The 197,683-nt window shown below is 70.8% G+C and carries 172 protein-coding genes, 2 tRNA genes and 1 riboswitch (1 of these 175 cut by a window edge); of the genes, 71 read left to right on the forward strand and 103 right to left on the reverse strand.

Annotated elements, in window-relative coordinates:
• Positions 1 to 1,851 carry the 5' portion of a translational GTPase TypA gene (gene typA, locus ASF40_RS08600; RefSeq protein WP_056367918.1) on the reverse strand. 63 nt of this gene lie to the left of the window's left edge, so 1,851 of the gene's 1,914 nt are visible here — the first part of the coding sequence; its start codon is at positions 1,849 to 1,851; the stop codon falls past the left edge of the window.
• Between the two features lie 89 nt (positions 1,852 to 1,940).
• Positions 1,941 to 3,698 (reverse strand): ABC transporter ATP-binding protein, encoded by a 1,758-nt coding sequence (locus tag ASF40_RS08605; RefSeq protein ID WP_056367921.1) that lies wholly within the window; start codon positions 3,696 to 3,698, stop codon positions 1,941 to 1,943.
• Between the two features lie 38 nt (positions 3,699 to 3,736).
• Here ASF40_RS08605 and ASF40_RS08610 point away from each other — a divergent pair, with 38 nt between their 5' ends.
• On the forward strand, positions 3,737 to 4,342 hold the full coding sequence (locus ASF40_RS08610; protein WP_056367923.1) for a hypothetical protein: 606 nt from the start codon (positions 3,737 to 3,739) through the stop codon (positions 4,340 to 4,342).
• Between the two features lie 14 nt (positions 4,343 to 4,356).
• Here ASF40_RS08610 and ASF40_RS08615 read toward each other — a convergent pair whose 3' ends face one another.
• From ASF40_RS08615 to ASF40_RS08625, 3 genes are all read right to left on the reverse strand, one after another.
• Entirely contained in the window at positions 4,357 to 5,511 is a 1,155-nt protein-coding gene (locus tag ASF40_RS08615) for an ABC transporter permease (protein WP_082496933.1), read from the reverse strand.
• Positions 5,511 to 7,046, reverse strand: coding sequence for an ABC transporter permease (locus ASF40_RS08620; protein WP_056367926.1), 1,536 nt, complete (start codon positions 7,044 to 7,046; stop codon positions 5,511 to 5,513). The genes ASF40_RS08615 and ASF40_RS08620 overlap by 1 nt, the downstream gene beginning before the upstream one ends.
• A 159-nt stretch (positions 7,047 to 7,205) precedes the next feature.
• The gene (locus ASF40_RS08625; protein ID WP_235560172.1) at positions 7,206 to 8,984 is read right to left on the reverse strand and encodes an ABC transporter family substrate-binding protein; all 1,779 of its coding nucleotides are present in this window, start codon (positions 8,982 to 8,984) and stop codon (positions 7,206 to 7,208) included.
• A gap of 163 nt (positions 8,985 to 9,147) precedes the next feature.
• On the opposite strand from ASF40_RS08625, the gene ASF40_RS08630 reads away from it, so the two are divergent.
• Both ASF40_RS08630 and ASF40_RS08635 read left to right on the forward strand, forming a co-directional pair.
• Complete coding sequence (locus ASF40_RS08630) at positions 9,148 to 10,011, forward strand: CPBP family intramembrane glutamic endopeptidase (RefSeq protein ID WP_056367928.1); 864 nt, start codon at positions 9,148 to 9,150, stop codon at positions 10,009 to 10,011.
• Between the two features lie 316 nt (positions 10,012 to 10,327).
• Positions 10,328 to 11,332 (forward strand): hypothetical protein, encoded by a 1,005-nt coding sequence (locus ASF40_RS08635; protein ID WP_056367930.1) that lies wholly within the window; start codon positions 10,328 to 10,330, stop codon positions 11,330 to 11,332.
• 204 nt (positions 11,333 to 11,536) lie between these two features.
• Here the strand turns inward: ASF40_RS08635 and gcvP are convergent, their stop codons facing one another.
• The 9 genes from gcvP to ASF40_RS08680 form a co-directional block, all read right to left on the reverse strand.
• Entirely contained in the window at positions 11,537 to 14,428 is a 2,892-nt protein-coding gene (gene gcvP / locus ASF40_RS08640) for an aminomethyl-transferring glycine dehydrogenase (protein WP_056367932.1), read from the reverse strand.
• On the reverse strand, positions 14,425 to 14,808 hold the full coding sequence (gene gcvH / locus ASF40_RS08645) for a glycine cleavage system protein GcvH (protein WP_045296801.1): 384 nt from the start codon (positions 14,806 to 14,808) through the stop codon (positions 14,425 to 14,427). The genes gcvP and gcvH overlap by 4 nt, the downstream gene beginning before the upstream one ends.
• Entirely contained in the window at positions 14,805 to 15,923 is a 1,119-nt protein-coding gene (gene gcvT / locus ASF40_RS08650) for a glycine cleavage system aminomethyltransferase GcvT (protein ID WP_056367934.1), read from the reverse strand. Before gcvT ends, gcvH begins: the two co-directional genes overlap by 4 nt.
• A gap of 236 nt (positions 15,924 to 16,159) precedes the next feature.
• Positions 16,160 to 16,256: riboswitch (glycine riboswitch) on the reverse strand.
• 43 nt (positions 16,257 to 16,299) lie between these two features.
• Positions 16,300 to 17,472, reverse strand: coding sequence for a MarP family serine protease (locus tag ASF40_RS08655; RefSeq protein WP_056367936.1), 1,173 nt, complete (start codon positions 17,470 to 17,472; stop codon positions 16,300 to 16,302).
• Between the two features lie 109 nt (positions 17,473 to 17,581).
• Entirely contained in the window at positions 17,582 to 18,448 is an 867-nt protein-coding gene (locus tag ASF40_RS08660) for an ABC transporter ATP-binding protein (protein WP_056367939.1), read from the reverse strand.
• Positions 18,445 to 19,332 (reverse strand): ABC transporter ATP-binding protein, encoded by an 888-nt coding sequence (locus ASF40_RS08665; protein WP_056367940.1) that lies wholly within the window; start codon positions 19,330 to 19,332, stop codon positions 18,445 to 18,447. Before ASF40_RS08665 ends, ASF40_RS08660 begins: the two co-directional genes overlap by 4 nt.
• The gene (locus tag ASF40_RS08670) at positions 19,329 to 20,312 is read right to left on the reverse strand and encodes an ABC transporter permease (RefSeq protein WP_082496964.1); all 984 of its coding nucleotides are present in this window, start codon (positions 20,310 to 20,312) and stop codon (positions 19,329 to 19,331) included. The genes ASF40_RS08665 and ASF40_RS08670 overlap by 4 nt, the downstream gene beginning before the upstream one ends.
• Positions 20,313 to 20,409: 97 nt before the next feature.
• Positions 20,410 to 21,405: an ABC transporter permease gene (locus ASF40_RS08675; protein ID WP_056367942.1), complete on the reverse strand. Its 996-nt coding sequence runs from the start codon at positions 21,403 to 21,405 to the stop codon at positions 20,410 to 20,412.
• A gap of 43 nt (positions 21,406 to 21,448) precedes the next feature.
• Positions 21,449 to 23,125 carry an ABC transporter substrate-binding protein gene (locus tag ASF40_RS08680; protein WP_056367944.1) on the reverse strand — a complete coding sequence of 559 codons (1,677 nt, stop codon included), beginning with the start codon at positions 23,123 to 23,125 and terminating at the stop codon, positions 21,449 to 21,451.
• A 261-nt stretch (positions 23,126 to 23,386) separates the two neighbouring features.
• Between ASF40_RS08680 and ASF40_RS08685 the strand changes: the two genes are divergently transcribed.
• The 6 genes from ASF40_RS08685 (at position 23,387) to ASF40_RS08710 (ending at position 30,348) form a co-directional block, all read left to right on the forward strand.
• Positions 23,387 to 24,103 carry an NUDIX hydrolase gene (locus ASF40_RS08685; RefSeq protein ID WP_082496934.1) on the forward strand — a complete coding sequence of 239 codons (717 nt, stop codon included), beginning with the start codon at positions 23,387 to 23,389 and terminating at the stop codon, positions 24,101 to 24,103.
• Positions 24,104 to 24,126: 23 nt separating this feature from the next.
• Positions 24,127 to 25,479, forward strand: coding sequence for a quinolinate synthase NadA (nadA, locus tag ASF40_RS08690; protein WP_056367946.1), 1,353 nt, complete (start codon positions 24,127 to 24,129; stop codon positions 25,477 to 25,479).
• Positions 25,476 to 27,194 carry an L-aspartate oxidase gene (nadB, locus tag ASF40_RS08695; RefSeq protein ID WP_056367948.1) on the forward strand — a complete coding sequence of 573 codons (1,719 nt, stop codon included), beginning with the start codon at positions 25,476 to 25,478 and terminating at the stop codon, positions 27,192 to 27,194. The genes nadA and nadB overlap by 4 nt, the downstream gene beginning before the upstream one ends.
• Entirely contained in the window at positions 27,188 to 28,045 is an 858-nt protein-coding gene (gene nadC, locus ASF40_RS08700) for a carboxylating nicotinate-nucleotide diphosphorylase (protein ID WP_056367950.1), read from the forward strand. Before nadB ends, nadC begins: the two co-directional genes overlap by 7 nt.
• A 24-nt stretch (positions 28,046 to 28,069) precedes the next feature.
• The gene (locus tag ASF40_RS08705; protein WP_056368383.1) at positions 28,070 to 29,224 is read left to right on the forward strand and encodes a cysteine desulfurase family protein; all 1,155 of its coding nucleotides are present in this window, start codon (positions 28,070 to 28,072) and stop codon (positions 29,222 to 29,224) included.
• Between the two features lie 170 nt (positions 29,225 to 29,394).
• Entirely contained in the window at positions 29,395 to 30,348 is a 954-nt protein-coding gene (locus tag ASF40_RS08710) for a glycosyltransferase family 2 protein (RefSeq protein ID WP_056367952.1), read from the forward strand.
• A 30-nt stretch (positions 30,349 to 30,378) separates the two neighbouring features.
• Here the strand turns inward: ASF40_RS08710 and ASF40_RS08715 are convergent, their stop codons facing one another.
• Positions 30,379 to 32,391: an ABC transporter ATP-binding protein gene (locus tag ASF40_RS08715; protein WP_056368385.1), complete on the reverse strand. Its 2,013-nt coding sequence runs from the start codon at positions 32,389 to 32,391 to the stop codon at positions 30,379 to 30,381.
• A gap of 47 nt (positions 32,392 to 32,438) precedes the next feature.
• Here ASF40_RS08715 and ASF40_RS08720 point away from each other — a divergent pair, with 47 nt between their 5' ends.
• The 3 genes from ASF40_RS08720 (at position 32,439) to ASF40_RS08730 (ending at position 35,001) form a co-directional block, all read left to right on the forward strand.
• Positions 32,439 to 32,648, forward strand: coding sequence for a hypothetical protein (locus tag ASF40_RS08720; RefSeq protein WP_056367954.1), 210 nt, complete (start codon positions 32,439 to 32,441; stop codon positions 32,646 to 32,648).
• Positions 32,649 to 32,781: 133 nt separating this feature from the next.
• Positions 32,782 to 34,308 carry a DHA2 family efflux MFS transporter permease subunit gene (locus ASF40_RS08725; protein ID WP_056367955.1) on the forward strand — a complete coding sequence of 509 codons (1,527 nt, stop codon included), beginning with the start codon at positions 32,782 to 32,784 and terminating at the stop codon, positions 34,306 to 34,308.
• Positions 34,309 to 34,398: 90 nt separating this feature from the next.
• Complete coding sequence (locus ASF40_RS08730; protein WP_056367957.1) at positions 34,399 to 35,001, forward strand: carboxymuconolactone decarboxylase family protein; 603 nt, start codon at positions 34,399 to 34,401, stop codon at positions 34,999 to 35,001.
• Here ASF40_RS08730 and ASF40_RS08735 read toward each other — a convergent pair.
• The 4 genes from ASF40_RS08735 to ASF40_RS08745 form a co-directional block, all read right to left on the reverse strand.
• Positions 34,988 to 35,491, reverse strand: a complete 504-nt coding sequence (locus ASF40_RS08735; protein WP_056367959.1) for a hypothetical protein — start codon at positions 35,489 to 35,491, stop codon at positions 34,988 to 34,990. The genes ASF40_RS08730 and ASF40_RS08735 overlap by 14 nt on opposite strands.
• A 33-nt stretch (positions 35,492 to 35,524) precedes the next feature.
• A complete protein-coding gene (locus tag ASF40_RS21585) occupies positions 35,525 to 35,647 on the reverse strand; it encodes a hypothetical protein (protein WP_268776123.1) in 123 nt (40 codons plus the stop codon).
• A gap of 61 nt (positions 35,648 to 35,708) precedes the next feature.
• Positions 35,709 to 36,548 (reverse strand): DNA-formamidopyrimidine glycosylase family protein, encoded by an 840-nt coding sequence (locus tag ASF40_RS08740; protein WP_056367961.1) that lies wholly within the window; start codon positions 36,546 to 36,548, stop codon positions 35,709 to 35,711.
• A 126-nt stretch (positions 36,549 to 36,674) separates the two neighbouring features.
• Complete coding sequence (locus tag ASF40_RS08745; RefSeq protein WP_056367963.1) at positions 36,675 to 36,926, reverse strand: hypothetical protein; 252 nt, start codon at positions 36,924 to 36,926, stop codon at positions 36,675 to 36,677.
• A gap of 146 nt (positions 36,927 to 37,072) precedes the next feature.
• Here ASF40_RS08745 and ASF40_RS08750 point away from each other — a divergent pair, with 146 nt between their 5' ends.
• Positions 37,073 to 37,825 (forward strand): EI24 domain-containing protein, encoded by a 753-nt coding sequence (locus ASF40_RS08750; RefSeq protein ID WP_082496935.1) that lies wholly within the window; start codon positions 37,073 to 37,075, stop codon positions 37,823 to 37,825.
• 28 nt (positions 37,826 to 37,853) lie between these two features.
• Here ASF40_RS08750 and ASF40_RS08755 read toward each other — a convergent pair whose 3' ends face one another.
• Positions 37,854 to 39,038 (reverse strand): aminotransferase class I/II-fold pyridoxal phosphate-dependent enzyme, encoded by a 1,185-nt coding sequence (locus ASF40_RS08755; protein WP_056367965.1) that lies wholly within the window; start codon positions 39,036 to 39,038, stop codon positions 37,854 to 37,856.
• Positions 39,039 to 39,193: 155 nt separating this feature from the next.
• On the opposite strand from ASF40_RS08755, the gene ASF40_RS08760 reads away from it, so the two are divergent.
• A complete protein-coding gene (locus tag ASF40_RS08760) occupies positions 39,194 to 39,970 on the forward strand; it encodes a patatin-like phospholipase family protein (RefSeq protein ID WP_056367966.1) in 777 nt (258 codons plus the stop codon).
• Positions 39,971 to 39,986: 16 nt separating this feature from the next.
• Here the strand turns inward: ASF40_RS08760 and ASF40_RS08765 are convergent, their stop codons facing one another.
• Together ASF40_RS08765 and ASF40_RS08770 are read right to left on the reverse strand one after the other, a co-directional pair.
• Positions 39,987 to 40,787 carry a DUF1206 domain-containing protein gene (locus tag ASF40_RS08765; protein WP_056367968.1) on the reverse strand — a complete coding sequence of 267 codons (801 nt, stop codon included), beginning with the start codon at positions 40,785 to 40,787 and terminating at the stop codon, positions 39,987 to 39,989.
• Between the two features lie 64 nt (positions 40,788 to 40,851).
• On the reverse strand, positions 40,852 to 41,556 hold the full coding sequence (locus ASF40_RS08770; protein ID WP_056367970.1) for a phosphatase PAP2 family protein: 705 nt from the start codon (positions 41,554 to 41,556) through the stop codon (positions 40,852 to 40,854).
• Positions 41,557 to 41,664: 108 nt separating this feature from the next.
• On the opposite strand from ASF40_RS08770, the gene ASF40_RS08775 reads away from it, so the two are divergent.
• Both ASF40_RS08775 and ASF40_RS08780 read left to right on the forward strand, forming a co-directional pair.
• Positions 41,665 to 43,041, forward strand: coding sequence for a pyridine nucleotide-disulfide oxidoreductase (locus ASF40_RS08775; RefSeq protein WP_056367972.1), 1,377 nt, complete (start codon positions 41,665 to 41,667; stop codon positions 43,039 to 43,041).
• A 21-nt stretch (positions 43,042 to 43,062) separates the two neighbouring features.
• Positions 43,063 to 43,452, forward strand: coding sequence for a hypothetical protein (locus ASF40_RS08780; RefSeq protein WP_056367975.1), 390 nt, complete (start codon positions 43,063 to 43,065; stop codon positions 43,450 to 43,452).
• Between the two features lie 12 nt (positions 43,453 to 43,464).
• On the opposite strand, the gene ASF40_RS08785 is transcribed toward ASF40_RS08780, so the two are convergent.
• Positions 43,465 to 44,031: an alpha/beta fold hydrolase gene (locus ASF40_RS08785; protein ID WP_056367977.1), complete on the reverse strand. Its 567-nt coding sequence runs from the start codon at positions 44,029 to 44,031 to the stop codon at positions 43,465 to 43,467.
• A gap of 25 nt (positions 44,032 to 44,056) precedes the next feature.
• Positions 44,057 to 45,130, reverse strand: a complete 1,074-nt coding sequence (ychF, locus tag ASF40_RS08790; protein WP_056367979.1) for a redox-regulated ATPase YchF — start codon at positions 45,128 to 45,130, stop codon at positions 44,057 to 44,059.
• Between the two features lie 103 nt (positions 45,131 to 45,233).
• On the opposite strand from ychF, the gene ASF40_RS08795 reads away from it, so the two are divergent.
• Positions 45,234 to 45,890, forward strand: coding sequence for a hypothetical protein (locus ASF40_RS08795; protein ID WP_056367980.1), 657 nt, complete (start codon positions 45,234 to 45,236; stop codon positions 45,888 to 45,890).
• A gap of 10 nt (positions 45,891 to 45,900) precedes the next feature.
• Here ASF40_RS08795 and ASF40_RS08800 read toward each other — a convergent pair whose 3' ends face one another.
• Positions 45,901 to 46,659 carry a class I SAM-dependent methyltransferase gene (locus ASF40_RS08800; protein WP_056367982.1) on the reverse strand — a complete coding sequence of 253 codons (759 nt, stop codon included), beginning with the start codon at positions 46,657 to 46,659 and terminating at the stop codon, positions 45,901 to 45,903.
• Between the two features lie 77 nt (positions 46,660 to 46,736).
• Between ASF40_RS08800 and ASF40_RS08805 the strand changes: the two genes are divergently transcribed.
• Positions 46,737 to 47,339: a 3'-5' exonuclease gene (locus ASF40_RS08805; protein WP_056367984.1), complete on the forward strand. Its 603-nt coding sequence runs from the start codon at positions 46,737 to 46,739 to the stop codon at positions 47,337 to 47,339.
• Positions 47,340 to 47,405: 66 nt separating this feature from the next.
• The gene (locus ASF40_RS08810) at positions 47,406 to 48,749 is read left to right on the forward strand and encodes a DNA recombination protein RmuC (RefSeq protein ID WP_056367986.1); all 1,344 of its coding nucleotides are present in this window, start codon (positions 47,406 to 47,408) and stop codon (positions 48,747 to 48,749) included.
• 3 nt (positions 48,750 to 48,752) lie between these two features.
• On the opposite strand, the gene ASF40_RS08815 is transcribed toward ASF40_RS08810, so the two are convergent.
• Positions 48,753 to 48,965, reverse strand: coding sequence for a UDP-N-acetylmuramyl pentapeptide phosphotransferase (locus ASF40_RS08815; RefSeq protein WP_082496936.1), 213 nt, complete (start codon positions 48,963 to 48,965; stop codon positions 48,753 to 48,755).
• Between the two features lie 141 nt (positions 48,966 to 49,106).
• Complete coding sequence (gene glpX, locus ASF40_RS08820; RefSeq protein ID WP_056367988.1) at positions 49,107 to 50,096, reverse strand: class II fructose-bisphosphatase; 990 nt, start codon at positions 50,094 to 50,096, stop codon at positions 49,107 to 49,109.
• Positions 50,097 to 50,286: 190 nt separating this feature from the next.
• On the opposite strand from glpX, the gene fbaA reads away from it, so the two are divergent.
• Positions 50,287 to 51,318, forward strand: a complete 1,032-nt coding sequence (gene fbaA / locus ASF40_RS08825) for a class II fructose-bisphosphate aldolase (RefSeq protein ID WP_045296761.1) — start codon at positions 50,287 to 50,289, stop codon at positions 51,316 to 51,318.
• A 112-nt stretch (positions 51,319 to 51,430) separates the two neighbouring features.
• Here the strand turns inward: fbaA and ASF40_RS08830 are convergent, their stop codons facing one another.
• From ASF40_RS08830 to ASF40_RS08845, 4 genes are all read right to left on the reverse strand, one after another.
• Positions 51,431 to 52,144 (reverse strand): zf-HC2 domain-containing protein, encoded by a 714-nt coding sequence (locus tag ASF40_RS08830; RefSeq protein ID WP_056367990.1) that lies wholly within the window; start codon positions 52,142 to 52,144, stop codon positions 51,431 to 51,433.
• Positions 52,141 to 52,680 (reverse strand): sigma-70 family RNA polymerase sigma factor, encoded by a 540-nt coding sequence (locus tag ASF40_RS08835; RefSeq protein WP_056367991.1) that lies wholly within the window; start codon positions 52,678 to 52,680, stop codon positions 52,141 to 52,143. The genes ASF40_RS08830 and ASF40_RS08835 overlap by 4 nt, the downstream gene beginning before the upstream one ends.
• A 137-nt stretch (positions 52,681 to 52,817) precedes the next feature.
• Positions 52,818 to 53,387 (reverse strand): DUF6264 family protein, encoded by a 570-nt coding sequence (locus tag ASF40_RS08840; protein WP_056367993.1) that lies wholly within the window; start codon positions 53,385 to 53,387, stop codon positions 52,818 to 52,820.
• Positions 53,384 to 54,424, reverse strand: coding sequence for a 4-hydroxy-3-methylbut-2-enyl diphosphate reductase (locus ASF40_RS08845; protein ID WP_056367995.1), 1,041 nt, complete (start codon positions 54,422 to 54,424; stop codon positions 53,384 to 53,386). Before ASF40_RS08845 ends, ASF40_RS08840 begins: the two co-directional genes overlap by 4 nt.
• Before the next feature lie 158 nt (positions 54,425 to 54,582).
• On the opposite strand from ASF40_RS08845, the gene xseA reads away from it, so the two are divergent.
• The 7 genes from xseA to ASF40_RS08880 are packed head-to-tail and all read left to right on the forward strand — an operon-like array spanning position 54,583 to position 61,120.
• Positions 54,583 to 55,923 carry an exodeoxyribonuclease VII large subunit gene (gene xseA, locus ASF40_RS08850; protein WP_056367998.1) on the forward strand — a complete coding sequence of 447 codons (1,341 nt, stop codon included), beginning with the start codon at positions 54,583 to 54,585 and terminating at the stop codon, positions 55,921 to 55,923.
• Positions 55,924 to 55,932: 9 nt separating this feature from the next.
• The gene (locus ASF40_RS08855; protein ID WP_056367999.1) at positions 55,933 to 56,175 is read left to right on the forward strand and encodes an exodeoxyribonuclease VII small subunit; all 243 of its coding nucleotides are present in this window, start codon (positions 55,933 to 55,935) and stop codon (positions 56,173 to 56,175) included.
• The gene (locus tag ASF40_RS08860; protein ID WP_056368001.1) at positions 56,175 to 56,822 is read left to right on the forward strand and encodes a DUF4245 family protein; all 648 of its coding nucleotides are present in this window, start codon (positions 56,175 to 56,177) and stop codon (positions 56,820 to 56,822) included. The genes ASF40_RS08855 and ASF40_RS08860 overlap by 1 nt, the downstream gene beginning before the upstream one ends.
• A 35-nt stretch (positions 56,823 to 56,857) precedes the next feature.
• Positions 56,858 to 57,469 (forward strand): carbonic anhydrase, encoded by a 612-nt coding sequence (locus tag ASF40_RS08865; RefSeq protein ID WP_082496966.1) that lies wholly within the window; start codon positions 56,858 to 56,860, stop codon positions 57,467 to 57,469.
• A 52-nt stretch (positions 57,470 to 57,521) separates the two neighbouring features.
• The gene (locus ASF40_RS08870; protein WP_056368004.1) at positions 57,522 to 58,916 is read left to right on the forward strand and encodes a class II fumarate hydratase; all 1,395 of its coding nucleotides are present in this window, start codon (positions 57,522 to 57,524) and stop codon (positions 58,914 to 58,916) included.
• 48 nt (positions 58,917 to 58,964) lie between these two features.
• Positions 58,965 to 60,467, forward strand: coding sequence for a sensor histidine kinase (locus ASF40_RS08875; protein WP_056368007.1), 1,503 nt, complete (start codon positions 58,965 to 58,967; stop codon positions 60,465 to 60,467).
• The gene (locus ASF40_RS08880) at positions 60,464 to 61,120 is read left to right on the forward strand and encodes a response regulator transcription factor (RefSeq protein WP_056368008.1); all 657 of its coding nucleotides are present in this window, start codon (positions 60,464 to 60,466) and stop codon (positions 61,118 to 61,120) included. The genes ASF40_RS08875 and ASF40_RS08880 overlap by 4 nt, the downstream gene beginning before the upstream one ends.
• A 108-nt stretch (positions 61,121 to 61,228) precedes the next feature.
• On the opposite strand, the gene ASF40_RS08885 is transcribed toward ASF40_RS08880, so the two are convergent.
• From ASF40_RS08885 to ASF40_RS08900, 4 genes are all read right to left on the reverse strand, one after another.
• Positions 61,229 to 61,987: a hypothetical protein gene (locus ASF40_RS08885; RefSeq protein WP_056368010.1), complete on the reverse strand. Its 759-nt coding sequence runs from the start codon at positions 61,985 to 61,987 to the stop codon at positions 61,229 to 61,231.
• 168 nt (positions 61,988 to 62,155) lie between these two features.
• Positions 62,156 to 63,511: a PhoH family protein gene (locus tag ASF40_RS08890; RefSeq protein WP_056368012.1), complete on the reverse strand. Its 1,356-nt coding sequence runs from the start codon at positions 63,509 to 63,511 to the stop codon at positions 62,156 to 62,158.
• Positions 63,512 to 63,710: 199 nt separating this feature from the next.
• The gene (locus ASF40_RS08895; protein ID WP_056368391.1) at positions 63,711 to 64,832 is read right to left on the reverse strand and encodes an aminotransferase class V-fold PLP-dependent enzyme; all 1,122 of its coding nucleotides are present in this window, start codon (positions 64,830 to 64,832) and stop codon (positions 63,711 to 63,713) included.
• 45 nt (positions 64,833 to 64,877) lie between these two features.
• On the reverse strand, positions 64,878 to 65,663 hold the full coding sequence (locus ASF40_RS08900; protein WP_056368014.1) for an isoprenyl transferase: 786 nt from the start codon (positions 65,661 to 65,663) through the stop codon (positions 64,878 to 64,880).
• Between the two features lie 112 nt (positions 65,664 to 65,775).
• On the opposite strand from ASF40_RS08900, the gene trhA reads away from it, so the two are divergent.
• The gene (gene trhA, locus ASF40_RS08905; protein WP_235560173.1) at positions 65,776 to 66,519 is read left to right on the forward strand and encodes a PAQR family membrane homeostasis protein TrhA; all 744 of its coding nucleotides are present in this window, start codon (positions 65,776 to 65,778) and stop codon (positions 66,517 to 66,519) included.
• A gap of 58 nt (positions 66,520 to 66,577) precedes the next feature.
• Here trhA and ASF40_RS08910 read toward each other — a convergent pair whose 3' ends face one another.
• The gene (locus ASF40_RS08910) at positions 66,578 to 66,898 is read right to left on the reverse strand and encodes a hypothetical protein (RefSeq protein WP_056368019.1); all 321 of its coding nucleotides are present in this window, start codon (positions 66,896 to 66,898) and stop codon (positions 66,578 to 66,580) included.
• A gap of 114 nt (positions 66,899 to 67,012) precedes the next feature.
• Here ASF40_RS08910 and ASF40_RS08915 point away from each other — a divergent pair, with 114 nt between their 5' ends.
• Entirely contained in the window at positions 67,013 to 67,411 is a 399-nt protein-coding gene (locus ASF40_RS08915) for a DUF4307 domain-containing protein (protein ID WP_056368021.1), read from the forward strand.
• 131 nt (positions 67,412 to 67,542) lie between these two features.
• Complete coding sequence (greA, locus tag ASF40_RS08920; protein WP_045296735.1) at positions 67,543 to 68,034, forward strand: transcription elongation factor GreA; 492 nt, start codon at positions 67,543 to 67,545, stop codon at positions 68,032 to 68,034.
• A gap of 49 nt (positions 68,035 to 68,083) precedes the next feature.
• Here greA and ilvA read toward each other — a convergent pair whose 3' ends face one another.
• Positions 68,084 to 69,364 (reverse strand): threonine ammonia-lyase, encoded by a 1,281-nt coding sequence (gene ilvA, locus ASF40_RS08925; RefSeq protein WP_056368393.1) that lies wholly within the window; start codon positions 69,362 to 69,364, stop codon positions 68,084 to 68,086.
• Between the two features lie 8 nt (positions 69,365 to 69,372).
• Positions 69,373 to 70,563 carry an AI-2E family transporter gene (locus ASF40_RS08930; RefSeq protein ID WP_056368023.1) on the reverse strand — a complete coding sequence of 397 codons (1,191 nt, stop codon included), beginning with the start codon at positions 70,561 to 70,563 and terminating at the stop codon, positions 69,373 to 69,375.
• 86 nt (positions 70,564 to 70,649) lie between these two features.
• Here ASF40_RS08930 and ASF40_RS08935 point away from each other — a divergent pair, with 86 nt between their 5' ends.
• Positions 70,650 to 71,963 carry a winged helix-turn-helix domain-containing protein gene (locus ASF40_RS08935; RefSeq protein ID WP_235560174.1) on the forward strand — a complete coding sequence of 438 codons (1,314 nt, stop codon included), beginning with the start codon at positions 70,650 to 70,652 and terminating at the stop codon, positions 71,961 to 71,963.
• Between the two features lie 18 nt (positions 71,964 to 71,981).
• On the opposite strand, the gene ASF40_RS08940 is transcribed toward ASF40_RS08935, so the two are convergent.
• The 14 genes from ASF40_RS08940 to ASF40_RS09000 form a co-directional block, all read right to left on the reverse strand.
• The gene (locus tag ASF40_RS08940; protein ID WP_056368025.1) at positions 71,982 to 73,076 is read right to left on the reverse strand and encodes a DNA glycosylase AlkZ-like family protein; all 1,095 of its coding nucleotides are present in this window, start codon (positions 73,074 to 73,076) and stop codon (positions 71,982 to 71,984) included.
• A gap of 119 nt (positions 73,077 to 73,195) precedes the next feature.
• A complete protein-coding gene (locus tag ASF40_RS08945; RefSeq protein ID WP_056368027.1) occupies positions 73,196 to 73,762 on the reverse strand; it encodes a LemA family protein in 567 nt (188 codons plus the stop codon).
• An 83-nt stretch (positions 73,763 to 73,845) separates the two neighbouring features.
• Positions 73,846 to 75,159: a D-arabinono-1,4-lactone oxidase gene (locus ASF40_RS08950; protein ID WP_056368029.1), complete on the reverse strand. Its 1,314-nt coding sequence runs from the start codon at positions 75,157 to 75,159 to the stop codon at positions 73,846 to 73,848.
• On the reverse strand, positions 75,156 to 76,385 hold the full coding sequence (locus ASF40_RS08955; RefSeq protein ID WP_056368031.1) for an alanine racemase: 1,230 nt from the start codon (positions 76,383 to 76,385) through the stop codon (positions 75,156 to 75,158). Before ASF40_RS08955 ends, ASF40_RS08950 begins: the two co-directional genes overlap by 4 nt.
• Before the next feature lie 111 nt (positions 76,386 to 76,496).
• Positions 76,497 to 76,661, reverse strand: a complete 165-nt coding sequence (locus ASF40_RS21080; protein ID WP_157549537.1) for a hypothetical protein — start codon at positions 76,659 to 76,661, stop codon at positions 76,497 to 76,499.
• Between the two features lie 70 nt (positions 76,662 to 76,731).
• A tRNA-Leu gene (locus ASF40_RS08960) sits at positions 76,732 to 76,804 on the reverse strand.
• Between the two features lie 76 nt (positions 76,805 to 76,880).
• Complete coding sequence (locus ASF40_RS08965) at positions 76,881 to 78,323, reverse strand: NAD(P)/FAD-dependent oxidoreductase (RefSeq protein ID WP_056368398.1); 1,443 nt, start codon at positions 78,321 to 78,323, stop codon at positions 76,881 to 76,883.
• A 34-nt stretch (positions 78,324 to 78,357) separates the two neighbouring features.
• Complete coding sequence (locus ASF40_RS08970) at positions 78,358 to 79,638, reverse strand: S8 family serine peptidase (protein WP_056368400.1); 1,281 nt, start codon at positions 79,636 to 79,638, stop codon at positions 78,358 to 78,360.
• Positions 79,635 to 80,150, reverse strand: coding sequence for a DUF501 domain-containing protein (locus ASF40_RS08975; protein WP_056368033.1), 516 nt, complete (start codon positions 80,148 to 80,150; stop codon positions 79,635 to 79,637). The genes ASF40_RS08970 and ASF40_RS08975 overlap by 4 nt, the downstream gene beginning before the upstream one ends.
• Before the next feature lie 103 nt (positions 80,151 to 80,253).
• Positions 80,254 to 80,817, reverse strand: coding sequence for an FtsB family cell division protein (locus ASF40_RS08980; RefSeq protein WP_235560175.1), 564 nt, complete (start codon positions 80,815 to 80,817; stop codon positions 80,254 to 80,256).
• A 63-nt stretch (positions 80,818 to 80,880) separates the two neighbouring features.
• Positions 80,881 to 82,161 carry a phosphopyruvate hydratase gene (gene eno, locus ASF40_RS08985; protein WP_056368035.1) on the reverse strand — a complete coding sequence of 427 codons (1,281 nt, stop codon included), beginning with the start codon at positions 82,159 to 82,161 and terminating at the stop codon, positions 80,881 to 80,883.
• A gap of 96 nt (positions 82,162 to 82,257) precedes the next feature.
• Positions 82,258 to 82,926, reverse strand: coding sequence for an O-methyltransferase (locus tag ASF40_RS08990; protein WP_056368038.1), 669 nt, complete (start codon positions 82,924 to 82,926; stop codon positions 82,258 to 82,260).
• Between the two features lie 32 nt (positions 82,927 to 82,958).
• Positions 82,959 to 83,981: a DUF1648 domain-containing protein gene (locus tag ASF40_RS08995; RefSeq protein ID WP_056368040.1), complete on the reverse strand. Its 1,023-nt coding sequence runs from the start codon at positions 83,979 to 83,981 to the stop codon at positions 82,959 to 82,961.
• Positions 83,959 to 84,330 carry a GntR family transcriptional regulator gene (locus ASF40_RS09000; RefSeq protein ID WP_056368043.1) on the reverse strand — a complete coding sequence of 124 codons (372 nt, stop codon included), beginning with the start codon at positions 84,328 to 84,330 and terminating at the stop codon, positions 83,959 to 83,961. Before ASF40_RS09000 ends, ASF40_RS08995 begins: the two co-directional genes overlap by 23 nt.
• Before the next feature lie 99 nt (positions 84,331 to 84,429).
• Between ASF40_RS09000 and ASF40_RS09005 the strand changes: the two genes are divergently transcribed.
• Positions 84,430 to 84,942 carry a PaaI family thioesterase gene (locus ASF40_RS09005; RefSeq protein WP_056368403.1) on the forward strand — a complete coding sequence of 171 codons (513 nt, stop codon included), beginning with the start codon at positions 84,430 to 84,432 and terminating at the stop codon, positions 84,940 to 84,942.
• Here ASF40_RS09005 and ASF40_RS09010 read toward each other — a convergent pair.
• The gene (locus ASF40_RS09010) at positions 84,924 to 85,685 is read right to left on the reverse strand and encodes a helix-turn-helix domain-containing protein (RefSeq protein WP_056368045.1); all 762 of its coding nucleotides are present in this window, start codon (positions 85,683 to 85,685) and stop codon (positions 84,924 to 84,926) included. The two genes, ASF40_RS09005 and ASF40_RS09010, sit on opposite strands and share 19 nt — an antisense overlap.
• A 92-nt stretch (positions 85,686 to 85,777) precedes the next feature.
• Between ASF40_RS09010 and ASF40_RS09015 the strand changes: the two genes are divergently transcribed.
• A complete protein-coding gene (locus ASF40_RS09015; protein ID WP_056368047.1) occupies positions 85,778 to 86,284 on the forward strand; it encodes a VOC family protein in 507 nt (168 codons plus the stop codon).
• Here ASF40_RS09015 and ASF40_RS09020 read toward each other — a convergent pair.
• Both ASF40_RS09020 and ASF40_RS09025 read right to left on the reverse strand, forming a co-directional pair.
• Positions 86,271 to 87,098 carry an SGNH/GDSL hydrolase family protein gene (locus ASF40_RS09020; RefSeq protein WP_056368406.1) on the reverse strand — a complete coding sequence of 276 codons (828 nt, stop codon included), beginning with the start codon at positions 87,096 to 87,098 and terminating at the stop codon, positions 86,271 to 86,273. The genes ASF40_RS09015 and ASF40_RS09020 overlap by 14 nt on opposite strands.
• Positions 87,099 to 87,398: 300 nt before the next feature.
• Positions 87,399 to 87,839 carry a YdeI/OmpD-associated family protein gene (locus tag ASF40_RS09025; RefSeq protein ID WP_056368049.1) on the reverse strand — a complete coding sequence of 147 codons (441 nt, stop codon included), beginning with the start codon at positions 87,837 to 87,839 and terminating at the stop codon, positions 87,399 to 87,401.
• A gap of 78 nt (positions 87,840 to 87,917) precedes the next feature.
• On the opposite strand from ASF40_RS09025, the gene ASF40_RS09030 reads away from it, so the two are divergent.
• Positions 87,918 to 89,177 (forward strand): APC family permease, encoded by a 1,260-nt coding sequence (locus ASF40_RS09030; RefSeq protein ID WP_056368051.1) that lies wholly within the window; start codon positions 87,918 to 87,920, stop codon positions 89,175 to 89,177.
• Here the strand turns inward: ASF40_RS09030 and ASF40_RS09035 are convergent.
• Genes ASF40_RS09035 through nhaA form a run of 5 tightly spaced genes read right to left on the reverse strand, consistent with a single transcriptional unit; the run spans position 89,161 to position 93,232 of the window.
• Positions 89,161 to 89,709, reverse strand: a complete 549-nt coding sequence (locus ASF40_RS09035; RefSeq protein WP_056368052.1) for a hypothetical protein — start codon at positions 89,707 to 89,709, stop codon at positions 89,161 to 89,163. The two genes, ASF40_RS09030 and ASF40_RS09035, sit on opposite strands and share 17 nt — an antisense overlap.
• Positions 89,706 to 89,960 (reverse strand): hypothetical protein, encoded by a 255-nt coding sequence (locus ASF40_RS09040; protein WP_157549539.1) that lies wholly within the window; start codon positions 89,958 to 89,960, stop codon positions 89,706 to 89,708. Before ASF40_RS09040 ends, ASF40_RS09035 begins: the two co-directional genes overlap by 4 nt.
• A gap of 49 nt (positions 89,961 to 90,009) precedes the next feature.
• Positions 90,010 to 91,281, reverse strand: a complete 1,272-nt coding sequence (gene hisS, locus ASF40_RS09045; protein WP_056368408.1) for a histidine--tRNA ligase — start codon at positions 91,279 to 91,281, stop codon at positions 90,010 to 90,012.
• Between the two features lie 32 nt (positions 91,282 to 91,313).
• Positions 91,314 to 92,117 carry a MazG family protein gene (locus ASF40_RS09050; RefSeq protein WP_056368409.1) on the reverse strand — a complete coding sequence of 268 codons (804 nt, stop codon included), beginning with the start codon at positions 92,115 to 92,117 and terminating at the stop codon, positions 91,314 to 91,316.
• Entirely contained in the window at positions 92,072 to 93,232 is a 1,161-nt protein-coding gene (gene nhaA / locus ASF40_RS09055) for a Na+/H+ antiporter NhaA (RefSeq protein WP_056368057.1), read from the reverse strand. The genes ASF40_RS09050 and nhaA overlap by 46 nt, the downstream gene beginning before the upstream one ends.
• 173 nt (positions 93,233 to 93,405) lie before the next feature.
• On the opposite strand from nhaA, the gene ASF40_RS09060 reads away from it, so the two are divergent.
• Entirely contained in the window at positions 93,406 to 96,078 is a 2,673-nt protein-coding gene (locus ASF40_RS09060) for a phosphoenolpyruvate carboxylase (protein ID WP_056368059.1), read from the forward strand.
• 60 nt (positions 96,079 to 96,138) lie between these two features.
• Positions 96,139 to 96,309: a hypothetical protein gene (locus ASF40_RS21085; protein ID WP_157549541.1), complete on the forward strand. Its 171-nt coding sequence runs from the start codon at positions 96,139 to 96,141 to the stop codon at positions 96,307 to 96,309.
• 66 nt (positions 96,310 to 96,375) lie between these two features.
• Here the strand turns inward: ASF40_RS21085 and ASF40_RS09065 are convergent, their stop codons facing one another.
• Positions 96,376 to 96,975, reverse strand: coding sequence for a gamma carbonic anhydrase family protein (locus ASF40_RS09065; protein ID WP_056368061.1), 600 nt, complete (start codon positions 96,973 to 96,975; stop codon positions 96,376 to 96,378).
• 128 nt (positions 96,976 to 97,103) lie between these two features.
• On the opposite strand from ASF40_RS09065, the gene gdhA reads away from it, so the two are divergent.
• On the forward strand, positions 97,104 to 98,486 hold the full coding sequence (gene gdhA, locus ASF40_RS09070; RefSeq protein ID WP_056368411.1) for an NADP-specific glutamate dehydrogenase: 1,383 nt from the start codon (positions 97,104 to 97,106) through the stop codon (positions 98,484 to 98,486).
• A gap of 103 nt (positions 98,487 to 98,589) precedes the next feature.
• On the opposite strand, the gene mfd is transcribed toward gdhA, so the two are convergent.
• On the reverse strand, positions 98,590 to 102,222 hold the full coding sequence (gene mfd, locus ASF40_RS09075; RefSeq protein ID WP_200919454.1) for a transcription-repair coupling factor: 3,633 nt from the start codon (positions 102,220 to 102,222) through the stop codon (positions 98,590 to 98,592).
• Between the two features lie 70 nt (positions 102,223 to 102,292).
• Between mfd and ASF40_RS09080 the strand changes: the two genes are divergently transcribed.
• Positions 102,293 to 102,940, forward strand: coding sequence for a hypothetical protein (locus ASF40_RS09080; protein WP_056368063.1), 648 nt, complete (start codon positions 102,293 to 102,295; stop codon positions 102,938 to 102,940).
• Positions 102,941 to 103,111: 171 nt separating this feature from the next.
• On the opposite strand, the gene pth is transcribed toward ASF40_RS09080, so the two are convergent.
• Together pth and ASF40_RS09090 are read right to left on the reverse strand one after the other, a co-directional pair.
• A complete protein-coding gene (gene pth / locus ASF40_RS09085; protein ID WP_056368065.1) occupies positions 103,112 to 103,696 on the reverse strand; it encodes an aminoacyl-tRNA hydrolase in 585 nt (194 codons plus the stop codon).
• A gap of 120 nt (positions 103,697 to 103,816) precedes the next feature.
• Entirely contained in the window at positions 103,817 to 104,461 is a 645-nt protein-coding gene (locus ASF40_RS09090; RefSeq protein ID WP_056368067.1) for a 50S ribosomal protein L25/general stress protein Ctc, read from the reverse strand.
• Positions 104,462 to 104,740: 279 nt separating this feature from the next.
• On the opposite strand from ASF40_RS09090, the gene ASF40_RS21590 reads away from it, so the two are divergent.
• Complete coding sequence (locus tag ASF40_RS21590; protein ID WP_262927523.1) at positions 104,741 to 104,863, forward strand: hypothetical protein; 123 nt, start codon at positions 104,741 to 104,743, stop codon at positions 104,861 to 104,863.
• Here ASF40_RS21590 and ASF40_RS09095 read toward each other — a convergent pair.
• Entirely contained in the window at positions 104,848 to 105,624 is a 777-nt protein-coding gene (locus tag ASF40_RS09095; RefSeq protein ID WP_200919455.1) for a FadR/GntR family transcriptional regulator, read from the reverse strand. The genes ASF40_RS21590 and ASF40_RS09095 overlap by 16 nt on opposite strands.
• A 150-nt stretch (positions 105,625 to 105,774) precedes the next feature.
• Here ASF40_RS09095 and ASF40_RS09100 point away from each other — a divergent pair, with 150 nt between their 5' ends.
• The 3 genes from ASF40_RS09100 to gndA all read left to right on the forward strand — a co-directional run bounded on the left by ASF40_RS09100 (position 105,775) and on the right by gndA (position 109,333).
• Positions 105,775 to 107,175: a GntP family permease gene (locus ASF40_RS09100; RefSeq protein ID WP_082496941.1), complete on the forward strand. Its 1,401-nt coding sequence runs from the start codon at positions 105,775 to 105,777 to the stop codon at positions 107,173 to 107,175.
• Complete coding sequence (locus ASF40_RS09105; RefSeq protein WP_235560176.1) at positions 107,172 to 107,708, forward strand: gluconokinase; 537 nt, start codon at positions 107,172 to 107,174, stop codon at positions 107,706 to 107,708. Before ASF40_RS09100 ends, ASF40_RS09105 begins: the two co-directional genes overlap by 4 nt.
• Before the next feature lie 176 nt (positions 107,709 to 107,884).
• Positions 107,885 to 109,333 (forward strand): NADP-dependent phosphogluconate dehydrogenase, encoded by a 1,449-nt coding sequence (gene gndA, locus ASF40_RS09110; RefSeq protein WP_056368069.1) that lies wholly within the window; start codon positions 107,885 to 107,887, stop codon positions 109,331 to 109,333.
• A gap of 93 nt (positions 109,334 to 109,426) precedes the next feature.
• Here the strand turns inward: gndA and ASF40_RS09115 are convergent, their stop codons facing one another.
• A complete protein-coding gene (locus ASF40_RS09115) occupies positions 109,427 to 110,770 on the reverse strand; it encodes an FAD-binding oxidoreductase (RefSeq protein ID WP_056368072.1) in 1,344 nt (447 codons plus the stop codon).
• A 100-nt stretch (positions 110,771 to 110,870) separates the two neighbouring features.
• Here ASF40_RS09115 and ASF40_RS09120 point away from each other — a divergent pair, with 100 nt between their 5' ends.
• The gene (locus ASF40_RS09120; RefSeq protein WP_056368073.1) at positions 110,871 to 111,860 is read left to right on the forward strand and encodes an SDR family oxidoreductase; all 990 of its coding nucleotides are present in this window, start codon (positions 110,871 to 110,873) and stop codon (positions 111,858 to 111,860) included.
• 18 nt (positions 111,861 to 111,878) lie between these two features.
• Here ASF40_RS09120 and ASF40_RS09125 read toward each other — a convergent pair whose 3' ends face one another.
• On the reverse strand, positions 111,879 to 112,604 hold the full coding sequence (locus tag ASF40_RS09125) for an ABC transporter ATP-binding protein (RefSeq protein ID WP_056368419.1): 726 nt from the start codon (positions 112,602 to 112,604) through the stop codon (positions 111,879 to 111,881).
• Positions 112,605 to 112,669: 65 nt separating this feature from the next.
• Positions 112,670 to 114,148 carry an ABC transporter permease gene (locus ASF40_RS09130; RefSeq protein WP_056368075.1) on the reverse strand — a complete coding sequence of 493 codons (1,479 nt, stop codon included), beginning with the start codon at positions 114,146 to 114,148 and terminating at the stop codon, positions 112,670 to 112,672.
• Between the two features lie 242 nt (positions 114,149 to 114,390).
• On the opposite strand from ASF40_RS09130, the gene ASF40_RS09135 reads away from it, so the two are divergent.
• A complete protein-coding gene (locus ASF40_RS09135; RefSeq protein WP_056368077.1) occupies positions 114,391 to 115,119 on the forward strand; it encodes a response regulator transcription factor in 729 nt (242 codons plus the stop codon).
• Positions 115,116 to 116,699, forward strand: a complete 1,584-nt coding sequence (locus tag ASF40_RS09140) for a sensor histidine kinase (protein ID WP_327037405.1) — start codon at positions 115,116 to 115,118, stop codon at positions 116,697 to 116,699. The genes ASF40_RS09135 and ASF40_RS09140 overlap by 4 nt, the downstream gene beginning before the upstream one ends.
• 109 nt (positions 116,700 to 116,808) lie before the next feature.
• Here the strand turns inward: ASF40_RS09140 and ASF40_RS09145 are convergent, their stop codons facing one another.
• The 8 genes from ASF40_RS09145 to ASF40_RS09180 form a co-directional block, all read right to left on the reverse strand.
• A complete protein-coding gene (locus ASF40_RS09145; RefSeq protein ID WP_056368079.1) occupies positions 116,809 to 118,371 on the reverse strand; it encodes an FAD-dependent oxidoreductase in 1,563 nt (520 codons plus the stop codon).
• 5 nt (positions 118,372 to 118,376) lie between these two features.
• Positions 118,377 to 118,931, reverse strand: a complete 555-nt coding sequence (locus ASF40_RS09150) for an MOSC domain-containing protein (protein ID WP_056368081.1) — start codon at positions 118,929 to 118,931, stop codon at positions 118,377 to 118,379.
• Entirely contained in the window at positions 118,928 to 119,863 is a 936-nt protein-coding gene (locus ASF40_RS09155) for an FAD:protein FMN transferase (protein ID WP_056368083.1), read from the reverse strand. The genes ASF40_RS09150 and ASF40_RS09155 overlap by 4 nt, the downstream gene beginning before the upstream one ends.
• 3 nt (positions 119,864 to 119,866) lie before the next feature.
• Positions 119,867 to 120,349 (reverse strand): FMN-binding protein, encoded by a 483-nt coding sequence (locus ASF40_RS21090; RefSeq protein ID WP_056368085.1) that lies wholly within the window; start codon positions 120,347 to 120,349, stop codon positions 119,867 to 119,869.
• Between the two features lie 76 nt (positions 120,350 to 120,425).
• The gene (locus tag ASF40_RS09165; protein WP_056368087.1) at positions 120,426 to 123,197 is read right to left on the reverse strand and encodes a cation-translocating P-type ATPase; all 2,772 of its coding nucleotides are present in this window, start codon (positions 123,195 to 123,197) and stop codon (positions 120,426 to 120,428) included.
• A gap of 57 nt (positions 123,198 to 123,254) precedes the next feature.
• Entirely contained in the window at positions 123,255 to 124,289 is a 1,035-nt protein-coding gene (locus tag ASF40_RS09170) for a ribose-phosphate diphosphokinase (RefSeq protein WP_056368089.1), read from the reverse strand.
• The gene (gene glmU / locus ASF40_RS09175) at positions 124,264 to 125,736 is read right to left on the reverse strand and encodes a bifunctional UDP-N-acetylglucosamine diphosphorylase/glucosamine-1-phosphate N-acetyltransferase GlmU (protein WP_056368091.1); all 1,473 of its coding nucleotides are present in this window, start codon (positions 125,734 to 125,736) and stop codon (positions 124,264 to 124,266) included. The genes ASF40_RS09170 and glmU overlap by 26 nt, the downstream gene beginning before the upstream one ends.
• Before the next feature lies 1 nt (position 125,737).
• Positions 125,738 to 125,809: transfer RNA gene (locus tag ASF40_RS09180), tRNA-Gln, on the reverse strand.
• Between the two features lie 104 nt (positions 125,810 to 125,913).
• Here ASF40_RS09180 and ASF40_RS09185 point away from each other — a divergent pair.
• On the forward strand, positions 125,914 to 126,417 hold the full coding sequence (locus tag ASF40_RS09185; RefSeq protein WP_045299837.1) for a MarR family winged helix-turn-helix transcriptional regulator: 504 nt from the start codon (positions 125,914 to 125,916) through the stop codon (positions 126,415 to 126,417).
• A gap of 7 nt (positions 126,418 to 126,424) precedes the next feature.
• On the opposite strand, the gene ASF40_RS09190 is transcribed toward ASF40_RS09185, so the two are convergent.
• Positions 126,425 to 128,239, reverse strand: coding sequence for an ABC-F family ATP-binding cassette domain-containing protein (locus tag ASF40_RS09190; RefSeq protein ID WP_056368092.1), 1,815 nt, complete (start codon positions 128,237 to 128,239; stop codon positions 126,425 to 126,427).
• A gap of 144 nt (positions 128,240 to 128,383) precedes the next feature.
• Here ASF40_RS09190 and ASF40_RS09195 point away from each other — a divergent pair, with 144 nt between their 5' ends.
• Positions 128,384 to 131,035, forward strand: a complete 2,652-nt coding sequence (locus ASF40_RS09195; RefSeq protein ID WP_056368094.1) for an AMP-binding protein — start codon at positions 128,384 to 128,386, stop codon at positions 131,033 to 131,035.
• Here ASF40_RS09195 and ASF40_RS09200 read toward each other — a convergent pair.
• The 6 genes from ASF40_RS09200 to ASF40_RS09225 form a co-directional block, all read right to left on the reverse strand.
• A complete protein-coding gene (locus ASF40_RS09200) occupies positions 131,010 to 132,131 on the reverse strand; it encodes an ABC transporter ATP-binding protein (protein WP_056368096.1) in 1,122 nt (373 codons plus the stop codon). The genes ASF40_RS09195 and ASF40_RS09200 overlap by 26 nt on opposite strands.
• Positions 132,128 to 133,603, reverse strand: a complete 1,476-nt coding sequence (locus ASF40_RS09205; protein ID WP_235560177.1) for an ABC transporter permease — start codon at positions 133,601 to 133,603, stop codon at positions 132,128 to 132,130. The genes ASF40_RS09200 and ASF40_RS09205 overlap by 4 nt, the downstream gene beginning before the upstream one ends.
• A 77-nt stretch (positions 133,604 to 133,680) precedes the next feature.
• A complete protein-coding gene (locus tag ASF40_RS09210; RefSeq protein ID WP_056368101.1) occupies positions 133,681 to 134,730 on the reverse strand; it encodes an iron ABC transporter substrate-binding protein in 1,050 nt (349 codons plus the stop codon).
• Between the two features lie 92 nt (positions 134,731 to 134,822).
• Positions 134,823 to 136,196 carry a GNAT family N-acetyltransferase gene (locus tag ASF40_RS09215; protein ID WP_056368102.1) on the reverse strand — a complete coding sequence of 458 codons (1,374 nt, stop codon included), beginning with the start codon at positions 136,194 to 136,196 and terminating at the stop codon, positions 134,823 to 134,825.
• A 60-nt stretch (positions 136,197 to 136,256) separates the two neighbouring features.
• Positions 136,257 to 137,183: a 4-(cytidine 5'-diphospho)-2-C-methyl-D-erythritol kinase gene (locus ASF40_RS09220; protein WP_056368104.1), complete on the reverse strand. Its 927-nt coding sequence runs from the start codon at positions 137,181 to 137,183 to the stop codon at positions 136,257 to 136,259.
• Positions 137,180 to 138,247 carry an aldo/keto reductase gene (locus ASF40_RS09225; RefSeq protein WP_056368106.1) on the reverse strand — a complete coding sequence of 356 codons (1,068 nt, stop codon included), beginning with the start codon at positions 138,245 to 138,247 and terminating at the stop codon, positions 137,180 to 137,182. The genes ASF40_RS09220 and ASF40_RS09225 overlap by 4 nt, the downstream gene beginning before the upstream one ends.
• Before the next feature lie 174 nt (positions 138,248 to 138,421).
• On the opposite strand from ASF40_RS09225, the gene ASF40_RS09230 reads away from it, so the two are divergent.
• Complete coding sequence (locus ASF40_RS09230; RefSeq protein ID WP_056368108.1) at positions 138,422 to 140,008, forward strand: stealth conserved region 3 domain-containing protein; 1,587 nt, start codon at positions 138,422 to 138,424, stop codon at positions 140,006 to 140,008.
• Here ASF40_RS09230 and ASF40_RS09235 read toward each other — a convergent pair.
• Together ASF40_RS09235 and rsmA are read right to left on the reverse strand one after the other, a co-directional pair.
• Positions 139,956 to 140,876, reverse strand: coding sequence for a phosphodiesterase (locus ASF40_RS09235; RefSeq protein WP_056368110.1), 921 nt, complete (start codon positions 140,874 to 140,876; stop codon positions 139,956 to 139,958). The genes ASF40_RS09230 and ASF40_RS09235 overlap by 53 nt on opposite strands.
• A 117-nt stretch (positions 140,877 to 140,993) precedes the next feature.
• Entirely contained in the window at positions 140,994 to 141,854 is an 861-nt protein-coding gene (gene rsmA / locus ASF40_RS09240; protein ID WP_056368422.1) for a 16S rRNA (adenine(1518)-N(6)/adenine(1519)-N(6))-dimethyltransferase RsmA, read from the reverse strand.
• A gap of 182 nt (positions 141,855 to 142,036) precedes the next feature.
• Between rsmA and ASF40_RS09245 the strand changes: the two genes are divergently transcribed.
• Positions 142,037 to 143,497, forward strand: a complete 1,461-nt coding sequence (locus ASF40_RS09245) for a sugar porter family MFS transporter (RefSeq protein WP_056368112.1) — start codon at positions 142,037 to 142,039, stop codon at positions 143,495 to 143,497.
• 48 nt (positions 143,498 to 143,545) lie between these two features.
• Complete coding sequence (locus ASF40_RS09250) at positions 143,546 to 144,850, forward strand: MFS transporter (protein ID WP_056368113.1); 1,305 nt, start codon at positions 143,546 to 143,548, stop codon at positions 144,848 to 144,850.
• Positions 144,851 to 144,898: 48 nt separating this feature from the next.
• Here the strand turns inward: ASF40_RS09250 and ASF40_RS09255 are convergent, their stop codons facing one another.
• From ASF40_RS09255 to ASF40_RS09270, 4 genes are all read right to left on the reverse strand, one after another.
• Positions 144,899 to 145,414 carry an NUDIX domain-containing protein gene (locus ASF40_RS09255; protein ID WP_056368115.1) on the reverse strand — a complete coding sequence of 172 codons (516 nt, stop codon included), beginning with the start codon at positions 145,412 to 145,414 and terminating at the stop codon, positions 144,899 to 144,901.
• 23 nt (positions 145,415 to 145,437) lie between these two features.
• Positions 145,438 to 146,349 carry a TatD family hydrolase gene (locus ASF40_RS09260; RefSeq protein ID WP_056368117.1) on the reverse strand — a complete coding sequence of 304 codons (912 nt, stop codon included), beginning with the start codon at positions 146,347 to 146,349 and terminating at the stop codon, positions 145,438 to 145,440.
• Positions 146,349 to 147,929, reverse strand: a complete 1,581-nt coding sequence (gene metG / locus ASF40_RS09265; RefSeq protein WP_056368119.1) for a methionine--tRNA ligase — start codon at positions 147,927 to 147,929, stop codon at positions 146,349 to 146,351. Before metG ends, ASF40_RS09260 begins: the two co-directional genes overlap by 1 nt.
• A 102-nt stretch (positions 147,930 to 148,031) precedes the next feature.
• Positions 148,032 to 149,030, reverse strand: coding sequence for a LacI family DNA-binding transcriptional regulator (locus ASF40_RS09270; protein WP_396822763.1), 999 nt, complete (start codon positions 149,028 to 149,030; stop codon positions 148,032 to 148,034).
• A 212-nt stretch (positions 149,031 to 149,242) separates the two neighbouring features.
• Between ASF40_RS09270 and ASF40_RS09275 the strand changes: the two genes are divergently transcribed.
• The 6 genes from ASF40_RS09275 (at position 149,243) to ASF40_RS09300 (ending at position 162,540) form a co-directional block, all read left to right on the forward strand.
• The gene (locus ASF40_RS09275) at positions 149,243 to 151,261 is read left to right on the forward strand and encodes a beta-galactosidase (protein ID WP_056368123.1); all 2,019 of its coding nucleotides are present in this window, start codon (positions 149,243 to 149,245) and stop codon (positions 151,259 to 151,261) included.
• A 41-nt stretch (positions 151,262 to 151,302) separates the two neighbouring features.
• A complete protein-coding gene (locus tag ASF40_RS09280) occupies positions 151,303 to 152,532 on the forward strand; it encodes a sugar ABC transporter substrate-binding protein (protein ID WP_056368125.1) in 1,230 nt (409 codons plus the stop codon).
• A 157-nt stretch (positions 152,533 to 152,689) separates the two neighbouring features.
• On the forward strand, positions 152,690 to 154,309 hold the full coding sequence (locus ASF40_RS09285) for an ABC transporter permease subunit (RefSeq protein ID WP_056368127.1): 1,620 nt from the start codon (positions 152,690 to 152,692) through the stop codon (positions 154,307 to 154,309).
• A complete protein-coding gene (locus tag ASF40_RS09290) occupies positions 154,309 to 155,229 on the forward strand; it encodes a sugar ABC transporter permease (RefSeq protein WP_056368128.1) in 921 nt (306 codons plus the stop codon). The genes ASF40_RS09285 and ASF40_RS09290 overlap by 1 nt, the downstream gene beginning before the upstream one ends.
• A 43-nt stretch (positions 155,230 to 155,272) precedes the next feature.
• Positions 155,273 to 158,002: a glycosyl hydrolase 53 family protein gene (locus ASF40_RS21655; RefSeq protein ID WP_056368131.1), complete on the forward strand. Its 2,730-nt coding sequence runs from the start codon at positions 155,273 to 155,275 to the stop codon at positions 158,000 to 158,002.
• Positions 158,003 to 158,181: 179 nt separating this feature from the next.
• On the forward strand, positions 158,182 to 162,540 hold the full coding sequence (locus ASF40_RS09300; protein ID WP_056368134.1) for a prealbumin-like fold domain-containing protein: 4,359 nt from the start codon (positions 158,182 to 158,184) through the stop codon (positions 162,538 to 162,540).
• On the opposite strand, the gene rsmI is transcribed toward ASF40_RS09300, so the two are convergent.
• A complete protein-coding gene (gene rsmI, locus ASF40_RS09305) occupies positions 162,513 to 163,331 on the reverse strand; it encodes a 16S rRNA (cytidine(1402)-2'-O)-methyltransferase (protein ID WP_056368136.1) in 819 nt (272 codons plus the stop codon). The genes ASF40_RS09300 and rsmI overlap by 28 nt on opposite strands.
• A gap of 23 nt (positions 163,332 to 163,354) precedes the next feature.
• On the opposite strand from rsmI, the gene ASF40_RS09310 reads away from it, so the two are divergent.
• Positions 163,355 to 164,938 (forward strand): dolichyl-phosphate-mannose--protein mannosyltransferase, encoded by a 1,584-nt coding sequence (locus ASF40_RS09310; protein WP_056368138.1) that lies wholly within the window; start codon positions 163,355 to 163,357, stop codon positions 164,936 to 164,938.
• Positions 164,939 to 164,945: 7 nt separating this feature from the next.
• Here ASF40_RS09310 and ASF40_RS09315 read toward each other — a convergent pair whose 3' ends face one another.
• Together ASF40_RS09315 and ASF40_RS09320 are read right to left on the reverse strand one after the other, a co-directional pair.
• Positions 164,946 to 166,796, reverse strand: a complete 1,851-nt coding sequence (locus ASF40_RS09315) for a thioredoxin domain-containing protein (RefSeq protein ID WP_056368139.1) — start codon at positions 166,794 to 166,796, stop codon at positions 164,946 to 164,948.
• 25 nt (positions 166,797 to 166,821) lie between these two features.
• A complete protein-coding gene (locus ASF40_RS09320) occupies positions 166,822 to 167,658 on the reverse strand; it encodes an aldo/keto reductase (protein WP_056368141.1) in 837 nt (278 codons plus the stop codon).
• 79 nt (positions 167,659 to 167,737) lie between these two features.
• On the opposite strand from ASF40_RS09320, the gene hrpA reads away from it, so the two are divergent.
• Entirely contained in the window at positions 167,738 to 171,682 is a 3,945-nt protein-coding gene (gene hrpA, locus ASF40_RS09325) for an ATP-dependent RNA helicase HrpA (RefSeq protein ID WP_056368144.1), read from the forward strand.
• Between the two features lie 29 nt (positions 171,683 to 171,711).
• Complete coding sequence (locus ASF40_RS09330; RefSeq protein ID WP_056368146.1) at positions 171,712 to 172,653, forward strand: quinone oxidoreductase family protein; 942 nt, start codon at positions 171,712 to 171,714, stop codon at positions 172,651 to 172,653.
• A 27-nt stretch (positions 172,654 to 172,680) separates the two neighbouring features.
• On the opposite strand, the gene ASF40_RS09335 is transcribed toward ASF40_RS09330, so the two are convergent.
• Positions 172,681 to 173,532 carry a sulfurtransferase gene (locus ASF40_RS09335; RefSeq protein ID WP_056368148.1) on the reverse strand — a complete coding sequence of 284 codons (852 nt, stop codon included), beginning with the start codon at positions 173,530 to 173,532 and terminating at the stop codon, positions 172,681 to 172,683.
• Between the two features lie 115 nt (positions 173,533 to 173,647).
• On the opposite strand from ASF40_RS09335, the gene ASF40_RS09340 reads away from it, so the two are divergent.
• From ASF40_RS09340 to ASF40_RS09350, 3 genes are read left to right on the forward strand one after another with little or no spacing between them, the layout of a single operon-like run.
• Positions 173,648 to 175,018: an O-acetylhomoserine aminocarboxypropyltransferase/cysteine synthase family protein gene (locus ASF40_RS09340; RefSeq protein ID WP_056368150.1), complete on the forward strand. Its 1,371-nt coding sequence runs from the start codon at positions 173,648 to 173,650 to the stop codon at positions 175,016 to 175,018.
• A 41-nt stretch (positions 175,019 to 175,059) separates the two neighbouring features.
• Positions 175,060 to 176,052 (forward strand): Gfo/Idh/MocA family protein, encoded by a 993-nt coding sequence (locus ASF40_RS09345; protein ID WP_056368152.1) that lies wholly within the window; start codon positions 175,060 to 175,062, stop codon positions 176,050 to 176,052.
• Between the two features lies 1 nt (position 176,053).
• The gene (locus tag ASF40_RS09350; protein ID WP_056368154.1) at positions 176,054 to 176,929 is read left to right on the forward strand and encodes an NYN domain-containing protein; all 876 of its coding nucleotides are present in this window, start codon (positions 176,054 to 176,056) and stop codon (positions 176,927 to 176,929) included.
• Between the two features lies 1 nt (position 176,930).
• On the opposite strand, the gene ASF40_RS09355 is transcribed toward ASF40_RS09350, so the two are convergent.
• Both ASF40_RS09355 and ASF40_RS09360 read right to left on the reverse strand, forming a co-directional pair.
• Positions 176,931 to 177,743: an alpha/beta fold hydrolase gene (locus tag ASF40_RS09355; protein WP_056368156.1), complete on the reverse strand. Its 813-nt coding sequence runs from the start codon at positions 177,741 to 177,743 to the stop codon at positions 176,931 to 176,933.
• A gap of 1 nt (position 177,744) precedes the next feature.
• Positions 177,745 to 179,130 (reverse strand): FAD-binding oxidoreductase, encoded by a 1,386-nt coding sequence (locus ASF40_RS09360; RefSeq protein WP_056368157.1) that lies wholly within the window; start codon positions 179,128 to 179,130, stop codon positions 177,745 to 177,747.
• Positions 179,131 to 179,219: 89 nt separating this feature from the next.
• Here ASF40_RS09360 and ASF40_RS09365 point away from each other — a divergent pair, with 89 nt between their 5' ends.
• The 7 genes from ASF40_RS09365 (at position 179,220) to ASF40_RS09395 (ending at position 187,321) form a co-directional block, all read left to right on the forward strand.
• Positions 179,220 to 180,422, forward strand: coding sequence for an ROK family transcriptional regulator (locus tag ASF40_RS09365; RefSeq protein WP_045299899.1), 1,203 nt, complete (start codon positions 179,220 to 179,222; stop codon positions 180,420 to 180,422).
• Between the two features lie 9 nt (positions 180,423 to 180,431).
• Positions 180,432 to 181,529, forward strand: a complete 1,098-nt coding sequence (locus ASF40_RS09370) for a sugar ABC transporter substrate-binding protein (RefSeq protein ID WP_056368159.1) — start codon at positions 180,432 to 180,434, stop codon at positions 181,527 to 181,529.
• A gap of 51 nt (positions 181,530 to 181,580) precedes the next feature.
• Positions 181,581 to 182,513 carry an ATP-binding cassette domain-containing protein gene (locus tag ASF40_RS09375; RefSeq protein WP_082496944.1) on the forward strand — a complete coding sequence of 311 codons (933 nt, stop codon included), beginning with the start codon at positions 181,581 to 181,583 and terminating at the stop codon, positions 182,511 to 182,513.
• Positions 182,510 to 183,757, forward strand: coding sequence for a sugar ABC transporter permease (locus tag ASF40_RS09380; RefSeq protein ID WP_056368161.1), 1,248 nt, complete (start codon positions 182,510 to 182,512; stop codon positions 183,755 to 183,757). Before ASF40_RS09375 ends, ASF40_RS09380 begins: the two co-directional genes overlap by 4 nt.
• A 298-nt stretch (positions 183,758 to 184,055) precedes the next feature.
• Positions 184,056 to 185,132: a sugar ABC transporter substrate-binding protein gene (locus tag ASF40_RS09385; RefSeq protein WP_056368162.1), complete on the forward strand. Its 1,077-nt coding sequence runs from the start codon at positions 184,056 to 184,058 to the stop codon at positions 185,130 to 185,132.
• A 93-nt stretch (positions 185,133 to 185,225) separates the two neighbouring features.
• Entirely contained in the window at positions 185,226 to 186,056 is an 831-nt protein-coding gene (locus ASF40_RS09390) for an ATP-binding cassette domain-containing protein (protein ID WP_056368164.1), read from the forward strand.
• Positions 186,053 to 187,321, forward strand: a complete 1,269-nt coding sequence (locus ASF40_RS09395; protein WP_056368166.1) for a sugar ABC transporter permease — start codon at positions 186,053 to 186,055, stop codon at positions 187,319 to 187,321. Before ASF40_RS09390 ends, ASF40_RS09395 begins: the two co-directional genes overlap by 4 nt.
• Positions 187,322 to 187,379: 58 nt before the next feature.
• Here ASF40_RS09395 and ASF40_RS09400 read toward each other — a convergent pair whose 3' ends face one another.
• From ASF40_RS09400 to ASF40_RS09410, 3 genes are all read right to left on the reverse strand, one after another.
• The gene (locus tag ASF40_RS09400; RefSeq protein ID WP_056368168.1) at positions 187,380 to 188,084 is read right to left on the reverse strand and encodes an NAD-dependent deacylase; all 705 of its coding nucleotides are present in this window, start codon (positions 188,082 to 188,084) and stop codon (positions 187,380 to 187,382) included.
• Positions 188,081 to 188,701, reverse strand: a complete 621-nt coding sequence (locus ASF40_RS09405) for a hypothetical protein (protein WP_056368169.1) — start codon at positions 188,699 to 188,701, stop codon at positions 188,081 to 188,083. Before ASF40_RS09405 ends, ASF40_RS09400 begins: the two co-directional genes overlap by 4 nt.
• A gap of 142 nt (positions 188,702 to 188,843) precedes the next feature.
• Positions 188,844 to 190,376 (reverse strand): CitMHS family transporter, encoded by a 1,533-nt coding sequence (locus tag ASF40_RS09410; protein ID WP_056368171.1) that lies wholly within the window; start codon positions 190,374 to 190,376, stop codon positions 188,844 to 188,846.
• Positions 190,377 to 190,556: 180 nt separating this feature from the next.
• Here ASF40_RS09410 and ASF40_RS09415 point away from each other — a divergent pair, with 180 nt between their 5' ends.
• Together ASF40_RS09415 and ASF40_RS09420 are read left to right on the forward strand one after the other, a co-directional pair.
• The gene (locus tag ASF40_RS09415) at positions 190,557 to 192,209 is read left to right on the forward strand and encodes a sensor histidine kinase (protein ID WP_082496945.1); all 1,653 of its coding nucleotides are present in this window, start codon (positions 190,557 to 190,559) and stop codon (positions 192,207 to 192,209) included.
• Positions 192,206 to 192,862 (forward strand): response regulator, encoded by a 657-nt coding sequence (locus ASF40_RS09420; protein ID WP_056368173.1) that lies wholly within the window; start codon positions 192,206 to 192,208, stop codon positions 192,860 to 192,862. Before ASF40_RS09415 ends, ASF40_RS09420 begins: the two co-directional genes overlap by 4 nt.
• A gap of 13 nt (positions 192,863 to 192,875) precedes the next feature.
• Here ASF40_RS09420 and ASF40_RS09425 read toward each other — a convergent pair whose 3' ends face one another.
• From ASF40_RS09425 to ASF40_RS09445, 5 genes are read right to left on the reverse strand one after another with little or no spacing between them, the layout of a single operon-like run.
• On the reverse strand, positions 192,876 to 194,408 hold the full coding sequence (locus ASF40_RS09425) for an ATP-dependent DNA ligase (RefSeq protein WP_056368174.1): 1,533 nt from the start codon (positions 194,406 to 194,408) through the stop codon (positions 192,876 to 192,878).
• 42 nt (positions 194,409 to 194,450) lie between these two features.
• Positions 194,451 to 195,422, reverse strand: a complete 972-nt coding sequence (locus ASF40_RS09430) for an epimerase (protein WP_056368427.1) — start codon at positions 195,420 to 195,422, stop codon at positions 194,451 to 194,453.
• Positions 195,419 to 195,820: a DoxX family protein gene (locus ASF40_RS09435; RefSeq protein ID WP_056368176.1), complete on the reverse strand. Its 402-nt coding sequence runs from the start codon at positions 195,818 to 195,820 to the stop codon at positions 195,419 to 195,421. Before ASF40_RS09435 ends, ASF40_RS09430 begins: the two co-directional genes overlap by 4 nt.
• Positions 195,817 to 196,581 carry an LLM class flavin-dependent oxidoreductase gene (locus ASF40_RS09440; RefSeq protein ID WP_056368178.1) on the reverse strand — a complete coding sequence of 255 codons (765 nt, stop codon included), beginning with the start codon at positions 196,579 to 196,581 and terminating at the stop codon, positions 195,817 to 195,819. Before ASF40_RS09440 ends, ASF40_RS09435 begins: the two co-directional genes overlap by 4 nt.
• The gene (locus tag ASF40_RS09445; protein WP_056368179.1) at positions 196,578 to 197,453 is read right to left on the reverse strand and encodes an LLM class flavin-dependent oxidoreductase; all 876 of its coding nucleotides are present in this window, start codon (positions 197,451 to 197,453) and stop codon (positions 196,578 to 196,580) included. The genes ASF40_RS09440 and ASF40_RS09445 overlap by 4 nt, the downstream gene beginning before the upstream one ends.
• Positions 197,454 to 197,683: the final 230 nt, after the last annotated feature.

The following is a 197,683-nucleotide window of genomic DNA, read 5'->3' on the forward strand; positions in this document are numbered from 1 at the left end:
GATCACCTTGCGGATGCGCACCTTCTCGGGCGTCACCTCGACGCATTCGTCGTCGCGCGCGAACTCGAGGCTCTCCTCGAGAGAGAGGAGGCGCGGCGGAGTCATCGACTCGAACGCGTCAGCGGTCGAAGACCGCATGTTCGTGAGCTTCTTCTCCTTGGTGATGTTCACGTCCATGTCGTCGGCGCGCGAGTTCTCGCCCACGACCATGCCCTCGTAGACCTCTTCGGTGGGCTGCACGAAGAAGCTCATGCGCTCCTGCAGCGCGATCATGGCGAACGGCGTGACGACACCCGAACGGTCGGCGACGATCGAGCCGTTCTGGCGGGCGACGATGTGGCCCGCCCAGTCGTCGTAGCCGTGCGAGATCGCGTTGGCGATGCCGGTGCCGCGCGTCATCGAGAGGAACTCGGTGCGGAACCCGATGAGGCCGCGCGAGGGGACGATGAACTCCATGCGCACCCAGCCGGTGCCGTGGTTGACCATCGTCTCCATACGGCCCTTGCGCGACGCCATCAGCTGGGTGATCGCGCCGAGGTACTCCTCGGGGGCGTCGATGGTGAGGTGCTCGAAGGGCTCCTTGACCTTGCCGTCCTCGCCCTTGCGCGTGACGACCTGGGGCTTGCCGACCGTGAGCTCGAAGCCCTCGCGGCGCATGTTTTCGACGAGGATCGCGAGGGCGAGCTCACCGCGGCCCTGCACCTCCCACGCGTCGGGGCGTCCGATGTCGACGACCTTGAGCGAGACGTTGCCGATGAGCTCGCGGTCCAGGCGGTCCTTCACCATGCGGGCGGTGACCTTGTGGCCCTTGACCTTGCCGACCAGCGGCGAGGTGTTCGTGCCGATCGTCATCGAGATCGCGGGGTCGTCGACCGTGATCGCCGGGAGGGGGCGGACGTCCTCGGGGTCGGCGATGGTCTCGCCGATCGTGATCTCCTCGATGCCGGCGATGGCAACGATGTCACCGGGGCCGGCCTCTTCCGCGGGGTAGCGCTCGAGGGCGCGGGTCTTGAGGAGCTCGGTGATGCGGGCGTTCGAGTGCGTGCCGTCGTGACGCACCCACGCGACCGTCTGGCCCTTCTTGAGCGTGCCGTTGAAGACGCGAAGGAGGGCGAGGCGACCGAGGAACGGGCTCGAGTCGAGGTTCGTGACCCACGCCTGCAGCGGAGCCTCGTCGTCGTATGCCGGGGCCGGCACGTGCTCGAGGATCGCCTCGAACAGCGGCTCGAGATCGGCGTTGTCGGGCAGCTCGCCATTGGCGGGACGGGTGCGGGATGCTGCGCCCGCGCGTCCGCTCGCGTACACGACGGGGACGTCGAGCAGGGCGTCGATGTCGAGGTCGGGAACGTCCTCGTGGAGGTCGGACGCGAGGCCGAGCAGCAGGTCGTGCGCCTCTTCCTCGACCTCGGCGATGCGCGCGTCGGGCCGGTCGGTCTTGTTGACCAGGAGGATGACGGGCAGCTTCGCCTCGAGCGCCTTGCGCAGCACGAAGCGGGTCTGCGGGAGCGGGCCCTCGCTCGCGTCGACGAGGAGCACGACGCCGTCGACCATCGACAGGCCGCGCTCGACCTCGCCGCCGAAGTCGGCGTGGCCGGGGGTGTCGATCACGTTGATCGTGACGGGGACCTCGGTGTGGGCACCGTTGTAGGTGATCGCCGTGTTCTTGGCGAGGATCGTGATGCCTTTTTCGCGCTCGAGGTCGTTCGAGTCCATCGCACGCTCTTCGACGTGAGCGTGCTCGCCGAACGAGCCGGTCTGGCGGAGCATCGCGTCGACGAGGGTGGTCTTGCCGTGGTCGACGTGAGCGACGATAGCCACGTTGCGGAGGTCCGGACGGAGGGCGCGCGCCATGAGGGAATCCTTGAAAGAGAATGGGGATGCCGGAATGCCGGCATCCCCATTCTATTGGGCGCTGCTGTGTATCGCCTTTCGGCGGCGGATCAGCCCTCCAGACCCGCTTCGAGAAGGGCCGCACGCGCTTCGCGGCGCACGCGCTGTTCTGCGGGGTCGGGCACCGGGATGGCGGCGATGAGGCGACGCGTGTAGTCCTCCTTGGGCGCACGGAGGATCTGCCCGGTCGCGCCCTGCTCGACGATCTTTCCGTGGTGCATCACGATGATGCGGTCCGCGAGGGAGTCGACGACCGCCAGGTCGTGGCTGATGAAGAGGCACGCGAAGCCCATGTCGGCCTGGAGCTGGCGAAGCAGCTGCAGCACCGTCGCCTGCACCGACACATCGAGCGCCGAGGTGGGCTCGTCGGCGATGAGCAGCTTGGGCTGCAGGGACAGGGCGCGCGCGATGCCGACGCGCTGCTTCTGACCGCCCGACAGCTCGTGCGGGTAGCGGTTGCGGTAGGAGCGCGGGAGCTCGACCGACTCCAGCAACTCCTGCACACGCACGTCCAGCTGGCGGCCCTTCGCCACGCCGGCCAGCAGCATCGGCTCCCCGATCGACTGGCCGATCGGCAGACGCGGGTTGAGCGACGACGACGGGTCCTGGAAGACGATGCCGACATCCTTGTGCACCTTGTGCAGGAGGCGCCGGTCGGCCTTGGAGATGTCGGAGCCGACGACCTCGGCCCTGCCGTCCGCGATCGGCAGCAGGCCGATGGCGGCGCGACCAACTGTGGTCTTGCCCGAGCCGGACTCGCCCACTAGGCCCGTGACCTCACCCGGGTAGATCGAGAAGTTCGCATGTTCGACGGCCCGGAATGCGGGCACGCGCCCACGCTTGGGGTAGTCGATCGCAACGTCCTGGAAGTCGAGCACGGGCGCGCCCAGGCCCTTGCGGCGCTCCGCGTCCTCGCGCGCGGCGACCTCAGCCAGGCGGATCACCGACGTGTCGCCGGCGAGGGCGGCCGTGGTGTCGATCGACTCCCCCTGCGCGTCGCCGATGCGGGGCACCGCTGCGAGGAGCTGCTGCGTGTACGGGTGCGTGGGGCGGTTGAACACCGCATCGACCGAGCCGCGCTCGACGATCTCGCCCTTGCGCATCACGACGATGTCGTCGGCGATGTCGGCCACCACGCCCATGTCGTGCGTGATGATCAGGATCGCCGAGTCGAGGCGGTGCCGGAGGTCCCGCATGAGGTCGAGGATCTCGGCCTGCACCGTCACGTCGAGGGCCGTGGTCGGCTCGTCGGCGATCAGCAGCTGCGGGTCGCACGAGATCGACTGCGCGATCATGGCGCGCTGACGCTGGCCGCCCGACAGCTGGTGCGGGTACGAGTTGAAGGCCTTCAGCGGATCGGGCAGCTCCACCATGTCGAGCAGCTCGAGCGCCCGCGTGCGCGCCGCGCTCGGCGTCATGCCCTGGTGGATCCGCAGCGTCTCGATGATCTGGAACCCGACCGTGAACACGGGGTTCAGCGCGGTCATCGGCTCCTGGAAGATCACTGCGATCTCGCGGCCGCGCACGCGACGCAGGTCGTCCTTGCGGAGGCCGAGGATCTCGCGGCCGGCGAGCTTGACGCTGCCGGTCACCCGGGCGTTGGACGGCAGGAGCCCGAGCATCGCCATGGAGCTCGCGCTCTTGCCGGAGCCGGATTCGCCGACGATCGCGAGGGCCTTGCCCGACTCGACGGAGTAGTCGAGCTTCTTCGCTGCCGGCACCCAGTAGTTGTCGACGGCGAAGTCCACGGACAGGCCGCTCACTTCCAGCAGCGGACTGCCGGTCATGGGAGTGGGGGACGCGTTCATTTCATGGTCCTTGTGGGATCGATTGAGACAATGAGGGGGTGACCGACCGTGCGATCCGCATCGACTCCCGTTTCAACCGCATTGCTGCCGTCATCGTCTGGAGTCTTGCGGGGCTCGCAGTGATCACCGCCGTATGGAGCGCGGACCCGCGGCTGACGTGGGTCTACGCCGCCGCTCCGCTGGCGGCGCTGCTCGGCTGGATGGCGCTGTGGCGCCCCTGCGTCGAGGTGTCGGATCGCGGTGTGCGCATCGAGAACGTGAGCCACGACGTCGACGTGCCGTGGGAGGCCCTCGTGCACGTCGAGACGGCACGCGCCCTGACGCTGCACACGCCGTCCGGCAGCTTCACCGCCTGGTCGGCGCCGGCCCCCGGCTTCTTCACCACGATGATGGGCAATGCGAAGGCCCGCCGCGAGGCGAGCGCCGCCGGTGGCGACGCCCGCCCGAGCGACCGCATGGGCACCGACTCGGGCAACGCGGCTCTCGTCGTGCGAGAGTCGTGGCGCAGCCGCCTCGATGCCGGTCAGGTCGAACTCGGCGTGGCCGATGAGACGCCCGTCAAGCGCCACTGGCACGTGCCGTTCCTCATCGCGTCGATCGTGCTCGCCGCGGCGTCGGTCGCGCTGATCGTCGCCACCGGCTGAGCGCCTGGCGCGCATCATCCGCGGCGATCCGGGTCGGGCGCGATCTCGTCGTCGAGGACATCGTCGGGGCGGTCGCTCGTGACGCCCTCGACGATCGCCGCACCGCCGGCCGTGACCAGCGCACCCTCGGGCACGTCGGCGGTCGTGCCGGCCACGATGACCGCATCCTCCGGGAGATCCTTGACCTTGCGGAAGACGATTCGCTTCTGACGCGGGTCGAACGCATCGCGCAGACCGTCGCCGACGAAGTTCACGAGCAGCGACAGGATCACGATGAATGCCGCCGGCCACCAGAACAGCCACGGACGCGTCTGGAACGCCGACTCGTTCGCCGAGATCAGCAGACCCAGCGACACGTCAGGCGCGCGGACACCGTACCCGAGGAACGACAGCGACGTCTCGAGGATGATCGCGGCGGCGATCAGCAGCGTCGTTGCGACGATGACCACGCCGATCGCGTTCGGCAGGATGTGCTTGAAGATGATGCGGGCATCCGACGCACCGGCCACGCGTGCCGCCTCGACGAACTCGCGCTCACGCAGGGTCAGGAACTCGGCACGCACGAGTCGGGCGATTCCTGTCCAGACGAAGAATCCGAGGAACAGCGCCAGCAGCAGCGGACCGAGGTTTCCCACGGCCGATCCGACGACCGCGCCGATCACGATCACGGGGATGACGATGACGATGTCGGTCAGGCGCATCAGCACCGCGTCGACCCACCCACGGTAGTAGCCCGCGAGAGCGCCGACCACGACGCCGAGGAAGGCGCCGATGAGTCCGATGATGAACATCATGTAGGACGAGTTGACGAGGCCGCGCATGACCATCGCGAAGTAGTCCTTGCCGACCGTGTTCTGGCCGAACGGGTGGTCGCCGAGCGAGAACGGCCACAGCGTCAGCGTGGGCTTGCCGCCGTTGCTGATCGGGATCAGCTCTTCGTAGTTCCACTTCCACCAGCCCGGGATGGGCCCGATGCCCGTCGCCGAGATGGCGAAGCCGACGATGAGGATGAAGAGGACCGCGCTGACCACGGCAGGCTTGTGGGCGATGAAGCGTCGGAACGTCAGGCGTCCCTGGCTGATGCCGCGCTCGTCAGCGGTCTGGACGTGCACGCCTCCCTCGGAGGGTGCGGTGGGGGGCTCGAGGGCCGGATCGATAGGGATCGACATTACTTGACCCTCACTCTCGGGTCGATCGCCGAGTACGCGAGGTCGGCGAGGAAGTTGAACGTGATGGCGAACACCGCGATGACGACGAAGTACGCCATGACGGGGTTCGGGTCGGCATGACTCAGACCCTGGTTGAAGAGGGCGCCCATCCCACTGAAGGCGAAGATGCGCTCGGTGATGATCGCACCACCGATGAGGGCTCCCACGTCCGCCGCCACGATCGTGGTGATCGGAATGAGCGAGTTTCGGAAGGCGTGACGGACGACGACCGTGCGCTCGGGAAGGCCCTTCGCGCGAGCGGTGCGGATGTAGTCCTGGTTCAGCGTCTCGAGCATGCCGCCACGCGCGTAGCGCGTGTACGCCGCGAACGAGATCAGCATGAGGCTGATCGTCGGCAGCAGCAGGTGGGTGAACGTGTCGATGCTCTGAATCCACCAGTCGCCCTGCAGGTTGGGCGTCTGCGAACCGATGGTCGCGATCGGGCGCCCGTTCACCTTCGGGTTGTTGACGTACGAGTTCCAGTTCTGCATGAACTGGTCCAGGACGATCACGCCCATGCCGAGCAGACCGGAGAGCACGCCGATGCGGATCGCCTGGCCCTTGTCGTACTCACCGAGGAACCAGCCCGCTGCCGCGCCGACGAGAGCCGCCGCCACGAACAGGGCGAGGACTCCCCAGCCGTTGAACGACTTGAGGAACGGCTGCAGCACGAAGTACGCGGCGATGAGGACGATCGCGGTGACACCGGCGGTGCGCCACGCGTAGCGCGCACGGGGTCCGGCGATGATGAGGACCATGCCCGCCGCGAACGCCGCGATCAGCAGCGGCGTGAGGATCGGTCCCAGCGACGGGTTGAGGAACCACGCCGTCACGCTCATGCCGTAGAGCATCGCTCCGGAGGTCACCACTGAGGCGGCGAAGACGATCAGGCGGCGCTGCCTGGGTCCGCCGATGATCGCCTGCCAGAAGACGCCGGAGATGAGACTGAGTGCGATGATCCACGGCCATGTGAACACCGGACTGTCGAGCCAGTCGTTGAAGCCGAGGGCGAAGAAGACCTTGAGGAGAACACCCATCACGAACGACGGCAGCGAGTAGAACAGGAAGCTGGCGAACGTGAACGAGTAGTCGATGGCGCTGTACTGGCGAAGCGCAGACACGATGCCGACGAGGACGCCGAGGACGATGGCGAGGATCGTCGAAGCGGTGACGAGCTGGAGCGTCGCGCCCATCGCACGTGCGAGGACGATCGTCACGGGCTGGTTCTGGATGGTGACGCCGAGGTCGCAGCCACCGAACGGGATGACGCAGCGGGCGGCGCCGAGCAGCCAGTTGAACCAGCGGACGGGGATGGGCTGGTCGAGGTTCAGCCATGCGATGCGCTGCGCGATGAGCGCGTCGCGGTTCGGGCTGTTGGAGGCGTACAGGTCCTCGAGCGGGTCTTTGGCAAGAGCCACGAGGGTGTACATCAGGAAGGATGCGGCGATGAGGATCAGGATCGAGACCCCGATGCGCCGCAGAACGAAGCTAAGCACTGGGCTGGCCCTTCATGCAGAAAAGGTAGCAGGCGGGCGACGACGGCAGCAGAGACCGGGCGTCGGGTTCGCCGGCTGTGGACGGGAAGACACACGCACGGGGCGCCGGGCTGTTAGCACCCGACGCCCCATGGCGTGGTGTTTCAGATCGTCACCGGATTAACCGGCGACCGTCCACTCCCAGAAGTTCCAGAACACACCGGTCTGGTTGCCCATGAAGGTGATGCCCTCGACGCGGTCGGTGTGCGCCTCGAGGCCGGGGCCCTGGAAGAGCGGCAGACCGTACGCGTCGGAGAACAGCTCGGTGTCCGCCTCGATCGTCATCTCGTCGATCTTGTCGGTGTCGAGCGTCTGCGGGATCGTGCGAGCGATCTCGTCGACGGTGTCGTTGGCGTACTTGTTGAAGTTGCTGCCACCGAAGCTGGCGAAGATCTGCGGGATGGTGCCGTTGCCGACACCGGGCGAGATCCAGCCGAAGATGACCGCGTCGTAGATGTCCGAACCGAGCTGCGCGCTCCAGTCCTCACGGCCCACATCCTCGATCACGAAGCCGGCCTGCGAAGCCGAGGCCTGGATGGCCTCGAACGCCGCGACGCGGTTCGGGTTGTTGATGTTGTACATGAGGCGGATCGTCGGGGTCGCACCGGCGAGGAGCTCCTTGGCGCCCTCGATGTCGACATCGGCGTACGCGTCCGAGCCGTTGGCCGCGACAGCGTCCTCGTACGGCTTCTGAGCCGGGATGAAGAGGTTCGAGTTGAGAACCTCAGCCTCGGGGTTGACGGGCTTGATGAGCGTGTCGACGAGCTGCTGGCGCGGGATCGTCTTCAGGAACGCCTCGCGGACGTTCTTCTCGGCGAAGGGGCCGGCGAACGTCAGGTCGAGGTGGTCGTAGTTGAGCGCGTCGCCCTGGAGGACCTCGACGCCGTCGATCGCCTGCAGCGCGGTGAGGGTGTCGCCGCTCGCCTGCGGGGCGATCACGTCGACCTCGCCGTTCTGGAGGGCGGTCACCTGAGCCTGAGCGTCACCGATGAAGCGGATGACCATCTCGGAGAACTGCGGCTTGAGGTCACCGGTGTACTTGTCGTTGAGCTTCAGCGTCATCGACTGCGTGGGCTCCCACGAGTCGATGATCCACGGGCCGCTCGAGAGGTACAGCGACGGGTCGTCCGGCAGCGACGTCATGTCGAAGCCCGAGTTCCAGAAGTCAGCCGCAGCCTTGAGCGTCTCGTTGACCGGAGCCGGAGCCGCGGCGTCGCCGCGCGGGCTGGTCAGGATCGTGTCGATGAGCTCGGCCTGGTCGACGCCGGCCTTCTCGGCGACGACGTGGACCGGCTGGTCGATGAGACCGATGATGTTCCAGTCGACGAAGGGAACGTCGTACTCGAGCGTGAGCGAGAGCTTGTCATCGGCGACATCCGTGATCGTCGAGGCGTTGACGCCCTCGGTGCTGCCCGCGTACGCGAAGTACTTCGTGCCGCTGACCGGCTCGCCCGACTCGGGGTCGAGCGTGGCGTCGTCGAAGATGCCCGAGGTCGCAGCCCAGCCGAAGATCAGGTCGTCGGTCGTGATGGGCTCGCCGTCGGACCACTCGAGGCCGTCGTTGAGGGTGTACTTGACCTGGAGTGGGTCCTCGCTGACGACCTCCATCTTGCCGAACGACTCGTCCGGGACGACCTCGTAGGTGTCGCTGACGTAGTAGAAGCCGGCGCGGGTCAGGTAGTTGACCTTGCCGTTGATGTCGAGGTTGCCGTTGTCGCTGTTCGAGTTCGTACCCGTGAACTCGTTCACCTCGGCGATGGTCACCGCGGCGTCGGCGGTGTCCCCGGTCTCCTCCGTCGCCGGTGGGGTCGTCGAGCAACCGGCGAGGACCATTGCGGTCACGCCGACGCCCGCCGCGACTCCGAGTGCGCGCATGCGCCACGTCGTCTTGTCAGACACTTGTGTCTCCTCTGTGCAGGGTAATGCGCGCGGATCCGGCCGGAAGCCGGACCTGCGCGCGGATGGGAAAACGATAAGCACCGGTTGTGAGATGGTCAAAACGATCGGCGAAAACGTTACAGAGCCTTAACTCAATCGACGCGGAGTGTGACAATCTGACAAGATGACGCCGCCGAACCGGCCCACAGGTCAGAGGGATTCGACTAGTCTTTCGCCCCTCACGCCGTACGACCGTCGACGCCTCACGTGGGAGGTGTGGATCGTCCTCGCGATCACGGTCGGGCAGTCCGCGCTGTACTCGGTGCTGTCGCTCGTGCGCAAGCTCCTCGCGCCCGTTCCGCTGGGCCAGCAGCAGACCCAGGTGAACCCCTCGCGGGACGCGCAGGCGGTCTGGGACGTCGTATACCAGGTGCTCGCCGTCTTCTTCGCGCTCGCCCTCGTGGCACTCGTCGTGTACCTGCTCTGGGAGCCCGGCGGCAACGCGCTGCGCCGCATCGGGCTGGACTTCTCGCGGTTCGGCGGAGACCTCGGCCGCGGCATCCTTCTCGCCGCCGTCATCGGCGTGCCGGGACTCGCTCTCTATGCCGCGGGACGCGCGCTCGGGGTCACCGTCGCAGTGGTCGCCTCTCCCCTGGATGCGGCGTGGTGGACCGTGCCGCTGCTGGTGCTGTCCGCGCTGCGGGCGGGCTTGACCGAAGAGGTGATCTTCATCGGCTACCTGTTCGACCGGCTGCGACGGTTCGGCTGGAACGACTGGGCCATCATCCTGACCTCCGCCGGCCTGCGCGGCGCCTATCACGCGTACCAGGGCATCGGTGCGATCGTCGGCAACTTCGTGATGGGCGTGGTCTTCGGCTGGTGCTACCGCCGGTGGGGTCGCGTCATGCCGCTCGTCATCGCGCACACGCTCCTGGACGTCGTCGCGTTCGTGGGGTACCCCCTGGCCGCGGCCCTCTGGCCCGGTGTGTTCGCCCCGATCCCGACGCCCACGCCCACCCCGACGCCCACAGCGACCCCCGCGGCCTGACCGTTCGCGGATGCCCCGGCCCCGCGGCATCCGTCCCCGTCCCTCACGCCGATCGCCCGCGGTACCCGCCGCAGGCGCCCCTGATCGGCGAGAGTGCACTTGGTCGCCGAGATGCTGGTTGGCTCCCTACCTCTCGGCGACCAGGTGCACTCTCGCTGAGTGGGGACGTGGGAGGGGACGGGGAAGGGGACGGGGAATCCAGCCGAGATCGGCCCGCCGCGGGCCCGCTCCTCCACAGCGTCGGCCAGACGCGTGGGGTCCACAGAAGGGTGGCGCTCATACATCCGTAGCCGCTTGACACGGAGAGGCTGGACGGATGCCGCTGGTCACTTTCGCGCGAGTCCTCACGCCGAGTCCGTTGGCGCTGCTGCGGCATGTCGACGTATCCCATCCAGAGCGCGGGGTCGCCAAGGGAGAACTGGTCAAGGTCCGCCATGGCGTCTATGCCTCCGCCGCGCTGTGGAGGTCGCTGCCGCCGTGGGAGAAATACCTCGCACGCGTCCACGCTGCGGCCCTCGTCCACCCCGACGCGATCTTCTGCCTCGAGTCCGCTGCCGCGCTGCTGGGGATGCCGATCTTCGGCGACCCGGTCGACGTGCATATGCTCGTACCGGCGAAGCGCTCATCGAGACTCGTTGCCGGTGTGCGCACGCACCGGTCGAGCGAAGACCGGACGATCGTGGAGATCGCCGGGCTCGCGATGACCGGTCCGGAAGACACCGCGGTGGACCTCGCTCGTCTCCGGCACCCGGCGATCGGACTTGCTGCCGCGGACGCGGCGCTGAGAATCGCACCTGCGTCCTCCGCCGACGCACTGACCCGGATGAGCGAAGCGCGCATCAGCAGTCGCGGTCGCGATATCGCACGGTGGCCGCTCGCACGTGCGACCGCCAAGTCCGAGACCACCATCGAGGCCGTCAGCCGCGCGGTGATCGAGTGGTTGGGCTTTCCCGCGCCCGAACTCCAGGTCGTGTTCCGATCGTCCGGGAAGGAGGATCGTGCCGACTTCGTCTGGACGCACGTCAATCTCGGAGGCGAGGCCGACGGCGACCTCAAGTACGACGGACGCTACGGCGATGCCCGTGAGGTGTTGCGCCGCCAGACCCTCCGCGACAGGCGGCTGCGAACCCACCTCCGCGCGGTCGCTCATTGGGGATGGACGGATGCGACCACGGTGACACCCTTGCGCGACATCCTGGCAGGCGCCGGCCTGCGGGCGATCGCGCCCGAACAGACCGCGCATCTCCACTCGCTCCGCCGCCTGCTGGCCCCGCACGCACCCCACCTGACCGGCGCATCCGCCGCGGGTCGGGTCCACTGAAATCGCGAGAGTACAACTGGTCGCCGAAATGCTGGTTGCTTCCCTACCTCTCGGCGACCAGGTGCACTCTCGCGGCTCGGGGGCGGCTCGGGGGCGAGGCCAGGGCGGGGCGGGGCCAGGCCGGGGCGGCGGGACCGCCGACCCGGGCGAATCGGAAGAGCGACGGGATGCCTGGGGCACCGGCATCCCGTCGCTCGGGGGTCGTCAGGCGAAGGCCTCGATGGGCGGGCAGGCGCACACCAGGTTGCGGTCGCCGTAGGCCTGGTCGATGCGGCGGACGGGGGGCCAGTACTTCGTGCGGACCAGCGTGTGGACCGGGTACACGGCGGTCTCCCGCGAGTACGGGTGGTCCCACGACCCCGAGACCACCGACTCGGCCGTGTGCGGGGCGTTCGCGAGGGGGTTGTCGGCGGCAGGCCACTCCCCCGCGCCGACGCGGTCGGCCTCGGCCTTGATCGCGATCATCGCCTCGATGAATCGCTCGATCTCACCGAGGTCCTCGGACTCCGTGGGTTCGACCATGAGGGTGCCCGCCACGGGGAACGACATCGTCGGGGCGTGGAAGCCGTAGTCGATGAGGCGCTTGGCGACGTCGTCGACCGAGACGCCGGTCGCCTCCTTGAGCGGACGCAGGTCGAGGATGCACTCGTGGGCCACGAGCCCGTCCTCGCCGGTGTAGAGCACCGGGTAGTGCTCGCGCAGCCGCACCGCGATGTAGTTCGCGGCGAGCACGGCAGCCGCGGTGGCGCTGCGCAGTCCCTCGGCGCCCATCATGCGGACGTACGCCCACGAGATCGGGAGGATGCCGGCCGAGCCGTGCGGTGCCGCCGAGATCGGCCCGCCGTCGAACACGCCGCCGGCGTGGTCCTTGCGCTGCGACAGCGGATGCGAGGGCAGGTAGGGCGCGAGGTGCGCCTTCGCCGCGACGGGCCCGACGCCGGGACCGCCGCCGCCGTGCGGGATGGCGAACGTCTTGTGCAGGTTCAGGTGCGACACGTCGCCGCCCAGGTCGCCGAACCGCGCGTAGCCGAGGAGCGCGTTGAGGTTGGCGCCGTCGACGTACACCTGGCCGCCGGCGTCGTGCACGGCCTGCGTGATGTCGAGCACGTCGTGCTCGTACACGCCGTGCGTCGACGGGTACGTGATCATCAGCGCCGCGAGCTCGTCGGCGTGCGCCGCGATCTTCGCGCGCAGATCGTCGAGGTCGACGTTGCCGGCCTCATCGCACGCGACGACGACGACGCGCATGCCGGCGAGCACGGCGGACGCCGCGTTCGTGCCATGGGCCGACGACGGGATGAGGCACACCGTGCGGGCGAGGTCGCCGTTCGCGCGGTGGTAGCCGCGGATCGCCATGAGGCCCGCGAGCTCACCCTGCGAGCCGGCGTTCGGCTGCAGCGACACCGCGTCGTAACCGGTGACCTCGGCGAGCCACACCTCGAGCTGCTCGATCATCGCGAGGTAGCCGTGCACATCGTCCTCGGGCGCGAACGGATGCACGCGCGAGAACTCCGGCCACGACACGGCCGCCATCTCCGTCGCCGCGTTGAGCTTCATCGTGCACGAGCCCAGCGGGATCATGCCGCGGTCGAGCGCGTAGTCGCGGTCGGACAGCTGCTTCAGGTAGCGCATCATCGCCGTCTCGGACCGGTGCGAGTTGAACACCGGGTGCGTGAGGAACTCCTCGACACGGTGCAGGCCGGACGGCACGCCCGCCAGGGGCGCAGCATCCGTGAACGAAAGCACCCGCTCGCCCTGCTCGCCCGCGCCGAGGAACTCGTTCTCGGGCAGTCCGAAGGCCCACGCCACGGCCGCGAGATCGCCTTCCGTCGTGGTCTCGTCGACCGAGACACCGACCGTCGCGTCGTCGACCCAGAACAGCTGATAGCCGCGCTCGCGCGCGCGGTCGATCACGCGGCGCGAGGCGCCCGGCGTGGCAACCCGGATGGTGTCGAAGAACGAGTCCGAGCGCAGCGAGAGGCCGTATGAGCGCAGCCGGGCGGCGAGCGCCTCCGCCTTCTTCGCGACGTCGGTCGCGATCGCGCGGAGGCCGTCAGGCCCGTGGTACACCGCGTACATCGAGGCCATGACGGCCAGCAGCACCTGCGACGTGCAGATGTTGGACGTGGCCTTCTCGCGGCGGATGTGCTGCTCGCGCGTCTGCAGCGCGAGGCGGTAGGCGGGGTGGCCCGCGGCGTCCTGCGAGACGCCGACGAGGCGGCCCGGCAGCTGCCGCTCGAGTCCCTGGCGCACCGCCATGTAGCCGGCGTGCGGCCCGCCGAAGCCGAGCGGCACGCCGAAGCGCTGCGTCGTGCCCACGGCGACATCGGCGCCGAACGAGCCGGGCGAGCGCAGCAGCGTGAGCGCCAGCAGATCAGCGGCCACGACGACCAGCGCGCCGGCGACGTGCGCCGCGTCGACGACGCCGGACGGGTCCCACACGTTCCCCGACGCGCCCGGGTACTGCACCAGCACGCCGAACAGCTCGTCCGGCAGGGTCGCACCTCGGGCCAGATCGAGCTCGACGAGCTCGATGCCGACGGCGGCCGCGCGGTGCGCGAGCAGCGCCTTCGTCTGCGGCAGGGCGTCGGCGTCGACCACGAACACGTTCGAGGCGGACTTCGAGGCGCGCCGCGCCACCAGCATGCCCTCGACGACGGCGGTCGATTCGTCGAGCATCGACGCGTTCGCCGTCGCCAGCCCCGTGAGATCGGTCACCATCGTCTGGAAGTTGATCAGCGCCTCCAGGCGCCCCTGCGAGATCTCGGGCTGGTACGGCGTGTACGCGGTGTACCAGGACGGGTTCTCGAGCACGTTGCGGGCGATCACCGACGGCGTGAGGGTGTCGTAATAGCCCAGCCCGATCATCGGCCGCGCCGTGCGGTTCTGCGAGGCCAGCACGCGCAGCTCGGCGAGCGCCTCGGCCTCGGTCGCCGCTGGCGGGATGTCGCTCGTGGCGCGCGGCTTCGCATGGATGGATGCCGGGACCGCCGCTTCGACGAGCGCGTCGACGCTGTCGTAGCCCAGGGCGTCGAGCATCGTGCGCTGGGCCGCAGCATCCGTCCCGATGTGACGGTCGGCGAACAGACCCGTCATTCGGCGCCGCCCGTGAGCGAGATGTACGCGTCGCGGTCGAGGAGGTCCGCCACGGACGCCGGGTCGACCGTGATCTTGACGAGCCAGCCGGCGCCGAACGGGTCGGCGTTCACGAGCGACGGGTCGTCGACGACGGCGTCGTTGACCGCGACGACCTCACCCGTCAGCGGCGCGTAGAGCTCGCCGACCGACTTCGTGGACTCGATCTCGCCGACGACGGTGGCCGCGGTCACCGAGCTGCCCACGGCGGGCAGCTCGACGAACACCACGTCACCGAGCTTGTCGGCGGCGTACGAGGTGATGCCGACGGTCGCGACGTCGCCGTCGAGGGCGACCCACTCGTGCTCGGCGGTGTACTTGAGGGCGGTGAGATCGGTCATTTGTTCCTCCGGTAGAAGGGCAGGTCGGTCACGGTCGCGGGGATGCGGGTACCCCGCACGTCGATGAAGAGCTCGGTGCCGGGAGCGCTCGCGGCGGGCGAGACGAACGCCATGGCGATGGGATGCCCCAGGGTCGGGCTGAGCGCGCCGCTCGTGATCTCGCCGACCGGCGTCTCGGCCCCGGTCGCGTCGAACACGGCGTAGCCGGCACGGCCAGCGCGTCGGCCGTCGCAGACGAGTCCGACGAGCACGGGAGCGTCGGGCACGACGACGGCCGCGAGGCCCGCCTTTCCGACGAAGTCGTCCTTGTCGACCGCCACGACGCGGCCGAGACCGGCCTGCGCGGGGACGATGTCGAGCGACAGCTCGTGGCCGTAGAGCGGCATGCCGGCCTCCAGGCGCAGCGTGTCGCGGGCCGCGAGACCCGCGGGAACGAGGCCGAGCGGCTCGCCGGCGGCCAGCAGTGCATCCCACAGCGTCGGCGCGACGGGGTTGGGGACCAGGAGCTCGAAGCCGTCCTCGCCGGTGTAGCCCGTTCGCGCGACGAACAGCGGAGCGCCCTCGAACGAGCCCGACGACCACGCGTAGTAGCCGAGGTCGGCGAAGGCCGGGGCGACGTCCGCGATCCCGGCGGTCGCCTCGACCACGGCGCGGGCGGCGGGTCCCTGCACCGCGATCAGCGACATGCCGTCGGTGTGGTCCTCCAGCTCGACCTCGAAGTCGCCGACGCGCTCTCGGAATGCCGAGCCGACGGCATCCCGGTTCCCGGCGTTCGCGATCACCAGGAAGCGGTGGTCGGCGATGCGGTACACGATGACGTCGTCGACGATGCCACCCGACTCGGCGAGCACCAGCGAGTACTTCGCCTTGCCCACGCGCATCGGCGAGACCGCGCCCGCCAGCGCGTAGTCGAGGAATGCCGCGGCCTCGGCGCCCTCGACGGCGAACTCGGCCATGTGCGAGATGTCGAAGAGGCCTGCGGCCGTGCGCACCGCGTGGTGTTCGGCCAGGTCGGAGCTGTAGCGCACCGGCATGAGCCAGCCGCCGAAGTCGGTGAAGGAGGCGCCGAGCGCCTCGTGGCGGTCGTGCAGGGCAGTCGTACGGAGTTCTGTCATGAGTTCTCCCGGTCGCGGACGGGCAGGCGTCGATCGACGCCTGTGAACTCCCCCTCTGTCATGGGCCTGAGAGTTTCGCCCGTCCTGCGAGGGAGCGGGTTTTCACCGTCGGCGGATTGCGAGCGATCACGTGCAGACGCGTAGCGGATGTCTCACGTGAGGGGTTTCGATGCGGCGTTGGAGCGCCTTACTCAACCCGATTTCTTGCTTCGCTCGAAATCGCTTTCCAGAGTCGGCCTGCCCGAACGGTACGCGTACCTGAGAGATTGGCGGGGAGGCTTGCTCCTTCGGTGCTCGGCGATCGCGCTGCCGAGGCTCTCCCGCCCGGGTGATGGGCCGTTATTGACTTGCGGAGCAAGCATACCGGTCGGTGCGCTCAGCCGACGCAGGATCCGGTCGACACGGTGTTCGTGAGCGCAGGCGCACGATCGGCGACCGGGGTGAGCTCGGCCATCGTCATGGCGTATCCGATGTTCTCGTCGTTCTCGGCGCGCGCGAACACGACCCCCGCGACCTCACCGTCGCCCGTCAGCAGCGGGCCGCCCGAGTTGCCCGGGCGCACGACGGCCTGCAGCGAATAGATCTCGCGCGGGTTCCACGAGCTGTCGTACACGTCCGGAACGTTCGCGACACCCACCGACTGCACGCTCGCCGGCACCATCGTGAACGGACCGCCGTACGGATAGCCCTGCACGACCGCGGCGGCGCCCGCCGCGAGCGTGGGCGAGAACGGCAGGGCGGTGGCGTCGAGGTCGTCCACGGCGATCACCGCGAGGTCGTCGATCGGGTCGAAGTAGACGATGCGCCCCTCTCGTGCCGGCACTCCCGGCAGCTCGACGACGGGCGTGTCGACGCCCGCGACGACGTGGGCGTTGGTGACGACGCGGTCCTCGGCGACGACGAAGCCGGTGCCCGACGATCCGCGTCCGCATGCGTACGCATTCCCCGACACACGGGCGACGGATGCTGCCGCCCGCTGCAGCTCGGGATCGTCCAGGGCGACCGGGGGCGCAGGCTCCGCGGTCCCCGGTCCGAGCAGAAGCCCGAGCCCCGGCAGACCGTCGTCGAGCACGGCGCCGCGCAGCTGTGCGAGGGCGGCGGCGACGGGGTCGGGGGTGGCGGCCTCGATGCCGCGCAGGATGGCCGAGGATGCCACAGCCGACGAGATGACGGGGATGCCGGCTACCGCGATCGCGGGGGCGACGAGCGCCAGCGCGAGGATCGCCGCGACGACCGAGGCGATGCCGCCGAGGAAGCGCTCGATCCCCCGCAGCTTCAGCCGGTCGGCGCCGGAGCGCAGCGCCGCGCCGATCGCCGCGCCGACCGCCGCGCCGGCGAAGACCAGCCCGAGAGCGGTGAGGAGCACGGCGGGGCCGCGCCACACCGGCGACGGCACCCAGGCGCTCACCAGCGGGGTCAGCCAGAAGGCCGCGAAAGCCCCCGCTGCGAGGCCCGCCAGGGTGCCGATGCTGGCGAAGAAGCCGCGCTGGACCCCGGCGACGCAGGCGGCGATGAGAAGGAGGACGACGATCACGTCGACGACGATCATCCTCACCCCTTCCCGACGGGACCCGTCTCGTCAGGCTACGCATCGAGGCTGGGAGAGGACCCCCATCGCCCGCCCGGGCGTGTCGGGAGGACCTGCGTGCACAGGCGGGTCAGCGGCGCTCGGCGGCGAGCTCCCTCCGTACCTCGTCGCGCAGCATCCCCTGGTTCTCGGGATCCGGCGCGGCGCCGAGCAGCGTGCGGGTGTACTCGTGCTGCGGATCGAGGATCACGTCGTCGGCGCGTCCGCGCTCGACGATGTCGCCGCGGTACATCACCAGGATCTCGTCGGAGAAGTGCCGGGCCGTGGCGAGGTCGTGGGTGATGTAGAGCACTCCGAGGTGGTCCTCGCGCTGCAGTTGCGCGAGCAGGTTGAGCACGCCGAGGCGGATGGACACGTCGAGCATCGAGACCGGCTCGTCGGCGATGATGAACTGCGCGCCGGGCGCGAGGGCCCGCGCGATCGCCACGCGCTGGCGCTGACCGCCCGACAGCTCGTGCGGACGACGCTCGGCCATCTTGTCGCTCGGCGTGAGGCGCACCCTCTCGAGGAGCTCGAGCACGCGCTGACGCACCTCGTCGCGGCCGATCCCCGGGTTGTGGATCCGCAGCGGACGCTCCAGATGGTGCTCGATCGAATGGAACGGGTTCAGCGACGCGAACGGGTCCTGGAAGACCATCTGCACGTCGCCGCGATACGCGGCGACGTCGCGGCTGCGCCCGCCGGCGGGTGTGCCGTCGAGCAGGATCTGCCCGCTCGTGGGCGTCTCGAGCCGGGCGAGCATCTTCGCGATCGTCGACTTACCCGACCCGGACTCCCCCACCAGCGCGATGGTGCGCCCGGCTTCGAGCGTGAACGACACGTCCTTCACCGCGTGGAGAGTCGAGAACTTCAGGCCGCTGCGCAGCCGGAAGTCCTTCACCAGGTTCCGTGCCTCGAGCGTGCGCGGCGACCCCGCGACCGGGTTCTGGGCGCTCATGCGGCCCCTCCTTCTGCTGAGGCCGCGCCCAGCGTCGCCGAGATGGGCTGATGGCCGGTGCGCACGAAGTCGCCCCGGTCGCCGCGCAGGCTCGGGAAGCTCGACAGCAGCTTCTTCGTGTACTCGTGCTGCGGCGTGCGGTAGATGTCGGTCGCGGTGGCGAGCTCGACGATCTCGCCCTGCAGCATCACCGCGATGCGGTCGGAGATCTCGATCAGCATGGGCAGGTCGTGCGTGATGAAGATGACGGCGAACCCGAGCCTCTCGCGCAGGCGCATGATCTCGCGGATGATGCCGCGCTGCACCACGACGTCGAGGGCCGTGGTCGGCTCGTCCATGATCATGACCTGCGGGTCGAGCGCGAGTGCCATCGCGATCATGACGCGCTGTCGCATGCCTCCCGACAGCTCGTGCGGGAAGCTCGTCAGTCGCTTCGGGTCGACGCCCACGAGCTCGAGGAGCTCTTCGCTGCGCTGCTGCTTCTGCCGCTTGGACATCTCGGGCCGGTGCGTCGTGAACACATCGAACAGCTGCGCCCGGACGTTGATGACCGGATTGAGCGAGTTCATCGCGCCCTGGAACACCATCGACACCTTGTCCCACCGGAACCGGCGCAGCTCCTCGTCGGCGAGGCCGACGACGTCGATGTCTTCGCCCGACCGGTCGTGGAAAACGACGTCGCCCGCCGTCATCAGCGCCGGCGGCTTGAGCAGCCGATCGATGCCGTACGCGAGGGTCGACTTGCCGCACCCGGACTCGCCGGCGAGTCCCAGGATCTCGCCGCGGTGGAGCGTGAGCGACACGTCGCGCACTGCTTTGACCGGCGGATCGACCTCATACTCGATCGAGACGTTGCGCACGGTGAGGACGGCGTCGTCGTTCATGCCTCGGCTCCGTTCGGGACGTGGACCGACTCGACACCCCGGCCGGCGCGCTTGGCCTGGCGCACGCGCCGGGCGTTCTCGGGGGCGAGCCGCAGCTTCGGGTTGATGATCTCGTCGATCGAGAAGTTGATGAGCGACAGGCCCGCGCCGAGGAGCGCGATCATGAGGCCCGGCGGCACGAACCACCACCAGGCGCCGGTGCCGAGCGCCTGGCCGGTCTGCGCGTCGTTGAGCATCGTGCCCCAGGTGATCGAGCCGGTCGGCCCGAGCCCGAGGTAGGAGAGGCCCGCCTCGCCGACGATCGCGAAGATGATCGCGAAGAGGAACTGGGCCGCCAGCAGCGGCAGCAGGTTCGGGAGGATCTCGACGCGGATGATGCGCGCCGTCTTCTCCCCCGCGACCCGGCTGGCCGCCACGTAGTCTCGCGACCGCAGCGAGCGAGCCTGCGCTCTCAGAACGACCGCTGACCCCGCCCACCCCGTGATTCCGAGGACGAGGGCCACCAGCATCCAACTTCTCCCGGGGATGTAGGTGGCGATCACCATCACCAACGGGAGACCCGGGATGACGAGCATGATGTTCGTGAAGAGCGACAGGATCTCGTCCCACCAGCCGCCCTTGTAGCCGGCGAGGATGCCGAACACGATCGACAGGATCAGGGCGATGAGGCCGGCGACGATGCCCACCATGAGGGAGCCGCGCGTGCCCCAGGCGAGCTGGGCGAGCACGTCGTAGCCGAGCTTGGTCGTGCCGAGCCAGTGCTCCGCGCTCGGCGGCGACAGCGCCGGGTTGTCGGAGTCGGTCGGGTCCTGGCAGAACAGCGGCCCGAGGATGCCGAAGAGGGTGATGCCGATGACGATGGCGAGGCCGAGCGCGAGCTTCAGCGACATCCTCGGCAGCAGCTGGCGGAAGCCGCGGCGCGCGGCGCGCGCCTCGTCGCGCGCCGCCTCGACGTCGGCGTCGACGGGCGGCGACATCATCGCGCCCGGTGCGATGAGGGCGGGGTCGATCGTGCGGTCCGACAGCGTCTCGGGGACGCTCTCGAGATCGGTCGACGTGTCGGTCACTTCGAGCCTCTCAGACATTGTGGCGCGCCCTCGGGTCGATGAATCCGTAGACGATGTCCATGATGAAGTTCGCCGCGAGCACCGCGATCGTGATCACCAGGAAGACACCCTGCATCAGCGCGTAGTCGCTGTTCTGCACGGACTGGATCATGAGCTTGCCGATGCCGGGATAGGTGAACACCTGCTCCATGACGATGGAGCCGGCCACGACGAATCCGAGCGAGATGCCGAACCCGGCGATCGACGGGATCGCGGCGTTGCGGGTCGCGTAGGTGCGCAGGATTCGCACGGGCTTGAGACCCTTGGCCTCGGCCGTGACGATGTAGTCCTCGGAGACCGTGGACACCATCATGTTGCGCATGCCGAGGAGCCATCCGCCGACCGAGCTCAGCACGATCGTGAGCGCGGGAAGGAACCCGTGGTACACGGCGCTCCCGATGAAGGCCCAGCTCCACTCCGGGCCCTCGGGGAAGGCCCACACGTCGTAGCCGCCGAAGATCGGGAACCAGCCCAGCGCGACGGAGAAGATCGCAACGAGCACGAGGGCGAGCCAGAAGTAGGGAATGGACTGCAGCACCGTCGTGAACGGCACCAGGTGGTCGACCCATGTGCCCCGGCGCCAGCCCACCCAGGCACCGATGCCGACGCCCAGGACGAAGGAGATGACGGTGGCGAGACCCACCAGGATCACCGTCCATGGCAGGGCCGCGGCAATGAGATCCGTCACCGGGGCCGGATACTTCGTGATGGAGACGCCCAGGTCTCCCTGGAGCATCCGGCCCCAGTACGCGACGTACTGGTCCCACATCGACGACGTGTCGCCGCCGAGGAGGGTCTTGATGTTGCGGACCGTGGTCTCGCTGAGTTCCCCGCCGGCGCGCTGCATCTTCGCGAGGAGGATGTCGGCGGGGTCGCCGGGCAGAAGCCTCGGCAGGAGGAAATTGAGGGAGATCGTCGCCCAGAGTGTCACCACATAGAACGCGATCCGCCGCGCATAGAACTTCATCGCAGCCTGCTCCTCCGTGCCGCGCCTTCTGCCCGGTCGCGCATTACTTCACCGGCTCCAGGTGCTGGAGGACGTAGCCGGACGCCACCGAGCCCCAGGCCGGCGGGAACGCGTACAGGTCGTCCTCGGTCGGCCAGCCCGTGAAGTCCTTCGTGTTGAAGAACGTCTGGGTGGCGTTGATCACCAGCGGGATGTACGGCAGGTCGCGCACGATCTCGGTCTGCAGGGCGGCGTACGCCTCCTGCTTGGCGGCCTCGTCGTTCGTGGCGGCGGCCGTGGCGACGGCCTCGTTCACGACGGGGTTGTCGTACCGGCTGAAGTTCCAGCGGCCGGCGGGAACCTCTTCACCGACCTGCGAGGTCGACTCACCGGCGAACCAGTCCTTGTAGATCTGGAACGGGTCGGCGACCGAGGTGCCGATGACGCCGCCCATGATCAGCTGGTACTGCCCGGTCTGACGTGCGTCCGAGAACTCCTGCCACTGCACCGTCGAGGCGTTGACCTTGAGGCCTGCCTCCGCCGCCTGCTCGCTGATGAGCTTGGCCGCGTCGTTGTAGTCCGTCCACCCGTCGACCGAGATGAGGCTCAGCTCGATCGGGGCGCCGTCCTTGCCGTAGAAGCCGTCGCCGCCCTTGGTGTAGCCGGCGGCCTCGAGGATCTCACCGGCGGCCGCGGCGTCGGGCGACTGCGGGCTGACCTCGTTTGCAGGGTCGGCGACCCACTTCTGGTCGCGCGGCAGCAGGGCGAAGGTCGGCGAGATGTCGCCGGTCAGGCCGACGAACGCCTTCTCCTTGATGGTGCCGCGGTCGATCGCGACGTTGAGCGCCTGGCGCACCGCCACGTCGGTCTGCGGGCCCGTGCAGCCGAGCTCGGCGTTCGAGCAGGTGTAGAGCACGGTCGGGTCCTGCGGCGTGTTCAGCATGCTGATCACGCCGTTCGAGGTCACCGAGTCGGGGTTCGGCACGAACATGCCGGTCCAGTCGAGTTCGCCCGCGGTGAGCAGGTCCTGCGCGGACTGGTTGGCGTCGATGCCGATGTACTGCACCTTTTTGATCGCCGGCACCCCCTCCTCGCGGAAGTTCTCGTTCGCGACGACGGTGTAGGACGCATCCGTCACCTTGTCGACGACGTACGGGCCGGTGCCCACCGGCTCCTCGTCGGTGAAGGTCGTGTAGTCATCGACCTCCGACCAGATGTGCTCGGGCAGCATCCAGGTGGTGCCGAGGATCTGGAACTCGTTCGTGAACTGCGGCGTCTCGTACGTCAGGACGAGCGTGGTGTCGTCGGGCGCCTCGGCCGAGATGAGGCCGTCACGGTGGTTCGGCTCGTAGTTGAACGTGAACGCGGCGTCCTCGGCGGTGAAGTCCTCACCGTCGTTCCACTTGACGCCGTCCTTGAGCGTCACCGTGATGACGGTGCCGTCCTCGTTGTACTCGAAGCTCTCGCCGAGCATGGGCTCGGGCGCGTCGTCGGCGGTCTTGTTGTAGAAGAACAGCGGCTCGTAGACCGGGCCGAGCGCGGCGTGCAGCACGCTCGGCGAGAAGGGGTTGAAGTTCGCCTCGATCGGAGTCTGGCTTCCGGCCCAGACCCGCAGCGTGCGTCCTTCGGAATCGCCGCTGTCGTTGCCGCCGCCACTGGCGCAGCCCGACAGGCCGAGACCGAGGATCGTGGCCCCGGCGACGGCGATGAGCGCCGCTCGGCGCTTCGCGTTTCGAATCATCGTTGGTTCTTTCTCTCGTGCGGCTTTGCAGGGAGGAGGAGTGCGCGGGCACCCGGTGCATTCATTAAGTACTGGGTCTTAACAAATGTTTGAACGTAAACCTAACAAACATTCCCCTGCGCCCGCATCCTCTGAATGAGCTGTGTACGTCACGTCTTGGCAACGGTTCGGGCGAGGACGTGCAGTACGGCGGGTGTTACGGCGGGGGTTTGGCTTCTGGTCAGAGTGACACTATGATCGCTCTTGAGAGTTAGAGTCACCATGACCAGAACAGCATCCGAACCCCTGCCCCCCGGCGCCGCGACCGAGTCCGACGCGACGCGGGTCGCGGTGTCGACCGTGATCTTCACGCTGCGTCGCCTCCCCGGCAGCGACGCCGTGCAGGTGGTGCTCCCGCTGGTGCGGCGCACGCGCGATCCGCACGAGGGCCAGTGGGCACTGCCCGGAGGATGGCTCGACGTCACGGAGGGACTGGATGCCGCGGCATCCCGCACGCTCGCAGAGACGACCGGCCTCGCACCCAGCTACCTGGAGCAGCTGTACGCGTTCGGCGCTGTGGGTCGCTCCCCGACACGCGTCGTCTCGATCGTGTACTGGGCCCTCCTGCGCGCCGACGAGATCACCGACACCGTCGAGAACGTCCAGTGGTTCGACGCGGCCGAGCTCCCCCGGCTCGCGTTCGACCACAACGAGATCGTCGACTATGCGCTCTGGCGCCTGCGAAACAAGGTCGGCTACAGCCGCATCGCCCATGGCCTCCTCGCCGACGAGTTCACGCTCGCCGACCTGCGCGAGGTCTACGAGGCGGTCCTCGGTCGGCGCCTCGATCCGGCGAACTTCCGCCGTCAGGTCGAGAACTCCGGCACCCTCATCCCCACCGACCGCTTCCGCACCGGAAGCCACCGCCCCGCGCGGCTCTACCGCTACAACCAGGACGTCGAGCTCGCCGACCGCGGCCCGCTCGACGCCCGCCACTGATCCCCCCGAACGGAGCACCCGACATGCCTGCCGTGAACATCACCCTCCAGCCCCGCCCCGAACTGGATGCCTCGGTCGACCACGCCATCCAGGCGATCGTCGCGGGCGCCGTCGTCGGCGAGACCTGCAACACCGATCTCGCCGCCGGGCCCTGGGACTTCGACACGCGCCCCGGCTACGGCCCCGGCTCGTCGATGGGCGACGTCATCCCCACCGGGTCGCCGCGCCAGGGCGAGCTTCCCCGCGAGTACCGCGAGGCGTCCGAGGCCGAGCTCGACGAGCGCATCCGCGCCGCGAAGGCGACTCTCGGCGATCGCGTCGTCGTGCTCGGGCACTTCTACCAGCGCGAAGAGGTCGTGGTCCACGCCGACTACGTGGGCGACTCGTTCCAGCTCGCGAACGCGGCGCTGGAGCACCCCGACGCCGAGGCCATCGTGTTCTGCGGCGTCCACTTCATGGCCGAGACCGCCGATCTGCTGTCGCGTCCCGAGCAGGCCGTGATCCTCCCGAACCTCGCCGCCGGCTGCTCGATGGCCGACATGGCCGACATCGATCAGGTCGAGGAGTGCTGGGAGCAGCTCGCCGAGGTCTACGGCGACATGGACGCGACGGATGCCGACGGCCTCGTGCCCGTCATCCCCGTCACGTACATGAACTCCTCGGCCGCCATCAAGGGCTTCGTCGGACGCCACGGCGGCATCGTGTGCACGTCGTCGAACGCGCGGACGGTGCTCGAGTGGGCGTTCCAGCGGGGGCGCCGCGTGCTGTTCTTCCCCGACCAGCACCTCGGCCGCAACACCGCCAAGGCGATGGGCGTGCCGCTCGAGCAGATGCCGATGTGGAATCCGCGCAAGCCGCTGGGCGGAGCATCCGCAGACAAGCTCGCCGATGCCCGCGTCATCCTCTGGCACGGCTTCTGCTCGGTGCACCGCCGCTTCTCGGTCGACCAGATCGACAAGGCCCGCGCCGAGCACCCCGGTGTGCGCGTCATCGTCCACCCCGAGTGCCCGATGGAGGTCGTGGACGCCGCCGACGAGGCCGGCTCGACGGATTACATCCGCAAGGCGATCGAGGCCGCGACCGAGCCGACGACGTTCGCGATCGGCACCGAGGTCAACCTCGTGCAGCGCCTGGCCGCCGACCACCCGCAGCACACGATCTTCTGTCTCGACCCGGTCGTGTGCCCCTGCTCGACGATGTACCGCATCCACCCCGGCTACCTCGCGTGGGTGCTCGAGGGGCTCGTCGCGGGTGAGGTGCGCAACCGCATCACTGTGCCGGCTTCCGTCGCGGATCCGGCACGGGTGGCGCTGGAGCGGATGCTGGCGGCCAAGCCCCCGGCAGCACCCGCGGCCGCGTGGAAGAACGCCTCATGACGGCGCACGGAACCGAAGGCGCGCCCAGCGCCATCGTGGTCGGCTCGGGCATCGCGGGCCTCCTCACCGCCCTGCACGCCGTCGAGCACGGCTGCCGCGTCACGCTCGTGACGAAGGACGTGCTCGAGCACGCCAACACCCGCTTCGCGCAGGGCGGGATCGCGGGTGTGATGTTCGACGACGACCGCGCCGACGACCACGTGCGCGACACGCTGGTCGCGGGCGCCGGTCTCAGCGATCCGGCCGCGGTGCGCGTGCTCGTCGACGAGGGCCCCGCGCGGATCCGTGAGCTCATCGCGCTCGGCGTCGCGTTCGACCGCGACGACAGCGGCGGTTTCGTGAAGGGGCTCGAGGCCGCGCACTCCTACCCGCGCATCCTCCACGCCGGCGGCGACGCCACCGGCACGGCCATCGAGAAGGCGCTCGTCGCACGGCTCCGCGCCAGCGACGTCGCGGTGGTCGAGCACGCATTCCTCGTCGACCTCGTCGTGACGGACGGTCGCGTCAGCGGCGTCGAGCTCATCGTCGGAGAGACGGATGCTGCCTCCGGCCGCCGCGAGACCATCGAGGCCGACGCGGTCGTGCTCGCCACGGGCGGCGCCGGCGAGCTGTACGCGCACTCCACCAACCCCGAGGTGGCCACCGGAGACGGGATCGCCGCAGCCATCCGTGCCGGCGCGGAGGTCGCCGACCTCGAGTTCTTCCAGTTCCACCCGACGGTGCTGGAAGGCAGGGCTGACGCCGCCGGGCCGGCGGCGCGTGACTCGTTCCTGGTATCGGAGGCCGTGCGCGGCGAGGGCGCTACCCTCGTCGACGAGCACGGCCGCCGGTTCGCGTTCGACGCGCACCCCGATGGCGAACTGGCCCCCCGCGACGTCGTCGCGCGCGCGATCGCACGGCAGATGGAGACGCAGAGCGGCCGCCCCGTGTTCCTGGACGCGACGCACATCCACTCCGAGGACGCCGGCGAGCGCGCGGCCTTCCTCGCACGCCGTTTCCCCACCATCGACCGCGCGGTGCGCGAGCGGGGTCTCGACTGGGCGCGCGAGCCGATCCCGGTGACGCCGGCCGCGCACTACCTGATGGGCGGCGTCCGCACCGATCTGTGCGGCCGCACCACCCTGCCCGGCCTCTACGCCGTGGGCGAGGTCGCGCGCACCGGAGTGCACGGCGCGAACCGCTTGGCGTCGAACTCGCTGCTGGAGGGCGCCGTGTTCGGCGCACGTGCGGGTGACGTCATCGCCGACGACGCGGCATCCGATTCCTGGCCGTCCGACCCTCTCACTCGTCCTGCTCCGCAGTCACGAAATGCAGTGGTGGAGGCGACCGACTCGCACTTCGCGACTGCGGAACACGGGGACGGGCGCGTCGAGGCGCCGGCGTTCTCGCGGCCGGCGCTGCAGGAGCTGCTCTGGGACGATGCCGGACTCGTGCGGGATGAAGGAGGCCTCGGGCACGCGGCATCCGTCATCTCGACCTGGCGCGCGCAGCAGCGCACCCCGGTCACCGAGCACGACTTCGAGGACGAGAACCTGCTGCTCGTCGCCGAGCACCTCGTCGCCGCCGCCCGCGCGCGCCGGGAATCGGTCGGCGCGCACTTCCGCTCCGACGGCACGCCCGCCGAGGCTCCCGCACACCTCGCGGCGGTTCGCGGCGCGAGCGCCGACCCGCACTCCCCCTCCACGCGCCTCTCGAAGGAGCCCGTCGCATGCTGAGCCGCGCCGTGATCGACCGTGCCGTCGCCGCCGCCCTCGAAGAGGACGCGCCGTGGGGCGATCTCACCAGCGAAGCGCTGATCCCCGAGAACGCGGTCGCCCGCGCCGATCTCGTCGCGCGCGAACGCGGCGTGTTCTCGGGTGGCGAGGTGTTCGAGGCGGCATTCCGGCTCACCGACCCGTCGATCGACGTCGAGCTCGTCGTGGAGGACGGCGAGTGGTTCGAACCCGGCGCCGTGCTGGCGGTCGTCACCGGTCCGGCGCGCGGGGTGCTCACGGCCGAGCGGATCGGCCTCAACTTCGTGCAGCGGATGTCGGGCATCGCGACCCTCACCGGGACCTATGTGGCCGAGGTCGCGCACACCGGCACGCGGATCGCCGACACGCGCAAGACGACGCCGGGGCTCCGCGCGTTCGAGCGCAAGGCGGTGCGCGACGGCGGGGGACGCAACCACCGCCACTCCCTGTCGGACGCGGTCATGGCGAAGGACAACCACCTCGCGGTCCTCGCGCAGAAGGGTGTCTCGCCGACAGCCGCCCTGCTCGCCGCGAAGGACCTCCTCCCCCACACGACCCACATCGAGGTCGAGGTCGACCGGCTCGAGCAGATCGAACCCGTGCTCGCCGCCGGCATCGGCACGATCATGCTCGACAACTTCTCCCTCGACGACCTCCGCACGGGCGTCGCCCAGGTCGCGGGCAGGGCGACGGTCGAGGCATCCGGCGGGGTGTCGCTGGAAACCGTGCGCGCGATCGCCGAGACCGGCGTCGACGTCATCTCGGTCGGCGCGCTCACCCACTCTGCGCGCGCCCTCGATCTCGGGCTCGACGTGCGCATCGACGCCGCCTGATCCCACCCGGAGCATCCGATGAGCATGCTGTACCTCGACAACGCCGCGACCACGCCGGTGCGCCCCGAGGTGCTCGAGGCGATGATGCCGTACCTGACCCGCTGGTACGGCAACGCGTCGAGCCACCACACCGTGGGCGAGGCGGCGGCCGACGCCCTGGCAGACGCCCGGGCGCGCGTGGCGAGGGTGCTCGGCCTCCGTGCCGGTGACGTGGTCTTCACGTCCGGCGGTACGGAGGCGAACAACCTCGCGATCAAGGGCATCGCGATCGCCGCGGCCCAGCGTCGCGACGACCGTCGCGCGCACGTCGTCACCACGCCGATCGAGCACGAGTCGGTGCTCGAGTCGGTCGACTATCTCGAGCGCGTACACGGCGTCACGGCGACGCGCGTGCCCGTCGACGACCACGCGCGCGTGTCGACGGATGCCGTCGCAGAGAGCCTCCGCGACGACACGGTGCTGGTGAGCATCGGGTACGCCAACAACGAGGTGGGGACCGTGCAGGATGCCGCGGGCCTGGCCGCCGTCGCCCGGGAGCGGCGCGTCCCGCTGCACCTGGACGGCGTCCAGGCGGCGGGCTGGCTCACGCTGTCGGCCGACGAGCTCGGGTACGACGCGATCTCGCTCGCCGGACACAAGCTCGGCGCGCCGAAGGGCACGGGCGCGCTGGGCGTCCGCGGCAGGATCCCGCTGGAGCCCCTCATGCACGGCGGCGGTCAGGAGCGCGGCCGTCGCAGCGGCACCGAGGATGTCGCCGGCGCCGTGGGTTTCGCGACCGCGCTGGAGCTCGCCGAAGCCGAACGGGTCGAGGCGTCCGCTCGCGTGTCGGCCATCCGCGATCGCTTCATCGCCCGCGTGCTTCAACGGATCCCGTCGGCGCGTCTCACGGGCGACCCGGTGCACCGGCTGGCGGGCACGGCGAGCTTCACCTTCGCCGGGACGAGCGGCGAGGCCGTGCTGCTCGAGCTCGAGCGCCGCGGAGTCGTGTCGTCGAGCGGCTCGGCGTGCGCGGCGGGCAGCGACGAGCCCTCCCACGTGCTGCTGGCGATGGGCATCGCCCCGGAGGTCGCGCAGACCGCGGTGCGCTTCACCTTCCCGCGCTGGCTGAACGCGCCGCTGGATGCCGTCGCCGACGCGGTCGAGGCATCCGTCGCCGCCGTCAGCGGTTCGCCGCACTGACACAGAATCGGATCCGCACCTGCGGACGCGGACACGACACGCCGTGAACCGCAGCGCCGCTTTCGGTGTGTCGGCGCGGCGATCCGTTCCTGCGGATCCGATTCTGCAGTCAGGCGTCATACCCGCGCCCGGCGGCGCCCGGCCCTCCTGGGCGCCCGTAGGATCGGGACGTGACCCCCGCCGTGACCGTCATCGTCCCGGGCTACGACGTGGCTCTCTATGCTGCCGAGGCGCTCGACTCCCTCCGTGCGCAGACACGCGAAGACTGGGTCGCGATCCTCGTCGACGACGCATCGAGCGATGAGACGGGTGCGCTGTTCGACGCCGCCGCCGCGGCCGACGACCGGTTCCAGGTCGTCCACCATCGCGCGCAGAGCGGGCTCGGCGCCGCGCGCAACTCCGCGCTCGACCTCGTCCGCACCCCGTTCGTGGGGTTCCTCGACGCCGACGACCGCCTCACGCCCACGGCGCTCGAGCGGCTCGTCGGCACGGTCGCCGGCAGCGGCAGCGACTTCGCACTCGGCGCCTATGTGCGCCTGCGCCCCGACAGCGCCGGCGGGTACGAGGCCGGCAGCGTGCAGCCCTGGGTCGCTGCGGCGACGGATCCCGCACGCGTCGGCGTCACCCTCGACCAGCACCCCGAGGCATCCGGCAACATCGTCGCGTGGTCGAAGGTGAGCCGGACCGATCTGTGGCGGCGCACCGGTCTGCGCTTCCCCGAGGGCAAGGCCTACGAGGACCAGATCGTCGCGCAGCAGATGTACACGCGCGCCCGCGCGTTCGACGTCATCCCCGACGTCGTCGTCGAGTGGCGCGAGCGGGCCGACGGCTCCTCCATCACTCAGCACAAGGGCGAGCTCCCCGTGCTCCGCGACTACCTCGAGGCGCTCGCCGGAGGCATCGCGGTGCTGGATGCTGCGGGCCAGCCGCGGGCCGCGGCATCCCGTGTCCGACTCATCCTCGCGATGGACCTGCCGCCCCTCGTCGGCCTCGCCCGCGATCACGTCGACGACGCCTACCGTCAGGCGCTCGGCGCGTTCGCACGGAAGCTGGGATCGCGCGCGGACGGTGTCGCGCTGTCGGAGCCGGCCGCGACGGCGCTGGCCGCCGCGCGGCTCTGGTGACGACGCCACCCCCGCCTGCCGTGCGGGAGCTCAGTCCTCGCGCCACTCCGGGTCACCGACGCTGCCGCGACCGGCAGCCATCACCTCTTCCGAGGTGAAGACGGGCGCGTCGGGCGGGCTGTCGGCGCGCCGCTCGGGGTGGTCGGCGGGCGCCTCGGCGTCCTCCGCCTCGAGGATCCTCGTCGTCGCGAGCTGCTGAGCCGCGAGTTCGGCATAGAGCCCGCCCTCCGCGAGCAGCGAGGCGTGCGTCCCGGACTCGACGATGCGCCCGGCCTCGACGACGTGGATCACGTCGGCCGCGATCACCGTCGACAGGCGGTGCGCGATCGACAGGGTCGTGCGGCCTCGCGCCGCCGCATCCAGCGCCTCCTGCACGACGCGCTCCGACACGGTGTCAAGGGCCGACGTCGCCTCGTCGAGGAGCAGCACGGGCGGGTCCTTCAGGAGCACACGCGCGATGGCGATCCGCTGCTTCTCCCCGCCCGAGAGTCGATAGCCGCGCTCGCCGACGACGGTGTCGTAGCCCTTCTCGAAACGCTCGATCACGTGATGAATGTTCGCGGCTCGGCACGCCGCCTCGACCTCGGCATCCGTCGCGTCCGGCTTCGCGTATCGCAGGTTCTCGCGGATCGTGGCGTGGAACAGGTAGGTCTCCTGCGAGACGATGCCCACGTTGTCGATGATCGACTCCTGCGTGAGGCGCCGCACGTCCTCACCGGCGAACAGGACGGAGCCGCCGGATGCCTCGTACAGCCGTGGCGTCAGGTACAGCACGGTCGTCTTGCCCGCGCCGGAAGGCCCGACGAACGCGACGTGCTGACCGGGCTCGGCCGTGAACGACACGCCCTGCAGCGTCGCGCGGGTGTCGGGCGCGGCATCCGGATAGCGGAACTCCACCTCGCGGAACTCGATGCGCCCGAGCGGGCCGGGGGCGTCGGCGACGTCGACCGCGTCGGGGGCGTCGCGGATGGCCGGCACGAGATCGAGGTACTCGAAGATGCGGGCGAACAGCGCCGACGAGGTCTGCAGGTCGAGCGAGACGCGCATGAGCCCCATGAGGGGCATGAGCAGTCGCGCCTGCACCGTGGTGAACGCGACGATGGTGCCCGCCGTGATCGCGTCGGTGCCGCCGCCGATGAGATAGCCCGACACCAGGTAGATGATCGCGGGGACGCTCGCCATGATGACCTGGACGACGGCGAAGAAGCCCTGGCCGCTCATCGCGCGCCGCACCTGCAGCCGCACCTGGTTGACGTTCTCGTCGGCGTAGCGCGTCGACTCGGTGCGCTGGCGGTTGAACGACTTCGACAGCAGGATGCCCGAGACGCTCAGGGTCTCCTGTGTGATGGCGGTCAGCTCCGACAGCGACTCCTGCGTCTCGCCCGCGATGCGCGCCCGCACCTGGCCGACGCGGCGCTGCACCAGGATGAGGAACGGCATGAGCACGACGGCGATGATCGTGAGCCGCCAGTCGATGAGGATCATCGCGACGAGGGAGGCGACGACCGTGACGGTGTTGCCGAGGATGCTCGTCACGGTGTTCGTGAGCACCCCCGAGACGCCGCCCACGTCGTTCTGGAGGCGCGATTGGATGACGCCGGTCTTGGTGCGCGTGAAGAAGCCGAGCTCCATCGACTGCAGGTGGTCGAACAGCTTCACCCGGAGGTCGCCGGTGACGCGGTTGCCGACGGTGGAGGTGAGCCACGTCTGCACGACGCCGACGACTGCGGACAGCAGGAAGAGCGCGATCATCGCGAGCACGAGCTTCCACAACAGTGAGAGGTCGGGCGGCGACCCGTCGACCGGGAACAGCGCGTCATCGAACACCCGCTGCACGAGCAGCGGGGGTATGACCGCGATGCCGGCGCCCGCGACGACGAGCACACCGGTGATGGCGATCGACCATTTGTATGGACGGAAGAGGGCGACCACCCGCCGCCCGAGGTTCGGGATCTGGGGCGCCTCGGCGTTCGCGCGCCGCTGGGCCTCGGTGTCGACCGGGCGGAAGCCGGGGTGTCCGCCCCCGCCCCCACCGCCGCGCATGCTCACGTGGCCAGCCTAACCAGCGCCGCCGACGCTAGGCTCGTGCCATGACCTCGACCCCCGACCTCCCCGAGCACGACGGCAGCGACCTCGCGGAGCTCCGCGAAGAGATCGACGCCCTCCAGGCCATCCCGCACGAGGAGATCGTGAACCCTCTCCCGAAGAACCTCGAGGAGCGCGAGCCCGAGGCCGAGCCGACCGATGCGATCGGCTCAGAGAAGTGGGACGACGCGGAGCCCGAGCGCTCCGACAGCTGACCCTCGGGTCGCTTCGTCGCCGACATCCGTTCCCCGAAGCGGGAATGGGATGTCGGAACCTGTGGTTATCCTGAAGGCTTGCCATCCTCGGGTGGTATTTCGCTGCCCATCCGAGCCCTCGAGGAGACGACCTATGGCCGCCATCGAAACGAACCCCGGAACCGGCAGCATCCCCGCTGCTGCGGGCACTGCCGGCGCCCTCCCCACGCTGCGCCCCGAAGAGAGCCGTGTCATCTGGCTGCTCCTCGGCGCCGCCTTCGTCGCAATCCTCAACGAGACGACGATGGGCGTCGCGATCCCGCACCTCATCACCGACCTCGGCATCACGGCGCTCGCCGCGCAGTGGCTGACGACCGCGTTCATGCTGACGATGGCCGTGATCATCCCGATCACCGGCTTCCTGCTGCGCCGCTTCACGACGCGCACGATGTTCGTCGCGGCGATGGGGCTGTTCTCCCTCGGCACGCTCATCGCGTTCCTGTCGCCGGGCTTCCCCATGCTGCTCGTCGCCCGCGTGGTGCAGGCGTCCGGCACCGCGATCATGATGCCGCTGCTCATGACGACGCTCATGACGGTCGTGCCCGCCGCCATCCGCGGCCGCATGATGGGGCGCGTCAGCATCGTGATGTCGCTCGCCCCGGCGATCGGCCCGACGCTCGCCGGTGCCATCCTCAACAACTTCGAGTGGCGCTGGATCTTCGGCATCGTGCTGCCGATCGCCATCGTGGCGCTCGTCGTCGGCGCGCGCTGGATCCACAACCTCGGCGAGACGACGCGTGCTCCGATCGACGTCCTGTCGGTCATCCTGTCGGCCCTCGGCTTCGGCGGTCTCGTCTTCGGCCTCAGCCAGCTGGGCGGCGGCGGGCACGGCAGCGGGGCGGATGCCGCGGCCGCGAGCGCAGCGTCGACCACGACGCTGATCGTCTCGCTGGCGGTCGGCGTCGTCGCGCTCGGCCTCTTCGGCTGGCGTCAGGTCGTGCTGCAGCGCAAGGACGACGCGCTGCTCGACCTGCGCGTGTTCCAGAGCGCCAACTTCTCGCTGTCGATCGGCCAGATGGCGATCATGTCGATGGCCTTCTTCGGCGCGATCACCGTCGTCCCGCTCTACCTGCAGGACGTGCTGGGCGTCGACCCGCTCACGACGGGTCTGGTGGTGCTGCCGGGCGCCCTCGCGATGGGCCTCGCCGGTCCGTTCATCGGTCGCATCTACGACCGCTGGGGCACGACGGTGCTGCTCGTTCCGGGCGCCGTCATCACGACCGCGATGCTGTGGTTCTACACGACGTTCGGCACCGAGACGCCGGTGTGGCTGATCGCCGTGGCGCAGACCGTGCTCTCGGTCGGCCTCGCGCTCTCGTTCACGCCGCTGTTCACGGCGTCGCTCGGCTCGCTCCAGCCGCGGTTCTACTCCTACGGATCCGCGGTCGTCGGAACCGTGCAGCAGGTCGCGGGCGCCGCGGGCATCGCGCTGATGTTCGGCGTCATGGCGGCGGCCACGTCGGCCGCGACGACGTCGGGTGCCGACGCCCTCGCCGCCGGCGCGGCCGGCACACATGCCGCGTTCTTGACGGCGGCGTTCCTGTCGCTGCCGCTCCTGGTCGGCGCGTTCCTCATCCGCAAGCCGGTCGACGCCCCGATGGGCGCCCCCGCCGGTCACTGACCGACGTATCACCCGGATGCCCCACCCCTCGACAAGGGGTGGGGCATCCGCGATTCTGGATGCGCCCGAAAGCCGACGGGAGACAGCACCATGATCGTGAGCACTCCGGACCTCGACGGAGCCACCGGCCATGTCGCCGAGATGTACGACGGCGATCTCCGCAGCGACGGGTTCGTCTTCGGGCACACGCGCGCGATGGCGATCAACCCCGAGGCCCATGCGGCCTTCGAGACGCTGATCCGGAGCATCGTCCCGTCGATCGGCCTGCGCAACTACGAACTCGCCACGCTCGGCGCCGCCCGCGCGATCGGGTCGGATCACTGCCTCCTCGCGCACGGCCGAAAGAGCCTGCGCGCAGGCCTCCTCGATGAGGACGAACTCGCCCGGCTTGCACGCGAGGGCGCAGACGCCGGCCTCGACGAGACGGACATGGCAGTGGTCGCGTACGCCGAGAAGCTCTCGACGGATGCCGCGACCATGACCGACGCTGACACACAGCGCCTCCGCGATCTCGGGTTCACCGATCGGCAGATCGTCGACATCACGCTCGCCGCCGCCGTGCGCAACTACTTCAGCCGGGCGCTGCTGGCCCTGGCGGTGCCCGTCGACGACGTGCCCGGCCTCAGCCCCGCGCTGGTCGCCGCCCTGCTCGCGCCGGCGCAGGCCGCACGCCGCGACGTCAGTGGTGGATGACGGCCTTCAAGAGGATGAGCACTCCGCCGAAAGCGGCGGTGATGAGCGCGCTCAGGATGCGGGGAAGCCAGTGCGTGCTCCAGCGCGCGACGGCGATCCAGCCCAGTGCGCCGAGCATGACGGTGTTGACGATGAGAGCCACCCAGAGCGCGGTGGTGTCTTCGATGACGCGCGTCGCGCCGAGCAGCAGGATGATCAGCGGCGGAACGGACGCGAGGAGCATGCCGCCCGATTGACGAGCGGATGCGCGGAGGCTTGCGCGGAGTCCGGCATGACCGTCGGTGGCGGCCAGGCGGCCCAAGGTGCCGGCGAACACGTGAGCGGCGAAGAACACGATCACCGTGACGGCGACAGTCGCGAGGGCCTCCCACGCCGTCCCCCGGGCCGAGACGACGATCATGCCCGACACGAGGATCAGTCCGTAGATCGCCTCCTCCGACATGAGGATGCGGCCGACCCGCGGAGTGATGTGGAGCTGTTCGTCGGTCATCGCCGGGGCGTCGTGGTGTGAACCGCGGGCTGGTCAGTCGATGCTGCAGCTGCCGCCGCCGCAGCACGAACCTGCGGACTCGACCACCGTGAGGAGGTTCTTCTCGTCGGCGACGGGGGCGAGGGTGATCGGGGCGGGCTGCTGCGAAGTCGTCATAGCGACCATGCTACCCAGGTGAACGGCGACGTCGGCCGCCCGCGTCGCGGTGGGCGCCGACTCAGAGCGGCATTCCCTTGTTCTGGCACGTCGGGCAGTACTGCGCCGAGGTACCGGAGAACGTGAGATCGCGGATGGTGTCGCGACACACCGGGCAGGCTTCGCCCGTGCGCCCGTGCACGCGCATCGCCGCCACCTTGTGCGCCTTGAGCTGGTCGATGGGGACGCCGAGGCGCGCATCGATCGCACCGCGCACGGTCGTCAGCGTCGCGTCGAACAGCCGGTCCGCTTCGGCGTCGTCGAGCGCGGCGGCGTGGGTCACGGGCGACACCTTGGCGACGTGGAGGATCTCGTCGGAGTAGGCGTTGCCGATGCCGGCGAGCGACTCCTGCTCTTGCAAGATGGCCTTGATCTGCTTGCGCCGACCGCCCAGCGCGCTGTCGAACTGGTCGCGCGTGAAGGCCGCGTCGGCGGGATCGGGCCCGAGCTTCGCGATCGCGGGAACGTCAGCAGCGTCGCCGACCACGAACAGTCCGAGCGACACCCAGCTGCCGGCATCCGTCACCTCCAGACCGCGGTCGCCCGACAGCTCGAAGTTCGCCAGGGCCGGCGGCGCGTCCGCCGAGAGCGGGGCGGGCTCTTCATCGGGTGCGGCATCCAGCCACCGCATCCAGCCGTGCCGCCCCAGCGAGACGACCAGGCTCGCCTCGTCGAGCACGATCTCCACGTGCTTGCCGTGGCGCCGGGCGCCGGTGATCGTGCGTCCGATGATGCCCGCCGGCGGCGTGGCACGCGTCTTGACCGTGCGGAACTCGAGCACATCGACTCCGCGGACCTCTCGCCCGGACGCCTCGTCAGCGAGGAACCGCGCGAGAGCCTCGACCTCCGGCGACTCAGGCATGGCCCCATCCTGCCACCGGGCTGCGACACCCGGGCCGTGGCGCACGCCCACCTCGCATGGATCCTTAAGGGACGGCCTCTCGGCCGCTCGGCGTGCACGAGTGATCGCGGAGAGCGCGCCGGTCTGTCAGCGCGGAAGCGGCGCGAGTCTCGCGGTGATCTGGTCGATGGCCTCGCCGATCGAGCCGAATTCGCAGACTCCCGCAGCACCTGTCACCCACAGCAGGTACACGCGATCGTCCTTGCACTCGAGGTAGGCCACCACGCGGTGCGGGTCGGTGGCTGCCAGCGACGGATCGCATGCCACCCATGCCCCCGAGCCCACCCACTGCAATTCCGGGCGACGGGCCTGAACGGCGGGAATCGATGTGTCGAGCATGTCGGCCTCCCCTGTGTCACTGTCCGCGCATCGTCGCGCGGCAGAGTCAAAGATCCTCGGACTGGGCGCGGCGGCGAAAGGGGTTGACGGCGAGCACGCGATCTGCGTAGCGACGAGCGCGCCCGGGGCGACCTAGGCTGAATCCGATGCGGGAGTTCATCGGAGGCGTGGGTCTGCTGGGCCGTGGCTTCGCACAATGGCGGCAGAGGCCCGGGCTCATGGCGCTCGGCCTCGTGCCCGCCGCGATCGTCGGCCTGCTGTTCCTCGGCGGGCTCATCGCACTCGGCGCCTCGCTGCCGGCGCTCACCGAGGCGATGACACCGTTCGCCGACGGCTGGCCGGGTGTGTGGGCGACCGTCTTCCGCATCGCGGTCGGTACCGCGCTCCTCGGTGCCGCCCTGGTGCTCGTGGCCGTGACGTTCACGGCACTCACGCTGCTGGTGGGCGAGCCGTTCTACGAGCGGATCTGGAGGGCGGTCGAGGCAGACGCCGGAACCCCGAAGCTCGAGGGCGACTACGGGTTCTGGCGATCGGTCGCGGACGGGCTGTCGCTCATCGCACGCGGCGTCGGCGTCGCGCTGGTCGCCGCGCTGATCGGCTTCGTCCCGGTGATCGGCGCCGTCGCGAGCACCGTCTTCGCGGTGCTCTTCACCGGATGGCTGATCGCCGACGAGCTGAGCTCCCGCGCGCTGAGCGCCCGCGGGCTGACGAGGCGCGACCGCAAGCAGCTGTTGCGCCGCAGACGCTTGCGCGTCCTGGGTTTCGGCGTCGCGACGCAGCTGTGCTTCCTGGTGCCGCTCGGCGCGGTGGCCACGATGCCGGCAGCCGTGGCAGGAGCGACGGTTCTCGCGCGGTCGCTGCTCGATCCCACACCTTCGACGGCGCGCTCCCGGGCGTGATCCGAACGCCGGCGACGCGGCATCCGAGTCAGTGAGTCCCGTCGCGATCCGGTGCCACATCGAGGAGGTGCGGGATCGCGCGGTCGATCATCCTCATGGTCGCCGTCAATGAGATCCGGAAGTGCTGCGGCTGCTCGAACAGCGACCCGGGCATGACGTACACGCCCCGCTCCTCGAGGGAATCGCAGAACGCCTGGGCGTCACCGGCCGGCGCCCGGCCCCACAGGTAGAAGGTGCCCTCGGGCCGCGTGACCTCGTAGCCGGCGTCGGTCAGCGCGCCGTACATCCGATCGCGCTTGCGTGCCAGCTCGGCCATGTCGAGCGACAGACCCTCGAGTTCGGGCACCGAGTACTGCATGACCGCATCGGGGAATCCCCAGCCGATGGCCAGCCCCAGGGGGAACAGCGCAGCGCGCAGCTCTTCCCGCTCCGCCGTCGGGACCAGGGGCGACAGCGCGAGGTAGCCGAGCCGCGCCCCGGGGGCGAGCAGCACCTTGCCGTAGCTGTAGTCGATCACCGTCCACGGGTAGGAGGCGGCGGGGCTCGTGAACGCGATGCCGTCGAAGCGGATGCGGCGGTACGGCTCGTCCGACAGCAGCCAGATGCGGCGTCCCTGGGCACGCGACGCCTTCTCGAGCACCGCGGCGAGCGCCTCCCATGTCGATGGCGGGTAGACGCGACCGGTGGGGTTCGCGGGCGAGTTGACGACGACGATCCTCGTGCGAGGGGTGATCGCGCGCGCGATCGCGTCGACATCGAGGTCGAATGTCTCGGGGGCGAGGTCCACGCCGACCGGGACGAGGTCCGCGGCGTGCAGCATCGGCGCGTAGCAGAACCAGCCGGGCACCGGGATCACCACCTCGTCCCCCGCATCGGCCAGCAGAGCGAACGCGAGCGAGATCGCACCGAAGGCGCCCTGCGTCATGGCGATGTCTTCGGGTTCGAAGTCCAGTCCCAGCTCTCCCGACAGCGCGCCGGCCACGACTTCCTGCGCGGAACGCTCACTGCTCTTGTACGCGAACCAGTCGACGGTCCGCGGCTCGGCGTTCCTGCGAATGGCCGCCGGGAGGCCGGGCAGCGCCATCTCGTGCGGGTTGCCGAACGCGAAGACCAGTGCGTCCGGGTCGGACGCGACGACCTGCATGCGGGAGAAGTAGGAGCCGACGACATCCACCGCCGCCTTCGCCGCCTTCGCCCGTGTCGACATCGCCATGGCAGTCACCTCTCGCCCCCAGTGCCGATCCGTGATCCCGCCCAGGATCCCAACAGACGCGTGGCGCGTCAATCGCCTCCGCGATCGGCACGCGTCACAGGCGTTCCCCAACCGCGCGGTGCTACCTTCGCTCGGGCGCGACAAGTGGAGGACGGATGATCGACGACCCTGAGCTGGGGCTCGTACTCGGAGGTGGTGGCGCCTTCGGCGCCGCGCACGTCGGTGTGCTGCAGGTCCTCGCCGAGCGAGGCATCCGTCCCGGCATCGCGACCGGAACGAGTTCGGGCGCCCTCGTCGCGGCGGCCTACGCCGCCGGTCTGGAGGCGCACGCCATCGAGCGCGCCGCACGAGCGTTCCGCTGGAGCGCGATCGCACGCTGGTCTCTGACGCCGCGGTGGGGTCTGCTCGACACCACCGCGATCGTCGACGCCGTCCCCCGTGCCCTCGGCGAGGACCCGCACATCGAGCACCTGCCCCGCCGCTTCGCCGCGTACGCCACCGATCTGCGCACGCGCCGCGGAATCATCCTCGACGAGGGACCGCTGAGCGCCGCCCTCCGCGCGACTGTCGCGGTGCCGGGCCTTCTCCCCCCGATCCGCCGCGGCGATGCACTGCTCGCGGACGGCGGGATGATCGACAACGTGCCGGTCGCCGCGGCGCGCGCCCTCGGCGCCACCCGTGTGATCGTGGTGCGGCTGCACGCGAAGTGGGAGAACGTGCGCATGATGCGCACCGTCACCCGCATCGCGGATCTCGTCGCCGACCCGTCGGTCGTGCTGGTCCAGCCCGAGATGGAGGGGATGGCGCAGTGGCGGATGACCGACGTGCCGCGCCTCATCGCGGAGGGGCGCCGCGCGGCGACGGCCGCGTTGGATGCTGCGGCCCAGCGCAACGCGTCACTCCGGTGGGGTGCGGCGGTCGTGGCCGAGTAGTCGCGCGGCCGCGCCTCTACATCCGCGCGTAGCGGGCGCGGGCGAAGCAGAAGACGCCGTAGATGATCAGTCCCGCGGCGACCACCCACAGGATGACCGGCCCGAGCGGCAGCCCCGCCAAGGTGTGCAGGGCGCCATCCAGTCCACCCGCCGCTTGGGGATCGTGTGTGAACGCGGCGACCGCGAACAGCGCGCCCGTCACCGCCACGGCGATGCCCTTCGCGACATAGCCGACCACGCCGAACGTCACGATGCCCTTTCGCGCAACCCCGGCGGGGAGGTCGAGGCGCTTCTCGAAGGCGCGGGTGAAACCGCGCACGATGAAAGCGATGCCGATGGCGAGCACGATGAGCCCGATCAGGATGAGCACGAACAGGCCGCCGGAGCTGGCCATCAGCTGCGCGCTCAGGGATTGCGAGGACTGCGAGGAGTCCGAGCTTCCGCCGAGCGCGTAGACGAGCGCGGTGAACGCGATGGCGAGGTAGGCGACCGCGGTGCCGATGTACTTGACGCGGTATCCCCACTTCTTCTTGGCGTCGGGATCCCGCTCCAGGAATGCCTCGGCGACCTGCCAGACGGCGAGCGCCGTGAGCCCCAGTACGATCGCCCACAGGAGGAGCACTCCCGCAGGGGTGTCGCGGATCTTCTCCATGGCACCGCCCTGGTCCGCCTCACCCGCACCGCCGGTGGCGACGGATACGGCGATGGCGCCGATCACGATGTGCACGATGCCGAGCACGACGTAGCCGATGCGGGCGATCGTCCGGAAGACGGGTGAGTCGGTGGCGGCCCGCGCCGCACTTTTCGCAGTGGTCATTCGCGAAGCGTATCTCCGGCGCGTCTGCGGGGAACAGGGCTTGCACTCGGGCGGGGAATCGTGCTCACCCACCGGGCGGCGAGGACCGCCTGGCGCGCCGGACCCGATAGGCCTGGGCGGCGCTCCACACGAGGCACGCCACGGCGATGCCCTCCAGCAGCCCCGCAAGCACGTCGCTCGCCCAGTGGGCATGCAGGTAGGTGCGGCTCCACATCATCCAGGCGACCCAGATCACTCCGAGCGTCCAGACGTACCAGCGGCGCAGCAGCAGTCCGAGCGTCACGGCGATGGTCGTCGCCACAGCGGTGTGACCGGACGGGAACGAGGTGGCCATGCTCTCCGCGAGCGAATCCGACGGCCGCACCCGCGCGATGATCGCGGCCATCGGGGCACCGATCGCCGTCACGGTCACGAAGGCCACCGCGAGGGTCGCGGCATCCCACCACCGCCGCCGCCAGAGGAAGATCGCGATGATGAGGATCCCGACCACAGGCGCACCCACCACGCCGCCGATGACGGAGGGCACCCAGGCGATCACCAGCCCCACGTCGGTCAAGCCCGCGAGCATGGCATCGTCCCACCAGATGTCGACGGCGAGCGGATCGTGCCCGCCCAGCGCCACCGCGAAGCGCAGCATCACGAAGAGCACGGTGGCCACCACGCCGACCACCAGGACGGTCGCACGGTGGGGGTCGGGATGCGCAAGAGGCTCATCGGATGTCGCCGCGAGCGGCGCGCCACCGGCCCGGGGTTCCTCGTTCTCGCCCACGCGCCCATTGTGCGTGCGGAGCAGTCTTCGCCGCGCCCTCTTGCCGTGCACGGTCCCGGTGTCGTATGGGCCATTGACGAGCCGCACGCGCACTGCTCTGATGAGCGCATGGACGCGATCGTCGACGTCGACTACGTGGTCGTCGGGGCGGGGGCGATGGGGATGGCGTTCGTGGACGCCCTCACCGGGGCCGCCGATGACGTGTCGGTCGCGATCGTCGACCGCCGGCACGGCGCCGGCGGTCATTGGCTCGATGCGTACGGATTCGTGCGGCTGCACCAGGCGTCGGCCTTCTACGGCGTCGCCTCGACTCTGCTCGGCGGCGGGCGGCTGCAGGACGACGGTCCGGAGCGAGGACTTCACGAGCGCGCGAGCGCCGCGGAGGTGTCGGAGTACTACGCCCGCGTGCTCGCACGACTCGTCCGGTCGGGCAGGGTCGCCTTCCACGGCCGCAGCGAGTACCTGGGTGATCGCCGGTTCGTGTCGCTGCTCAGCGGCACGCGCTTCCATGCGCCCCGAGCACGGGTGGTGGACGCGCGGTACCTGTCCCCCGACATCCCGCTGCTCACTCCCCCGCCGTTCGCGGTCGAGGACGGCGCCCACGTCGTAGCCGTCAACGACCTCGTCCGCCTCGCGGAGGCTCCCGGCCACTACGTCATCGTCGGTGCCGGCAAGACCGCGACGGACACGTGCGTGTGGCTGCTGCAGAACGGCGTCGGAGCGAACGCGATCACGTGGGTCCGTCCGCGCGACCCGTGGCTGCTCAACCGTGCCGTCGTGCAGCCCGACCCGGCGATCTTCCTCGGCATGGCGGCCGACACGATGGCCGCCGCGGCGGCGGCTTCGGATCCCGACGACGTCTTCTTCCGGATGGAGGATGCCGGGATCATGCTGCGCTTCGATCCCGCGGTCACCCCGACGATGGCCAAGACGCCGACGCTCGCCACGTGGGAGCTCGACCTCGTCCGCACGATCGACGACGTCGTCCGTCGCGGACACCTGAAGTCCGCCGGCCACGGACGCCTGACGTTCGCCGACGGCGACGTGCACGTTCCCGCCGATTCGCTCGTCGTGCACTGCGCGGCCGAAGGGCTGAAGTACCCGGGCCTGCGACCCATCTGGACCCCGGAGGCCATCACTCCGCAGCCGGTGCGGGTCGGCTTCCCCTGCTACGGCGCCGCGCTCTCCGGCTACGTCGAGGCGACCCGCGACGACGACGCCGAGAAGAATCGCGTCTGCCGCCCCTCGCCCTACTCCGACACCCCCGCAGACTGGGCGACGATGCAGACGATCGGCGGCGACGCGTCGCTCGCGATGTCGAAGGAGACGGATCTGCGGGCGTGGTCGAACACGACGTCGCTGAACCCCGCGCGCGTGTCGCCGGAGCAGGCGGATGACCCGGCCGTGCTCGCCGCCGCGGCGCGGTTCAAGCAGAACATCGGCGCAGGGCGGGCGCGCCTGGCGGAATTCGCGGGGATCGCGTAGCCGGTGCGCCAGAATGTCGCCATGAACCAGACTGCCGCCTACCAGCCCGGCGTGTGCAACATCGGTCCCGCCGAGATCCGCAGGCGCCGGGCCTCGGGGTGGTGGGGGCTCGCGATCGCCGTCGTCTTCCTGGGCATCGCGTTCGCCCTCGGGTGGGCGGCTCCGTGGCGTCTGCTGGTCGCGCTGCCGGTGTTCCTGTCGGCCCAGGGATTCCTGCAGGCCGCGTTCCACTTCTGCGTCGGGTTCGCCAGCCGGGGTCTGTACAACTTCGGCGACGTCGGAAGAGAGGAGAGCATCCAGGACGCCGAGTTCCGGCGGAAGGATCAGCGCAAGGCGCTGTTCATCAGCCTGCTGGCGTTCGCCATCGCGGCCGTCGTGGGCGTGGTCGCGTACCTGATTCCGATCGGCTGACGCGTCCGGACCTCAGTCCCAGTCGAGGTACTCCTCGACGATGACCGCCGTCTCGACGGGGTGAGTGAGCGGGAAGAGGTGACCGGCCCCGTCGAGGTTCTTGACGCTCGCACGCTCGGGCGCCGTCGCCTGCAGGCGTTCGCCGTTGGCGCGGGGGGTCACCTCGTCGTCCGCGCCCTGCACGATCAGCACGGGGATGACCGGGGCGAGAGCGATGTCTTCGTCCTCGACACCCAGCAGCAGCAGTCCGTTGACGCGCTCGGGGTGCGCGGCGACGAGCGCCCGCGCGACGGTGCCGCCGCGGCCGTGCCCGCCGACCCACGTGCGCTCGAGGCCCAGCTCATCGATGACCGCGATGACGTCGTCTGCCTGATCGCCGGTCGACGCCGCGTCGACGTTCGTGCGGTAGCCGACGCGGATGATGTGGAATCCCGCCTCTTCGGCGAGGTAGTGCCCCACCACACCCAGCGCGTCCTGTCCAGGTTCGGCGATCAGCACCAGGCCGATGGGCCCGTCGCCCTCGACGATGTAGGGGATCGCGCGTCCGTCGGGCTCGAAGATCTGCGTGGTGTCGGTCATGGGAAGCCTTTCCGGGAAGCGATCGTCAGACGTTGAAGCGGAACTCGACGACATCGCCGTCCTGCATGACGTAGTCCTTGCCCTCGAGCCGGGCCTTGCCCTTCGAGCGGGCCTCGACGACCGAACCGGTCTCGACGAGGTCGTCGAACGAGATGACCTCTGCCTTGATGAAGCCCTTCTCGAAGTCGGTGTGGATCACGCCGGCCGCCTGCGGCGCCTTCCAGCCCTTGCCGATGGTCCAGGCACGGGCCTCCTTCGGGCCGGCCGTGAGGTACGTCTGCAGCCCGAGCGTGTCGAAGCCGATGCGCGCCAGCTGATCGAGACCGGACTCGTCCTGCCCGGTCGAGGCGAGCAGCTCCGCCGCGTCATCCGGGTCGAGGTCGATGAGCTCCGACTCGATCTTCGCGTCGAGGAACACCGCCTTGGCCGGCGCGACCAGAGCCTCGAGCGAGGCCTTCCTCGCAGCATCCGTCAGCACCGCCTCATCGACGTTGAAGACGAAGATGAAGGGCTTCGCGGTCAGCAGGCCCAGCTCCTTGATCGGCGAGAGGTCGATGCCCGAGGCCGACAGCAGCACGCCGCGCTCGAGGGCATCCTTCGCCTCGATCGCCGCGGCGAGCACCGAGGGGTCGAGCTTCTTGCCCTTGACCTCCTTCTCGTACCGCGTGATCGCCTTCTCGAGCGTCTCGAGGTCGGCGAGCTGCAGCTCGGCGTTGATGGTCTCCATGTCGCTCTGCGGGTTCACCGCGCCCTCGACGTGCACGACGTCGTCGTCGTCGAAGCCGCGCACGACCTGTGCGATCGCATCGGCCTCGCGGATGTTCGCGAGGAACTTGTTGCCCAGACCCTCGCCCTCGCTCGCGCCGCGGACGATGCCGGCGATGTCGACGAAGGACACGGCGGCGGGCAGGATCCGCTCGGAGTGGAAGATCTCCGCCAGCTTGTCGAGCCGCGGGTCGGGCAGGTTGACCACGCCGATGTTCGGCTCGATCGTCGCGAACGGGTAGTTCGCCGCGAGCACCTGGTTCTTGGTCAGGGCGTTGAAGAGGGTCGACTTGCCGACGTTCGGGAGACCGACGATTCCGATGGTGAGAGCCACGGGCATCCAGTCTAGATGGCGACGGATGCCGCGCCCCGCGGCATAGGTCCTTCTGAGGGCCGCACCCGTTGCCGGGCGTGTCGCACGCGGCGATACTGAGCGCGTGGACGAGTGCTGCGCGCCGCGGGCGCCCGAGGGCTACGACCGGGAGTTCAACGCCCGGTTCGCCCGGCGGCTCGCTCGGCAGTACCGCAGCGACGGCCTGTCGCCGAGCGCGGCGCTGGTGCTCGAGTTCGCGGGCTCCGTCGGGCTCGAGGGAGCGTCGCTGCTCGAGATCGGCGGGGGGATCGGCGACATCCAGCTGGAGGCGCTCAAGCGGGGCGCGTCCCACACGACCAACGTCGAGCTGTCCGCCGCCTACGAGCCCGAGGCCGCCCGACTGCTCGACGAGGCCGGCCTGCGCGATCGGGTGACACGGATGCTGGGGGTCGATCTCGCGAGCACGCCCGAGGCGGTGGAGCCGGCCGACATCGTGGTGCTGCATCGCGTCGTCTGCTGCTACCCGGACTACGAGCGTCTGCTCGGCGCCGCCGCCGGAAGAGCCCAGCGCGCCGTCGTGTTCAGCCACCCGCCGCGCACGCTGTTCGCCCGGTTCTCAGCGCGCGCGATCAACGCCTGGTACCACCTGACGGGCAACCCCTACCGTGCGTACGCGCACACGCCCGACGCCATGATCGCGGTGCTGAGCGGGCGCGGCCTCGAACCGCGCTACCGCGAGGTCAGCGGACCATGGCACGTCGTCGGCTCCGTGCGCGCGTGACCTGCCGAGATCAGGACCGGATGCCGCGGAACGAGTGCGTCACGTACGGCAGGTCCACGACCTCGGCGCCGGTCGCCTCGATGACCCGGCGCTCGTCGAACAGGTCGCTCACCGAGGCCAGGATCGCCGCCCGGTCCGCGTCCGACGCGGTGATGACGTAGCTGCGCGAGGCGACCATATCGAGGAGCGCTGCGCGCGTGAGGGAGCGCGTCCATGTCCACGAGCGCGGCTCGAGTCCGTCGAACGGCTCGGCCACACGGGGCCCGTCGCCCGCGAGCATCTCCTCCGCGTGGCTGCCGTGCATCGCCGCCGTGAGGCGCGCGACCCACGGATCCGACTCGTCGCGGATGTTCCAGACGAGCCCGAGCACACCTCCCTCGCGAAGCGCCCGGCCGACTTCGGCGGACGCGGCGACGGCGTCGACCCAGTGCCACGCCTGGCCGAGCAGCACAGCGTCGACGGAGGCGTCGGGAAGCGGCATCCGTTCCGCCGTCCCCACGAAGGTCGGAACCCCGTGGACGTGCTCGCGGAGAGCGGCGAGCATGTCGGCGTCGGGGTCGATCGCGACGACCTCGGCGCCGGCTTCGACGATCGTGCGCGTGAGCTTGCCGGTGCCCGCCCCGACGTCGGCGACGCGCACAGCGCGGCCCGGCTCGCGCACCGGGGCGAGCATCCAGTCCACGGCTTCGCGCGGATAGTCGGGACGGCCCGACTCGTACGCGGCCGCGGCGACCCCGAACGACAGCGACATCTCCTCGCGACTGGCCATGCCTCCGACCCTATGACGACGGTGCGCGCTCGGCGCGCCTTCCGTCCGCGCACCCGGGCCGGGGTGAGTGTGGACATGTGCCTCTGGACTTCACCGCGATCGACTTCGAAACGGCGAACTCCAGCAACGCCTCGGCCTGTGCGGTGGGGCTCGTGCGCGTGCGCGACGGCGAGATCGTCGACCGGACGGGCTGGCTGATCCGCCCACCGGCCGGGCACGACGTGTTCTTCGAGCTGAACGTCCGCATCCACGGCATCCGCCCCGAGGACGTCGTCGACGCAGCGCCGTGGAGCCGCCAGCTCGCCGACATCGTCGCCTTCACCGGAGACGACATCCTCGTCGCCCACAACGCCGGCTTCGACATGGCCGTGCTCAAGCGGGCCTGCGACGCGACCGGCGACGAGTGTCCGCCGTACCGCTACGCGTGCAGTCTGCAGGTGGCCCGCCGGGTGTACCGTCTCGAGTCGTACCGGCTGCCGTTCGTCGCCGCGGAGGCCGGATTCGCCGACTTCCCGCACCACAACGCGACTGCCGATGCGATGGCCTGCGCGCACGTCATGATCGACGCGGCGCGGCGGGTGGGCGCCGGCGACATCGACGCCCTCACCGAGGCGGTCGGCGTGCGAGTGTCGCAGATCGCGGTCACCGAGGCCCCCGCGGTCTCGTTCGCCGTCGTCTGACGCGCAGCCGGGCCCAACGCGGCCCGCCGCGCAGGCGATGTCCGAGGCATCCGGCACCCTGGAGTCATGGACGCAGTCGTGATCAGTGTGGTGGCAATCGCCTGTCTTCTCGTCGGCGTGATGGCGGGCTGGGCGGCGGGACTCGCCCGCGGCGCGGCACGAGCCGCGCGCGAACAGGCCGACCTCACCGCGCGGCTCGCCGGCTCGGAGGCCGCGCGGCAGGGCGTGCAGGCCCAGCTCGAGCATCAGCAGGTGCTCTACCGCGAGCTCGCGAGCCAGGCGCGCCACGACCAGGCGGCCCGCGAGGAGCGCGAGCGCCGCGAGCAGTCGGTGCTCCGGGCGCTCGCGCCCGTGCAGGAGACGCTGGCCGCGATGCACACGAAGGTCGACGATCTCGAGCGCGACCGGCACCTGCAGTTCGGCACGCTCGCCGAGCAGCTGCGACGGGCGCACGAATCCGACGAGGCCCTGCGGGCGACCACCGAGTCGCTGGCCGGCGCCCTGCGCTCGGGCAGCACCCGTGGCGTGTGGGGCGAGACGCAGCTGCGGCGCGTCGTCGAGGCCGCCGGGCTCACGCGCCACGTCGACTTCGACCTGCAGACGTCGATCACGTCGGACGCCGGCGCGGGCCGGCCCGACATGGTCATCCGCCTCCCCGGCGAGAAGGCGATCGCCGTCGACGCGAAAGTGCCCCTCGACGCCTTCCTGGAGGCGAGCGCCATCCCGCTGACGGCGCAGGGGGCGGAGGCCGCCCGTCGGCGCAGCCTGCTCGACAAGCACGTCAAGGCCGTACGGGCGCACGTGGACGCCCTCGCCCGCAAGACCTACTGGGCGGGGCTCTCGTCGAGCCCCGAGTTCGTCGTGTGCTTCGTGCCGAGCGAGTCGCTCCTTGCGGCTGCGCTGGAAGAAGACCCCTCGCTGCTGGACTATGCGTTCGGCAAGCGCGTTGCGCTGGCCTCGCCCGTGAACCTCTGGGCGGTACTCAAGACCGTCGCCTACACCTGGACCCAGCAGGACGTGTCGCAGGAGGCCCGCGCGCTCTTCGACCTCGGCAACCAGCTCTACGAGCGGCTCGGATCGCTGGCGTCGCACGCCGACGACCTGCGCCGGGCGATCGAGCGCACCGTCGACAGTTACAACCGGTTCGCCGGATCCCTCGAGACGCGCGTGCTGGTGAGCGCGCGCAAGTTCCCCGGCATCGATGCGACCAGACTCGACGCCGTGAACGAGCCCGCGGCCATCGAGAAGAGCCCGCGCCGCCTCACGGCCCCGGAGCTGCTCGATGAGACGCTCCCCGGGCTCGAAGAGCGGCCCGAACCTGGCGCCGGCAGCGACATCGAACCGCCGCGGCTCTCCGCGACCGCGGAGATCGGCGACGTGCGCGCACGCATCGCCTCGCCGAACGAGTGAGGCTCAGGCGCCGCCGGGGACGAAGCTCAGCAGCACGATGACCGCGGCGGAGACGCCGACGAACGCGCCGATCATCCACCACGCGCTGATCTCGTGGCCCTCGTCACGGCGGACACGCAGAAGCACGTCCGGCCGGCGGGCGGGATCGATCGCGTTCGCGACCACCGCCTGCGCGCCCGTCTGGGGCGACGACGGATCAGCTGAGTGCGCAGACATCGTCAACTCCTCGGGTTGGGAACACAGACGTGTCTCCATCGACACCACTGAAGATTCTGCCAGAGTTCCCTCGAAGGCCGGTCACGAAACGGTCACGGCGGCATCACGTGTCGCACCGCCGCGGCCGTTTCCGTCAGGCGGTCAGAGCCACTTCGAGACGAGGTGCTCCGACGAGATCCGGCGCAGCGTGCCCGACGCGCCGCGCAGCACGACGCTCTCGGTGTAGACGTACCCGCCTTCCCGACGGACGCCGGCGACCAGCGCGCCGTCGGTGACGCCGGTCGCGACGAAGATCGTGTTGTTGCCCTTCACGAGGTCGTCCGCCTCGTAGACGTAACCGTCGAGGTTCAGGCCCGCGTCGATGCCGCGCTGCTTCTCGTCGTCGTCGCGGGGCCAGAGGCGGCCCTGGATGTGACCCCCGAGCGCCTTGATCGCGCACGCGGTGACGATGCCTTCGGGGCTGCCGCCGACACCGACGCACATGTCGGTGCGGGCGTTGTGGCGCGCGGCGTTGATGCCGCCTGCCACGTCGCCGTCGCTCATCAGGCGCGTGCCCGCGCCGGCCTCGCGGATCTCTTCGATGAGACGCTCGTGGCGCGGGCGGTGCAGCACGGAGACCACCAGCTCGTCGACGGGCTTGTCGAGGGCCTTCGCCAGCCGGCGGATGTTCTCGCCGATCGGCAGTCGGATGTCGACGACGCCGACGCCCGCGGGGCCGGTGACGAGCTTGTCCATGTAGAAGACGCTCGACGCGTCGAGCATCGTGCCGTGGTCCGAGACGGCGATGACGGACAGAGCGTTGTTGCGCCCAGCCGCCGTCAGCGAGGTGCCGTCGATCGGATCGACCGCGACGTCGGCCTGCGGGCCGCGCCCGTTGCCGACACGCTCGCCGTTGTAGAGCATGGGCGCTTCGTCCTTCTCGCCCTCGCCGATGACGATCGTGCCGTCGAAGTTCACGGTGGTGAAGAACGCCCGCATCGCGTCGACGGCGGCCCCGTCGGCCGCCTCTTTGGCGCCGCGGCCGATGAACGGCACTGCGCGGATCGCCGCCGCTTCGGTCGCCCGCACGAGTTCGAGTGCGAGGTTGCGGTCGGGGTGGAGGGGACTCATGTCCGCGGTCAGGCTCACCATGCGGTCAGCCTATGCCAGCATGGCGGCCGATTCACGAGAATTTCACGCCATCGAAAGCGAAGGAATCACGTTTCTTTCCCATAGCGCAGGGACGTGGGTTTCCCGCGATCCGCCGGGCAGCGGCATCCGTTCCGGCTTCCGCCCCTTGGGTAGAGTTTGCGGTGACGCCCACTCGATCAAGGGAGCACTCATGCCCGTCGCCACCCCGGAGCAGTACGCCGACATGCTGGACCGCGCGAAGGCCGGTGGCTTCGCGTATCCCGCCATCAACGTCGCCAGTTCGCAGTCGATCAACGCGGTCCTCCAGGGACTCACCGAGGCCGGCTCGGACGGCATCATCCAGGTCACGACGGGCGGCGCGGACTACTTCGCCGGCCACACCGTGAAGAACCGCGCCGCCGGTGCGCTCGCGTTCGCGAAGTTCGCTACCGAGGTCGCCAAGAGCTACCCCATCACGGTCGCCCTCCACACCGACCACTGCCCGAAGCCGGCGCTCGCCGACTTCGTGCTCCCCCTCATCGAGGCGTCGGAGGAAGAGGTGAAGGCCGGCCGCAACCCGATCTTCCAGTCGCACATGTGGGACGGCTCGGCTGTCCCGCTCGACGAGAACATCGAGATCGCGAAGGACCTGCTCCCCCGCCTCAAGAACATCAACGCCATCCTCGAGGTCGAGATCGGCGTCGTGGGCGGCGAGGAGGACGGCGTCCAGCACGAGGGCTCGAACGAGGCGCTCTACACGACGGTCGCCGACGTGACGAAGGCCGTCGAGGCACTCGGCCTCGGCGAGAACGGCCGCTACATCTCGGCCCTCACCTTCGGCAACGTGCACGGCGTGTACAAGCCGGGCAACGTCAAGCTCCGCCCCGAGCTCCTCGGTGAGATCCAGGAGGGCATCGCCGCGAAGTTCGGCACCGGCCCGAAGCCGCTCGATCTCGTGTTCCACGGCGGCAGCGGCTCGACGGACGAAGAGATCGCGCTCGCGGTCGCCAACGGCGTGGTGAAGATGAACGTCGACACCGACACGCAGTACGCTTTCACGCGCTCGGTCGCCGGCTTCATGTTCTCGAACTACGACGGCGTCCTGAAGGTCGACGGCGAGGTGGGCAACAAGAAGGCCTACGACCCGCGCGCCTGGGGCAAGATCGCCGAGTCGGCGATGGCCGCCCGCGTGGTCGAGGCCACGAAGCAGCTCGGCTCGGCCGGCAAGAGCCTCGGCGCGTAAGCAGCAGATTCGACGGATGCCTCGGCACCGGCCTCGCGGGGCAGGTGCCGGGGCCTTCGTTCACTCGGGGTCGGCGTAGCGGTCGAGCGGCCCGGGAGCGCCGTCGCCGCCCTCACTCCCCCGGCGGCGCCGCGGGTTCGCCGCGCAGCAGCACGCGGCCGTCCGACACGGCCCGCACCTCGATCGACGCGATGTCGTCGCGGTCGAGGGCCGTGCCGGCGTCGAGGTGAGCCGTCGTCCCCGGCCCTGCTCGCCACGAGGACAGCTCGCTCGTGGTGCCGTCGGTCGAGGTGACGACGAGCACGTAGGGCCACTCCTGGTCGGCCGTGTAGGGATCGCGGCTGGGCGGGTAGTGGCAGGTCATCGCAATGCGGGTGCCCCACGCCACGTCGGTCAGTTCCACCTTCGCGGTCAGTGGCACGTCCGTCACAGCCTGGAGCGCGACGACCTCTTCGGGCACGCTCGCCGGCGCGACCGCCGTCGTCACCGCGAACGCGACCACCACGGCGACGGCCGCCGCCGCGGCGAGGCCGCTGCCCCACGCGATCATGCGGCGCCTGCGGGCGTCGCGCGTCCCGCGGACGACCATGCGCTCGCGCGCCGCGGGGCCGGGCCCGTCCTGGTCCGACGGTTCGAGCAGCGTCTCGGCGCGTTCGGGTGAGACCCGCGCCAGGAGTCCCATGGTGGGCGCGAGGTCGGCGATCGCGCCGCGGCAGACGGGACAGCTGTCGAGGTGGGTCTCGTACCGGCGGCGGTCGTCCACGCTGAGCGCGCGCACGACGTACGCGGCGTCCCAGTCGGCGAAGCGGGCGTGATCCGTGGTCATCGCGTCACCCCCTTCTCCTGCAGGGTGAGCCGGAGGGCGCGCAGCCCGTAGTGGAGGCGCGACTTGACGGTGCCCTCCGGGATGTCGAGTTCGTCGGCCATCTCGGCGACGGAGAGTCCCCGGTAGTAGGCGCGCACGACGACGGCGCGGTGGTCGGTGGTGAGCGTGGCCAGCGCTTCCTCGACGAGGATCGCCTCGAACAGCGCGTCGGTGGCGTCCGGCGCGGTGCGCTCGGGGACCTCGGCGACGCCGATCTCCCGGCGCCGCCGCGCGCTGCGCGCCTCGTCGATCACGAGGTGACGCGCGACGGTGAACATCCACGAGCGCGTGGTCGAGGGATCCTGCTCGAGGATCTTGGGCGTTCGCCACGCCCGCAGCAGCGTCTCCTGCACGATATCGTCGGCACCGGCGCGGTCGCCGGTGAGATGCACGACATAGCGCCAGACGGGCGCCGCATGTGCGTCGTACAGTGCGGCCAGGCGCGCGGCATCGCGTCCGGCGGCCCTGTCTCGGCGCTCCACGCTGTCGTGCGGCATCCATCACCTCCCGCAGGAGACACGAGACACGCCACCCGCGGGTTCACGTGAATCCGCAGCGCGCCCGCGCTGTCACCAGTGAGTATGGACCCGCGGTGGCGGGACCGCACGGCGCGCGATCCGCGCGCCGCGGAAGGTCAGAGTCGCGCGCTGTCGAGGAGGGCCTGCCACACGGCGGGGTCGTTCGTCAGCGGCGCGACCATCAGCGCGCCGGCGATCAGCGAGAAGACGATGCCGCCCACCAGCGGGATCCACCACGTCACGCGCGAGCGGCGCATGTTCCAGACCGAGAGGGCCGCGGTGGCGCACCAGCCGACCACGAGGACGACCACGGCAGCGATCGCCCACGGCTTGGCCGCGGCGGGATCGGAGAGCTGCACGTCGACGCCCATCAGTCCGAGCATCGTCTCGGCGTACGAGCCGTAATCGAGGAAGGCGGGCACCGAGGTGATCACGTTGACCAGGCCGTAGGCGAGCAGCGCGAACGTCACGATGCGATCGACGGGGTGCTGACGCTTCTCGGCGACGGCGGGAGCGGGTGGGATGCCGTCGGCCGGGGCATCGGTCATGATCGGCGCGATCGGCTCCTGCTGCCAGGGCGCGGGCTCCTGGATGCGCGCCCGCTGCTCCTCCGGCGTCGCGTACTCGCCGTACTGGGGACGGGGACGCGAGCGCGGATCGGGCTCGGCGTTCGCGGCGTCGCTCATGCGCGGGTCCGTCCGCCGAGGGCGCGGTCGTCGCGCTTGCCGGCAGCATCCGTCCGCAGCTCCTTCGGGAGGGAGAACTGCAGATCCTCCTCGGCCGTGCGCACCTCTTCGACATCGCGGTAGCCGGCGGCGGCGAGGTCGTCGAGCACCTGCTGCACGAGCACCTCGGGGACCGACGCGCCGCTGGTGACGCCGACGGTCTCGACCCCTTCGAGCCACGCCTGCTCGACCTCGTCCGCGTAGTCGACGCGGTACGCCGCCTTGGCGCCGTGCTCCAGCGCGACCTCGACGAGTCGCACACTGTTCGACGAGTTCGCCGACCCGACGACGATCACGAGATCGGCGTCCTTCGCGACCTTCTTGATCGCGACCTGGCGGTTCTGCGTCGCGTAGCAGATGTCGTCCGACGGCGGATCCTGCAGCTCGGGGAAGCGCACCCGCAGACGGCGCACGGTCTCCATCGTCTCGTCGACCGAGAGCGTCGTCTGCGACAGCCACACGACCTTCGACGGGTCGCGAACCTCGATCGTGTCGGCCTCCTCGGGCGAGTTCACGATCGTGACATGGTCGGGAGCCTCGCCGGCGGTGCCCTCGACCTCCTCGTGGCCGATGTGGCCGATGAGGAGGATCTCGAAGTCGTCGCGCGCGAAGCGCACCGCCTCGCGATGCACCTTCGTGACGAGGGGGCACGTCGCATCGATGGCGCGTAGACCACGATCGGATGCCGCGTTCACGACCGCGGGCGACACCCCGTGCGCGCTGAACACGACGTGGGCGCCCGAGGGGACCTCGTCCACCTCTTCCACGAAGATGGCGCCCTGCTTCTCGAGCTCGGTGACGACGTGGATGTTGTGCACGATCTGCTTGCGCACGTACACGGGCGCGCCGTAGCGCTCGAGCGCCTTCTCGACGGCGATGACGGCGCGGTCCACGCCCGCGCAGTAGCCGCGCGGGGATGCCAGGAGCACCCGCTTGTGTCCGGCCCCGGCGATATCCTTGAGCGGTTCGCGCCGCCGCGGGATCCGCGGGACGGGCATGCTCACAGGGGCCTGACTCGTTCGGGTCTGCCCCGCGGTGCTGATGCTCACCCCTCGATTCTACGGGCGGGCTCCTGAGCGGGGACTCCGCCGAGGAGCCTGCGACGCCCGCCGGCTCACCGGTGCGAGCAGCCCGCGCCCGGGCATGAAAGGACCGCATGACGAGTTTCCAGCCCGCCACCGTCCCCGGCGAGCCGCCACCTCCCGACTCCGTTCCGCCGCGAGATTCCACGGCGCAGGCGCCGACCTCCGTCGCCCGGCTCAACGACACCATCCGCGGTTTCGTCCAGACCTGGGGCTCGGTGTGGGTCGAGGGCGAGGTCACGGGGTGGAACCAGCGGGGCGGCAACGTGTTCGGCCGCCTGAAGGACCTCGTGACCGACGCCACGATCTCGTTCCGCATCTGGTCCTCCACGCGAGACCGGCTGCCCGGCGACCTGAAGGTCGGCGACCACGTGATCGCGTGCGTCAAGGCCGACTACTTCGTGAAGAACGGCGACTTCAGCTTCGGCGTCTCCGCGATGCGCCATGTGGGACTCGGCGACCAGCTGGAGAAGCTGGAGCGCCTGCGCGTGCAGCTGCGGTCCGAAGGACTGTTCGATCCCTCGCGCAAGAAGCCCATCCCCTTCCTGCCGCACCTCATCGGCCTCATCACCGGCGAGAACTCGGATGCCGAGAAGGACGTGCATCGCAACGCCGAGCTGCGCTGGCCGCAGGTGCGGTTCCAGACGAAGTACGCCGCTGTGCAGGGAGACCGGTGCGTTCCCGAGACGATCGCGGCTCTGAAGGCGCTGGATGCCGCACCCGACGTCGACGTCATCATCATCGCCCGCGGCGGCGGCGACCCGCAGACCCTGCTCGGCTTCAGCGACGAGCGGCTGGTCCGGGCGGTGGCGGCGGCATCCACCCCCATCGTCAGCGCCATCGGCCACGAGAACGACCACCCCCTCCTCGACGACGTCGCCGACCTGCGCGCATCGACCCCGACCGACGCCGCCAAGCGCGTCGTGCCGGACGTCGCGGAGCAGCGCGCGCTCGTCGGTCAGCTGCGCGCCCGCATGAACACGAGGCTCACGCAGCGCATCTCGCACGACATCGCCCAGCTCGAGCAGCTGCGCTCCCGCCCGGTGCTGCGCGACCCCGAGACGCTGCTGACCACCCGCTCGCACGAGGTCGAGCTCCTCGCGGCTCGCGGGCGCGATCGCATCGACCGGTCGCTGCGCGTCCAGGAGCAGCGCACCGCCGAGCTCCGCGCGACGCTGCGCGCCCTCTCCCCCGCATCGACGCTGGCCCGCGGCTACGCGATCGCGCACCTCGCCGACGGCGTCATCGTGCGCGACGCCGCGCAGGCCCCGGCATCCACTCCCATCGTCGTCACCGTCGGGCGCGGCTCGTTCGCGGCGCGCTCCGAGGGCGAGATCGCCGAGGACGACACGCGGACCGACGACGACGTCGAGCCGAACCGGGCGGGGCACGGGGCGGGTCCCGCGGCCGAATAGACTGTGACCATGACTGAGACGAGCGGCGCCCTCACGGACGTCGCGGCCCTCTCGTTCGAGCAGGCGCGCGACGAACTCGTCCGCGTCGTCGCCGAACTCGAGCAGGGCGCCCCGACCCTCGAGCACTCCCTCGCACTCTGGGAGCGCGGCGAGGCGCTCGCCGCCCGCTGCGAGGAATGGCTGCTGGGCGCCAAGCGCCGTCTCGAGGCCGCTCGCGCCTCCGCCGATCGCGCACAGGGCGAGGCGCTCTGATGTCACGCGAACCCCGCATCGTCGCCGAACTCGGTCGCCCCGAGACGCCGCAGGAGACCGCCGACCGCAAGGCCGAGTCGTCGCGGATCTACCGCTCGAGTCAGAACGTGCGCAATCTCATCGCGGCGCTGCTCGCGACGCTGGCGGTCGTGATCGTCATCATCGCCGCCGTGCCCCGCGGCACGCCCCCGCCGCGCGAAGCGATCGACGTCGCCGCGGTCGCGGAGGGTGTCGCCGCCTCCGAAGGCCGCACGGTCATCACTCCGGAGATGTCCGACGGGTGGATCGTGAACCGCGCGGGCATCGAGGGCAACGGCGGGGTCCGCGCGTTCACCGTCGTCTACGCCCCTTCCCAGGAGGACGAGCGCGGCTTCCTGCGTGTCGCCCAGGGATTCGACGCCGACGAGTCGTGGCCGGCCCGCGTGCTCTCGGGCTCCGCCCCGCAGGACACCGTCACGATCGACGGCATCACGTGGGAGCGCTACGAGCTCGACCCCGACCGCACCGGGAACATCTCGGTCGCGCTGGCCACCGACGCCGGCACCGACACGGTGCTCATCTACGGCGCCGCGGGCGAGACCGCCCTCGAAGAGACGGCACGCTCCGTCACCGACCAGATCACCGCACTGCGCCAGGAGGCCGAGTGACCGATCAGCCCACCCCCGCGAAGGCCTGGCGGGAGATGCAGCGCGGCAACGCGCGCTTCGTCGCCGGCGAACCCCGCCACCCTCGGCAGGACGTCGACACCCGGCATGAACTCGCGGGAGGGCAGCGACCCCGTGCCGCCCTCTTCGGCTGTGCGGACTCGCGTCTGGCGGCGGAGATCATCTTCGACAAGGGCCTCGGCGACCTCTTCGTCGTCCGCAACGCGGGCCAGGTCGTCTCCGAGTCCGTCGTGGGCAGCCTCGAGTACGCCGTCGCTGTGCTCGGTGTGCCCCTCATCGTGGTGCTGGGCCACGACGCGTGCGGCGCCGTCCGCGCGGCGATCGACAGCACCAGCCCCGACGCCGATCCGCTGCCCCCGCACATCTGGCGACTGATCTCGCCGATCGTGCCCGCGGTGCGCCGCGTCCAGCGGGCGTCCGCGGTGGACGGCGTGTACCCCGACGTGATCGACGCCGAAGAGGTCGGCCGCGAGCATCTTCGCGACACCGTCGGCGAGCTGCTCCACTCCTCCGAGCTGATCAGCTCCGCCGTCGCCGAGGGGCGCCTCGCGATCGTCGGCGCCAATTACCGCCTCGGCGAAGGCACCGCGGTACCCGACGTCATCGTCGGCATCACCGACCCCGCCTGAACCCCCAGCTCTGCCAAGACATCCCCTGTACCGACACGTGAGGAACAACGACGTGACCGACATCGAGTACCGCATCGAGCACGACACCATGGGCGAGGTGCGCGTGCCCAAGAACGCGCTCTACGCCGCGCAGACCCAGCGCGCCGTGGAGAACTTCCCCATCTCCGGCGACCGGCTCGAGCCCGCGCAGATCGTCGCGCTCGCGCGCATCAAGAAGGCCGCGGCCCTCGCGAACAAGGAGCTCGGCACGCTGGACGGCGCCATCGCAGACGCCATCGCCGGTGCGGCCGACCGCATCATCGCCGGCGAGTTCGCCGACCAGTTCCCGATCGACGTCTACCAGACCGGCAGCGGCACGTCGTCGAACATGAACATGAACGAGGTGCTCGCGACCCTCGCCACGCAGGCGCTGGGCGCGACCGTGCACCCGAACGACCACGTCAACGCGTCCCAGTCGTCCAACGACGTGTTCCCCACCTCGGTGCACATCGCGGTGACGCAGGAGCTCATCGACGACCTGATCCCCGCTCTCGACCACCTGGCCGTCGCCCTCGAGGCGAAGGCCGACCTCTGGAAGACCGTCGTGAAGTCGGGCCGCACCCACCTCATGGACGCGACCCCCGTCACCCTCGGCCAGGAGTTCGGCGGCTACGCCCGCCAGATCCGCCTCGGCATCGAGCGCGTGCAGGCGGTGCTCCCCCGCGTCGCCGAGGTCCCCCTCGGCGGGACCGCGGTCGGCACCGGCATCAACACGCCGCTCGGCTTCCCGCAGCGCGTGATCGAGCTCATCGTCTCCGACACCGAGCTGCCGATCACCGAGGCCAAGGACCACTTCGAGGCCCAGGCCAACCGCGACGGGCTGGTCGAGGCATCCGGCGCCCTCCGCACCGTCGCGGTGTCGCTGACCAAGATCAACAACGACCTCCGCTGGATGGGCTCGGGCCCGAACACAGGTCTGGGCGAGCTCCACATCCCCGATCTGCAGCCTGGATCGTCGATCATGCCCGGCAAGGTCAACCCGGTGATCCCCGAGGCCACGCTCATGGTCTGCGCCCGCGTCATCGGCAACGACGCCACGGTCGCCTGGGCGGGCGCGTCGGGCGCCTTCGAGCTCAACGTCGCCATCCCGATCATGGGCAGCGCGGTGCTCGAGTCGATCGAGCTGCTCGCGAACACCTCGCGCGTCCTCGCTGACAAGACCATCGACGGGCTCGAGGCGAACGTCGAGCGCGCCGCCGCGTACGCCGGCATGTCGCCGTCGATCGTCACCCCGCTCAACAAGCTCATCGGCTACGAGGCCGCCGCCAAGATCGCCAAGCACTCCGTCGCGAAGGGCATCACGGTGCGCGAGGCTGTGATCGACCTCGGCTACGTGGAGCGCGGCGAGCTCACGCTCGAGCAGCTCGACGAGAAGCTCGACCTTCTCTCGATGACGCACCCGGGCTGATCCGCCCACCCGATGTCGCAAGCCGTGCGTCGGCGGGATAATCGGGTCATGGCCCGAACCCCCCGCCCGGTTCCCGCGCGCGTCAGGATCCTCGCCGCGATCCTGGCCGTCGCGTGCGTGGGTCTCGCGATCGTGGGCAGCGTCACGTTCCTCGTACAGCGCGAGCAGGCACTCGGTGGCGTCAACGATCGACTCAAAGCCCAGGTCGCGTCGCTCCAGACCGTGGCCGAGGGCGACTCCGCCGACGCGACCGACGGCGCGTCCGCGGCGACGGAGGAGCTCGACAAGAGTGACTTCCAGAACGTCGACGACTACCTGAACGCGGTGGTGGCGCGCCTGGTGCCCGCGCGCAACGAAGGCTCGCTGGCGCTGATCGACGGCGTGCCGAGGTGGGTGCCGTCCACCCTCACGGGAATCCCCATCGCGAAGAACCAGCAGCTCATCGACCGCGTCGTCGAAGAGACCGCTGACGGCACGCCGCACATGGGAACGGCGGTGACCGACCAGGGTTCGCTCCGCTACATCGCGATCCCGGTGAGCATGGCCGGCGATCCCCGCCAGGGGATGTACGTTCGCGCGGTCGATCTCGGCGCGGAGCTCCAGCCGGTGACCTTCGCCATGACGACGTATGTGATCGCGGCGGTCGCCGTGCTGTTCGCGATCGGGATCGTGGGGTGGTTCGTCACCGGGCGGCTGCTGTCGCCGATCCGGCGCCTCCGCGAGACGGCCGACGCCATCTCGATCACCGACCTCTCGCATCGGCTCGAACCTCAGGGCAACGACGACATCGCCGACCTGTCGCGCACGGTCAACTCGATGCTCGATCGCCTGGAGGATTCGGTCGACGTCCAGCGTCAGCTCCTCGACGACGTGCGCCACGAGCTGAAGACGCCCATCACGATCGTGCGGGGTCACCTCGAGCTCATGAACCCGCAGGATGCTGCGGATGTGGCGTCCGCCCGGGACATCGGCATCGCCGAGCTCGACCGGCTCACGCGCCTCGTCGAGGACATCGACCTGCTGGCCACCGCCGAGGCGGACTCGTACAGCCTCGAGACCGTCGACCTCGCCGGGCTCACCGAGCGGGTGGGCGAGCTCGTGGCTGTCATCCCCGGCCACAGCTGGACGGTCGAGGCCCGCGCCGAAGGAGTCACCGTGGGCGACCAGGACCGCCTGCTGCAGGCATGGCTGCAGCTCGCCGACAATGCCGCCAAGTACACGCCCGAGGGCAGTCCCATCGAGATCGGCAGCGCCCACTCGGACGACGGCTCGCGGCTCTGGGTGCGCGACCACGGCCCCGGCATCCCGCCTGGCGCCCGGGCCCGCATCTTCCGCCGATTCGACCGCGCGCACGTGAAGCGCTCGGTGGGCGGGTCGGGTCTCGGCCTCGCCATCGTGGATGCGATCGCGAAGGGGCACGGCGGGCACTGCGTCGTCACCGATACGCCGGGAGGCGGCGCCACGTTCACGATCCACCTGCCTCCCACGGAGGCCGAACTGCCGGCACCGGTGCGTGCCGGAGACGTGCTGCAACGGGAGGCCGCCGGATGACCAGGATCCTCATCGTCGAGGACGAACCTCGGATCGCCGCGTTCGTCAGTCGCGGCCTCGAGGCCGCCGGCTACGAGACGCTCGTCTTCGAGGACGGCCCGGAGGGACTCGAGTCGGCGCTGCGCGGCGATGCCGACCTCGTGCTCCTCGACGTCGGCCTGCCCACGATGGACGGCTTCGAGGTGCTGCGCGAGCTGCGAGCCCGCGGTTCCGCGGTGCCCGTGATCATGCTCACCGCCCGATCCAGCACGCGCGACACCGTCACCGGTCTGGACGCGGGCGCCAACGACTACGTCCCGAAGCCGTTCACGTTCGAAGAGCTGCTCGCGCGCGTGCGGTCGCGCCTGCGCGAGAGCGTGCCGCAGCCCGGCGTCGCGATCTCGCACGGCGACGTCGTGCTCGACATCCTCGCGCGCCGCGCGACCGTAGGTGGCCGCGAGGTCGACCTGTCGGCGCGCGAGTTCTCACTCGCGGAGCAGTTCCTGCGCAACCCCGGCCGCGTGCTCAGCCGGGAGCAGCTGCTGAGCCGTGTGTGGGGGCTGGACTTCGATCCCGGTTCCAACGTGGTCGACGTGTACGTGCGCTACCTGCGCGGCAAGCTGGGCGCCGACCACATCGTCACGGTCCGCGGCGCGGGCTACCGCTGGGAGTGAGCCGTCGGGCACCCGATGGCGGGGGTGCCCTGCCGGGACAGGAAGAAGCCCCCGGTGCTGGGGGACACCGGGGGCTGTGAAGGGCCGGACTGGGGGATCCGACCGTTGTCAGTCGCGCTTGTCTGGGGAATTGCGCGACTGGTCTTTCTTCCCGTCGTTGCCGGCGCCGTTGCCGTTTCCGACGTTCGATCCCGCGTGCGCGGGAGGCTTCTGACCGGTCGACTGCTGACCGGACTGATTCTGCTGCTTCTGAGGCGGCTGCGCAGGGGCCATTTGCTCCGGGGCCGGAGCCTGGACGATGCCCTGCCGCTGAGTGGTGGATCCGCTCGAGTTGCTCGAATCGACCGAGTTGTTCCGGTCGACCTGCTCGGTCTGGTCGGCGATCTCACGCTCCAGACGTGCGATCAGCGCATCGAGCCGACCGCTCGCCCAGCCATGCGAGGCAGCCCAGCTGCGCAGCGCGTCCCACGTGCCCGCGGCCTTCGCTGCGGCGATGGCAGAATCCATGTCGCCACCCGCGCCCGGTGCTGCGGGAGGAGCCGGGGCGGCGGGCGCCGCCTCGGGCGCCGCGTTCGCGGGAGTGCGCGTGCTGGTCGACTCAGGCGGCGCGACCTCGACAGGGGCGGGCGCCTGGACCACCTCGGGCTCGGCCGAGGGGATCAGGGCGTCGGGCGTCGCGGCCGGCGCGGGCTGGGGCGTCGCCGAGGGGGATGCCGCCGCCGGGACGACGATGCGCTGGGATCCGACGCTCGTGCCCTCGGATTCGGCCAGCGCCGCAGTGTTCGCGAGGGCGACGGCAGTCACGACAGCGACGCTCGCTGCGACAGCGGTCATGCCGCCGACCACGAGTCCCGTGCGTGCGTGCACTTCTCGCCTGCCCTCCGTGTGCGCGGAATCGTTTCCCCTCATCCATGGTGACAGACCGATCGCGCGGTATGCGCCGTGGGCGATGAGACTTTCCTCATGCTCGCACGGCACAGCGGGCCGGAATCCGACATCCCGGCCCGCTGCGTCGTCAGCTGATGACGGCGGCTCTCAAGCGAGTTCTCCGGCCTCCAGGAGGTCGGTGACGAGCGCCGCGATGGCCGACCGCTCCGACCGCACGAGCGTCACGTGGCCGAACAGCGCGTGACCCTTGAGCGTCTCGATGACCGATGCGACGCCGTCGTGCCGACCGACCCTCAGGTTGTCGCGCTGGCCCACGTCGTGGGTCAGGACGACGCGGGAGTTCTGGCCGATGCGGCTGAGCACCGTCAGCAGCACGTTGCGCTCGAGCGACTGCGCCTCGTCGACGATCACGAACGCGTCGTGCAGAGAGCGTCCGCGGATGTGCGTCAGCGGCAGCACCTCGAGGAGGCCCCTTTCGACCACCTCGTCGAGCACGTTGGTCGAGACCACGGAGCCGAGCGTGTCGAAGACCGCCTGGCCCCACGGGTTCATCTTCTCCTGCTGGTCCCCCGGCAGGTAGCCGAGCTCCTGGCCGCCGACGGCGAACAGGGGCCGGAACACGATGATCTTGCGCTGCTGCTGTCGTTCGAGCACCGCTTCCAGAGCGGCGCACAGGGCGAGAGCCGACTTTCCGGTGCCGGCACGGCCGCCGAGCGAGACGATGCCGACCTCGGGATCGAGCAGCAGGTCGATGGCTATCCGCTGCTCGGCCGACCGCCCGTGGAGGCCGAAGACCTCGCGGTCGCCGCGCACCAGGCGGTACTCGCCGTCACCGACGACCCGACCCAGCGCCGAGCCCCGCTCGGAATGGATGATCAGGCCCGTGTTCACCGGGAGCCCCTGCACGTCCTCGCTGGAGGCGACTTCGCTCTCGTACAGGTCGCTGATGTCGTCGCCCGAGACGTCGAGCTCGGAGATGCCGGTCCAGCCGGAATCGACCGCCTGCTCCGCGAGGTACTCCTCCGCGGTGATGCCGAGCGACGCCGCCTTGACCCGCATCGGCAGGTCCTTCGAGACGACGGTGACCTCCTGCCCGTCCTGGGCGAGATTCATCGCGATGGCGAGGATCCGGCTGTCGTTGTCGCCGAGCCGCATCCCCGAGGGGAGCACCGTCGCGTCGGTGTTGTTCAGTTCGACGCGAAGCGTGCCGCCCTGACCGACGGGAACGGGAAAGTCGAGGCGCCCGTGCTCGACACGGAGTTCGTCGAGATGGCGCAGTGCCTGCCGGGCGAAGTAGCCGATCTCGGGATCATGCCGCTTGCCCTCCAGCTCCGTGATCACCACGACGGGGATCACGACGCTGTGCTCGGCGAAACGGAAGAACGCCCGCGGATCGCTCAGCAGCACCGACGTGTCGAGTACATAGGTCCGCAGATCCTGATCGGAATCGGCGACCCGCTCGAAGCCCTGACTGCGCTGCTCGTGTGGTGCTCGTGTGGTCACAACCCACTCCCGCCCCGGGTGGTTCACCCGGCAGTCACGAGTCGACCATGGGTCACGAGTCGCGATCCGGAAGGCCGACTCGACCGGGCTCCTTGCCCGATGCGCTCACGTTACGACCGCGCCGCGTCGTCGGACGCGCTCGACACGCACGAATTCGTGACATGTCGGTGAACGGATGCTGCACGAGCAGCATCCCCTGTCACCAGACGCGCGCCGACGAGAAGGCGGCGAGCGCGTCGCCGAACAGCCGCAGCGTGTCGGCACCGGTGCCGACGTGCGGGGCGACCCGGATACGGCCGGCCCGCGTCGTGACGGTGAGGCCGTGGTTCGCCAAGGAGGCGGCGAGGGGCGCTGCGTCCTGCGGAGGGGGCTCCAGGGTCACGATGCCCGCGCGGCGCTCGGGGTCCCTGGGTGTGACCACCGGCACCTCGTAGCGATCCGCGAAGAAGATGACGTCGGTCGCCCGCGCAGCCAGCACCGCCTCGATGGCGGCCACGCCCACATCGACCACTTCGCGCAGCGCCGTCGCCAGGCGCGCGGCGGCGAGCGTGTCGAAGCCGGCGACCGAGAAGGCCCGTGCCGAGGCGGCGGGCACGGGCACGGTGTCCACCGGCAGGTCGCCCTCCACTCCCTGGAAGCCCGACAGGACGGGCGCGATGCGCTCGAGAGCACGATCGCCGAACCACGCGAACCCCGTCCCCCGCCCCGCGCGAAGCCATTTGTAGCCGTTGCCGCACACGACGTCCGCCGCGAGGTAGTCGGCCTCGACCGCGCCGAATCCCTGGATGGCGTCGACGATGAGGAGTCGATCGCCGATCACCTCGCGGATCGCCGACAGATCGGTGCGGTACCCCGTGCGGAAGTCGACGAGGCTGACCGCCACCGCACGGGTGTCGTCGGAGAGGGCGGAGCGGATCGCGTCGGGCGTCATGAACCCGTCGGCCGGCTCGACCCACTGCAGCTGCACCGAGCCGAACGCCTCGGACGCGCGGGTCGCCGCCACCGTCAGGCTCGGGAACTCGCCGCGGCCGAGCATGAGGCCGCCTGCCAGTCCGTAGATGGCGTGCATGAGGCCGTACGTCGTGGACGGCTGCAGCACCACGTGCGAGGCATCCGTGCCGATCAGCTCCGCGACCAGCTCGCGGGCCTCTCGCTCGTGGTCGGCCACGAGTTCGATGCTCGTCCGCCGGCCCGAGCCGAGCAGCTCGGTGTCCCCCTGCGCCTCGCTGCGGACCGCAGGCGAGAGCGGCCCGAACGCCGCCCAGTCCAGATACCCCGGTTCCCCATCGAACGACGCCAGATATGAATCCAGATCCGTCACGCGGATCATTCTGGCAGAGGTGCGATCAGCGGTGTGAGCGGCCGATCAACCGCCGTATCGACGGTCACGCGAGGCGAAGTCGCGGATGGCGCGGAGGAAGTCCACCTCGCGCAGATCCGGGCCGAGAGCCTCGACGAAGTAGAACTCCGAGTGGGCCGACTGCCACAGGAGGAAATCGCTCAGCCGCTGCTCCCCCGACGTGCGGATGACGAGGTCGGGATCGGGCTGTCCTCCGGTGTAGAGATGCTCGCCGATCTGCTCGGGCGTGAGGCTCGCCGCCAGCTCCTCGAGCGATCCCCCGCGCTCATCGTGCTGGGCGATGATGCTGCGCACGGCGTCGACGATCTCGCCCCGGCCGCCGTAGCCGACCGCGAGGTTGACGTGCATCCCCGCGTTGTCCTTGGTGCGGGTCTCGACGTCGGCGAGGACGCGCCGGAGGTCCGCCGGCAGCGCGTCCGCCCGGCCCACGTGCTTCACGCGCCAGTCGCGCTCGTGCGAGAGCTCGTCGGCGAGTTCGGCGATGATCTCGATGAGGTCGGAGAGCTCCCGCGAATCGCGTTTGCGCAGGTTGTCGTTGGACAGCAGGTACAGCGACACGACGCGGATGCCCACGTCGTCGCACCAGCGGAGGAATTCCTTCATCTTGGCCGCGCCCGCGCGGTGGCCGTGCGCGGCGGAGTCGTAACCGAGCTGCTTCGCCCACCGGCGGTTCCCGTCGATCATCATCGCGAGGTGGCGGGGGACGGATGCCGGGTCCAGGCGTCGGCGCAGGCGGTTTATGTAGAGCCGGTAGAGGGGCCCCCTGCCCTCGTTCGTCTCGCCGCGCGCCACATGCCTACGCTACCTCCCGCGCGACGTCGACCCTAGCGTGGGACCGAGTGCCACTTCCCCTGCGACCGAGCATGTTCCCCTCGCGGCATGCGCGCCCCTCTACGCTGGGGGAATGAGCCGCCGTCGCAGTATTCCCCGGGCCCCTGAGGTCCCCGTGCTGCCGCTGATGGACGCCGCGGCCGTCGACGCCGCGACACCCGATCTCAAGCCGACGTGGCGCGGCTGGATCCACGCGGCGACCTTCCCCATCGCGATCGCGGCCGGCATCGTGCTCATCGTTCTCGCGCAGGGCGCGCCGGCGAAGTGGGCGTCGGCGGTGTTCATGGCCACCTCGCTGCTGCTCTTCGGCAATTCCGCGCTCTACCACCGGTTCAACTGGAAGCCGAAGACCAAGGCGATCCTCAAGCGCATCGACCACGCCAACATCGTGCTGCTGATCGCGGGCACCTACACTCCGATCGCGGTGCTCGCGCTGCCGCCCCAGCAGGGGGCGCTGCTGCTGGTCCTCGTCTGGAGCGGCGCCCTGCTCGGCATCCTGTTCCGCGTCTTCTGGATCAACGCGCCGCGCTGGCTCTACGTCGCCCTCTATCTCCTGCTGGGGTGGGCGGCCGTCATGTACATCGTTCCGCTGTTCCAGGCCAGCGCGGCCATGATGGTCCTCGTCGCCATCGGCGGCCTGCTCTACACCGGCGGCGCCGTCGTCTACGCGATGAAGCGTCCCAACCCGTGGCCCGGCCACTTCGGCTTCCACGAGATCTTCCACGTCTGCACGGTGCTCGCATTCCTCTGCCACTGGACGGCGTGCCTCATCATCGCGCTGCACCCGTACTCCCCGTCGCTGGGGCTTCCGAACTGAAGATGATGGCGGATGCTGCGGGCCGCAGCATCCCGTCACCGCCACCGCTCGCGGCGGCTCAGCCCTTGGGCGGCGCCGTGGCGTCCCCGCGGTCGTCGTCGGCCGCCGGGTCGATGCTCTGGTCGTCGACCTCGGTCGCGTCCGTGGCGCGCGCCGCCTGCTCCTCGGCGTCGAGCTGCTCCTGGATGTCGGCGCGTACGCGGCCCCGGCGGATGCGGCGCATCATGTCCCAGATCAGGAAGATCACGGCGATCGCGATGAGCGCGGTGAAGAGGAATCCCACGACGCCGGGGCTCACGAGGTTCGGATCGACCGCGGGCGCGGGCGTCGGCGTCGGGGTCGTCGCTGCGGGGAGGAGTGCGACGATCGCGTGCTGCATGGGGTCCTCGCTCTGCCCGCGGGGCGGGCGGTGTCGTCGGGGGTGCGCGCGAGCGCATAGCCTGGAGTTCCAGCCTAATCTTCCGATCCGACCCGACGAGCCCGAAGGAGCGGCGTGACCACGCAGGACATGCTCGACGAGCGCTACGGCCGCCGCCGCTCCCCTGCACGCGCGTGGCTCATCGGCGCCGGCATCGTGGTGGCGGTCGCCGTCGTCGGTCTCTTCGGCTGGTCCACCGTGCGAGCCTCGCTCAACTCCGTCGACTCGGACACGACATCGTTCGACGTCGTCGACGAGCACTCCGTGACGCTCGGATTCCAGATCAGCAGTCCCCCCGGCGCCGCGGTCGCGTGCGCGATCGAGGCGCAGGACCAGGAGCACGGCGTGGTGGGCTGGCGGGTCGTCGAGCTGCCGGCATCCGAGCTCCACGCGCGCGCCTTCCGCGAGACGATCCCGACGACCGCGCTCGCCACCACCGGGTTCGTGAATTCGTGCTGGGTGCTGCCCGAGTGAGTTTGTCCGAACAGACGCCGTGACGTAGTCTGGCGGGACATCAGCACAATCGCGCCCTGGCCGTGAGCCGGGGCGTTCGGTTTATGCCCGCACCACTGCGGTCGGCAGCGGGCCCAACGAAGGAGTCAGCCGTGTCCACCGACGCCCCCGTGACCTTCCTCACCCAGGACGCCTACGATCGCCTGGCCGCCGAGCTCGAGCACCTCTCGACCACCGGCCGCGAGGAGATCGCCAAGCGCATCGAGGCCGCGCGCGAAGAAGGCGACCTCAAGGAGAACGGCGGCTACCACGCCGCCAAGGACGAGCAGGGCAAGCAGGAAGCCCGCATCCGCACGCTTCAGCACCTGCTCAAGACCGCGACGGTCAGCGAGGCGCCGGAGAGCAACGGCGTCGTCGAGCCCGGCACCGTCATCACCGCCATCGTGGCGGGCGGCGAAGAGGTCTTCCTGCTCGGCAACCGCGAGATCGCGGTCGGCTCCGAGCTCGACGTGTACAGCGAGGCCTCGCCCCTGGGCGTCGCGATCCTCGGCCGCAAGGAGGGCGAGAAGACGTCGTACACCGCCCCCAACGGCCGTGAGATCGCCGTCGAGATCGTCAAGGTCGAGACCTACAACGGGCAGTGACCCGCAGCGGCCTCAGGGAGTCCTCTGAGGCCGCCGGGCGCGGCCTTGCCTAGTCCGGAACGACCGTGGGCGCGTAGCCCGCGTCCTCGAGCACCGAGATGACGTGCGCGCGGTGCTCCTCACCGCGCGTCTCCACACTCAGCTGCAGGATCACCTCGCTGATCTGGATACCCTGCCCGTGCCGGGTGTGCAGCACCTCGATGACGTTCGCCCCGGCGATCGCCAGCAACTCCGACACGCGCGCGAGCTGACCAGGACGGTCCGGCAGCGGGATGCGCAGCGTCATGTACCGACCGGATGCCGCGAGCCCGTGCGCGACGACGCGCTGCAGCAGCAGCGGGTCGATGTTGCCACCCGAGAGCACCGTGACGGTCGGGCCGGTCGCGACGACCTTGCCCGCCAGGATCGCCGCGACGCCGACCGCGCCCGCGGGCTCGACGACCTGCTTGGCGCGTTCGAGGAGCACGAGCAGGGCGCGGGCGATGTCGTCCTCCGTCACCGTCACGACCTCGTCGACGAGATCACGGATGATCTCGAACGGCAGGTCCCCCGGACGGGCGACCGCGATGCCGTCCGCGATCGTCGGCGAGGTCGGGACCTCGAGCGGATGCCCCGCCTCGAGCGATGCCGGATAGGCGGCGGAGTTCTCCGCCTGCACGCCGATCACCCGCACCGTGCGGCCCTCCGCCGCGGCACGCGCCTTGACGGCCGCGGCGACGCCGGCGACGAGTCCTCCCCCGCCGATCCCCAGCACGACGGTGTCGAGGTCGGGCAGCTCATCCATGAGCTCGAGGCCCAGCGTGCCCTGCCCGGCGATGACGTCGTGGTGGTCGAAGGGGTGGATGAAGACGGCACCCGTGCGCTCGGCGAACTCGGCCGCGAGGCGCAGCGGCGTCTCGACGGTGGCACCCTCGAGAATGACGTCGGCGCCGTACCCTCGCGTGGCGAGGAGCTTCGGCACCGGCACGCCGAGCGGCATGAAGATGGTCGCGTGGATGCCGAGCGCCTTCGCCGCGAGCGCCACGCCCTGGGCGTGGTTGCCGGCCGAGGCGGCCACGACGCCGCGGGCGCGCTCCTCGGCGGTCAGCCGCGAGAGGCGATAGGTCGCGCCGCGGATCTTGAACGACCCGGTGCGCTGCAGGTTCTCGAGCTTGAGGTGCACCGGCACGCCCAGGACGTCCGACAGGTGCAGCGAGGCGTCGAGCGGGGTGTGCGAGATGACGCCCTCGAGGGTGGCGGCGGCATCCTCGAAGTCCGCGAGCGTCGGGACGGCCGAGGCGAGTGCTGCCGGGGCAGGCGCGGTCGCGGCGGCCTGATCGGCGGATGACATGGCGGTGGTCACGAACGGACTCTCCTCTGCCGTGGGACGGTGCTCCAGATGAGATCTCCGGTGGGTCTGGCGCCGGTCTCCCACGCGCGTTCGGCAAGGTAGACCGCCACGACGTTCACGAACGCGGCGAGCGGCACGGCGAAGAGGGCTCCCGGGATGCCGGCGATCATGGCACCGCCCGCGACCACGAGCACCACCGCGAGCGGGTGGACCTTGACGGCGGAGCCCATGAGGAGCGGCTGGAGCACGTGGCCTTCGAGCTGCTGCACACCGAGCACGACCACGAGCATCCACAGCGCGATCCACGGACCGTTGTACACGAGCGCGAGGAAGACGGCGACCGTTCCGGTGACCACGGCACCGACGATCGGGACGAACGCGCCGAGGAAGACGAGCACGGCGACCGGGATGGCGAGCGGCACCCCGAGGAGCGCGGCGCCGAGGCCGATTCCGATGGCGTCGATCGTCGCGACCAGCAGCTGCGTGCGGGCGTAGTTGACGACGGTGATCCACCCGGCACGGCCGGCGCCGTCGGCGGCGGGTCGCGCCTTCTTGGGGAACAGCCGCAGGGTCCAGCGCCAGATGCCGGCGCCGTCGGCGAGCAGGCACAGCAGGATGAAGAACGCCAGCACGGCGCCGGTCACGACGTGGCCGATCGTTGAGCCGATGGCGAGCGCGCCCGACCACAGCAGCTCGGCCTGCTGCTGCAGGAACGTCCAGCCCTGCGCCAGGAGGTCGTCGATCTGGTCCTCGCTCAGGTGCAGGGGGCCGTCGATGAGGTACTGCCGGAACTGCTGGACCGCGGCGACGGTGCTCGCCTGCACCGAGTCCCATTGCTGCATGATCTGCCAGACCACAAGCCACAGCAGACCCGTCACGATCGCGACGGTGCCCACCACGGCGATGACGATCGCCAGCCAGCGCGGCACGCGGCGCCGCAGCATCCAGGTGAAGGCGGGCCACAGCAGGGCGGTGATGAGGATGGCGATGAGGAGCGGGATCACCAGCAGCTTCAGCTGGATGACGAGCCAGACGCCGACCCCGATCGCCGCGGCGACGACGATGAGGCGCCACGAGTAGGCGGTCGCGAGGCGGAGGCCACGCGGCACCGCGGCGGAGGTCTCGGTCGAGACGACCCTGCTGCGGTCGCGGACGGCGTCGAAGATGGATCCGCGGGGCTTATCGTCGGAGCCGCTCATCAGCCCAGTCTAGGCGCGTCGCATTCCGCGCCGGTCATGAACGGCGGGCGGGCGCGGTGTCTGAGGCCCGGGCTACGCTGGCGCGCGTGAAGTCCTCACTCAGCGCCGCAGAGGCGCGCCGCGTGGCCCTCGCCGCCCAGGGATTCGGGCGACCCCGACCGACGGCAGCCGGCACCCGGCAGCTCAACGGCGCGCTGGCACGCATGGCGACGCTGCAGATCGACTCGGTCAACGTCTTCGCGCGCTCCCACTACATGCCGCTGTTCTCGCGGGTCGGCGCCTACGACACCGCCGCGCTCGACCGTCTGCTGTTCGCACGGCGCTCCCCCTACGTCGAGTACTGGGCCCACGTCGCGGCCTTCATCCCCGCCGAAGACTGGGGTCTGTTCGATTTCCGCATGCAGGCCATGCGTGCGAAGTACGGCAGCAAGCCCGGCGGCTGGTTCGACGCGAACCGCGACATCGTCGACTGGGTGCGTGCCGAGCTCGCCGATCGCGGCCCGCTGCGCCCGGCTCAGATCGAGCACGACGCCAAACAGAGTGCGCGGGGTCCCTGGTGGGACTGGGACGTCGTCAAGCAGGCTCTCGAGCACCTGTGGATGTTCGGCGAGGTGGCGATCGCCGGCCGCCGCGGCTTCGAGCGACGGTACGGCCTCGCCGAGCAGGTGATCCCCCGCCATGTGCTCGAGGCACCGGTCCCCCGTGACGAGGCCGTGCGTGAGCTCACGCGTCGCGCGACGCGCGCCTACGGCGTCGCCACCGCCGCCGACATCGCCGACTACTGGCGCATCGCCGACCGCAAGGCCGTCACGGCCGCCCTCGATGACCTCGTCGACGCCGGCGAGCTGTACCCGATCACCGTCGAAGGGTGGACGACCGCCGGTCGCCCGGCCAAAGCGTGGCTGCACGCCGACGCCGTGGTGCCGCGCAAGATCGATGCCGCCGCGATCCTGACCCCGTTCGACCCCGTCGTGTGGTTCCGCGACCGTGCTGAGCGGCTCTTCGACTTCGAGTACCGCATCGAGATCTACACGCCCGCGCCGCGTCGCCGGTTCGGCTACTACTCGCTGCCTGTCCTCGTCGGCGACGACATCGTCGGCCGCGTCGATCTGAAGGCCGACCGCGCCGCCTCGACATTGCTCGTGCAGTCCGCGTGGTGGGAGCACGGCACCCCCGCCGATGCTGCGCCTCGCCTTGCCCAGGAACTCCGGCTCGCCGCGTCCTGGCAAGGACTCGAGTCCCTCTCCGTCTCCCGCTGGGGCGATGCCACCGACGACCTTGCCCGGGTCCTGCCCGAGGCGACGCGCCACGAGGCGGGTCCGGCCGAGCCGGTGCCGCTCGCCGCTGACGAGCCCGGGGCGGACACGCACGACCTCGATGTCGAGGAGCTCGCCGGCTGATCCGGCGACGCGCCGGTCTCACGCGCCCGGACCGACCACCTCGAGCCCGAGCCAGCGGGCGAGATCCTGGATCTCGGCGTCCACCGACTCCCTGACCTCATCGGTGAAGGGCTCGTCCTCATGCACGGCATGCACGCGGAGCAGGCCCGCCTTGCGGTCGGCTTTGGCGTCGAGCTTTCCGACGAAACGGTCGCCGTGAAGGATCGGCAGAGCGAAGTAGCCCCACCGCCTCTTCGCCGCCGGCTTGTACATCTCCAGCAGGTACTCGTACCCGAAGAGCTCCTCGAGCCGGCGCCGATCGAACACGAGGCGGTCGAACGGCGACAGCAGCGCGGTGCGCCCCGCGAAGCCGTCGGCGGCCTCCAGGGCGTCGGCGTCGACGCGCCAGACGCCGTCGACCCCGTCGACGACGGCTTGTTCGCCGATCTCGCCGACGTCGATCGGTTCGAACGGCTGGGCGATGCCCTTCCTCCGCGCGATCCCGAGCGACGCGAGTCGGCGCTCCGCACGCTCGCGGCCGGCGTCCTCGTCGGTCAGGTGCGGCACATCTCGCGGGTACACGCGGTCGGCGACATCGAACAGGCGGCCACCGGCATCCCGCGACGACACGGCCACATCGCCGCACAGCACGAGCATCTCGAGGAGCTGCATCGAGTTGCGGTTGTTCGTCCAGCCCGACGAACGCCACGACACCTGCGCGGCATCGGGGATGTCGGCCGCCCGCAGCGGACCCTCGGCACGGAGCCGCGCGAGGACCTCCCGCCGGAACACGTCGTTCGCCGCGAGCCACTCTCGCGCCTGCGCGGATTCGGGTCGACGCTGCATCTCAGGGATGAGCAGTGCGAGGTCGGTCATGGCGCGGTAGAACCCGCCCCATTCGAACACCGCGCGGTCCTCTTCGAACAGGCGCGTCAAATCGGCCGGCTGATATGGCCACCCGAGCCGGCTCCACAGGATGAGGTCGGCACTGGGCGCGATCGCCGCGGTCGGCTCGATGTTCACCACCGTGAGCGCGTCGATGGTCTCGACGATGCCGGCCGGCCTCTCAGCCGTCAGCAGCTGCCCCCGCAACGCGACGCGCCGCGCCTGCGCGCGGCTCAGCCGATGGACCATGGCCCCGACGCTACCGCCGGCCTCCGACGTGCGTCACGGGGTTCCGGCTCGCTTCGCTCGCTCAACCTGCACCAGGCTCGCATCAACGCTCGCCGGCGCTCGCTGGGACCCGAGCCGCGTCAGAACTGGACGCGCGGGGGCTCCGAGATCGCGGCACCGTCGATCACTTCGAAGAACTCGCGCTCGTGGAAGCCCAGATTGCGTGCGAACAGGTTGTTCGGGAACACCTTGATCTTCGTGTTGAGCTCGCGGACCCCGCCGTTGTAGAACCGGCGTGACGCCTGGATCTTGTCTTCCGTGTCGACGATCGACTGCTGCAGCTGCAGGAAGTTCTGACTCGCCTGCAGCTGCGGATACGCCTCGGCCACGGCGAACAGGGACTTCAGCGCCTGCTGGAGGTGTCCCTCCGCGACGCCCGCCTCAGCCGGCCCTGACGCCGACAGCGTCTCGGCGCGGGCCCGCGTCACGTTCTCGAACACCGCCTTCTCATGAGCGGCGTAGCCCTTCACCGCCTCGATGAGGTTCGGCAGCAGATCCGCGCGGCGCTTGAGCTGCACCGTGATGTCGCTCCACGCCTCGTCCACCCGCACATTCAGCTGGACGAGCGAGTTGTACGTCGCCCAGAGATAGATGCCGACGATGACGACGAGCGCCACCACGATGAGGACTGGAATCAGCCATTCCATTTGCCGATGCTCCGTTCGGTAGTGCCCTCATCCTACCGACGCAAAACCCCCTCGCATGTGGGGTATTCCCCGACTCTCAGCCGTTACCCACCGAGTACGCGATCGAGGTACGGGTTGCGGAACAGCCGCTCTGGGTCGAGACGGTCGCGCAGGGCGACGAAGTCGTCGAATCGGGGGTAGCGCGACCGCAGGGCGTCGGCGCCGAGGGTGTGCATCTTGCCCCAGTGCGGCCGACCGTCGAAACCGAGCATGATCTCCTCGACTGCCTCGAAGTACTCGGTCGGGTCCTCGCGCCAGTAGCGGTGTACCGCGATATACCCGGAGTCGCGGCCGTGAGCCGTCGACAGCCAGCGGTCGTCGGCCGCCGCGACCCGCACCTCGATGGGGAACCCGATCCGCCAGCCGCGGTCATCGATGAGTGCGCGCACCGCCTCGAACGCGGAGCGCAGGTTCTCGACCGGCACCGCGTACTCCATCTCGCGAAACCGCACCGACCGGTTCGTCGCGAAGACGCGGGCCGAGGCATCCGTGAACTCCCGATTCCCCCAGATCTTGGCCGACAGCCGGTTGATCGGCGGCACGAGCGCCGGCATCGCCGCGCCGGCCGCGCACGCGACCTGATGGACACCCGTGCCGACGAGGGTGTCGTCGATCCACTTGCCCACCGGGGGAAGAGGATGCCGTGGCGCGCTCTCGGGGAGCCGCGTGTTGGTCTTGGTCATCGCGCGGTCGGTGTGCGGGAACCAGTAGAACTCGAAGTGGTCGGCCGCCGCCGCGCGCTCGTCGAGGGCGCCGAGGACCTCGTGGAGGCCTTCGGACTGCTCGACCGCGTGCAGCACGAAAGCGGGCACGCATTGGATCGTGACCTCGACGAGGATGCCGAGGGCACCGAGGCCGAGGGCCACTGCCGGCACGAGCTCGGGGTTCTCGTCCTCGCTCACGGTGAACAGTTCGCCGGAGGCGGTCACGAGGGTGGCGCCGACGACCTGGCCCGCGATGCCGGTGAAGCGCTCCCCGGTGCCGTGGGTGCCGGTCGAGATCGCCCCCGCGATCGACTGGCGGTCGATGTCGCCGAGATTCTCCATCGCGAGGCCGAACGGCGCGAGGAGCGACGGGACCTCGTGCAGGCGCGTGCCCGCCAGAAGCGTCACCCGGGCACGGTCGACGTCGACCGAGACGAGCCCGCTGAGATCGCGGAGCTCGAGGAGCGCGCCGGGGGCCACCGCGATGCCGGTGAAGCTGTGGCCGGCGCCGACGGCCTTGATCGGCATGCGCTGCGCCGCCGCCGCGACGACGGCGCGCTGCACCGCCGCAACGGTGCGGGGGAACTCCACGCGCTGCGGCCGCACCGACTCCGTGCGGCCCCAGTTGCGCCACACCCCTCCGGGACGGGTCACAGGAACGCCTTACCCTCGCCGCGGTAGGTCGCCACCTCCCCCACCCTGGTGTCGCCGTCGACGAGGTGGTAGCGATCCACGCGCTCCGCGAGCTCGCCGCTCTTGGAATGACGGAACCAGACACGGTCGCCCACCCGCAGATCGCGCGCCGCGTCGCCCCGCAGCGGAGTCTGCACTTCGCCGGCGCCCTCGCGGGGCGCCATGCGCAGGCCGCCGGGCCACACCGCCCGGGGCTGACGCGACTCGAGTGCCGGTCCGGAGGCGATCCATCCGCCCCCGAGCACGGTCGCGACGTCGGGGGCGGGCTTGCGCACCACCTCGAGCGCGAACGCCGCGGCCGGCGCGGGATCGAATGCGCGATAGCCGTCGAACAGGTGGCCGGCGAGCAGGCCGCTGCCGGCGGTGACCTCGGTGACGGCCTGATCGGATGCCGTGAGCTCGAGGGATCCGGTCCCGCCTCCGTTGACGAACTCGAGCGGGGCGATGTCGCGCAGCGACGCGACGATGGCCCCGCGACGATCGAGGAGCTCGGCGGCCGAGCGGCGCTGCATCCAGCGGATCACGGCGTCGCCGGATCCGGTGGCATCGCCCTGACCGGCGATCTGCGCCTCGTACATCATGAGACCCACGAGGCGGAATCCGGGCCGGGCCGCGATCGAGCGAGCGAGCGCGGCCACCTCCGCCGCCTCGTGCACGGGCGAGCGGAGCACGCCGATGTGCCCGAGGGCCGGCGCGCGCCAGGAGGCGTCGGCGTCGATCGCCACGCGGATCTCGGGTCGCGCGCCGGGCGCGGCGACGGCGTCGACGAGGTCGAGCTGCGCGAGGTCGTCGACCATCAGTGTGATGCGCGACGCCGCGGTCTCGTCGGCGGCCAGTGCGGCGATCGCGGCACGGTCGGCCGTCGGGTAGCCGAGCACGATGTCGTCCATCGTCTCGGCCAGCCACAGCGCCTCGGGAAGGGTGAACGCGAGGATGCCCTGGTAGCCGGGCAGGGCCAGGACGGCGTCCAGCACCTCGCGCACGCGGACCGACTTGCTGGCGACGCGGATCGGCACACCGCCGGCCCGCACCACGAGGTCGAGCGCGTTGTACCGCAGCGCCCCGGAGTTGATGGCGGCCACGGGGCCGCTCACGTCCGCCACGGCATGGCTCATGGCGTCCCAGTAGGACGCGGGGTGGTCCCACGGCTTCGTCGCCGTGGGCGTGGACAGAAGATCGAGACTCATACGGCTCGCTTCGGGTGCGTGCGCATCGCCCCAGCCTAGAGCGCTGGGAGCGGTTCCGATGACCGGCTGTGGAAGCCCGTCTGCGCCGCTCGCGCCACGGCGATCCGGAGGTCAGTCCTTCGCCCTCGCGGCGCGCTCCTGCTCGACCTCGTCCTCGGCACCGTACACCGCGATCGGCGGGGCACCCAGGAACAGCGCCGTGATCTTCCACCACCAGCCGCTCTTCGGCGTGCTCTGCGCGGCGTCGCCCTGCCGGTCCGTGCTGTGCTCGTTCATGCCGGTACCCTTTCGCCGGTTTTGCCCAGGTTAGCGAGCCTTCTCGGCGAACGCGAGGGTCTGGCGGGAGTACCCCCGGTGGGATTCGAACCCACACTTGGGCGAGTTTAAGTCGCCTGCCTCTGCCGTTGGGCTACGGGGGCGGGTCACGTGCCGCCGGGAACGCGAATGCCGCAGGCTCATCTTCTCAGACGAGCCTGCGGCATCCGGCGTTCGACGTCAGTTCGCGGCGACCTTCTCGGCGTCGGCCGCGGCCTTCGCCGGAGCCTTGCGCGCCGGCGCCTTCTTGGCCGGCGCGGCTGCCGGAGCAGCCTTCTCGGCGGGCGCCTCGACCGGCTGCGGCGGCCGCGGGCGCGCGGCGAACTCTTCGAAGACGTAGCGCGGGTTCTGGACGGTCGACAGGTTCACCATGTCGCGGCCGAGCCAGAAGTTGTTCCACCAGCCCCACAGCACACGCCACTTGCGCTCCCACGAGGGCATCGCCAGGCCGTGGTAACCGCGGTGGGCGAGCCACGCGATCCAGCCCTTGAGCGCGATGTTGCCGGACTGGAACACACCGACCCAGAGGCCCAGGCCCGCGACGGCACCCAGGTTCTTGTGGATGTACTGACGGGGCACCTCGCCGCGCAGCACGGCGACGAGGTTCTTCGCGAGGAGCTTCGCCTGACGCACGGCGTGCTGGGCGTTGGGCACGCAGTAGCCGCCCACGCCGCCACCGGTGAGGTCGGGCACGGCCGAGACGTCGCCGGCGGCCCAGGCGCCCTCGACGACCTCGTCCTCGGTGCCGACACGGAGGTCGGCACGGGTGCGGATGCGACCGCGCTCCTCGACGGGCAGGTCGCCGCCGCGCACCACGGTCGGGTTCGCCATGACGCCGGCGGTCCAGATGATGAGGTCGCTCGGGATGGTCTCACCGGTGGACAGCTCGATGTTGCCGCCGACGGCGCCGGTCACCTGCGTGTCGAGGTGCACCGAGGCGCCGCGCTTCGCGAGGTTCTTGAGCACCCATTCGCTCGTCTTCAGCGACACCTCGGGCATGATGCGCCCCATGGCCTCGATGAGGTGGAAGTGCGTGTCGTCGAAGGTGAGCTGGGGGTAGCTCTTGACCAGGGAGGAGGCGAGCGAGCGGAGCTCGGCGAACACCTCGATGCCGGCGAAGCCGCCGCCGACCACGACGACCGTCAGCAGACGGTCGCGCTCAGGCCCGGCAGGCAGGGTCGACGCCTTGTCGAAGTTCGACATCAGCTTGTCGCGGATCGCGACGGCCTCTTCGATCGTCTTCAGGCCGATCGCGTTGTCGGCGATGCCGGGGATCGGGAAGGTGCGCGAGACGGCGCCCGCGGTGACGACGATCTGGTCGTACTCGAGCTCGTAGGGGTCGCCCGCGATCGGAGTGATCGTGGCGACCTTGTTCGCGTGGTTGATCCCGGTCACCTTGGCGGCCACGACGTTCGTCTTCTTGAGGTGACGGCGCAGCGCGACGACCGAGTGGCGGGCCTCGATCGAGCCGGCGGCGACCTCGGGGAGGAACGGCTGGTACGTCATGTAGGGCAGCGGGTCGACGATGGTCACGTCCGCTTCACCCTTGCGCAGATGCTTCTCGAGCTTCCAGGCCGTGTAGAAGCCTGCGTATCCGCCACCGACGATGAGGATCTTGGGCACGGTGTTGGTCACGGTTTGGAGTACTCCTCCTGTGTCAGCGGCTCGGCGCGCGGGACGCCAATCGGATGCGTCGGACAGCAGCGGTGACGCCGAGCGCCACCAGTATAGCCGTCGCAGTGACCAGCAGGAGCGGGAGGGTGCCGTAGATGACGGTGTCCCGATCCGGAAGAAGCGGCGATGCGACGCGCGTCGCGGGATCGGCGTCCGGCAGCGGCGGAACCTCCACGGGTGCGGTCGGCTCCTCCGGCAGCGTCGCGACCGGCGCCCGGCGGTACAGGCGCACCCAGTCCTCGAGACTGCCCATGGGGTTGGCGGTGACGCTCGGGATGCTCGCGGTGACGGCGGCTGCGGCATCCACCAGTCCATAGCCGTAGAGGACGTCCGGCACATCCTTCGCTCCCGCCGCAGGGCGAGCGGTCTTGATGATGCGGTTGATCACGTTGTTCGCGTCGAGTTCGGGATGCGCCGCCCGCACGAGCGCCGCGATCCCGGCGACGATGGGGGCCGCGCCGCTGGTGCCGTCCCACGAGACGAGCGTCGAGTCGGCGGAGACGCCGATGAGCTCCTCGCTCGGCGCGGTGACCCCGATCGTGATGCCCTGCGTCGACGCCTCGACGCTGGCCTTGCCCGATCGGTCGACGCCGCCCACCGTCAGCACACCCGGGATCGTCGCGGGCGCTCCGACGCGCGTCGTGCCGCTCCCCCGGTTTCCCGCGGCGACGACGATGACGACGTCGTGCTCGAAGGCATACAGGAAGGCGTCGTCCCAGCTCTCCGGCCAGTCCGGCACGTTCGTCGTCAGCGACATGTTGATGACGTCGGCACCGTTGTCGACGGACCAGCGGATCGCGTCGGCGATCTGGTCGGAGAAGGGCCGCGGTGCGGAGGAGCCGAACGCGACCGACACCGACAGCAGCTGCGCCTCAGGCGCGACGCCGATCATGCCGGCGCCCGGGCCGGTGCCCCTGCCCGCGGCGAGGGAGGCGACCCAGCTGCCGTGGTCCTTGTCGACGGCGCCGACGGGCGTGCGCCCATCGGGTGAGCCGGCGCCCGAGACATCCGTTCCCCCGGCGACCGCACCGTCGAACTCGACGGGTCCGCGGCCGATTCCGGTGTCGATCACCGCGATCTTCACGCCGGCGCCGCGCGTGGTCTCCCACGCCTCCTCGACGCCGTAGTCGGTGAGCCAGTACTCGGCGCTGCGCACCGGGTCGTCGGCAGGAGCCGCCTGCGCGGCCGCAGGGCCGGCCACGACGAGGGTCGTCGCGACGGCGACGGCGACCGCGGCGACGGCCGCGAGCAGGCGCCGGATCATCCGCCCGATCCCGGGTGCGCGCACACGCAGCGCTCGGGCGACCACGAGGACATGGCCAGTGCGCGGTCGCCGATCGGGTTGACGCCCGGGCCGGCGGCGAGGGCATGGCCGGCGAGCGCGTGCAGGCACTTCACACGCGTCGGCATGCCGCCGGCGGAGATCCCGGCGATCTCGTCGACCTCGCCGAACCCGGCGCGGTCCCGCAGGTAGGCCTCGTGCGCACGCCGGTATGCGGCGGCGACCTCCTCGTCGGCGAGCTCGTCCTGGAGTTCCCGCATGACGTGGTCGGCTTCGAGGCCCGACATGGCGGCCGTCGCGGCGGGGTGGGTGAGGTAGTAGAACGTCGGGAAGGGCGTGCCGTCGGGAAGGCGCGGCGACGTCGCCACCACCGTGGGGTTGCCGCACACGCAACGCGCGGCGATTCCGACGACGCCGCGGGCGGGACGACCGAGCTGTTCCTGGAGCACGGCGAGGTCGGCGTCGCTGACAGAGGGGTACGGCGGGGTCGTCACAGAGGTGCTCCTTGGTCGGGCCCAGGCTACCGGCGCCACCTGGGACGGTCCTGGGCCACGCGGCGGGCGAACGCGCCGCCGTCATCCCGGCGGCCGGCGTCGCTCACGGCGTCGGGGTGGTCGAGGGTTCGGGGTCGGGCACGCCCACGGTCACGGGCGCCACGGTCTGCGCGAGCCCGGCCTCGGTGACCGAACGCACCAGCTTCGCCATCCAGTCCGCATCGGCGGCCCGGAGCTCGTCGCTGACCGGATCCTGCTCCTGCGGCGCGAGCTCGGGCGGCAGATCGTCGTCGACGAGGTACACGACCTCGCCGGGCTTCACGTAGTACAGCCGCTCGCGCGCCTGCGTGGTGATGTAGGCGGGGTCCTGCCAGCGATCTCGCTGCGATTCGAGCTCGGCGACGTCGTCGCGGCTGACCTGCACCGCCGCCTCGAGCGCGGCGACCTGCTGGCGCTGGTCGACGTAGGTGCCGATCGTGGGCACGAGCACGAAGGCCGCGAGGACGACCAGACCCATCATGATGACCATGAAGCCCGAGAGACGGATGCCTCCGAGCCACGCCCGCACGTCGACCGGGCGCCGTGCGCTCACGGGGCGGCGACGGGGCGCACCGGCACCGCCGCCTGTCGCCGGGGTACGAGAAGGGGGAGCCGTCGTCTTGGCCACGGCTCCCCCTTCCCGTCAGCAAGCCGCTACGCGGCGCTGGTCGCTAGCGATGTCTACCGCGCATCAGCCCTTGAAACGGGGGAAGGCTCCGCGGCCCGCGAACACCGCGGCCTCGCCGAGCTCCTCTTCGATGCGCAGAAGCTGATTGTATTTCGCGACGCGCTCGCTGCGGGCGGGCGCGCCGGTCTTGATCTGACCCGCGTTGACGGCCACCGCGAGGTCGGCGATCGTGGTGTCCTCGGTCTCGCCCGAGCGGTGCGACAGCATCGAGCGGTAGCCGTTCTGGGTGGCGAGGGCGATCGCGTCGAGCGTCTCCGACAGCGTGCCGATCTGGTTCACCTTGACCAGCAGCGCGTTGGCGACGCCGAGGTCGATGCCGCGCTGCAGGCGCTCAGGGTTGGTGACGAACAGGTCGTCGCCGACGAGCTGCACCTTGGTGCCGATCTTGTCGGTGAGGGCCTTCCACGCGTCCCAGTCGTCCTCGGCGAGGGCGTCCTCGATGGTGACCACCGGGTAGTTCGCGACAAGGTCGGCGTAGTAGTCGGTCAGCTGCTCGGCCGACCAGGCCTTGCCCTCGACGGTGTACACGCCGTCCTTGAAGAACTCGGTCGCCGCGACGTCGAGGCCGACGCCGATGTCCTTGCCGGGGGTGAAGCCGGCCTTCTCGATCGCCTTGATCAGGAAGTCCAGGCCCTCTCGGTTGCTCGGGAGGTCGGGGGCGAAGCCGCCCTCGTCGCCCAGACCGGTCGAGAAGCCCGCCGCCTTCAGCTCGCCCTTGAGGACGTGGTAGACCTCGGTGCCCCAGCGCAGGGACTCGGCGTACGTGTCTGCGCCGATCGGGGCGAGGAAGTACTCCTGGAAGTCGATGCCGTTGTCGGCGTGCTCGCCGCCGTTGATGACGTTGAACAGGGGCACGGGCAGGACGTGCGCGTTCGGGCCGCCCAGGTAGCGGAACAGCGGCAGGTCGGCCGAGTCGGCGGCGGCCTTCGCCACCGCGAGCGAGATGCCGAGGATGGCGTTCGCACCGGTGCGCGACTTGTTCTCGGTGCCGTCGGTGGCGATGAGGATCTCGTCGACGAGACGCTGCTCGCTCGCCTCGACACCCTCGATCGCGGGGCCGAGCTCGTCGATGACGGCCGCAACCGCCTTCAGCACGCCCTTGCCGCCGTAGCGGCTCTTGTCGCCGTCGCGCAGCTCGTACGCCTCGAACGCGCCGGTCGACGCGCCGGAGGGGACGGCCGCGCGCTGGACGATCCCGTCGTCGAGCAGCACCTCCACCTCGACGGTCGGGTTTCCGCGCGAGTCGAGGATCTCACGGGCGCCTACAGCCTCGATCTGTGCCACAGGGGGTCTCCTTGCTTGGTGGAGGGTGGTTCGTCGGAGCGTCGTCGGTCCGCCCACGAGTCTAGTGATGACGGATGCCGCGGCCGGAAGAATCCGTCATACGACGAGTGCGATCGCGATCCCGTCGTAGCCCTTGGCGTCGAGCGTCTGGATGGCGGTCGCGTCGAAACGCGGGTCGCGTGCGAGCATCTCCAGCCCGCGCTGCACCCCGATGATCTGGGGATTCTCGGTCGCGGGGTTGGCGACCTCACCACCGCGGACGGTGTTGTCGACCATCACGACGGTGCCAGGTCGCCCGAGCCGGGCAGCCCAGTCGAGGTAGATCGTGTTGGACTCCTTGTCGGCGTCGATGAAGACGAGGTCGAAAGGCTCGCCTCCCTCGAGCGTCGGCAGCACGTCGATGCCGCGGCCCAGCCGGATCTCGACCTTGTCGCCCACCCCGGCGCGGTCGACGTTCGCGCGGGCGAGCTCCGCGTTGAGGGGCTCGGCCTCGATCGTCACGACCCGGCCGTCGGTGGGGATGCCACGCGCGAGCCAGATCGTCGAGTACGCGCCGAGGGTACCGATCTCGAGCACACGACGGGCACCCGACATCCGCGCGAGCAGGTGGATGAACTTGCCGTTGACCGGCGCGACCTCGATCGCCGGGAGGCCCGCGTCGTTCTGGTCGGCGACCGCCTGCTCGAGACCAGGGTCGTGCCCGACCAGCAGCTCGGTGAGGTAGGCGTCTACGCGGCGCCACGTGTCGGGGGTGGGATCGGCCATGCCCCTCAGCCAATCCGGCCGCTCGCCGGGCGTCAAGACCTGGCGGCCGCCCGCGCGACGAGTGCCTCGAGGAGCGCCGCCCCGGTGCCGGCGTCGTCGACGGTCACGACGAACCTCTTACCGCTGCCACGGAGCACCTCGATGGCCTCCCCTGCGCGCAGCACGACGCCGAAGCGGCGCCCGGTGCTGAGGCGCAGCCCCCAGCCGCCGAACTCCCCCATCGGGTTCACGTCGACGCGCGCCGCCGAGACGACGTCGGAGAGCGGCACGTGGAACCGCGGGATGCCGAGCACCGAGTCCACGTGCAGGCCGGTGTCATCCACGCGGACGTGGAAGGCGAGCGTCGTCGCAGTGAACGCCACGAGCAGCGCCGTGACGCCGGTGAGGACCCAGGCGATCGTCGTTTCTGCGCCCGTGAGCCAGACACTGGCCGCCACGACAGCCAGGACGAGCACGGAGACGACCACGACGATCGCGCCACCGGTGTTCATCGCGGTGGCCCGCACCCACACGGCGCGTTCGTTCGCGGCGAGCGCGAGCGGCGTCGCGGGGACCGTCGTGGCATGCGCCGCATGCTGACGAGGCTGCACGAACCACGCGGCGATGCCGACCAGTGCGGCCGCCGCAACCGCCGCCACGAGTGCGACCCAGACGGTGGGCGCATCGCCCCCGCTGTCCAGACCCGCCTGCACCGCGAACGTCACGGTGAAGGCGACCGTCGTCAGCGCCGACGTCGCGGCCGCCGTCGCCCCCAGGAGCCGGTACGTCGCTCCGCGCTCCCCACGATGCAGTCCGGGCAGCGTGCTCAGCGCGATCAGGAGCGGGATGCCGAGCCCGAGCGCCACGGTCATCAGCGGCTGCGTCCACGCGGGGGCGAATCGGTCGGCCTCCCCCGCCGCGTTCCAGTGCACCGCGACGGTCGACGGAACCTGAGGGAGCAGCACGAGCTGGACGGCGACGCCGATGGCGACGAGTGCGACGGGCAGCCACACCGCGACGAGCACGAAGCGCCGGACGACCAGGTCAGCACCATCAGCGGGTGTGGCGTTCGTCATGGGCGGCGATCTCCTTCACGAGGGCGGCGAGTGCGTCAGACGGGAGCCCCGCCGCGCGCGCCCGCGCGACGAGGTCGTGGATGTCGTGATGGAGGGCTTCGAGGGTCGCCGCCTGCGCGGTGACGACCGCGCCGCGTCCGCGCCGGAGCTCGACGAGCCCTTCGTCGCGGAGGTCCTGGTACGCGCGCAGCACCGTGTGCACGTTGACGCCGAGTGCGGCCGCGATCTCACGGGCGGCGGGCAGCCGGTCACCCGGCTGCACACGTCCGGTCGCGGCATCCGCTCGCACCGACGCCGCGATCTGCGCGAACAGCGGCGCATCGCTTTCGGGGTCGATCCTCACCAACACGCGCTTATTCTATGACAACTAGAACAACTTGAGGTACTCATTGTGGAGATCGACCAAGCGAATGCGGCTCGCGGGGCGATGTCCGCCATGCTGTGCCGCATGCGCGTGACCCCTCGACGACTCGCCGTCGGCATGAGCCTGTGGATCCCCAACCTCTTCAGCGGCATCCGCGTGCGGAGATTCGCCGACGATTGGACCAGCGCCACCGTCGAACTGCATGTCAACGTCTTCACCCGCAACTACGTGAAGACGGCTTTCGGCGGCTCGATGTCGGCGATGACCGACCCGTACTACTTCATGCTGGTGATGCACCAGCTCGGTCGCGACTACGTCGTGTGGGATACCCGCGGCGAGATCGAGTTCCTGAAGCCGGGTCGGGGACTGCTCACGGCGCACTTCGCGGTGCCGCGCGAGAAGGCCGAAGCGCTCCGCGAGCGCGCACGCGGCGGCGCGAAGGTGCTCGAGTGGTTCGAGACCGACATCACCGACGCCTCGGGAGACGTGGTCGCCCGGGTGCGTCGCGAGGTCTACGTGCGCGAGAAGAAGCGGGTGACCACGGCGTCGGCGGACGGCGCGCATCGGCTCGACTCGGCTCAGAGGCCGGCGCGGTAGTCGGTCGCCGTGAACCCCAGCACTGCGCGGAAGTCGTTCGCGAGGTGCGCCTGATCGGCGTAGCCGAGGTCGGCGGCGATGTCGGCCAACGAAGCGTCAGGATCCTCCCGCACGCGCTGCGCCGCTTCCTGCAGTCTCCGGCGCCGGATCATCGCGGCCGGTGACAGACCGACCGTGCGGTGCGCCAGCCGCTGCAGGGTGCGCACCGACACGCGCAGGCGTTCGGCCGCGTCGTCGAGACGGAGGATCGTCGGGTCGCTCATCAGCAGGTCGGCCATCGCGTTCGCGAGGCGCGCGTCGGACGTCGGCGGTCCGACGCGCTCGACGAGCCACCCCGAGACCGCTGCCGCCGCCGCATCGAGGTCGGGCATGGCCGCTGACACCGCGTGCTGAAGGTTCGGCTCGTCGAGGGGGATGTGCGCATCGACCAGGTCGCTCGGCGCGTCGTGCAGACGGGCGAACGCCGCGGGCTTCAGCAGAGCGCCCACTGCCCAGCCGCTCCCGCGGAGCTCGCGCTCCGATGCTCGCGTCGTCGCACCCCACAGTGCGACTCCGTCTGGCTCGACGACCAGGTTCGCGGCCGGATAGCCCAGGACGGGCTGACGCGAAACGACCGCCTCGGGAAGGTCCCACTGCGGGATCCAGAACCATTCGACGAGAGTGGATGCCTCGCCCTCCGGCGCGAGCCGGGTGAAGCTCGGCAGTCGCTCCGGGTAGAGCACCCCGCGCGTCGGATCGGTCACTCCGTCACGGTAGTGCGCGGGTCGGACACCCGGGACCGACGGTGTCGCGAATCTCCAAGACCGCAGCATCCGTCCGCCGCGAGCATGGCTTCATGAGCACTCAGAACACGACCGGCGCGACCGGCGCGCACACGACCGACGGCCGCCCCCACAGCGCGACCAGCCTCACCCCCTTCCTCGCGATCCGCGGGGCGAAGCAGGCGCTCCACTTCTACCGCGACGTGTTCGGCGCCCGCGTGACCGACGTCACCGAGTTCGACGGGCTCGTCGTGCACGCCGGGCTGGACTTCGGCCTGGGCATCCTCCAGATCGGCGAGCCTTCCCCCGCGTACGGGCTCGTCCCCGCGCCGGAGGGCGACGACGACTGCTACTCGATCGGCATCTACGTGCCCGACGCCGACGCGGTGACCGCTCGCGCGGTCGCCGCCGGCGCGACCGTGCGCGAGGAGCCGTCCACCTTCGTGTCGGGCGACCGCTACGCGAGCATCCGCGACCCGTTCGGCGTGCGGTGGTCGATCATGACGCGGGTCGAAGACCTCTCGGAGGAGGAGAGCGCCGCGCGCGTCGCGGAGTGGGCCGCCTCGGTCAGCGCGGGCTGACCGCGTCCTCCCGCGCGGAGGCGAGCTCGGCGAGGAGCGCGGGCAGCAGCGCCTCGGCGGTGCGGCGATAGCCGAGCGCGCTCGGGTGGAACCGGTCGAGGCTGAACATCTCGTCGGGCTGGGTCACGAAGAACGGCCCGACGGCCCGGCCGAGCGACACGGCACGCGCACCGGTCCGGGCTGCGACGACGGCCTGGGCGTCGGCCAGCTGACGTGACAGCCGCGAGCCGAGCGCGCGCAGCGGCTGCGGCACCGGGCGCAGCGCGCCGAGGTCGGGGCAGGTGCCGACGACGACCACGGCGCCGCGCGCGCGGAGGCGCACGATCGCCTCCGCGAGGTGGGCGACCGAAGTCGGCACCGGCACACGATGCGTGATGTCGTTGCCTCCCACGACGATGACGGCGGCGTCGGGACGGTAGTCGGCCGGAAGGGCGTCGACTTGCGCGGCGAGCACCGACGACTCCGAGCCCACGATCGCCGCGGTGCGCAGCCGCACCGGCCGGCGCTCGGCCCGGGCGAGGCCCTTCGCCAGGCGGGCGCCGAGCGTGTCCTTGCGCCGTTCCGCGCCGAGCCCGGCCGCGATCGAGTCGCCGAGCACGACGAACTCGAGCGGCGGGCCATCGAACCGCCGGGCCCACACGCGGTCGGCGTCGAGGGCCTCCTCGCCGAGCGGCTTGCCGATGCGGCGCCGCGCGACCGCCGCCTGCCGCTTCAGCACGGCACGTCCGCCGAGCAGGACGAGCCCCGCACCCAGCACGACCCCCGCGGCGCCGACGACGACGGACCGTGGCACCACGTCACGCGAACCAGCCATGCCTCCATGCGACAACAGCAGGGTGAACGGACGCTGACGCCCGACGGACGCGCCGGTGCGGCGCCCCATGCACGATCCGACGCGATCGGTCACCAGGCCGCCCCGCCTCCCGCGCCCAAGTACAGCGCGAAGTCCGGACTTCGCAGCACACGCGGCCCCTTCTGCCCGCGATTCCGGGACTGCAGCCTCCAGAACGAGCGAATGCACTCGGGGCCGGCGTCGACCGTCCTGCGAAGTCCGGACTTCGCAGCGTGTCGTCACAGGCGGTCTGCGAAACCCGGACCGCAGCCGGGCGACCGCCTACGGTGTGGTCAGATCCTCCACGGCCGCGGCGACGCGGCGCTCGCGGGTGTCGGCGCGCTTCGCCTCGGTCACGCCGCGCGCGAGCTCCTTGCGCCGGCTGAAGGTCAGCGCGTCGAACGCGGCCCGCGCGCCCGCCGCCTCGAGGGCGGCGGCCAGATCGGCGGGAACCTCGACCTCGCGCTCGGCGGTGTCGAGGTCGATGGTGGCGTCGACCTCGTCGCCGATGTCGACGCCCAGCTCGGCACGCACGGCCTTCGAGAAGCCGATGAGGTTTCGCCCGCCCATCACGCCGAGACGCACCCGCGCGGAGCGCCCGCCGATCCCGACGACGACGGCGGCGCGCTTGCCGCCGCCGAGCTCGCCGACCTGCTCGTCGGTCAGTTCGATGGCGGTGGCCGGGCCCATCGGCGCGAGCACGGTGTGGATCTGCAGCGTCATGGGCCCCATCCTCGCGGGCGCAGGTGCAGCCGCGGAACCCCGAACCGCCGGTTCTCCGCCGCGAGCTAGAGTTCGCCCGTGACCTCCCCCGCGCTCCAGCGCCGTCTCGGGCTCGGCGACGCCGTGTTCATCGGCCTCGGCTCGATGGTCGGCGCGGGCGTCTTCGCCGTATGGGCGCCGGCAGCGGATGCCGCAGGCACCGGTCTGCTCATCGGCCTCGCGATCGCCGCCATCGTCGCGTTCGGCAACGCAACCTCGTCCGCGCAACTGGCCGCCGCCCATCCGACGTCGGGCGGAACGTACGCCTACGGGCGCGCGGAGTTGGGTCCCTGGTGGGGGTTCGTCGCGGGCTGGGGCTTCGTCATCGGCAAGATCGCGAGCTGCGCAGCGATGGCGCTGACCTTCGCCGCCTACGCCGCGCCCGCGGGGTGGGAGCGCCCGGTCGCCATCGCTGCCGTCGTGGCACTCACCGCAGTCAATTGGTTCGGCGTCACGCGCACCGCCGGCGCCGCGCGCGTCATCGTCGTGATCTCGCTCGGCGCGCTGGCCGCGGCCGTCACCGCCGCCTTCTCGGCGGACTCCACCCCGGACTGGTTCACGGCCGGGACCGTTTGGCCGGGCGGCGGCTACGGCATCCTGCAGTCCGCCGGTCTGCTGTTCTTCGCGTTCGCCGGGTACGCGCGCATCGCCACGATGGGCGAGGAGGTGCGCGATCCGCGCCGCGTGATCCCGCGGGCGATCGTGATCGCCTTCCTCATTGCGCTCGCGGTGTACGCCGTGGTCGCGGTCGCGGTGCTGAGCGCACTGGGTCCTGACGCCGTCGCCGCGTCGACGGCGCCGGTCGCCGACGCCGCCGCGCAGTCGGGCTGGGCGTGGATCGACGTCGTGGTGCGCATCGGCGCCGCGGCCGCCTCGCTCGGCGCGCTGCTCGCACTCATCGCCGGAGTGAGCCGCACCGCGTTCGCGATGTCGCGCGAGCGGGATCTGCCCGGATTCCTCGACGCCGTGCACCCGCGCTGGCACGTGCCGCACCGCGCCGAACTTGCGGCGGCCGGCATCGTCGTGGTGCTCGTGGCGTTCGTCGACCTCCGCGGTGCGATCGGCTGCTCATCGTTCGGGGTGCTGCTGTACTACTTCGTCGCCAATGTCGCCGCCTTCCGCCAGCGCGGCGACGCGCGGCGGTACCCGGTCGTGCTGCAGATCATCGGGGCGATCGGATGCCTCGTCCTCGCGATCACGCTGCCGTGGCAGTCCGTCGTGGCCGGCGCGGTCGTCGTCGCGGTCGGGGTGGCGTACCGGGTCCTGCGTCTGCGTCGCCGGATCACTCCCCCGGCGTGATGGCCGCAACCCCGCGGTCCCGCACCAGGTAGATCCACGGGAAGGCCCGGCACCCCACCTCCCAGCCGTCGGCGTGCTCGGCCGCGAGGGAGGCCCGCCACAGGATGCGGCGGTGCTCCCACTGCGTGTCGGTGCGCACCATCCGATGGGCGAGCGTGCCGGCCTCGACCGTGCGCCAGCCCGCGCGCCCCGCCAGTTCCAGCTCGGCCATCTCGTCGAACGCCGTCACGGGTCCGAGCCAGCGCTCGGCGGCCAGGTCGCCGACGGTCGCGCGGGACGACCCGGCACCACCGCCGAAGCGCTGCTGCGCCGCCTGGCGCGTCATCCCGAGCTCGCCCCCGATGCGCGCCCAGCTCGCGCCGCCGGCCCGCGCCGCGGTGACGGCGCTCTGGAGGATCGCGCGCACCTCGTGTTCCGCGCGAGCGCCCGCAGCGACGAGGGCGAGGTGCTCGTCGTCGGTCAGCGTCTGATCGGGGCCGATGCCGGCGTCCGCGAGCACCGCACCGCCGATGGCGTCGGCGAGATCGCTCACCCGCGCCCGTCCCGGCTGGGAAGCCAGGTTCCGCGTGACGACGGCCGGCGCAGACCGTTGGCATACCCCCAGAAGTACATGCCTACGGCGGCGAAGCCGATGCCGACGCCGATGACAGCGCCCCCGCCGAAGCCTTCCCAGTCCAAGCCGATACTGAGGAGCACAAGACCGAGACCGACGACGATCGAGACGATGGCCATAGTGACGATACGGCCCGGCGTGGTGGAACCACGGGATGTCGAATTGCCCATGTTGTCAACCTAATCTTGACACCGACTCCGTGTCAAGATTCAGTTGACACTACCCGAGCGGCTTGACCTCGAGGGCGTCTGCGGAGGTGCCGGCGGACACCGTCGCGAAGGCGGTGTACCCGTCGGATGCCGCGCGCTCGAGGAGCGCCTTGAGGTTCTTGGTCCGCTGCTCGAGACGCACACGCGACCCCTGACGCACCAGCCCGGCCTTGAGCGCGAGGAGCTCCCCCTCGGAGACGTCGCGGTCGTGGACGAGGACGACGGCCGGGGCCGCAGCATCCGTCCGCTCCGCCACCAGGTCGACGATCCGCTCGAAGCCGATCGAGAACCCGACGGCGGGCACGTCCTGGCCGAGGAAGCGGCCGATCATGCCGTCGTAGCGGCCACCGCCGCCGAGGGAGTAGTCGACCGAGGGGTGCGCGAGCTCGAAGATCGTGCCGGTGTAGTAGCCCATGCCGCGGACGAGGAAGGGGTCGAACACGAGCGGGATGTCGCCCTCGAGCTCGGTCTGCGAGCCGCGGGCGGCCGCCACCGCCGCGCCGATGCCGACGAGGTGTGCGACGATCTCGTCGGGCGCGCCCTCGGGCAGAGCCTTGCGGATCTGCCGCTCGCCGTACGGGTTGTACTCCAGGGTCGTCGGACGGCGGAGGAACGCCGCGAACGCGTCCACCGCGCCGGCGGTCGCGCCGCGCTCGCGCAGCTCGTCGACGATGCCGTCGGGGCCGAGCTTGTCGAGCTTGTCGATCGTGATGAGCACGCCCGGGCGCTCCGCGGTGCCGAACCCGAAGCTGTCGAGCATCCAGTCGAGCACACGTCGGTCGTTGATGCGGATGCTGCCGCCCTCGAGCCCGAGCGCATCGAGCGTGTCGAGCGTGGCCACCGCGAGCTCGGCCTCGGCGCGCGCGGACGCGTCGCCGATGATGTCGATGTCGCACTGCACGAACTGGCGGTAGCGGCCCTTCTGCGGGCGCTCGGCGCGCCACACCGGCGCGATCTGGATCGAGCGGAAGACCGAGGGCAGCTGGCCGCGGTTCGTCGCGTAGAACCGGGCCAGCGGAACGGTCAGGTCGTAGCGCAGGCCGAGGTCGGTGAGGGCGGCGGGGTCGTCGGCCGCGGCGCCGATCGCTTCGGCGTCGAGACCGCGCTTGAGCACGTTGTAGGCGAGCTTCTCGTTGTCACCGCCGATGCCGGCGTGAAGCCGCGAGTACTCCTCCATGACGGGCGTCTCGATCTCGTCGAAGCCGTGCGCGCGGTAGCGCTCGCGGATGACGGCGAGCACGCTCTCGCGACGGGCCTTTTCAGCGGGGAGGAAGTCGCGCATGCCGCGCGGCGGATTGACGGATGCCACGCACCCTATCCTTCCAGGTCCTCCGGGGTGCTCTCGGCGGCGCGGATGTCGCGCTCGAGACCGCGCAGGCGCTCACGCAGCGCGCGCTCGGCGTCCCAGCCGTTGGCTCGGGCGGTCGCGACGAGGCCCAGGAGCGCGTCGCCGAGTTCCGCCTCCGACGCGAGCCGACCCGGGACTTCCCCGTGAGACGACAGTGGCGGGACGAGACCTGGGGTGTTCCCCGCGGTCTCGTCCCCCGACTGGGGTCTCAGCGGAAGGGGGGCGGGGACGGTGCGGGAGAGGCCGACCTGAGACGCCTTCGACAGGAGCTTCTGGGCGAGTGCGAGGCTCGGCATCCGTTCGCTCACACCGTCGAGGACCGACCGACGCTGGTGCTTCTCCGCGGCCTTCGCGGCGTTCCAGTGGACGAGCACCTCCTCCGGCGTCGTCGCGACAGCGTCGCCGAAGACATGTGGATGCCGGCGCACCATCTTGTCGGTGAGCCCGCGGGCGACGTCGTCGATGTCGAAGGGGTCGTCCTCGTCGCGCGAGGCGATCTCGGAGTGGAACAGCACCTGCCACAGCAGGTCGCCGAGCTCTTCGCGCAGCTCCTCCCGCGAGCCGTCCTCGACGGCGTCGATCAGCTCTGCGCTCTCCTCGACGAGGTACGGCACGAGGGCACGGTGGTCGATCTGCTGGGTCCAGACACAGCGGTCGCGCACGGCGCGCATGACATCGGCCGCCTCGCGGAGAGGGTCGGGGGCCTCCGGCGAGCGGGGTGCGGTCACGTCGTCACGGATGCTGCCGCCGTCCGGCGTCGATAGTGCCATGCCCGCCACGATACGAGCCCTGCGGCCAGGAGGAGCGAAATCACGGAACCTGCGAGCACTCCGAGCGTCGCCTGGTCGCGGAGCGCCGCCTCGTCGGAGAACGCGAGCTCGGAGAGCAGGAGGGACACCGTGAACCCGATGCCGCCGAGCGCGCCGGCGGCCAACAGGTCCGCGAAGGCGAGGGGCGGTGCACTCCCTCGGAGCCCGATGCGCAGCGAGATCCACCCGAACAGCGAGATGCCGACGACCTTGCCGACCGGCAGCGCGACGAGCACACCCCAGAACGCGGGCGACAGCGCGGACAGCGGCACCGACGGGATCAGCACGAGCGCGGCGGAGAACGCGAACACCGGGAGGACGATGACGTTGACCCACGGCTCGAGCTCATGCCGCACGCGCAACGCCGGGCGCTGGGCCATCGCCAGCCCGAGCGCCACGCCGGCGATGGTGGCGTGCACACCCGAGAGGTAGACGAGCACCCAGGTGGCGATCGCCAGCAGCGCCAGGACGATGGCGATCGGCACGCGGGCACGGGTGTCGAGCTGTCTGCTCAGGATGCCGAACCCGACGACCGCGACCGCGGCTCCGGCGAGCGCCGCGACGTTCACCCCGGTCGTGAAGAGCACAGCGATGAACACGATGCCGACGATGTCGTCGAGGATCGCGAGCGCGAGGAGGAACACCCGCAGCGCCGACGGCAGCCCGCGGCCGAACACCGCGAGCACGCCGAGCGCGAACGCGATGTCGGTCGCGGTCGGGATGGGCCAGCCGGCCGACGCGTCCGATCCCCACGCCATCGCGGCGTAGATCGCGATCGGGATCAGCACGCCTCCGGCGGCGGCGATCGCGGGCTGGAGCGCCTTGCGTGCCGAGTTGAGCTGGCCGGCGGTGAGCTCGTACTGCAGTTCGACCGCGACGACGAAGAAGAAGACCGCGAGCAGTCCGTCCCTGATCCAGTGGGAGAGGCTGAGCTCGAACACGCCCGGGATGCCGAGGTACGCGTGCATCGCGTCGTCGACGGCGGGGCCCCACGCCGAGTTGGCGACGAACAGGCCGAGACCCGCCGCGAGGAGCAGGATGATCGCGGGGAAACGGGCGGAGCGGAGAAGCGACATCTGGCCTCCGGGAGGGGATCGCGGGTCGACGAGGACGTGCCGACCAGACTTCCCGGCGCTCCACGGTCAGTGTAGCGAGCGGGTTCGCGGCACCTCCGAGCGACGGCCCCGACCGATCGTCACACAGCGTCCACCGTCACTTCCGGGAAACAGCGCGCCGTTAGCCTGGAGAGATGCGTGAACTCACCCACACCGAAGCGATCGACCTCGTCGGGCGGTACGAGGCGGAGCAGGCGATCCCCGAGCAGATGCGCGGCGACGTCCGCATGCTGGGGACGCTCCTCGGTCAGGTGCTGCGCGAGAGCGGTTCGCCGGGACTGTACGAGGATGTCGAGCGCCTGCGCACCGCGACGATCCAGGCGTACACCGACGAGACGCCGGAGGCGTTCGCCCGCGCCGCCGCCATCGCCGACTCGTTCACGATCGCCCGCGCCGACGAGGTCGCGCGGGCGTTCACCGCGTACTTCCACCTCGTGAACCTCGCCGAGGAGCACCAGCGGGTGCGCGTGCTGCGCGAACGCGACGGGCGCCCCGACCGCGAGCAGGCCACCGACTCGGTCGCCGCCGCCTTCGTGCGCCTGGCCGCCGAGGTCGGCGACGACACCGCCCTGAAGCGCCTGCAGAGCATGCGGTTCCACCCGGTGTTCACGGCTCACCCGACGGAGGCCCGCCGCCGTGCGGTGTCCACCAGCATCCGCCGCCTCGCGACCCTTCTCGAGGAGCACGACGCGTCGCTGCGCGGCGGCGCCGACGAGCGCCGCGCCGAGCGTCGCATGCTCGAGGAGATCGACACCCTGTGGCGCACCGCGCCCCTGCGGCCCGAGAAGCCCGCCCCCACCGACGAGGTGCGCGCGGTCATGGCCGTGTTCGACGACACGCTCTACACGGCGGTCCCCCACGTGTACCGCCGCGTCGACGACGCCCTGCAGGGCCCCGCCGCCGGCGGACGCGCACCGGTCGTGCGCCCGTTCGTGCGCGTCGGCTCGTGGGTGGGCGGGGACCGTGACGGGAACCCGTTCGTGACGGCATCCGTCACCCGCAAGGCCTCCGCGATCGCGAGCGAGCACGTGCTCATCGGCCTGGCGCGCACGACCAGCCGCATCGGCCGCACGATGACGCTCGACGCGTCGACCACGCCGCCGAGCGATGCCCTCCTCGCGCTGTGGCGGCGCCTCAAGGCCGCCGACGAGGACGCCGCGAAGGACATCGCCAAGCGCTCTCCCGACGAGCCGCACCGCCGCATCCTGCTGCTGATCGCTCGCAAGATCGAGGCGACCCGCGCGCGCAACGCCGACCTCGCGTACCGCGACCCCGAGCACCTGCTGGCCGACCTCCGCGTCGTGCAGGACTCGCTCGTGCAGGCGGGCGCGCCTCGTCAGGCCTACGGCCACCTGCAGCAGCTGCTGTGGCAGGTCGAGACCTACGGCTTCCATCTCACCGAGCTCGAAGTGCGTCAGCACTCGGCCGTGCACGCGAAGGTGCTCGCCGAACTCGAGTCGGGTGCGCCGCGCAGCGAGCTCGCCGAAGAGGTGCTCGACGTCGTGCGCACGGTGGGGTTCCTGCAGGAGCGCTACGGTCCGCGTGCCGCCGGTCGGTACATCGTGTCGTTCACGCAGTCCGCGCAGGACCTGGCGAACGTCCACAGGCTCGCCGCCTACGCGGTCGGCCCCGACGGCACGCCGCCCGTGCTGGATGTGATCCCGCTGTTCGAGACGTTCGCCGACCTGCAGGCCGCGCCCCGCATCCTCGCCGAGATCGTCGAGCACCCCGAATTCGCCGCACGCCTGGAGGCGACCGGGCGTCGCCTCGAGGTCATGCTCGGCTACTCGGACTCCTCGAAGGACGTCGGCCCCGTCGCCGCCAACCTCGCGCTGTACGAGGCGCAGGCGAAGATCGCCGCGTGGGCTGACGAAAACGGCATCGAGCTCACCCTCTTCCACGGTCGCGGCGGCGCCCTCGGGCGCGGCGGCGGCCCCGCGAACTCTGCGATCATGGCGCAGCCGCCGCACTCCGTCGACGGCCGGTTCAAGCTCACCGAGCAGGGCGAGGTCATCTTCGCCCGCTACGGCGACCCCGCGATCGCGATGCGCCACATCGACCAGGTCGCCGCGGCGATCCTGCTCGCATCGTCGCCCTCCAACGAGGAGCGCAACCGCGACGCGGCGGCGACGTACGCCGACGTGGCCGCGACGATGGACGCGGCTTCGCGCGAGCGCTTCTTCTCCCTGGTGAAGGCCCCAGGGTTCGCGCCGTGGTTCGCCCGCGTGACGCCGATGGAGGAGATCGGCCTGCTCGCCCTCGGCTCCCGGCCGGCCCGCCGCGGCCTGTCGGTCGAGTCCCTCGAAGACCTCCGCGCCATCCCGTGGGTGTTCGCGTGGACGCAGGCGCGCATCAACCTCGCCGGCTGGTTCGGCCTGGGCACGGCGCTGGAGGCGGTCGGCGACGAGCCGCTGCTGCAGCGGGCCTACCAGGAGTGGCCGCTGTTCCGGACGCTCATCGACAACGTCGCCATGAGCCTCGCCAAGACCGACGACCGCATCGCGCTGCACTACCTCGAGCTGGGCGACCGCGACGACCTCGCGGCGCTCGTGCGCGACGAGATGCACCTCACGCGCGACTGGGTGATCCGCATCACCGGCGGGACCGAGCTGCTCGGCAACAAGCCCGTGCTGCAGCGTGCCGTCAAGATGCGCAGTCCCTACGTCGACGCGCTGTCGCTGCTCCAGTTGCGGGCGCTCCGGGCGCTCCGGGAGGCTCCCGAGGGCGCGCCGGTCGATCCCGAGCTGCAGCGCCTGCTGCTGCTGTCGGTCTCGGGTGTCGCGGCCGGACTGCAGAACACGGGCTGACCCGCACAGCGCCGCGCGTCGCAACCGGGATCGCCGAGAGCCCGGCGTACCGTGGCGCCCATGGCACGGATCGTCGTCGCCGAAGTCTGCCCCTGGTGCGGGTCGCTCGATGTGCGGGCGAGCGAACCGAGGTGGTTCCGGATCGAGTGGGAGCGTCGGGGCCACCTCGACGACGGCTCGGTCGACCGCCTCGAGTTCTGCTGCCGCGACTGCGGCCTCGCCTGGGACTGACGTCGGGGATTCACGGATGCTGCGGCTCGCAGCATCCGTTCCTCTCGTCGTCCGCGCGGGCGGGCGTCACTCCACGCGGCGGTCGCCGGCGTGGCGGGCGAGGCTGCGGCCGTAGCGCTCGGTGAGCTGCACCATGAGGTCGGGGGTCTCGCGGTCGAGGCCGAAGACGTAGCCGGGGAAGTCGAGCTCGCGCTGTGCGGCCCAGATCTCCTCATGGCGGTCGGGCGGCAGGATCTGCACCGGGTCGCCGACGGCCACCCATCCGATCGGCACCGTCGATTCGGCGGGGAGCGTCGTGCGCAGGTGCACGACGGCGTTGATGCGCACCTCGCTGCGCGCGCCGATGTGCGCGCCGTTGAACACGCGCGTGCCCGTCGCGAGGAAGACCTCCTCTTCGACGACCGCGCCCGAGACACTCGCCATGGGGCCGACCAGCACGTGGTCGGCGATGTGCACCGGATTGGTCGCGGTGGCACGAATGAGCGCGTTCTCCATCACGATGACGTTCGCGCCGAGGGTGATGGCACCTCCCTCGGCCGTGATCACCGCGCCGTGCAGGATCTGGCAGTCGGCGCCGATCTCGACGTCGCCGCTGATCACCGCGGTCGCCGCGACGACCGCGTCGGGGTGGATGCGGGGCTGTGCCCCGAGGTGCTCGAACCGCATCGGCCGCGCCTCCCGCCTTCGTGGATGTGGCCAGCGTAGCGGCCGTCACACGTGCGATCGACGCCGTGACCGTGGATAGGGTGAAGGAGCGCCACCCCCGCGCACCGCTCCACCTCGAAAGCTCCACCATGCCCTCTGCGCCCTCGACCGCGTCCGCCACCGAATCCCTCACCTCGGCGGAATCCATCCGGCTCGTCCTCGACACCGTCGAGGCCCGCAACCCGAACGAGCCCGAGTTCCTGCAGGCCGTGCACGAGGTGCTCGAGTCGATCTCGCCGGTGCTCGAAGCGCACCCGGAGTTCGTCGACGGCGGCATCCTGGAGCGCCTCGTCGAGCCCGAGCGTCAGATCCTGTTCCGCGTGCCGTGGGTCGACGATGCCGGCCGCCTGCAGGTCAACCGCGGCTTCCGCGTGCAGTTCTCGTCGGTGCTCGGCCCGTACAAGGGCGGCCTGCGCTTCCACCCGTCGGTGAACCTCTCGATCATCAAGTTCCTGGGCTTCGAGCAGATCTTCAAGAACGCGCTCACCGGCCAGGGCATCGGCGGCGCGAAGGGCGGCAGCGACTTCGACCCGCACGGCCGCTCGAACGCCGAGATCATGCGCTTCTGCCAGTCGTTCATGAATGAGCTCTACCGCCACCTCGGCGAGCACACCGACGTGCCCGCCGGTGACATCGGCGTGGGAGCCCGCGAGATCGGCTACCTGTTCGGCCAGTACCGCAAGGTCACCAACCGCCACGAGTCGGGCATGTTCACCGGCAAGGGCGTGCAGTGGGGCGGCGCCGAGGTGCGCACCGAGGCGACCGGCTACGGCGCCGTGTTCTTCGTCGAGGAGATGCTCGGCGTCCACGGCGAGACGCTGCACGGCAAGCGCGTGGGCATCTCGGGATCGGGCAACGTCGCGATCTACGCCATCGACAAGGCCCGCCAGCTCGGCGCGACGCCGGTCACGGCATCCGACTCCTCCGGCTACGTCGTCGACGACGCCGGCATCGACGTCGACCTCCTGCGCCAGATCAAGGAGGTCGAGCGCGCCCGCATCTCGGAGTACGCCGCGCGCCGACCCGGTGCCCGCTACGTCGAGGGCGCGCGCCCGTGGGAGGTGCCCGTCGACGTCGCGATCCCCTCGGCCACGCAGAACGAGCTCGACCAGGGCGATGCCCGCGCCCTCATCGCCAACGGCGTGCGTGCCGTTGCGGAAGGCGCCAACATGCCCTCGACCCCCGAGGCGATCGAACTGCTCCAGTCGGCGGGCGTGCTGTTCGGCCCGGGCAAGGCGGCCAACGCCGGCGGCGTGGCGACCTCGGCGCTCGAGATGAGCCAGAACGCCGCACGTCAGCGCTGGAGCTTCGACGACAGCGAGGCGAAGCTCCGCGCGATCATGGCCGACGTGCACGACGCCGCGTTCCAGGCCGCCGAGCGCTACGGCCGCCCTGGCGACTACGTCGTCGGCGCCAACTCCGCGGGCTTCGAGCGCGTCGCGCACGCGATGCTCGCGCAGGGCGTCATCTGACGCTTCTGCCACTCGCTGAGATCAGGAGATCTGACGAGCGCAGGACGATCGCACGCGATTCGTCCTGCCTCCACCAGATCTCCTGATGTCGAGAACGACGGCGTCAGGCGTTCGCTGCCGGCCGGGCCGCGGCATCCGTCTCCGCCTTCTTCTCGGGCCACAGCTGCTCGATGAGCTGGGCCACCCACGCGATGAGCTCGTCGTCGCCCAGCGGCTCGCCGCCCGCCGACGGCAGCGGCACGATCATCGCCTCACCCCCGGCGACGAGCTTCGCCTTCGGGTGCAGGCGCTGCAGGCGCACGCGCATGGAGTCGGGAAGGTTCGCCGGGGCGATGCGCAGGTTCGGGCCCATCGCGACGACGTCCGCGAGGCCGGCCTGCCCGGCGCGGCGGCGCAGGCGCGCGACGGCGAGCAGTCCTTCGACCTCCGACGGCGGCTCGCCGTAGCGGTCGGTGAGCTCCTCGATGACGAGGTCGATCGCGTCGGCGTGGGCGGTGACGGATGCCGCGGCCGAGAGCTTCTGGTACGCCTCGAGGCGGAGCCGCTCGCTGTCGATGTACGAATCGGGGATGCGCGCCTGCACGGGCAGTTCGAGCCGGAGCTCGGTCGGCCCCTCGGTCTCATCCCCGCGGAAGGTGGCGACCGCCTCGCCGATCATGCGGAGGTACAGGTCGAACCCGACGCCGGCGATGTGACCGGCCTGCTCGGCGCCGAGGAGGTTGCCCGCGCCACGGAGCTCGAGGTCCTTCAGCGCCACCTGCATGCCCGAGCCGAGGTCGTTGTTGACGGCGATCGTCTCGAGGCGGTCGGCGGCCGTCTCGCTGAGCGGCTTCAGGTCGTCGTAGAGGAAGTACGCGTAGGCGCGCTCGCGCGCACGGCCCACGCGACCGCGCAGCTGGTGGAGCTGGCTGAGACCGTACTTGTCGGCGCGGTCGATGATGATCGTGTTCGCGTTCGAGATGTCGAGGCCGGTCTCGACGATCGTCGTGCAGACCAGGACATCGGATCGCCGCTCCCAGAACGCGTCGACGACCTCTTCGAGCGCGTGCTCCCCCATCTGCCCGTGAGCCACCGCGATGCGCGCCTCGGGTACGAGCTCGGCCAGCTCGGCTGCGACGCGCTGGATCGACTGCACGCGGTTGTGCACGTAGAACACCTGGCCCTCGCGCAGCAGCTCGCGGCGGATGGCGGCCGCGATCTGCTTGTCGTTGCGGGGGCCGACGTACGACAGGATCGGGTGCCGGTCCTCCGGCGGCGTCTGCAGCGTCGACATCTCGCGGATGCCGGTGACCGCCATCTCGAGGGTGCGCGGGATCGGCGTCGCGCTCATCGCCAGGATGTCGACGTTGGTCTTGAGCTTCTTCAGCTGGTCCTTGTGCTCGACGCCGAACCGCTGCTCCTCGTCGATGATCATGAGGCCCAGGTCCTTGAAGATCACCTTCTCGGTGAGGATGCGGTGGGTGCCGATGACCATGTCGACGGTGCCGTCGGTGAGCCCCGCCAGCACCTCACGTGCCTGCTTGTCGGTCTGGAAGCGCGAGAGCGCCTTGACCTTCACCGGGAAGCCCGCGAAGCGCTCGGTGAACGTCTCGAGGTGCTGCTTGACCAGGAGCGTCGTCGGCACCAGCATCGCGACCTGCTTGCCGTCCTGGATCGCCTTGAACGCGGCACGGACCGCCACCTCGGTCTTGCCGAAGCCGACATCGCCCGACAGCAGCCGGTCCATCGGGATCGGCTTCTCCATGTCGGCCTTGATCTCGTCGATCGTCTGCAGCTGATCGGGCGTCTCCGCGAACGGGAACGCCTCTTCGAGCTCGCGCTGCCAGGGCGTGTCGGGTCCGAACGCATGGCCCTTCGAGGCCATCCGCGCCGAGTAGAGCTTGACGAGCTCGACCGCGATGTCTCGCACCGCACGTCGGGCCTTGCTCTTCGCCTGCGCCCAGTCGCTGCCGCCCATCTTCGACAGGGCCGGCGCCTCGCCGCCGACGTAGCGCGACAGCAGATCGAGCTGATCTGTGGGCACGAAGAGCTTGTCGCCCGGATAGCCGCGCTTGGAGGGCGCGTACTCGAGCACGAGGTACTCCCGCACGCTCTTCACCGCGTTGCGGCCGCCGCTGGACACCTCGCGCTGCGTGAGCTCGACGAACTTGCCGATGCCGTGCGTCGCGTGCACCACGTAGTCGCCCGCCTTCAGCTGCAGGGGGTCGACGACGGCCTTGCGCCGCGACGCGAGCTTCTTGACGACGCGGTTGTCGCCGCCGATCGTGCGGCCGTAGAACTCCGACTCGGTCAGGACGGCGAGCTTCGCGTCGGGGACCTCGAACCCGCGCTCGAGCACGCTCACGACCACGTGCGCGACGCCGGGCTCGGGAGCGTGCAGCACCTCGTCGACCTTGCGCGCCGCGATGCCGCGCTCGGCGAGCACGTCACGGGCGCGCTCGACGAGTCCGGCTCCGGATGCTGCCACCACGACGCGCCAGCCGTCTGCGAGCAGTGCGCCCACGTGATCGGTGGCGCCCTCGACGTTGCCCTGGAACGAGGGCACGGCCGAACCGGGAACCCGGATGGCCGCTGCAGCCTCGAGGGCGACGTCGATGTCGTCGTCGATGAGACCCTCCGCGGCGGCATCCGCGTGTCCGGAGTCGAACGCGCTGAGCGTCCACCAGACACCGCTGCGATCGCGGGCCGCCTCGCGGAGCTCGGGAAGGGTCAGGAAGTCTCCGGCGCCCAGGTCGATCGGCGTGCTCGCGCCCGCGGTCGCCGCACTCCACGCCGCTTCGAGGAACTCGCGGTTCGTCTCTCCGAGGGTGATCGCGCGGGTCACGGCGCGCTCTGGATCCACCAGCGCGACCGCGGAGCCCTCGGGCAGGTAGTCGACGAGGGTGACGAGGCGGTCGACGACGGCGGGCAGCAGCGACTCCATGCCCTCGACCGGGATGCCCTCCGACATCTTCTCGAGCATGCCCGCAAGGCCGGGGAACTCGTCCTTGAGCTGGCGGGCACGGCCGCGCACGGCATCCGTCAGCAGAAGCTCGCGGCTGGGCAGAAGAGTGACCGCGCGCACCTCGCCGGGAAGCGACCGCTGGTCCGCGACCGAGAACGCCCTCATCTCGTCAACCTCGTCGCCGAAGAACTCGACGCGGTACGGGTGCGGCGCGGTCGGCGGGAAGACGTCGAGGATGCCGCCACGCACGGCGAACTCGCCACGGCGAGACACCATGTCGACGCGGTGGTATGCCAGTTCGACGAGACGCGTGGACACGTCGCCGAGGTCGTGTCCGCGGCCGCCCACCACGAGTTCGACGGGGTCCACCTCGGTGAGTCCCGCAGCGAGCGGCTGGATCGCACCGCGCACCGACGCCGTGATGACCAGCGGCGTCGCGGCATCCCAGCGCGCGACGCGCGTGAGGATGTCGAGGCGCGCACCGACCGTCTCGGCACTCGGGCTGAGGCGCTCGTGCGGCAGCGTCTCCCACGCGGGGAAATGCAGCACCTCGGCACCAGGCAGCAGCGCGCCCAGCGCGGGACCGAGCGCCTCGGCGCGACGCCCGGTCGGTGCGACGAGCAGCACGACCGGCGGCTTGCCCGCAGCACGGCGACGCTCGAGCAGAGCCGCGAGCAGAGGGGCGTCGAGTCCTTCGACGAGCGAGAAGTCGGCATCGACGGATGCCGCGGCCAGCGCGTCCCGGAAAGGCTCAGCCTGTTCGAGGGCGCGCACGATCCCGGGAACTGTCACCGCACGAGTCTACGACCCGCCACGGACACCGGGATCCGCCCGGGTGCGGCCCCGCTCCTAGGATGAGGCTGTGAGCCAGCCCGACGCGCCCCAGAACCCGCCCGCTCAGCCCGGCGGCTGGGCGCCGCCCGGAGCGGCGCCGTTCGGGACCCCGACGAGCGAAGCCCCCGCCCCCGGGCATCAGGGCGCCGCTGCGGCGACCCCGCAGGGATGGGCGACGCCCCCGGCGGGCGCGTACGCGCCGCCACCCGGCTACGCGCCGCCGGCGGGCTATCCGGTGGCGCCGGCGGCCCCATCCGCCATCGCGTACGGTGCTCCCGCTCCCGTGAAGCGCAGCGGCGCACTCGGGATCGTCGCGCTCGCGCTCGCACTCGTCGCCACGATCGGCGCGAGCCTGACGGCCGCGATCGCGAGCTTCAACATCGGGCTCGGCGCCGGCCGCGAGATCTCGTCACGACCGTTCACCGGCGACTTCGACTGGTCGGTCCTCACGCCCGTGCGCGACTGGGTGCTGATGGGCGAGGTCTCGTTCTGGGTCGGCACCGCGATCGGCGTGTGGGCTCTCGTGCAGGGGATCATCGCGGTCGTCAAGGGACGCGGCCGCGGCGCCGGCATCGCGGCGGTCGTCATCGCCGCCCTCGGCCCGATCGCCTTCGGCGCCGTCGTGCAGGGCTTCCTCACCGCGGGCCTCGCCGCCGGGACCGGCATCGGCGGCTGACGCGGCTCGATACCCGGAGCGACAGCATCCGCTCGCGTCCTTCTCCTCATTTGAGGACGCGAGCCGAAATGCGGAGCGAAACCCCTGGGTCGGCCCTCATCTCGGCACTCGCCCTCAACTGAGGAGGGAAAGACCTGAGGCTCCTCGGGCGGCGGTGCGCGCTGCGCGGGGTCAGACGCGGGGGGCGTGGTGCTTCTGCTGGGTGGCGAGCAATCCCTCGGCCACGAGCTGCTCGACCGCGTCGGCGGCGTCGCCGACGAGGATCGGGAGGTTCTTGCGCTCGGTGGCGCCGAACGGGTCGAGCACCCAGTCGGCGGCGTCCTGGCGGCCGGGAGGGCGGCCGATGCCGACGCGCACGCGCGGGAACTCCGCGGTGTCGAGCGCCTTCGCCACGTCCCGCACGCCGTTGTGGCCGCCGTGGCCGCCGCCGATCTTCAGCTTGATCGTGTCGAAGGGGATGTCGAGCTCGTCGTGCACGACCACGACGTGGTCGGCATCGATGCCGTAGAACTTCGCGAGCCCGGCCACCGGTCCGCCCGAGACGTTCATGAAGGTGTTGGGCTTGGCGAGGATGAGCTTGGGTCCGCCGGGGCGCAGCCACGTCTCGACGACGCGGGCGTTCGTCTTGTGCGCCTTGAACGACTCGCTGCGCCGGCCGGCGAGCTCGTCGACGACGAGCTGCCCCACGTTGTGGCGCGTGAGCTCGTAGCGGGGGCCGGGGTTGCCGAGCCCGACGATCAGCCACGTGTCTGCCATGTCATCCATCCTGCCCGAGCCCGCGCCACGTCGTCGGCGCAGACCCCTCGTGAGACGCAGCGAGGGGGTGCGGCATCCGCACCCCCTCGCCGGAAAGCGATCCGATCGCTCGGCGTCCGATTACTCGGCGGCGGCCTCCGCGGCCCCCTCCGACGCCTCCGACTGCTCGGCGGCGAGCTCGGCGTCGGCCTCGGCGATCTCCTCCTCTGCGGCGAGTGCCGCAGCCGGGACCGAGATGGCGACGATGAGCAGCTCGGCGTCGGCGACGAGGACCGAGCCCTTCGGCAGCTTCAGGTCGGCCGCGGTGATGTGCGTGCCGTCCTCGAGGCCCTCGACGTCGACCTCGATGTGCTCGGGGATGTGCGTCGCCTCGGCCTGCACCGTGACGGTCGTGTTGTCGAGGTTCGCGATGGTGCCGGGGGCGGACTCGCCCACGACCACGATCGGCACCTCGATCTCGACCTTCTCGCCCTTCTTCACCACGAGGAGGTCGATGTGCTCGACGATCTGGTGCACCGGGTCCTTCTGGACGTCCTTGACGAGCGTCAGCTGCGAGGTGCCGTCGAGGTCGAGCTCGAGCACCGCGTTGGCGCGGCGGATGAGCAGCGAGACCTGGTGGCCCGGAAGGGCGACGTGCACAGGGTCGGTGCCGTGGCCGTAGATGACGGCGGGGATCTTGCCGGCAGCGCGGAGGCGGCGGGCGAAGCCCTTGCCGAAGCTCTCGCGGAACTCGGCGTGGACCTTGGTGTCGGGCTCAGTCGACATGGTGTTCTCCTTGCGGGCGCGGGGCCCATTTCTGCGGCGGCGCATGGCCGTTCCGAATCGGCCTGCGCGGTGGCGGGCCCGGGTATCAGGGATGTCTTCGACTCGAACGCACGCGCGTGAGGAAAGCCCGGGAGGCCGGCATCACCGCGTCGATCACGGATGCCGCAGCCCGCCGCTCGACAGGCGCGAGGCATCCCTCGCCGAAGTTCGGACAAGAGTCTACCAGCGCCCCCGCTACGATGAGGAACGCACCTGCTTCCCGCTCACACGGAGGACCCCATGGACTACGGCTTCGCTAGCCACGCTCTTCTCTGGCTCATCGGCGCCATGGCCGCCGTCGGCGCTCTCGGCACGGTGCTCGCCTTCTGGAGCCTCGGCCGCCAGGGCTACCGCAAGGACTGACCTCGCCGTCCGGGTTCTGAGCGCTCACGCTCCCCGGCCGTCCCCGCGAATTCGTCCCCGACGACCTCGTCGATCGCGGCATCGGATTCACTGACGATCCGCGACATCGCCTCGAACGCCGCGTCCGCCTCGCCGCTCGCGACCGCGAACGCGACGTCGCGATGCCAGCGCACCGCATCGGGGTTCGCCTCGTGCGGCATCAGCGCGTGACGCGTGCGGCCTTCGAGGACCGCCTGCACCACTCCCCCGAGCACCCCGAGCATCGGGTTTCCGGAGGCGCTCAGCAGCGTGCGATGGAACCGGACGTCGGCGTCGAGGTACTCGGCCTCCGCCGCCTGCTGGTCGTGACGCGCCATGCCCAGCGCCGCCGCCACGAGCTCCTGGCGCTGCGCATCGGTCGCGTTGGCGGCCGCGAGCCGCGCCGCGAGCGGCTCGACCGCGCCGCGCAGCTCGCCCAGCTCGTGCAGCTGGCGCGCGCGCCCGGGCCCGTCGAGGCGCCACGCGATGATCTCGGGGGCGTAGACGTTCCACTGCTCCACCGGCAGCACCTCGATGCCCGCCTTGCGGCGCACCTGGACGAGACCGAGGGATTCGAGGACCCTCACCGCCTCACGCGCCGCCGATCGCGAGGCGCCCGAGGACTCCGCCAGCGCAGTGGTCAACAGGCGCGATCCGGCGGGATGCTCGCCGTGCACGATCGCGGCGCCGAGCCGCTCGACGAGGGCGTCGTGAACGGGACTGCCGTGGGGCGTGTCGGCCATGGTCCGATTGTGCCGCACCGACGTCGTGTCGTCCGACATTCGCGCACCATGCAGTTTTTATGTCGTACATATTGACAGTCGATGGATATCACGTCAGACTAAACGGCATCCTCGGGTCAAAGACCGACCCTGTTTCGATCAAGGACGCTCATGGTTCTCTCCGGACTTCTCTCCCTGCCGGCCGCCGCGGCCGAAGTGACCCCCGTCGGCCCGCCGTGGCAGCTGCTGACCGCCGCCGTCATCGGCATCGCGATCATCGTGGTGCTGATCACCTGGCTGAAGGTGCACCCCTTCCTCGCCCTGATGATGGGCGCCATCGCCACCGGGATCATCGCCGGGTTCGAACCCGGCAAGACGATCGTCAGCTTCACGACGGGCTTCGGCGCGACGATGGGCGGCGTCGGCATCCTCATCGCGCTCGGCGCCATCTACGGCAAGCTGCTGGCAGACTCCGGCGGTGCCGACCGCATCGTCGACACCCTCGTCGCCCGCGCCACGCCCCGGAGCCTCCCCTGGATCATGGGCTTCATCGGCGCCATCATCGGCCTGCCGATGTTCTTCGAGGTCGGCCTCGTCCTGCTCGTCCCGGTCATCATCCTGGTCGCGCGTCGTTCGGGCCTGCCGCTCATGAAGATCGCGATCCCGGCGCTCGCGGGCCTGTCCGCGATGCACGGCCTCGTGCCGCCGCATCCCGGCCCGCTCGCCGCCATCGACATCCTCGGCGCCAACCTCGGCATCACCCTCGCCCTGGGCGTGCTGGTCGCCATACCCGCGGTGATCGTGGCAGGCCCCCTGTTCTCGGGCCTCGCCGCCCGCTGGGTACGCGTTCCGGTGCCCGATCTGTTCGTCACCGCGGAGGACGAGGGCGAGCAGCAGACGCGGCGCCCATCATTCGCCGCCACCCTCGCCAGCATCCTGCTGCCCGTCGTGCTCATGCTCGCCCGCGCGATCGCCGACATCATCGCGCCAGGCTCGACCGCTCCGGCCAAGGCCGTCATCGACTTCCTCGGCACACCCGCGGTCGCGCTCCTCATCGCCGTCATCGTCGGCTTCTTCGTGCTCGGCGGCGGAGCCGGATTCGGCAGAGATGAGATCGCGAAGTCGGTGGGCTCGTCGCTCGGCCCGATCGCCGGCATCCTGCTGATCGTCGGCGCCGGCGGCGGGTTCAAGCAGGTACTCGTCGACACCGGCATCGGCGACGTCATCGCGAACCTCATCGCCGAGTCCGGTCTCTCTATCCTGTTCCTCGCCTGGCTCGTGGCCGCCGTCATCCGCGTCGCGACCGGATCCGCCACGGTCGCCACGATCACCGCGGCCGGCATCCTCCAGCCGCTCACGGTGGGCCTCGACCCGGCGATGTCGGCACTGCTCGTGCTCGCGATCGGCTCGGGATCGGTCTTCCTCTCGCACGTCAACGACGCGGGCTTCTGGCTCATCAAGGAGTACTTCGGTCTCAGCATCACGCAGACGCTCAAGAGCTGGACGGTTCTCGAGTGCCTCATCTCGGTCGTCGGACTTGTCGGCGTCCTCGCCGTCAGCGTGTTCGTATGAGCGGTGAAGGGAGAAATCGGATGCTGTCGGCCTCGCCCATCCTCGTCCTCATGGGTCCGTCCGGCACCGGCAAGTCCACCGTCGGGGCCATGCTCTCCGGCAGGCTCGGATGGCCGTTCCAAGAGGGCGACGATCTCCATCCGGCTGCCAACGTCGAGAAGATGCGACGCGGTCACGCACTCACCGACGCGGACCGGATCCCGTGGCTGGAGCTCGTCGCGGCGTGGATCGACGAGCGCCGCGCGGCAGGCGAGCCCGGCATCGTGACCTGCTCGGCGCTCAAGCGCAGCTATCGCGACATCCTCCGCCGCGACAACGTCACGTTCGTGAACTTCACGGGAGACGCGGCGGTCGTGCGCGACCGCATGATGCGCAGGCAGGGGCACTTCATGCCCCCGGCGCTGCTCGACTCCCAGTTCGCGACGCTCGAGGCACCCGGGCCCGACGAGCAGGCGATCGACATCGACATCGCGTTGCCGCCCGAGGACCAGGCGGCGCTCGTCGCGTCGGCCCTGCGGCTCGAAGGTTCATGACGCTCCGGCCGAGACCCACAACGCTCCCGGGCTAGGCTCGTCACGTCAGCCGCGAGCCGCCCCGCCCGAAACCCCACGCTCACATTCGGCCGCCTCGCGGCGTGAGCAGCCGGCCATGTCGTGTAACACGAACAGGTCAGACTTTAGGCTGAATAGCAACGAAGACAGGAGCTCGAGTGTCCGAGAATGCAGCGAACATCGGTGTGGTGGGTCTTGCGGTGATGGGGTCGAACCTCGCCCGCAACCTCGCCAGCCGCGAGGGCAACACGGTCGCGGTCTACAACCGCAGCCGGTCCAAGACCGACGAGCTGACCGCGGCGCACCCCGAGGCCGAGTTCGTGCCCGCGTTCTCGTACGAGGAGTTCGCCGCGTCGCTGCAGAAGCCGCGCGCCGCGATCATCATGGTCAAGGCCGGCCGCCCCACCGACGCGGTCATCGACGCGCTGGTCGAGGTGTTCGAGCCCGGCGACATCATCGTCGACGGCGGCAACGCCCTCTTCACCGACACCATCCGCCGCGAGAAGGCCGTCCGCGAGACCGGCATCAACTTCGTCGGCGCCGGCATCTCCGGCGGCGAGGAGGGCGCGCTCAACGGCCCGTCGATCATGCCCGGCGGCTCGGACGAGTCGTGGGTCACCCTCGGCCCGATCCTCAAGTCCATCGCCGCGGTCGCCGAGGGCGAGCCGTGCGTCACGCACGTCGGCCACGACGGCGCCGGCCACTTCGTCAAGATGGTGCACAACGGCATCGAGTACGCCGACATGCAGCTCATCGCCGAGGCCTACGACCTGATCCGCCGCGGCACCGGCAAGAGCCCCGCCGAGATCGCCGAGGTCTTCGCCGAGTGGAACCAGGGCGAGCTCGAGTCCTACCTCATCGAGATCACCGCAGAGGTGCTGCGTCAGGTCGACGCCGCCACCGGCCGGCCGCTCGTGGACGTCATCCTGGACCAGGCCGGCGCCAAGGGCACCGGCGCCTGGACCGTGCAGACCGCGCTGTCGCTCGGCGTGCCGGTCTCGGGCATCGCCGAGGCGACGTTCGCCCGCTCGCTCTCCTCGCATCCCGAGCAGCGCGAGGTCTCGCGCGACCTGCCGGGTCCTGAGGAGGGCCTGAAGGTCGACGACGCCGACGCGTTCATCGAGGACGTGCGCCTCGCCCTCTACGCGTCGAAGATCGTCGCGTACTCGCAGGGCTTCGACGAGATCCGCGCCGGCGCCGCCGAGTACGACTGGACCATCGACCTCGGCGCGGTGTCGAAGATCTGGCGCGCGGGCTGCATCATCCGCGCCCAGTTCCTCAACCGCATCGCCGACGCCTACGACGCCCAGCCCGAGCTGCCCGTGCTGCTCACCGCCCCGTACTTCGTCGAGGCCCTCGGCCGTGCCCAGGGCGCGTGGCGCCGGATCGTGTCGGCAGCAGCGGGAGCCGGCATCCCCGCCCCCGCGTTCTCGTCGTCGCTGTCGTACTACGACGGCCTGCGCGCCGAGCGCCTGCCCGCCGCCCTCATCCAGGGCCAGCGCGACTTCTTCGGCGCCCACACCTACAAGCGCATCGACAAGGAAGGCACCTTCCACACGCTGTGGTCCGGCGACCGCACCGAGATCGAAGCCGAAGACACCCACTGACGCCTCGACCGTACGTCCGAGGGCGGATCCCCACACCGGGGATCCGCCCTCGGCGTTTCAGCCCGTGCCAGCAAGACCGGGTGGGCGGACGGGTCAGGCGGCGTGGCCGTTCGGGCCGGGCTTGACGTTGTGGTTGCGGCAGAACACGTTGCCGGGATCCCACTCGCGCTTGACCGCGGCAAGGCGGGCCATCGTCGCCGGCGGGTACATCCGGTCGGCGAACGTGGCGTCGGTCGAAACGGTGAAGTTGCCGTACACGCCCGACCCCTTCGACTCGATCGCATCCCACTCCTCGATGACCTGCGCGCGCGTCGCGTCGTCGAGCATGCCCGGCACGTCGAACGCGCCGGCCATCGCGAACCATGTCGCGTCGCGAGCGGGGAACGCCGAGTCGTCCTGGGAGACGTCGCCGTACGCCCCGCCCAGCGAGCGCAGGAACGCGACGGATGCGGGGTGCTGCTCGCGGAACGACGCGAGCTTCTCGATCGTCTCGTCGTCGAGCACCGGCAGCAGGGTGTTGCCGCCGACGAAGCCGGGCATCGGCTGCTCGGGGTCGAACTCGGGGGCCTCGAGCAGCACGTCGGGATACTCCTGCACCCCGAACTCGCGCTCGGTCACGCCGGGCGCGCCCGCGAGCGGCGCCAGCGCGCGACGCGCGGCCTCTTCGTCGGTGCCGATCCACACCGCCGTGATGGAGGCGCCCGCGGGCGCACTCGGGTCCATCGCGGGCACATCCATGTACGTGACGGTGAGGTCGCGTGGGGCATCGGTCATCAGATCGCGCAGCACGCGGATGATCGGGCGGGCGTCGCCCTCGATGCCGTAGACCGCGTGCACCACGCCGTCGAGGGGGTGCGCCTCGAAGTCGAACCGCGTGACGACACCGAAGTTGCCGCCACCGCCGCGGAGGGCCCACAGCAACTCGGGGTGCGAGGCATCCGTCGCCTCCACCACCTCGCCGCGAGCGGTCACGAGCTGGGCGCCCACGAGCTGGTCGGACGCCAGACCCCACGCGCGCACCATCCAGCCGATGCCGCCGCCGAGGGTGAGGCCGCCGACGCCGACCGATGCGGTGTCGCCCGAACTGATCCCCAGTCCGCGCTCGGCGAGCGCGTGTGCGACCGCGCCCCACTGCGCTCCCCCGCCGACGCGGACGCGGGTGCCGTCGACCTCGATGTCGTCGAGCGCGGAGATGTCGACGGTGAGGCCACCGGGCACCCCGCCCCAGGCGCTGTGACCGCCGCCGCGGATCATGATGTCGAGCCGCTCCGCCGAGGCGTAGCGGAGGGCGCCGCGCACGTCGTCGACGGCGGCGGCGCGGATGACGGCGGCGGGCGAGCCGATGCCGGAGTGGAAGCGGCGGGCGGATTCCCATTCGGAATCGCCCGGACGGATGACGGTGCCGACGGCGCCGGTGCTGAGGTCGTCGTTGCTCATGACGGCCAGGCTAGAGGTCGGCGCCGACATCGACCAGGGTTCGCCCGGCCGAGTCGTCCACGGCCGCGGCGGGTGGGCGGACCGGCGTAGGCTCGCGAAGGTGACGAGCATCCTCTACATCGGCGGCACCGGAACCATCAGCGCGGCGTGCGTACGCCGTTCGGTCGCCCTCGGGCACGACGTGGCGGTCCTGAACCGCGGCGGCGCCCGCCGGCCGCTCCCGCCGGCGGTCGAGCTCATCGAGGCCGACATCCGCGATGCCCCAGCCGTCCGCGCCGCGATCGGCGATCGCCGTTTCGACGTGGTCGCCGAGTTCCTGGCGTTCTCACCCGAGCACATCGCGACCGACCTCGACCTGTTCGAGGGGCGCACCGGCCAGTACGTGTTCATCAGCTCCGCCTCCGCGTACGAGAAGCCGCCGCGCCGGCTGCCGGTGACCGAGTCGACGCCGCTGCGCAACCCGTACTGGCAGTACTCGCGCGACAAGATCGCGTGCGAAGACGTGCTGGTCGCCGCCCATCGCGAGCGCGGTCTGCCCGTCACGATCATCCGCCCGTCCCACACCTACGATGAGCGGCTGCTGCCGACCCTCGGCCACTGGACCGACATCGCGCGCATGCGCGAGGGGCGCCCGGTCATCGTGCACGGCGACGGCACGAGCCTGTGGACCATCACGCACAGCGACGACTTCGCGGTCGCGTTCACGGGTCTGCTCGGCAATCCCGCCGCGATCGGCGAGGCGTTCACGATCACCGGCACGCACGCGCCGAGCTGGAACCAGATCTACGGGTGGCTGGCCGATGCGGCGGGTGTGGCCTCCCCCGACATCGTGCACGTCGCCTCCGACACGATCGCCGCGTTCGAGCCCGCACTCGGGCCGACCCTCATCGGCGACAAGGCGCATTCCATGGTCTTCGACGTGTCGAAGGTGCAGCAGCTCGTGCCCGAGTTCCGCACCACGATCACGTTCGACGAGGGTGCGCGACGCATCCTCGCGTACTACGACGCGAACCCCGAGGCGCAGCAGATCGACGAAGGCCGCGACGCGCTCTTCGATCGCATCGCGGCCTTCGTGCGCGCTGCCGGCTGAACGCCGGCCAGGCCCTGATCAGCGCGTGATGTCGCGCACCGTCCCCTTGTCGAGGCGCAGGCGGCGCCGAGCGCGCCGCGCGACCGCCGAGTCGTGCGTCACGACGATGAGCGTGAGTCCTTCGTCGTTGAGGGACTGCAGCACCGCGAGGATCTCGTCGCGCATGCTCTCGTCGAGGTTGCCCGTCGGCTCGTCGGCGAGCAGCACGCGCGGCCGCTTGACGATCGCCCGTGCGATCGCGACACGCTGCTGCTGACCGCCCGACAGCTCGCCGGGGCGGTGGTCGGCGCGCTCGGCGAGCCCGACGTGCGTGAGCGCCTCCGTGACCCGCGCGGTGCGCTCGTCCCTCGACAGCCCCAGCGGCTCGAGCGCCATGTCGACGTTCTCGTGCGCCGTGAGGGTGGGGATGAGGTTGAACCCCTGGAACACGAAGCCGATCTCGTGCGCGCGGATGCGGCCGAGCTCGCGGTTGTTCGCGGTCGCGATGTCGATCTCGCCCAGGTGCACCGAGCCGGTGGTCGGACGGTCGAGCGCGCCGAGCAGCTGCAGCAGCGTCGACTTGCCGCCGCCGGTCGGGCCCTGGATCGTGACGAAGTCGCCCGCGTCGATGGTGAGGTCGACGCCGGCGAGCGCCTTCACGACGCGGCCTTTCTGCGTGTAGGTGCGGGTCACGCCTTCGAGGCGGTATTGCGCCTGGGGCGCAGCATCCGCAGCGGCGGCCCGCTCGGTGTCGATCATGGTCATGACGTGCTCTCCCGTCGGTGAGGTGGGTTCGGGTGTGGTGGGGATGGTGTCGGACATGGGATGCCTCAGCCCACCGATCGCAGGGCTTCGGCGGGGCTGAGCCGGGCTGCGCGCCAGCCGCCGAATGCACCGGCTACCAGGCCGCCGAGCACCGCGATCCCGACTGCCGCGACGACGACCCAGAGGGTGATCGGCGCCGACAGCACGATGTCGGTGCCCGCCGACTGCATGACGTTGCCGAACGCACCGCCGCCACCGCCCATCGGGCCACCGCTCTGACCGCCTTCGGGGCCGAAGCTCTGTGCCGCCGGTGCCGTCGAGATCGTCGGCGAGATGAGGTTGACGGCGATGATGCCGGCGAAGCCGATGATGAGGCCGATCACGCCGCCGATCGCGCCCTGCACGACCGATTCCCCCGCCACCTGGCCGACCACGCGGCCGTTGGACCAGCCGATGGCCTTGAGCGTGCCGAACTCCCGCGTACGGCGTGAGACGCCCGAGATCGTGAAGAGCACGGCGAGCACGAGCGCGACGGCGAGCACGATGAGCGAGAGCCACGTGCCGAGGTTCGTGATGAGGGTGGAGGCGCTCGAGAGCGATCCCGACACGGTCGAGGCGAGGTCCGCCTGCGAGCTCACCGTGGCGTCGGGCAGCTCCTCTTGGAGGGCCGCCTGCACCGAGGCGATGGCGTCCGATGACGCGGCCTGCACATAGACGGTGGAGACGACGTCGCCGGCGCCCGAGAGCTCCTGGGCGACGCCCAGCGGGATGTACACGTCGGAGGCGGTGTCGGCCTCGTCCGAGGTCGAGGCGACGAGTCCGACGATCTCGAACTCCTGACCGCCCATGTCGATGGTGCCGCCGACGGCGAGGTCGGCCGTCGAGGCGTAGGTCGCGTCGAGCACGGCGACGTACGCGCCCTCGTCGGACACCTCGAGGCCGCGGCCGTCGGAGACCTCCACGGCAGACAGCGGGCCGACGGCGTCCGCCGACGGGTCGATGCCGAGCACCGTGAACGAGTCGACGCCGAACGAACCGCCGCCGAAGCCGCCGCCCCCGCCCTCGCCCTGCTGCGGGGGCTGGCCCTGCGTGCCCGTGCCGGAGTCCGTCGAGTCATCGGGACGCTGCGGCAGCTCCCCGGAGAACGTCATGTTCGTGAGGCTGAGGGCTGCGGATGCCGCGGACACGCCCTCGACGCCCGTCACGGTGTCGAGGGTCGTGGCGTCGAGCGTCGCGCGCATCAGCTCGGTCACGAGCCGCGACTGGCTGAGCTCGGTGGTGCCGTCGTCGGTGGTCGACCCGCCGTCCTGGCCGAAGTCGAACCGGGCACCGCCCTGGCCCGGCTCCGCCTGTGCACCGGTCACGGTGAGGTCGGTGCCGACCCCGTACACGGACTCGAGCGCCTTCGCCTGCGCGGCGCTCACGCCTGCGGCGAGCGAGTTCACGATCATCACGAGGGCGATCGCGATCGCGAGGCCGGCGGCCACGATGATCGTCTGCTTCTTGCGGCCGGCCAGCTCCCGCCGCAGATAGGTGAAGTACATGGGTCTCCTCTTGGCAGGCGGAATGCCGGCCGTCGACGTGACGCTACGGAGCGGCGTGATGCGCGCCCTCAGCGCGACCTATGCACCCCTTATGAACGGTGAGACGACAGTGCCGGGACGAGACCTCGGGTGAACCCCGGAGTCTCGTCCCGCGACTGGGGTCTCACGGACGAGTGCGGTTTCACAGCCGGCGCATAGCGGGCTCCATAGGAATCGCATAGGAAGGCCCGCACAATGGACGCATGACCAACCCCGCACCGGCCCTCCTGCGTCCCGACGGCTCGAACCTCCGCGTCCTCGTGGTCGACGACGAGCAGATGCTCACCGACCTGCTGTCGATGGCGCTGCGCATGGAGGGCTGGGAGGTCCGCACCGCGGGCTCCGGCTTCGAGGCGCTGCAGTCCGCGCGGGACTTCGAGCCCGACGCGATGGTGCTCGACATCATGATGCCCGACCTCGACGGCATGTCCGTGCTGCAGCGGCTGCGTCAGGCGGGCGACGACGTTCCGGTGCTGTTCCTGACCGCGAAGGACGCCGTGAGCGACCGCGTCGCCGGGCTCACTGCCGGCGGCGACGACTACGTCACGAAGCCCTTCAGCCTCGAGGAGGTCGTCGCGCGTCTTCGCGGGCTCATGCGCCGCGCCGGCACCGCCCACGCCGCGGGCGCCGAGCCGATCCTCCGCGTCGGCGACCTCACCCTCAACGAGGACAGCCACGAGGTCGAGCGCGCCGGCACCGAGATCGAGCTCACCGCGACCGAGTTCGAGCTGCTCCGCTACCTCATGCGCAACCAGCGCCGCGTGGTCTCGAAGGCGCAGATCCTCGATCGCGTCTGGAACTACGACTTCGGCGGCCGCTCGAGCGTCGTCGAGCTCTACATCTCGTACCTCCGCAAGAAGATCGACGCGGGACTCGAACCCCTCATCCATACCGTGCGCGGCGTCGGCTACATGATCAAGGCGCCGCAGTGACGGATCAGAAGACTCCCTCCCCCCTGACGACGAGGGCGACGGATGCCTCGACCGGCGCGGACGCGCAGGCCGAGGCATCCACTCCTCCCGTGCAAGACACCCAGGGCACCCTCCCCCGCCGAGCACCGTGGAACCTGCAGCGCAAGCTGATCGTCACGGTGGTCGGCATCACGTCGTTCATCCTGGTGCTCGTCGCGGTGGCGACGAGCGCGATCCTGGGGCAGGTGCTCGAGCAGCAGCTCGACGCCGAGGTGAAGGCCGAGCGCCAGAGCGTCGAGTATCTGCGGGGCCCCGTCGCGGGAGGACTGACCGCGGAGCAGATCCTCGAGCAGCAACCGCGCCAGCCCGGCTACTTCCTCGCCGTGCAGTCGCTGCCGGGAGACGCCAGCGCGGCCGTCGTCGACCAGAACGGCGACGTGGTCGCTCTGACCGACGACCAGATCACCGAGATCAACGACAGCGCTCAGGGGCAGCGCGGCCAGCTCGTCGTGACGATCGACGAACTCGGCACCTACCGCATCGAAGGCGTGTCGTTCGGCGGCACGACCATCATCGTCGGCTTGTCGCGTGCCGGGATCACCGAGACCCTCACGCGCATGCTCATCACGATCGGCCTGCTCACCGCGGGCGGCCTGCTGCTGCTCGCCGTCGCGACCGCGTGGACGATCCGCCGAGGCCTCGCGCCCCTGCGCGCCGTCGCCGACACCGCGGCACGCGTGTCGGTGCTGCAGCTCGACCAGGGCGAGGTCTCGATCGCCGAGCGCGTCCCCGTGCGCGAGTCAGACCCGCGCACCGAGGTCGGCCGTGTCGGCGCCGCCCTCAACACCCTGCTCGACCACGTCGACGAGTCCCTCACCGCGCGCCAGCGCAACGAGGAGCGCATGCGCAGCTTCGTCGCCGACGCCAGCCACGAGCTGCGCACGCCCCTGGCGTCGATCCGCGGCTACTCGGAGCTGTCGCTCACCGCGCTCAGCCGCGGTCAGAGCACGGCCCTCGAGACGACCGAGGCGTCGCTCGAACGCATCCAGGCGCAGTCGCTGCGCATGACGTCGCTCGTCGAGGACCTGCTGCTGCTCGCGCGGCTCGACGAGGGCCAGGAACTCGTCTACGGCACGGTCGACCTGACGCGGCTCGCGATCGACGCGGTGAGCGACGTCACGCCGACCGGTCCCGACCACGAGTGGGTGCTCGAGGTCGGCGACGAGCCGGTGCTGATCGCCGGTGACACCGGGCGCCTGCACCAGGTCGCCGCGAACCTGCTCGCCAACGCGCGCACGCACACGCCGGCGGGCACGACCGTCACCGTGAGCGTCTCTCGCAACGGCACGGAGGCGATCCTCCGCGTGCACGACGACGGCCCCGGCATCGATCCGTCCCTCACGGACGAGCTGTTCGAACGCTTCTCGCGCGCCGACCGCTCCCGTGCCCGTCAGACCGGCGGCACCGGCCTGGGCCTCTCGATCGCCCGGGCGATCGTGGACGCGCATGGCGGCAGCATCCGTGTCGCCAGCACGCCCGGCGACACGACCTTCGAGGTCCGCCTGCCGGCCCGCCCCGCCGACCCGGTCGCGCACAGCTGAGCCGAGGTCGTTCCTCGCTCGCCCAACGACCGGTGAGGGCAAAGAGCGGAAGAGCGCTCTGGCGCCCGAAGACGACACGCCTGCACCCGGCGCACACCACGGCGCGGCGTCAGTAGCCGCTGAAGGCGTCGGTGGTGATCGAGCGGGCTTTCTCGAGCGCGGGGGCGAGCTCGGCGATCAGACCCGCGGGCCCGGAGATGTACGCGTGGCGCGACGAGATGTCGGGCACCATCCGCACGAGGCCTTCGGCGTCGAGGCGGACCCCCTGCGCCCACACCCAGTGGGCCGGGAGGTCGGCGGGCCGGTCGCGCGTGAACACCACGACGCGGGCTCCGGATGCCTCGATCTCGTCGCGGTAGGCCAGCTCCGAGGAATCCGACGCGACGTAGACCAGGACCACGTCACGGTCGACGCCGTTGGCCGTCTCCTGGCCGAGCTGCGACACGAACGGCGTCACACCGATGCCGGCGGCGACCATCAGGATCGGCGCCGCGTCGCGCTTGGGAAGCAGGAAGTCGCCCCACACGCCGGTGATGGCGAGCTCGTCGCCCGGCTCCACCAGCGCGAGCGCCTTCTTGTACGAGCTCAGCGGCTTCGTGGTCTTGCCCTCCTTGAAGGCCACCTTCACGAACGGCAGGTCGGCGGGCGCCGAGGCGATGCTGAACTCGCGGCGCGTGCCGCGGGCGTCGGGATGCCGGTGCGGCACCTCGAGCTCGAGATACTGCCCCGGCAGGAACGCGAGCCGGTCGTGCACGCGGAAGGTGAGCTCCTGGACGGTGGGCGTCGGTTCGGAGCGCGCGACGAGCGTGAGCCGCACCGCGGTGCGGACGGCGAACGCGAAGGCGACCAGGTTGCCGACGAGGAGGGCGCGCTCCTGCCCGAGGGTGACGTCGCCGATCGCGATCGGCCATCCGGCGAGCACGCCCACGACCGCCGCGACGGTGAACTGCTGCCAGCGGCGCGGTGGCAGCGTGAGCGGCTCGGACAGCATGAACGCGCCGAGGAACAGGAACGGCGACGACCACAGCACCGGCCACAGCACGTCGAGGATCTCAAGGTCCAAGCCGGCCGCCTGGTACTGCGCCGCGATGCGGAAGATCGCGACCCCGACCGCGATCACGAGGAAGATCGCGACGACGCGCACCTTCTCGGTGCGCACGAGCACGGCGAGACCCAGCAGGATCACGGGTGCAGCGAGCGCAGGCGTGCCCACCCACCACGAAGACGCGCCGAGGTCCGGCCACGCCAGGCTCAGCAGGGTCAGGACGGTCGCGCCGACCGCCGCGGGATTGAAGATGTGCCGGCCGCGCCACGCGAGCACGTACTTCGACAGCGACGCGACGGCGGCGGCGATCGCGATGCCCAGAAGCCCCACGAGCTCGTACGTCGGCCGCAGCACGAACAGCAGGATGTGCGCCGTGATGAGCGACGATTCGAGACGCCACGGGAGGTTCAGCACGCGCTGGGCGGCAGCATCCACCCCCACGCACACCGCCGAGAGCACGACGAGCGTCGCGATCAGCTGCAGCGGGTCGGGTCCGACGAGATCGAAGAACGACAGCAGCAGCGCGACGACGGCGAGCGCCGCGAGCGCGAAATAGACGAGACGGTACATCGACATGCGGCCGAGCACCGCGAAGACGCGGTTCCAGAGAGCGGTCAGCGATCCCATCCGCGTCACACCGGCTGCAGGGGCTCGAAGAGACCCGCGGGCGGGATGACACGGATGCTGTCGCCCGGGCGCACGACGCCGCCTGCGAGCACGACCGACATGACGCCCGCGAGACGCACGGTGGCGCCGCTGTCGTCGACGGAGACCAGTTCTTTCATGAGCCCTTCCGAGAGTCCGTTGATCTGCGCGCAGGGGTTTCGGAGTCCGGTGATCTCGATCACCGCGTCCCCACCGAGCTCGAGTCGCGTGCCGCGCGACAGACCCAGCAGGTCGATGCCCGCGGTCGTGATGTTCTCCCCCAGTGCACCGGGCGTCACCTTGTGGCCGCGCGTCGCCACGAGATCGAACAGCTCGGCGTGGATGAGGTGCACCTGACGGAGGTTGGGCGTCATGGGGTCGCGCGTGATGCGCGAGAGGTGCTGCACGGTCGCGCCGGCGTGGGCGTCGCCCTCGACGCCGATCCCGGCGATCAGGGTGATGCTCTCGCGCGCGGGTTTGCTGAAGCGATGCGCGTCGTCGCGGGAGACCCCGACGACGTGTCCGGAGGAAGACTCGGTCACCCCTCAAGGCTATTCGGTCGCGAAACCGGCGCGGTCCCGGGTCCGACATCTGCTCGCACGAACAGGTCGGCGCGGCAGCCGGGCGACCACTCGACGCGGCCGTCGGTGCTCATGCGCACCCACTCCGCGCCCCACTCGAGCGCGAGGCGCGGACCGCCGTCGAAGAACAGCGCGGTCGCGATCGCGTCGGCCGTCATCGCGTCGGCCGCCACCGCCCAGGTCGCCGCGTAGGTCCGCACGGGCTGCCCGGTGCGCGCGTCGAGCACGTGGTGCAGGGTCGTGCCCGTCGCCGACGGCCACGCGCGCCGGTTGATCGCGGACGCGCAGAGCGCGGCATCCGTCACCTCCCACACGCCGATCGCGCGACGCGGATCGAACGGATGCTCCAGCCCGATGCGCTGCGGACGCCCCCGCACAGCGAGGTCGCCGCCGGCGTCGACGGTGAGGTCTCCGGACTCGGTGCGCATCAGGACGTCGAGCACGAGGTCGACGAGGCGCCCCTTGCCTAGTGCGCCGACATCGACGGTCGCGGGCTCGGTGAGGGCGAGTCGGCCGTCGCGCCAGCTGAGCCGCTCGCGCCAGTCGCGCGGCGCGGCCACGGGTCCGCCGTCGTGGAACGAGTAGTGCGCGTCATAGCCGAGCGCATCGAGCGAGTCCCCGACGAGCGGGTTCACGGCTCCCCCGGTCGCGTCAGACACGGCGGCGAGGGCGTCGAGCATGGGTGCGGCGTCCTCGGGCGACGGAAGGGAGACCGCGCCCCCGGCGAGCGCGCTGACGTCGGAGTCCTCGCGGAACCGCGACCACGCGCGGTCGAATGCATCGATCCGCGCGGTCACCTCGTCGCGCACCGCCGCGGGCAGCGGACGCTCGGCGACGATCTCCCATCTCGTGCCGATGGCGTCGAAGCGCCACGACGCCGGCACGGTGCTCATGGGCTAGCTCGCCGCTTCGGACTTGATCGTCTCGATGGCCTCGTTGAAGCCGTTGCTGGTGAGCGACGATCCGGCGACGCGGCTGACCTGGATGTCGTCGATGTCCTGCCCGACCACCACGTCGGCGATGCCGCCGATGAACTGGCCCTGGTACTGCTCCGACTCGCGCTTCTGCGGGTCGCCGGTCACCTCGACCGCGGTGATGACGTCGTTCTCGAGGGTCACCGTGACGCTGATCGTCTCGACGGACTCGGGCGTCGCGTACGAGCCGTCCGCCGTGTACGTGCCGTCGGCGTACGAGCCGGTGCCGGTGTCGGACCCGGTCGAGCCGGTGTCGGTCGACGAGGACGATCCGGTGTCGGGCGTGGTGGGCTCTTCGGCCTCGGAGGCCGTGGCCGCGCAGCCCGAGAGGAGGGCGATGCCGGCGACGGCGGTCAGGGCCGCGCCGGCGCGGACGGGGCGGGAAGCGAGTGCGGTGCGGATCATGACGGTCCTCCTGGCTCGGGTCGGGCTCGTGGCGTCGACGCGATGTCCGCGTCGAAGGGGATCCTTTCAAGCCCGCCTATGAGCCGCCTTTGAGAGATGCCGCAGAGCCCGATGCGCCCCGTCGCGCACGCAGCACCGCCTTCAGCGCCTCCACCGCGAGGAAGATGCCGACCGACACGACGATCGGGAGGATCCAGGATGCCGCGGGCAGCGGCCGCGACTCGAACAGCACGTTCATGAACGGCACGTACGTGTAGACGAGCTGCAGCACCACCAGCGCCAGTGCCGACCACCACACCACCCTGTTGCCGCGCAGCACGTCGAGGGTGAGGCTCGAACGGGTGAGGAACCGGCAGTTCAACAGGAACGCGAGCTGCCCGAACGCGAGCATCAGGACGGCCTCGGTGCGTGCCACCTCGAGGTCGGCTCCGGCCGCAGACACCCCGTAGAACACGCCCATCGCCGCTCCGCCGATGAGGAGCGACACGATCAGGATGAATCCGAGCTCGCCGCGGTTGATGATCGGACCGCCGCTCGCGCGGGGCGGACGGCGCATGATGCCGCGCTCGGCGGGCTCGTAGGCCAGGGCGAGCGAGAGCGTCACGGCGGTGACCATGTTCACCCACAGCACCTGCACGCTGGTGAGCGGCAGCGCGAGGCCGAACACGACAGCGACCAGGATGACCAGGGACTGCGCCCCGTTCGTCGGCAGGAGGAAGACGATCGACTTGCGCAGATTGTCGTAGATGCGCCGTCCCTCGGCGATGGCGCTGCGGATCGTCGCGAAGTTGTCGTCGGCGAGCACGAACTCCGCCGCTTCCTTCGTGGCCTCCGTGCCTTTGATGCCCATCGCGATGCCGACGTCGGCGCGCGTCAGGGCGGGGGCGTCGTTGACGCCGTCGCCGGTCATCGCCACGACCTCGCCGTGCGACTGCAGCGCGCGCACGATGCGGATCTTGTGCTCCGGACTGGTGCGCGCGTACACGTCGACGCCCTGCACCACCTCGCGCAGCTGCTCCTGGCTGAGCGCTTCGAGCTCCGCGCCGGTGAGCACCTCCGCGTCGGCGCCCGCCAGGCCCATCTCGTGCGCGATCGCCAGGGCGGTGCCGGCGTGGTCGCCGGTGATCATCTTGACCCGGATGCCGGCGGCGTGGCAGTCCGCGATCGCCTCGACGGCCTCGGGACGGGGAGGGTCGACGATGCCCCACAGGCCGATGAACTCGAGGTCGACCAGGTCGTCGAGCGCGAACTCGTCGGTCGTGGGACGCACCGGCTTGCGTGCGGCGGCCAGGACGCGCAGGCCCTGGCCGCTGAGCTTGGCGACCGCCTCGTCCCAGCGCGCGAGGTCGAGCGGCTCGGAGCCGTTCGCGCCGCGCTGCGTGAGCGAGCGCTCGAGGAGCCGGTCGGGCGCGCCCTTCACGAGGATCGCCCGCGACACCTCACCCGCCTCGCCTCCCGAGCGCGCGCCCTCGTTCAGCGTCGCCATGAGCTTGTTGGCGGAGTCGAACGGGATGACGGCGACCCGGCGCCCTCCGGTGCTTCCGACGCCGCCCTTGATCGCGACGGCCTTGAGCGCACCCTCGGTGGGCTCGCCCACGAGGCTCCACGAGCCGTCGTCGGCTCGAACGATGTGCGCGTCGTTGCACAGGGTCGCGATCGCGAGGATCGCGGCGAGATCGCCCCGGCCCCCGGCATCCGGGTCTGCGTCCGCCGGCACGATCTCGCCCTCGGGCGCGTAGCCGAGGCCGGTGACGTCGTAGTCCGCGAGCGGGGTGACGATGTGGCGCACCGTCATCTCGTTGCGGGTGAGCGTGCCCGTCTTGTCGGAGCAGACCGTGGTGACCGAGCCGAGCGCCTCGACGGCGGGGAGCTTGCGCGTGATGGCGTTGTGGCGGGCCATCTGCTGCACGCCGATGGCGAGCGTGATCGTGACGAGCGCCGGCAGGCCTTCGGGGATCGCCGCGACGGCGAAGCCGATGGCCGCCGAGACCAGCTCGTCATACGGCATCCCGTGGAGGAACCGACCGATCATCATCATGACCGCCGCCATGCCGAGGATCACGACGGTGAGAACGCGGCCGAAGCTGTCGAGCTGACGGGTGAGAGGAGTGGCGAGCGCGTCGGCCTCGTCGGCGAGGCTCTGGATGCGGCCGAGCTCGGTCGTCGGGCCGGTCGCGGTCACGACGCCCCGGCCCTGGCCGGCACTCACGATGGTTCCCGAGAAGGCCATCGATCCGCGGTCGCCCACGCCCGCGTCAGACGCGACCGGATCGGTCGTCTTCGACGACGGCACCGACTCCCCCGTGAGGGCGGCCTCGTCGATGCGCAGCTGGTGCGCCTGCAGCAGTCGGAGGTCGGCCGGCACCTTGTCGCCCGGCATCAGCCGCACCACGTCGCCGGGGACGAGGTCCGACGCCGGGACGGTGACCCAGCTGCCGTCTCGCCGCGCGCCGGCGTCGGCCGACAGCATGCCCCGGATGCCCGCGAGCGCCTTCTCGGCGCGGCCTTCCTGCACGTACCCGATGACCGCGTTGATGATCGCGACCACCATGATCACCCAGAAGTCGAGCCAGTCGCCCATGAGTGCCTTGATGACCGCTGCACCCAGCAGGATGTAGATCAACGTGTCGTTGAAGTGCGCGAGGAACCGCAGCCACGCCGGTTTGCGCGCCGGCTCGGGCAGGCGGTTGGGCCCCGCGACTTCGAGGCGTTCCGCCGCGTCAGCGGCGCTGAGACCCCCGGCGTCCGCTTCGAGATGCTCCAGCACGTCGTCTGCGGGGATGGCCCATGGACGCGCGACGGTCAGCCGGGCCTCCGTCAGCGGTGTGGACTCGAGCGGCTGCGACATCTCTGCATCGTCCTTCCGTCGCCGCCGCGGAGCCGGGGTCCCGACTCGGCGCCGGCGTCAGGCGGCCCCGTCGAACATGCTGGTGACGGAGCCGTCCTCGAACACTTCGTGGATCGCACGTGCGAGCAGGGGTGCGATAGGCAGAATCGTAAGCGTCGCGAAGCGCTTCTCGGCGGGGATCGGCACCGTGTCGGTCACGACGACCTCATCGACCGCGGGGCTCTGCAGGCGCTGAGCAGCCGGGTCGCTGAAGATCGCGTGGGTGGCGGCGACGATCACCTTGACCGCACCGTTGGCCTTGAGCGCCTCGGCGGCCTTCACGATCGTGCCGCCGGTGTCGATCATGTCGTCGACGAGGAGGCAGACGCGCCCGTCGACGGCACCGACGATCTCGTTGACGGTGACCTGGTTCGCGACATTCGGGTCGCGGCGCTTGTGGATGATCGCAAGCGGAGCGCCGAGACTGTCGGACCACTGGTCGGCGACGCGCACCCGGCCGGTGTCGGGCGAGACGACGGTGAGGCGCTCGCGGTCCTCGGCGCTCAGCGTGTTCTCGAAGTACTCGAGCAGCACGGGCTTCGCGAACAGGTGGTCGACGGGACCGTCGAAGAAGCCCTGGATCTGCGCGGCATGGAGGTCCACGCTCATGACGCGGTCGGCGCCCGCGGTCTTGAAGAGGTCGGCGACGAGGCGGGCGCTGATCGGCTCGCGGCCGCGGCCCTTCTTGTCCTGACGGGAGTACGGGAAGTACGGCGCGACGACGGTGATGCGCTTGGCCGACGCGCGCTTGGCGGCGTCGAGCATGATGAGGGTCTCCATCATCCACTCGTTGACCGGCGGGCCGAAGCTCTGGATCAGGAACAGGTCGCAGCCGCGGATCGAGACCTCGAATCGGGTGAGGATCTCACCCGACGCGAAGGTGCGGTACTCGGTCGGCACCAGCTCCGTGCTCAGCTGTGCGGCGACCTCGGCCGCGAGCTCGGGATGGGAACTGCCTCGTGCGATGACGAGACGCTTCTTCGTCTTGGCCACGAGTCCCGGGGCGATGTCATTCGCCCGGTCGAGTTCAACGGTCTTCTTCTTGCGCGCCATCGTCCGCCTTCTGTGCGCTGCGGGCCTTGGCGGCGACATCCGCCGCTCCGGTACCCGGTCTGTTCTTCTCGACCCACCCCTCGACGTTGCGCTGAGGGGCGACGCTGAGAGCGAGGGCACCGGCGGGCACATCCTTGCGGATGACCGCCCCGGCCCCGGTCTTCGCGCCGTCTCCGATCCTAACGGGCGCCACGAAGACGTTGTGCGAGCCGGAGTGCACCTCGTCGCCGATCTCGGTGCGGTGCTTGTTCAGGTCGTCGTAGTTCGCGGTGATCGCGCCGGCGCCGAGGTTGACGTGCTTGCCGATCGTGGTGTCGCCGATGTACGAGAGGTGCGGAACCTTGCTCCCCTCGCCGATCGTGGAGTTCTTGGTCTCGACGAACGTGCCGATCTTGCCCTTCTCGCCGAGATACGTCCCCGGGCGGAGGTAGGCGAACGGGCCGACCGTGGCCCTCGCGCCGATCACGGCGAGCGTCGCATCGGTGCGCGTGACGGTGGCGTCCTCCCCCACCTCGCAGTCGACGAGGCTGGTGTCGGGACCGACGATCGCACCGGACGCGATCACCGTCGCCCGCAGGATGTGGGTGTTCGGCAGCACCGTCACATCGGGCGCCAGCTTCGCGTCCACGTCGATCCACGTCGTCGCCGGGTCGAGGATCGTCACGCCCTCCAGCTGCCAGCGCCGCACCGTCCGCGCGTTCAGGATGCGGGCGGCCTCGGCCAGCTGCACGCGGTCGTTGACGCCCAGGGCGGCCGCGGCATCCGGAGCCGTCTGCGCCGCGACGAGGAGGCCGTCGCCGCGCAGCAGCGCCACGACGTCCGTCAGGTACTTCTCGCCCTGCGCGTTCGCGGTGCCCACGAGCGCCAGCTCGGTGCGCAGTGCCTGCACCTGGAAGACGTAGACCCCGGCGTTGATCTCGGTGACGGATGCCTCATCCGCCGACGCGTCCTTCTGTTCGACGATGCGCGACACGGCGCCGTCGGCATCGCGGATCACGCGGCCGTAGCCGGTGGCGTCGTCGAGCGAGGCGCTGAGCACGGTCGCGGCCACGGCGCGGTCGCGATGGGTGCGCACGAGCGCCGCGAGAGTGTCGGCCTCGAGCAGCGGCACATCGCCGCTCAGCACGAGCACGTCGCCCGCGAAGTCGCCGAGGGCGTCGAGCGCCACCTCGACCGCGCGGCCGGTGCCGGGGACCTCGTCCTGGTCGACCACCACCACGCCCGGAACGGCACTCGCGACGGCGTCGGCCACCAGGTCGCGCTCGTGCCGCACGACCACGACCACGCGCTCGGGCCCGAGGGCGATCGCGGTGTCGAGCACGTGCCCGACGAGCGGGCGACCGCCGATGCGGTGCAGCACCTTCGGCGTCGAGGACTTCATGCGGGTGCCCTGCCCTGCGGCCAGGACGATGACAGCCAGAGCGTTGTCGCGGGTCGTGTCGGTCATGCTCCGCCGCCAGGACTCGAACCTAGACCTCACAGCTCCAAAGGCTGTCGTGCTGCCATTACACCACGGCGGACCGCGGCGCTCCCGGGTGCCGGGCGCCGCCCGTCAAGTCTGCCAGATGCCCCGTGCGCGCCCGTCCGCGTCGGGGTGTGGGGGCCGGGTCGGGATAATGGGGGCATGACGGCGCAGAGCGACGAGGTGGACCGCATCGTCGAGGCCTGGACCACGCAGCGCCCCGACCTCGACTTCTCCCCTCTCGGCGTGCTGTCGCGCGTGGACCGGCTGTCACGTCATCTCGACCGCGCGCGCCGCGACGCGTTCAAGCGCAGCGAGCTCGAGCCGTGGGAGTGGGACGTGCTCTCGGCGCTGCGCCGAGCGGGCGAGCCGTTCCAGCTCAGCCCGAAGCAGCTGCTGCAGCAGACGCTCGTCTCCAGCGGCACGATGACCAACCGCATCGACCGCCTCGTCGGCCGCCGGCTGGTGCGCCGCGAATCAGATCCCGACGACGGCCGCAGCATCCTGGTCACCCTCACGGACGAGGGCAAGATCCGGGTGGATGCCGCGATCACGCGTCTCGTCGACGCCGAGGCGCTCCTGCTCGACGCGCTGTCACGCGGCGACCGCGACCGGCTCGCCGCACTGCTGCGCAAGCTCAGCCTCGGGTTCGACGCCGCGGACTGACCCGGGCTCAGCCGAGCTGCTCGGTGAGCTCGAACCAGCGCTCCTCGACCCCGTCGCGCTCCTTCTCGAGCTCGCCGATGCGGGCCATCTCGGCGCCGAGCCCGACGTAATCCGACTGGTCGTGGTCGGCGAGCGCCGTCTTCGCGGCGGCGATCTGCGTCTCGAGCTTCTCGAGGCGGCGCTCCAGCGACGCGACCTCCTTCTGCGCGGCGCGCAGCTCCTGCCCCGACAGCGACGGCGTGGTGGATGACACGGATGCTGCGGGTGCAGCATCGGCCGCCTTCGAGGTCGCCGGCCCCGCCGTGCGCTCACGCTCGCGCAGGCGCAGGTATTCGTCGACGCCACCGGGGAGGTGGCGGAGGTGGCCGCCGAGGATCGCGTACTGCTGGTCGGTCACGCGCTCGATGAAGTACCGGTCGTGTGAGACGACCAGAAGCGTGCCCGGCCACGAGTCGAGGAGGTCCTCGATGGCGGCGAGCATGTCGGTGTCGAGGTCGTTGGTGGGCTCGTCGAGGATGAGCACGTTCGGCTGCTCGAGGAGGATCAGCAGCAGCTGCAGGCGGCGCTTCTGGCCACCGGACAGGTCCTTGACGGGGGTGGAGAGCTGAGCGCTCTGGAATCCCATGCTCTCGAGCAGCTGGCCGGGCGTCAGCTCCTGCGCCTTCGAGCCGCTGCCGAAGGTGTACGTGGTGCGCAGACGCGAGATGACGACGCGCACGGGGTCGCCGAGGTGCTCCTCGAGCTCGTCGAGACGCTGTGTGAGGGTCGCGACCTTCACGGTCTTGCCGCGCTTCACGCGCCCGGCGGTGGGCTCCACGTCGCCCGAGACGAGGCCGAGCAGCGTCGACTTGCCCGCGCCGTTGACGCCGAGGATGCCGGTGCGCTCGCCGGGGGCGATCCGCCACTCGACCGGGTGCAGCACCTCGCGGCCGTCGTAGGAGACCGCCGCATCGAGGAGGTCGACGACGTCCTTGCCGAGCCGGGAGACGGCGAGCGAGCGCAGCTCGGTCGCGTCGCGGATCTCGGGCACATCGGCGATGAGCACGTTGGCGGCGTCGATGCGGAACTTCGGCTTCGCCGTGCGCGCCGGCGCACCGCGGCGCAGCCATGCGAGCTCCTTGCGGGCGAGGTTCTGGCGGCGCTGCTCGATGACGGCCGCCTGGCGGTCGCGCTCGACGCGCTGCAGGATGTACGCGGCATACCCGCCCTCGAACGGCTCGACGATGCGGTCGTGCACCTCCCACGTGGTGTTGCACACCTCGTCGAGGAACCACCGGTCGTGCGTCACGACCAGGAGGCCGCCCTGGTTCGCCGGCCAGCGGCGCTTGATGTGCTCGGCGAGCCATGCGATCGCCTCGACGTCGAGGTGGTTCGTGGGCTCGTCGAGGAAGATGACGTCGTCGTCGCCCACGAGCAGCGCCGCGAGCGACACTCGTCGTCGCTGACCACCGGAGAGCCCCGCGACCGGACCGTCCCACGGGAGGTCGCCGAGGAGGCCTGCGATGACGTCACGCGTGCGCGCGTCGCCCGCCCACTCGTGATCGGGGCGCTCGCCGACGACGGCCTCCCGGATCGTGAGGGCGTCGTCGAGGGTGTCGGCCTGGTCGAGCACGCCGACGCGCACGCCGCCGCGCACCGTGACGCGGCCGCCGTCGGGCTCGAGCCGCCCGGCGAGCATCGCCAGCAGGCTCGACTTGCCGTCACCGTTGCGGCCGACCACGCCGATGCGGTCGCCCTCGTCGATGCCGAGCGACACCCGGTCGAAGACGACCTTGGTCGGGAATTCCAGGTGCAGGGCCTCGGCCCCCAGAAGATGTGCCATGTCCCCTCAAGGCTAGGCGACCGAGGGCGGCACCCGGCGTCACACTGCGGGGACCAGAGACCGGACAGGTTAGGCTAGGCATACCTTGGACTTGCGCCGGCGACTCTCCCCGCGGCGGCGCGTCAGGAGAAAGCCACTCCCTCTATGACCGCGACTGCGCCCGCCCTCGGCCTGTCCCTCCTCGGAGGGGATCCCGACCACACCGCGCTGATCGCAGACGGCACGCGGCTCGACTACGCGGAACTGTGCGATCGGGTGATGCGGCGCCGGGACGAACTCGGCGACGTGCGCCGGCTCGTGATGATCGCCGCGGGCAACGCGGTCGAGCCGATCGTCACCTATCTCGCCGCGCTCGAAGGCGGACACCCGGTGCTCCTGGTCTCCGGCGACGACGACGAGGCCGCGCGCGCGCACCGCGCATCGCTGATCGCACGGTTCGACCCCGACGTGGTCGCCCACGACGGGGTCTCGGGCTGGACGCTAGACGAGCGGCGCGCCGGCAGCCGCCACGAGTTCCACCCCGATCTCGCCGTCCTCTCGAGCACGTCGGGCTCCACCGGCTCGCCGAAGCTCGTGCGACTGTCGGCCGAGAACGTCCGCAGCAACGCCGCGGCGATCGCCGAGTATCTCCAGCTGACCCCGGCCGATCGGGCGGCCACGACGCTTCCCCTGCAGTACTGCTACGGGCTGTCCGTGGTCAACAGCCACCTGCTGACCGGCGCGAGCCTGCTGCTCACCGAGCGCTCGGTCGCCGACGAGGAGTTCTGGCGCCGGGCGCGCACGCATGCCGTCACCTCGTTCGCCGGCGTCCCGTACACGTTCGAGCTGCTCGAGGCGCGGGGCTTCGACGGCCGCGACCTGCCGTCGCTGCGCTACCTCACCCAGGCGGGCGGCCGGATGGCTCCCGACGCGGTGCGGCGGTTCGCGCACCTCGGCCGCGAGCGCGGGTTCGAACTCTTCGTGATGTACGGGCAGACCGAGGCCACCGCTCGAATGGCGTACCTCCCACCCGACCTCGCGATGACGCACGCCGGCGCCATCGGACGCCCCGTCCCCGGCGGCGCTTTCCGCATCGATGCCGTCGACGGCGCCGAGTCCGGCGAGCTCGTGTACGAGGGCCCGAACGTCATGATGGGGTACGCCCACGGGCCCGAGGACTTCCCGCTCGGGCGCACCGTGACCGAGCTGCGCACCGGAGACGTCGCGCGGCTGCGCACGGACGGGCTGTACGAGATCGTCGGCCGCATGAACCGCTTCGTGAAGGTCTTCGGCCTGCGCCTCGACCTCGATCGCGTCGAGCACCTCCTTGCCGACGAGGGGATCGAGGTGCGCGCGGCGAGCGCCGACGAGCGGCTGCTCCTGTTCGCGACCTCCCAGCGCGCGGCCGACCGTGCTCGCGAGCGCGCCGCGGCCCTCACCGGCGTTCCGGCGCGGGTGATCGGCGCCCACGCGGTGACCGAGTTCCCGCGGACCTCGAACGGCAAACGCGACTACGCGGCGCTGGTGCGCTTCGCCGCCGCGCACGAGCGCAGCCCGGCCGCCCTCCGACCGACGGATCCGGCCGTCGTCACCGCCGAGACCGTGCGCGACCTGTACGCGACGCTTCTGGGTGAGCCCGACGCGGGCATCGACGACACGTTCGCGGGGCTCGGCGGCGACTCTCTGAGCTACGTCGAGCTCTCACTGCGACTCGAGGAGATGGTCGGCGCGCTCCCCCGGGACTGGCCGACACGCACCCCGCGCGAGCTCGCGGCATCCGCTTCACCTCTGCAGCTGCCCGTCACGAACACGGAATCGGAGGCCGCGCCCGCGGCTGCGGCGGCGACGTCGGTCATGCGCCCCTGGCGTCGCCGGTTCTCGTGGACGCGCCTCGAGACGCCGGTCGTGCTGCGGGCGGCGGCGATCTTCGTCATCGTCGCGACCCACGCCGATCTGTTCGCCCTCAAGGGCGGTGCGCACCTTCTCCTCGCCGTCGCCGGCTACAACCTCGCGAGATTCCAGCTGGCGCCCGCCCCGGGCACCGCGCGCCTGCGGCGCCTCGGGCGCAGCGCGACCCAGCTCGCGGTCCCCGCGGTGCTGTGGATCGGCGCGGTGGCGCTGGTCACCGGCCAGTACGCGCCGACGACCGTCGCGCTCCTGAACAACTTCGTCCCCGGCGACGGCCGGTGGAACGAGCAATGGCAGTTCTGGTTCCTCGAGGCGATGCTCTGGTCGTTCGCGGGCGCAGCGGCGCTGTTCGCGGTGCGCCGCATCGAGCGGCTCGAGCGCCGGGCGCCGTTCGGGTTCGCCCTGGTCGCGCTCGCGGTCGCGCTCACCGCCCGCTTCGCGATCACCGGGCCCACCGCCGAGTACGTGGAGCGGTACTCGGCACCGGTCGTCCTGTGGCTCGTCGTCCTCGGATGGCTCGTCGCTCGAGCGGACACGACCGCCCGGCGCATCGTCGTCTCCGTGGTCGCCGTCGCAGCGACCTTCGGCTTCTTCGGCGAGCCGTGGCGCGAGGCGATCGTAGCGGGCGGGATCCTCGCCCTCGTCTGGGTGAGGGCCATCCCGCTCCCCCGCCTCGCGGTGCCGCTCGTCGTCACCGTGGCCGGAGCCTCCTTGTTCGTGTACCTCACGCACTGGCAGGTGTATCCGCCGTTCGAGCAGAGCGCACCGTGGCTCGGCACGCTGCTGTCGTTCGTCGTCGGCGTGATCGCGTACCGGCTGTACGTCAGTGCCGGCGCCGGTGCTGCGGTCGGGTGGGCGTGGCTGCGCCGCGCGACGGCACCGGTCAGCCTGCGGCTGCGCCGCGCGTGATGACGCTTCCCGTCGCAGTGGCCTCGCCTGCCGCGGCGTAGAGCACGACGCCGCCTTCGACGATCACGCGCACGGCAGTGCCGGGCGCGAACGCGGCTGCGCGGTGCTGCGGCACGCGGTACATGAGCTCGGCCTCGAACTCGCCGGTGCCGACGCGAAGCCGCAGATCGGCGGTCGACCCGGCCGGACGCACCGCGACGACGGTGCCGTTCGCCACCGGGGCCAGCGTGGCGGCCGCCCCGTGCGCCGCCGCGGCCACGCGCAGCTGTGCGGGCCGCACCATCGCCCGCACGCGCGAGGCTCCGCCCGACAGGTCGTGCCGCACGGCCAGCCGACCGAACCCGCACTCGACACCGTCCGCGTCGGAGCGCGCGGGAACCACCAGTGCATCACCGAGGAACAGCGCCACGCTCGCGTCGATCGGGGCGTCGTACACCGCCATCGGGTCGCCGGACTGCACGAGGCGCCCGCCGACGAGAACCCCGACCTGGTGGCCGAACGACAGTGCCTCGTGCTGATCGTGCGTCACCAGCACGGCAGTGACGCCGCTGCGTTCCAGAACGTCGACCACGGCGTCGCGCGTCGCGGACCGCAGGCCCGTGTCGAGCGCGCTGAAGGGCTCGTCGAGCAGGATCACCCCGGGATTCTGGGCGAGAGCGCGCGCCAGCGCCACCCGCTGCTGCTGACCGCCGGACAGCTCGTGCGGCATCCGCGCGGCGAGGTCAGGGTGCAGGGACGCGAGCTCCAGCAGTTCGCGCACGCGGGCCGCGCGACCGGGTCCGCGCGGAAGCCCGAAGGCGATGTTGCGGGCCACCGACAGGTGCGGGAACAGCGCGCCGTCCTGGGCGACGTAGCCGATGCCGCGCCGGTGCGTGGGCACGGTCCTTCCGTGTCCCGACAGCTCGCGATCGCCGAGGCTGATCACCCCGGCGTCGGGCTCGACGAATCCTGCGACCAGGCGCAGCAGCGTGGTCTTGCCGCTTCCGGAGGCGCCGACGAGTGCGAGCCGCGTGCCGCGGGGAACGTCGAGCGAGACGTCGCGCAGCACCTCGGTGCCGCCGTACGCCTTCGACACACCCTCCAGCCGAAGAGTCATCTGAGGGTCCTCCCCGTCGCGTGCGTGAACATCAGAGCGACCGCGGGCACCGACAGGAGCACCAGCAGCACCGCGTAGGGTGCGGCGGTCGGGTAGTCGAGGGCGGATGCCGCCGACCAGAAGCTCGTGGCCACCGTGCTCGTGCCGGTCGGGGCGAGCAGCAGGGTCGCGGTGAGCTCGTTGGCCGCGCCCAGCGCCACGAGGGCGGCGCCGGCGCCGATCGCCGGGAGCAGCAGCGGCACCGTGACCCGCAGCCGGGCGGCGGCAGGAGGCACCGCCAGGGCGCGCGCGGCCTCCTCGAGCGACTCCGGCACCTGCGAGAGCCCGGCGCGCAGCGGCACGAGCGCCCGCGGCAGGAAGATCACGACGTAGGCCGCGACCACGGTGAACGCCGTCTGGTAGAGCGACGGCGCGAAGGCGAGCGTCACCGCCACGAACGAGAGCGCCACGATGATCGCCGGAAGGCTGCTCGCGAGATAGGCCGCACCCTCGAGCAGCCGTGACAGCCGTCCCGGGTAGCGCACCGCCAGCCACGCGAACGGGAGGGCGACGGCGATGGTGCAGAGCGCACCCGCGAGCGCGAGACCGAGCGTCTGAAGCGCCGCGATGCCGACGTCGCCGAAGGCTGCGGCATCCGCTCTCATGAGCCATCGGACCACGCTCGTCAGCGGCACCACGAGAGCGCCCGCCAGCACGGCCGCCACCGCGGCGAGCGCCGGCACCGTCAGCGGGCCGAGCCCCAGCGTCTCCGCCGGGTGCGGAGAGCCGCCGCCGACGCGGGCGTAGTGGGCGCGGCCGCGGGCGGCCGACTCGGCGCCGAGGAGGATCAGGCACAGGAGCGCGAGCACCAGCCCGAGCGCGGCCGCGTTCGGGCCGGCGAACATGCTCTCGTACGCGACGACGATGGCCGTGGTGAACGTGTCGAAGCGCAGGAACGCGAACGCGCCGTACTCCGCCAGGAGGTGAAGGGCGACCACGAGGGCGCCGCCGAGCACCGCGAGCCGCAGCTGCGGCGCGACGACGCGGAAGAAGACGGCCCACGAGCCCATGCCGAGGGAGCGCGCTGATTCCTCGAGCGCAGGGTCCAGACCCCGGATCGCCGCGAGGGCGGGCAGGTACACCAGCGGGAAGTAGGCCAGCGTCGCGACCAGCACCGCCGCCCACAGTCCGTTCATCGACGGGATGGCGCTGGCCCAGCCGTAGCTCGCGACGAACGCGGGGATCGCCAGCGGAGCGGCCAGGGCGACTTTGAAGATCCCGCGGCCCGGCAGCGTCGTGCGTTCGACGAGCCAGGCGCCGCCCACGCCGAGGACGACGGTCGCGGGTACGCCGATCACCACCAGCAGCACCGTGTTGACGAGCAGCTCGGCGACCTTCGGCCGGAAGACGAGGGCCGACAGCTGGTCCCACCCCATCGCGAACGCCGCCTGGACGACGTAGCCGATCGGGATCAGCGCGCCGAGGGCCAGCACCGCGACGACGACGACCAGCCCGGCGGGCGGACGCCTCTCGGTCGAGCCGCGCGCGGGTGTTCGCGTCTGGAGCTGGGTCAGAGGAGTCCGGCTTCCGTCATGAGCTCGATGACCGCGGGCCCGTTGAGCGTGGACGGGTCGATCACGGGTGCGTCGAGCTCGGCGAGCGGGGGCAGCTCGGGCTTGGCCGGGACGTCAGAGGCGACGGGATACTCGAAGCTGTAGCCCTCGCCGAGGATCTTCTGCCCCTGCTCCCCCGCGATGAACGCGAGGAACTGCTGCGCCTCGTCGGCGTGGGGGGCGTTCTTCAGCACGCCGCCGCCCGAGATGCTGACGAAGGCACCCGGATCCTGGTTGCCGAAGTAGTGCAGCTTCGTGTCGGCGCTGTCTTCGGCTGCGGCGTCCTGGTCGCGGAACCAGTAGTAGTGGTAGATGATGCCCATCGGCACCTCGCCGGCGTTGACCGCCTTCATGGTGACGATGTTGTTGCGGTACTCGACCGCGTTCTCGGCCATGCCGTCCAGCCAGTCGCGTGCGCCGTCCTCACCCTGGGTCGCGAGCACGGCCGAGACGATGGCCTGGAAGTCGGCCTTCGCAGGCGCGGCACCCCACTTGCCTTTCCACTGCGGGTCCGCGAGGTCCAGAAGGGATGCCGGGAGCTCGCCCTCCGAGATCAGCTCGGGGTTGTAGACCAGCACGGTCGAGCGGGCGGCGATCCCCGTCCAGAGACCCGAGGCCGGACGGAACTGCTCGGGAACGAGGGCCAAGGTGGACTCGTCGACGGGGGCGAAGAGGTCCGCATCTTCGACGAGCGACATCGCCGGGGAGTTCTCGGTGAGGAACACGTCGGCCTTGGAGGCCTTCCCCTCCTGCACGAGCTGATTGGCCAGCTCGCTGTCGTCGCCGTTGCGGAGCACGACATCGATGCCGGTCTCCGCCGTGAACGCGTCGGCCCATTCCTCGGTCAGCTGCTCGTGCTGCGCGTTGTACACGACGAGGGCGTCCGGATCGGCGGCGTCCTCGCCCGCGGCTCCGCCGGCGCAGCCGGCCAGGGCGAGGCCCGCGACCACCACCGGTACGACGAGGAAGTGGCGCAGGCGCGCGGAAGACGGGAGGCGTGAAGGCATGGGGAACCCCTCGGAAACAGACAGGTAAGGCTAGCCTAAAGCACTCGATCGCCGTGTTTCGTTCGGTTTCGCCACCTCCCCCGCCCGCTCGCTCAGTACCAGATGCTCAGGCGCGGCGCCGTGTGCCAGCCGAGCACGCGGGTCGCCTTGGCGAGCGCGTCCGCGGATGCCCCGGCCGAAGCATCCGTCACCGTCACACGTCCTGCCGCCGCCAGAGTCGCGAGCGAGACACCGCCGAGGTACGTGGCGGACAGCTCGGCGACGCCGAGAGCCACCGTCGGCGCATCGATCGATTCGCCGTCGCCCAGGATCCGCACGCGGGCGGCGCCGCGCCCATCGACCTCGAGCAGGTAACGGCCGGAGGCGATGCCGAGCGAGTCCGAGACGTCGAGCACCAGCGTGCCGGAGCCGCCGTAGCGACGGGTCTCGAGCGCGGCGACGACGTCGATGATCCGCAGGTACTGGTGGTCGCGCACGCTGACCTTCGCCGCGCGCTGGTCCGCGATCATCCACAGCAGCGGCTCATCGACCGACAGCTCGCCCGCGTGCACCTCGGCCACGAGGTCGAGCTCGAGCAGGAACCGCCACAGCGCCGCGTACGCGTCGTCGGTCTCGGCCAGCAGGTAGTGGACCGAGACGGTCGCCTTCGTGAAGTCGTCGTGGTTCTCGCGGACCGCGTACACCGCGACTCCGCGCACCTCGCCCGCGGCGTCGGAGTACTGCACGGCGCGCTTCTCGGCGGTCTTCTCGGCGGCGGGGTTGGTGCCGGCGAACCCATCCCAGTGGCTCCCCGGCACGTCGATCTCGCCCGGGTGGCGGTGCCGCACCCGCTCGTGCAGGGCCGGCATCAGCTCGCGCACACGCTCGCGGCCGATGAAGTCGATCCGCCCGGCGGGCTGCGGGCCGATCCAGCCGGCGCGCTTGGTCTCGATCGTCCACGAGGCGCCCGCTGCTGCCGGCGCGAACCCGTACCGCCCGTACAGCGGCGACTCGCTCACCGTGAGCATCGCCATCGGGATGCCGGCCGCCTGGGCCGCTCGCAGTTCCCCCTCGAGCATCGCGCGGGCCACGCCCTTGCGCCGGTGCGTCGGTGCGACGGTGACGGCGGAGATCGCGCACGACGGGATCATCGCCTCGCCGGGCACCGTGAGCTCGCCGAGCCACGACGCGATGGTCGCGACGGGAGCGTCCATCGGCGACTCCGGGTCGAAGACGCCTGTGAGCCGCCGGTAGCCGCTGCGCTCGCGCGTCGCGGCGATCTGCTCCGCAGTGCGCTCCCCGTCCTGGAAGCCGCGCGCGACGGACTGGAGCCAGCCGACGTACTCGTCGCTGTCGACGGCGATGCGCCGGTAGTCCAGTCCGTTCGTCGCGAGCCGCCCGGCCGACTCCTCGTCGACCGGACCCGCGCGGAAGGCGGCGCGCTCGGTCTCGCCGATGCGGCCGTATGTCGAAACGGACGTGCTCATTGTTCTTCCTCTCCGCGCCCGCGCGGGCTCAGGTGGGTGTGCGGCCGGTCGAGGGCCGGCTCAGGTGACCACGCGCGCGCCGGCGACCGGACCGTGCACGTGGAGCGCCTCGTAGCCCGCGGCCGACAAGGTGATCTGCAGTTCGAGCGCCGACTCCGGGTCGACGGTCAGGAAAGCCAGCGTAGGGCCTGACCCCGACACCATTCCGGCCAGGGCGCCGGACTCCTCGCCGAGCTCGAGCACCTCGCGCAGCTCGGGGCGCAGCGACAGCGCAGCGATCTGCAGGTCGTTGCGCGTGTGCTCGGCGAGCGCGATGGGGTCCGCGGCGCGCAGCGCGTGGAGCACGCCGGGCGCGACCGCCGGCACCCGGGCACCCGCGTCGATGTCGGGCCGCGCACGCAGCTCGTCGAGGTGCGCGTAGACCTCGGGGGTGGACAGTCCGTCCTCCGACGGCACCACCACCCAGTCGAAGCGGCCCTTGGCGAGCGCCGGGCTCAGCTGGTCGCCGCGCCCGGTGCCGACGGCCGTCCCGCCCATCAGGGCGAAGGGCACGTCGGCGCCGAGCCGCGCCGCGAGCTTGTGCAGCTCGGCGGTGCCGAGCTCGGCCCCCCACAGCGCGTCGCACGCGACGAGGGCGGCCGCAGCATCCGCCGATCCTCCGCCCATGCCGCCCGCGACCGGCACGTGCTTCACGATGTCGAGGTGCACGCCGCCCGCATGGCCGATGCGCTGCGCGACGAGCCGCGCGGCGCGGACGGCCAGGTTGCGGTCGTCGGCGGGGACGCCGGTCACATCGACGGTGCCGGAGATCGACACGGTGAACTCGTCGGAAGGCGACGCCCACACATCCTCGTACAGCGACACCGCCTGGTACGCCGACGCGACGTCGTGGTACCCGTCGTCGTGCACGCCGCCGACCTCGAAGAAGAGGTTGAGCTTGCCCGGTGCCCGCACCCGGACGCCGTCCGCGGCGAGAGCCTGACTCACCGGTTCGCCGATTCCGCCCAGAGGTCCACGTCGATGCCGTCCGACAGGGCGTCGATGCGCTCCTGCTCCTCGACCGTGAAGGCCGGCCCCTCGAGCGCCTTGAGGTTCTCGTCGAGCTGCGCGGGACGCGAGGCGCCGATGAGCGCGGACGCGACGACCGGGTCGCGCAGCACCCACTGGATCGACATCTGCGCGAGCGTCTGCCCGCGCTCCTTCGCGATGACGTCGAGCGACCGCAGCGTCGACAAGCCTCTCTCGCTCAGCGAGCCGTTCGGCAGCGACCCGCGCTGCTGCGCGCGCTCGGCCGAGCCGTCGCCGAGGTACTTGTCTGTCAGCAGCCCTTGCGCGAGCGGCGTGAATGCGATCGCGCCCATGCCCTCCTGCCTGAGTACCCCGGTCAGGCCGTCTTCGACCCAGCGGTTCAGGATCGAGTACGCCGGCTGGTGGATGACGAGCGGGGTGCCGAGCGAGCGGGCGACGGATGCTGCGACCGCCGTCCGCTCGGCGCTGTAGGACGAGATTCCGACGTAGAGCGCCTTGCCCTGCCGCACCAGGGTGTCGAGCGCGCCCACCGTCTCCTCGACCGGGACATCGGGATCGACGCGGTGCGAGTAGAAGATGTCGACGTAGTCGATGCTCATGCGCTTCAGCGACTGCTCGGCGCTGGAGATGAGGTACTTGCGCGAGCCGCCATTGCCGTAGGGGCCGTGCCACATGTCGTAGCCGGCCTTCGACGAGATGATGAGCTCGTCGCGGTACGGCGCGAAGTCCTCGCGCATCATGCGCCCGAAGTTCGTCTCGGCGGTGCCGTAGGGCGGGCCGTAGTTGTTCGCCAGGTCGAAGTGCGTGATGCCGCGGTCGAACGCGTGGCGCAGCAGCGCCCTCTGGTTGTCGAACGGGATGTTGTCGCCGAAGTTCCACCAGAGTCCGAGCGACACGGGCGGCAGCGTGAGCCCGGAGGTGCCGACCCGGCGGTAGTCCGCACCGGTGTACCGGTCGGCGTCGGCGGTGTAGGGGCGGTGGAGGTCTCCTCCACGGGACAGGTAGCGCGCGTCTTCGGTCACCGGTCCAGGCTAGCGAGGTCGGCCTGCTCGCGCAGGGAAGGATGGGAGACACATCGACCGGGCCCATGTCAAGGGCCTGGGTGCGAAACGTCGTCGTAACGGACGCTCCGTAGTGTCGAGACCCCGGGGGCGCGCATCCGCGCCACCACCCGGGTCGACGAGAAGGAGGACCGCATGACGCTGCTGTCCGCATTGCCCCACGCGGCCGACCCCTGGAGCGTGCTCGTGGAGCGCGCCGACGTGGTCGTCGACCGCGGCATCCTGCATCTCGTTCACGACGATGTCGCGCCGCACGAGGCGCGCGATGCCGACCTGCTGCTGGTCGCCGCCGCACTCGACGACGCCGGCGTCGACACGCTCCTGATCCGACACGACCGCACCATCCCCGCGCTCGTGGTCGACGTCCGCGATCGCGAGGCCGCGACGGCGGCCCTGGCCGCGGTCTGCACACGCGAGCCGCTGTACGTCAAGTCCAAGGGCCGCGCGCCGCTTCTCGCCTGCGACGCCCCACCCGCTCCCGACGCGCCATCCGCGATGCGCGTGTACCGCCCCCGCCTGAGCCGGTCCGGATCGTTGCGCTACGGGGCGGCACTCGGCGTGCACCTGGAGTTCTGGCGCTTCGGCGAGGAGACGGTCGAGGCTCCGCGCGACAACGCGCTCATCCGGAAGCAGACCCCGGTCGAGGATCTCGCCTATGAGACGGTCGAGCGCCACGGTCGCACGTGGCGCACCGTCGCCGGCATGTTCGCCGCCCAGCCGCTCGAGGTCACCGACGAGATCGACATCGTCTTCTCGTGGGTCGATGCCTCGTCGAGCGACTTCCGGCGACAGCGGGCGGCCCAGCTCTCCGAGTACGTGGTGGGCGAGGGCGATGACGGACCGGCGCGGTACCGGCACGTCGACGAACTCCGCTACGCGCTGCGCAGCGTCCACATGTACGCACCCTGGGTGCGGCGCATCTTCATCGCCACCGACTCCCCCGCCCCGGCGTGGCTGCTCGAGCACCCCAAGGTCACCATCGTGCGCAGCGAGGAGTTCTTCGCAGACCCGTCGGTGCTGCCGACGCACAACTCCCACGCGATCGAGGCGCAGCTGCATCGCATCCCGGGGCTCGCCGAGCACTTCCTCTACTCGAACGACGACATGTTCTTCGGACGCGCCGTCGAGCCCGAGCTGTTCTTCACGCCGGGCGGGGTCACGAAGTTCGTCGAGTGCGAGGTGCGCATCGGCGCCGGCGAGCCCGCTCTCCACCGCAGCGGCCACGACAACGGCCTGCGCGTGAACCGCGCGCTCCTGCGGGAGCGGTTCGGCCGCACCATCGTCCGCGACCTCGAGCACTGCGCGGCGCCACTGCGCCGCAGCGTCATGGCGGAGCTGGAGCAGACCTTCGCCGAGGACTTCGCCCGGACGGCGGCATCCCGATTCCGCTCCGCGACCGACATCTCGGTCACCAACAGCCTGTACCACTACTACGCGCTGCTGACCGGACGCGCCATCGCCACGCGCGCCCCCCGCGTGCGCTACGCCCAGACGACGCTCGCGGCGGGCATGCGGCGCATGGAGCGGCTCGTCGAACGCTGCGACGCCGACATGTTCTGCCTCAACGACGGCGGCGAGGCCGAGGTGCCCGAAGAGATCCGGGTACGCGCGCTCCGCAGCGCGCTCGAGCGCATGTTCCCCGTGCGGGCGCCGTGGGAGCGCGACGAGCTCAGCGCAGCACGGGAATCGGCTCGGTCGGCGCATCCCTCCGGGCGGCGATGAGCGGTGCCACCCCGGCCGACATGAGCCGGCGCGCCGCTTCGTCGGGGTCGATGTACTCGAGGGTGCGCGGCGCGTCTACCGGCACGACCGAGTGCACCACCGTGTCGTCGTACACGTGCACGATGCTGAACGCCTGCGCGCCGTCCTGAGGACGCGTACCGCCGACAGGCACCGTGAGGTCCTGCGCGTAGCAGGTCGACGACGCCACCGACACCGGGATGCCGGCGAACGTCGCGAAGGTCGAGTAGTGCAGGTGACCCGCGAGGATCGCACGCACGTCAGTGCCGCGCAGGACCGCCGCGAGCCGCCGCTGGTCGCGCAGCTCGACGCTCGCGGCGAGCGGCAGCACGCTCGGCACGGGCGGGTGGTGCATGGCGAGGATCGTGCCGAGCGGCGCGGGCGTCACCAGCTCGTCGGCGAGCCACGCGAGCTGCTCGTCGCGCAGCTCGCCGTGGTGGTGGCCGGGCACGCTCGTGTCGAGCGTGATCACGCGCAGGCCGTCGAGCTCGTCGACGCGGTCGACGGGACGCGCATCGGATGCCTCGTCGTACAGCCCCGCGCGGAACGCCCCGCGCTCGTCGTGGTTGCCCATCACCCAGAGCACGCGCGTGCCGATGCGCTCGGCGAACGGCTCGACGAGCGCGCGCAGCGCAGCGTATGCGCCGGGCTCGCCGAGGTCGGCGAGGTCGCCGGTGACGACGATCGCGTCGGGGCGGATGCCGCTCGACTCGATCGTGCCGATCGTCTCGGTCAGCCGCGCGGTGCCGTCGATCGCGTCGAAGAGGTGCGGGGTCGCGGGCGCACGCAGGTGCGTGTCGCTCAGGTGCAGCAGGATGCGTTCGGGAGCCGGGTACTCGGCGGTGCGCATGTCAGATCACTCCGGTCCGCCGGGAGGCGAGGTGCCGAGGAACCGGACGACGGACGCTCGAATGTTACCGGCATGTTTCGCACGGTTCCCGACGACGCGGTGAAGTTTCGCTGAATTTCAGCTTTCCGAGATGCTTCCCGCGGCGACCGCGATGCGCACGTAGTCGTCGATCGAGAGCTCCTCGCCGCGCGCGGTCGGCGCGACGTCCGCACTCTCCAGAATCGCGGATGCTGCGGCCGCCGATCCGCCGAGCACGCCGGCCGTCGCCTGCCGGAGCATCTTGCGCCGCTGCTGGAACGCGGCATCCACGATCGCGAAGGTCCGTCTGCGCAGCTCCTCATCGCCGCGCGGCTCGTCCGCGCGATGGAAGCCGACGAGCACGCTGTCGACGTTCGGCACAGGCCAGAAGACCTGGCGCGACACCGTGCCGGCAAGACGCCATGGCCCGTACCAGGCGGCCTTGACACTCGGCGCCCCGTACACCTTCGACCCGGGCGGGGCGGCGAGTCGCTCCCCCACCTCGGCCTGGACCATGACCACGCCGCGGTCGAGCGCCGGGAAGTGCTCGAGGAAGTGCAGCAGCACCGGCACGCTGACGTTGTACGGCAGGTTGGCGACGAGCACGGTCGGGTCGCCGGGCAGGTCGGTCACGCGAAGGGCATCGGCGTCGACGACCGTGAGCGCGCCGTCGGCGACCCCGTGCGCGGCGGCGGTGACAGGCAGCCGCTCGGCCAGCCGGTGGTCGATCTCCACCGCCGTGACGGATGCCCCGGCCTCGAGGATCGCGAGGGTGAGCGATCCGAGACCCGGTCCCACCTCGACGACGCGATCGCCCGGCTCGACCTCGGCGACGTGCACGATCTTGCGGACGGTGTTGGCGTCGACGACGAAGTTCTGCCCGAGTTTCTTGGTCGGCGTCACGTCGAGTTCGGCGGCCAGCGCGCGGATCTCGGCCGCACCGAGGAGTGTCACGGGCATGCGTTCACTGTACGGCGTGCGCGCACCCAATCTCGGATCCGCAGGTGCGGATCACCGGCACGACACGCCGGTTGCGGATGCCGCCACCCGGCGTTTCCTCTCACCGCTCCGCTCGTGCGGATCCGATCTTGCGCACGCGTGCCACCTGCCGTGGCGGCGACCCGGACGCTAGCGTGACCAGCATGAACTCGACCGGATCGATCCCCGCAGACGCGTTCTCCCTCCGGAGCCCGTACGGGCGACGAGCGATCGGCCTGTCGGTCGCGGCCGCGGTCGGCGGCTTCCTGTTCGGCTTCGACTCGTCGGTGATCAACGGCGCCGTCGACTCGATCTCCCAGGACTTCGCACTCAACGACGTCATCACCGGCTTCGTCGTCGCGATCGCCCTGCTCGGCTGCGCCGTCGGCGCGATCATCGCGGGCAACCTGTCGGACCGCTGGGGGCGCCTCAGGGTGATGTTCCTCGGCGCCATCATGTTCTTCGTCAGCTCCATCGGCGCCGGACTCGCGTTCTCGGCATGGGATCTGGCGCTGTGGCGCGTCGTCGGCGGTCTGGGCATCGGCATCGCGTCGGTCGTCGCCCCCGCCTACATCGCCGAGATCGCGCCCCGCCAGATCCGCGGCGGACTGGCGTCGCTGCAGCAGCTCGCGATCACGCTCGGCATCTTCGCGGCGCTCCTGTCGGACGCGCTCCTCGCGAACTCCGCCGGCGGCGCCGACAACGTGCTCTGGTTCGGCCTGGAGGCCTGGCGCTGGATGTTCCTCGTCGGGGTGATCCCGTCCGCGGTCTACGGCATCCTGTCGTTCACCCTCCCGGAGTCGCCGCGATACCTGATCGCGAAGGGCCGGTACGACCAGGCGCGCGAGATCTTCGCCCGGCTGGTGCCGCCGGCCGACCTCGACCACACCATCCGCGACCTGCAGACCGCGATCGAGACCGACCGCAAGAACGCGGGTGTGTCGCTGCGCGGGCCGGTGCTCGGTCTTCAGCGCATCGTCTGGGTGGGCATCATCCTGTCGGTGTTCCAGCAGTTCGTCGGCATCAACGTGATCTTCTACTACTCGACGAGCCTGTGGCAGTCCGTCGGCTTCGACGAGAGCGATTCGTTCACGATCAGCGTCGTGACGTCGATCACGAACGTCCTCGTGACGCTCGTCGCGATCTTCCTGGTCGACCGCGTCGGGCGAAAGCCGATCCTGCTGACGGGCTCGGTGATGATGGCGGTGTCGCTCGGCCTGATGGCGATCTCGTTCGTGTTCTCCGAGACGGACGCCGAGGGAGCGGTCACGCTGCCCGCCCCGTGGGGGCCGATCGCGCTCGTCGCGGCGAACGTCTTCGTCGTCGGCTTCGGCGCCTCGTGGGGCCCGCTGGTGTGGGTGCTGCTCGGCGAGATCTTCCCGAGCCGCATCCGCGGCAAGGCCCTGGGCGTGGCCGCGGGCGCGCAGTGGATCGCGAACTTCCTCATCACGATCTCGTTCCCGGCGATGTCGTCGTGGTCGCTGCCGCTGACGTACAGCATGTACGCCGCGTTCGCGGCGCTGTCGTTCTTCTACGTCCTGTTCCGGATCCCGGAGACCAAGGGCATGGACATCGAGCAGACGGAGACGCTGTTCCTCCGCAAGGACGCGAAGACCGCCAGCTGACGCACCCCCGGTGAAGGAGAGGTCCGCCACTGCTCCTAGGATGGCGGGATGCCTTCGCTCGGGGAACTGATCGCACCGCGGCGCCTCGGAACGGACTTCCGGTGGCTGCTCGCGTCGTCGTGGACCAGCAACCTCGGCGACGGCATCGCGCTCGCGGCCGCTCCGCTGCTGATCGCGTCGCTCACGTCGTCGCCGGTCCTCGTGGCGGCGGGCGCCATGATGCAGTTCCTGCCGTGGCTCCTCTTCGGCCTCCTCGCGGGCGCCGTCGCCGACCACCACGACCGGCGCCGCCTCGTGATGCTGGCGAACGGCCTGCGCGCGGTGATCGTGGCCGTGCTCGTGGCGTTCCTCGTCAGCGGGCAGGCCACCGTGTGGCTGGTGCTGGCCGTGGCGTTCCTGTACGGCACCGCCGAGGTCTTCGCCGATTCAGCCGGCAGCACGCTGCTGCCGATGCTGGTGAAGCCGGCGGACCTCGGCATCGGCAACGCCCGCATGCAGGCGGGCTACCTCGTCGCGAACCAGCTCGCCGGGCCTCCGCTCGGCGCCTTCCTCTTCGCGGTGGGCTCGTTCTGGCCGTTCGTGCTGCAGGTGCTGTGCGTGGCGCTCGCGGTGCTGCTCATCTCCCGGATCGCGCGCACGCCGGTGCCCGAGCACCCGGACTCGGAGCGCGGGACCAAGGCGCACGCCATCCGCGAGGGACTGCAGTGGCTGCGCCACAACGCACCGGTGCGCACGCTCGTCATCATCATCCTGGTGTTCAACGTCACCTGGGCCGCCCCCTGGGGTGTGCTCGTGCTCTACGCCACGGAGCACCTGGGAATGGGACCGGTCGGCTACGGCGCCCTCACGACCGCGGCCGCGCTCGGCGGCATCGTCGCGATCTTCAGCTTCGGCCGGCTCGAGAAGCACGTGTCGTTCTCGACGCTCATGCGGGTGTGCCTGTCGCTCGAGGTGCTCATGCACCTGTCGTTCGCCCTCACCACGTCACCGGCGGTGGCCTTCGTGATCATGTTCGGCTTCGGCCTGTACGCGTTCGTGTGGGGCACCATCTCGACGACCGTCCGCCAGCGCCTCGTGCCGATGGAGCTGCAGGGCCGCATCGCATCGGTGAACATGGTCGGCGTCTTCGGCGGCCTCGTGATCGGGCAGTTCATCGGCGGCATCCTCGCCCAGGTGTGGGGACTCACCGCTCCCTGGTGGTTCGCCTTCGGCGGCTCGCTCATCACGCTGCTGCTCGTGTGGCGGTCGATCTCCCACATCGCAGCCGCGAAACCGGTGCTGGATGACGAGTCCGCGAAGGAGGTCGCCGAGGAGGACGAACCCGGCGCGGGCGGGCTCCCTCTGATCGACTGACAACTGTCACCGCGCCGAGCCAAGGGCTTCCCGCCGAGACGCGGGACCTCACCCAAGGTGTCGGCGCGAATCCCCTGTGTCGACGAGTTCGGCCAGGCGGTCGCCTAACTGCGCGAGCCGAGGCACCCACGGGTCGGCCATCTCGCCCGCGTCGCCGCGGCGCAGCGCTTCGGCGAACGGGACCCATTCGCTCTCGCAGACCTCTTCGGGGTCGAGCACGACCGGCGGATCCCCCGGCACATGCGCGGCGTACAGATCGAACAGCGCCGTCGCCTCGACGACCCGCCCCACCAAGACCAGCTGCGCCACCTGGAGCGGCACGCCTGCCTCCTCGTGCAGTTCGCGCACCGCGCCCTCGGCGCTGGTCTCGCCCGCGAGGGCGCTTCCCGCGGGGAACTCCCACGACAGCGGGTAGTCCTTGATCGCGGCGCGCCGGGTCATCAGCACCCGGCCGTCGCCCCGCACGAGGCAGACCGAGGCGACGATGTGGAAGCGCCCGAGCGGGAAGTCAGGGTCGCCGCGGCGGTGCGTGATGCCGATCGGATGGCCGTCGGCATCCGTCACGTCCCACAGCTCGCCGTCGATGATCAGTCCTCGAACGCCCCGTAGACCTCGAGCGTGTTGGCCGCGATCTGCGCGCACAGCTCGTCGACGTCGACGCCGAGCTCGGCGGCCATGTACCGCAGCGTCACCGGGATCAGATAGGGCGCGTTCGGCCGGCCACGATGCGGGGTCGGCGTCAGGAACGGGGCATCCGTCTCGACCAGGATCCGCTCGCGCGGGATCACCGCGAGCGCATCGCGGAGGTTCTGGGCGTTGTTGAAGGTCACGTTGCCGGCGAACGACAGCCAGTAGCCGCGCTCGCCCGCGATGCGCGCCATGTCGGCGTCGCCCGAGAAGCAGTGGAAGACCGTGCGGTCCGGAGCGCCGACGCGCTCGAGCGTCTCGAGCACGGCGTCGTGCGCGTCGCGGTCGTGGATCTGCATCGCGATGCCGTGCTTCTTCGCGAGGGCGATGTGCGCTTCGAAGCTCTCGAACTGCGCGGGCCGGCCGTCCTCGTCGGTGCGGAAGAAGTCCAGGCCGGTCTCGCCGATCGCCCGCACGCGCGGCTGCGCGGCGAGCTCGTCGATCACCGCGATCGCCTCGTCGAGGCGTCCGGCGGCCTGGTACGCAGGTGCCTCGTTCGGGTGGATGGCGACTGCCGCGAGCACACGGGGGTGGGATGCTGCCGCCCACGCCGACCAGCGGCTCGAGTCGATGTCGCCTCCGGCCTGCACGACGCCGACCACGCCGACCTCGCCCGCGCGCGCGAGCTGCTCGTCGAGCGACAGGCCGACGCCGTCCTCGATCTCGAGGTGCGCGTGGTTGTCGTACACCGGCACCGCGAGCGGCTCCGGCGCCGCCGGATACGTGACGTCGCGCGACCCCTTCTCGCGGGTGCGCACGTACTGCGACGGGTCGGAACCCGCCTCGGGGTACGGAACCGGCGGTGCCGCCATCAGACCGACTGCTCGACGCGCGGGAACAGCGGCGCGAGGCCGTTCACGCTGGAGCCCGGCGTCAGCACGCCCCACGTGCCCGCCTCGCGGATCGGCTGGTCCTCGAGGCGTCCGATCGACTCGGCCGCACCGAGCGCGATCCAGAGCTTCTCGGTCGAGACGGGCATCACCGGCGACAGCAGGACCGCGAGGGCCCGCAGCCCTTCGGCGGCGGTGTAGAGCACCGTGCCGAGACGCTCGCGCTGGGCGTCGTCCTTGGCGAGCGCCCACGGCTCGTTCTCGGTGATGTACAGGTTGAGCGCGTCGACGATCGTCCAGATCGCGTGGATCGCCTCATCGATGCGGAACCGCTCGATCGCCGCGTCCGCGTGGGCGGCAGCATCCGCCACCGTCTTCTGGATGTGCAGGTCGGCGTCGGTGTACGCGGCTGCCGGGGGCACGACGCCCTCGTAGTACCGCTCGATCATCGCTGTCGTGCGCGAGGCGAGGTTGCCGAAGCCGTTCGCGAGCTCGGCCTGGTAGCGGGCGGAGAGGTCCTCCCACGAGAACGAGCCGTCCTGGCCGAACGCGATCGCCGACAGGAAGTAGAACCGGTAGGCGTCCGAGCCGAAGACGTCGGTGATCTCGGTCGGCGCGATGCCGGTGAGCTTCGACTTCGACATCTTCTCGCCGCCGACGAGCAGCCAGCCGTGCGCGAAGACGCCGCGCGGGACCTCGAGTCCTGCGGCCATCAGCATCGCCGGCCAGATGACCGCGTGGAAGCGCAGGATGTCCTTGCCGACGATGTGGTACGCCGGCCAGCGGCGGGCGAACTCCTCGGGGTCCTCGCCGTAGCCGATCGCGGTGGCGTAGTTGAGGAGCGCATCGACCCACACGTAGATGACGTGCGACTCGTCCCACGGGAGCGGGATGCCCCAGTCGAACGCCGAGCGCGAGATCGACAGGTCCTTGAGGCCGTTCTTCACGAACGAGACGACCTCGTTGCGCGCCGACTCGGGGCGCACGAAATCGGGAACCGTGGAGTAGAGCTCGAGCAGCTTGTCCTGGAACTCGCTGAGCTTGAAGAAGTAGTTCTTCTCCTGTAACAGCTCGAGGGGCTTCGAGTGGATGGCGCAGACCTTCAGGCCCTCGAACGCGCCGGTGCCGTCGACGATCTCGGACTCGGGCTTGAACTCCTCGCAGCCCACGCAGTACAGCGCCTCGTACTCGCCGGCGTAGATGTAGCCGCGGTCGTAGATCGCCTGCACGAACTGCTGCACGCGCTCCTCGTGGCGCTGCTGCGTCGTGCGGATGAAGTCGTCGTTGGCGACGTCGAGCGTCTTCAGCAGCGGGAACCACGCCTCGGTGACGAGCTTGTCGACCCACTCCTGGGGCGTCACGTTGTTCGCCGACGCGGCGCGCATCATCTTCTGGCCGTGCTCGTCGGTGCCCGTCAGCATCCAGGTGTCGTCGCCCGCCTGGCGGTGCCAGCGCGCGAGGGTGTCGACTGCCACGGTGGTGTAGCCGTGGCCGATGTGGGGCACGTCGCTCGGATAGTAGATCGGCGTCGTGATGTAGAAGGACGAGGGGCCGGAAGTCACCCGACGAGTCTAGTCAGCGCGGATGCCCCGGCCGCCGCTGTGACCGGACGCCCTCGTCCGCACCCCGAGAAGGGGTCGGACGTAACACTCGGGCGTGTCGGGTCAGGCGCTGTCTCGGACGACCAGCGTCGTCGGGAGCGTGATTGGCTCGGGCGCCGCGCCGGCGATCACGTCCAGGAGCGTCGACACCATCTCGCTGCTCAGGCGCTCCCAGGGCTGGCGCATCGTCGTGAGCGCGGGCTCATGCGTCGCGGCGAGACCGGAGTCGTCGAAACCCGCCACCGCGATGTCGTCCGGCACGCGAAGGCCGGCCTTGCGCAGCGTCGCGATGGCGCCGGCGGCCATCATGTCGCTGGCGGCGAAGACCGCGTCGATGTCGCGCGTGCGCTCCAGCAGGCGCGCCATCGCGAGAGCGCCGGACTCCTGGCTGTAGTCGCCCTCTTCGACGAGGACGGGGTCGAAGTCGTCGCCCATCTCCTCCTCGAAGCCGACGAGGCGGAATCTGCCTCCCGGCGTGTCGTGGGGGCCGGCGATCATCGCGATGCGGCGGTGTCCGCGGCCGCGGAGATACCGCGTCATCTCGCGGGCGGAGGCGATCTCGTCGACCGAGACCGTCGGCACCTGGGCCTCATGACCGAGCGGGATGCCGCAGCACACGGTGGGCACGCCCGCCTCGAGCAGCTCGTCGACGAGCGGGTCGGATTCGTGCGACGAGATCAGGAGCACGCCGTCGACGTGCCCGGCGCTCACGAAGTGGGCGACGTTGGCGCGCTCCGCCGGCGTGCCCGCAACCAGCAGCACGAGCGTCATGGAGCGCTGCGCGAGAGCCTCGGCCGCGCCGCGCAGGAGGAGCGCGAACGTCGGGTCCTGGAAGAGCAGGTGCTGCGGCTCGGTGAGCAGGAACGCGAGGGAGCCCGCCCGCCCGGTGGCGAGGCTCCGCGCCGCGTGGTTCGCGGTGTACCCGGTGCGCCGGATCGCCTCCTCGACGGCCACCCGCGCGTCGGGCGACACCCAGTGCCCGCCGTTGATCACCCGCGACACGGTGCCGCGCGAGACGCCGGCGGCCGCAGCGACATCGCGGATCGTCGGTTTGCGTCGCACGGACGTCGTCTCCCCCACGACGAGCGACTCTACCCCCGTGACGGGGCGATTCGCGCGCAGACACGATCGCGACTGTGACCGGTCACAGTTACGTAACGGTTCCCGGGCGGAGCCTGCGTCGAGGCATCCGTCCGAGTAAGACTGTGACCGGTCACAGCCACCGCCGCGACCGAAGCGCACTGCACGAACTGCACCGACCCGATGGAGCGTCCATGACCTCGCCCGACCGCTGGCCCGAGATCCGGGGCATCGCCTACGGAGGCGACTACACCCCCGAGCAGTGGCCGCGAGAGGTGTGGCGCGAGGACGTCGCCCTCATGCGCGAGGCCGGCGTCAACCTGGTCAGCGTCGGGATCTTCGCCTGGGCCCTCATCGAGACGAGCGAGGGGGTCTTCGACTTCGCGTGGCTCGACGAGCTGATCGACCTGCTGCACGAGAACGGCATCTCGGTCGACCTCGGCACGCCCACCGCGTCTCCCCCGGCATGGTTCTTCGCCGACCACCCCGACGCGCACGTCGTCTCCCGCGACGGCGTCACGATGGGCTTCGGCGCGCGCGGCATGGCCTCGCACGCGTCGCCCGCCTACCGTGAGGCGATCGTGCGCATCGCCTCGGCGCTCGCGGAGCGCTACGGGTCGCACCCCGCGGTAGTTATGTGGCACGTCCACAACGAGTACGGCGTGCCGGTCGGTGAGGACTACTCCGCACAGTCGGTGCGCGCCTTCCGCGGCTGGCTTCGCGAGAGATACGGCACGCTCGACGCGCTCAACGCGGCGTGGGGCACCACGTTCTGGGGTCAGCGCTACGGCGAATGGGACCACATCGGCGCCCCGGCGGCGGCACCCTCCGTCGTCAACCCCGCACAGCGCCTGGATTTCGCCCGCTTCACCGACGCCCAGCTGCGCGCCTGCTTCGTCGCCGAGCGCGACGCGATCCGCGCCCACGCGACGCAGCCCATCACCACCAACTTCATGGCGAACCAGAGCTGGACCACCGACCTCTGGGCGTGGGCCCGCGAAGTCGACATCGTGTCGGACGACCACTACCTGTGGGCGGCAGATCCCGAGGGCGAGATCGGGCTCGCGATCGCGGCCGACCTCTCCCGCTCGGTCGGCGGCGGCACGCCGTGGATCCTCATGGAGCACTCCACGTCGGCGGTCAACTGGCAGCCGCGCAACGTCGCCAAGCGACCGGGCGAGATGGCGCGCAACTCGCTGACGCACCTCGCGCGCGGGGCCGACGCGATCCTTTTCTTCCAGTGGCGCGCGTCACGCTCGGGCGCCGAGAAGTTCCACTCGGCGATGATCCCGCACGCCGGCACCTCCTCCCGCGTCTGGCGCGAGGTCGTCGAGCTCGGCGACGCGCTCGGACGCCTCGAGGAGGTGCGCGGCTCGCGGGTCGCGGCGGACGTCGCGATCCTGTGGGACTTCGAGTCGTTCTGGGCGCAGGACCTCGAGTGGCGCCCGTCGGTCGACGTGTCGCACGCCGACCAGATCCGCGCGTTCTACGAGCGGCTGTGGCGCGACGGCATCACGGTCGACTTCGCCCTGCCCGGCCAGGACCTGTCCGCGTACAAGCTCGTGCTCGCCCCGGCGCAGTACCTGCTGAGCGCCGCGGACGCCGCGAACCTCACCCGCTACGTCGAGGACGGCGGCACGCTCGTCGTCTCCTTCTTCTCGGCCATTGTCGACGAGAACGACGCCGTGCACCCGGGCGGTTTCCTCGCACCGCTGCGCGACGCGCTCGGCGTCGTCGTGGAGGAGTTCCTGCCGCTCCGCGAGGGCGCGCGGCACACGGTCGGATGGGCCGGCTCGACCGCGCAGACGCTCGCCGCCGACGCGTGGCAGGAGGACCTCGTCCTCCACGGTGCCGAGGTGAAGGCGACGTACGTCGACGGCCCGGGCGCCGGCAAGGCGGCGATCACGCGTCATGCGCACGGCACCGGGCACGGCTGGTACATCAGCACGCGATTGGATGCCGCGGGCCTCGGCACCGTCATGTCCGACGTGTACGCCGATGCGGGGGTGGCGCCGTCGGCCCACCCCGAGGGCCTCGAGGTCGTCGTGCGCCGCGGCGAGAACGCGGACTACGCGATCGCGATCAACCACCGCGACGACGACGCCTTCCTCGCGGCATCCGGCGTCGAGCTCCTCACCGGCGCAGACGTCGACGGCGAACTCGTCGTGCCCGCCGGCGGCCTCGCGGTCGTCCGCACGCCGCACACCCCCTGACCCACCGAACCCTGCAACACCACATCACCGAAAGGGAAATCATGCGAAAGCAGATCGCACTCGGAGCGCTGGCGCTCACGGCAGCGGTCGTCCTCGCCGGCTGCGCCGGCGGAGGTTCGTCCGACAACTCCGACGACGCGGCCGACAGCAGCGCCGAGCTCGTCGTCTGGACCGACGAGGAGCGCCAGACGGCGGTCAAGGACGCGGCCAAGGCCTTCGAGGAGGAGACCGGCGCCACCGTCAAGATCGTCAAGAAGAACTTCGAGGACCTCCGCAACGACTTCATCGCGCAGGTGCCGACCGGTGAGGGCCCCGACATCACCGTCGGCGCGCACGACTGGCTGGGCGCGCTCGTCGCCGCCGGCGTCGTCGACACGATCGACCTCGGCGACAAGGCGTCGGAGTTCGAGCCCGTCGCCCTCGAGGCCATGACCTACGACGGTCAGCTGTACGCCCTCCCCTACTCGCTCGAGACCATCGCGCTCGTGCAGAACGTCGACCTCGTGGGCGCGGAGGCCCCTGCGACGTGGGACGAGATGATCCAGAAGGGCCTGGCGTCCGGCGCCGAGCGTCCGTTCGTCATCAACACCGCCGGTGAGACCGGCGACGGCTACACCATGTACGGCTTCCAGACGTCGTTCGGCGCCCCGGTCTTCGTGCAGGACGCGTCCGGCTCGTACACGACCGAGGTCGGCATGGGCGGTGCCGCGGGCGAGGCCTTCGCGACCTGGCTCGGCGCCAACGGCACCTCGGGCACCGGCTACATCTCGACGACCGTCGACTACGACATCAACAACGAGCTCTTCAACACCGGCAAGGCGCCCTACACGATCCAGGGTCCGTGGGCGATCAGCGCCTACACCGACGTGAAGAACATCGCCGTGAACCCCATCCCCTCGGCGGGCGGCGAGACGGCCGCTCCGTTCGTGGGCGTGCAGGGCTTCTACCTCAGCTCGCAGTCGAAGAACGCGCTGCTCGCGCAGGAGTTCCTCGTGAACTACCTCGGCACCGAGGAGGCGCAGCGCGCCCTCTACGAGGCCGACCCCCGCATCCCGGCGTGGTCGACGCTGGCCACCGAGGTCTCGTCCGACCCGATCATCGCGGGTTTCCTCGCTTCGGCGCAGAACGGCGTCCCGATGCCGAGCATCCCCGAGATGGGCTCGGTGTGGGACCTCTGGAACGCCGCGCAGTCGCAGATCATCAGCGGCGCCGACCCCGTGTCGACGTGGAACACGATGGTCGCCGATGTCCAGGCTGCGGTCGAGGGCTGATCCCGACCGGCTGAACCCGGTCACCGCCACGGTGGCCGACATGCTCCGGGAGGCGGGTGAGTGCCTCTCCCCGCCTCCCGGATCCCAACCCCTTCCCGGATCGACCCCGTCGATCCCCCTCACGCCCGGCGATGAGGCCCGTGACAGGAGCAGACGCATGACGGTGGACGCCCCCACCCTCCCCCAGGCGCCGGCGAAGACGCCGCCCCGCGAATCGCATGCCCGCCGCTGGCGCGGCCCCGGCTGGGGCTTCCTCGCCAAGCTCGCCCTGATGGCCCTCGTGAACGCCTTCGGCGTGATGACGCTGCTGAGCGCGTTCCGCGTCGAGTCGTGGGTCGTGTTCTCGGCGACGCTCGTGCTGATCCTGGCCGCCGACGTCGTCTACTTCACCAAGCGCGCGCTGCCGCTCAAGTATCTGCTGCCGGGCCTGGCATTCCTGCTCGTCTTCCAGGTCTTCATCTTCGGCTACACCGCGTACATCGCCTTCACCAACTACGGCACCGGTCACGCCGGCACCCAGGAGCAGGCGGTCGAGGCTGCGCTCATCCAGGGCGAGCGTCGCATCGAGGATTCCCCGACCTATCCGCTCTCGGTCGTCGAGCGCGTCGGCGAGGTCGGCTTCGCGATCGTCGACGAGAACGGCGACGTGCTCGTCGGCTCTGCCGAGCAGCCTCTCGAGGAGGCCCGCGGCGCCGAGGTCGGCAGCGCCGGCTCCCCCACGGAGGTCCCCGGCTGGGACGTCGTGCCGCGTGCCACGGTCATCACCGACGCCGCCTTGCAGGAGCAGATCGCGAGCCTTCGCGTGCCGGTCTCCGAAGACCCCAACGACGGCTCGATCCGCACGCGTGACGGTTCTTCGGGCGCGGTCTACGAATCGACCCTGGTATGGGATGCCGAGGCCCAGACCATCACCGACACCACCACCGGCACCGTCTACACCGCGAACGACAAGGGACTGTTCGTCGCCGAGGACGGCTCGGCGCTGCCCACGGGCTGGTATGTCAACGTCGGGTTCGAGAACTTCTTCCGGCTGTTCACCGACCCCGCGCTCGCGCAGACCCTGCTGTCCGTCACCGTCTGGACGTTCGTCTTCGCGACACTGTCAGTCGTGCTGCCCTTCGCGCTCGGGCTCCTGCTCGCACTCATCTACAACGACGCGCGCCTCAAGGGCCGCCGGTTCCTCAGAACGCTGTACATCCTCCCGTACGCGTTCCCCGCGTTCATGTCGGCGCTGCTGTTCCGCGGCATGTTCAACGCCGAGTTCGGCGTGATCAACGATCTGTTCTTCTTCGGTGCGAACATCAACTGGCTCGGGGACCCGTGGCTCGCCCGCGCGGCCGTCGTCTGGGTGAACCTGTGGCTCACGTACCCGTACTACTTCCTGGTGTGCACCGGCGCGCTGCAGGCGCTCCCGCAGGACACCCTCGAAGCGGCCTCCCTCGACGGCGCCGGCCGCTCGCGGCAGCTGCGCTCGATCATCCTGCCGCTCGTGCTCGTGGCCACCGCGCCCCTGCTGATCTCTTCGTTCGCGTTCAGCTTCAACAACTTCACCGTCATCTACATGTTCAACAACGGCGGCCCGGCGATCCCCGGCGCCCCGTACGCGCTCGGGGCCACCGACATCCTCATCTCCGCCATCTACGACATCTCCGGAGTGTCGGGCGGTGCCGCGGACTACGGCCTCGCGAGCGCGTTGTCGATCCTCGTGTTCGCCGTCGTCGGAGGCATCTCGGCGATCGCGTTCCGTCAGACCCGCAAGCTCGAGGAGTTCCAGTGATGTCCACCGCCACCGATGTCGCCACGGGACCGACCACCCGCACCCCCGGCGCGCCCCGCGACCGCCGCTCCGCACGCCGACGCCGCTGGCTGCTCGAGGTCGGCTGGAAGTACCTGCTCGCCGTCGTCGTGATCTTCTACGCGATCTTCCCGCTCGTGTACGTCCTGTCGGCGTCGCTGAACCCCAACGGCACGCTCGCCGCGAGCAACGCCCTCTTCAGCGTCGTCGACCTGTCGAACTACGCCGCCCTCGGTGAGACGAGCTTCTGGACGTGGGCGGGCAACACCCTCCTCATCGGCGGCATCGCCTCGGTCGGCGCCGTGCTGATGGGCGCAGCTGCCGCGTACGCGTTCTCGCGCTTCCGGTTCTCGGGCCGCCGTGCGGGGCTCACCGGACTTCTCATCATCCAGATGTTCCCGCAGGCGCTCGCGTTCGTCGCGATCTTCCTGATGCTGCTGGGTCTCGGCGAGGTCGTGCCGGCGCTGGGCCTCAACTCCAAGATCGCGCTCATCTGCGTGTACCTCGGCGGCGCGCTCGGCGTCAACACGTTCCTCATGTACGGCTTCTTCAACACCGTGCCGATCGAGATCGACGAGTCCGCCAAGATCGACGGCGCATCCCACGCCCAGATCTTCTGGCGGCTGATCTTCCCGCTCGTGACCCCGATCCTCGCGGTCGTCGCGCTGCTGGCCTTCATCGCGGCGTTCGGCGACTACATCATCGCCAAGATCGTGCTCGTCTCGGAGGAGAACTGGACCCTCGCGGTCGGCATGTACCAGTGGGTCTCGAACCAGCTCGCCTCCAACTGGGGCCTGTTCGCCGCCGGCGCGGTGATCGCCGCGATCCCCGTGCTGGTCCTGTTCCTGTCGCTGCAGCGCTACATCGTCGGCGGCCTCACCGCGGGGTCCGTCAAGGGCTGAGCCTCAGTCCACCCCCTGGATCAACGTCGATCGGAGAACCCACGTGTCCCACCACCCTCGATCCGCGCGCCTTGCGGCGGTCGCGGCATCCCTCGCCCTGGTCATCACCGGGCTCGCGGCGGCCCCCGCCGCCGCAGACGACGGCCCTGTCGAGGCCGGCATCACCGTCCCCAAGGTCGAGAACCTTCCGGCGGACTTCATCAGCGGCGTCGACTTGTCGTCGGCGATCGCGCTCGAGGAGTCCGGCGTCGTGTTCCGCGACGCAGCCGGGCGGCCCGCCGACCTGTTCGACGTCCTCGCCGACGCCGGCGTCACCGACGTCCGCGTGCGCGTGTGGAACGATCCGTTCGACGCCGCCGGCAACGGATACGGCGGCGGTGACAACGACGTGGCCCACGCCGTCGAGATCGGCAGGCGCGCGACGGATGCCGGACTCGGCGTACTCGTCGACTTCCACTACTCCGACTTCTGGGCCGACCCCGCGAAGCAGCAGGCGCCGAAGGCCTGGGCGTCAATGACCGTGGAGCAGAAGACCGTCGCGGTGACCGCCTTCACGACGGATGCCCTCGAGGAGCTCAAGACCGCGGGCGTCGACGTGCAGATGGTGCAGGTCGGCAACGAGACCAACAACGCGGTCGCCGGCGTCAGCGGGTGGGACGGCATGGCGCAGATCTTCTCCGCCGGATCCGCGGCCGTGCGCGCGGTGTTCCCCGACGCCCTCGTCGCGGTGCACTTCACCAACCCCGAGTCCAGCGGGCGCTACGCCGGCTACGCGGCGAACCTCGCGTCACGCGGCGTCGACTACGACGTGTTCGCCTCCAGCTACTACCCGTACTGGCACGGGACCGTCGCGAACCTCACCGCAGTGCTCGAGAACGTCGCCGATACGTACGGCAAGAAGGTCATGGTGGCCGAGACCTCGTGGGCGTACACGCTCGAGGACGGCGACGGCCACGGCAACGTCATCGACCTCCCCGCGGAGGCCACGCAGTACCCGGTCAGCGTGCAGGGGCAGGCCGACGCCGTGCGCGACGTGATCCAGGCGGTCGCGAACGTCGGCTCCGCCGGCATCGGCGTCTTCTACTGGGAGCCCGCATGGCTCCCCGTCGGACCGCCTTCCGCACTCGACGCGAACAAGGCGCTGTGGGAGACGCACGGGTCGGGCTGGGCCTCCAGCTACGCCGGCGAGTACGACCCCGATGACGCCGGCCAGTGGTACGGCGGGTCCGCGTGGGACAACCAGGCGCTGTTCGCGCACGACGGCACACCATTGGAGTCGCTCAACGTCTTCGCGTACGCCCGCACCGGCGCGGTCGCGCCACGCGAGGTCACCGCGGTCGCGCCGGTGAGCCTCGCCCTCGCGGAGGGCGATGCGGTCATCCTGCCCGCCACCGTGACGGTGTCGTACAACGACGGCTCGTCCGAGACGCAGCCGGTCACATGGTCTGACACCGCGAAGTGGATCGACGGCCCCGGCACGTACACGATCTCAGGCGTCACATCGTCGGGGCTCGCGGCGACGGCCACGGTCGTGGTCGCACAGGCGAACCTGCTGCGCAGCCCCGGCTTCGAAGGCGACAACAGCGCCTGGACGAAGACCGGCGCAGGCCTCACCGTCGGCGCGTGGGACGACCCGCGCACCGGTGCGCACTCCGCGCACTTCTGGGCCGCGAACGCGTACTCCTTCACCCTGTCGCAGCGCGTGGACGGCGTCCCGGCCGGATCCTACGTCGTGCGCGGCGCACTGCAGGGCGACGGAGAGGATGCCGCGAGCAGCGTGCGCCTGAGCGTCTCGAGCCCGTCGGGCGAGGCATCCATCCCCTTCTCGATGGACGGGTGGCGCAACTGGTCGGTGCCGACCACCGCACCGATCGAGGTCCCCGCGGGCGGCAGCGTGACCGTCACCGTCACCGCGGCCCTCTCGGGCGGCGCGTGGGGCACTGTCGACGATGTCGAGCTCGTGCGTGCCGCGCCGACCGGTGTCGACACCTCCGCCCTCGCCGCGGCACTCGCGGACGCCGAGGGGGTCGACCGATCCGCATACGCGCCGGCGACCGCGGCAGGACTGCAGGCAGCGATCGAGCGGGCGCGGATCGTGCTGTCGGCGGATGCCCCGTCCCGCACCGGGGTGGACGGCGCGACGACCGCCCTGGCCGACGCTGTCGACGGGCTCCTGGTGGTCGACACGGCCGCCAGAGCCCCGGGCCGCGGCATCCTGTCGCACGACAACGGGTGGGACACCGGCCTGAAGGACGGTGCGTACACCGTGCGCATGAACCTCTGGTGGGGCGAGAACGCGACGAAGCTGCGCGTGTTCGAGAACGGCGAGCGCATCGCCACCGTGGCACTCGGGTACGGTGGCGTCGGCGCGCAGTCGGCCGAGATCCCGGTCACCGGGAAGGAGAACGGCGTCTACGTCTACACCGGCGAGCTCGTGAACTCGCAGGGCACCACCGCGCTGCAGCCCGTCACCGTCACGGTCACCGACGCGTCCCCCGCGAAGCCCGTGCTGAGCCATGACAACAAGGACGGCGACGGCACCTACGCGCTGACCGCCGATCTGTGGTGGGGCACGAACGCGACGACCTACCGCTTCTACGAGGGCGACACCCTCGTGGGCGAAGGCGCGCTCGTCGCGGCGACGCCGGGCGCGCAACGTGCGACGCTCTCCGTCACCGGCGCCACGCGTGGCACGCACACCTACCGCGTCGTCTTCGCGAACGACGCCGGCGCGACCGCGAGCAAGGACCTCGCCGTCACCGTACGCAAATAGCGCCGGTCGCGGATCGTTTTCCGCGGTGCAGGAGCACGGATGCCGGGGGTCGCGCCGAACCCCGGCATCCGGTATGTTCGCCCTCAAGTCGATGATCCGTGCGCTCTCGCGGGTCTCGACGGGAGGCTGTGGGGGCCTCGGCGCCTGGCGACGGCCCTTTTCCTGGGGAGGAAAGCGCCATGTCGCGTGCTCGTGTGATCTCGCTGGTCGGAATCGGGGCGCTCGTCGGCGCCCTGCTGGTGCCCTTGGCCGGAGCCGGGGCGGCCTCGGCCGCCACGCTCCAGCCCTCAGGACTGCAGACGGGATTCCAGCTCGACGGCGACAAGGCCGGAGGCACCCTGCCGACCAGTTTCGACTGGGACTCGTTCTTGACGACCCCCGTACCCGACGGCAGCTACACCTTCACCCCGACCGGGCCCTACACGACGGCGACCGGACTGTCGTCGTCCGGCATCCTGGACGCCACGTTCGGCTGGGACAACGGAAGCCTCGACGGCGCCTGTCCCGCGACCGCGCCCGATGCGACGGGGTCGCCGGGTTCCCAGATCCCCGACACCATTCCGTGGGCGCCCGGTAGCGCCAATGTCAACGACAAGGGCAACATGTGCAGCACGGGAGCTGCGTACGAGGTGGTCGTCGATGCGCAGGGTGCCCGCCACGCGATCCTCTACTCCTACTGGACGCGCCTCGTCGGCAACGGGAGCCTGAGCCTCCTCCAGAACCTCGAGGGTCCCGCCGCCGGCCGCTGCGACGACGTGCTCGTCGTCTTCGATTACGAGTCCAACCTCGGGACCGTCACCGTGCACTTCCGCCGGTGGACGCCGAACGCGAACGACGGATGCGCGAACCCGAACGGCGCCGGACAATGGCTGCCCACCGGGCAGGCCATCGACTTCGCGTACGCCGTCGGCGTGCGCACCGAGGGGCCGATGCCCGTCGGCAACCAGCCGCAGGCGACGTTCGGCGAGTTCGCCGTCGACCTCACCACGGCCGGCCTGTTCAACCCCGACTCCTGCACCACGTTCGAGGTGTCGACCGAGCTCTCCCGCACCGGATCCGATTTCGGCGCTCAGACGCAGGATTACCTCGACGCCGCCGACCCGCTCGTGCTCGCGAATTGCGGTTCGCTGAGCGTCACGAAGGACGTCGTGCCCGCCGGCTACGAGTCGGACGACCGCTTCGGCTATCGCGTCGACCGCGCGAGCGGCGGCATCGTGCTGCCGGACACGGATGCCAGGCAGATCGTCGATGACCTCGGCATCGGCGAGACCGACACCTTCCAGAACGTGCTCGGAGCGACGGACTACCGGCTCGCGGAGACGGTCGCCGACCCGTGGCAGCAGCAGTCGGCCGTCTGCACGACCGCGCAGCCAGGCACCGGTGAGCCGGTGGAGTTCGTGCTGACCAGTCCGAGCGACCCGTTCACCGTCTTCCCGAACACGCAGACCGACTGCGTCATCACCAACGCCACCTCGACCGTGACCGTGACGAAGCAGACGCTGCCCGACGGGTCGCCGCAAGAATTCGACTTCACCGTCGGGGCGAATTCGACGACGCTCACCGACGGCGAGAGCGTCACGTACGCGTTCACGCCGGGCACCACGGTGGTCATCGGCGAGACCATCCCCGACGGGTGGATGGACAGCCCCGACATCACCTGCTCCGACGAGAATGCGGTCATCACGCCGACGACCGCGAGCGCACAGGTGACCACCGTCGCCGGGCAGGACATCTCCTGCACCTTCACCAACACGCAGCTGGGCAACATCGTCATCAGCAAGGAGGCCTTCGGCACTGCCGACGGCCTCGTCTTCGACTTCACCGGCACCTGGACGACCGGATCTCCGGCCCTCCCCGACGACGGCGACTTCTCCATCACCGCCGAGACCGGAGACGGCACGAACTACTACGCGTCCTTCGAGGGTGTCGAGCCCGGCAACTACACGGTGGCCGAGCTGCCGAACCAGCACGGCACCGTCCTGGGGTCGCTGATCTGCACCATCGGCGGCCAGGACGTCGACTTCGACGTCGCCTCCGCGAACTTCGACCTCGCCCCCGGTGACACCGTCACCTGCTACTACGCGAACGTCATGCCGGGGCGCATCCTCGTCGTCAAGTCCACGGATCCGTTCGAGTACGACCAGGACTTCGATTTCGTCTTCACGCCCGCGGACGGCGAGCAGGTGGACTTCACGCTGAACCCGCTGCCCGGACAGGCGACATGGGACAGCGGGACGCTCGATCCCGGGCAGTACGACATCTCGGAGCTGCTCGACGTGCCCGGCTGGGAGCTCACCGACATCGTCTGCGACACGAGCGCCGGCACCACGTGGACGCCGAGCCTGAGCGACGGCGCCGTCACCGTCGACCTCGCCGCAGCGGGCGTGGCCGAATGCGTGTTCACCAACACGGCCGAACCGGTCTCGCTGCAACTGGAGAAGACCGCGGTCGGCGTCGCCGACGGCTTCCCCTGGTCGTTCGACTTCGAGCTGACCGATGAGAGCACGGGCGACGTGCGCGTCATCACGCTGACGTCGGAGACGCCGTCCATCGAGGTCACCGACATCGCGCCCGGAGCGGACTACAGCCTCGTCGAGGTCGCGAAGGAGGGCTGGGCCGGAACGCTCGACTGCGAAGTGGTCGACAACCGTGCCGCCGACGACGGCTGGCAGTTCAATCTCCAGCCGGGCACGTCGTTCTCCTGCTCCGCCGAGAACACGGCGGCGCCGGCATCCGTCTCGGTCACGAAGACCGTCACCGGCGTGACCGACGACTACGAGTGGTCGTTCCCGTTCGCGCTCACGCCGTCGGATGGCGTGACGCCGGAAGGCGGCGAGCAGTCGATCTCGGGCACCGGCGAGAGCTCGGAGACGGCGACCTGGACGGGCCTGCTCGCGGGAGAGATCTACACGATCACCGAGCTGCCGGTCCCGGGCTGGGTGCGGGGATCGCTGACCTGTGCCGGGTTCGAGGGCGACATGGACGAGGACCCGGCCTCCTTCACCTTCATGGCTGAACCGGGCGCCGAGATCAGCTGCGAGATCGAGAACACCCCCGAGCCGATCGACATCACCATCTTCAAGGCGGCGCGCGGCGGCGATGCCACGTTCCAGTACGTCCTCACACCGCTCGACCCCGCCGGCGAGGCGATCGTGTCGTCCGTCGTCACCGAGGGAGGCTTCGGCACCGCCACCTTCGCGGGTCTCACCGCGCGCGGGCTCTACTCGCTCGCCGAACGGGATCTGCCGGGGTGGATCGAGGGCCCGCTGTCCTGCACCGTCGCCCACGCCGACGGCGAGGTCGACGCCCTCGACATCACCGGGTTCCGCGTGGAACCCGGTGACCAGATCGAGTGCGAGATCGAGAACTTCGCGGTCGGCCGCATCGTCGTGGCCAAGAACGTCGAAGGCGCCGATGGCGTGTTCGACTTCACGGGCACGTGGCTCGATCCGGAGGACTTCTCGATCGAGACGTCCGGGGGCACCGGCTCCGCCACGTTCGAAGAGCTCGCACCCGGCGAGTACGAGGTGAGCGAGGTCACGCCTGCGGGCTACGACAACACCGATCTCGTCTGCGTCGACGGCCGCCCGCTGGGCGGCGAGTCGACGGTGGACGGGCTCGTCGGGTCGATCGTGCTCGATCCGGGCGAGACGGTCGTCTGCACGTTCACGAACACGGAGTGGGGCTCACTCATCGTCGACAAGGCGACGCTGCCCGCCGGCTCGACGCAGGAGTTCGACTTCGAGTGGGGTCCCGACGGCGAGGCATTCACGCTCACCGATGAGGCCGACCCGTACTCGACGGGACTCATCGCCCCCGGCTCGTACACCGTCACCGAGACGAGCGAACTCGAGCGCTGGCTGCTCGATGACATCGAGTGCGTCGGGTCGGACGGCGACCCGGTGATCGAAGGGGCATCGGTGTCGGTGGAGGTGCCACTGCGGGCCGCCGTGTACTGCACGTTCGTGAACGCGTATCTGGCCCCGCTCGAGATCGAGAAGACCGTGACATCGGGGCCGACGAAGCAGGCGGACGGCACGTTCGCGATCGCGTACTCGGTGACCGTCACGAACCCGGGCGCACTCACCGACACCTACGACCTCGACGACGAGCTCCGCTTCGGGAGCGGCATCACCGTCGTCTCGGCCGGCGTCTCGTCCGTCGAGGGTCTTCCGGTCAACGCCGGATGGGACGGCCTCACCGATCTGCGGATCGCCACCGGCATCACGATCGACGGCGGCCTGACCCACACCTACGACGTGAAAGCCACGGCGCGGGTGTCGTCGACGATCACCACCGATCAGGCGGACTGCACGACCGGATCCGAGGCAGAGGGCACCGGGCTCCTCAACGCGGCGACGGTGCTCTTCACGGGCGGGGACGCCACCGCGACGGCGTGCGTGCCGGTGCCGGCGGTCCTGCCGCCGACCGGCGTGACCCTGACCGCACTGTGGGTGGGTCTCACGATGCTCGCGGGCGGCGTGATCCTGTTCGTGATCCGCCGGCGGCGCTACCCGCGGACGGAGAGCGCGGCCTGATAGAGCTCGCGGCTGGAGTGTCCGGTGAGTCCGGACACTTCGGCCGCGGCCTCTTTCAAGCGCGTGCCGCCGCGGACGAGCTCGAGCACCTGGGTCACCGCATCGGGGAACGCGACGCCGCGCGGAGGCGCTCCCTCCACGACGATCACGAGCTCACCGCGGACGCCGCCCTCGGCCCACGCGGCGAGCTCGGCGAGCGTGCCGCGCGCGACCTCCTCGTGCAGCTTCGTCAGCTCACGGCAGACCGCGCCGCGACGTTCGTCGCCGAATGCGGCCGCCATGTCGGCGAGCGTCGCCGCGACGCGCGACGGCGCCTCGAAGAAGACCATCGTGCGCGGCTCGGTGCTCAGCGCGCGCAACGCCGCCCCGCGCTCCCCCGCCTTGCGGGCCACGAAGCCCTCGAACGTGAAGCGGTCGGTGGGCAGCCCTGAGACGGCGAGCGCCGTCACGACCGCGCTCGGCCCGGGGATCGCCGTGACGTCGACGCCGGCCGCCGCGGCAGCCGCGACGAGCCCGTAGCCGGGGTCGCTCACCGTGGGCATGCCCGCATCGCTCAGCACGAGCACGTCCTGCTCGCGTGCGAGCTCCACGAGCTCGGGCGCCCGCTCCTTCTCGTTGTGATCGTGCAGCGCGATCAGCCGCGGGCGGTTCGCGATGCCGAGTGCGGCCAGCAGACGCTGAGTCGTGCGGGTGTCCTCCGCGGCGACGACGGTCGCCTCCTCGAGGGCCTCGACGAGCCGGCGGGACGCGTCCCCGAGGTTTCCGATCGGGGTCGCCGCGAGGATGATCACCCCCTCAGCCTAAACTTGACCGGGTGACGGATGCCGCGCGGCTCGAGGCCGACCAGCCCGCCGCGCCGCTGAACCCCCCGGCACGACCGAGCCTGTACGACCGCTTCGCCCGCCGGCTGAGCGAGGACGCGCGCGCTCGGCGACTGTATCGGTGGCTCGGTCCTGCGGTCGTGCTGGTGATCGCCGCGGTCCTGCGGCTGTGGAACCTCGCCGCGGCGCACGACCTCATGAACCAGTTCGACGAGACGTACTACGTCAAGGACGCCTGGACCCTGCTCAACCTCGGGTACGAGGCATCCTGGCCCGCTGGCGCCAACGAGAGCTTCCTCTCGGGCGATGTGAACGTGTTCACGCCCGATCCGTCGTTCGTCGTGCATCCGCCGCTCGGCAAGTGGATCATCGCGCTCGGTATGGCGGTGCTCGGCCCCGACTCGGGCTGGGGCTGGCGCATCACGACGGCGCTCCTCGGCATCGCGTCGGTGCTGCTGCTCATGCTCATCGCGAAGCGCCTCACCCGCTCGACCACGTTCGCCGTCGTGGCGGGGCTCCTCATGGCGGTCGACGGCCTCGCCGTCTCGATGAGCCGCATCGCACTGCTCGACACGTCACTGATGTTCTTCGTGCTGCTCGCCGTCCTGTTCGTGCTGCGCGACCGCGAGCGCACGATGACGCGCATCGCCCAGACGGTCGCGGCGCGCTACGACGGTGACACGCCGCCCTCCTGGGGACCCGTCCTGTGGAACCGGCCCTGGATCATCGCCGCAGGCGCCGCGCTCGGGGCGGCCAGCGCGGTGAAGTGGTCGGGCGCGTGGGTGCTCGCCGGCCTCGGGGTCTACCTGGTCGTCACGGACGCGCTGGCCCGACGCCGCGCGGGCGTGCTGTTCTGGCCGACGGATGCGGTGCGCCAGGGTCTCGCGACGTTCGTGCTGTTCGTCCCGGTGGCTCTCGTCGTCTACGTCGCGTCGTGGTCGGGATGGCTGTTCAGCTCGGGGGGCTACGACCGCCAGGCGGGGAGCAACCCCCTCCAGAGCCTCTGGATCTATCACGTCGCGATGTACAAGTCGACCGCCGGCATCACGTCGGGGCACTCCTACGCGAGCCCCGCATGGCAGTGGCCGCTGCTGTGGCGTCCCACCGGCGTGTACTACCACCACGATGCGCTGGGCGTGAACGGCTGCACCGCGCCGAGCGGCTGCGTGGACGTGATCTCCACGATGCCCAACCCGCTGATCTGGTACGCCGGGGTAGCCGCCGTGCTGTACCTCGCGTACCGATTCGTGGTGGCGCGCGACTGGCGCTACGCCCTCGTGCTCACCGGTGTGGCCGTCACCTATGTGCCGTGGCTGTTCCTGCCCGAGCGCACGATCTTCCAGTTCTACACGGTGCTGGTCCTGCCGTTCATGCTGCTCGCGCTCACGTTCGCCCTCAAGGACATCGCCGGTCCTCCCTCGGCGGACTCCTACCGCCGGCTCACGGGTCAGCGCCTCGTGCTGGTCTTCCTCGTCGTCGCGCTCGCGCTGTCGGCGTTCTGGTACCCGATCATCTCCGCGATGACCGTGCCCTACGACTTCTGGCACCTGCACATGTGGATCACCAGCTGGGTGTGAGCCGCGCTCAGGCCTGCAGGTCGGCGACCTCGGTCACCGGCAGCCGGCACGCGAAGTCCCGGCAGTCGTACGCGGTCGGGTGTCCGTCGCGCCGCGCCTTCTCGGCGAACAGCTCGAATCCCGCTTCAGCCCACGAGAGCGACTGCTCCGGCGACACGATGGACACGACATCGACACGGATGCTGCGTGCCGCCGTCGCGAGCGCGGCTCGGGCATCGTCCGTGACGACGACGACCTGCCGGGGCGGCTCGGCGAGGCCGGCGGCGACCCGCAGGAGCGCGCCGTACGCGAGCGGCTGGGCGAGGGCTGCGGGCGCGTGGGCTGCGACGAGCAGCTCGGCGATCGACCGATAGCGGTCTCCGGCGCCCAGCACCCAGAGCGCCGCGGCGGCCGCCGCGACAGACGCGGCCCCGGACGGCTCATCGGCGTCGGAGGCGGTGTCCGGCGCACCGATCCCCTGCCGGGACAGCACCGGATCTCCCCCGCCGGGGACGGCGACGCGGTGTTCCTCGTGGACGCATGCGTCGATCAGCTCCCGCGCCCGCACGGCGTAGGCGACCTCCCCCGTGGCGACGGCGAGGGAGATGAGCCCCGTGGCGAGCTGGCCGTGGTCGGCGAGCGTCGCGTACGCGCGCGACGGCACCTCGTCGAGGGATGCGCGCAGCAGCCGGCCGTCCGGGGTGACGTTCACCTCGAGGACGGCGTCCGCCGCCCAGCGCGCCGACTCGATCCACGACGGCTCGTCCAGCCGTGCGCCGGCGCGCGCGAGCGCTCCGATCGCGAGGCCGTTCCAGCCGCTCACCACCTTGCCGTCGACGGCCGGGGGCTCGAGACCGGCCCGGGCCGCGGCATCCCGTCCGTAATAGCCGCCCTCGCTGCGGGCACCGTCGATCCAGGACTCCGAGTCCTGCGCGGCGCCGAAGCCGCCGCCCGGCTGCTGCAGCACGTCGCGCAGGAACCCGGCGATGCCGCGAGCGACGTCGTCGCGGGGCACAACCGCGTCCATCGCGACGTCGAGCAGCTGAGCGTTGTCGGTCAGCATCCGCTCGTAGTGCGGCACCGTCCAGTCGGGCCGGGTCGCGTAGCGGAAGAAACCCCCCTCGACCGCATCGCGCAGCGGCGAGGCTGCCATCGCGCCGAGGGCACGGTCGGCGACGGCGGATGCCTCGGGGGCGTGCTCGCGGATGATCCGTGCCTGCAGGAAGCGGAGCGCCGTGGCGACGGGGAACTTCGGGGCGCCGGCGGCGGGATCGCCGAACCCGCCGTGCCGCGGATCCTCCCGACCCGCGAGGGCGCGTGCGGCGCCGATCAGGTCCTCGGCGGACGGCGTCGTCGCTTCCGGGGCGGGCGTGGAGTCGCGGACCTCCGCGAGAGCACCGGCGACGGCATCCGCCGTCTCGTCGATCTGCTCGCGCCGCTCGGTCCACGCCTCGTGCACCGCGGCGAGAACCTGCCGGAACGCCGGCATGCCGGCGCGCGGCTGCGGCGGGAAGTAGGTGCCGGCGTAGAACGGCCGCCCCTCGGGCGTCGCGAACACGGTCAGCGGCCAGCCGAGGCTCGGCGAGAACGCGGAGGCTGCGGCCATGTAGGCGGCGTCGACCTCGGGGTGCTCCTCGCGGTCGACCTTGATCGACACGAAGCCGGCGTCGAGCTCGGCGGCGGTCGTCTCGTCCTCGAACGACTCCCGGGCCATCACATGGCACCAATGGCACGTCGAGTAGCCGATCGACACCATGACCGGCACGTCCCGGCGTCGTGCCTCGGCGAACGCCTCCTCGCCCCACGGAAACCACGCGACCGGATTGCCCGCGTGGGCTCTCAGGTACGGGCTCGTCGCTTCCGCGAGGCGAGGGTTCACGGCATCCGCTCCCGCTCGCGAGCGGTCAGTTGACCTCGTCGGGGTGCGCGCTCACGCGCCCCGTGCCGTCGCCCGGCTCCATCGCGTCGATGGCGGCGATCTCGTCGGCGGTGAGCTCGAAGTCGAACACGTCGAGGTTCTCCTCGAGGCGCTCGCGGCGCACCGACTTCGGGAAGACGATGAAGCCCTTCTGGAGGTGCCAGCGGAGCACCGCCTGCGCCGGCGTCTTGCCGTGCGCCTCGGCGGCCGCGGCGACCGGCGCCGCTCCGAACAGGTCGTACTTGCCCTGCCCGAGGGGTCCCCACGACTCGATCCTCACATCGTGGGCGGCGGCCCAGTCCGTGATGTCGCGCTGCTGGTGGGCGGGGTGCAGCTCGATCTGGTTGACGGCCGGGACCACTCCGGTGGCCGACACGATCTTCTCGAGGTGCGGCACGAGGTGGTTCGAGACGCCGATGCTGCGGGTGAGACCGGCGCCCCGCAGCTCGATGAGCTTCTCCCATGCGTGCAGGTAGTTGTCCTGGGCGGGCGTCGGCCAGTGCACGAGGTACAGGTCGACCTGCTCGAGTCCGAGCTTGGCGAGGCTCTCCGCGATCGCGGCGTGGGGCTCGTCGCCGTCGTGGCGGTCGTTCCAGAGCTTGGTGGTGATGAACAGCTCGTCGCGCGCGATGCCGCTCGCCGCGATGGCCGCGCCCACGCCCTCTTCGTTGCCGTAGATCGCGGCGGTGTCGATGTGCCGGTAGCCGACCTCGAGCGCCTCGGCGACGGCCCGCTCCGTGTCCGCCGGCGGCACCTTGAAGACGCCGTAGCCGAGCTGAGGGATCGTGTTGCCGTCGTTGAGGGTCACGCTGGGGACTGTCATGGTTCCCAGCCTAGGCGCGCGGACGCGGCGTCGGACGGGTCGATCCGGCGCCCGGCCCGAGCGGATACGATCGAAGGCTATGTCCGCGTCCGAACCCGTCATCTCCTATCCGCCGGAGCTCCCCGTCAGCGCCGCGCGCGACGAGATCGCGCGCGCTGTGCGCGACCACCAGGTCGTGATCGTCGCGGGCGCGACCGGGTCGGGCAAGACCACGCAGCTGCCGAAGATCGCGCTCGAGCTCGGGCGGACGCGCATCGCGCACACACAGCCGCGCCGCATCGCGGCGCGCACGATCGCCGAGCGCATCGCCGAGGAGCTGCAGGTGCCGCTCGGCTCGGCAGTCGGCTACAAGGTCCGCTTCACCGACAAGGTGTCGGAAGACACGCGCATCGCGCTGATGACCGACGGCATCCTCCTCAACGAGATCCACCGCGACCGGCTCCTGCGCCGCTACGACATGGTCATCGTCGACGAGGCCCATGAACGCTCGCTCAACGTCGACTTCCTCCTCGGGTACCTGCGACGCATCCTGCCCAAGCGCCCCGACCTCAAGGTCGTCATCACGAGCGCGACGATCGACCCGGAGAGCTTCGCGAAGCACTTCGCGAAGCCCGACGGAACCCCGGCGCCGATCATCGAGGTGTCCGGCCGCACGTATCCGGTCGAGATCCGGTACCGCCCGCCCGCACGGCCGGCCAAGGGCGAGGAGGAGTCCGACGACGTCGACGGCATCACCTCGGCCCTGCGCGAGCTCGACCGCGAGGCCGCCGGCGATGTGCTCGTGTTCCTCCCGGGCGAGGCCGAGATCCGCGATGCCGCGGACGCCGTGCGGGGCATGTACGCGAAGGATGCCGCACCCACCGAGGTGCTCCCCCTCTACGGGCGCCTGTCCGCGGCCGAGCAGCACCGGGTGTTCGAGCGGTCACAGGTGGCCGGCATCCGTCGCCGTGTCATCCTCGCCACGAACGTGGCCGAGACGAGCCTGACGGTGCCGGGCATCCGGTACGTGGTCGATACCGGCACGGCGCGCATCTCGCGCTACAGCAACCGCAGCAAGGTGCAGCGGCTGCCGATCGAGGCGGTGTCGCAGGCGTCCGCGCAGCAGCGATCCGGCCGCGCCGGACGCACGAGCGACGGCATCGCGATCCGGCTGTACTCCGAGGAGGACTTCGGCACCCGGCCCGAGTTCACCGAGCCCGAGATCCTGCGCACCAGCCTGGCCTCGGTCATCCTGCAGATGCTCTCGCTCGGCTTCGGCGACATCTCGTCGTTCCCGTTCCTCACTCCCCCCGACTCGCGCGGTGTCAAGGCCGCACTGGATCTCCTCGTCGAGCTCGGGGCGGTCAAGGCCGGCCGCGACCACCCCACGCTCACCGACCTGGGCCGCGAGATCTCGCGCCTGCCGATCGACCCGCGCTTCGCGCGCATGCTCGTCGAGGCTCGTCGCACCGGGGTGCTGCGCGACATGCTCGCGATCGTCGCGGGCATGTCGATCCAGGACGTGCGCGAGCGCCCCGAAGACCGTCGCGAGGAGGCCGACCGCCTGCACGCGCGGTTCACCGATCCGTCGAGCGACTTCCTGAGCCTGCTCAACCTGTGGAACCACCTGCAGGAGAAGCAGGCCGAGCTGGGCTCGAGCGCATTCCGGCGCCTGTGCCGCGCGGAGCACCTCAACTACGTGCGGGTGCGCGAGTGGGCCGACGTGCACCGTCAGCTCAGCGCGCTGGTGAACGCCCCGCGCACGTCGACACGCTCACGGACCGGTGGAGGAGACACCGCCGACCCCGACGAGCTCCACAAGGCCATCCTGTCGGGGCTGCTCTCGCACCTCGGCCTCCTCGACGAGCGCACCACGTCGTCCGCAACGCGGGGCCGCACCGGCTCCGACCGCGCGGAACAGCGGCGCGGCGCCGAATACCTGGGTTCGCGGGGCACCCGGTTCGCGATCTTCCCGGGCTCCGGGCTCAAGAAGAAGCGGCCCACCGCCGTCATGGCCGCCGAGGTGGTCGAGACGAGCCGCCTGTTCGCACGCACCGTCGCCGCGATCGATCCGGCCTGGGCAGAATCGCTCGCGGGCGACCTCGCCAAGCGCTCGCTGAGCGAGCCGCACTGGTCGAAAGCGTCCGGCGCGGCATCCGCCTACGAGAAGGTCACGCTCTTCGGCCTCGAGATCGTGCCGAAGCGCCGGGTGCAGCTCGCGCGGTTCGACCGGCCGTTCGCGCGCGAGCTGTTCGTGCGCCACGCACTCGTCGAGGGCGAGTGGGACTCGTCGCACCTCGACAAGAAGCTCACGGCGTTCGAGCGCCGCAACCTCGAGCTGCGCCGGCGTCTCGAGAAGATCGAGGAGCGCGAGCGCCGCCGCGACATCCTCGTGGGCGACGAGGCCGTGTTCCGCTTCTACGACGCCCGTCTTCCCCGCGATGTGTTCGACGCGCGCTCCTTCGAAGCCTGGTGGAAGGATGCCTCGGCCCGCACGCCGCGCCTGCTCGACATGACGGAGGCCGACCTCGTCGACGAGGCGTCGCGCGGTGACGAGCGCGACTTCCCGGCACGCTGGACCCAGGGCGACCAGGTGCTCTCGCTCGCCTATCGGTTCGAGCCCGGCGCCGCCGACGACGGCGTGACGGCCGTCGTTCCGCTCGCCCTCCTCGCACAGCTGCGCCCCGACGGCTTCGACTGGCAGGTGCCGGGGATGCGGGACGAGCTCATCACGGCGCTGCTGCGCTCGCTGCCCAAGTCCATCCGCCGTCACGTGGTCCCCGCCGCGGACTGGGCGGCGACCTTCGCCGCCGACCTCGCCGGGCAGGGTCCCGAGGCTCACGACGGCGTCCCGCCGGTGGCGCTCCGCGACGCGCTCGCGGCGCGCATCCAGCGCGTCGCGAGCCAGCCCGTGAGCGCCGCCGACTTCGAGATGGAGCGGGTGCCCGGGCATCTGCAGGTGTCGTTCCGCGCCGTCGACGAGCGCGGGCGAGCGGTGGGTTCCGACCGCGACCTGGCCGCACTGCAGGCGCGGCTCGCCGACCGGGCCCGCACATCCGTGTCCCGTTCACTCACCGCGACGGCGCCGGCCAACGGGCGCGCCGATCGCGCCGCGAGGGGCCCCGCGGCCCGCCTCGCGGGTGCACCCGGCGGTGCCCCGCGGCCCGAGTCGACGTTCACGGAGCGCACCGGCCTCACCGACTGGACGTTCGGGGACCTCCCCGACGTCGTCGACACGAAGGTCGCCGGCGGCGTCGTGCGCGGCTATCCCGCGATCGTCGACGAAGGCGCCTCGGTCGCGCTCCGGATCGAGACGACCCCCGAAGCCGCGACCCGCGCGACCCGGGCCGGCGTCCGGCGCCTCGTGCTCCTGTCGGTCGCGTCGCCGTCGGCCTATGTTCTCGAGCACCTGACGTCCGCCGAGAAGCTCGCGCTCGCGGCATCCCCGTATCCGTCCGCGAAGGCGCTCATCGAGGACGGCCGCGTCGCGGTGGCGGACGCCGTGATCGCACGCACCGCTCCTGACGCGGTCGTGCGCAGCCGGGCCGGCTTCGAAGCCGTGCGCGACGCGTTCTCGGGCGCGGTCGTCGACGAGCTGTTCCAGACGGTGTCGCTGACCGCCCGCATCCTCACGGCCGCGCGAGACGTGGAGCGCGCGATGCGCGACGCGAACTCGCTGACGCTGCTCGGCGCGCTGAACGACATCAAGGGCCAGCTGGCGGGCCTGGTGTTCCCGGGCTTCGTGTCGCGCACCGGCACTGCCCGGCTGGCGCAGCTGCCCCGCTACCTGCGCGGCGCGCTGGATCGCGTGCGGGCACTCGCCGACAATCCGGGCCGCGACCGCCAGCGCATGACCGAGTTCGAACGCGCCGCGACCGTGTTCGCCGAGGCCGGCGGCGTGATCCCGCCGGCCGATGACGCCCCGCTGGCGCTCGTGCACGCCCGGTGGCTGCTCGAGGAGTACCGTGTGAGCCTGTTCGCGCAGTCCCTCGGCACGGCCGAGCCCGTATCGCTGCAGCGGATCCAGAAAGCCCTCAGGGAATAGCCGTCTCGACGACAGGAGTTGCCCCCGTCATGACCACTGCGATCGCGTACACCGAGTTCGGGGGCCCTGAGGTCCTGCATGAGATCTCTGTTCCCGAGCCGGTGCCCGCAGCCGGGCAGCTCGCGATCCGCGTGACGGCCGCCGGCGTCAACCCGATCGACGGCAAACTCCGCTCCGGTCGTCGGCCGTCGGGCGAGATCACTGCGCCACGTCGCGTCGGCGGCGACGGCGCGGGTGTGGTGACCGGCGTCGGCGAAGGGGTCGACGGGTTCCGCGTCGGCGATCCGGTGGTGTTCGCCGGGGCGTCGGGAGCGTACGCGACGGACGTCGCGGTGACCGCCGCCCACGTCTTCCCCCGCCCCCCGCAGGTGAGTGCGGCCGAAGGCGCTGCGCTCGGCATCCCGATCGGCACGGCGTACCAGGCGCTCCGCTCGCTCGCGGTCGGCAGCGCAGACACCGTGCTCGTGCACGGCGGCTCGGGCGCGGTCGGCCAGGCGCTCATCCAGTTCGCCGTGCTGTGGGGAGCGACCGTCGTCGCCACCTCGTCCGAAGGCCGATTCGACCGCGTCCGCGAGCTCGGCGCCCTCCCGGTCGCATACGGCGAGGGGCTCGCCGACCGCGTGCGTGCAGGCGCTCCGCAGGGCGTGACCGTCGCGATCGACGCCGCCGGCACCGACGAGGCCCTTCACACCTCCCTGGAGCTCGTCGCCGACCGGCAGCGGATCGCGACGCTCGTACGAGGACGGGATGCCGCGGGCCTCGGCATCCGCGCCTTCTCGGGCGGCTCGCCCGCACCGCTCACCGCGCAGCAGCAGGTCTGGCGCACCGAGGCGGTGCCCGTCGCGCTCGCGCTCATGGCCGCTCGACGGTTCTCGGTCGAACTCGGTCCGTCCTTCGCGCTGGCCGACGCCGCCGAGGCGCATCGCGCGATCGAATCCGGCGTCGCCGGCAAGATCACGCTCGTGCCGTGATCCCGGCGAGGCCGGCCACCGCACCGGTCACACGGTGCCGGTGACCTCCGCGGGCGCCGCGCCGGTCGCGACCGGGCGTCCCGGAGTGTTCGACCACTGGCTCCACGAGCCCGGGTAGATCCCCAGCTCGAGCCCGCCGAGCTCGGCGGCGAACACCGCCTGCGCGGCGGTGACGCCCGACCCGCAGTACGCCGCCGCGGTCACGCCGTCGCCGGCGCCCACCGCGGCGAAGAGTGCACGCAGGGTCGCAGCATCCCGGAATCGCTCACCGTCCATGTAAGCGCCGGTCGGGAGGTTCACGGCGCCGGGGATGTGGCCCGCGATCGGGTCGATCGGCTCGACCTCGCCGCGGTAGCGCTCGGCGGCGCGCACGTCGATGAGGACGCCCGAGAAGGCGAGCGCGGCGGCACCGTCGATAGACAGCACCGGCTCGGCGATCGGCGCGAGCGAGACCGCGCCCGGCTCGGGCGTGACGGGTCCGGACTCCAGCGGCAGGCCGGCCGCGGCCCAGGCGCCGAGACCGCCGTCGAGGAGGCGGACGTCCGCGATGCCGGAGCGCGTCAGCAGCCACCATGCGCGCGATGCGCCCAGCGCGCGATCGTCGTCGTACACCACCACCGTGTCGCCGTCGTCGATGCCCCAGCGGCGCGCAGCCGCCTGCAGCGCTTCATGGGGAGGAAGCGGATGCCTCCCCTCGTGGGGACGGCCGTGCTGCGAGAGCTCCGTCTCCATGTCGACGTACACGGCGCCGGGCACGTGAGCTTCGAGGTGCTCGGCACTGCCGTCGGGGCGGTCGAGCCGGTAGCGCACATCGAGCACGCGCACGGCGGAGGACCGGAGGAGATCGTCGAGTTCTGCGGGGGTGATCAGCTGCGCCACCCGACCATTCTCGCGTGCCCGCGCGCTACCGCTCCTCGAGCGGCGCCGGGCCGGGCGCGCAACAGTTCGACACACGAAACGCCGCCCCGGGCACCGCGGCTCGACAATGGTCTGCATGCCTGAACAGACTCGTCCTGCCGCCCCTCGCTCGTTCGCGACGGCGCAGGTGCAGGCCGGGTTCGACTCCGGCATCGCGGAGAACACCGCCGTCCCCTCGATCCACCAGTCCAACGGCTTCGAGTTCCGCTCGCTCGCCGAAGCACGCGACCTCTTCGCGCTGCGCAAGGACGGCAACATCTACAGCCGTGCGGCGAACCCGACCGTTCTCGTGTTCGAGCGTCGCGTCGCCGAGCTCGAAGGCGGCATCTCCGCGGCCGGTGTCGCATCGGGGCAGGCCGCCGTCGCCGTGGCACTCCTGGCGCTCGCCAAGCAGGGCGAGCACATCGTCGCCGCCCGTCAGCTCTACGGCGGCACCATCGACCTGCTCCAGGACACCTTCGCCGACTGGGGCATCGAGGTGAGCTTCGTCGATCAGGACGACCTCGACGCGTGGCGCGCCGCCGTTCGGCCGACCACCCGCGCGCTGTTCGCCGAGTCGATCTCGAACCCCATCGCGCAGGTGCTGGACCTCGGTGCGGTCGCCGCCGTCGCCAAGGAGGCCGGCGTGCCCCTGGTGATCGACAACACCGTCGCGACGCCGTACCTGCAGCGCGCGAAGGACTTCGGCGCCGACATCGTGGTGCACTCCGCCACGAAGTTCCTCGGTGGCCACGGCACCTCTCTCGGCGGCGTCGTCGTCGACCTCGGCACCTTCGACTTCACGGCGGAGCCCGAGCGCTGGCCGCAGCTGACCCAGACCTACCCGCGCGTCCCGGACGGCAGCCTCATCGAGCGCTTCGGCGAGACCGGGTCGGCGTACATCGCGCTGGTCAAGACCAAGTACGTGCACGACCTGGGTCCGTCCCTGTCGGCATTCAACGCCTTCCAGCTGCTCCAGGGCCTGGAGACCCTCGACCTGCGCATGCAGCGCCACACCGCGAGCGCCCTCGCGGTCGCCCGCTTCCTCGAGACCCACCCCGCCGTGTCGCGCGTGCACCACCCCGGGCTCGAGTCGAGCCCGTGGCGCGCGCAGGCCGAGGCGTACCTCCCCGACGGCGTGAGCTCGGTGTTCGCGTTCGACCTGCCCGCCACCGGCGACGCCGAGGCGGACTTCCGCCTCGTCGAGGCGTTCATCTCGCGCCTGCAGGTGATCCGCCTCGTGGCGAACATCGGCGACGCGCGCAGCCTCGTCGCGCACCCTTCGTCGATGACGCACAGCCACATGTCGCCGACGCAGCTCGCCGAGGCGCACATCGGCCCGACCACGGTGCGGCTGTCGATCGGCCTCGAGGACGCCCGCGACATCGTCGACGACCTCGCCCGCGCTCTCGACCAGATCCTGGTGGCCGAGAGCGGCGTCGAGCTTGCGGAGAGCGTCGCCCGCTAGTCGCCCGCGCACGGGGGGCATCGCGCCGATAGCCTCGTTCCATGACTTCGCCCTCTTCCCCCCGCTGGGGGATCCTCGGACCGGGCGGCATCGCCCGTGCGTTCACCAGCGACCTGCGCACCGCCGGACTCGACGTCGCTGCGGTGGGGTCGCGGCGCCGCGAGACCGCCGAGGCGTTCGCCGCCGACTTCGGCATCCCGCACGCCCACGGCTCGTACGAGGAGCTGGTCGCCGACCCCGACGTCGACATCGTGTACATCGCGACGCCGCATCCGATGCACGCGGCGAACGCCCTCCTCGCCCTCGAGGCGGGCAAGCACGTGCTGGTCGAGAAGCCGTTCACTCTCAACGCGGCGGAGGCCCTGGCGGTGCGCGACGCGGCAGCGCAACGCGGTCTCCTCGCGATGGAGGCGATGTGGACGCGGTACCTGCCGCACATGGTCCGCATCCGCGAACTCGTGGAGTCGGGCGCCCTGGGCGAGATCCGTGCCGTCACCGCCGACCACACGCAGCTGCTTCCCTCCGACCCGGCGCACCGCATCAACGCGCTGGAACTCGGCGGCGGTGCCCTGCTCGACCTCGGGATCTACCCGGTCTCGTTCGCGTGGGACATCCTCGGCGCGCCGCTGTCGATCGCGGCCGCCGCACGCATCGGCGATGCCGGTTCCGACACCGAGGTCGCGACGATCATGACGCACGCGTCCGGTGCGCTGTCGACCTCGATCTCCGCATCCCGCGGCGCCGGCCCCAACACCGCGACCATCATCGGCACCGAGGCCCGCATCGACATCGACAGCGTCTGGTACTCGGCCACCTCGTTCCGCCTCGTCAGCCCCGACGGGACGGTGATCGAGGAATTCCGCTCCGACATCGACGGCCGCGGCATGCAGTTCCAGGCGCTCGCGGCCGAGCGGTACCTCGCTGAGGGCCGCACCGACTCCGACGTGCTGCCGATCGACGAGACCGTCGCGATCATGGCGACGCTCGACGAGATCCGCGACCTCGTCGGCGTCCACTATCCCGGTGAGGAGTGACATGCCCGATCTGCTGAGCCCCCGCGTGGCGGTGTACCTGGACTTCGACAACATCGTGATGTCCTGGTACGACCGTGTGCACGGCAAGAACTCCTACTCGCGCGACCGTCAGAAGATCGCGACGGATGCCTCGGACCCCGAGATCGCCGAGCGCCTCGCCGCCGCGACGATCGACGTCGGCGCCATCATCGACTACGCGACGTCGTTCGGCACCCTGGTGCTCACCCGGGCGTACGCGGACTGGTCGGCGCCCGTCAACGCGGAGTACCGGTCGCAGCTCGTGGCGCGCGCCGTCGACCTGGTGCAGCTCTTCCCCGCGGCCGCATACGCGAAGAACGGCGCCGACATCCGCCTCGCCGTGGACACCGTCGAGGACATGTTCCGCCTCCCCGACCTCACGCACGTGGTCATCGTCGCCGGCGACTCCGACTACGTGCCGCTCGCCCAGCGCTGCCGGCGCCTCGGCCGCTTCGTCGTGGGGGTGGGCGTCGCGGGATCGACCGCGAAGTCCCTCGCCGCGGCGTGCGACCAGTTCGACTCGTACGACGCGCTCCCGGGTGTGGCGGCTCCGCCGACGGGGAAGAAGGATGCCGCGCCGCAGCGCGCGTCCGGCAGCCGGCGCTCGAGGAAGGCCGCCGTCGACCCGACCGAGTCGCTCCTCGAACGCGCGCTGCGCCTCGAGAGCGACAAGGAGGGCGTGGAGTGGCAGCACGCCTCGGCGGTGAAGAGCCTCATCAAGCGGCTCGACCCGTCGTTCAGTGAGAAGGCCCTGGGGCACAAGAGCTTCTCGGAGTTCGTGAAAGCCCACCCCGGCGTCGCCGAGGTCGACGAGTCCGGAAACATCGTCCTGATCCGCCTCGCCGCCGACCGGCGCTGAGTCAGGCGGGGGCGACGCGAGCGAGGAACTCGAGCATCCCCGCGTTGAAGGCCTTCGGCTGTTCGATGTTGGCGGCGTGCCCGTCCTGGGCGATCACGGCCGACTCGCCTCGCGAGGCGAGCGCCGCCGATGCTGCGGCGTGGGAGCTCGGCCAGAACTCGCTCTCGGCGCCGGCGACGAACAGCACCGGCACGTCGGTCGCGGCGATGACCTTCCGCCAGTCCGCCTGGGCGTGGTCGTTCAGGAGCGCGAGCTCGCCGTGGGTGAACGCCCGTTCGGCGCCCTTCATGGCGCGCAGCAGTCGCACGAGTCGCCTCCCCCGGCGCAGCATCGGCGTGCCGTGCCCCGTGTCGGGAATGCCTTCGGCGAAATAGGTGTCGACGTTGCCCTCGGTGTAGCCGTAGAACCCGTGCGGCCAGTCCGCGGTGTTGAGCATCTTCGGCGTCTGATCCACGCTCACCACCGCGGCGACCCGGTCGGCGCGCTCCTGCCCGAGATACGACCAGATCGTGCTGGCGCCCATCGACCCGCCGACGAGCACCGCGCCGCGGAGATCCAGCGCCTCGAGGAGGTCGCGCACGTCCTGCCCTCTGCGGTCCATGTCGACACCAGATGACGGGCGTTCGGCGCCGCCGTGCCCGCGGAGGTCGACGGCGACCACGCGGTACCCGGCGCGTTCCAGCGCCGGCAGCTGGTACGTCCAGCTCGATGCGGCGGCCTTGAACCCGGCGAGAAGCACCACGGGGCGGCCCGCAGGATCGCCGGACTCTTGGTACTCCAGCCGGACGCCGTCGTCGGCGCGGATCGAGGGCATGTCATTCTCCGTTCGGGAAGGCCTTGCCGGGGTTGAGGATCGACGCCGGGTCGAGCGCGCCCTTGATCGCGCGGTGCAGGCGCAGCACCGCGGGGCTCAGCTCTGCGGCCGCACCCGGCAGCTTCAGCAGCCCGACGCCGTGCTCGCCGGTCACCGTGCCGCCGAGGGCGCGGCAGTCGTCGACGATGCGATCGAACGCGACTTTCGCCCGCGCTTTCGCGTCGTCGTCGCCCTCCGGCGCGATGATCAGCGGATGCAGGTTGCCGTCGCCCGCGTGGGCGATGTTGGCGATCACAACGCCGGCGTCCGAGGCGGCGGCCTCGATGCGCGCCAGCATCTCGGGGACGGCAGCGCGCGGTACGCAGATGTCCTCCGTCAGCACGGGACCGAGCCTTTCGAGCGCGGGGTAGGCGAGCCGACGGGCGGTGAACAGCCGGTCGACCTCGTCAGGATCGGCGGCGCGCTCGACACGGCTGCCGCCCGCGGTGCGGAACAGCTCTTCGACGGCCGCGGCGAGCTCCTCGCCGCGGGCGCCGGCTTCGTCGACCTTGGCCAGCAGGAGCGCCGACGCGTCGTCGGGCAGATCCCATCCCTGCCACTCGGCGACGGCGTGCAGGCACGTGCGGTCGATGAGCTCGAGGGCCGAGGGCACGATACCCGCCTCGGTGACGGCGGCGACGGCGGCGCCCGCGTCCGTCAAGGAGTGGAAGTAGCCCACCACCGCGCGCTCCTCGCGACCGCCGAGCGGGCGGAGCTTCAGTGTCACGTCGACGATGATCCCGAGCGTGCCCTCCGACCCGACGAAGAGTCCGGCGAGGTCGTAGCCGGTGACCCCCTTCGCGGTGGTGCGTCCGAGCTTCGCCACGCTCCCGTCGGCGAGCACGACGGTCACGCCGAGCACGTAGTCGCGCGTCACTCCGTACTTGACGCAGCAGATGCCGCCGGCGTTCGTCGCGACGTTCCCGCCGATCGTCGAGATCGCCTGGCTCGCGGGGTCCGGCGGATACCAGAGCCCTGATCCCGCGACGTGCCGGCGCAGGTCGTCGTTGAGCACGCCCGCCTCGACCACCGCATACCGCTCGGCGACGTTCACCTCGGTGATCCTGGTCATGCGCTCGAGCGAGAGGACGAGGCATCCGTCCGTCGCATTCGCGCCTCCCGACAACCCCGTGCCGGCACCGCGCGGCACGATCGGCACGCCGTGTGCGGCGGCGACGCGGACCGTCGCGACGACGTCGTCGATGGACGATGCGAAGACGACCGCGGCGGGCAGCGCGTAATCGGCCCATTCGGCGTCGTCGTGGCTCAGACGGTCGCGCGTCGCGTCGTCCGTGACGACGGCGTGCGTGGGCAGTGCGGCGCGAAGCGCCTCGACGACGGTGTGCATGGCGTACCGATGCTATGCGAGCCGGGTACGCGACGGCGCGTGATCCCACAGCCGACCTGGGAAATCGGCCGTGGGATACAGTGTGACCTGTGGCACGCCGTCAAGCCCCGCCGGGCTCGCAGACCTCGCTCCGCGAGGCCAATCGCGCGCGCGTCATCGAGTCCCTGAAGCGCCACGGCCGTCTCACCCAGATCGAGCTCGCCGGCAGCACGGGCCTCTCGCCCGCCACCGTCTCGAACATCGTCAAAGAGCTGACCGCGTCGGGCCTCCTGCACACGTCGTTCACCACGAGCAGCGGACGCCGCGCAACTCTCGTGTCGCTCGCACGCCGCCTCGGCCTCGTCGCCGGCGTCCACTACAGCTCTCGCCACCTGCACATCGCGATCGCCGACACCGCGCGCACCATCGTGACGCAGTCGTCTCTGCCGCTGCCCCTCGACCACCGCCACGACTCCGAACTCGACCGCCTCGCGCTGCTGCTCGGCGACATGATGGAGTCCCTCGGCGGATCCATCACCGACCTCCTCGGCGTCGGCCTGGCCCTCCCGGCGCCCATCGACCCCCGCACGGGGATGGTGTCGACACCGGGCCTGCTGCGCGGCTGGGAGAACGTCGACGTCGCCGAGAGCCTGGCGATCCGCATCGGACGCCCGGTGCACGTCGACAGCGAGGCGAACCTCGGCGGGCTCGCCGAGGCCCGCGAGGGCAACGGGCGGTCTGCGGCATCGTCGGTGTTCATCCGCGTCGGCCACACGATCAGCGCCGGCCTCGTCGTGAACGGCGACCTCTTCCGCGGCGTCAACGGCAAGGCGGGCCAGATCGGCCACGTGACGCTCGACGAGAACGGCCCCATCTGCCGCTGCAGCAATCGCGGATGCCTCGAGACCTATGCCGGCGGCCCGGCACTGCTGTCGCTCTTCCCGCCGAGCGAAGGCATGCACCGCCTCGGCGACCTGCTGCACGCGGCCGAACTCGGTGACGGCGCCGCGCGTCGCGTGATCGCCGACGCCGGCCGCCACATCGGCATCGCCGCCGCGAGCCTGTGCAACCTCTTCGACCCCGAGATCATCGTCGTCGGCGGCGAGCTCGGCCAGGCCGGCGAGATCCTCATGGCCCCCATGCGTCACTCGCTCGAGCGCACCGCGCTCCCGTCGGCCGACGGCCTCCCCGAGATCGTGGGCGCCTCGTTCGGGGAGTGGGCCGAGACGCGTGGCGCCATCGCGATCGCCCTCGACCACGTCACGGTCGACGCCCAGCTCCCGACTGCACCGTCGCTGCCCATCACCGCATAGGCTCGTCCGATGCCCCGTACGCGACTGGATCGGCCGCGACGGCGCCCGAGCGGGCGTCGCGCGGTGGCGGCGGCATCCGGGTTCCTCCTCGCCGCAGCGATGCTGTCTGCCTGCACCGGCGCACCCAGCCCGGGCGGCACCCCGTCGGACGACACGATCGCGCTGCTGCTGCCCGACGCGAAGACCGCACGGTACGAGACGTTCGACCGGCCGATGTTCGAGGCCCGCGTCGCCGAACTCGGCGACTACGAGGTGCTCTACGCCAACGCCGACCAGGACGCCGCGAAGCAGCAGCAGCAGGCGGAGTCGGCGCTGACGGCGGGCGCCGGTGTGCTCGTGCTCGACCCCGTGGACGCGAACGCCGCCGTCAGCATCGTGGGCTCGGCGAACGCCAAGAGCGTGCCCGTCATCTCGTACGACCGCCTCATCGCCGGCGGCGACCTGGCGTACTACATCTCGTTCGACAACGAGAAAGTGGGGGTGCTGCAGGCCACCGCGTTCGTGGAGGGCGTGCACGCGGAGGACGAAGGCCGCGGCATCCTGATGGTCAACGGCTCCCCCACCGACAGCAACGCGGCGCTGTTCAAGCGCGGCGCGCACAGCATCATCGACGGGAGCGGCCTGCGCGTGCTCGCCGAGTACGACACCCCCGGCTGGAGCCCCGAGAAGGCGCAGGAGTGGGTGTCGGGCCAGATCGCCCAGCACGGCGGCGCCATCGCCGGCGTGTACGCGGCGAACGACGCGACGGCCGGCGGCGCCATCGCGGCGCTGCGGGTCGCGAACGTCGATCCCCTCCCGATCGTGACGGGCCAGGATGCGGAGCTCTCGGCGATTCAGCGCATCCTCACCGGCGACCAGTACATGACCGTCTACAAGGCGATCAAGCCGCAGGCAGAGCTCGCCGCCGAGGTCGCGGTCAGGCTGCTGCACGGTGAGAAGGTCACCGCCCCGCTCGAGATCCAGGGAACACCGGCCACTCTGCTCGACCCCGTGGCCGTCACGATCGACGACATCATGGACACCGTCGTCGCCGACGGGTTCTGGACCGTCGAAGACATCTGCACCCCGGCGTACGCGGATGCGTGCGAAGCGGCGGGCATCGGGTAGGGTCCTGACTCTGACAGGGGTCGGCTGGGGATCGATGAGGACGAGGCGAGGATGTCGATGACGCACCCGCGAGCGGGACGCCCGCGCGAACGCGTGCTGACGATGCGCGGCATCGGCAAGCGCTTCGGCGCGGTCAAGGCGCTCACCGACGTCGACTTCTGGGTCAACGAGGGCGAGGTCGTCGCCCTCGTCGGCGACAACGGCGCCGGCAAGTCGACGCTCGTGAAGGTGCTCGCCGGTGTGCACCCGCCCGACAGCGGGTCGATCGAGTTCGACGGCGAGCCGGTGGGCATCGACACTCCGGCCGACGCCCAGGAGCTCGGGATCGAGACGATCTTCCAGGACCTCGCCCTGTGCGACAACCTCGACGTGGTCGCCAATCTGTGGCTGGGCAGGGAACTGCGCGACGGTGCGACGCTCGACGAGGTCGACATGGAGCAGCGCACCTGGACCCTGCTGCGCGAGCTGTCGGCGAAGATCCCGTCGGTGCGCGTGCCCGTCGCCTCGCTGTCGGGCGGGCAGCGCCAGACCGTCGCGATCGCGCGCTCGCTCATCGGCGAGCCCCGCGTCGTCATCCTCGACGAACCGACCGCCGCGCTCGGCGTCGCGCAGACCGCCGAGGTGCTCAACCTCATCGAGCGGCTGCGCGAGCGCGGGCACGGCGTCATCCTCATCAGCCACAACATGGCCGATGTCATGGCGGTCGCCGACCGTGTGGTCGTGCTCCGTCTGGGCCGCAACAACGGCGTCTACAACGTCGCCGACGTCACGAGCGAGACGCTCATCGCGGCCATCACCGGTGCGGTCGATCACTCGGCCACCCGACGCGCACCGGAGCGGACGGATGCTGCGGTCCTGCCGCCGCCCGCCGGTCCGCCGCTGGACCAACCGCCGCTGGACGAGCACACCGCCGGCGGCACCGTGATCCGCATGCCCCGCGCCGGCTCCCGCACGCCCCGTCCGCGCGGGGACGGGTCCCGATGAGTCTGCGCGGCGACGAACGCCTCGCCGAGCCCGTGGCGGAGGAGCGCCTCCTCAGCGGCAGCGGCATCCGCCACGCGCTCGAGGCGTTCGTGGCCCGCGTCCGCGGCGGCGATCTGGGGGCGCTCCCCGTCGTGCTCGGCATCGCGGTGATCTGGACGGTGTTCCAGCTGCTCAATCCCGTGTTCCTCTCCAGCGAGAACCTCGTGAACCTCACGATGCAGTGCGCGGCCATCGGCACCGTCGCTCTCGGCGTGGTGCTGGTGCTCCTCGTGGGCGAGATCGACCTCTCCGTGGGCTCGGTGTCGGGCCTCGCCGCCGCCGTGCTGGCGGTGACCTTCGTACAGCTGCAGTGGAACATCGTGCTCTCACTGATCGCGGCCATCGCGATCGGCTGCCTCGTGGGGCTCCTCTACGGCTTCCTGTACACGAGGTTCGGGCTGCCGAGCTTCGTCATCACGCTCGCCGGACTGCTCGGCTTCCTCGGGCTGCAGCTGTGGGTGCTCGGCGAGACCGGGTCGATCGCGATCCCGTTCGACTCGTGGCTCGTGCAGTTCGCGCAGCAGATGTTCCTTCCCGCGTGGGCCTCCTACGTCGTGGCGGTGCTCGCCGTGACCGCCTTCGCCTGGTCGCTCGTCCGACGATCGCGACGGCGCGCGGCCGCCAACCTCGTGAGTCAGAGCTACGGCGAGATCGCCGTGCGCAGCGGCGTGCTGCTCACGTTCCTCCTGGCGGCCACGTGGTACCTGAACCTCTACCGCGGCATCGGCGTGATGTTCCTGTTCTTCCTCGGGCTGGTGGTGGCGATGAACTTCGCCCTGACCCGCACCCGCTGGGGACGCGCGGTCTACGCGGTCGGCGGGTCCGTCGAGGCGGCACGGCGCGCCGGCATCCGGGTGGATCGCATCTACCTCTCCGTCTTCGCGATGTGCTCCACACTGGCCGCGGTGGGCGGCATCCTCGCCGCCGCACGACTGGCTTCGGCGAACCAGAGCTCGGGGACCGGAGACGTGAACCTCAACGCGATCGCCGCGGCCGTCATCGGCGGGACGAGCCTGTTCGGCGGGCGCGGTTCGGCCTTCTCGGCCCTGATCGGCATCGTGGTCATCCAGTCGATCTCGTCGGGCCTGACGCTGCTCAACCTCGACTCGTCGGTGCAGTTCATGGTCACCGGCGTCGTGCTCGTGCTCGCCGTGATCGTCGACTCGCTGTCGCGCCGCACCCGCGCCGCGACGGGTCGGGCCTGAGCGCTTCATCACCCTCGCTGTCTTCACTTGACGAACGCTCCCAGCGGGAGTTCAGGTTCTGATGTGGCTCCGACTACGCGAAAACCGGAGTTCTCGCCCGCTTTGGGCGCATTCTGCACGGTAAACGCTCTCTCCGACCCTCTTTCTCCTGCTGGCGCGGCGCTCTATCAGGGGCGTTGCCAAAGTGTTATGTTCAAGACTTGACGATAAGAATCCGCGTCGTCGATGATCGCATCAGCGCGATGAACGCCAGGGACGATCCTGGGGACTCGCCCGCTTCAATGACGAAAGGCAAGAGATGAAGAAGTCTTCGATCCTCGCCGTGGTCGCCCTCACGGGCGCCGCCGCGGTGATGCTGGCCGGCTGCTCCAGCGGCAGCGGCAACGGTGGGTCCACCGAGGGTGGCGGCGATGCCGCCAGCCGTGCGTGCGTGATCCTGCCCGACGCGGCCTCGTCGCCGCGCTGGGAGAACTTCGACCGCAAGTACCTCCAGGAAGGCCTGGAGGCGGCCGGATTCGAAGCCGACATCCAGAACGCGCAGGGTGACGTCAACAAGTACTCGACGATCGCCGACCAGCAGCTCACGCAGGGCTGCGGCGTCATGCTCCTGGTCGACTACCAGGGCGCGGCCGAGGCCGTCGCGACGAAGGCCAAGGCCGAGGGTATCCCGGTCATCGCCTACGACCGTCCGTTCACCGGCGCCGACTACTACGTGTCGTTCGACAACACGGAGGTCGGACGCCTGGAGGGCCAGACCGTGCTCGACGGCCTCGAGGCGGCGGGCAAGGACCCGGCCACCGCGATCGTCGTCTACATGGGCGGCGACCCGACCGACGGCAACGCGGCGATGTTCCACGACGGCGCCGTCGAGGTCATGGAGGCCGCCGGCATCAAGGCGGCCGCCGAGCCTCCCGGGGTGTGGGACCAGGCCAAGTCGCAGACCAACTTCGAGCAGGCGCTCACCTCGCTCGGTGGCAAGGTCGACGGCGTCTGGGTCGCGAACGACACCAACGCGGCGGGCGTCATCAAGGTCCTGCAGGACAACAACCTGACCGGTGTCGCCGTGTCGGGCCAGGACGCGAACGTCGCGGGACTGCAAAACATCCTGCTCGGTTGGCAGACCGCCACGGTCTACAAGCCGGTCAAGGACGAGGCCACGGCCGCTGTCGACACCGCCGTCTCCCTGCTCAAGGGTGAGGACGTCACCGCGCAGGCCGAGCTCGAAGACGGCACGCCCTACATCCAGGTCACGCCGATCCTGGTCGGACCCGACAAGGTCAAGGACGTCGTCGCCGCCGGTGACGCCGACTACGACGATGTCTGCACGCCGGACGTGATGGCAGCCTGCGAGCAGTACGGCGTCACCGCCCAGTAATGGAGCGGTCTGCGGACTGAACCGCAAGGGGCGTCGCGCCGCACGGCGTGACGCCCCTTCGCGCCGGACCATGGCATTCCCAAGGAAGCGAGCATGTCAGACACAATCACCACCGCCCCGGCCGCCAAGGCCGGCGCCGAGCCGATCATCCAGCTGGTCGGTGTCAAGAAGTCCTTCGGACCGGTCAGCGTCCTGAAGGGCGTCGACCTGAAGGTCCACCCCGGCAAGGTCACCGCCCTCGTGGGCGACAACGGCGCCGGCAAGTCCACGCTGATCAAGGGCCTCGCCGGCGTGCAGCCCTACGACGAGGGCGAAGTCCTGATCGACGGCCAGCACCGCGATCTGCACGCTCCCCGCGACGCCTCGGGCCTCGGCATCGAGGTCGTCTACCAGGACCTGGCACTGTGCGACAACCTCGACATCGTGCAGAACATGTTCCTCGGTCGCGAGGAGCTCTCCTTCGGCACCTTCGACGAGGGCCGCATGGAGAAGGAGGCCTCCGACACGCTCCGCTCGCTCTCGGTGCGAACCGTGAAGTCGGTGCGCCAGAAGGTGTCCAGCCTCTCCGGCGGCCAGCGCCAGACCGTGGCGATCGCCCGCGCCGTCCTCAAGAAGGCGCGCGTGGTCATCCTCGACGAGCCGACCGCGGCGCTCGGCGTGGCGCAGACCGAGCAGGTGCTGAACCTCGTCAAGCGCCTGTCCGAGCAGGGCGTGGCGGTGATCCTCATCAGCCACAACCTCGCCGACGTGTTCGAGGTCGCCGACGACATCGCCGTGCTGTATCTCGGCCAGATGGTCGCGCAGATCCCGACGTCCTCGACCACCCGCGACGACGTGGTCGGCTACATCACCGGCACCAAGACACCCGCCGGCGTCTCGATCCTCGACACGTCGACCGTTCGCACCGAAGGAGGCGCGGAATGAGCAGCAACGTGACCCGCACCGAGGCCGCTCCCGACCCACTCGCCAGCGACATGATCGGCAGCGGCGTCGAAGGCGGCGTCGGCGATCAGATTCGCGCGTGGTGGCAGCGCGTGCGCGGCGGCGACATGGGCGCCCTCCCCGCGATCGGCGGCCTCGTCGTCCTCGGAGCACTGTTCTCGATCCTCAGCCCGTTCTTCCTCACCGAACGCAACTTCGCGAATCTGCTCAACCAGGCCGCCACGCTCGTCGTGCTCGGCATGGCGCTCGTGTTCGTGCTGCTGCTCGGCGAGATCGACCTGTCGGCCGGTGTCACCGGAGGCGTCGGCATGGCGCTGTTCGTCGTGCTGAACGCCCAGTTCGGCATCCCGTGGCCGCTCGCGCTGCTGATCGGATTCGGGTTCGGGTTCCTCACCGGCGCCTTGATCGGCTTCTTCGTGGCGAGAGTCGGCATCCCATCGTTCGTCGTGACATTGGGCTTGTTCCTGGGCTTCCAGGGGCTCGCGCTGGTGATCATCGGCCCGGGCGGCCTGTTCCGACTCGAGGTGCCCGAGCTCATCGCGCTGCAGAACGGCAATCTGCCGGTGTGGGGCGGCTGGGCGATGCTGGTGATCATGCTCGCCATCTCGGCGGGGACGTCGTTCTGGGACCGAGCGCGTCGCAAGCGCGCGGGCGTTCCCAACCGGGCCCTGTCGATGGTGTGGATCAAGCTCGCCGCCATCGCCGTCATCGGCGGCGTCGTCGTCTATGTGCTGAACCAGAACCGCGGCCAGTCCGTGATCGAGGTCGCCGGCGTGCCGATCGTGGTGCCCGTGGTGCTCGTCATCCTCTGGATCGGCACCTTCCTGCTGGATCGCACCAAGTTCGGCCGCTACATCTACGCGATCGGCGGCAACGCGGAGGCGGCTCGCCGCTCCGGCGTCAAGGTGCGCTGGATCAAGTGGTGGGCGTTCGTGATCTGCTCCAGCCTGGCCGTGTTCTCGGCTCTGCTGAGCGTCGCCCGCGTCGGCTCAGTCGACGCGACCGTGGGGCGCGACATCGTCCTGTCGGGTGTCGCGGCAGCAGTCGTCGGCGGCGTCAGCCTGTTCGGCGGCAAGGGCCGTCTGATGCATGCGGCGATCGGTGCGCTGGTGATCGCGACGATCACCAACGGCCTCGGGCTGCTCAACCTGCCCGCCGGCGTCAACCTGCTGGTCACGGGCGGCGTGCTGATCCTCGCCGCGACCGTCGACGCCCTCTCGAGGGTGCGGTCGGGCGGCGCGCGCTAGCGTCGCGACAGCACGCGAAGAGCGCCGGGTGGACTCATCCACCCGGCGCTCTCTTCGCCTATCCGGCGCTCCGCGCCGCGATCACCTCGTCGACCCACGCCGGCACGAGCTCGCTCGCGAGGCCGGCCCGCGCCTCGTCGAAAGGCACCGCCGGGTCGCTCGGCTCGAGGTTGAGCTCCACGGTGCGCGCGCCGAAGGCTGCCGCGAGCGCCACGTACCCCGCCGCCGGGTACACCTCCCCCGACGTGCCGATCGAGACGAACACGTCGCACGCGACGACGGCCTGCTCGATGCGATCGAGCTCGTACGGCATCTCGCCGAACCACACCACGTCGGGGCGCAGCATCCGTTCTCCGCAGACCGGGCAGGCGGGGCGGTCGATGAGGTCGGCGTCCCACTCGGGCCGGGATCCGCACGCGAGGCAGAGCGCTCGGCGCAGCTCGCCGTGCATGTGCACGAGGTTCCGGCTGCCGGCGCGCTCGTGCAGGTCGTCGACGTTCTGCGTGACGACGAGCAGGTCGTCACCGATCGCGCCCTCGAGACGGGCGAGCGCGCGGTGCGCGGCATTCGGGACGACGGATGCTGCCGCCCGCCGTCGCGCGTCATAGAACGCCTGGACGAGGTCGGGATCGCGCTCGAAGCCCTCCGGCGTCGCGACGTCTTCGATGTCGTGCCCTTCCCAGAGCCCGTCGGCGCCGCGGAACGTGGGCACGCCGCTCTCGGCCGAGATGCCGGCGCCGGTCAGCACGACGACGCGGTTCATCGCAGGGTTCCGGGCGCGACGTGCGACAGCACGCGCTCCCAGACGTCCGCGAGGATGAGCCGCGCCTCGATGTCGTCCGTCCGCGGCACCATCTCGATCCGCGCCGACGACAGGTGGTCCTTGAACCAGCGGGCCGCCCCGGAAGCGGCCATCGGATCAGCCTGCCCGTTCATGAGGAGCGTCTTGGCGGCGATGCGGCCCAGGAGCACGGCGACCTCGCTCGCGCCGAGCTCGGACTCGGGCCGGGGAACAGCGACGAGCGCCAGCCGGTCGACGCCGTCGCCGAGGTGCGCCGCGATCATGATCGCGAGCTCCCCGGCCTCGCCGACGCCCACGAGCCCGATCGGGCGCCCGTGGGCCTCCTCTGCGATGAACCGCGCGATGACGCTCGCGGTCGCCTCCGCCGGGGTCGCGCCGCGGTACGCCGCGGGATCGTCGATGTCGTCGACCGTGAGCCCCACCGCGACGATCCTCGCGTCGCGCCGTACGGTGGCGTCGGGGCGTGGATCCGACAGGGTCGAAACCCCCGAACGGAGCAGCACGACCGTGCGCTCCGCGCCGGGCGCCCCGAAGCTGCGGTTCTCGTACGAGGCGTCGGGCGCGGCTCCCTTGGTCATGGCCAAATCCTACGAGCCCTCCGATGCGCGTTGGGGGGCACCGATCGCCCCACGACCGTGAGACGACAGTCGGCCGCCGAGACGGCGGGCAGAACCCACGGTCTCGGCGGCCGGCTGTGGTCTCACGCGAAGGAGCGCGTCGTCAGGCCATCAGCGGAATGGCGCCGACCAGCACGCCGACCGCGAGCATCGCGAGCGAGACGATCGTGGCGCGCCACAGCACCTTCTTGTGGTGGTCGCCGAGGTTCACGCTCGCGAGCGAGACCAGCAGGAGGATCGCCGGCACCAGCGGGCTCTGCAGGTGCACCGGCTGGCCGGTGATCGATGCCCGCGCCATCTCGACCGGGGCGATCCCGAAGTGCTCCGCGCTCTGCGCGAGCACCGGCAGGATGCCGTAGTAGAACGCGTCGTTCGACATGAAGAACGTGAACGGGATCGACAGGATGCCGGTGATCACGGCGAGGAACGGGCCGAGCGAGGCGGGGATCACGGTCGTGATCCAGGTGGCCATGGCGTCGACCATGCCCGTGCCGTTCAGCACGCCGACCAGCACGCCCGCGGCCAGCACCATCGACACCACGCCGACGATGCTCGGAGCATGCGCGACGATCTCGTCGGCCTGGCTCTTGAGCTTGCGGAAGTTGACCACCAGCGCGATCGCGGCGCCGACCATGAAGACGTACGCGAGCGGGAAGATGTCGAGCACCAGCAGCACCATCACCACGAGCGTGAGCGCCAGGTTGAACCAGATCAGCTTCGGCCGCAGCGTCGCGCGGTTCGGGTCGAGCATCGTGTCCGCCATCGCGGTGTCTTCACGGTCCACCACCGCGGTCGCCGCGGGCACGCCACCGTGACCGCCGGCGAGGGTGACGATATTGCCGGTGCGCAGCGTCGCACGGGCGCCCGGCTTCGTGTCGGCGCCGCGGAAGATCCGCGGGCCGGCGAGCGAGCCGCCGTCACCGAGACGCGAGGCGTCGATGCTGCCGATGCGCTTGCGCTCCGAGAGGCCGAGGAACCACGCGAACGTCAGCGCGATGACCAGGCCGGCCGCGAGGGACGGCAGCATCGGCACGAAGATGTCGGTCGGCTGCAGGCCCAGCGCGGTCGCGGCACGGACGGTCGGACCACCCCACGGCACGATGTTGAGCGTGCCGTTCATGAGACCCGCCACGCACGTGAGCACGACGGGGCTCATGCCCAGACGCAGGTAGATCGGCAGCATCGCGGAGGTCGTGATGATGAATGTCGTGGACCCGTCGCCGTCGAGCGACACCGCTCCCGCGAGGAGCGCCGTGCCCAGCACGACCTTCGCCGGGTCGTCGCCCAGCAGCCTCGTGATCGCGCGGATGAGCGGGTCGAACAGCCCGACGTCGATCATGATGCCGAAGTACATGATCGCGAACATGAGCAGAGCGGCGGTGGGAGCCATGCTGCTGATGGCGTCGATGATCATGTCGCCGAGCCCGAGCCCCGCGCCGGCGAACAGGCCGAACACCGTGGGCACGAGGATGAGCGCGACCATCGGCGTGAGCCGCCGCGTCATGATGAGCGCCATGAAGACGAGCACCATCGTGAACCCGAGGGCGACCAGCACCCATTCGGGCGGGACGAAGGCCGTCGCGTAGCCTTCGTCGGCCTCGGCGGCCTGGAGGAGGAACGGTGCTGCCGCGTTCATGTCGACTCCTTCGTCGTGGGGTGCGTCAGGTCTCCCGCACCGTTTCGCGGTGCGTCTGGGAGAGACTAGGTCGAGCCCCGGACCGGCGCGCGGTAAGTCGCATTCCCTCACGTTGTGCGCGTAGCGTGTGTTCTGCGCATTCTGCTCACGCGCAGTCCGCTCACACACCCGGGAGGTGGCATGCGCTTCGCGACACGGCTGCTGCTGGTGCAGCTGGCGACGGTCGCCGCCGTCGTCGCCGTGTGCGCGCTCGTCTTCGGATGGCTGGGCGTGCGTCAGCTGCGCGCGGAGTCCGAGGCCGCCGCGCTCAACATCGCCCGCACCGTCGCCGAGGACCCCGACGTCAAGTCCCTCGTCGCCGATTTCTCAGCTGACCCGGGAACTCCGGATGCCGCGGACCTCCGTGACGGTCCGCTGCAGCAGATCGCCACGGATGTGGCCGAACGCACCGACGCGCTGTTCGTCGTGATCACCGACGACCACGGCATCCGTCTCGCCCACCCGAATCAGGACCTGCTCGGCCAGGTGGTCTCGACCCCCTTCGCCGAGGTGCTCGAGGGCAACGAGGTGGTCGACTGGGAGGTCGGCACGCTCGGCGAGTCCGCCCGCGCGAAGGTGCCGATCTACGCCGAGGCCGGTGGTGTCCCGGCGGGCGAGGTCAGCGTCGGCTTCGAGCGTGCGAGCGTGTTCGACGACCTCCCTGCGCTCCTCACGACGATCGCGGTCGCCGCGCTCGGTGGAGTGGCCCTGGCGACGTTGGCGACGCTGCTCCTGCGGCGGCGCTTCGAACGGCTGACCCTCGGACTTCAGCCGGAAGAGCTCGTGGCCCTCGTTCAGAATCAGGCCGCGGTGCTCGAGGGCGTCGGGGACGGCGTCGTCGCCCTCGATCCCGACGGCGTCGTGCGCGTGTGCAATGAGGCGGCGGAGCGGATGCTGGGACTCGACGATCCCGTCGGCCGCCGGTTCGACGAACTGGCGTTGCCGGAAGACGTGCTCCGGGCCGCGCGCGAGGGCGCGACCGCCGTCGAGGCGGTGGTGGGCGACCGTGTGCTGTACATCGACACGCGTCCGGTGCGCCGCGACGCCCGCGCGCTCGGAGAGATCGTCGTGGTGCGCGACCGCACCGATGTCGAGGCGCTCGCCGGCCGGCTCGAGACCGTCCGCGCCATGACCGAGGCGCTCCGCGTGCAGCGGCACGAGTTCGCCAATCGCCTGCACGTCGCATCGGGGCTGATCGACGCCGACCGCGTCGACGAGGCGCGCGCGTTCCTCGGCGACCTCACCGAGCGCGGAGCCGTCGACTTCGCCGTCTCCGGCCTCGAGCGCGTTCCCGACGCATTCCTCCAGTCCCTTCTGGGCGCGACGGGCGTGGCGGCGCGTGAACGGGGCGTGAGCCTGCGGGTCTCCGACGACACCCTGCTGCTGAGCGAGGTCGCACTGCCGGAGGATGTGGCAGCCATCCTCGGCAACCTCGTCGGCAACGCGGTGACCGCAGCCGTCGCCGGCGACGAACCCCGCTGGGTCGAGGTCGCGCTGCTGGGCGACGACGACGAACTCGTGGTCACGGTCGCCGACTCGGGCCGCGGCATCCGCCCGCTCGGGAGCGATCCGTTCATCCGCGCCGGATCTCGCGAGGCCGATCCGGATCGCAACGACGCGGTGCACGGACACGGCTACGGTCTGCCGCTCTCCCGCGACCTCGCTCGCCGGCACGGCGGCGACGTGTGGCTCATCGATGCCGGCAGCCACGGTTCGGGCGCCGTGTTCGGGGCGCGACTTCCGGGCGCGCTGCGCCGCGAGCCGACTGTCTCTCGAGAGGAGAAGAACGCATGAGTCAGCCCATCCGTGTGCTCGTCGTCGACGACGACTTCCGCGTCGCCGGACTGCACCGCGACGTCGTGGCCTCTCGCACCGGCTTCACCGCGCTGGACCCCGTGCATTCGCTGGGGGCCGCGCGCCAGGCCGTGCGCGCCCACGCCCCCGACCTGCTGCTCGTGGACGCCTTCCTCCCCGATGGGGACGGAGTCGAATTCATCGCGGGTGTCGACGTGGACGCGTTCGTGCTGTCGGCTGCGACGGATGCTGCGACCGTGCGTCGTGCGCTGCGCGCGGGCGCACTCGCGTACCTGACGAAGCCGTTCGAGGCCCGCGTGCTGGCGGAGCGCCTCGACCGCTACGCGCGCATGCGGAATCTCCTCGCCACCGACCGCCCGCTCGAGCAGGAGCAGATCGACCGCGCCCTCACGATCCTCCACGGCAGCGCGGAACCTGCCACCGTCGCCCGATCGGCGACGGAACAGCTGATCCTCGCGGGCCTCGGCGACGACGAGGCGTCAGCGGCCGAGGTCGCCGACCGCGTGGGCATCTCGCGCGCGACCGCGCAGCGCCACCTCGCCACCCTCGCCGCACGCGGCCAGGTCGAGGTGCAGCTGCGCTACGGCACCACCGGAAGACCCGAGCACCGGTACGTCGCTGCCCGACGATGACGCAGCGCCGCCGTCATCCTCGCAGAAGGGCGCGGAGCGACTCGATCGTGTCGGCCTCGTCGGGACGCTTGTCGGGGCGATAGCCCTTCACCCGGGCGAAGCGCAGAGCGACCCCGCCCGGGTAGCGCGTCGACCGCTGCACGCCGTCGATCGCGATCTCGACCACCGTCTCGGGGCGCACGTGCACGGCGTACGCGGAGCGGTGGGTCTCGATGGTCGGGAAGTGCTCGGTCTGCCATTTCAGCGTCGCGTCGGTGAGGCCCTTGAACGTCTTTCCCACCATCACGAAGCCGCCCGGCTCGCCGAAGTCGCCCTCCGGGTCGCGGGCGCCCAGGTGCAGGTTCGACAGCTGTCCGGTTCGGCGGCCCGACCCCCACTCGACGGCCAGCACGACGAGGTCGTAGGTGAGCACCGGCTTGACCTTGAGCCAGCTCTTGCCGCGCCGCCCGGCGGCGTAGGGAGCGTCGAGCGCCTTGACCATGACGCCCTCGTGGCCCGCCGCGAGCGCCTGGCGCGAGAACTCCTCGGCCTTCGCCGGGTCGTCGGTGACGACGCCCGGCATGCGTGCATCGCCCACGGCTCGATCGAGCAGCTCGAGCCGCGTCGCGAGCGGCTCGTCGATCAGGTCGCGGCCATCGAGATGGAGGATGTCGAAGAACCACGGCCTCAGCACCGTGGCCGCCGCGTCGTCGCCCATCGATCCGAACCGCGACATCGTGTCTTGGAACGGCCGCGGACCGCCGTCCTCGTCGAGCGACAGCGTCTCGCCATCGAGGATCACCCGCTCGGCGGGCAGTGCCCGCACTGCTTCGACGAGCTCGGGCACGCGGTGGGTGATGTCGGCGAGGCTCCGTGTGAAGACGCGAACGTCGTCGCCGTCGCGATGCACCTGGATGCGCGCCCCGTCGAGCTTGTATTCGACGGATGCTGCTGCCCCGAGAGTCTCGAGCGCCTCCGTCGTCGAGCCCGCCGTCGCAGCGAGCATCGGCAGCACTCCGCGCCCCACCTCGAGGCCGACCGCCGCGAGCTCGTCGGCGTCGCCGGTGAGCGCGATGCGCGCCGTGGCACCCAGGTCACCGGAGAGCATGGCGGCCCGCCGCACGACGGGCGCTTCACGTTCGGAACCCTTCGCGATCGCATCGAGGAGCACACCCTCCAGCGCCCCGGTGCGCAGCTCGCCGGTCATGACGCGCGCCAGGAAGTCCCATTCGTCGGCCGTGGCGGCCGCGGCGAGCGCATCGAGCTCCCCGCGACGCGCGAGCACCGAGCCCGCACCATCGGCCCCTGCCAGTCGGCTGAGGGACGCGTCCACATCGAGCACGGTCAGCGTCGGTGTCTCGGCATGGACGACGTCGAGGCCCATGAGACTCCGCCACCCGACGCCGAGCCGCCCCTGCCGCGGACTGGCGGTGAGGAATCCGATGGCGGGAGCGACCTCGTCGGGCTGAAGCGCGCGCAGCAACGTGGCGAGGACGGCGATCTTGGCCAAGCGCGACGAGGTCGACGCGACTTCGCCCGTCGCGGTCACCAGCTCGTTCAGCAGCACATCGGCATTCTGGCACCGGCCCCCGACACATGTCCCCGGCTGTTAACGCGCGACCGTCCTCAGCGCGGACTCCAGGTCGCGGTGCGCGAACTCGTAGCCGGCCGACAGCAGCACGTCGGGCACCACCCACCGGCTCTTGAGCACGAGCTCGGGTTCGGTGCGCAGCACCGCCATCGCCGGCTCCAGCATGAAGCGGTAGGCGGGAAGGCCGATCGGCTGCCCGACGACGCGTCGCAGCGTCGCCATGAGCGTGCGGTTGTCGCTCACCTCCGGAGCCGCGAGGTTCACGGGACCGTCGATCTCGGGCCGGTCGCGCATGAAGCGCACCGCGCCGACGACGTCGTCGAGGTGGATCCAGCTGAATCGCTGCCGCCCGCGCGACCGGTGCCAGGGCTGCCTCCCGTTCCCCGTCGGCTGGGCGCCGATCCCGCGGTACCGACGGTGCGCCCACCACCAGCCGTCGTACTGCGGGCCGCCGAGACCGAGCCGCGCGAGCCGAAGGAGCATACGCGTCGCCGGGCCGTCGCCGATGACGATGGCCATCCGCAGCGCGACGCGACGCGTCGCCGGCAGATCGCCCGCGAAGAACTCTTCTTCCCAGTTCCGCGCCACATCCACCGAGAATCCTTCACCGAGCTCCCCGTCGGCTTCTGTCTGCGGCCGGTCCATCGCGTAGCGATAGATGGTGGCGGTGCTGGCGTTGAGCCACAGCGGAGGCGGGGTCGCAGCATCCGTCACCGCCTCGCGCAGCGTCTTCGTCGTCTCGACCCGCGACCGCAGGATCTCGTCGCGGTTCGCGTCGGTATAGCGGCAGTCCACCGACTTTCCGGCGAGGTTCACGAGCACCGCGGCGCCCTCGACGAGTGCACGGATGCCGCCGCCGTCGTCCCACGTCGCATCGGCGTTCGAGCGGCCGATCGTGCGCACGTCGTACCCGTCCTCGGCGAAGGCGCGCACGAGCGCCTGGCCGACGAAGCCCGATGCGCCGGCGAGGACGGCGACCGGCCGGCTCATCGGCTGCTGCCCGGCGTGCCGCTCGTGCTCCACAGGGCCCATCCGACCAGCAGCGGCTGCAGGAGCAGCCGGACGAACCGTGCCCGATCGGTGCGCAGCATGGGCGCCGACCGGCCCGTCCGCCACTGATGGACGTTGCCCGGGAAGACGGCCACGAAGAACGCGGCCACCGCCCAGCCGACGCGGCGGCGCTCGGCGGGAAAGGCCACGAGCGCGCTGCCGAGCATCAGCTCGACGACCCCCGACGCGACCACGATCGTGTCCGTGTCGGTGTGGAACAGCCGCGTCGCCCAATCGGGTACGACGATGCGGTAACCGCGGCGCCCCCACAAGAGGTGAGAGGCGCCCGCGGCGGCCAGCAGCGTCGCGAGCGCCCAGCGGGCGACGACCCGCGTCACCCGAGGGCCTCGGCGACGGCGTCGATGAAGCGGAGGTGTTCGTCGAGGCTGCCCGAGGCGGTGATGGCCCGGAGGACCACCTCGTCGGCGGCGGCGCGATAGGCGGCGATCCGGTCCCGCAGCGCAGCGGGCCGGATGACGGTCTCCGCCGCCTGGACCCCCAGTCGGGCGAAGTTCGCCGCGTAGGCGGGGTACCCGGCGTAGCGCTGCGCCTCCTCATCGAGCGCGGAGATCGCGTCGGGGTCGGCCGCCGTCCGCACGTACAGCGCGACGTGCGCCGTGCGGGCGAGCTCGTGAGCATGCCGTGCCTGGTCGGCCGCGATCTCCGGGGTGAGCCAGCTGAGAAGGAGCCCGTCGGATGCCTCCGCCCCCGTGCGCCGCATCCTCGGGCCGAGCGCGCCGACCACGACACGCGCCTCGGTGCCCGCGCGGAGGGCGGTGGCAGCATCCGTCACCCGATCCACGGCACCGTGGCGCAGCTGCCCGGAGCCGATGCCGAGCACGAGGCGGTCGGCGGGGAGTCCTGCCGCGCGGGCGAGGATGTCGTCGGGCGTGCGACGGTCGATCGGAAGCACTCCCGTGGCGAGCACGAGCCGCTCGGTCGCACCCGCGCTGGCCGCGAGCACGGCCAGCGCGTCGTGGCCCGGAGTGTCGTTGACCCACAAGGCGTGCAGTCCCGCGGCCTCCGCCGCCGCCGCGACACGCGCACCGACCTCTGCGCCGGCCGCCGCGGCGATCCCGATCGAGAGCGCCGCGGTCATGCGACGTGCGCGCCGACGAGCTTGGAGACCTCGGCGGCCGCCCGGTAGAACTCCGCGATGTCGCCGCGGGACGAGGGCAGCAGCACCACGTCGTCGACGCCGGCGTCGAAGAAGCGCTGCGCGTCGGCGGCGACGTCCGCCGGGTCGCCCCACAGCGAGCGCTCGGCGGGATCGGGCTTGTCGCCCACGTCGGCGATCGCCCGCGCCTCGGCATCCGCGCCGAAGGCGGTGACGACGTAGGCCACCACGTCGTGGTCACCGGTGCGACCCGACGCGGCACGCGCCTCGCGGATGGCGGCCGTCGCGATGGCGTACTCCCCCGCCGTGTGCCCGCTGTCGAGCACGGTCCCGTCGCCCACCTCGCCGCTCAGCCGCAGTGTCTTCGGACCCTCTGCCGCCGCGTACACGAGCGGCGGCGCGACCGGCGGATAGTCCAGACGCACGTCGCGGAGGGTGACATAGCGTCCGTCGACGCTCATCTGGTCACCGGCGAGCAGGCCGCGCAGCGCCGGCACGTACTCGCGCATCAGGGTCAGCGGCGAGGCGACGCGCGACCCGACCTGCCCCATCCAATCGAGCACGCCGTGGCCGACCCCGGGAAGCAGCCGGCCGGGGAACAGCCGCTCGACCGTGGCGATCTCCATCGCCGTTGCGGCGACATTCCTCAGCGGCATCGGCGCGATCCCGATGCCGATGCGCAGAGCGTCGGTCCAGGCGAGGGCCGCGCCCACCGTGGCGAAGGCGGACTGGCGGAAGCAGTCCTCCCAGATCCACAGCTCGGGCAGTCCCCCGGATTCGGCGGCGCGCACCGCGTCGCGGAACTCGTCGGGGCTGTGCGTGTACGGGTTGAAGATCGCGCCGATGCGGGTCATGCATCCCACTCTGTCAGGCCGTGCCGACACGCGAGAAGCACGGCGTCGGCGACGGGCGGCATCGGTGTGCCCACCGCATCAACAGGTCAACCAGGATTCCACAGGAGATCTCGGCCCTGGGGTGCCCCAGTTGTGGTGGAGTCTGGTCCTGTGGTGGAGATGAATGCTGGGAGTAGGGATCCCCGGGCTGGTGGGCGCCATCAGTACACGCCGGCAGAGCGGGCCGAGGC

This window comes from Microbacterium sp. Leaf288 (genome assembly GCF_001422925.1).
In the GTDB taxonomy this organism is placed as follows: Bacteria; Actinomycetota; Actinomycetes; order Actinomycetales; family Microbacteriaceae; genus Microbacterium.

What these genes read in the sequence shown, in the direction of transcription:
- ASF40_RS08605 (WP_056367921.1), bottom strand. Translation starts at nt 3,698, where the DNA reads ATGAACGCGTCCCCCACTCCCATGACCGGCAGTCCGCTGCTGGAAGTG.
- ASF40_RS08615 (WP_082496933.1), bottom strand. Translation starts at nt 5,511, where the DNA reads ATGTCGATCCCTATCGATCCGGCCCTCGAGCCCCCCACCGCACCCTCC.
- ASF40_RS08630 (WP_056367928.1), top strand. Translation starts at nt 9,148, where the DNA reads ATGACGCCGCCGAACCGGCCCACAGGTCAGAGGGATTCGACTAGTCTT.
- ASF40_RS08635 (WP_056367930.1), top strand. Translation starts at nt 10,328, where the DNA reads ATGCCGCTGGTCACTTTCGCGCGAGTCCTCACGCCGAGTCCGTTGGCG.
- gcvP (WP_056367932.1), bottom strand. Translation starts at nt 14,428, where the DNA reads ATGACGGGTCTGTTCGCCGACCGTCACATCGGGACGGATGCTGCGGCC.
- gcvH (WP_045296801.1), bottom strand. Translation starts at nt 14,808, where the DNA reads ATGACCGATCTCACCGCCCTCAAGTACACCGCCGAGCACGAGTGGGTC.
- gcvT (WP_056367934.1), bottom strand. Translation starts at nt 15,923, where the DNA reads ATGACAGAACTCCGTACGACTGCCCTGCACGACCGCCACGAGGCGCTC.
- ASF40_RS08655 (WP_056367936.1), bottom strand. Translation starts at nt 17,472, where the DNA reads ATGATCGTCGTCGACGTGATCGTCGTCCTCCTTCTCATCGCCGCCTGC.
- ASF40_RS08660 (WP_056367939.1), bottom strand. Translation starts at nt 18,448, where the DNA reads ATGAGCGCCCAGAACCCGGTCGCGGGGTCGCCGCGCACGCTCGAGGCA.
- ASF40_RS08665 (WP_056367940.1), bottom strand. Translation starts at nt 19,332, where the DNA reads ATGAACGACGACGCCGTCCTCACCGTGCGCAACGTCTCGATCGAGTAT.
- ASF40_RS08670 (WP_082496964.1), bottom strand. Translation starts at nt 20,312, where the DNA reads ATGATGTCGCCGCCCGTCGACGCCGACGTCGAGGCGGCGCGCGACGAG.
- ASF40_RS08675 (WP_056367942.1), bottom strand. Translation starts at nt 21,405, where the DNA reads ATGAAGTTCTATGCGCGGCGGATCGCGTTCTATGTGGTGACACTCTGG.
- ASF40_RS08680 (WP_056367944.1), bottom strand. Translation starts at nt 23,125, where the DNA reads ATGATTCGAAACGCGAAGCGCCGAGCGGCGCTCATCGCCGTCGCCGGG.
- ASF40_RS08685 (WP_082496934.1), top strand. Translation starts at nt 23,387, where the DNA reads ATGACCAGAACAGCATCCGAACCCCTGCCCCCCGGCGCCGCGACCGAG.
- nadA (WP_056367946.1), top strand. Translation starts at nt 24,127, where the DNA reads ATGCCTGCCGTGAACATCACCCTCCAGCCCCGCCCCGAACTGGATGCC.
- nadB (WP_056367948.1), top strand. Translation starts at nt 25,476, where the DNA reads ATGACGGCGCACGGAACCGAAGGCGCGCCCAGCGCCATCGTGGTCGGC.
- nadC (WP_056367950.1), top strand. Translation starts at nt 27,188, where the DNA reads ATGCTGAGCCGCGCCGTGATCGACCGTGCCGTCGCCGCCGCCCTCGAA.
- ASF40_RS08705 (WP_056368383.1), top strand. Translation starts at nt 28,070, where the DNA reads ATGCTGTACCTCGACAACGCCGCGACCACGCCGGTGCGCCCCGAGGTG.
- ASF40_RS08715 (WP_056368385.1), bottom strand. Translation starts at nt 32,391, where the DNA reads ATGCGCGGCGGTGGGGGCGGGGGCGGACACCCCGGCTTCCGCCCGGTC.
- ASF40_RS08720 (WP_056367954.1), top strand. Translation starts at nt 32,439, where the DNA reads ATGACCTCGACCCCCGACCTCCCCGAGCACGACGGCAGCGACCTCGCG.
- ASF40_RS08725 (WP_056367955.1), top strand. Translation starts at nt 32,782, where the DNA reads ATGGCCGCCATCGAAACGAACCCCGGAACCGGCAGCATCCCCGCTGCT.
- ASF40_RS08730 (WP_056367957.1), top strand. Translation starts at nt 34,399, where the DNA reads ATGATCGTGAGCACTCCGGACCTCGACGGAGCCACCGGCCATGTCGCC.
- ASF40_RS08735 (WP_056367959.1), bottom strand. Translation starts at nt 35,491, where the DNA reads ATGACCGACGAACAGCTCCACATCACTCCGCGGGTCGGCCGCATCCTC.
- ASF40_RS21585 (WP_268776123.1), bottom strand. Translation starts at nt 35,647, where the DNA reads ATGACGACTTCGCAGCAGCCCGCCCCGATCACCCTCGCCCCCGTCGCC.
- ASF40_RS08740 (WP_056367961.1), bottom strand. Translation starts at nt 36,548, where the DNA reads ATGCCTGAGTCGCCGGAGGTCGAGGCTCTCGCGCGGTTCCTCGCTGAC.
- ASF40_RS08745 (WP_056367963.1), bottom strand. Translation starts at nt 36,926, where the DNA reads ATGCTCGACACATCGATTCCCGCCGTTCAGGCCCGTCGCCCGGAATTG.
- ASF40_RS08750 (WP_082496935.1), top strand. Translation starts at nt 37,073, where the DNA reads ATGCGGGAGTTCATCGGAGGCGTGGGTCTGCTGGGCCGTGGCTTCGCA.
- ASF40_RS08755 (WP_056367965.1), bottom strand. Translation starts at nt 39,038, where the DNA reads ATGGCGATGTCGACACGGGCGAAGGCGGCGAAGGCGGCGGTGGATGTC.
- ASF40_RS08760 (WP_056367966.1), top strand. Translation starts at nt 39,194, where the DNA reads ATGATCGACGACCCTGAGCTGGGGCTCGTACTCGGAGGTGGTGGCGCC.
- ASF40_RS08765 (WP_056367968.1), bottom strand. Translation starts at nt 40,787, where the DNA reads ATGACCACTGCGAAAAGTGCGGCGCGGGCCGCCACCGACTCACCCGTC.
- ASF40_RS08775 (WP_056367972.1), top strand. Translation starts at nt 41,665, where the DNA reads ATGGACGCGATCGTCGACGTCGACTACGTGGTCGTCGGGGCGGGGGCG.
- ASF40_RS08780 (WP_056367975.1), top strand. Translation starts at nt 43,063, where the DNA reads ATGAACCAGACTGCCGCCTACCAGCCCGGCGTGTGCAACATCGGTCCC.
- ASF40_RS08785 (WP_056367977.1), bottom strand. Translation starts at nt 44,031, where the DNA reads ATGACCGACACCACGCAGATCTTCGAGCCCGACGGACGCGCGATCCCC.
- ASF40_RS08800 (WP_056367982.1), bottom strand. Translation starts at nt 46,659, where the DNA reads ATGGCCAGTCGCGAGGAGATGTCGCTGTCGTTCGGGGTCGCCGCGGCC.
- ASF40_RS08810 (WP_056367986.1), top strand. Translation starts at nt 47,406, where the DNA reads ATGGACGCAGTCGTGATCAGTGTGGTGGCAATCGCCTGTCTTCTCGTC.
- ASF40_RS08815 (WP_082496936.1), bottom strand. Translation starts at nt 48,965, where the DNA reads ATGTCTGCGCACTCAGCTGATCCGTCGTCGCCCCAGACGGGCGCGCAG.
- glpX (WP_056367988.1), bottom strand. Translation starts at nt 50,096, where the DNA reads ATGGTGAGCCTGACCGCGGACATGAGTCCCCTCCACCCCGACCGCAAC.
- fbaA (WP_045296761.1), top strand. Translation starts at nt 50,287, where the DNA reads ATGCCCGTCGCCACCCCGGAGCAGTACGCCGACATGCTGGACCGCGCG.
- ASF40_RS08830 (WP_056367990.1), bottom strand. Translation starts at nt 52,144, where the DNA reads ATGACCACGGATCACGCCCGCTTCGCCGACTGGGACGCCGCGTACGTC.
- ASF40_RS08835 (WP_056367991.1), bottom strand. Translation starts at nt 52,680, where the DNA reads ATGCCGCACGACAGCGTGGAGCGCCGAGACAGGGCCGCCGGACGCGAT.
- ASF40_RS08840 (WP_056367993.1), bottom strand. Translation starts at nt 53,387, where the DNA reads ATGAGCGACGCCGCGAACGCCGAGCCCGATCCGCGCTCGCGTCCCCGT.
- ASF40_RS08845 (WP_056367995.1), bottom strand. Translation starts at nt 54,424, where the DNA reads ATGCCCGTCCCGCGGATCCCGCGGCGGCGCGAACCGCTCAAGGATATC.
- xseA (WP_056367998.1), top strand. Translation starts at nt 54,583, where the DNA reads ATGACGAGTTTCCAGCCCGCCACCGTCCCCGGCGAGCCGCCACCTCCC.
- ASF40_RS08855 (WP_056367999.1), top strand. Translation starts at nt 55,933, where the DNA reads ATGACTGAGACGAGCGGCGCCCTCACGGACGTCGCGGCCCTCTCGTTC.
- ASF40_RS08860 (WP_056368001.1), top strand. Translation starts at nt 56,175, where the DNA reads ATGTCACGCGAACCCCGCATCGTCGCCGAACTCGGTCGCCCCGAGACG.
- ASF40_RS08865 (WP_082496966.1), top strand. Translation starts at nt 56,858, where the DNA reads ATGCAGCGCGGCAACGCGCGCTTCGTCGCCGGCGAACCCCGCCACCCT.
- ASF40_RS08875 (WP_056368007.1), top strand. Translation starts at nt 58,965, where the DNA reads ATGGCCCGAACCCCCCGCCCGGTTCCCGCGCGCGTCAGGATCCTCGCC.
- ASF40_RS08880 (WP_056368008.1), top strand. Translation starts at nt 60,464, where the DNA reads ATGACCAGGATCCTCATCGTCGAGGACGAACCTCGGATCGCCGCGTTC.
- trhA (WP_235560173.1), top strand. Translation starts at nt 65,776, where the DNA reads ATGAGCCGCCGTCGCAGTATTCCCCGGGCCCCTGAGGTCCCCGTGCTG.
- ASF40_RS08910 (WP_056368019.1), bottom strand. Translation starts at nt 66,898, where the DNA reads ATGCAGCACGCGATCGTCGCACTCCTCCCCGCAGCGACGACCCCGACG.
- ilvA (WP_056368393.1), bottom strand. Translation starts at nt 69,364, where the DNA reads ATGTCATCCGCCGATCAGGCCGCCGCGACCGCGCCTGCCCCGGCAGCA.
- ASF40_RS08930 (WP_056368023.1), bottom strand. Translation starts at nt 70,563, where the DNA reads ATGAGCGGCTCCGACGATAAGCCCCGCGGATCCATCTTCGACGCCGTC.
- ASF40_RS08940 (WP_056368025.1), bottom strand. Translation starts at nt 73,076, where the DNA reads ATGGTCCATCGGCTGAGCCGCGCGCAGGCGCGGCGCGTCGCGTTGCGG.
- ASF40_RS08945 (WP_056368027.1), bottom strand. Translation starts at nt 73,762, where the DNA reads ATGGAATGGCTGATTCCAGTCCTCATCGTGGTGGCGCTCGTCGTCATC.
- ASF40_RS08955 (WP_056368031.1), bottom strand. Translation starts at nt 76,385, where the DNA reads ATGAGTCTCGATCTTCTGTCCACGCCCACGGCGACGAAGCCGTGGGAC.
- ASF40_RS21080 (WP_157549537.1), bottom strand. Translation starts at nt 76,661, where the DNA reads ATGAACGAGCACAGCACGGACCGGCAGGGCGACGCCGCGCAGAGCACG.
- ASF40_RS08970 (WP_056368400.1), bottom strand. Translation starts at nt 79,638, where the DNA reads ATGATCCGGCGCCTGCTCGCGGCCGTCGCCGCGGTCGCCGTCGCCGTC.
- ASF40_RS08990 (WP_056368038.1), bottom strand. Translation starts at nt 82,926, where the DNA reads ATGGCCGATCCCACCCCCGACACGTGGCGCCGCGTAGACGCCTACCTC.
- ASF40_RS08995 (WP_056368040.1), bottom strand. Translation starts at nt 83,981, where the DNA reads ATGACGAACGCCACACCCGCTGATGGTGCTGACCTGGTCGTCCGGCGC.
- ASF40_RS09005 (WP_056368403.1), top strand. Translation starts at nt 84,430, where the DNA reads ATGCGCGTGACCCCTCGACGACTCGCCGTCGGCATGAGCCTGTGGATC.
- ASF40_RS09015 (WP_056368047.1), top strand. Translation starts at nt 85,778, where the DNA reads ATGAGCACTCAGAACACGACCGGCGCGACCGGCGCGCACACGACCGAC.
- ASF40_RS09020 (WP_056368406.1), bottom strand. Translation starts at nt 87,098, where the DNA reads ATGGCTGGTTCGCGTGACGTGGTGCCACGGTCCGTCGTCGTCGGCGCC.
- ASF40_RS09025 (WP_056368049.1), bottom strand. Translation starts at nt 87,839, where the DNA reads ATGACGCTGCAGATCCACACCGTGCTCGCGCCGATGGGCCCGGCCACC.
- ASF40_RS09040 (WP_157549539.1), bottom strand. Translation starts at nt 89,960, where the DNA reads ATGGGCAATTCGACATCCCGTGGTTCCACCACGCCGGGCCGTATCGTC.
- hisS (WP_056368408.1), bottom strand. Translation starts at nt 91,281, where the DNA reads ATGCGCGACTTCCTCCCCGCTGAAAAGGCCCGTCGCGAGAGCGTGCTC.
- ASF40_RS09050 (WP_056368409.1), bottom strand. Translation starts at nt 92,117, where the DNA reads ATGGCACTATCGACGCCGGACGGCGGCAGCATCCGTGACGACGTGACC.
- nhaA (WP_056368057.1), bottom strand. Translation starts at nt 93,232, where the DNA reads ATGTCGCTTCTCCGCTCCGCCCGTTTCCCCGCGATCATCCTGCTCCTC.
- ASF40_RS09060 (WP_056368059.1), top strand. Translation starts at nt 93,406, where the DNA reads ATGCGTGAACTCACCCACACCGAAGCGATCGACCTCGTCGGGCGGTAC.
- ASF40_RS21085 (WP_157549541.1), top strand. Translation starts at nt 96,139, where the DNA reads ATGGCACGGATCGTCGTCGCCGAAGTCTGCCCCTGGTGCGGGTCGCTC.
- ASF40_RS09065 (WP_056368061.1), bottom strand. Translation starts at nt 96,975, where the DNA reads ATGCGGTTCGAGCACCTCGGGGCACAGCCCCGCATCCACCCCGACGCG.
- gdhA (WP_056368411.1), top strand. Translation starts at nt 97,104, where the DNA reads ATGCCCTCTGCGCCCTCGACCGCGTCCGCCACCGAATCCCTCACCTCG.
- pth (WP_056368065.1), bottom strand. Translation starts at nt 103,696, where the DNA reads ATGGCAGACACGTGGCTGATCGTCGGGCTCGGCAACCCCGGCCCCCGC.
- ASF40_RS09090 (WP_056368067.1), bottom strand. Translation starts at nt 104,461, where the DNA reads ATGTCGACTGAGCCCGACACCAAGGTCCACGCCGAGTTCCGCGAGAGC.
- ASF40_RS21590 (WP_262927523.1), top strand. Translation starts at nt 104,741, where the DNA reads ATGGACTACGGCTTCGCTAGCCACGCTCTTCTCTGGCTCATCGGCGCC.
- ASF40_RS09095 (WP_200919455.1), bottom strand. Translation starts at nt 105,624, where the DNA reads ATGGCCGACACGCCCCACGGCAGTCCCGTTCACGACGCCCTCGTCGAG.
- ASF40_RS09100 (WP_082496941.1), top strand. Translation starts at nt 105,775, where the DNA reads ATGGTTCTCTCCGGACTTCTCTCCCTGCCGGCCGCCGCGGCCGAAGTG.
- ASF40_RS09105 (WP_235560176.1), top strand. Translation starts at nt 107,172, where the DNA reads ATGAGCGGTGAAGGGAGAAATCGGATGCTGTCGGCCTCGCCCATCCTC.
- ASF40_RS09115 (WP_056368072.1), bottom strand. Translation starts at nt 110,770, where the DNA reads ATGAGCAACGACGACCTCAGCACCGGCGCCGTCGGCACCGTCATCCGT.
- ASF40_RS09125 (WP_056368419.1), bottom strand. Translation starts at nt 112,604, where the DNA reads ATGACCATGATCGACACCGAGCGGGCCGCCGCTGCGGATGCTGCGCCC.
- ASF40_RS09130 (WP_056368075.1), bottom strand. Translation starts at nt 114,148, where the DNA reads ATGTACTTCACCTATCTGCGGCGGGAGCTGGCCGGCCGCAAGAAGCAG.
- ASF40_RS09135 (WP_056368077.1), top strand. Translation starts at nt 114,391, where the DNA reads ATGACCAACCCCGCACCGGCCCTCCTGCGTCCCGACGGCTCGAACCTC.
- ASF40_RS09145 (WP_056368079.1), bottom strand. Translation starts at nt 118,371, where the DNA reads ATGGGATCGCTGACCGCTCTCTGGAACCGCGTCTTCGCGGTGCTCGGC.
- ASF40_RS09155 (WP_056368083.1), bottom strand. Translation starts at nt 119,863, where the DNA reads ATGAGCACCGTGCCGGCGTCGTGGCGCTTCGACGCCATCGGCACGAGA.
- ASF40_RS21090 (WP_056368085.1), bottom strand. Translation starts at nt 120,349, where the DNA reads ATGATCCGCACCGCACTCGCTTCCCGCCCCGTCCGCGCCGGCGCGGCC.
- ASF40_RS09165 (WP_056368087.1), bottom strand. Translation starts at nt 123,197, where the DNA reads ATGTCGCAGCCGCTCGAGTCCACACCGCTGACGGAGGCCCGGCTGACC.
- ASF40_RS09170 (WP_056368089.1), bottom strand. Translation starts at nt 124,289, where the DNA reads ATGGCGCGCAAGAAGAAGACCGTTGAACTCGACCGGGCGAATGACATC.
- glmU (WP_056368091.1), bottom strand. Translation starts at nt 125,736, where the DNA reads ATGACCGACACGACCCGCGACAACGCTCTGGCTGTCATCGTCCTGGCC.
- ASF40_RS09185 (WP_045299837.1), top strand. Translation starts at nt 125,914, where the DNA reads ATGACGGCGCAGAGCGACGAGGTGGACCGCATCGTCGAGGCCTGGACC.
- ASF40_RS09190 (WP_056368092.1), bottom strand. Translation starts at nt 128,239, where the DNA reads ATGGCACATCTTCTGGGGGCCGAGGCCCTGCACCTGGAATTCCCGACC.
- ASF40_RS09195 (WP_056368094.1), top strand. Translation starts at nt 128,384, where the DNA reads ATGACCGCGACTGCGCCCGCCCTCGGCCTGTCCCTCCTCGGAGGGGAT.
- ASF40_RS09200 (WP_056368096.1), bottom strand. Translation starts at nt 132,131, where the DNA reads ATGACTCTTCGGCTGGAGGGTGTGTCGAAGGCGTACGGCGGCACCGAG.
- ASF40_RS09210 (WP_056368101.1), bottom strand. Translation starts at nt 134,730, where the DNA reads ATGCCTTCACGCCTCCCGTCTTCCGCGCGCCTGCGCCACTTCCTCGTC.
- ASF40_RS09215 (WP_056368102.1), bottom strand. Translation starts at nt 136,196, where the DNA reads ATGAGCACGTCCGTTTCGACATACGGCCGCATCGGCGAGACCGAGCGC.
- ASF40_RS09230 (WP_056368108.1), top strand. Translation starts at nt 138,422, where the DNA reads ATGACGCTGCTGTCCGCATTGCCCCACGCGGCCGACCCCTGGAGCGTG.
- ASF40_RS09235 (WP_056368110.1), bottom strand. Translation starts at nt 140,876, where the DNA reads ATGCGCACCGCCGAGTACCCGGCTCCCGAACGCATCCTGCTGCACCTG.
- rsmA (WP_056368422.1), bottom strand. Translation starts at nt 141,854, where the DNA reads ATGCCCGTGACACTCCTCGGTGCGGCCGAGATCCGCGCGCTGGCCGCC.
- ASF40_RS09245 (WP_056368112.1), top strand. Translation starts at nt 142,037, where the DNA reads ATGAACTCGACCGGATCGATCCCCGCAGACGCGTTCTCCCTCCGGAGC.
- ASF40_RS09250 (WP_056368113.1), top strand. Translation starts at nt 143,546, where the DNA reads ATGCCTTCGCTCGGGGAACTGATCGCACCGCGGCGCCTCGGAACGGAC.
- ASF40_RS09260 (WP_056368117.1), bottom strand. Translation starts at nt 146,349, where the DNA reads ATGGCGGCACCGCCGGTTCCGTACCCCGAGGCGGGTTCCGACCCGTCG.
- ASF40_RS09275 (WP_056368123.1), top strand. Translation starts at nt 149,243, where the DNA reads ATGACCTCGCCCGACCGCTGGCCCGAGATCCGGGGCATCGCCTACGGA.
- ASF40_RS09280 (WP_056368125.1), top strand. Translation starts at nt 151,303, where the DNA reads ATGCGAAAGCAGATCGCACTCGGAGCGCTGGCGCTCACGGCAGCGGTC.
- ASF40_RS09285 (WP_056368127.1), top strand. Translation starts at nt 152,690, where the DNA reads ATGACGGTGGACGCCCCCACCCTCCCCCAGGCGCCGGCGAAGACGCCG.
- ASF40_RS09290 (WP_056368128.1), top strand. Translation starts at nt 154,309, where the DNA reads ATGTCCACCGCCACCGATGTCGCCACGGGACCGACCACCCGCACCCCC.
- ASF40_RS09300 (WP_056368134.1), top strand. Translation starts at nt 158,182, where the DNA reads ATGTCGCGTGCTCGTGTGATCTCGCTGGTCGGAATCGGGGCGCTCGTC.
- ASF40_RS09320 (WP_056368141.1), bottom strand. Translation starts at nt 167,658, where the DNA reads ATGACAGTCCCCAGCGTGACCCTCAACGACGGCAACACGATCCCTCAG.
- hrpA (WP_056368144.1), top strand. Translation starts at nt 167,738, where the DNA reads ATGTCCGCGTCCGAACCCGTCATCTCCTATCCGCCGGAGCTCCCCGTC.
- ASF40_RS09330 (WP_056368146.1), top strand. Translation starts at nt 171,712, where the DNA reads ATGACCACTGCGATCGCGTACACCGAGTTCGGGGGCCCTGAGGTCCTG.
- ASF40_RS09340 (WP_056368150.1), top strand. Translation starts at nt 173,648, where the DNA reads ATGCCTGAACAGACTCGTCCTGCCGCCCCTCGCTCGTTCGCGACGGCG.
- ASF40_RS09345 (WP_056368152.1), top strand. Translation starts at nt 175,060, where the DNA reads ATGACTTCGCCCTCTTCCCCCCGCTGGGGGATCCTCGGACCGGGCGGC.
- ASF40_RS09350 (WP_056368154.1), top strand. Translation starts at nt 176,054, where the DNA reads ATGCCCGATCTGCTGAGCCCCCGCGTGGCGGTGTACCTGGACTTCGAC.
- ASF40_RS09355 (WP_056368156.1), bottom strand. Translation starts at nt 177,743, where the DNA reads ATGCCCTCGATCCGCGCCGACGACGGCGTCCGGCTGGAGTACCAAGAG.
- ASF40_RS09360 (WP_056368157.1), bottom strand. Translation starts at nt 179,130, where the DNA reads ATGCACACCGTCGTCGAGGCGCTTCGCGCCGCACTGCCCACGCACGCC.
- ASF40_RS09370 (WP_056368159.1), top strand. Translation starts at nt 180,432, where the DNA reads ATGCCCCGTACGCGACTGGATCGGCCGCGACGGCGCCCGAGCGGGCGT.
- ASF40_RS09375 (WP_082496944.1), top strand. Translation starts at nt 181,581, where the DNA reads ATGTCGATGACGCACCCGCGAGCGGGACGCCCGCGCGAACGCGTGCTG.
- ASF40_RS09380 (WP_056368161.1), top strand. Translation starts at nt 182,510, where the DNA reads ATGAGTCTGCGCGGCGACGAACGCCTCGCCGAGCCCGTGGCGGAGGAG.
- ASF40_RS09385 (WP_056368162.1), top strand. Translation starts at nt 184,056, where the DNA reads ATGAAGAAGTCTTCGATCCTCGCCGTGGTCGCCCTCACGGGCGCCGCC.
- ASF40_RS09390 (WP_056368164.1), top strand. Translation starts at nt 185,226, where the DNA reads ATGTCAGACACAATCACCACCGCCCCGGCCGCCAAGGCCGGCGCCGAG.
- ASF40_RS09395 (WP_056368166.1), top strand. Translation starts at nt 186,053, where the DNA reads ATGAGCAGCAACGTGACCCGCACCGAGGCCGCTCCCGACCCACTCGCC.
- ASF40_RS09400 (WP_056368168.1), bottom strand. Translation starts at nt 188,084, where the DNA reads ATGAACCGCGTCGTCGTGCTGACCGGCGCCGGCATCTCGGCCGAGAGC.
- ASF40_RS09405 (WP_056368169.1), bottom strand. Translation starts at nt 188,701, where the DNA reads ATGACCAAGGGAGCCGCGCCCGACGCCTCGTACGAGAACCGCAGCTTC.
- ASF40_RS09410 (WP_056368171.1), bottom strand. Translation starts at nt 190,376, where the DNA reads ATGAACGCGGCAGCACCGTTCCTCCTCCAGGCCGCCGAGGCCGACGAA.
- ASF40_RS09415 (WP_082496945.1), top strand. Translation starts at nt 190,557, where the DNA reads ATGCGCTTCGCGACACGGCTGCTGCTGGTGCAGCTGGCGACGGTCGCC.
- ASF40_RS09420 (WP_056368173.1), top strand. Translation starts at nt 192,206, where the DNA reads ATGAGTCAGCCCATCCGTGTGCTCGTCGTCGACGACGACTTCCGCGTC.
- ASF40_RS09430 (WP_056368427.1), bottom strand. Translation starts at nt 195,422, where the DNA reads ATGAGCCGGCCGGTCGCCGTCCTCGCCGGCGCATCGGGCTTCGTCGGC.
- ASF40_RS09440 (WP_056368178.1), bottom strand. Translation starts at nt 196,581, where the DNA reads ATGACCGCGGCGCTCTCGATCGGGATCGCCGCGGCGGCCGGCGCAGAG.
- ASF40_RS09445 (WP_056368179.1), bottom strand. Translation starts at nt 197,453, where the DNA reads ATGACCCGCATCGGCGCGATCTTCAACCCGTACACGCACAGCCCCGAC.